This is a genomic window from Streptococcus bovimastitidis (assembly GCF_001885095.1).
GTDB lineage: Bacteria > Bacillota > Bacilli > Lactobacillales > Streptococcaceae > Streptococcus > Streptococcus bovimastitidis.
Map to the genome: position 1 here is coordinate 461,374 of NZ_LZDD01000001.1, position 230,686 is coordinate 692,059.

Genomic DNA, 230,686 nt, shown 5'->3' on the forward strand with positions numbered 1-230,686 from the left:
ATTTTTTATTTAAATAATGGTATTGAAGATCAAAATTATATTGAAAAATTGAAAAACGATTATTTATCAACGTCGCCAATGGGTAGTCTTTTTACAGAAGATTTTAATATTTCGACGATCTCAAAAGGAAATAACACTGTCATTCCAGAAGGAAAGTTTTTACTCCTGAATGACAATCGTCAAAATCAAGCTGATTCGCGAGAATTTGGTTTGATTGATCGCAAACAAATTAAGGGTGTTGTTACCTTTAGAGTGTTACCACTAGATGACTTTGGTTTTATTGAAGTTGAATAAGCTAAACTTTGTTTTTTGAGGAAACTTTCTAAGGACGGTTCTCTGCGAGCCGATTATCCTTTAATGTCATGTATAATATCATAAAAAAAGCTAGGATGAGTATCCTAGCTTTTTTTTATTTTTCAAATTAGACTATACCAATATAATGTTTGACAAGGAAAAGTCATTAGTTTATACTGGAAACATAGAGTTTTGATTTGAATAATCAGACTATACCAATTTTATTTGAAAAAGAAAGTAGTAAGTTATCTTACTTAGGTATTTATTTATGTGTGGAATCGTAGGCGTTGTAGGTAATCGTAATGCTACAGATATTTTAATGCAAGGATTAGAAAAACTTGAATATCGTGGTTATGACTCAGCTGGTATTTTTGTTGCTAATGGTGATAAATCTAGTTTAGTTAAATCAGTTGGTCGCATTGCAGACTTACGAGCTAAAATCGGTATTGATGTTGCTGGTAGCACAGGTATTGGTCATACACGTTGGGCAACACATGGTCAAGCGACAGTTGAAAATGCTCATCCTCATACATCAGCAACAGAACGTTTTGTACTTGTTCACAATGGGGTTATTGAAAACTATGTTCAAATGAAAGAAGAGTATTTGGCTGGTCATACATTTAAAGGTCAAACAGATACTGAAATTGCTGTCCATTTAATTGGAAAATTTGTTGAAGAAGATAATCTATCAGTTCTTGAAGCCTTCAAAAAATCTCTTTCTATCATCGAAGGTTCATATGCATTTGCCTTAATCGATACTGAAGATGTAGACACTATTTATGTTGCTAAAAATAAATCACCATTATTAATTGGTTTAGGTGAAGGTTACAACATGGTATGTTCTGATGCCATGGCTATGATTCGTGAAACAAGTAAATTTATGGAAATCCATGATAAAGAACTGGTTATCTTGACGAAAGATGCGGTTAAAGTTCTTGATTATGAAGGAAATGAAGTTGAACGCGGATCATACACTGCTGAACTTGATTTATCTGACATTGGTAAAGGAACTTATCCTTTCTACATGTTAAAAGAAATTGATGAGCAACCAACAGTTATGCGTAAATTGATCTCAACTTACGCTACAGAAGATGGTAAGATGAACATCGATCCAGCTATTGTCAAATCAGTACAAGAAGCTGATCGTATTTATATTCTTGCTGCTGGAACATCTTACAATGCTGGTTTTGCTTCAAAATCAATGATTGAACAATTAACTGATACACCGGTAGAACTAGGTGTTGCTTCAGAATGGGGTTATAACATGCCATTGCTAAGCAAAAAACCAATGTTCATTCTTTTAAGTCAATCAGGTGAAACTGCAGATAGCCGTCAAGTATTAGTTAAAGCTAACCAAATGGGTATTCCAAGTTTAACAGTTACCAACGTACCTGGTTCAACTTTATCTCGTGAAGCTACTTATACAATGCTTTTACACGCTGGACCTGAGATTGCAGTAGCATCAACTAAAGCCTACACAGCACAAGTAGCTGCGCTTGCTTTCTTATCAAAAGCTGTCGGTGAAGCAAATGGTAAAAAAGAAGCTCTAGAATTTGATCTTGTTCATGAATTGTCATTAGTGGCTCAATCTATTGAAGCAACATTGTCAGAAAAAGACTTGATTGCATCAAAAGTTGAAAACCTATTAGCAACTACTCGTAATGCCTTCTACATTGGTCGTGGTAATGATTACTATGTGGCTATGGAAGCTTCACTTAAATTAAAAGAAATTTCTTATATCCAATGTGAAGGTTTCGCTGCTGGTGAATTAAAACACGGAACAATTTCATTGATTGAAGATAAAACACCAGTTATTGGTTTGATTTCTTCAAGTGAACTTGTTTCAGCTCATACTCGTGGAAATATCCAAGAAGTAGCAGCTCGTGGAGCAAGTGTTTTAACAGTTGTTGAAGAAGGACTTGAACGTGAAGGTGATGACATTGTTGTTAACAAAGTACACCCTTACTTAGCAACTATTGGTATGGTTATTCCAACACAATTAATTGCCTACTTTGCATCATTACAACGTGGACTTGATGTTGATAAACCTCGTAACTTAGCAAAAGCGGTAACTGTTGAATAATTTTAATCAAGCTAGGACTGATGTTCTAGCTTTTTTTGACATTTTTATTTTTGTCACAAGACTTGTGCCAAAGTTTGAGTTTTCCTGATAACCCTTACATGATAATATTAAAATGTAAATAAATTAGGAGGCGTTCTGATGGAACAAAAATCTTCACTTAAAGTCAAAATCCAAAAATTAGGTACTTCCCTATCTAATATGGTAATGCCCAATATTGGTGCATTTATTGCTTGGGGTGTCTTAACAGCACTCTTTATCCCAACTGGTTGGATGCCAAATAAAGAATTTGGTGCAGCCGTTGGTCCAATGATTACCTATTTATTACCATTATTAATTGGTTATACTGGTGGTTACGTTGTTCACGGTCAACGTGGAGCAGTCGTAGGGGCTATTGCAACTTTTGGTGCCATTGCAGGTTCTACAGTACCAATGTTTATTGGTGCTATGACAATGGGTCCCTTAGGTGGATGGGTTATCAAAAAATTTGATGAAACCTTCCAAGAAAAAATCCGTCCTGGTTTTGAAATGTTGGTCAACAACTTTTCAGCAGGTTTAATCGGTTTTGCCCTTCTATTATTAGCTTTCAAAATTGTTGGACCGTTCGTTGCTATCTTTACAACAGCAGTTGGTCACGGTGTTCAAGCTATTATCGATATGAAATTATTGCCATTGGCAAATATCCTTATCGAGCCAGCTAAAATTTTATTCTTAAACAATGCCCTTAACCATGGTATCTTTACACCACTAGGAGCAGAACAAGTTGCAAATACTGGTAAATCAATTCTCTTCTTACTTGAAGCAAACCCTGGCCCAGGTCTTGGTATCTTATTAGCTTACCTTGTATTTGGTAAAGGCGCAGCGAAATCATCTTCTTGGGGTGCTTTAATCATTCATTTCTTTGGCGGGATCCATGAAATTTACTTCCCATATGTGATGATGAAGCCAGCTTTATTCTTAGCTGTTATCGGTGGTGGTGTGACAGGTACATTTACTAACCAATTATTGGGTTCAGGTCTTGGAGGGCCAGCATCACCAGGTTCAATTCTTGCTATCATGAGTATGGTTCCTAAAGGTGGTTCTTACATTGCAGTATTATCAGGTGTCTTCTCTGCAGCCCTTGTTTCTTTCTTAATCGCATCAGTTATTCTTAAAGCTGACAAATCAGAAGATGACGAAAGTGCCTTATTAGAAGCGCAAGCAGCAACTAAAGCGGCAAAAGCAGAAGCAAAAGGCCAAACACTAGCTCCTTCATCAGAATTTGTTAGTGATGATATCCAACAAATTATCTTTGCTTGCGACGCAGGTATGGGTTCTTCAGCAATGGGAGCTTCAATCCTTCGTGATAAAGTGAAAAAAGCAGGTCTTAACATTCCAGTAACAAATAAAGCAATCTCTAACTTAACAGATGTTACAAATACTTTAATCGTTACCCAACAAGAACTTGCTCCACGCGCAGCGCAAAAAACGCCACGTGCAGCTCATGTTTCAGTTGATAATTTCTTAGCAACTCCTAAATATGATGACATCGTAGCCCAACTTGCAAAAAAGCCTAGTGCTGAACTTGCAGCTTCTGTAGCTCAAGATTCAGCTAAAGAAGAAGCAGTTGATCTCGATTTCATTGACGAAGTCGTTTTCGCTTATGATCAAGCAAAAGGTTCTGCAACAATGGGGCAAGCAACCTTACAAGAAATATTTAAAGCTAAAAATATTGGGATTCCAGTATCAAAATCTGAAAATACAAAACTTGCAGCTTTTAATTCTAAAAATATTTTACTTGTTACAACTATTAACAACCAAGCTCAAGCACAACACTATGCACCAAATGCTCAAATTCTTGTTGTCGATAGTTTAGTGACAAGTCCTGAATATGATAAAATGGTTGAAAGAATGCATAAATAATAGAGATTGGTGTATAATTAATATATGCTACTAACCAAAAGAGAAGAACAATTAATGAAAGCTTTCCTAAATTATGGAAGGCTTTCAATTGATAATATGGGAGATATTCTTAAGGTATCAAGAAGAACTGTTTACCGTGTCTTAAATGATTTAACTAAGAGTTTAAATACCATATCTATCGATATTGTAAAAGATGAACAAAAGTATTATTTAACTGGTGATTTGTTCCAATTACAATCTTTCACCAGTCAGGAAAGTTTTAGTCGTAATGAGCGTTTAAATTTGATTACTTATCAATTATTGATAAATGATGAAGAAATTACAAACGACTATTTACAAGATTTATTAGCCGTTTCAAATGTCACTGTTATTCAAGATATTGCTCAAATTGAAAAAAGGTTAGCCGACTTTAACATTGTTTTGCAGCGTCAAAGGGGCTACAAATTGGGCACCATACCAATGTCAAAAAGACGGCTTTTAGCTATTTTACTTTGTAACAGTATCAGTTTGTCGGATTACTATCACTTACGATTTGGTCACTTTGACGTGATTTCGACAGAAAAAGTTAAAATCGCAAGACGTATTTTTCAACAATACCAAGCGGAATTGCCGGAAATGGATTCAAAACTAAGTCAGTTTTTTGTCACACTTCTAGCTTTAAGTAATTGGGACACGGTTAACCAGGATAAACACCAGGTTTCAAAACTTGCTTTAGATTTTTCAAAGAAAGTATTTGGTAATCTATCAAAAGAGTTACAGATTTTTTATCCTCTACAAGAAATTGTCTATTATGCTCAAATACTTGATCAATTAGTTTTAAAACGTCAAGAAACACCATTGTTCCAAGAAAATTTTGATTCTGAGTTTTTCTACAATGTGACCAATTTGATTGATAAAGTAGCTCTATATACCAAAATCAATTTTACCAAGGATCAAAAACTTTTTAAATTTCTTTTCAATCATATTCGCCTAAACTTAGCTGTTCCGACTATCTTTGCAGATACCAATATTGCTGATTTGGCCCATCAGGCCTTGAATCATAGTGATTACCTTCATAGGGTTATCAAACTCTTAGTGATGGAAATTTTTCCTCAGTATTTAAGAACAGAAAATGAATTAGAATTGATTACGCTTCACTTTGCTTCCAGCTTAAGAAGGAGCCCTCAAATCTATCCTATTCGCCTTTTATTGCTAACGGATGAACGGCCTTTGGCAACTGAGTTACTCATTACAAGGCTAAAAAACATTGCACCTTTTATTGAAAGTATTGATACGAAAGGTACCAATAATATTGAAGCTAACGATTTTGACTATTTCGATGCTGTCTTGTCAACCAAATTATTGGTGGACCAACGCATTCGATTAGTGTCTAGTTTCCCTAGTCCAAATGAATTATTGGAGTTAGAAGCTTTCTTTAATCACATTCAAGTTAGTCGTGATTTTAAACCAAGGAAGGACCTACTTAACAGTCATTCTCTAAACCTAAAAGATTACTTTGATGCGAGTCAGGTTATTCTCGAAGCTTTTCGTTTGACTTATATTTATAATGAAACGACTTTTGATTTGACCATTAAGCAAATCATGGCGTCTTTGGAAAATGTTAAAGATAATGACTATTTAACTAAAAAAGTAACGGCCCGTTTTCATGAGAGTCCCATGGCTATCCCGGAAACGAATTTGGCTTTAATTCATACCCAGTCAAGTCATGTGACCTCGTCGACTTTCTTGATTTTTGAATTGGACAAGCCAGTCATAGCTAAGTCGATGAATGGACAAGATGAGACTGTTAAACGGATTTTAGTCATGCTGACGCGACTCAATGAAAGTGAAGAGATTAGAGATTTAATGACTGCCATAAGTCAATCTATCATTGAAAATCACCTTTATACGGAAATTTACCGTAAAGGTAATTATGATATTATCTATCAATTGCTCAATCAAATTTTTACCGAAAAAATTAAGAAACTGGAGAATTAAAAATGGAATTCCAACAAGAATTAATCAAACTCGATCAGAATTTCCATAGTTACGAAGCTGCTATTCGTTACTGTGGTCAATTACTCTATGACAACGGTTATGTTGAAGAAGACTATATCCAAGCTATGGTAGACCGCAATGAGGAGCTCTCTGTTTATATGGGCAACTTTATTGCCATTCCTCATGGAACAGATGCTGCTAAAGAAAAGGTTAAAAAATCAGGCTTAGCTGTTGTTCAAGTCCCAGACGGTGTTAACTTCGGTACAGAAGAAAATCCACAAATTGCGACCGTTTTATTCGGTATTGCTGGTATTGGAGATGAACACTTACAATTAATTCAAAAAATCTCTATTTTCTGCGCAGATGTTGATAATGTTGTAAAATTAGCTGATGCTAAAAGTGTTGAAGAAGTTGTTAGATTATTGAATTCAGTCGACTAAAACGGAATTTTTCTGAAGGAGTAGTAATAATGAAAAAAGCAGTACATTTTGGAGCAGGTAATATTGGTCGTGGTTTTATTGGAGAAATCCTAGCAGCAAATGATTTTTCTATTCAGTTTGTTGATGTTAATGAAGCTATTATCAATGCCTTAAATGAAAGACATTCTTATGAAATTGAAATTGCTGAAGACGGTAAACGTCATGTTGCAGTTTCTAATGTCTCTGGTATTAATAATCGTCTTAATTCAGAAGCAGTTGTAGAAGCTATAGCTCAAGCTGATATCATCACAACAGCTATTGGGCCAAATATCTTACCCTTTATTGCTGAATTAATTGCCAAAGGGATTATGCAACGTCGTCAATTAGGTGTGACTCAAGCAGTAGATGTATTGGCTTGTGAAAATATGATTGGTGGCTCACAATTTTTATTGGAAGAAGTGAGTAAATATCTTTCTGAAGAAGATTTAGCATATCTTGATACTTATGTTGGATTCCCTAATGCAGCCGTTGATAGAATTGTTCCAGCTCAAAGTCATGAGGATCCTCTCTTTGTTGTGGTTGAGCCTTTCAATGAGTGGGTTGTTGAAACTAGTCGTATGAAAAATCCAGGCTTGAGACTTGAAGGTATTCATTACGAAGCTGATTTAGAGCCTTTCATCGAACGTAAATTATTCTCAGTCAACTCTGGACATGCTACCTCAGCTTATACAGGCGCACACGCAGGGGCTAAAACAATCTTAGAAGCTCTGCAATTGCCAGAGGTAAAGGAACAATTAGAAGCTGTTTTGGCAGAAATCCGTTCCTTACTGGTTGCAAAATGGAACTTTGACCTTACTGAATTAGAGGCTTACCATCAGGTCATCATCAGTCGTTTTGAAAATCCATATATTGTTGATGATGTGGTTCGGGTTGCTAGAACGCCGATTCGTAAACTTGGTTTTGATGAGCGCTTTATTCGCCCAATTCGCGAGTTGAAAGAACGTGGCCTTGCTTATGATAATCTCCTTAAAACAGTGGCTTACGTCTTTAAGTATAAGGATGCTCAAGATGAGCAAAGTAATCAATTACAAATGATGCTTTCTGAGAATAATCTTGAAAAAGTCGTTGCTGATGTGACATCACTTGATGATCAGGACTTAATTCAAGAAATTGTTGATAGTATTAACGCATTAAATTAGGCAGTCATACCCCTCTCATAGCAATATGAAGGGGTTTTTAAATATTTATGGATTTGAGAACGCATTCATCTTGTCAAATAGGTATTTCTAAAGTAGAATAGTAAAAACACATTTTATTGAATAAAAAGGAGGATATCCATGTCCCTACCAAATTGTTTACAATGTCAATCTGAATACGTCTATGAAGATGGCCTGATGCTTATTTGTCCTATGTGTGGTTTCGAATGGGCTGCAGATCAGACTGAAAGTCTGCAAGAAGAAGACGGGTTAAAAGTTCTAGATAGTAACGGTACACAACTAGCAGATGGTGATACTGTAACTGTTATAAAAGACCTTAAAGTAAAAGGTGCACCTAAAGATATCAAACAAGGTACACGGGTTAAAAATATTCGCTTAATAGAGGGTGACCATAATATTGATTGTAAGATTGATGGTTTCGGCGCTATGAAGCTGAAATCTGAATTTGTTAAAAAATTATAATCAATTTCAATCAATTTCTTGTATTTTTATTCAAATTTCTCCCAAAAATTCAGATAATTTGATATAATGAGAACAACTATTTTCACAATTGGAGCTTACATGTCTTATATTTTACAAGTCCTGCCCAGTCTTTTAGATGGTGCCAAAGTGACTTTACAAGTTTTTTTCATTGTTATTTTATTATCCATCCCCTTGGGTATGGTTATAGCCTTTCTGATGAAAGTCCCTTTTAAACCCTTACAGTGGTTATTAACCATTTATGTCTGGATTATGCGGGGAACACCTTTACTCTTGCAATTAATCTTTTTCTATTATGTCTTACCAAGTGTTGGAGTAACCTTTGATCGGATGCCAGCAGCTATTCTGGCCTTTACCATGAATTACGCAGCTTACTTTGCTGAAATTTTCCGTGGTGGTATTGAAGCTATTCCTAAAGGGCAATATGAAGCAGCAAAAGTTTTGAAGCTAACACATCTTCAAACCATCCGACATATCATTGTACCTCAAGTCTTCAAAATTGTTTTACCAAGTGTCTTCAATGAAGTCATTAATTTGGTTAAAGATTCCTCTTTAGTTTATGTTCTTGGTGTAGGGGATCTCTTGTTAGCGAGTAAGACAGCAGCCAATCGAGATGCAAGTTTAGCACCAATGTTTATTGCAGGGATTATCTATTTACTATTAATTGGATTGGTCACCATTCTATCTCGCCATGTTGAAAAGAAATTTAATTATTATAAATAAGGAGGCCATAGATGTTAGAACTTAAAAATATTTCCAAACAATTTGGCCATAAACAGATTTTCGACAAGTTTTCCTTATCGGTTTCAGATGGTCAAATTCTTTCATTAGTTGGCCCTTCAGGCGGTGGGAAGACAACTTTATTAAGAATGCTAGCAGGTCTTGAATCAATAGATTCAGGTGAAATTATTTATAATGGTGAAACAGTACCAATTAATCACTTGGAAAATCGAAATCTCTTGGGCTTTGTCTTTCAGGACTTTCAACTTTTTCCACATTTGACTGTCTTAGATAATCTAATATTGTCACCTACAATCACAATGGGGCTGAGCAAAGAAGCAGCTAAGAAAAAAGCAGAAGACTTGTTAACACGTTTAGGTCTCAAAGACCATTTACATGCTTATCCTTATTCCTTATCAGGTGGTCAAAAACAACGTGTTTCTCTTGCAAGAGCTATGATGATTGATCCACAGATTATTGGATATGATGAACCGACGTCGGCGCTTGATCCAGAGTTAAGAGATGAAGTTGCCAAACTGATTTTACAGAACCGTGATATGGGCATTACTCAAATCGTCGTAACCCATGATATGACTTTCGCTCAATCCATCTCAGATCAGATTATTACTGTTAATCCCAAATAGAATAAATTGGAGAAAAAGTATGAAAAAATTCTTAATGACACTATCAACACTAACTTTAGCTTTCCTTTTAGTTGCCTGCGGCAATAGCCAAGCTAACAAAGGCGATTCATGGGAGACTTACAAGAAAGAAAAGACCATTACGCTTGGTTTCGACAATACCTTTGTCCCAATGGGTTTTAAAGATAAAGATGGCAAAAACACAGGGTTCGATGTTGAATTAGCTAAAGCTGTTTTCGCTGAATATGGGATTAAAGTTAAATTCCAACCAATCAACTGGGACTTGAAAGAAACAGAATTAAAAAATGGCAAAATTGATATGATTTGGAACGGCTATTCTGTAACCAAAGAACGTCAAGCAAAAGTGGCATTTTCAAATCCCTATATGAAAAATGAACAAGTCTTAGTTTCAAAAAAATCAGAGGATATTAAGTCATTTGCTGATATGAAGGACAAAGTTCTTGGTGCTCAATCAGGTTCATCTGGCTATGATGCTTTTACTAAGAATCCAAAAGTCTTAAAAGATATTGTTAAAGATAAAGATGCGACGCAATATGAAACCTTTACACAAGCCTTTATTGACCTTAAGAATGATCGTATTGATGGCCTTTTAATTGATAAAGTTTATGCTAACTACTATCTAAAACAAGAAGGTGAATTAGCTAATTATAACATCACTAAGAGTGAATACTCAGGTGAGGACTTCGCTGTTGGCGTCCGCAAAGAAGATAAAACGCTTATCAAGAATATTAATAAATCCTTCAAAAAACTCTATAAAGATGGTAAATTCCAAGAAATTTCAAACAAATGGTTTGGAGAAGATGTAGCTACTGATCAAGTCAAATAAGTTATTAAAAAGCAAGTTCGAGATGAACTTGCTTTATTTCTTTGTAATTTTATAGCGATTTATTTTGAGAGGACTGGTCTGTTTTGAAGTGACTTGGTGGAAAATCAGATACCAAACTTCGTTGCGACGCCAGATGCTGGTATGTATTTTGCCATCTAGTTGATAGGAGATGAGCTTTGTTTTTTGGCTGATAGACTGAAGCTGGAAATCATCAAAGTTACAAGGGTAAAAGTTAGGATTTTCAATTAATTCTTGACGGTTAAGTTCTTGACCATTTTCTTTAATAAGGGTAAAGTCTTCTGCAATGAAATCTTGAAAATCTGGTACTTTGGATAAGATGATTTTCTCGTTTTTAAAGAGTTTTTTGGTAACATTATCAATCTGTTCGTCTTCTGGAATTAAACCGGGCTCCACATGAATATCAATATCGTAGACTGAGAATTTTTCACTGAGAAGTCGTTCAACTTCCTCAGTAATAGCATGACTTTCGTAGACGGACAGGTCGGGATTCATCTCTAGAACAATATCAAGGTATACGTTACTCCCGTAGGTTCGGCCCCGTTGTGACTTAACAGCTGAAATTTTCGGGATTTGGAGGATAGCTTCTTCGTATTTTTTAAGGTGTTTGTTATCAAAACCATCAGATAAACTGAAGGCGCTGGACATGAAAATATCATAAGCTGTTTTTAGAATGAAAAATGTAATAATAATGGCAGCAATTCGGTCAATAATGGGAAGATGAAGTGATGCTGCTAAAACAGCAACCGAAGTACCGATTGAAGTAACTGCGTCGGATAAATTATCTTTTGAAGCAGCAACTAATGCGCTAGAACGAACTTTTTTTGATAACTGTTTATTGTAGGCATAAACCCCAAACATTATGATGGCTGAAATGACACCAACAATGGCACCTAATGGGTCAACCGGATTTTGCTTACCAGCAATGATATTTTGAATGGTTTGAATCAGTACTTGAAATCCAACAATAAACATAATGAAGGAAGTAATCAAGGAGGATAAATCCTCGAACTTCCAATGTCCGAAACGGTGATTAGCATCTGCGGGTTGACTAGCAAGTTGTAGTCCAATTAAAAGAGCTACATTTCCAACAATATCAGATAAGTTATTAAAACCATCGGCGACCAGAGAATTTGAATTAAGCACATAACCACTGACTAACTTGGCAATACTTATCAGTAAGTAGGCTATAATACTTATTATTGGTCCTCTTTTGGCGAGTTTTAAATTACTAATAGGATTTAATTCTGACATGGTTACTCCTTTGTATTCAATGCAACTATTATATCATATTAATGACCATACCAGTCTTGATTGCGATTTCAATAATATAGGAGAAACTTACTTTCATTGACTTGGTCATTTTTCATTTTAGTCAGAAAATGATATAATTTTATAGTTAATTGATGGATAGATTTTAAGGAGATAAGATGAATCCTTTATTAAATGGAATGAATGACAAACAAGCGGAAGCAGTTCAAACGACAGAAGGTCCGCTTTTAATTATGGCCGGCGCAGGCTCAGGTAAAACTAGGGTTTTGACCCATCGGATTGCCTACTTAATCGATGAAAAATTTGTTAACCCTTGGAATATTTTAGCCATAACCTTTACCAACAAAGCGGCGCGTGAAATGCGTGAAAGGGCTTTGAACTTGAACCCAGCCACACAAGATACCTTGATTGCCACCTTTCACTCCATGTGTGTTCGGATTTTAAGACGAGAAGCTGATCATATTGGTTATAATCGAAATTTCACCATTGTTGATCCAGGGGAACAAAGAACTCTGATGAAGCGGATTTTAAAGACATTGAATTTGGATCCTAAAAAGTGGAATGAACGCTCTATTTTAGGTACCATTTCCAATGCAAAAAATGATTTATTGGATGAAGTTGCTTATCAGGCTCAAGCAAATGATATGTATCAACAAATTGTCGCTCGCTGCTATAAACTTTATCAAGAAGAACTGAGACGAAGTGAAGCTTTCGACTTTGATGATTTGATCATGCAGACACTGAGACTTTTTGATAAGAATCCAGATGTCTTGGCTTACTACCAACAACGCTACCAGTACATCCACGTCGATGAGTATCAAGATACTAACCATGCTCAATATCAATTGGTGAAATTGCTAGCCTCACGATTCAAGAACATCTGTGTTGTTGGGGATGCAGACCAGTCTATCTATGGTTGGCGTGGCGCTGACATGCAGAATATACTTGACTTTGAAAAAGACTATCCTCAGGCGAAAGTGGTCCTCTTAGAAGAAAATTATCGGTCAACAAAAACGATTCTAAAAGCAGCCAACGATGTGATTAAAAATAATCGTAATCGGATTGATAAAAAGCTTTGGACCCAAAATAACGACGGTGAACAAATTGTCTATTATCGCGCAAATGATGAACGAGATGAAGCAGTATTCATCGCATCAACAGTGTCTAATATGTGTTTGGAACTTGGAAAGAGTTTTAAAGATTTTGCTGTTTTATATCGTACCAATGCACAATCACGTACAATAGAAGAAGCTTTCCTAAAATCGAATATTCCGTACACAATGGTCGGCGGAACTAAGTTCTATAGTCGTAAAGAGATTAGAGATTTAATTTCTTATTTAAATATTGTTGCCAATCCTGCTGACAATATTTCATTTGAACGAATTGTTAATGAACCTAAGCGAGGCGTTGGCCCAGGGACTTTGGAAAAATTGCGACAATTTGCCTATGATAACCAATTATCCTTATTAGAAGCAGCAAGTAATCTCTTTTTATCGCCATTAAAAGGAAAAGCGGCGCAGTCTATAATGGATTTTGCCACTCTCCTTAGTGATTTACGGTCGCGGTTGGATCACTTAACAATAACGGAATTATCTGAAGAAATACTAGAGAGATCTGGTTATTTGGATGCTTTAAGAATTCAAAACACATTAGAAAGTCAAGCTCGGATTGAGAATATTGAAGAGTTTCTTTCAGTAACGAAAAACTTTGATGATTCTGCCAAGGCTGAGACAGATGAAAATGGTCTCGATAAATTAGGACGCTTTTTAAACGATTTAGCCTTAATTGCTGATACGGATGATTCAGATACTGAGGTTGCTGAAGTGACCCTGATGACTCTTCACGCAGCTAAGGGACTTGAGTTTCCAATAGTATTCTTAATTGGTATGGAAGAAGGCGTTTTCCCATTATCACGTGCTTTAGATGAACAAAGTGAACTGGAAGAGGAAAGACGCTTAGCATATGTTGGTATCACCAGAGCAGAGGAAATCCTTTTCCTAACCAATGCTAGCACTCGGACTCTGTATGGTAAAACCAATTATAATCAGCCGACCCGATTCCTTAGAGAAATATCTGATGATCTTCTTGCCTATCAAGGCTTAGCTCGCCCAGCCAATACTTCATTCGGCGTTAAGATGAGCCAACAAAATCAAAGGCAGTTCGGGCAGGGAATGAGTTTGTCACAAGCTATTCAATCTCGCAAATCACAAGCTCAACCAAGAAGTCCTCAGAGAATCACTGACAATGATTTACCTTTTTCTAACAAAAAGACAAGCAATAACCAAGAGTGGGAAATAGGTGATATTGCCCGTCATAAAAAATGGGGCGATGGGACTGTTTTAGAGGTTAGTGGAAGCGGAACTTCAACTGAGCTGAAAATTAAATTTCCAGAAATTGGACTCAAAAAATTATTAGCCAGTGTTGCTCCGATAGAAAAAATTTAATAATTTATTTTAGCTGTAAAGCCCAATCTAATAGGCTTTATGGCTTTTTTGTTTTTTAATTTCAATTTTTTTTAAAAAAATGATACTTTTTTCTTGCATCTCAGATTTAGTATTGTATAATAACAATATAAATAAAAAAACGAGTGGTCACTTCCAAAAAACCTTTATTTAATATATGGTTAGTGATGATGATTGATATTTAAATAAGGTTTATAGATATGAATGACACTCCGATTTTATTTAAGGTTGTCACTTTGGAAAAAGTGAAAACATTTAGACAAAATTGCAAGTGCAGGAGCACTAGAATAGGAGAAAATTATGGGACTTATATGGACATTAATTGTCGGCGGCATTATCGGCCTAGTTGCAGGAGCTCTTACAAAACGTGGTGGCTCAATGGGTTGGATTGCTAATATTTTAGCAGGTATTATCGGCTCATGGGTTGGTCAATCCTTATTAGGAGCTTGGGGTCCTTCCCTAGCAGGTATGGCATTGATTCCATCAATTATTGGTGCAGTCATTGTTGTAGTAGTTGTATCATTTGCTTTAAGCAAAATGAACTAGGATAGTCATTTCCTTAAAAGACTATTGAATGTAATGAAATCATTTAGCTAATAACAAGAAGTTTTAAAAGTTAATAAGATTTCACCTATTAATTAAAGAAAAAAACGAGGTATTTATTTTGGCACTTATTTGGACATTAATCGTCGGTGGTATTATCGGTTTAATCGCAGGAGCAATTACAAAACATGGTGGCTCAATGGGCTGGATTGCTAATATTTTAGCAGGTATCATTGGTTCATGGGTTGGTCAATCATTACTAGGAGCTTGGGGTCCTTCCCTAGCAGGTATGGCTTTGATTCCATCAATCATTGGTGCAGTCATTGTAGTTGTCGTTGTATCATTTGTTTTAAGTAAATTGAATTAAGATAAGGTCACATTAAGCTAAGTATTATCATTCAGTGATCAACTAGAAAGAGGTAGGTATGGCAAAAATATTGAAAATCTTTTATAGTTTATTTGGCCTTATCCTCCTATCCATCTTTATTATGGTAATGGGAGTGACCCAAGGTTACCTAAAAATGCCCCCTAAATATAACTGGATTGGCTGGGACTTAGATAAAGTTCCTGGCTTCCTAAATCCAGGTTTGTATTATTATTTTTACTGGGCAGCAGTACTACTAGCATTATTAACGATAATTGGTATTCTAGTAGTCATCTTTTATCCAAGATCTTACACAGAAGTACGTTTGAAGAAGAAAAATGGAAGTTTATTACTTAAAAAATCTGCCATTGAATCTTATGTAGCTACTGCTATTAAAAATGCAGGACTGATGAGTAAGCCTAACGTATCGGCAACTCTATATAAACGTAAATTCAAAATTGACGTTACTGGACGTTTAGATTCACGCGTTGCAGTTAGTGATCAAGTTCGTGGCATTAAAGAAGGTATTGATACTGGTTTCAAAGAATTCTTTGGCATTGATAAGCCTGTTAACTTTAAGGTCTTTGTTAAAGACATCTCGCAAGTTGAGACCAAACATGGAAAAGCCAGACGTGTAGAATAGGAGGTCAAAATGGTATTTTTTGAAAAGAATAAGTATGCCATAATTGGTGGATTAGTAGGGTTAATTTTAGCCATCTTACTAATGACCATTGGCTTCTTTAAAACATTACTCGCACTCATCTTTGTTATCCTAGGTGTTTGTGCAGGTATTTTTCTTAAACAGACTGGTATTATTGATCAATTCATTGACCGTTAAACATAAAGAATGAGATATTATTTTGAAAATTAACATTTACATTTTAGAAGAGGAGAAATGATTATGACTGACACATTTATTAAAAACACAGAATTAAACAATAGCCCAAGTATCCGTGGACAATTAACTTATGATAATAAAGTTATTGAAAAAATTGTTGGACTTGCTGTTAATAATATTGATGGTTTATTAGCTATCAATGGTGGCTATTTATCAAACATCAAAAACAAATTAGTTAATACCAATTCAGTTCGTGATGGTGTTTCCGTTGAAGTTGGTAAAAAACAAGTAGCAGTCGATTTAGATATTATCGCTGAATATCAAAAACATGTTCCAACCATTTTTGATGAAATTAAAGCCATTGTTGAATCAGAAGTTAAGAAAATGACTGATTTAGATGTTATCGAAGTTAACTGTAATGTTGTTGATATTAAGACTAAAGAACAACATGAGGCTGACAAAGTGACTCTTCAAGATAAGGTTACAGATGCAGCGCATGCAACAAGTGAATTTACAAGTAAACAAGTTGGTAATGTTAAATCTACAGTAAATGACAATGTACAGACAGAACCACGCGTAAAATGATATAATAGACAAAAAAATTAGGAGGGCATTTAAATGTCACAAGAAAAATTTGAGTCAAAAATCGAGCAAGCAAAAGGTACTGTTAAAGAAACTGCTGGTAAAGCAACTGGCGATAAATCCTTAGAAACTGAAGGGAAATTAAATAAAATTTCTGGAAAAGTAAAGGAATTAAAGGCTGATGCTAAAGATACAGCTGAAGGTGTATCAAAAAGTCTAAAATAAAAGGATGTTTGGGAGGAATTAAAAATGACAGCTAATGAAATCAAAACGAATTTGACATATAACGACAAGGTAATTGAAAAAATTGTCGGACATGCTCTTGAAGAAGTTGATGGGCTCTTAGCAGTCAGCGGAGGCTTCTTCTCAAATCTCAAAAAAAATGTAGTCAATAGCAATTCTGTAAGGGATGGTGTTTCTGTAGAAGTTGGTTCAGAAGAAGTTGCAGTTGATTTGGATGTTGTCGTTGAGTACGGTAAAGACATTCCTCAAATTTCTGATAAAATCAAAGAAATTGTTGCTAAAAATGTTGAAGAAATGACACATTTAAAAGTTGTTGAACTAAATACTAACGTGGTTGACATTCGAACAAAAGAAGAACAAGAAGCCGCTGAGGTTACCGTCCAAGACCGAGTTTCAAAAGCAGCAAGTAAAAGTTCTGAATTCGTCAGTTCAAAAACACAAGATCTAAAATCATCTTCAGTCAATGAGGCTAATCAAACTTATTAAAAACTAGCCCTTTTAGAATCAAATAGTTGGGAAAAGAGAGAACTGGTTGAAGGACCAGTTCTCCTTTATGTATCCCTAGAGACGGAGCTATTGAAATCTTTCGAGAAATGTGATTTAATTAGACTGTTTGAGTTAGTCAGTAAAGGAGTATATGATGACTACAACTAGTAAAAATGAAATTACCACATCGAAGTATCAAAAAATAGCTATTTCTGTTGCTCAGAGAATCGCTAGTGGGGAGTATGAAGTCGGAGAAAAATTAAAATCTCGGACGACAATTGCTTCTACTTTTAATGTCTCACCTGAGACAGCGCGCAAAGGCTTAAATATTTTAGCTGATTTAAAGATATTAACCTTAAAGCATGGAAGTGGGGCTATTGTACTGTCAAAAGAAAAGGCCATCGAATTTATCAATCAATATGAATCGACGCATTCTATCGCGGTCATTAAAGAAAAAATTCGACAAAATATTCAAAAACAAAATGAAGAACTAAATGATTTATCACTGTTAGTCAACGATTTCTTAATGCAAAGTCAAAATATTAGTAAACAGTTCCCTTTGGCTCCATATGAAATCATTGTTAACAAAGATACAGATCATTTTGGTAAATCTATAGGTGTTTTAAATTTATGGCACCAAACTGGTGCTACTGTAGTTGCCATTGAACATGAAGGTAAATTTTTAATTTCTCCTGGGCCATATGCGGTTATTGAAAAAGGAGATCACATCTATTTTGTAGGTGATGAGTCTGTTTATTCAAGAATGAAAAATTACTTTAACCTCTCAATGGGTCTTTGATTTCTGAGAACAAAAAAATCGCTTTCTTGCTTCAAATTGGATACAATTAATTTGTAAACATTTATAAGATTGCTTTAAGTATTTAAGGAGAAAGACTTATGACAACATTTATTGGAAAACCCGTCACCTTAACAGGTCAACAGTTTCAAGTTGGACAAATTGCTGATGATTTTACTTTGTTAGGGACTGATCTTTCAAAAAAATCACTCTCTGACTTTAAAGGAAAAAAAGTGATCAGTGTTGTTCCATCAATTGATACTGGTATTTGTTCAACACAAACTCGCAAATTTAATCAAGAATTAGCAAATCTAGATGACACTTATGTGATAACTATTTCAGTAGACTTACCTTTTGCTCAAGCTAGATGGTGTGGTGCAGAAGGCTTAGATAAAGCCATTATGTTATCAGATTATTATGATCATTCCTTTGGTAAGGCCTATGGACTCTTGATGGAAGAGTGGCATTTATTGGCCAGAGCAGTCCTTGTTCTTGACCAAGATAATAAAGTTGTATATACGGAATATGTTGAAAATGTGAACACTGAACCAGATTATGATGCAGCAATCCAAGCCCTTAAATCAATTTAATAATATGCAAAAGAACAAGAGCAGAGGCTCTTGTTCTTTTTTGCATTAAAGACTGACCGTTTTCAGAATAATATCCGTCAGTTCTTCAGGCGATTGCTGACCATCATTAGCAATCCAATAGGAAATGATACTTTCAATACTTGCCAGATAGACTTCTAAGGCGTAACCAAAGGGAATGCCACCGTACTGATGGCTAACAATTACCTGATAGTCCTCAATCGTCAGCAGTACTTTGTAAATAAAATCCTTAAGGGTTTGTTTAAAATTTAAGGACTGAGATTTTGAAATGGCAGCAAAAAATGCAAAGTTGTCAGCTAAAAAGGTTAAGGTTTGAATCAGTAATTCTCTGGTATTAGTTGATATCTCGGGAGCGTCTAAAAGCTGAAAAAAGGTATCCATATGCTCATTTTTAAAGCTTTCAATCATGTCATATTTATCTTGAAAGTGTAAGTAAAAGGTCCCCCGATTTATTCCTGCTTTCTTAGTTAAATCAGAAACTGTAATGGCTTCAAAATCTTTTTCGGCTAATAAATTTATCAGTGCCTCTTTTAAATAGTTTAGGGTATCTGTTTGTCTTTTAACCATAAGATCTCCTTAAATCAACAGATTGTCTATTTTTGTTCTTGTTGCTTGAATAAGGACATTATATAATAGTCATATATTTAAATCAACAGATTGTTCATATAAAGGAGTGGCAGTAATGACCTATATCCAAATGATAAATTCTTCTAAAACCTATCAGATTGGAGAAAGTACCATAAAAGCTAATGACCAAGTTTCTTTTGACATCGAAAAAGGTGAATTAGTGATTATTTTAGGTGCCTCAGGCGCTGGTAAATCAACGGTGCTTAATATTTTAGGGGGAATGGATACCAATAGCTCTGGCCAAGTCATCATTGATGGAGAAGATATTTCTTCCTATTCCGCCAAGCAATTAACCAAATATCGACGTCATGATATTGGCTTTGTTTTTCAATTTTATAATCTGGTACCAAATTTAACAGCCAAGGAGAATGTTGAATTGGCGGCCGAAATCGTTGAAAATGCTCAAGACCCTATCCAAGTTCTCAAGGAAGTTGGCTTAGAAAAGCGCCTCGATCATTTTCCTAGTCAATTATCTGGTGGGGAGCAACAGAGGGTTTCAATTGCCAGAGCAATTGCCAAAAATCCGAAACTCATGCTTTGTGATGAGCCAACTGGAGCCTTAGACTATAAAACTGGTAAACAAATCTTAGCCTTACTCCAGGAAATGGCTCAGACCAAAGGGGCAACAGTTGTCATTGTTACCCACAATGCTGCATTGGCACCGATTGCTGATCGTGTTATTCATATGCATGATGCGCGTGTGGTAAAAACGCAAATAAATGAACATCCTCAGCCTATTGAAGCAGTTGAATATTAGGGGGTGCTCAATGACAAAATCATTTTGGAAAGACCTGAGGAGGTCTATCTGGGCGACCAAGTCCCGCTTTATTTCTCTTATTTTACTCATGGCCTTAGGTTCCTTTGCTTTAGTTGGGTTAAAAGTGACCAGTCCAGATATGGCCAGGTCTGCTAACACCTATATCAAGACCCATCAGATGATGGACCTAGCAGTTGTCACTTCTTATGGCTTTTCGGCAGATGATAAAGAAGAATTAAAGAAAGTTTCGCATGCTGAAATTGACTATGGTCATCTCTTAGATGCAGAAATCGGCAAGAATCAAGAATCAATCCGCTTATTCTCAAATCCCAAGGTGATTTCCAAAGTCACATTAACAAAAGGACGACTTCCAAAAAACAATCAAGAAATCGCACTAGCCAGTTGGCAAGACAAAAATTATAAAATTGGCCAAAGTATTACCTTATCAACACCAAAAGATAATCTATTGAAAGAAAAAAGATTAAAAATAGTTGGTTTTGTTTCTGCTTCGGATATTTGGTCTAAAGAAAACTTGGGTGCTTCTCAAACAGGTGATGGGAATTTGGCCTTATACGGCTTTCTAAGCCCGTCTAACTTCCAGATAGGGAATAACATTGCTAAGGTAACTTTTAAAGATTTGAAGACCTTAAATGCCTTCTCAGAAGACTATAAAATGGAAGTCCAGCTAATGCAAGAAAAAATTGAGGAATTATTAGCTGATAACGATGAAAAACGTCTTTCTGAACTCAAAAGTGATGCTCTAGAAAAATTTAAAGAACCTGAGGAAAAAATCAATAAGGCCTTAGGTGAATTAAAGACACAAGAGCAATCACTAAAAGGGTTGCCCTCCCTACCTCAAGTCATAGAATCACGTAAACAGCTAGAAGAAGCTAAGGCTAAACTTCAAACAGAAAGTAGAAAACTGCAAGTAAATAAGGCTGAAGTCAATAAGCTAACGAAACCAACTTATCAAGTTTATAATCGATCTACTTTTCCAGGTGGCCAAGGCTATCAGATATATGATACCTCTATGGGCTCTATTTCACAGGTTGGCAATATCTTTCCAGTTGTTCTCTATTTGGTTGCTGCCTTAGTTGCTTTTACAACCATGACTAGATTTGTCGATGAGGAGAGAATAAATTCTGGCCTCTATTTGGCCTTAGGTTTTGGACCTAAAGATATTCTCAAAAAATTTTTAATCTATGGTTTTTTGGCTAGCTTTATCGGATCGACAATCGGAATCATTGGCGGAACCTACTTTCTATCCGACATGATTGCTAAAATTATTACCCAGCCTCTGGTAATTGGTAAAACCAACTTGGATTTCTATTGGTCTTATGCAGGCATAGCCTATTTCTTAGCGTCTTTATCAGCTTTACTACCTGTCTACATCATTGTTCGCCGGGAACTTTTTCAAGTGCCTGCTCAGCTATTGTTACCTAAACCACCAAGCAAAGGCTCTAAAATCCTTTTAGAAAAAATACCATTTATTTGGAAACAATTGTCATTTACCCAAAAAGTGACGGCTCGTAATATTTTCCGCTATAAGCAACGGATGTTAATGACCATTTTTGGTGTTGCTGGTTCGGTGGCCTTATTGTTTTCAGGTTTAGGGATTCAATCTTCGTTATCAAAAGTAGTGGAACACCAATTTCAGCACTTGACTCCTTTTCATGTTATGGTGGTTGGTAAAGATAAGGATGAGGAAGCGACTCGGAAGCTTGAAAAAGCTTTAGCAAGTGATATAGCCATTAAAAAACAAGAAAAAATCAGCTTTTCAACTTTGCATTTAGCTATTAAAGGGCAAAATAGTAAAATTACTACCAGTGTCATTGCAAGTCCCAAAGAGAGTTTGTCTCCATTGATCAATCTCAAAGATGTCAGTGGTGAGAAGTCTCTATCCATTCCTGCTCAGGGAGTTGTGATCAGTCAAAAACTAGCTCATTTTTATCAGGTTAAAACTGGTCAAGAGTTAACTTTGAAGAATGAAAAAAATCAGGAATTCAATGTCGAAGTAGTCGCCATCTCAGATATGAATGTTGGGCATTATCTCTTTATGTCAGAATCTTATGCTCAGACTAAGTTTGGGCAATTGACCTTTAGTCCAGCTTACTTACTTGCTTTAAAAAATGGATCTTTGAACCATGTTAAATCTTTTGCTAAGAAGATGCTAAATAAAGAAGGAGTTGAAGCTGTTTCTCAGAATACTGTGATTATTGAAATGGTTACTTCAATCGTTAGTTCCCTTAAACAAATTATGACTTTGTTAGTAGTCCTCTCATTACTCTTAGCTTTAGTCATCCTCTATAATTTGACTGCTATAAACATTGCTGAAAGGCTGCGAGAGTTATCAACCATTAAAGTACTGGGATTCTTTGATAAGGAAGTGACATTATATATTTATCGTGAAACTATTTTACTGAGTTTGATTGGTATTGTTATTGGCTTTATTGGAGGAAAATACCTTCATCAATTATTAATGTCCTTAATGGGTTCTTCGGATATGAATTTTGGTTATCAAGTGGATACCTATGTATACGTCATCCCCGTAATAGCTATTAGCTTCATTGTTAGTTTCTTAGCCATTTTGGTTCATCGTCAACTCAAGCATCTGGACATGTTGGAAGCTTTAAAATCTGTTGACTAAAATGGTCATCTTCTAGTTATCCTTAAAAGTCGGTCTCTTGACCGTCTTTTTTAGCTTGCAAATCTTTCGTAATAGTGATAGTATTTAAATACTATAAAATAATAGAAAGATACTAATATTATGGATGAGCTTTTAGGGACCTATCTTAATAACAAGCAAGAGAAAGTAATTTTAGGAGAGGTAGTGGAGTGCTTTAAAGGTAAAGCTGTCAGTAGTAAAGTTGAAGCTGGGGACTTCGCTTTAATTAATTTATCAGATATGACACCAACTGGCATTGCATATGATCAATTACGTACTTTTTACTTAGAACGTCGACAACTCTTACGTTATTTACTCGAGGATGGTGATGTTCTGATTGCTTCAAAAGGAACGGTCAAAAAAATCTGTGTCTTTCACAAACAGGATCGAGATGTTGTTGCTTCGTCAAATATAACTGTTATTAGACCTTTGTCTAAACTGCGAGGTTATTACATAAAATTCTTTTTAGATTCGGCCATCGGCCAAAGGCTTCTTGACCAAGCAGATCATGGTAAAGATGTCATTAATTTATCGACCAAAGAATTATTAGAGATCCCTCTACCTCTTATTCCTCTTGTCAAACAAGATTACATGATTAACCACTATTTGCGGGGACTTAGTGAATATCAACGTAAATTGCAAAGGGCTGAGCAAGAGTGGAAGAATTTACAAAAGGAAATTGAAAAAACTTTACAAGGATAAAGGATGAGAAATGCCCATATTTGAACGAACTATAAAAATGGTCTTAACGACCTTATTGGCTATTATTTTAGCTGAACAATTACACCTGTCGTTCGGTATATCAGCTGGGATTATTGCTTTATTAAGTCTCCAAGATACGCGAAAATCAAGTCTAGCCATTGCCAAAAGTCGTCTTTTAGCTTTCTTTTTAGCATTTGCAATTGCTTATTTAGGCTTTTACCTACTTGGTTTTAATCTATGGGCTTTGTTTGTCTATTTACTTCTTAGTGTTCCCTTATTATATTACTGGCATTTGGAGGCTGGGCTTGTCCCAATTACAGTCTTGGTTTCCCATCTCTTATTACTGAAAAGTTTAAGCATTCCAGTCTTATTAAATGAGTTATGGCTTTTCCTAATCGGGACAGGAATTGCTTTGCTTGGAAATACCTATATGGGAAAACAGACAGAGACCATCAAAAACTTGCAATTGCAAGTGGAAACTGAACTCAAGGAGCTTCTCTTTGCCATTGAAGAATCCCTTTTAGATCAGTTCAATCATAGCTTGTGGGAGAAAAGGGATACTTTAGAAAAAAATCTAGAATATGCTCTTAAGTTAGTCTATCGCGATAGTCATAATCAACTCTTTAGTCAAACCAATTATCAGGTACACTATTTTGAAATGAGACAGCGTCAAATTCGAATTTTGAAAGATATCTTGAAGTCTTGTCAAAAGTTAAGAGGTGAAACGCGACAAAGTATTTTGTTGGCTCACTTGATCCATGAGACAGGGCAACAATTGAGTGAGAAAAATTCTGCCTTAACACTTTTGGAAGATATTGCCTTACTGCTTGAAACCTACCGGCAAGGTGAATTGCCACAAAGCAGACAAGAATTTGAAAATCGAGCACAACTCTTTTTGCTCTTGCAAGATTTAGAACGTTTTATTTCTGAAAAAACGCAATTTTATAAGGAGTACAAAGAGGAGTATTAGGATTAGAGAAAGATTTTGGCAACTGGTCAAAGTCTTTTTTTGCTATAATAGCAGTAACTCTATATAAGGAAGTCTATTATGAAAGAAATAAAGTGCCCACATTGTCAAACAGTTTTTACCATTGACGAGTCCGAATATAGCCATCTACTAGCACAAGTCAGAGGTGAAGAATTTGAAAAAGAAATCAGCGACCGGTTACGTAATGAGCTTGCCCTGCACGATGAAAAAGCAAAAAATAGTTTACAGGAAGCTCTCAGTCAAAAGGACTCTGCCATAAACCACTTGCAAAATAAATTAGAGCAAAGTCTAAAAGATGCCCAATTTAATCAAGAAAAGGAATTGGCTAAAAAGAATGAACAGATTCTGTCACTAGAAGCCAAGTTGGAAAAGATAGCATCACAAAATGCTTTGGAACTAGCCAATAGTCTTTCTGATAAAGATAAGGAATTAGTAGCTTTAAAAAATCAATTGGAGAAACTGGAATTAGAAAATCAAGCCAAGATGCAGTCAGCCTTAATTGATGTGGAGAAGGAGCGTGATTCCCTTAAAAATGAATTATTACTGCAGGAAAAAGAAGCAGCCCTCTCCTTGTCATCTTTAAAGAATGATTTCCAATCGCAATTAAAGGCAGCTAATGAGCAAGTCGAGTTCTACAAGAACTTTAAAGCACAGCAATCAACCAAAGCCATAGGAGAAAGTTTAGAACTCTACGCAGAAACAGAATTTAATAAGGTTCGTAGTTACGCTTTCCCTAATGCTCAGTTTGCTAAAGATAATGCCCTATCCAGTCGTGGCTCTAAAGGGGATTATATTTACAGAGAGACCGACGAGAACGGTGTGGAAATTTTGTCCATCATGTTTGAGATGAAAAATGAGGCTGATACTACTAAGACTAAGCATAAGAATAGTGATTTCTTCAAGGAGTTAGATCGTGACCGGCGTGAGAAGAACTGTGAATATGCGGTTTTGGTGACCATGTTGGAAGCTGATAATGACTATTACAATACGGGTATTGTCGATGTCAGTCATGAGTACGAGAAGATGTACGTGGTTCGTCCGCAACTCTTTATTCAATTAATTGGTCTTTTGCGAAATGCTTCGCTTAATAGTTTGAAGTACAAGCAAGAGCTGGCCTTGGTTAAGGAACAGAATATTGATATTACTCACTTTGAAGAAGATTTAGATCATTTTAAAACTGCTTTTGCTAAGAACTATAATTCGGCCAGCAGTAACTTCAAAAAAGCCATCGATGAAATAGACAAGTCGATCAAACGGATGGAAGAAGTGAAACGCTTTTTAACAACCAGTGAGAATCAACTGCGTTTAGCAAACAATAAACTGGATGACGTCTCTGTCAAAAAATTGACCCGTCAAAATCCGACTATGGCCGCAAAGTTTAAAGAACTTGACAGTAGCGATTAAGCCTAATGGTTAACAGTATTAATGCTAAGCTTTGTAAAACTCCATTTTGGAGTTTTTTCTCTTGTCAATTAAGTTTTAAAACAGTTATAATGATGAGAGTATATGTCAAAGAAATGAAAGATAACGAGAAGTATGAACGGAATAATTAATATAAAAAAAGAAGCTGGCATGACCTCTCATGATGTGGTTTTCAAACTGCGCCGTATTTTATGGGAAAAGAAAATTGGTCATGGTGGGACTTTAGATCCAGATGTTGTTGGAGTTTTGCCAATTGCAGTTGGTAAAGCAACTCGGGTTATTGAATACATGACAGAAGCTGGTAAGGTTTATGAGGGACAAGTGACTATAGGTTACTCGACCGATACAGAAGATGCTTCAGGTCAAGTGGTTGAAGAAACTCCGGTTAAGGGAGTTATCTCAGAGGATGAGATTGATTTAGCCATGTCAAAATTTGTGGGTCAAATTACTCAAGTTCCGCCAATGTATTCAGCGGTCAAAGTGAATGGGCGCAAATTGTATGAGTATGCGCGTGCAGGGCAGGAAGTTGAACGTCCTCAGAGACAGGTTACTATTTCGGAATTTGTGAGAACCAGTCCTCTTGAGATTTCTGATGGTTTGTGTCGGTTCAACTTCCGTGTAGCTTGTAGTAAGGGGACTTATGTTCGAACATTGGCAGTTGATTTAGGGAAGGCCCTTGGATATGCTAGCCATATGTCCTTGCTTGAACGGACGGCAGCGGCTGGGATGGTCCTAGCTGATTCTTATAGCTTAGCCGATATCGAGAAAATGGTTGCTGATAATGACTATTCTTTCCTTTTACCGATTGAGTATGGCGTATCTGATTTACCAAAATTAATGATAAACGATTGGGAAAAAGCTGAGCTTTCTTTTGGTCGTCGGATAAGTCTGCCAAGTTCAGAGGAGCTGTTAGCAGTCTTTCATCAGGATGAATTGGTGGCTGTTTTGGAAAAAGCGGATGAGGTTTATAAACCTAAAAAGGTTTTCTTATAAGGAAAGTAAAAGTGGAAAAATGAAAATTAAACAGATTACATCGGCGATTGATATTGATCAAGCTGAGGATACGGTACTGGTTCTAGGCTATTTTGATGGTCTTCATCGAGGACATAAAGCGCTTTTTGATAAAGCTCGAGAGATTGCAGAAGAGGAGTCCTTAAAAATTGTGACCTTAACATTTAACGAGACGCCTAAATTAGCTTTTGCACGCTTTAATCCTGAATTACTGCTTCATATCGCTTATCCAGAGAAACGCTATGCCAAATTTGCTGAATATGGTGTTGATAGCCTTTACCTGATTGATTTCACGACAGCCTTTTCTAGGGTTTCTTCTGATGACTTTATTAAGGATTTTATTGGTAAACTTAAAGCGAAACATATTGTTGTCGGTTTTGATTATAAATTTGGTCATAATCGGACAAATTCAGATTATTTGCAACGTAATTTTGAGGGAATTGTCCATACGATTGAACAAGTTTCAGATGAAGGACGCAAAATTTCTTCAACTTGGATTAGAGAATTGATCAAAGAAGGCGACGTAGCTAAGGTTAATCAATTACTAGGCTATGAGTTATCGACTCGTGGCATGGTAGTGCACGGGGATGCGCGTGGTCGGACATTGGGTTTTCCAACTGCTAACTTAGCTCCTATTGACCGGACTTATTTACCAGCTGATGGTGTTTATGTTTCAGATGTACTGGTAGTGGGCAAGTGTTATCGTGCTATGACCAGTATCGGTAAGAATATTACTTTTGGTGGCACAGAATTGCGATTAGAAGCAAACATTTTCGATTTTGACCAAGAAATTTATGGGGAATCCATAGAAATAATCTGGTTGGAAAAAATACGTGAAATGACTAAATTTGAAGGGATTGAAGATTTAGTTGTTCAATTAAATGCTGATAAAGAGATAGCTTTGAATTGGGAATAGCCCATTTTTCAAAGTTAAATGTTGCCAAATCTTATTCTAAAAAGGGATAGCCAATTTTATTAAATTTTTGTATAATAAGGTTAGTATATTGATAGAGGAAAAATATGGTCACCTTATTTTTATCACCTAGCTGTACTTCTTGCCGTAAGGCAAGGGCATGGCTTTTAAAACATGAAGTTAATTTTCAAGAACATAACATAATTACTAGTCCACTAAGTCGTGATGAGTTGATGGCTATTTTAGCTTTCACTGAAAATGGCACTGAGGATATTATTTCAACACGATCAAAAGTTTTCCAAAAACTTAATATTGATGTTGATGAATTATCAATTTCTGATTTGATTACGCTAATTGCTGAAAATCCAAGTCTTTTACGTCGCCCAATTATCATGGATTCTAAACGCATGCAAATTGGATTCAACGAAGACGAGATTAGAGCATTTTTACCGAGAGATTACCGTAAACAAGAGTTGCGTCAAGCAACCATAAAAGCTGAAATTGAGGGCTAGTATGTCAGATAATTACACTTATCCACTTGACATGAATTGGAGCACTGACGACATTACATCAGTGCTTTCTTTTTTAAATCAGGTAGAAAAAGCTTATGAATCAAAGGTTGAGGCTAGTCAGCTTTTACAGACTTATAAGTCATTTAAAGAAATAGTTCCTAGTAAGTCTCAAGAAAAGCAAATTGATAAAGCCTTTCAAAAAGCCAGTGGTTATTCAAGCTATCAAGTTGTCAAAAAGGCAAAAGAAATTGAGAAAGGATTTTTTTCAATTGGAAGATAAGTTTTTATTTGCCCAGCAATTGATAAGAGAAGCAGGGCAATTTATCAAGGAAAAAATGACTGAACAGGTGGCGGTCACTATAAAAAGTCAAAATGATGATTTAGTCACAAACGTTGATCAGGAAACACAAGAGTTTATGATCGCAAAAATTCTGCACCATTATCCAGAGGATCATATCCTAGCAGAGGAAGATGGCGTTAGGCATCCGATTAAAGATGGTAATGTCTGGGTTATAGATCCAATCGACGGGACTGTCAATTTTGTCGTTCAAAAAAATCAATTTGCCGTTATGGTAGCCTACTTTGAAGACGGAGTTGGCCAATTTGGTTGTATTTATGACGTGATGAACGATCTCTTACTTAGCGGTGGGGTTAATCAGAAGGTTACCTTGAATCAGCAAGAAGTTGCGCCTTACCAATCTAAACCACTGGATCGTGCATTAATAGGCTGTAACTCAGGCCTCTTTCTTACAAATGAATTTGGTGTTACTCATTTGATTAGTCATACTCTAGGGGTTCGGGTATATGGCGGAGCAGGGATTTCAATGCTCAAGGTCATGACGCAAGAATTAATGGCATACTTTTCACATATCCAACCCTGGGATTACGCGGCTGCCATGATAATTGGTAAGCAATTGGGATATTTGGTTAGGACGTTTGATGGGCAAGAGCCAGATTTCAAAACCCGCCAAAAGGTCATGTTTTTACCGGAATGTGAATTAAAGCATTTTGAAAATTATTTATCTGAGTAGTTTTCATCGCTTTTTTTTCTCTTAAATTTTTTGTAAAGAATAGGTAAGGAATCTGTAAAAAAATTGCTTGTTTGGAAGCCAAAGCCCTTTAAATAGGGCAACAGATATGTTACTATTATGATTGAGTTTGTTTACAAAACTCCCTAACTTTTTAATGAATAGGAAATAATGAATTATGAAGAAGAAGTTCTTTTATCTTGGTATATTAGCACTGTCTACAGTGTTTTTAACAGCTTGTTCAAGTTGGATACAAAAAGGGGAATCTATTACAGCTGTTGGATCAACTGCTTTACAACCTCTTGTTGAAGCAACAGCGGATGAATTTGGGAAACATCATCTCGGCAAAACTATTAATGTCCAAGGTGGTGGGTCAGGTACCGGTTTGTCACAGGTGCAATCACAGTCCGTTCAAATCGGTAATAGTGATTTGTTTGCTGAAGAAAAAGATGGTATTGATGCCTCAAAATTGGTTGACCATCAAGTAGCAGTAGCTGGTTTAGCTGTTATTGTTAACCCAAAGACTAAAGTTAAAAATTTAACAACTGACCAATTACGCCGCATTTTCTCTGGAGAATATACAAATTGGAAGCAGGTTGGGGGACAAGACCTAAAAATTTCAGTTATTAACCGGGCAGCAAGTTCTGGTTCTCGTGCGACCTTTGATAATGTTATTATGAAAGGTGTTAATGCTAAACAGAGCCAAGAACAAGATTCAAATGGTATGGTTAAATCCATTGTTTCTCAAACTCCAGGAGCTATTTCATACCTAGCTTTCTCATATGTCGATAAATCAGTAAAAGCCATTAATTTAAATGGTTTCTCACCAACAGCAGAACATGTCAAAACCAATGACTGGCCAATTTGGTCTTATGAACATATGTATACATATGGTAAACCTGATGGTCTAACGCAAGAGTTTTTGGATTACATGGTTTCTGAAAAAGTACAGAAGAAAATTGTAACGCATATGGGTTACATTCCAATGACTGATATGAAAGTTATCAAGTCACATGATGGTAAAGTAACTAAAAAGTAACGAGGGAATTATGAATAATCAGGATTTAGCTAAAAACTTAGTCTCACCTTCTAAAAATTCACGTTTGGAGAAATTTGGTAAAACACTTACCTTCTTGTGTTTGGGACTAATTGTATTTATTGTTGCAATGATTCTTATTTTTGTTGCACAAAAAGGTCTATCAACTTTCTTTGTTGATAAGGTCAATATTTTCGACTTTCTATTTGGACGCAAATGGGAACCAAGTATTAAGGATAAAAATGGTATTCCGATTCTAGGTGCCTTACCGATGATTAGTGGTTCATTTATGGTTACCATTTTATCAGCCTTAGTAGCGACTCCTTTTGCCATTGGAGCAGCTGTCTTTATGACAGAAATTTCACCAAAATATGGTGCAAAATTATTGCAGCCAGCTGTCGAATTGCTTGTCGGTATTCCATCAGTAGTTTATGGATTTATCGGTCTTCAAATTATCGTACCTTTCATGCGTAGCATTTTTGGTGGAACTGGGTTTGGTATATTGTCAGGGGTTTGTGTGCTCTTTGTTATGATTTTGCCTACTGTAACCTTTATGACTGTTGATAGTCTTAAAGCTGTTCCAAGACATTATCGTGAAGCAAGCATGGCCATGGGAGCTACAAGATGGCAAACCATTTGGCGTGTTGTCTTGAATGCAGCTCGTCCAGGAATTTTTACAGCCATTATCTTTGGTATGGCTAGAGCCTTCGGAGAAGCCCTTGCTATTCAAATGGTCGTTGGTAATTCCGCTGTTATGCCAACTTCATTAACAACACCAGCAGCAACTTTAACATCAGTTTTAACAATGGGGATTGGTAATACCGTTATGGGAACTGTTCAAAATAACGTTCTTTGGTCATTAGCCCTAGTATTATTATTAATGAGTTTAGCCTTTAACTCATTGGTTAAATTAATTACGAAAGAGAGAAAGAGAAACTATGAACGCTAAGAAAGTCGATAAATTAGCAACTGGTATTCTGTATACCATTGCTGGAATCATTGTAGCTATCCTAGCTTCATTAATTCTTTTCATTCTTTTACGTGGACTCCCACATATTAGTTGGCACTTCCTTACTGGTAATTCATCTTCTTATGAAGCTGGAGGTGGTATTGGAATCCAACTTTACAATTCCTTTTTCCTATTAGTGGTAACATTAATCATCTCAATTCCACTTTCAACAGGAGCTGGTATTTATTTAGCAGAATATGCTAAAAAAGGACCACTTACTAACTTCATCCGTACTTGTATTGAGATTCTATCTTCTTTACCATCCGTGGTTGTTGGTTTATTCGGTTATTTAATTTTCGTTGTTCAATTTCAATATGGCTTTTCAATCATCTCCGGAGCTTTAGCCTTAACGGTATTTAATCTCCCACAGATGACTCGTAATGTTGAAGACAGTCTCTTGCATGTTCACCATACCCAAAGAGAAGCAGGACTAGCACTTGGACTTTCAAGATGGGAAACTGTTTTCCATGTTGTCATTCCAGAAGCTCTACCAAGTATTGTTACAGGTATTGTCTTAGCTTCGGGTCGTATTTTTGGTGAGGCAGCAGCATTAATTTATACTGCTGGTCAATCAGCGCCTGCTCTTGACTGGGGCAACTGGAACCCTCTAAGTGTAACTAGTCCAATCTCTATTTTCCGTCAATCTGAGACCTTAGCGGTTCATATTTGGAAAGTTAATAGTGAGGGAACAATTCCAGATGGTACTCTAGTATCTGCAGGAAGTGCAGCCGTATTATTAATCTTTATTCTAATTTTCAACTTATCAGCTCGTTTTATTGGTAAGAAATTACATTCACGATTGACAGCTGCTAAATAAGTATAGGAGAACATATGACAGAATATAATTGGGATGAACGTCATATCATGACTTTCCCTGAAGATAACTTAGCTTTATCAACCAAGGACTTACATGTATACTATGGTGGTAACGAAGCTATCAAAGGGATTGATATGCAGTTCGAAAAAAATAAAATTACGGCCTTAATCGGCCCTTCTGGTTGTGGGAAATCAACTTATTTAAGAAGTTTAAACCGTATGAATGATACTATTGACGTGGCTAAAGTAACTGGTCAAATTATGTATCATGGTATCGATATTAATCGCCCAGAAATGAATGTTTTTGAAGTTAGAAAACATATCGGAATGGTTTTCCAAAGACCCAATCCATTTGCAAAATCAATTTATCGTAATATCACTTTTGCCCATGAACGCGCAGGAGTTAAAGATAAAAATGTGCTAGATGAAATCGTTGAGACTTCACTAAAACAAGCAGCACTTTGGGATCAAGTAAAAGATGATCTTCATAAATCAGCCTTTACTCTTTCTGGAGGTCAACAACAACGCTTGTGTATTGCTCGTGCCATCTCTGTTAAACCAGACATCTTATTAATGGACGAACCTGCATCAGCTTTGGATCCAATTGCAACTATGCAATTAGAAGAAACCATGTTTGAACTTAAGAAAAACTATACAATCATCATTGTTACCCATAATATGCAACAAGCAGCACGTGCAAGTGATTATACCGCTTTCTTCTACTTAGGCGATTTAATCGAGTACGATAAAACAAGAAATATTTTCCAAAATGCACAATGTAAATCAACTAATGATTACGTTTCAGGTCATTTTGGATAGAAGGGAATATCATGTCAGAACCTATATTACAAGTTAATGATCTTTCTGTTTATTACAATAAAAAGAAGACTTTGAAAAATGTGTCACTTGATATTTACCCAAAAGAGATTACTTCTTTCATCGGTCCTTCAGGATCAGGTAAATCAACTTTATTAAGAGCAATTAACCGTATGAGTGATTTAAACCCAGAAGTAACTGTCACGGGGTCAATTACTTATAATGGTCATAATATTTATAGCCCAAGAACGGATACTGTTGATCTTCGTAAAGAGATCGGAATGGTTTTCCAACAACCAAATCCATTTCCGATGTCTATTTATGAGAATGTTGTGTTTGGTTTAAGAATCAAGGGGATTAAGGATAAACAAATTTTGGATCAAGCTGTTGAATCATCTCTAAAAGGTGCTTCAATATGGGACGAGGTTAAGGATCGTCTTCATGATTCTGCCCTTGGTCTATCGGGTGGACAACAGCAACGTGTCTGTGTTGCCAGAGTACTAGCGACAAGTCCAAAAATTATTTTATTAGATGAGCCAACGTCAGCTTTGGATCCTATTTCTGCAGGAAAAATCGAGGAAACTTTATTTGCATTGAAAAAAGACTACACATTGGTAGTTGTTACACGGTCAATGCAACAAGCTTCTCGTCTATCAGATCGTACGGGCTTCTTCTTAGCAGGTGATTTATTAGAATTTGGTAATACTAAGAAAATGTTTATGAATCCTGAACGTAAGGAAACTGAAGATTATATTTCTGGTAAATTTGGTTAATATAATCATTAATTATAAGGAGAAACTATGTTAAGAACAAAGTTTGAAGAAGAATTAGATAAATTACATAACCAATTCTATTCAATGGGGACAGAAGTATTAGCTCAATTGAATAAATCGGTTAGAGCCTTTGTTAGCCATGATCGTGATTTGGCTAAAGAAGTTATTGAAGAAGATGTTGTTATCAACGAATTTGAAACAAAATTAGAGAAAAAATCATTAGAAATCATTGCTTTGCAACAACCGGTATCAAACGACTTAAGAACTGTTATTACAGTTTTGAAAGCTTCAAGTGATATCGAACGTATCGGTGACCATGCCTCATCAATTTCAAAAGCAACCATCCGTATGAAAGGTGAAGAACGCATCCCTGTTGTTGAAGAGCAAATCAACTTAATGGGTAAAGCTGTAAAACATATGGTCGAAGATGCTTTGAATGCTTATATCAATAACGATGAAGCTAAGGCCTATGAAATTGCTGCTCACGATGAAGTGATTGATAATTTCTACCGCGAAATTCAAGCATTAGCCGTTGAAGAAATTAAGAAAACTCCAGATGCAGCCTTTGCTGGTAAAGAGTACTTCCAAGTTTTAATGTACTTAGAACGTATCGGTGATTATGCACGGAATCTTTGCGAATGGATTGTATATCTTAAGACAGGAAAGATTATTGAATTATAATCAAATATGATATAATAGTGGTTAGAAAGTTTTTTTTCTAATCACTATTTTTTTTGAATTTAACAAAGGAGATTTATGAAGACAGTAGAACATCTGGTTGAGAAATTTGTTCCGGAAAATTACAATATCTTTTTAGATATTAACCGTCAAAACAAGACTTTTTCAGGTAACGTTGCTATTAATGGTGAGGCTTTGGACCATCACGTCGCTTTCCATCAAAAAGACCTAGAAATCCATTCAGTATTATTAGACAACGAGGCGATCTCATTCCAAACTAAACATGATAATGAGACTGTAGAAGTTGACTTACCAGTAACTGGACTTATGACTTTAGTCATTGAATTCTCAGGTAAAATCACAGATAACATGACTGGAATTTACCCATCATATTACACCATTGACGGCCAACAAAAAGAGGTCATTTCGACTCAATTTGAAAGTCACTTTGCTCGCGAAGCCTTTCCGTGTATTGACGAACCACAAGCTAAAGCAACTTTTGATTTAAGCATTAAGTTCGATCAAGAAGAAGGCGAAATTGTCCTTTCTAATATGCCAGAAATCAATGTTGAACTCCGTAAGGAAACAGGACTTTGGATTTTTGACACAACTCCGAAAATGTCTTCATATCTTCTTGCTTTTGGCTTAGGGGAATTGCAGGGCTTAACAGCAAAATCAAAAAATGGTACTGAGGTTGGTATTTTTGCCACACTTGCTCATCCGAGTAGCTCTCTAGAATTTGCCTTGGATATCGCAGTCCGTGTCATTGATTTCTATGAAGATTACTTTGGTGTTAAATACCCGATTCCACAATCTTATAACCTTGCCTTACCAGACTTTTCAGCTGGAGCAATGGAAAACTGGGGCTTAATCACTTACCGTGAAATTTACCTTTTAGTTGATAAAAACTCTACCGCATCCAGCCGTCAACAAGTTGCACTAGTAGTAGCCCATGAGTTAGCTCACCAATGGTTTGGTAACTTAGTAACCATGAAATGGTGGGATGACTTATGGTTGAATGAAAGTTTTGCCAATATGATGGAATATGTATCTGTTGATGCCGTTGAACCATCTTGGAAAATCTTTGAAGATTTCCAAACAACTGGTGTGCCTTTGGCTTTAAAACGGGATGCTACTGATGGTGTTCAATCGGTTCACGTGGAAGTTAACCACCCTGACGAAATTAATACCTTATTTGATCCAGCAATCGTTTATGCTAAAGGTAGTCGTCTTATGCACATGTTAAGACGGTGGATTGGTGATGCTGATTTTGCTAAAGGTTTAGGACTTTACTTTGAAAAACACCAATATGGTAACACAATTGGGCGCGATTTATGGGATGCTCTTGGTCACGCTTCTGGCAAAGATGTTGCAGCCTTTATGGATGCTTGGTTAGAGCAACCTGGCTATCCTGTTGTGACGCTTTCTGTTGAGGGTGATAACTTGCGCATCAGCCAAGATCAATTCTTCATCGGTGAACATGAAGAAAGTGACCGCATTTGGCCAATTCCTTTAAATGCTAGCTGGACTGGTTTACCAGAAACACTCGCAGAAAAAGAAATTGTCATTCCAAATTTCAGTCAACTTGCTCAAGCAAATCAAGGACCTTTACGTCTTAATACAGAGAATACAGCTCATTATATCTCTAATTATAAGGGGCAATTATTCCAAGATATTCAGGAGCAATTAAACCTCCTTGATCAAACAAGTTTACTTCAAATTATTCAAGAACGTCGCCTATTAGCAGAGAGCCAATTGATTTCATATTCTGAACTTGTACCATTAATTGCCTCACTTAAAGATGCTAAATCCTTTATGGTTGCCTCAGCTATCAATCAGGTTCTTGTTGGACTCAACCGTTTTGTTGATGAAGATACTGCAGAGGAAGCTGCCTATAATCAATTAGTAAAAGAGATTTTCCAAGCAGATTATGAATTACATGGTTTTGATAAAAAAGCTGATGAATCAGATGAAGCTGAAATGGTACGTCAAATTGCTTTAGGTAATTTAGTTACAACTGGCTACCAACCAGTTATCGATAAAGCTCATGACGTTTTTGGTAAATACGCAGATGATATCAGCAAATTACCAGCAGCAACACGTCGTTTTGTCCTCGTTAACGAAATGAAACATTTTGAATCAGAAGACTTGCTTGATCAATACTTTGACACCTACATTGCTACTAACGATAATAATATTCGTGTTGACCTTGCTTTAGCAATGGCTAGAACTCATAGTCAAAAAGCTTTAGGAAGAATTCTTGTTAGTCTTAAAGATAAAGCAATTGTCAAACCACAAGATTTATCCATGTGGTATAATTTCCTTCTCTCTCAAGACTTTAGTCAAGAGAAAGTTTGGGAGTGGGGTCGTAGCGATTGGGAATGGATAAAAGCTGCCTTAGGTGGTGATATGAGCTTTGATAAGTTTGTTATCTACCCTGCAAATATCTTCAAAACCCAAATTCGTTTAGATGAATATAAATCTTTCTTTAAACCTAAATTAGATGATATGGCTATTAGCCGTAACATTAAAATGGGTATCAATGAAATTGCTGCTCGTGTGACCTTAATGGCTAATCAAAAAGAAGCCGTATCAAATGCTTTGAATGATATGACCATTTAAAATATTGATTTAAAAAGATGAAGATATAAGAGGTTGATCACCAAAAGGGACAACCTCTTTTTTGTTTGCGAAACTCGTATTGATTCAAATCTAATTCTAGCTGCTAAGCAATTGTAAGCTTTCAAATGAATGCTCTTTAGCAGAGCTAAATGCTATCCAAACTATTGGGTGGGGGATCAATTTTTTCTCATATTCTAGCTTTTACGGCCTATTTTTAGAAAAAGTTAAGGCAATTGTGGTATGATTTATAGTAATAATAATGCTTTGCAAGACTTGTAAAGTAATAGGAGTAACGATGATAAAAATATTACTTGTAGAAGATGATCTTAGTTTATCAAATTCCATTTTTGATTTTTTAGATGATTTTGCAGATGTGGTCCAGGTTTTTGATGGGGATGAAGGGTTATTTGAAGCTGAGAGTGGCGTCTATGATTTGATTTTATTAGATTTGATGCTTCCTGAAAAAAATGGTTTCCAAGTACTCAAAGAATTGCGGGAAAAAGATATCAAAACGCCTGTCCTTATTATGACTGCCAAAGAAGGCTTAGATGACAAGGGACATGGTTTTGAACTTGGAGCTGATGATTATTTGACTAAACCTTTTTACTTGGAAGAATTAAAAATGCGCATCCAAGCCCTATTGAAGCGAACTGGCAAGTTCAATCAACATCTTATCACTTACGGTGATTTAACGGTTGATTTAGACCGTAATGCCGTTATGGTAAACGATAAGAGTGTCGAATTACTGGGAAAAGAGTATGATTTGCTGATTTATTTATTGCAAAATCAGAATGTTATTCTTCCCAAATCACAAATCTTTGATCGCATCTGGGGTTTTGATAGTGATACTACAATTTCTGTCGTCGAGGTTTATGTTTCTAAAATCCGCAAAAAATTAAAAAAAACAGATTTTGCTGCTCATTTACAAACACTTAGAAGTGTTGGCTATATTCTAAAGACAAATGACTAAATATAAAGCAATTCTTAAATCTGATAACTTTGACCGTTTTTTCCATTTTTTTGCTGTTTTTACTGGAATTTTCGTGGTCATGACGATTATCATTTTACAAATTATGAAAGTCGGGGTCTATTCTTCAGTCGATTCTAGCTTAACAGCGGTAGCTAACAATGCAACTACTTACGCAGATCGAACGATGGAACGGATTTCTTCCTTTTATTTCTACAGTCAAGACCTCAATATCAAAACCAATTTTGATGATATTAAAGGAAAAGGCGGGGATCAACCAGTTGCTAATACTGATATTATTTTGTTCAGTTCAAATGGAACAGTCATTAATACTTTTGATGCTCTCTCAAACTTTCACAATTTCTCCTTTAAGCGTAGTGATTTGAATGAGATAAAGACCCGTCGCTTAGTCAATTACTATGGTCATGAAGAAAAATTTCATACCATTACGGTTAGGGTTAATTCGAACAACTATCCTTCGGTTGCTTATTTAATGGCTGTTGTTAACGTGGAACAGTCTGAAAAAACGAGTGAGCGTTATGAAACTATTATTATTGTGGTTATGGCCATTTTCTGGCTGATTTCGATTTTAGCAAGTATCTATTTGGCTAATTGGAGTAGTAAACCCATTCTTGAAAGTTATGAAAAGCAGAAGATGTTTGTTGAGAACGCCAGTCATGAATTAAGGACGCCTTTGGCCGTGCTTCAAAATCGCTTAGAATCTCTTTTCCGTAAGCCCAATGAAAGTATTCTTGATAATAGCGAAGCTATTGCGTCTAGCTTAGATGAAGTTCGAAATATGAGACTTCTGACGACGAATTTGCTTAATTTAGCCCGTCGGGATGATGGCATTAAACCAGAATTGGAACTAGTAGGACGCCCCTTTTTCGACGCTATTTTTGAGAATTACCAGTTAATCGCCGAAGAATATGGTAAGAGTTTTGAAGCAAGTAACACTATTACAAAGACATTCAAAATGGACAAGTCTTTGATGAAGCAGGTTATGACTATTCTTTTTGATAATGCTATTAAATATACGGATGATGACGGCCAGATTAAAATGTCGATTACTAGCAAGGATCGTTACCTTACACTAAGAGTTGAGGACAATGGTCCCGGTATTAAAGATTCTGATAAAAAGAAAATTTTCGACCGTTTTTACAGGGTTGATAAGGCTAGAACACGAAGTCGCGGGGGATTTGGTCTTGGGCTTGCTTTAGCCCAGCAAATCGTTAATGCTTTAAAAGGGAGTATTCAAGTTAAGGACAATCACCCTAAAGGAACACTATTTGAAGTTAAATTACCAATAAACTAAAAAACAGCAAGGAAGCTAATTCTTCCTTGCTGTTTTAATATTTGTTAAAAAGAAAAAACTCCTGGTGGAGTTTTCATTGGATATTTATTAGCCAAGTTTTGCAGCAAGACGTGCTTTATCGCGGCTAGCTTTGTTAGCGTGAATCAAACCTTTTGATTCTGCTTTGTCGATGCTTGAAGAAGCAGCGCGGTAAAGCTCTTCAGTTGGGTTAGCTTCAAATGCTTTGATAGCAGTACGCATAGCTGATTTTTGTGCTGAATTTTTTTCGTTTGCTTTAATGTTTAATTCTGCACGTTTGATAGCTGATTTAATATTTGCCAATGTTTTCACCTCCGTATTAATCTAACTACACTATTATATAGAAATAATGTTTGTTTGGCAAGTCATATTCATTTTTTGATGAAAATTTCGTCAATTTTATGGTCAGATGCTTTGTGAAGGATGATCTGGGCCCGATTTCGAGTAGGTTCAATATAGTTTTCTAAGTTGACCAGGTTAATCGTCTTCCAAACCTCTTTTGCAAAAGCAACTGCTTCATCGCGTGGCATTGCAGCATATTCTGTATAAAAACTGGTCTCATCATCTTTTGCTAGATCAAGAATACTTTCAAAGCGTTCAATATACCAATTTTCAATATGTTTACTGTCGGCATCAATATAGATTGAAAAGTCGAAGTAATCATTCATGTATAGGCGATCATTTTGTTGATTTTGGAAAACATTGATCCCTTCAACGATTAAAAAGTCAGGACTTTCAATTGTCTGTTTTGTATCTGATAAAATATCGTAAGTTTCATGGGAGTAGACTGGGACTTCAGTGGTCACTCCATTTTTCATAGCATCTAGGAAGTTGAGAAGGAGTTCCATATTATATGACTCAGGAAAACCTTTGCGATTTAAGATACCATGTTCTGTCAGATAATCATTTGGGTATAGAAATCCATCTGTCGTAACTAATTCTACCTTGCTAGATTTGAATGTTCTGGATAATAGCAGTTGTAGTAGGCGACTTGTTGTTGATTTGCCGACAGCCACTGAGCCAGATATTCCGATGATAAACGGTCTATAATGAGCATCTTTTTTCAAAAAAAGACTCTTGGAGAAAGAAAGATTCTCTTGATTGATTTTATAAATTTGAATCAAATTAAGTAGTGGTAAATAAACTTCAATAACATCAGTAATATTAATGTTATCGTTTAAACTCTTAATGGTTTCTAGCTCATCTTCAGTTAATAAGGGACGCGATTTTTGATGGAGTAATTTCCAAGATTCTCGAGTCATTTTGATAAAATTGATAAATTCGTTAGTCATATGATCTCCTATTTGAGTGACAGTAGGCTTATTATATCATGTTGAAAAAAAAATTAAAAAAATTTTCAACTATTATTTGGGAAATTCACATATTTAGCAAGCATGTAAGCGCTACATTCAGATATTCATAAATCTTTAATAATTATAAATCGTAATGTTCGCTTATTACGAACAATAGTGTAAGAAAGCTTGAAAAACAAGCGTCTTGTAAACCATTTCAAAGTATGTTAGAATGTATAAGCATCTAAAATGGATAGGAAACGCTATGAGTAAAATGTATTACGATGAAAATCCAGATAGTCAACATGACATCCATGAATTAAAAGTGGTCCTTTTGGATCAATCTTTTACTTTTTATTCTGATTCTGGTGTTTTTTCAAAAAAAATGATTGATTTTGGGAGTCAAGTCCTGCTCTCTACACTATCTTTTGAAAAAGGAGAAAAGTTACTTGATGTGGGCTGTGGTTATGGTCCACTAGGCATTAGTTTAGCTAAAGTGCAAGGTGTTGAAGCGACCTTAATTGACATCAATAATCGTGCCATTGAATTGGCAAAAAAGAATGCCCTTAAAAATAATGTCACTGTTACGATCTATCAATCTAATATATATGAACAAGTGAAAGGTTCCTTTGACCATATCATCAGCAATCCTCCTATCAGGGCTGGTAAAAAGGTTGTCCATGAAATTATTGAAAAGGCTTATGATTTTCTAAATGCTAATGGCGATCTGACAATTGTGATTCAAAAAAAACAAGGAGCACCTAGTGCTAAAGAAAAAATGGATAGCATTTTTGGGAATGTGGACATACTAAAAAAAGATAAAGGCTATTATATTTTAAGGAGTGTTAAAGCATGAGAGCCGTAGATTTAATACAGAAAAAAAGAGATGGCAAGGAATTGTCAACTCAAGAAATAGAATGGTTAATTTCAAATTATGCTAAAGGAGATGTTCCGGACTATCAAATGTCTGCCTTCGCTATGGCGGTTTATTTCAAAGGAATGTCTACTCGCGAAACCAGAGATTTAACCATGAGCATGGTAGCAACTGGTGATCAAATTGATTTATCAGCTATATCAGGAGTGAAGACTGATAAACACTCAACTGGTGGAGTGGGTGATAAAGTTACCTTAATTTTAGCTCCTTTAGTCGCAAGTTTTGGTGTACCCGTTGCCAAAATGAGCGGTCGCGGTTTGGGTCATACAGGTGGAACACTTGATAAATTAGAGTCTATAAAAGGATATAACATCAACATTAGCCAGGAAGATTTTATTAAACAAGTACAAGATATTGGCTTGTCCGTTATTGGTCAATCTGATCAATTGGTTAAGGCTGATAAACTTTTATATGCACTTCGTGATGTCACTGCAACGGTTGATATTATTCCATTAATTGCTAGCTCAGTGATGAGCAAAAAAATTGCTGCTGGTGCTGATAGCATCTTATTGGACGTTACTGTTGGTGACGGTGCTTTTATGAAGACACTTGAGGATGCTGAAAAATTATCGCGTCTCATGGTTGACTTAGGAAAAGAAGTTGGACGTAAAACAATAGCAGTTATTACTGATATGAGTCAACCTGTTGGACAAGCTATTGGTAACCGTCTAGAGGTATTAGAAGCAATTCAAATTATGCAAGGGAAAGGTAGAGCTGATGTCACTGATTTTATCTGTGAATTAGGACAGCAAATGCTAGAACTTGCAGGTGTTAGCAAATCACTAGATGATATTAAGGATCATTTGGTGTCAGGTCAAGCGCTTAAAAAGTTTGAGGAAATGATTATAAGCCAAGGTGGCGATTTGGATGATCTTTACCGACCTGTGAATGTTAGTCATAAAGTTGAGATTTTTGCCAAAGATAGTGGTTACGTTTCGGAAATACCAGCCTTAGAATTTGGTCTGTTTGCTATGAAACTGGGTGCAGGTCGAGCTGTCAAAACCGATCCATTAGATTATGAAACAGGGATTGTTTTTGATAAAAAAGTTGGTGACAAAGTCACAAGCGGAGATCGTATTGCAGTCATCTATTCTAACCAGGAATTATGTCAAAATGTGATTACAGAATTCGAAAAAAATGTTAAAATAGGAGTAGAGCAAATTGCTCCTAAAGAGATTTTAGAAATCATTTATTGAGGTAAACTATGAATATAAATAAATACATTGATCATACATTATTGAAAGCAGATAGTGTTAAAGATCAGATTGATCAATTGTTGGAGGAAGCAAAAGAATTTGATTTTGCAAGCGTTTGTGTCAATCCATCTTGGGTATCTTATTGTGCAAATGAGTTATCAGGTACGGACGTTAAAGTTTGTACGGTAGTTGGTTTTCCATTAGGAGCGACTACTTCAGCTACTAAAGCTTTTGAAACGGAAAATGCTATTGCTAATGGGGCAGACGAGATTGATATGGTTATTAATATCGGTGCCCTCAAACAAGGCGATTTTGAAACTGTAGAAAAAGATATTAAAGCTGTAGTTGATGCAAGCGGAGATAAACTTGTTAAAGTTATTATTGAAACATGTTTATTAACAGATGAAGAAAAAGTAAAAGCATGTACTCTGGCTGTAAATGCTGGTGCAGATTTTGTTAAAACATCAACTGGTTTTTCAACTGGTGGTGCAACTGTCTCTGATGTTAAGTTAATGCGTCAAACAGTAGGTCCGGATATTGGTGTTAAAGCAGCTGGTGGGGCTCGATCTCTTGAAGATGCTTTAGCTTTTATTGAGGCTGGTGCTACAAGAATTGGAACTTCGTCTGGTGTGAAAATTATCAACGGAGAAATTGCAAATGGTGGCTACTAAGATTGAACTTGAAGCTGTGGAAGCTAGCAAAAATGCTTACGTTCCATATTCTCATTTCCCTGTAGGAGCCGCACTCTTAACAAGTGACGGGAAAATTTTCACAGGGTGTAATATTGAAAATGCTAGTTTTGGTTTAACCAATTGTGCTGAAAGAACTGCTATTTTCAAGGCTGTTTCTGAAGGCTATAAAGAATTGACTGAAATTGCCATTTTTGGTAAAACGCATGAGCCCGTTTCCCCTTGTGGTGCCTGTCGTCAAGTTATGACAGAATTTTTTGCACCGACAGCTAAAGTAACTCTTATTGCAAAAGACGGTTCGACTAGTTTAACAACTGTTGGTGAGTTACTTCCATATTCTTTTACAGATTTATCATAATCTGACTTAAATTTTGTTATTTAGCCATAAGGCTATATATATTATTTCAGCAAGTGATTGCTAGAAACATTTTTAGGAGGGTTCATTTTCATGAACAAGAAATTTATTGGTCTTAGTTTAGCTTCTGTAGCCTTATTGAGTTTGGCAGCATGTGGCCATCGCGGTCCTTCAAAATCTGATAGCAAAAATGCTAAAACAGATTTAAAAGTAGCTATGGTTACTGACACTGGTGGTGTTGATGATAAATCATTCAACCAATCAGCTTGGGAAGGTATGCAAGCTTGGGGTAAAGAAAACGGACTTAAAAAAGGTTCTGGTTTCAACTACTTCCAATCTAATAGCGAATCTGAGTATGCAACAAACATGGATACTGCAGTAGCAGATGGTTACAAAGTAATCTACGGAATTGGATTCGCTCTTAAAGATTCAATTTCTAAAGCAGCAAAAGATAACGCTGACACTAAATATGTTATCGTTGATGATGTTGTTGAAGGTCAAGACAATGTTGCAAGTGTAACATTTGCTGATCATGAAGCAGCTTACCTTGCAGGTATTGCAGCAGCTAAAACAACTAAAACTAAAACTGTTGGTTTCATCGGTGGTATGGAAGGTACAGTAATCACTCGTTTTGAAAAAGGTTTCATTGCTGGTGTTAAATCAGTTGACGATACTATCAAAGTTAAAGTTGATTATGCTGGTTCATTTGCTGATGCCGCTAAAGGTAAAACTATCGCTGCAGCACAATATGCTGGTGGCGCAGACGTAATCTACCAAGCAGCTGGTGGTACTGGTGCTGGTGTGTTTAACGAAGCTAAAGCTGAAAATGAGAAAAAAGCTGAATCTGAAAAAGTTTGGGTTATCGGTGTAGACCGTGACCAAAAAGATGAAGGTAACTACACTTCTAAAGATGGCAAAAAAGCTAACTTTGTATTAGCATCATCAATCAAACAAGTTGGGAAATCAGTTCAACTTATCAATAAACTTGTTGAAGAAGATAAATTCCCAGGTGGAAAAACTACAGTTTATGGTCTTAAAGACGGTGGTGTTGACTTAGCAGCAACTAACCTTTCTGACGATGCTGTAAAAGCAATCAAAGAAGCAAAAGATAAAATTATTGCTGGCGACGTCAAAGTTCCAGAAAAATAATCCTAAATGTTGAGCGACCTTAGTCGGTCGCTCTTTTTAGACTGAGACAATTTTTGTCTCAGTAAAGCTTGCGACTAGTGGCAGGCTTTACTGAAATAAAAGTGTGAATTGAAAGGAAGCCCGATCCTATGACACAACATGTCATTGAAATGAAAGAAATTACGAAAAAATTTGGTGATTTTGTCGCAAATGACCATATTAATTTAGATGTTCGAAAAGGCGAAATCCATGCCTTATTAGGTGAGAATGGAGCAGGAAAATCAACATTAATGAATATGTTGGCTGGTCTTTTAGAACCGACTGAAGGAGAGATTATTATTAATGGACAATCTGTTCAAATTGACTCCCCTTCAAAATCATCACGTTTAGGAATTGGCATGGTTCACCAACATTTCATGTTAGTGGAAGCATTTACTGTTGCTGAAAATATTATTCTAGGTAATGAAACAGTCAAAAATGGACGCTTAGATTTAAAACAAGCAAGTAAAGATATTCTTGATTTATCTAATAAATATGGACTTGCTGTTGATCCTCATGCAAAAGTAGCTGATATTTCGGTTGGAGCTCAACAACGTGTTGAAATCCTAAAAACTTTATATCGAGGAGCAGATATTCTTATTTTTGATGAGCCAACTGCAGTTTTAACGCCATCAGAAATTCAAGAATTGATGGCGATTATGAAAAACTTGGTCAAAGAAGGTAAGTCTATTGTCTTAATCACACACAAATTAGATGAAATTCGTGCTGTTGCCGATCGAGTTACTGTTATTAGACGTGGTAAATCTATTGAAACAGCAAATGTTGCGGGTGTTAGTTCCAAAGAATTAGCAGAAATGATGGTTGGTCGCTCTGTTTCCTTTACAACAAGTAAAATTCCTGCAGTTCCTAAAGATGTTATCCTTTCTATCAAAGATTTAATTGTAGATGAGAACCGTGGTGTTCCTGCAGTTAAAGGTTTATCACTAGATGTCAAAGCTGGAGAAATTGTTGGGATTGCTGGTATTGATGGCAATGGTCAAAGTGAGTTAATTCAGGCTATCACAGGTTTACGAAAAGTCAAATCTGGTGCCATTACCATCAAAGGTCAAGATGTCACACATTATTCTTCTCGTAAAATTACAGAATTATCAGTTGGTCATGTACCTGAAGACAGACACCGTGATGGTCTTATTTTAGACATGTCATTAGCAGAAAATACTGCCTTGCAAACCTATTATAAAGAACCATTAAGTAAAAATGGAATCTTAAATTATAATAAAATTAACGATTACGCCCGTAAATTGATGGCGGAATTTGATGTTCGTGGTGCTAGTGAACTAGTTCCTGCAAGAGGATTTTCAGGTGGTAACCAACAAAAAGCTATTATCGCTAGGGAAGTTGATCGTGATCCAGATTTATTAATTGTCAGTCAGCCAACACGTGGTTTGGATGTAGGAGCAATCGAATACATTCATAAACGTCTGATTGAAGAGCGTGATAAAGGTAAAGCGGTTCTTGTCGTTAGTTTCGAATTAGATGAAATATTAAATTTATCAGATCGGATTGCCGTTATTCATGATGGTAAAATTCAGGGGATTGTTTCTCCAGAAACCACAAATAAACAAGAGCTAGGTATTTTAATGGCTGGTGGTTCGATTGATAAGGAGGAAGAAAATGTCTAAAAAGGCACAACAAATTGCTGTTCCGGTCATTTCCGTACTACTTGGATTTGTACTTGGCGCAATTATCATGTTTATCTTCGGATATGATCCTATTTGGGGTTATGAAGGACTCTTTCAAATTGCCTTTGGAAGTGTCAAAAATATTGGTGAAATTTTAAGAGCAATGGGTCCACTGATTCTTATCGCCCTTGGCTTCACTGTAGCAAGTCGCGCTGGATTCTTTAACATTGGACTTTCAGGACAAGCCTTAGCGGGCTGGATTTCATCAGTATGGTTCGCCCTTTCGCATCCAGATATGTCTCGTCCACTATTGATCATCCTTACGATTATCATCGGTATGATTGCAGGGGGAATCGCTGGCGCAATCCCAGGTATCTTGAGAGCCTATCTTGGAACTAGTGAGGTTATCGTTACCATCATGATGAACTACATTATTTTGTATGTTGGTAATGCTGTCATCCAAAAAGGATTTGCCAAAAATATTAAACAAAGTATTGACTCAACTATTCAGGTCAGTCAGAATGCTAGTTACCAAAGCCCATGGTTATCAGAATTGACTAATAACTCAAGGCTTAACATTGGTATCTTTTTCGCCTTGATAGCAATCGTCTTAATCTGGTACTTACTGAATAAAACAACCTTAGGTTTTGAAATTCGCTCAGTTGGTTTGAATCCTCATGCCAGTGAGTATGCGGGTATCTCATCTAAGAGAACTATTATCTTATCAATGATTACTTCAGGTGCATTAGCAGGTCTTGGAGGAGTTGTAGAAGGACTTGGGACCTTTGAAAATGTCTTTGTTCAATCAAGTTCATTAGCCATTGGTTTTGATGGTATGGCGGTAAGCTTGCTTGCAGCAAATAACCCTATCGGAATATTCTTCTCATCATTCTTATTTGGTGTCTTGAATATCGGTGCACCCGGAATGAATATTGCGGGAATTCCACCTGAATTGGTTAAAATTGTAACAGCTTCAATCATCTTCTTCGTCGGAGCACATTACCTAATTGAACGCTTCATGATTAGAAGTAAAAAACCAACAGTGAAAGGAGGTAAATAAGATGTCAATTGTAACAATTCTTTCATTGATGGTATCATCAATGCTCATCTATGCGACACCTCTTATTTTCACTAGTATTGGAGGAACTTTTTCAGAAAGATCTGGAGTAGTCAATGTCGGATTAGAAGGTATCATGGTAATAGGTGCTTTCTCAGGTATCATTTTCAACTTAACCTTTGCTGAAACCTTAGGAAAAGCAACACCTTGGGTAGCAGTACTAGTTGGTGGCTTAGTAGGACTTGCTTTCTCACTAATCCACGCCGTAGCGACTATTAATTTCCGAGCAGACCATATTGTTTCAGGTACAGTACTTAACTTATTAGCTCCATCTTTAGCCATCTTTTTGGTTAAGGTTTTCTATGGAAAAGGACAAACTGATAATATTCAGGCTTCATTTGGTAAATTTGATTTTCCGATTTTATCTGATATTCCAGTACTAGGTCCAATCTTCTTCAAAAACACAACACTTGTTGGCTACTTAGCCATTGCCTTTTCATTCTTGGCTTGGTATATCCTCTATAAAACACGCTTTGGACTTCGTCTACGTTCTGTCGGCGAACACCCACAAGCAGCAGATACGTTAGGGATCAACGTTTATTTGATGAAATACTACGGTGTTATGATTTCTGGTTTCCTTGGGGGAATGGGCGGAGCCATTTATGCTCAGTCTATCTCTGTTAACTTTGCCATTACGACAATCCTAGGTCCTGGATTCATTTCACTAGCAGCAATGATTTTTGGTAAGTGGAATCCAATTGGTGCTATGTTATCAAGTTTATTCTTTGGCTTGTCTCAAAGTTTAGCAGTTATTGGTGCTCAGTTGCCACTGTTAGAAAAAATTCCAAGAGTATATCTTGAAATTGCACCTTACCTAGTGACTATTGTCATCCTAGCAGCCTTCTTTGGCCAAGCAGTTGCGCCAAAAGCTGATGGTGTTAATTATATCAAATCAAAATAAAAAAGAGCCTAGGGCTCTTTTTTTTTGGCTTCTGAGAGGAAGGGAGACTTGCATAGCAAGATATATTTCAAGATATATTTGTTGAAAATATGAAAGCTAATTTCCTTTTTGCGAATGATTCAGTTACTAATATCAGACAAATAGAAAAGGAAGTCAAAGACTTCCTTTTCTATTTAGCCAACAAAGGCATTAATTTCTTCTTCGATAGTAGCAATTTTAGCATTAGCTTCTTCTAAACTGTCACCAACTGTTGCAATATAGAATTTAATTTTTGGTTCAGTACCTGAAGGACGAACGGCAAACCAAGAATCATCAGCAAGTGTGTATTTAAGGACATTACTTGGTGGTGTTGTTAAAGCAATAGTCCCTTGATCTGATTTAGCTGTTTGAGCTTGGAAATCTTCAGTTAAAACGATATCAGTTGCATTAAATTGACTTGGTGCATTTTCACGGAATTTATCCATGATTTTTTTAATTTCAGCAGCCCCGTCAACACCTGAAAGGGTAACTGAGATTGTTTTTTCTGCAAAGTAGCCATATTCTTTATAGATTTCATCAATACCATCAGCTAGTGTAAGACCACGTGAGCGGTAGTAAGCTGCAATCTCAGCAACCATTAGAACGGCTTGGATGGCATCTTTATCACGAACAAATGGTTTGATAAGGTAGCCGAAACTTTCTTCAAAACCAAACATGTAAGTGTGATTGTGTTTTTCTTCAAACTCTTGAATTTTTTCAGCAATAAATTTGAAGCCAGTTAGGACGTTAAACATAGTAGCGCCATAGCTTTCAGCAATTTTTGTCACCAATTCAGTAGAAACAATTGACTTAGCAAGGGCAGCGTTTGTAGGTAAAGTACCAGCTTGTTTATGAGCTTCTAAAATATATTTAGCGATAAGAGCACCAATTTGGTTACCTGAAAGATTCCAGTAAGATCCATCAGCTTGACGAATTTCAACTCCAAGACGGTCAGCATCTGGGTCTGTTGCGACTAAAACATCAGCATTAACTTGACGCCCTAATTCTTCAGCCATTGCAAAGGCTGCTTGGCTTTCTGGATTTGGTGATTTAACAGTAGAAAAATCAGGATCTGGTTTGGCTTGCGCTTCAACAACTTCAACGGATTCAAAACCAGCTTGTTCTAAAGCACGACGAGCTAACATTTCACCAGTACCATGAAGAGGTGTATAGACAATTTTCATGTCCTTACCAAATTCATTAATTAAGTCTTGGTTAATGTTAACATCTTTAACTTCTTTTAAGTATTCAAGATCGACAGCTTCACCGATGACTTCAATCAAACCATTTTCTTTTGATTCTTCTAAATCAGCCAGAGCAATTGAGAATGGGTCTTCAATTGCACGAATGTAATCTGTTAAAGCATCCGCATCAGCAGGAGGCATTTGGCCACCGTCAGCCCCATATACCTTGTAGCCATTAAATGGTGCAGGATTGTGACTAGCAGTCACCATAATACCGGCAAAAGCGTTTAAGTGACGAACAGCAAAAGATAATTCTGGGGTTGGTCGTAAGCTTTCAAAAACATAAGACTTAATACCATGAGCAGCTAAAACTTGAGCTGATTCAAAGGCAAATTCTGGAGAGAAGTGGCGGGAATCATAGGCAATAGCAACACCACGTTTTTTGATGTCTTCTCCCTTAGATTCTAATAGTTTTGCTAATCCTTCAGTAGCTTGACGGACAACAATAACATTGATGCGATTAGTTCCAGCACCAATGATACCACGCATACCAGCAGTACCAAATTCAAGGTTTGTATAAAAGGCATCTTCCTTGGTTTTTTCATCCATTTGTGAAAGTTCCTCACGGAGATAATCTGGAAGATTAGTTACCTTGGACCATTTTTCAAAGTTCTCTGTATAAGACATTAGCTTTCTCCTTATTACTTTTTAAACGCTTTCAGTATACCATTTTCAAGAGCAAAAATCACTAATTTTCGGTGTAAACTTACAATTATTTTTCAAATAACTACTTTCAAAAAAGCACGGATCCTGAAGATCCATGCTTTTTACTATTATTTCTATTTCCTTAATTTTGAAAGGGTAGGTACAATAGCCAAAACAACAATAGCTGAGATAATCATTTCTGCGATGGCATTGGTTGAAACAATCCCTGCCAGTAGGGCCTTGATATTGCCTCCAAAGACACTTGAAAAGAAGACGAAAATTCCACCAAGAACAAAGATAGTGTTGGTTAATGACCCTACAATCCCTGCTGTAATAAGTCCAGCTTTGTTTTTAAAGAGTTTATAGCAGAAGTAAGGTGTGATACCAATTAAAACACGTGGAACAATCGCAATCATGAGTGAGTATAAGTTACCATGCTCAACAAAAGGTGAGAAAAGATAACTTGTTGGTAAAAGAACGATTGTGTTGGTGATAAGGCTAATGATTCCCATTAAGCCTCCAAGAATACTGCCGATTTTTGGACCATAAATGATCGATGCGACAATGACTGGAATGTGAACCAAAGTAGGTTTGATTGGCACTGGCCAGATATTAAAGACGAATGAACTGATAAAATGAATCAGTAACATGATGGCAAAAAAGATTGAGATTGTTGCAATATCTGACGATTTTCTGTTTTTCATTAAAAAGACTCTCCATTAAAATTTTTTAAAAAAATATTATTACAATAATATGTCACAAATACTGAGATGATTTAGGCTTCGAAATAACTTATAATCTGCTGATAAATATCATTTACATTAGCCAAGGCGCCAACACCAACATCGCCACATGCTAAAAGAGCAGATTTTGGTTGAATTTGCTGATAACCATAGGACTCCAAGCGTTTCATGTTTTCCTGGGTTGCAGGATGCAAAAACATTTTTGTATTCATAGCCGGTGCATAGAACTTTGGCGTTTCTTGGGGAAGGGCCAAGGCTACACTGGTCACAATATTATCTGCAAAGCCGTAAGCTAAATGCGCAATAGTATTAGCAGACGCAGGCGCTAGCAGAAATAAATCTGTCTTTTTAGCAAGCTCGATATGGTTGACAATAGAAACATCATCTTCTCGCATGACATCAAGATGGACAGTATTTTTAGATAAAACTTGTAAGGTAAGCGGTGTGATAAAGGCTTGGGCAGCTTCCGTCATAAGGACAGTCACATTGTAACCAGCTTTAGTTAAGAGACTAGTTAAATCTGCAGCTTTATAGGCAGAAATACTACCCGTTACAGCCAGTGTAATATTTTTAGTCATTCTTACTCACTTTCTGATAGATAGCTTCAGCAATTTGATCCTTTGTTTCTAAAACAATCGCATCATTTGCTGAAACAAGATAGGCCTTGTGTTGATTACCCTTAATCTGACTGAGATCGTTAGCTACAATATAGGCTGCTTGGTTTTTTCTTAAACTAGCGCGAGCAACTGAAATTAATTCTTCCTTACTAATATTAACCAGTAATTTGAAACCAATTAACTGGATAGCTGGATTCCAGTCTTTAACCAAGGAAATGAGCTTAGGTGTTTTTTTCAGGAAAAGGACTTGATAGTCGGAATTGGAAGATATCTTGGATTCCGTGTTTCTTTCCTGCAATAGTGACCCTAAATCTTTGGTATTTTTAAGATTTTCAAAGTCGGTCATATAAACAGGAGTATAATCGGATACAGCCATGCTATGGATTAAGATATCATGATTTTTGACTAAGGGTTCTAGTGATTCCATCAAACTAGCAACATTTGAAATCTGATAAATACTTAAATTATCATTGGGTTCAGGCTTGACAGCATTTTCAGTTGTGACTAAAGAAACCTGATGACCTTTCCTTAAAAATGTCTCAGCAATAATTTTACCTAATTTGCCAGTCGAATGATTGGTAATGCCACGAACGGAATCAATTTTTTCGGTAGTTCCGCCAGAAGTAATTAAAATTTTCATAAAGATATTTTATCATAAATCGACTATTTAAGTAACCGTTTTAACTCCTGATTTCATAGCTATTCTTGATAGCATATTCCAATGAATTAGGCTAAAATAGAGACAAGAAATCAAGATGAAAAGAGTAGATATGAAAAGATTAAGAGACTTTAGTCATTTACCTATTAAAAAAATTATTCAAGATAGACACGCAAATGACATTGATCAAGCACTAGCATATTCTCAAGTATTGCTAGAGGAAATAAATGATAATCTCAACCAATTCATTGTCTATTTTTGGCCTTTTGAAAAAACTGTCATCCTCGGCTTGTTAGATCAACAATTACCCGATTTAGAAAAGGGAAATGCCTTTATTGAGAAGCAAGGCTATCGCATTGCTGTTCGAAATATCGGTGGTTTAGCAGTAGTAGCAGATTCAGGAATACTTAATTTCTCAATTTGTCTTCCAATAAATCAAGAGAATTTTCGTATTTCCGAAGGTTACGAATTAATGGTGGAATTAATTAAAAAGACTTTTGCACCCTTTGGTAAAACAATTGAAGCCTATCAAATTGATAACTCCTATTGTCCAGGAAAATTTGATTTAAGTATCGATGGACAAAAGTTTGCTGGCATTGCCAAAAGATGAAAAAAGATGCCTTGTTAGTTTCTGTTTATCTTAGCGTGAACGGCAACCAGAATCAACGAGGTCAATTAATTTATGATCTTTATACTGAAGCAGGTGCGCAGTCATCATCAATTTCTTATCCAAGTGTGAAACCGGAAGTAATGGCTAATTTAAGTCAACTGCTAGAAAGTGACTTAAGTATTGAAAAATCCTTTAGTGACCTCGGTTTTATGAAATATCAGGGAATGAGAAATAACAACCCATAGTTCGTTTTTATAATTGAGTTGTCTTGGTATTAAAGTAAATGAGTCATAAAAACAGATTAAAAACGAACATTAAATAAGCTACAAGTGAAAATAATTAGCATTATCAAAAAGTATGTTATAATAACTATATTAGTTTGATAACCAAAAGGAGTAAAACATGAAATCAGATATCGAAATTGCCCAGAGTGTCCCATTAAAACCAATTACAGAGATTGTTGAAAAGGTTGGAATCGGTGTCGATGATATCGAGCTTTATGGTAAATATAAAGCCAAATTATCATTTGATAAAATTAATTCCCTTGCTAACAACCCAGTAGGGAAATTAATCCTTGTGACTGCCATTAATCCTACACCGGCAGGTGAAGGTAAGTCTACAATGAGTATTGGACTTGCTGATGCCTTAAATAAAATTGGTAAAAAGACCATGATTGCCCTTAGAGAACCCTCTCTTGGTCCTGTTATGGGAATAAAAGGTGGAGCAGCTGGTGGTGGTTTTGCCCAAGTTCTCCCAATGGAAGATATTAACCTTCATTTTACTGGAGATATGCATGCCATCACAACAGCAAATAACGCTTTATCTGCTTTAATTGATAATCATTTACAACAAGGTAATGAACTTGGTATTGACCAACGTCGCATCATTTGGAAACGTGTCTTGGACCTTAATGATCGTGCCTTACGTCAAGTTATCGTTGGTCTAGGTAGCCCTGTCAACGGTGTTCCTCGTGAAGATGGTTTTGACATTACGGTAGCTTCTGAAATCATGGCTATTTTATGTTTAGCTACCGACCTTAAAGATTTGAAAGAGCGCTTAGCGAGTATTGTTGTCGCTTATGACTTCAATCGTAAACCAATTTATGTTCGTGATTTAAAAGTAGAAGGTGCTCTCACTTTAATTCTTAAAGACGCTATCAAGCCAAACTTGGTACAAACTATTTATGGCACGCCAGCCCTTGTCCACGGTGGTCCATTTGCTAACATTGCTCACGGCTGTAACTCAGTTCTTGCTACCTCAACAGCTTTGCGATTAGCCGACTATACCGTAACTGAAGCAGGATTTGGTGCTGACCTGGGAGCTGAAAAGTTCTTGGATATCAAAGTGCCTAACCTTCCAACGACACCAGATGCGATCGTTGTTGTAGCGACTCTTAGAGCATTGAAGATGCATGGTGGAGTTGCCAAAACTGATTTAAATCAAGAAAATGTTGAAGCTGTAAAAGCTGGATTTGCCAACCTTGAACGCCACGTCAAAAATATGCGTCAATACGGTGTTCCAGTAGTAGTAGCTATCAATGAGTTTGTAGCAGATACCGAAGCAGAAATTGCTGCCTTGAAGGAATTGTGCCAGTCTATAGATGTTCCTGTTGAATTAGCAAGCGTATGGGCTAATGGAGCAGAAGGTGGGGTTGCACTAGCAGAAACAGTTGTTAAAGTCATTGAGAGTGAGAAATCAAATTATCAACGTCTTTATTATGATCAAGATAGTGTTGAAGAAAAAGTAACAAAAATTGTTAAAAATATATATGGTGGTGATGCAGTCCAATTCTCAGCTAAAGCTAAAACACAATTGAAACAGTTTGCTGAATTTGGTTGGGATAAAATGCCGGTATGTATGGCTAAAACACAATATAGTTTCTCAGATAATCAATTCTTACTAGGAGCACCAACTGGTTTTGATATTACAATTCGTGAGTTTGTTCCTAAGACTGGAGCTGGTTTTATTGTAGCCTTAACCGGTGATGTCATGACAATGCCAGGTTTGCCTAAGGCACCAGCAGCATTAAACATGGATGTCGCTGATGATGGAACAGCCATTGGTCTCTTTTAATAGTATATATAAAATGGAGGAAGGAGGCTTCCTCTTTTTTTGTCTTTAAATAAAACTGACAAAATATGAATTTTTTGCTAGACTTAAGCCAAAGGAGATACGGATGAGTTCAAAAATTTATAGCTATCAATCAAAAATCTATGCTGTTCCAGAAAAAGGAGGGGCATATACCATTTTCCCTTACAATGTTCGAGAAGAATTCGGAAAAGGTCGAGCAAAAGTCCATGTTACTTTTGATAATTATCCTTATAATGGTTCCGTTGTCAATATGGGTATTAAGGATGAAGAAGGAAATGTTTGTTATATTATTGGTATTCGAAAAGACATTCAAAAAGCTATCGGAAAGTCAATTGGTGATACTGTTACAATAACTGTGACAGAAAGAGAATAAGTTCTATGTCTAATAAAAATTGTGCTATAATACTTCTTAACTATTAATAGGAGGGCCATAAGATAAATAAAAAAATCAAAGTGAAACACTTACTTCACAAAAGTAAGCTTGGATTCTTACGTGGTATTTTTAGTCGTGCCACATTAATTGCCCTACTCATATTATTACAAATCCTCTTTTTGATGCAGTCCTATGTTTGGATGGAACAATATCACTATTGGCTAACCATGTTAGGTTCAATATTCACTGTCTTAATCGTCTTATATTTGGTTAACAGTGAAATGGATGCTATTTCAAGAGTGACCTGGTTAATCCTTATTATGATTGCACCGCTTTTTGGTTCTTTGATGTTGATTTATACCAAACTTGATTGGGGCTACCGAGGACTAAAAAAACGGATTAATCAGTTAGTCGAAGAGAGTCGTCCATATTTGAAGGATGATGAAGCAGTCGTTGATATTTTAAAGGATAAAACCTCTACAACCTATCATCTGGTTCAATATTTAAAACGCAGTAGAGCGAGTTTTCCAGTCTATAACAACAGTCAAACACGCTATTATCCAGGAGGCGAAGACTTTTTTGAAGATTTAAAAGAAGACTTGCTTAATGCCAAAGAATACATCTTTCTCGAATTCTTCATTATTGCTGAAGGCTTAATGTGGGGTGAAATTCTTGCTATATTAGAAGCAAAAGTTAAAGAAGGTTTGGAAGTTCGTGTCCTCTATGACGGAATGACTGAATTGTCAACCTTATCATCAGACTACGCCAAACGATTAGCTGAAATTGGTATTCAAGGTAAAGCCTTTTTACCAATCTCACCTTTTATTTCAACTTATTATAACTACCGTGATCACCGAAAAATAGTAGTTATAGATGGTGAAATTGCTTATACCGGGGGCATTAATTTAGCCGATGAATATATCAATGAATTGGACCGTTTTGGTCATTGGAAAGATGCCGGACTCCGTGTTGAGGGTGAAGCAGTTGATTCATACTTGATTTTGTTCTTGCAAATGTGGTCAATAACTGAAAAAGAATTCATTATCAAACCATATTTAAAGGAACACAATAACCTTATCTCTTCGGATGGTTTCTTGATTCCATATGGGGATTCACCCTTGGATACTGATAAGATTGGGGAGAATGTTTATATTGATATTCTTAATCATGCAAAAGAATATGTTTACATCATGACTCCGTACTTAATTTTAGATAGCGAGATGGAACATGCCATTCGATTTGCTGCTGAACGTGGAGTTGATATTCGCATTATTATGCCCGGTAAACCTGATAAAGCCATTCCCTATGCTTTAGCCAAAACTTACTATAAATCTTTAATGGATTCTGGTGTTAAGATTTATGAATACCAACCGGGTTTTGTCCATTCGAAACTATTTGTCAGCGACGGCATTAAGGCAGTAGTGGGTTCTATCAACCTTGATTACCGTAGTTTATATCATCATTTTGAATGTGCAACTTATCTCTATCGTGTTTCAACCATTGCTGACATGCTTAAAGACTACCAAGAAACAGAATCAAAATCTCAGCTGGTTACTTATCAAGCCTTAAAAGAAAGACCTTGGTATCAAAAATTAATTGGTCTTTTAGTAAAAACAATTGCACCTCTCTTGTAATCTCTGTACCTTTCTGTTAGAATAGGTCTATGCGATGAGTCGATTATGGTTTTTTTAACCATTATTGCGCGGGGAGGTCATTAAGGCAGGAGCCGACTTTGATAAACTGTGTGAACCTTTTTATCACATTCTTTGAATGCCCCAAATCCCTGTCTTTGGACAGGGATTTTTTTTATTCTTTTCATTTGGATAAAAATACGCTATAATAACATTTATATAAAATTTTGAATATTTTAAATATATCAGAATGTTTAAGAAAAGAGGTCTATCATGGGATATACAGTAGCAGTCGTCGGCGCAACTGGTGCGGTCGGTACACAAATGATTAAAATGCTAGAAGAATCAGTTTTGCCAATTGAAAAACTTCGTTTACTTGCTTCGGCACGCTCTGTAGGCAAAACCCTTACTTTTATGGGACAAGAAATCACTATTGAAGAAACCTGTGAAGACTCTTTTGAGGGTGTTGACATTGCTCTTTTTTCTGCTGGTGGGTCAACTTCAGCTAAATTTGCACCATATGCTGTTAAGGCTGGAGCTGTTGTTGTAGATAATACCTCTTATTTTAGACAAAATCCCCAAGTTCCCTTGGTTGTTCCTGAAGTTAATCCTGATGCCTTAGATGGACATAAAGGAATTGTTGCTTGTCCAAATTGTTCAACAATCCAAATGATGGTGGCTTTAGAACCAATCCGTCAAAAATGGGGACTGGACCGGATTATTGTCTCAACCTATCAAGCCGTATCAGGTGCTGGCCAATCAGCCATTAATGAGACATTAAACCAGTATGCTCAAGTCATTAATGATGGCGTCAATCCTAAAGAGGTAGCTGCTAATATCTTACCTTCAGGTGGGGACAAGAAACACTACCCAATTGCCTTTAACGCCTTAGCTCAAATTGATCTCTTTACTGATAATGATTATACCTACGAAGAGATGAAGATGACTAATGAGACGAAAAAAATCATGTCAGACGAAAACATCCAAGTTTCAGCAACCTGTGTTCGCATACCGGTTCTCTCAGCTCATTCAGAATCTATCTACATTGAAACTAAAGAAGTGGCTCCCATTGACCAAGTAAAAGCTGCCATTTCGGCCTTCCCTGGGGCTATTTTGGAAGATGATCCCAAAAACCAAGTTTACCCTCAGGCTGTCCAAGCCGTAGGTCAGAAAGAAACTTTTGTTGGACGAGTTAGAAAAGATTTGGATGCTGAAAAGGGCATTCATATGTGGGTAGTATCAGATAATTTGTTAAAAGGTGCTGCTTGGAATTCCGTTCAAATTGCAGAAACCTTACATGACCGTCAGTTAGTCAAGCCGACAGAAGAGATGGTTTTTGAAATAAAATAATCCTCCTCTTAAGATGTTTCATCTTACTGGCACCATATGAAAGGTTTCGCCATGTCACTTGAAGAATTACAAAATTGTCAACTCATTACAGCTTTAGTTACGCCATTTAATGACGATGGTTCCATTAATTTTGCTGCTTTACCCAAATTAATAGAGTATCTTTTGGAAAATCACAGCCAAGCCTTGCTCCTAGCAGGAACCACTGCCGAAAGTCCAACTTTAACACACGAAGAAGAATTGGAACTCTTTGCGGAAGTACAGAAGATTGTAAATGGTCGCGTTCCATTGATTGCCGGAATTGGCACTAATGATACCAGGGATTCCGTTGACTTCGCTAAAGAAGTTGCTGAATTCGGTGGTTTTGCTGCCGGTTTAGCCATTGTTCCATATTATAATAAACCAAGTCAGGAAGGTCTTTATCAGCATTTTAAAGCCATTGCTGATGCTAGCACCTTACCCATTATCATTTATAACATTCCGGGTCGTGTTGTAGTCGACTTACATCCTGATACCTTATTACGGCTGGCAAAACATCCCAATATTATTGGTGTCAAAGATTGTAGTAACTTAGACCACTTGGCATATTTGATTGAAAATAAACCCAAAGATTTTCTTATCTATTCTGGTGAAGATGGGCAAGCCTTTCATGCCATGAATTTAGGGGCTGATGGTCTGATTAGTGTGGCTTCACATACAAACGGTCCTGAGATTTTTGATATGTTTAGGGCTATTGCTGAGAATGATATTAAGAAAGCAGCCCAAATTCATCGTCGTTTCCTGCCAAAAGTGAATGCTTTATTCTCACAGCCAAGTCCCGCACCCGTCAAAGCTGTTTTAAATGAACTGGGATTTGCTGTTGGTCCCCTACGCTTGCCTCTTGTGGCTTGTAATCGTCAAGAAGCGGAAGCGATTATCAATATCGTCCTAGACAAAGCTCCTCAAGAATATTCGTCAACTGGTGTCTTAAGACCTGAATACTAAGCAAATTTATGCTTCAAATAATAGTAATAACTTGACAAAGTGCTAAAAGATTTGCATAATGTAAGTAACTTGAAAAGAAATGAAAGAGGTTAATCGATGCAAATTATCAAACGTGATGGTCAAGTTGCTGAATTTGATCCAGATAAAATTTATCAAGCAATCATCAAAGCTGCACGAACTGTGTATGTAATCGATGAAGTATGGCGTCAAAACCTAGCTCAAGTTACCAAAAAGGTTGTTCTTGATTTAGAAGATGCTAAAGTGGAAAAACCAACCATCAACATGATTCAATCATTAGTTGAAAATCGATTAATGGATGCTGGTTATATTAATATTGCTGAACATTATATTTCTTACCGTCTTCAAAGAGATTTGGAAAGAAATGGCTATGGTGATAGTATTATTGTTCATTTACGCTTTGAACAAACAAAATAAAGAAAAGACAATTGCTAAGCAGTTGTCTTTTTGTCTGTCCGTTATCTATTTCCTGTCTCTGGAAGCAAATCAGAAATCAAGCTATCAATCACTTCAGGCGTCACATTTAAGAGACTGAGTTTGATATAAGTCTGATCACTATAGGGCAAAAATTCATAGTCGCTGGATGACAGAGATTTAATTTTCGGGATTTGACTAGGGAAGGCCATAATCAGAAATTGGGGGCTAATGCGAAAGGCAAGTTCTGGGTATTTCTCGTTCAAATAGTCCTCAATTTGGTCCATTTTCTCTTGAAAATAGTTCCTGAGATGACGAAAATTTCTGGCAAACATACCATTGGTCAGGTAGAGCGATAGGGCCTTTTGCATAATCAAGTTTGTATCCAGGTCAATCATGCTTTTGTGCTTTAAGAATAAGTCTTTCAAGGTCTCTGGTATGACCAGTGCACCGATACGCAGTGAAGGAAAGAGACTCATAGAGAAAGATTTGAGATAGATAACCCTTTGGTGGGTATCAAAATAATGAATAGGAACTTGTTTACTGGCCGCAAAATCGCCCATAAAGTCATCTTCAATAATGTAAACATCATATTTTTCAGCTAAGTCAATAATCGCTTTTTTCTCAGCATTGTTATAAGAAAGTCCTAGTGGGCTAGAATAGCGGGGGATAGTATAGAAAAATTTGATGTTTTCCTTTTGGAAAATGGATTCTAACTGGTCTAAACCAAGTCCCTGAAAGGTCCTTTGAATTGTCTTAAAAGGGACACCTAAGTCCTTAACCATCTTTTCCATGCGACTATATGTTGGTTTCTCTAATAAGATAACCTCTTTATTTTCCCTAAAATGCAATTGAGTAAGGATATAGAGGGCTTGTTGGGTACCTGAGGTGATGATGATGTCTTTAGCCTTGCAGTAAACGGATTGTTGGTTAAGATGCTGCTCAAGGGCATCTCGTAGATCCGCAAGTCCTTCAACCTGGTTGTAATAGTTGAAGAGGTAGTTATCATTATTGGTCATGGTCTCGTTGAGACAAAGTTTGAAATCACTATAAGCAAAATTATGGTAATCCTCAAGACTTAATTGGTCTTCCTGATTTTCAGAAACTTTACCCAAAACATAATAACCGCTTTTAGGTACAGCGTAGATATAGCGTTGGTATTTAAGTTCAAGGAGAGCTTTTTGGACGGTATCCTTGCTGCAAGCATAATTCTTGCTTAATTGCCGGACTGAAGGTATCTTATCGCCTTTTTTGAGCTTCTTTTGGTCAATAGCTTGAGTTAGATTATTAATAATTTTTTGATAGATGCTTGTCATAAGTGTCCCCATACAGTTGAACGATTTACCTTTATTTTACCCTAATGGCCATAGATTGACAAATGCCTTCATTTTTGCCATAATGACAGTAAGTAAGTGCCGTCATAAGGCCTTTTTTAGTGAAGCAAAGGATAAGAAAATGAGTATCTTAGAAGTAAAAAATTTGAGTCATGGGTTTGGTGACCGCGCCATCTTTGAGAATGTCTCTTTCCGACTTTTAAAAGGAGAACATATTGGTTTGGTTGGGGCCAATGGAGAAGGAAAATCAACATTTATGAGTATCGTTACTGGTCATTTACAACCTGATGAGGGAAAAGTGGAGTGGTCCAAATACGTAACTGCTGGCTACTTAGATCAGCATACTGTATTAGAACCAGGACAAACGGTTCGTGATGTTTTAAGAACTGCTTTTGATGAGTTGTTTAAAACTGAAGCCCGCATCAATGACATCTATTTGTCAATGGCTGATGAAGGAGCAGACGTTGATGCCCTGATGGAAGAAGTCGGAGAGTTACAAGATCGTTTAGAATCCAGAGATTTTTACACCTTGGACGCAAAAATCGATGAAGTAGCTCGCGCTCTTGGAGTTATGGATTTTGGTATGGAGTCCGACGTGACAGAATTATCGGGTGGCCAAAGAACCAAAATATTATTAGCCAAGCTCTTATTAGAGAAACCAGATATTCTATTGCTTGATGAGCCTACCAACTATTTGGATGCTGAGCATATTGAATGGTTAAAACGATATCTTCAGAATTATGAAAATGCTTTTGTTTTAATTTCACATGATATTCCATTTTTAAATGATGTTATTAATATTGTTTATCATGTTGAGAATCAAGATTTAGTGCGCTATTCTGGCAATTATTACCAATTTAAAGATGTTTATGAGATGAAAAAATCGCAATTAGAAGCTGCTTATGAACGTCAACAAAAAGAGATTGCTGACTTGCAGGATTTTGTCAATCGGAATAAGGCGCGAGTGGCAACTCGAAACATGGCTATGTCGCGTCAAAAGAAACTTGATAAAATGGATATTATTGAGTTACAAACAGAAAAACCTAAACCAAGTTTTGAATTTAAGGAAGCTAGAACGCCGAGCCGCTTTATTTTCCAAGCTAAAGATCTTGTCATTGGTTATGACCGACCGCTAACAAAGGAACCACTAACCCTGAATTTTGAACGCAACCAAAAAGTAGCCATTACGGGAGCTAATGGTATTGGTAAATCGACACTTTTAAAGAGTTTTTTGGGTATCATTGAACCTTTAAGTGGTCAAGTGGAACGTGGTGACTTTATTGAACTTGGATACTTTGAACAAGAGGTTTCAGGTGTCAATCGCCAAACACCACTAGAAGCCGTATGGGATGCCTTCCCAGCTCTAAATCAAGCAGAAGTTCGGGCCGCCTTGGCTCGGTGTGGCTTAACGTCAAAACATATTGAAAGTCAAATTCAGGTTTTATCAGGTGGGGAACAAGCTAAAGTTCGTTTCTGTCTTCTCATGAATCGTGAAAATAACGTTCTGGTCTTAGACGAACCAACCAATCACTTGGATGTGGATGCTAAGGAAGAATTAAAACGTGCTTTACAAGCTTATAAAGGCTCTATTTTAATGGTCTGTCATGAACCTGATTTTTACCAAGGATGGGTCAGTGATGTCTGGGATTTCAATCAATTAACCTAAAAGAATTCTAATTAAGATGATTGAAAAGTTGAGTATTTACTCAACTTTTTTTTAAATTCACAGCTAAATCCTTGACCAGTTATTAAAATAAAAGTATAATGACAATATAAATAATAAATAGTGTAGTCACTTTGGTAAACGCCTTGTATTAAAAGCTTTGTTAGATATTTTACAAACTATTACATTGGTATATTATTAAAGTTACCACCAATAGTTATTAGAATGGTCACTTGAGAAAAGCTACCTTTCGATTAGACAACTACTAGTGTTCCATTCAATAACTTATTTTAAAGAAGTGAAGGAGAGCTTATGATTTTGAAAAAGAAAACATCCCCAAATATGAATACTGTAAAAACGACTAACAAAGTTAATATGGCAGAAGTTGTTCAACTTGTTTTGCTACTTGTGCCAGTCTTTAAATTAGCTCGTAAAATCATGAAAGATCGTAAAATGAAATAGGAGAATCATTATGAACTCAAGGGATAAAGGAATTATCTTTGGTGTTTTTGTAGGAACTATTGCTGGGACTCTAGCTTATCTCTCACTATCTGAACTGGAAAAAGAAGAAATGGTAGAAGAGAGTAGTGATAAAATCACTGATATCAACGATACCATTTCTAGTATAAGTGAAGGTCTCTTAGAGAAATTTGCTGATAAACTGGAAGAGTCAAAGGAAACTATTGATCATTATACGCAACTAGCTTCCCAAACCCTTGAGGAGACATTGGCAAAAGCTAAACAAAATAGTGACCATTATTCTCAAATGGCTAGTCAAATAATTGATGACAAACTAAAAAATATTAAACAAAAGGAGGATAAAAATCTCGAGTAGAAAACTTTGAGTTCGATAAGACAATCAACTCATTCGATAAGACATTAAAAAAGACCTATAGGTCTTTTTTTTGCTTCAAGGGACTCGGACAGTGATTGCTTCATGAAGGACTTCTAAGGAAACGGGGACAAAATCATCCTTATCGCCATCAACTCTGGTTCTTGGTAGCATCAATGTTCGGATTTTTAGGGGCTCAATTGTCAATTGACTTGTTGAAAAATGGGTAATTTCATGAGCTTTAGAAAAGTCACCCTTACGAAAGTCATTGATATGAAAAAGAAATTTAAAAAAAGAAACTTTTTTCATGGTGTAAATTTGTATGAGACCATCATTAATCAAGGCAGAGGGTGAAAAGGATGGAAAGCCTCCAATCATATTGGTCATTGTAATCAACAAGAATTTTGTTTTTATCGGGAAAATCTTTTTGCCATCATCAAGCCTGAGGTAATAAGAGCGATTGCGCCTTAGGATTCGAAAACTATCTTTTGCAAAAGCCAAAGGACCAAATTTTCGTTTAGCTTGTGGTGTGACATTTGTAGCGATATCAGCAAGTAACCCTAAGGTTAAACTACTAATCATATAATGGTCATTGACCTTACAAATATCCACTTTTTGGTCACGGCCCTGGACAATGACATCGATAGCAGCCTCTACTGTTAAAGGAATAGCTAGAGCTTTAGCAAAATTATTGACTGTACCTGAAGGGATGAGCCCGATTTTTGATTGATTGCCACCTTCATAAACACCGGCAATAATTTTATTAATAGTGCCGTCACCACCGATTGGAATCACATATTCCACCTTATTTTGCGATGCCTTTTTTGCTTGCTGAAAAGCGTCTTTAGGAGAAATCGGAAAAACGAAGGAAATCTCACCCTCATCAAATCCCTTTTCCATAAAAGAGTTTTTAATCTGTTCCAAAAGTTCTTTGTCTTTATTTTTCCCAGAAATAGGGTTGAAAAATACATGTACAGACGCCATACTGTCTCCCCTAGCATTTAATACAATCTATTATAACATTCTCCTACAAATATAGGGCAAAAGAAAAGACTTCCAATGGAAGTCTTTTCTTATAGCATATAGAAAACAATGGCAATAAATTGTAGAGCTGACGCTAGCAGAATAAAAAGGTGCCAAATCATGTGGAAATATGGTTTTTTCTTCGCATAAAAAAATGCACCAATCGTATAGGCTAGACCGCCACCTAGCATGAGTAAACCAAAGGTTAAGCTCATTTTACTGATTATGATTGGTAAGATAAAGACAACTAACCAGCCCATAATCAGATAGAGGATAAGACTAAAGCGTTCATTGATTTTCTTAGCAAAAATTTTATACAAAATACCAAAAATAGTAATGCCCCATTGCAAGACAATAATCAGGTAACCTAACCAACCGCCAACTAAAGATAAAGCAATAGGTGTATAAGAACCAGCAATGGCAATATAAATCATGCTGTGGTCGATAATCCGTAAGATATATTTATGTGGTGTTCCATAAGCCATTGAGTGGTAGATACAGGAAGATAGAAACATGAGAAAGAGACTGATGACGAAAATAGAAATACCACTAGCTGCTTTTAGATCATAGGCTTGATAGGCATAAATAGCAGTGAAAGGGAGTAAAAATAACATGAGAATTGCTCCGACTGCGTGGGTGACAGCATTTGCCACTTCCTCAGCAAAGGATAGGGGGAGACTTTGTTTAAAACTTTGATTCATTATTCTTTTTCCTCGCGTCTTTCCTTGCTTAAAGCAAGTGTTTGAAAGTAATATTTAACCGTTTTACAGGCAAAAATGATGATGGTTTCAGCATCATTTTCTTGATCATTATTCCAAACAGTCACAAAGGTATCATATAGGTCTGGAGATGATTGCTCTGCTTGAAAAGATTCAAGAACCTGACTGATTTCTTGAATGGAAAAAGAATTTTTTAAAATGGTGATGGCAATTAAACGAGCTATTTGTTGTTTACCATATTTTTTCTTGATTGGCTTGGACATATAGCCCTGTTTTACATAGTTGTTAATCATGGAAGCCGTTAAAGCACGCTTGCTTTCAAGACTAGATGCCGTTACTTGGTTAACATAGAGTAGAACTTGATCTAAGTAAAGTTCAAGCTCGGGTAATTGCTGCCATTTTGGCAGTATGATTGAATTCATAATAATAAACCTCATATCTAGTATTCATAACTAGATTATATACTCTTGGAAAACAATAAGCAAGAGAAAAGGTTAAATAAAGTTCGGCAAGCATCTATATTTTGCATTAAAGCCGATAGTAGAGGGCTTTTTCAGCGTATATGGTTTTCATGCAAGTGATGAATTCTTTGAGGGACTCTCTTTGATCGTCTAAGTGGCTAACCAAAACACAATCAAAGGAGGCATCCGTTTCGAAAGGAACCCAAGTAAACTGGTTTGTAAAATCATTGAGGTAACCTGGACTTAAGCAGATTGCTTGCTCTGAGGCGACACTTATCATAGTGAAGTCATGGTTAGGGCTATTAAGTGTAGCAAGCAGATATTCTTCCAAAACTTTGCGTTGGACCTCTCGTAAGGTTTGGCTAGAGCCACCATTGACTAATAAAGTTCGTCCTTTTAAGTCTTTGGCTTTGGCAAGCTTAAGTTTAGCTAATGGGTCATTGGGATTGACAAGGAGGTAGATGTGGCTTTGATATAGTGAGTGGATCATAGCATTGGATAACTTTTCTGCCATCTCACGACTGGTAAATATCAAATCAACTTGACCATCACGAAATGGAGCCAGCCAATCAGTTGGTCTTATTTCCGGTGTTATCAAAACTTGCGGATGACTTGTTTTAAAGTTTCTAATAATTTCTGGTAAAAATTGCAGTTGCGAGCGCAGTGAAAAACCCAAACTAATATTATCAGAATATTGACTAGAAAAATTTTGCCCTTGTTCAATTATCAATTGCAGTTGGGACCGCAAAGGACCTAATTGCTGGCAAAATTGCTGCCCAGCTGGAGTGAGACGAATAGTCTTTCCGGTGCTGTCAAAAATGGGAAAGCCAATCTCCTCTTCTAGTATTTTGACTTGATAAGATAGAGCAGGTTGTGAAATAAAGAGATTTTCAGCAGCACGGTTAAAATTTAAGGTTTGAGCAATCTCAATAATGTAATCCATTTGTTTGGTATTCATACAGTCTCCGATAAAAATATTTTATTCATAATAAAAAATATGTATTAGATAATTTTATTATAAACCATTATACTAAGTTAACAAATGAAAAAGGACAGGCAAAAAGGAGAAAAAATGGCAATTAGTGATTTCGCTCAAAACTATCATGACCAAATGTTTCCAAATTACCAATCTAGTTTTACTAAGACAGATCCTGGATTTATTGAACTCTTTGATAATTTTGCTTTTGATAATGTTCTGCAGGAAAGTGCTATTGATCAGGTAACCCGATTTCAGTTGATTCTAGCAGCACTGATCGGCTGTCAGGGCCAAGATGAATTTCAAGCCTTATTGCCAGCAGCCCTTCGGTTTGGGGTGACTGCTATTGAAATCAAAGAAATTATCTATCAAGCGGTAGCTTATTTAGGTATCGGAAGAGTCTTTCCGTTTTTAAAAATCAGTAATCTTCTTTTTGAGCAATTAGGGATTGAGGCTAATCCTCTGGCTCGAGCGACTTCTACTCCAGATAACCATTTAGAAAAAGGTCGTGAGGCCTTGGTGGCAATCATGGGTGACAAGATGCGCAACTTTGATCAGTCAGGGCCGCAACACAGACAGACCATTAATCGGTGGTTGACGGAAAACTGTTTTGGTGATTATTACACTCGGCAAGGTCTGGATTATGCAAAAAGGGAATTAATGACACTTTGTTACCTAGCGGCTCAGGGTGCATGTGAATCTCAGCTAACTAGTCATGCAGAGACTAACTTAGGGCTTGGTCATTCTTTTGACTATCTAGTTGATGCCATGACACAATTGGTTCCCTATATTGGCTATTTTAGGGTATTGAATGCCATTGTTTGTCTTGAAAAAGCAAATGCTACTTTTCTAAATAGTGAGGTAAACTGATGAAATATGTGAATTTAGGTAAAAGCGGATTAAAGGTCTCACAACTAGCTTTAGGTTGTATGAGTTTTGGTAGTCGAGATGCAGCTGGGATACCAGGCTTTGTCAGTGAGGAAGAGGCGCGTGCCATTATTAAGTTCGCCTTGGATAATGGTATTAATTTTTTTGATACTGCTAACTATTATTCTCTGGGTGAGAGTGAAGAAATATTAGGTCGTGCTTTGAAAGATTTTGCGAAAAGGGAAGAAGTCGTTATCGCAACTAAACTATACTATCCTATGCATGATGGCGCAAATGCAAAAGGGCTATCTCGAAAAACAATTTTTGATGAAGTTGAGAATTCCTTAAAACGGCTTGGTACTGATTATATTGACTTATACATTATTCATCGCTGGGATTATACAACACCAATTGAAGAAGTCATGGAAGCTCTCAATGACTTGGTTAGAATGGGTAAAGTGAGATATATTGGTGCCTCAAGTATGTACGCTTGGCAATTTGTCAAAGCTAACAGCATCGCTGAGAAAAATGGTTGGGCTAAGTTTATCTCAATGCAAAATTCCATTAATCTGATCTATCGTGAAGAAGAAAAAGAAATGTTACCAATGTGTTTATCAGAAGGGATTGCTCTAACACCATATTCACCTATTGCTCATGGTGCTCTGACTAAACCAGCAACAGAACTAGAGAAGTTTCCAAGTGCTAAATTACAAAATCAGGCTGTCTTGACAAATGACCGAGAAATTATCAAAAGAACATGGGAAATCGCAGCTAAATATCAGGTTAGTCCAGGCCATATTGCTTTAGCTTGGGTATATACTAAGCCTGGCATGACGGCACCCTTAGTGGGTGGCTCAAAAATGGAATACGTCAAGGAAGCCATTGAGGCCCTTAGTATCCAATTAAGTGATGAAGATATTAAGTATCTTGAAGAACCTTATCTCCCACACCAACAGTATGGGTTTCGATAATCTTTAGAAAGGTTTAAAATGACTGAAATGGAAGACTTGATCCAACTTTTTAAGACTTGTCAACAAGCTATGATTGACCAAAATACAGAACAAATTGAAAAGATTTTATCACATGAGATGCAACTGATTCATATGACTGGTTATTTGCAATCAAAAGAGGAGTGGCTTTCTGATATCGCGAATGGTCAAATGCGATATTATTCAGCAAAAAATAAAGCTATTCAGGAGCTATCACTAAATGAGCATCAAGCGCAATTGACTACTCTAGATTATGTTCGAGCTTCTATTTGGGGTAGCCCAGCTCAGACTTGGCCTTTAAAAACACAGGTTTCTTTTGAAAAGATTAATGGTCAATGGTTGATTAGTAAACAAGTCGCATCAACTTTCTAGAAGGAGAGAATAATGTCAAAAGTTACAATTATTGGAGCTACTGGCTCATTAGGTCAAGCAACAAGAAAACTCTTACTTGAGGAAACTGACCTTGATTTATGTTTATTTTCTAGAAGTGCAAATAGACTTCCTCAAAACGAGCGCTGTCAAATTATTGCTGCCTCAACATCAGATCGTCAGCAATTAGAAAAAGCCTTAGAAGGAGCTAATTTGGTTTTCGTAGCACTTTCTGGTCAATTACCAAAGATGGTTACAGAAATTATTAATGCTATGAAAAAGGTGGGGACAAAACGCATTATTTTAATTTCCTCCTACGGAATCTATGGTGAAATTGAAGGGCGTCCGCAGATTGATCCGATTTTAATGCCCTATCGCAAAGCAGCTGATCTGCTAGAGTCTTCTGATTTGGACTATACCATCCTTCGTCCAGGCTGGTTTGACAATGGCAATGACCGAGAGTGTCAATTAATTGCCAAAGGAAAGTCCGTATCTGGACATGATATCTCAAGATTAGCTATTGCCAATCTGGTCAAAGAAATTGCCCTTGATAGCAAAAAGTATAAAAAAGAAAATTTAGCAATCGTCAGATAGATAATCCATCATAAAAAAAGGCTTAGACCTATGTTATGAATTGTAGCATTGTCTAAGTCTTTTACGATTGAGTCTCATTAGACATTTCGGTTTTATGCCGTAAATTCTTTTTCGTTTCATGTTATAATAATCATAATACTGTTTTTTAGAACAGTTCAAGTGAAAGGAATTATTTATGGCAATTATTCAATGGTTCCCAGGACATATGTCCAAAGCCCGAAGACAAGTACAAGAAAATTTAAAACACGTTGATTTTGTAACCATATTAGTAGATGCTCGTTTGCCCTTATCAAGTCAAAACCCAATGTTGACCAAAATTGTTGGGGATAAACCCAAATTGATGATTTTGAATAAGGCTGATTTAGCAGATCAAAGTCGGACCAAAGAGTGGCGTCAATTCTATGAATCACAAGGCATCAAGACACTAGCCATTAATTCAAAAGAGCAATCGACAGTCAAAAAAGTGACTGACGCAGCCAAAAGCCTGATGGCGGACAAAATTCAAAAATTACGCGATCGCGGTATACAAAAAGAAACCCTTAGAACCATGATTATTGGGATTCCCAATGCCGGTAAGTCGACCTTGATGAATCGCTTGGCAGGCAAAAAAATCGCCGTCGTTGGTAATAAACCTGGTGTCACAAAGGGACAACAATGGCTTAAAAGTAATAAAGAATTAGAAATTCTAGACACACCAGGTATTTTATGGCCTAAATTTGAGGATGAGCTTGTTGGTCTAAAATTAGCTTTAACTGGTGCTATTAAGGACCAACTTTTACCCCTAGATGAAGTCACTATTTTTGGCCTCAATTATTTTAAAGAGTATTACCCACATCGTTTGACTGAACGCTTTAATGGTATTAATCTTGAAGATGAAGCTCCTGAAATCATTATGACCATGACTAAGAAGCTTGGTTTCAAAGATGACTATGACCGTTTCTATAATTTATTTATTAAAGATGTGAGAGATGGTAAATTAGGTGTCTTTACCTTGGATCAAGTGGAGGATGCTAATGTCCAAGACCATCAATCAAATTAAAGAAGAACTAGAGGCCATTTTTGAGCTCTCTGACCCTATCTTTGACCTTTTGAAGTCTGATAGTCGTTCTGGGGTGAAAAAGGCTGTAGCAGCTAGAAGAAAGGCTATAGAAGCTGATATTTTAGAAGACCAACGGCTTGAGACCATGCTGCGCTTTGAAAGACATTGTTATCAAATGGGCTATCATTACCCTGCAGGAATTGACGAGGTTGGTCGGGGGCCTCTAGCAGGACCAGTTGTTGCTGCTAGTGTCATTCTTCCAAAATATTGCAAAATTAAGGGGCTCAACGATTCGAAAAAGATTCCAAAGTCCAAACACGAAGCAATCTATAATGACATTATGGCCCAAGCATTAGCTGTTGGTATTGGCATTATTGATAATCAGGTGATTGACCAGGTCAATATTTACGAAGCAACTAAGTTGGCAATGCTAACCGCTTTAAAAGAGATGCAGAAAAATGGTCCCAAAGCCGATTATTTATTGATCGATGCCATGAAGCTTGATTATAATCTTCCGCAAGAATCCATTATTAAAGGTGATGCTAATTCATTATCCATCGCGGCAGCTTCAGTTATCGCAAAAGTGACAAGGGACCAAATCATGTCAGATTTTGATCAAACTTATCCGGGCTACGGATTTTCCCAAAATGCTGGCTACGGTACCAAACTTCACTTAGAGGGGTTAAGGGAATTGGGAGTAACACCAATCCATCGTAGGTGCTTTGAACCCATTAAATCTATGCTTTAAAAATTTAATTTGAAAAGGAGAATGATGACTGAAAAAGAAAAAATGTTAGCCGGGCAACTTTATGATGCTGGCGACGCTGAATTAAAAAAAATGCGTCAGAGACGTCGTGAGTTGATGGAAGCTTTTAATGTTGAGATTGATGGTGATAAGAGAAGTCAGATTCTGAAAAACTGGCTGGGCAAGACTGGTCAAAATATTTATATGGAAGCTCGATTTGTCTGTGATTACGGGTCAAATATTTATGTTGGTGAGAATTTTTATGCCAACTTTAACACAACCATGTTAGATGTTTGTGAGATTAGAATTGGTGATAATGCCATGTTTGGCCCTAATTGCCAACTCCTGACGCCTTTACATCCCTTAGATGCTCAAGAACGTATTTCTGGTTTAGAATATGGAGCGCCCATTACGATTGGCGATAACGTTTGGTTAGGTGGTGGCGTAACTATTTTGCCTGGTGTGACCCTTGGTGATAATGTAGTTGTTGGAGCAGGAGCAGTTGTTACTAAATCATTTGGCGATGATATTGTCTTAGGTGGTAACCCGGCTAGAATAATCAAAACTTTAGATTAAATAAAAAAACTTTTGTTTTTGAGCAAAAGTTTTTTTATTTTTCGAATTATTCTTATAGAGAGGTATTATTATGAATAATTTTGAATGTTATAAGTTACGAAAAGCTGGACTGAAAAATCATCAAATTCTCAATATCATCCAGTATTTTACAGAAAATAAGACATCAATGAGTCTTAGGAATATGGCTGTTGCTTCTGAGTGTACTGATCCCATTAAGTTTATGGAGTCATACAAACAGTTGAATACAAAAGCTTTGCGAAAAGAATTTACGAAATATCCTAGTATTTCAATACTAGATAAAAACTATCCTGATTTGCTCAAACAAATCTATAATCCCCCTGTTTTACTTTTTTATCAAGGGGATATAGAACTACTTGCTTATCCCAAATTAGCTGTTGTCGGATCACGTTCAGCTAGTAAACAAGGTATTGAGGAGACTCACAAAATCATAGAAGAACTGGGAAACCAGTTAGTTATTGTTAGTGGATTGGCTCGTGGCATTGAGACAGCGGCCCATTTAAGCACCTTAAAACAGGGTGGGCAGACAATTGCCATCATTGGTTCAGGATTTAATCATTTCTATCCTAAAGAAAATCAACGTCTTCAAAAGTTTATTGCCTCAAATCATTTATTGCTTTCTGAATACGGACCAAATGATCCACCACTTGCCCACCATTTTCCGGAGCGTAATCGAATCGTTGCAGGACTAGTTAGGGCTATTTTAGTCATCGAGGCTAAAAGTCGTTCTGGCAGTTTAATGACATGTCAAATAGGACTTGAAAATGGTCGGGAAGTCCTTGCTTTACCAGGTAATATTGGTCATGGTTTTTCAGGTGGTTGTAATCAACTTATAAAAGATGGGGCAAAGTGCGTCACCAATGGTTTTGATGTACTTTCAGAGTTGTTTTAGTAAACAAGTTTCTTCCTATATAGAAATTTTTTTATTGACAGTTACATAAAAATGGGATATTATTCTATAAGCTTTAACCATTAAGTTATAGGAAGTGTGACACATTGGTAACTAAAACCGCAACCAAGGCTAAAACACGTGCAAAAAAAGCCACAAGTAAGAAAAAAACAAGTAGTAAAAAGAACTTGGTCATCGTAGAGTCTCCTGCAAAAGCTAAAACGATTGAAAAATATTTAGGTCGTAACTATAAAGTAGTAGCTTCAGTAGGGCATATCAGAGATTTGAAGAAATCATCGATGTCTATTGATTTTGAAAATAATTATCAACCGGAATATATTAACATTCGCGGAAAAGGTCCCCTCATTTCTTCTCTTAAAAAAGAAGCTAAAAACGCTAAAAATGTCTATTTAGCAAGTGACCCGGACCGTGAAGGGGAAGCTATTTCTTGGCATTTATCACATATTCTTGGATTAGATATTGCTGAAAAAAATCGTGTTGTTTTCAACGAAATTACTAAAGATGCCGTTAAGAACGCTTTTGTTGAGCCTAGAGCCATTGATATGGATTTAGTTGATTCTCAACAAGCCAGACGTGTATTAGACCGTATCGTTGGTTATTCTATTTCACCAATTTTATGGAAAAAAGTCAAAAAAGGCTTGTCAGCTGGCCGTGTTCAGTCGGTTGCCTTAAAATTAATTATTGATCGTGAAAATGAAATCAAAGCCTTTATTCCGGAAGAGTATTGGACAATTGATGGTTTATTTAAAAAAGGCAAACAAAAGTTTCAAGCTAGTTTTTACGGTATCAACGGTAAGAAAATGAAATTAGCCACTAATGAAGATGTTCAATTAGTGCTTTCAAAAATTACCAGCAAAGATTTCGAGGTTGCTAAAGTTGAGAAAAAGGAAAGACGCCGTAATGCACCTCTTCCTTACACAACTTCATCCATGCAACAAGATGCAGCTAACAAGATTAATTTCCGAACACGTAAAACCATGATGGTTGCTCAGCAACTGTATGAAGGAATCAATCTCGGTAGTAACGGGACCCAAGGTTTAATTACCTATATGCGTACCGATTCGACCCGTATCAGTCCAGTTGCTCAAAATGATGCAGCAAATTTTATTAGTCAAAAATTTGGTAGTCAATATTCTAAACATGGAAATAAGGTTAAAAATGCCAGTGGAGCACAAGATGCCCATGAAGCAATCAGACCTTCAAGTATTTTCCACACACCTGAATCCATTGCTAAATATTTAAATAAAGATCAAATAAAACTTTACACCTTAATTTGGAATCGTTTTGTAGCCAGTCAAATGACGGCAGCTATTTTTGATACGGTTAAAGTTAATTTAGAACAAAATAGCGTCCAATTTGTTGCTAATGGTAGTCAAATTAAGTTTGATGGTTACATGGCCGTCTATAATGATTCTGACAAAAATAAAATGTTGCCTGAAATGACAGAAGGTGAAGTGGTCACAAAAGAAACGACTAGCCCTGAACAACACTTTACTCAGCCTCCAGCAAGGTATTCAGAAGCAACCCTCATTAAAACTTTAGAAGAAAATGGTGTTGGACGTCCATCAACTTATGCACCAACCCTAGAGGTTATTCAAAGACGTTATTATGTTAAGTTAGCAGCAAAACGATTTGAACCAACTGAATTAGGTGAAATTGTCAATCAATTAATTGTTTCATTCTTCCCTGATATAGTTGATGTAACCTTCACTGCTGATATGGAAGCAAAATTAGACCAAGTTGAAACTGGAGACCGGCAATGGCAAACAGTTATTGATAGTTTCTATCAACCATTTGCTAAAGACTTGGAGAAAGCTGAATCTGAAATTGAAAAAATTCAAATTAAAGATGAACCAGCTGGATTTGATTGTGACCTTTGTGGCCATCCGATGGTTATTAAATTAGGACGCTTTGGTAAATTTTATGCATGTAGTAATTTTCCTGATTGTCGCAACACTAAGGCCATTACTAAGGAAATTGGCGTAACTTGTCCAACTTGTGGTAAAGGTCAAGTTATTGAACGAAAAACTAAACGAAATCGTGTCTTTTATGGCTGTGATCGTTACCCAGAATGTGAATTTACTTCTTGGGATATTCCAGTTGGGCGCGAGTGTCCAAAATCTGGTGATTTCCTGGTTGAGAAGAAAATCCGTGGTGGTGGGAAACAAGTTGTTTGTAGCAATGAAAGCTGCGACTATAAAGAAGCTAAAATTAAATAAAATGAAAAGACCAGTTTATTGCTATTGAGTGATAAATTGGTTTTTTATATAAAGAAAAGAAACTAGACTAAATCCAGTTTCTTTTCTTCTTAATTGGTTTTCAATGTTGCCAAAAGATCCTCGATGATTGGGCTGAAGGAATAGTCATCACGATAGGCAATACCTATTGGATAGAAGTCATTTTTATCTTGGAATGGGATCCATACCAAATCTTCAACCTTACTTAGTGGTTCAAATTCGCTTGGTAAAATAGCCACGGCATTAAGGCTTTTCAGGCTGTGAATAATAACTTCCCAATCGTTGTGTTTGAAGACAATATCTGGCTCAAATCCTAATGCACGACTACGTCTCGGTAGCATTTCTCCTAACATAAAGTGCTCATTTAGGGAAGCAAATTTGCAAGCTTTCAAGTCAATCAATTTCAGATGATCGCGATTGGCCAATTCATGATTTTTAGGCAGAACAATACTAACCTTATAACCTTGTGTTGAGGTTTGTAATGGTTCGATGGTAATATCTTTTCTTAAACTTGGAAAGGAAAGAAGTCCAATATCAATTTTTCCTGTTCCTAACAAATCTTGCAACTTGCGGGATCCGTCCTGAATAAGGGATACTTCTACATTGGAATGGGTTGCCATGAAAGTTGAAATTTGTTTCATAAATTGGATAGCAAAAAGAGCTGTTAAACCGATACGAATAACTTCTTTTTTCTCTTGATTTAGTTGTTGAATTTCAGTAACAATCTGATTGAAATCGTCGACAAGAATTTTACCCTTTTCATAAAGAATGTCTCCAGCTTCGGTTAATTGCAATTGACGTCCACTTTGAGAGAATAAGGTTGTGTTAAGTTCTGATTCTAGTTTTTTGATTGATTGCGATAGTGTAGGCTGTGTCACAAAAAGACTTTTTGCAGCATGGGAATAGTTCTTTGTCTCTGCGACAGCAATGAAATAGGTTAATTGTCTAATATCCATAGTATTTCCTTTTCTAATCTTTAGTATAACATAAATTATCTAAATTTTTTATATTACCCCAGACGGTAAATTTTGTGAAGTCTATTACAAAAAGTTATAATACTATAGTTTTTAACAATTTCTGTTTTCGTTTTCATTATGTTATAGTTAATTTAGTTAGTGAAATCACAAACAAATATATAAGGAGGCATATCAATGTCAGAAAAAATACAAGGACAGTCTGCTAAAGCATTTACGATGAACGTCTTAAATGGAATAGCATTAGGAACTGTTATCGTTTTAATTCCAGGTGCAATTCTTGGAGAATTAATGAAAGCTTTATTACCAATGTGGTCAGGATTTGCAACACTTATTGCAGCTACCGGCCTTGCTACAAGTATGATGGGCTTAGTCATCGGGATGTTAGTAGCAGGTAACTTTAAATTTAATCCTATTCAATCAGCATCTTTAGGTTTAGCTGTTATGTTCGCAGGAGGAGCAGCAAACTTTGATAATGGAATGATGATGCTTCAAGGTACAGGTGATATCATCAATATGGGTATCACAGCAGCTTTAGCTGTTTTATTAATTCAATTCTTAAACGATAAAACAAAATCTTTTACTTTGATTATCGTACCAACAGTAACCTTACTATTAATTGGTGGTATTGGTCGTTTCTTATTACCACATGTTAAGTTAATTACAGCTATGATTGGTCAAGGTATCGCTGGTTTACTTGGTTTACAACCAATTCTTATGTCAATTTTAATCGCTATTATTTTCTGTTTCTTAATTGTTTCACCAATTACAACAGTAGGTATTGCCCTTGCCATTAGTTTAGCTGGCATTGGATCTGGTGCAGCAAACCTTGGAATTTGTGCGGCTAGCTTTGGTCTATGTTTAGCTGGTTGGGCAGTCAATTCAAAAGGAACTTCCCTTGCTCATGTCCTTGGTTCACCAAAAATCTCAATGGCTAATGTTCTTTCAAAACCGATTATTATGTTACCAATGATGTCAACTGCAGCTGTTTTAGGTTTGCTTGCAGCAATCTTTAACATTCAAGGTACACCTGCAAGTGCTGGATTTGGTATTAGTGGCTTAATCGGACCTATCAATGCTTTAAATCTAGCTAAAGGCGGTTGGTCACTTGGTAATATTATCATCGTTTTACTAGTCTTTGTGGTTGCACCAATTGTTTTAAGTTTCGCCTTCAACTATCTTTTCATCAAGGTTCTTAAAATTATTTCGCCTGAAGATTACAAATTAGATATTTAATAAAAGGAATCACACTATGAAAATTAAATTATATAATGTTCGTGGAGAAGAAGCTGTGCTCGCTGAGCAATGGGCTAAAAATAATCAAATCGAAATTTCACTTAATGAAGGACCTTTATCTGCCGAATCTGTTAAAGAAGCTCAAGGCTTTGATGGTATTGCTAATGCTCAAATTGGGCCACTAGATGATGCTGTTTACCCACTTTTGAAAGAAATGGGGATCAAACAAATTGCTCAACGTAGTGCCGGAGTTGATATGTACAACTTGGAGTTAGCTAAAGAAAATGGCATCATTATTTCGAATGTTCCAAGCTATTCTCCAGAATCAATTGCTGAATTTACAGTAGCAATTGCTTTAAATTTAATCCGTAAAATTGAATTAATTCGTGCTAATGTTAAAGAACAAAACTTTACATGGGGCCTACCTGTTCGTGGTCGTGTTTTAGGTGATATGACTGTGGCCATTATTGGTACAGGTCGAATCGGACTTGCTACTGCAAAAATTTTCAAAGGCTTTGGTTGTAAAGTTGTTGGTTTCGATGTTTATAGAAGCGAAGAAGCAGCTGAAGTATTGGAATATAAAGATAGTATTCTAGAAGCTATTAAGGATGCTGATGTGGTTTCTCTTCATATGCCACCAACTGCTGAAAATATCCATTTCTTCAATGCTGAAACCTTCAAGCAATTCAAAAAAGATGCTATTCTGTTAAACATGGCTCGCGGTGCTCTTATTGAAACAAGAGATTTACTTGATGCTTTAGATCAAGACCTCTTAGCTGGTGCGGGTATTGACACTTATGAATTTGAAGGACCATATATTCCTAAAAATTTCCAAGGTCAAGAAATTACAGATAAACTTTTCCTCGATTTAATTAATCATCCTAAAGTAATCTACACGCCTCATGCTGCTTATTACACAGATGAAGCAGTGAAAAACCTTGTAGAAGGTGCTTTAAATGCAACTGTCGAAGTAGTTACTACTGGGACAACTGGCAATCGCGTAAATTAAAAAATATCAAGTGGTCAATCAGATCACTTGATATTTTTTTATATGGAAAAAGTATGTTTCCATTATAACGGAAAAAGTATGTTCTTTCTGTTATAATGGACTTTTTGAATAATGTCTGTTATAATGGACTTCATAAAAGGAGAATATTATGGTCTATTTAGCATTAATTGGTGATCTGATTCAGTCAAAACAATTGGCAAATCGAAGTCAGGCTCAAGAACAATTCCATCAGGTTTTGGAAAAAATAAACAAACATTATGAAAACTGTCTGGTTTCCAATCTTTCCCTAACGCTAGGTGATGAATTTCAAGGATTATTTACACTGGAAGCCCCAATATTCCAAATTATTGATCAAATTAATCACGAAATGGCTGATTTTTCCATTCGCTTTGGCCTAGGAATAGGTGATATTTTAACGGCAATAAATCCTCAAGTCAGTATTGGGGCTGATGGACCTGCCTATTGGAAGGCAAGAGAGGCTATTAATTATATACACCAAAAGAATGATTACGGGCATACGCAAATTGCCATCCGAACTGGTCAGGAACCAGAAGAAGACATTCTGAACAGTCTCTTATCTGCTGGAGAGGCAATCAAAAGCAGTTGGCGTGCTAGTCAATTAGATGTCTTCCACGCGCTGATAGAGGCGAATTATTATGATGAACAGTTTGACCAAGGGGAAATTGCTAAACGACTCAATTTAAGTCCTAGCGCCTTATCTAAACGCCTCAAGAGTAGTAATATTAAAGTCTATCTACGAACACGCCAAAGTGCTCTGCAATTGATCCAAGAAAAAAACGGAAAGGAGACCGCATGACCCTACATGGTTTATCTACCTATTTGCAAACCCATCCAATACTCACTTTATTATTAATTACTCATTTTTTGTCAGATTATCATTTGCAAAGTCAGAAAATGGCTGACCTTAAGGAAGTGGATAAGACATATTTGAGTTACCATATTATTGGAATTGCCCTTCCTTTAGCATTGCTTACAATATTGATTCCTTCCATTTGGTTAGCAAGTCTAATAATAGTCATCAGTCATAGTTTCATTGATTTTATGAAGCCAGTCATCAGTCAAAGAGCAAAACTTAGAAAAGAATGGCTTTTCATCATCGACCAAGTGTTACATCTGTCTATAATTGCACTTGTTGCCAGTCAATTCACTCAAATCAATTGCCCAGAGTGCCTCAATCCCCAATTTTTATTGATTCTTCTCTTTTTATTAATCATTTCTAAACCATGTAATATTATCTTTAAAATCTTTTTCAGTAAATACCAACCAGAATTGCAAGGAAGAATGGATACGATTAATGGTGCGGGAGCAACCATTGGCATCTTGGAGCGGATTATTATTGGAATATGTATGGTCATGGGCCAGTATGCTTCAATCGGCTTAGTATTTACCGCAAAATCTATAGCTCGGTATAACAAAATATCCGAAAACCCAGCCTTTGCAGAGTATTATTTAATTGGTTCGCTGTTTAGTATCTTAAGTGTTTTCGTGGCGTCTTGGATTTGTTTCTTTTGATTCCAACATAACTATAGTTATGTAAATAACCAACCAACACTTTTTGCTTTTAGTAAAAAGTTTGCTATAATATAGCAAGTAAATTTATAGAAAGATTTGTGGAAAATTACTTTCCAAAGAGGTATTAGTCTATTGTCTCAATCTTATATTAATGTTGTCGGCGCTGGTCTTGCGGGATCAGAAGCTGCTTACCAGATTGCTAAACGTGGCATTCCCGTTAAACTTTACGAGATGCGTGGCGTTAAAGCAACTCCTCAACATAAAACAACTAACTTTGCTGAGTTGGTCTGCTCCAATTCCTTCCGCGGGGATAGCCTAACCAATGCAGTTGGCCTTCTCAAAGAAGAGATGCGTCGACTTGATTCGATCATTATGAGAGCTGGAGAATTGCACCGCGTTCCAGCAGGTGGTGCCATGGCAGTTGACCGCGTGGGTTATGCCGAAGCTGTCACAGCTGAGCTGGAAAATAATCCACTAATCGAGGTCATCCGAGGTGAAATCACAGAGATTCCAAATGATGCGATTACAGTAATTGCGACTGGTCCCTTAACATCAGATGCCCTTGCTGAAAAAATCCACGCCCTAAACGGTGGTGACGGATTTTATTTCTACGATGCCGCAGCACCAATCATTGATAAATCAACCATTAACATGGATAAAGTTTATTTTAAATCTCGTTATGATAAAGGGGAAGCTGCTTACCTCAATTGTCCAATGACAAAAGAAGAATTTATGGCATTCCATGAAGCTTTAACAACAGCAGAAGAAGCACCCCTAAATTCCTTTGAAAAAGAAAAATATTTCGAAGGTTGTATGCCCATTGAAGTTATGGCCAAACGTGGGATTAAAACCATGCTTTATGGACCAATGAAACCAGTTGGTTTAGAATACCCAGAAGACTACACAGGCCCTCGTGATGGCGAATTTAAGACACCATATGCTGTTGTGCAACTACGTCAAGACAACGCGGCAGGAAGTCTTTACAATATGGTTGGCTTCCAAACACATTTGAAGTGGGGCGAACAAAAACGTGTCTTCCAAATGATTCCAGGTCTTGAAAATGCAGAATTTGTCCGTTATGGGGTCATGCACCGCAATTCTTACATGGACTCACCAAACTTATTGAAACAAACCTTCCAATCACGTGCCAATGAGAATTTATTCTTTGCAGGACAAATGACAGGTGTTGAAGGTTATGTTGAGTCAGCTGCATCAGGTCTTGTTGCTGGTATCAATGCCGTTAAAAAATTCAAAGGTAAAGAAGAAGTCATCTTCCCAGAGACAACAGCTATTGGTAGCTTACCGCATTATGTCACTCATACTGAAAGTAAACATTTCCAACCCATGAATGTTAACTTTGGAATTATTAAAGAATTAGAAGGCCCTCGTATCCGTGATAAAAAAGAACGTTATGAAGCCATTGCAGAACGATCATTACGCGATTTAGAACCTTACTTAGCAAACTAAGAAAAAAGTTAGTCGTATTTGAGTTTAAAGTCTACTAGGCTCAAATTGAAACAGATTATGTATCATGTAGATTAATATAAGAGAAAGCACCCACTTAATTTGTGAGTGCTTTCTTGCTAAACGTGATTTTCTAAAAGACTATTTTCGACCAAAAGGTAGTTTGATGTGTTTAAAACTATCAAAAGTATCCGCAATTTTTTGATTACGCTCTACAGTTCGTAAGTTCTCCTGATCCAAAATTGCCTGACTTTTCTCCAAAACATCATAGGTGACATAGTATAGTTTGACCAGACTACCAACTGGTAATTTCCCAGAACGTGGGGACATGATAACCACTTCATCTAAAGAAGCTTTTAACCATTTTTTATCTGGATGGACAGGAATGGTTGCGACAACAAAGCCTTGTTTTTCGAGATGCTGTCTAGCTTCCTCAACAGGAAGGTTAATGACATTATCGAGAATTTTTAATTTCTCTTCTTTGGCTTGTTTTTGATCCATGTATTTTTCAACTATGGGACGGCCATTATCTATGCCTTTACCAATAATTTCTGTTGTGTCGGGAATGATAGAGATAATCTTACCGAAAACACCTAATGATTTCGAAAATTTAGTAATTTTAACCATAATACTCTCCTTTAGGGGAATTCTTAAGTCTATTATAGCAGAAGAAAGACTGATTCCCTTTTTGAAAACTTACAAAATTGTAAGTTATTAAGCGCAGCCTGTAAGTTTGCAAACCTGATAGAAATCTATAATAGTAAGTGTCAATAAGTCATCAGACATTAATTCTCAAAAAAAGTTATAATGATTAAAGGAGACAGTTATGCTATTAGATATTCAACATTTAGAAAAAGTATTTCGCACACGTTTCTCAAAAGAAGAAACAAGGGCCCTACAGGACGTTGTTTTTAAGGTGGATCAAGGTGAGTTTATCGCCATTATGGGAGAATCGGGTTCTGGTAAGTCAACCTTATTAAATATTCTTGCAACCTTAGAAAAGCCCACCAATGGATCAGTCTTGCTTGAAGGAAAAGATATTACTAAAATCAAAGAGAATGAGTTAGCACAGTTCCGTTTACATCACCTTGGTTTTGTTTTCCAGGAATTTAACCTCTTAGATACTTTGTCCATTAGAGACAATATCTTCCTACCGCTAGTTTTAGATCGAAAACCTTATAAGGAAATGAGTCGTCGTTTAGAACAGCTGGCTCCAAAACTTCGGATTCAAGAATTACTGGACAAACGACCTTTTGAAATTTCCGGAGGGCAGAAACAGCGTGTTGCCATCGCTCGGAGCTTAATAACCAACCCTAAGTTACTATTAGCGGATGAACCAACTGCAGCTCTTGATTATCGTAACTCAGAAGACCTTTTAAACCTTTTTGAAGATATTAATATGGATGGTCAAACCATCTTAATGGTTACACACTCAGCCAATGCGGCTAGTCATGCTAAACGTGTCCTCTTTATTAAAGATGGTCGTATTTTCCACCAAATGTATCGAGGCGATAAAGCGACGACACAATTCTCCAAGGATATCTCATTAGCCATGACTGGTTTATTGGGAGGTGAGTAACATGTTCTACCTCAAATTAGCTTGGAATAATCTTAAAAAATCAAAAGAAGTAGTAGCTCCTTTTTTACTAGCAAGTTCTGTTTTATTTATGTTAAATGGTATCGTTACTATAATATTGATGAGTCCTATCTCGAAAGGAATGCAAAATGGCAAAATTCTTTTAGGATTGGCGGCAGTCGTTTTGACTATTTTTGCTACCATCATGGAAATTTATAGTTACAATTTTCTGTTAAAACAGAGGAGTCGAGAATTTGGTCTCTATAATATTCTCGGAATGACCAAAAAACAAATTGGATTTGTTTCTATTTTAGAGCTGTGGATACTCTTTCTTGCAGTTATTACTATTGGTTCCATTGCTTCCTATATTTTCTCCCATCTCTTTTATTTGATTTTTGTTAATTTAGTTCACTATAACAAATTACAATTAGAAATTGCTCCAATTGCTTTTGTGCAAACCAGCATTGTTTTTGCTTTGATTTTTGTCCTACTTATGACCATTGGACTTTTCAAAGTTCGTCAGACTTCACCATTAATGCTTTTTAAAGATCAAGAACAAGGGGAAAAAGAACCCAAAGGGAATATCCTCCTGGCATTCTTAGCCATTATTGCAATTAGTATCGGCTATTATATTTCCATTACCTCGACCAAATTAGCGGCATTAGCCGTTTTATATCGCTTCTTTATTGCTGTTATATTTGTCATTATTGGTACCTACCTTTTCTATATTGCCTTTATGACTTGGTACTTAAAACATAAAAGAAGTCAAAAAGCCTATTTCTACCAACCAGAACATTTTGTGTCAACTTCCCAAATGATTTTCCGGATGAAACAAAATGCAGTAGGGCTTGCCAATATTACACTATTAGCTGTTATGGCCTTTGTCGCTATCGCAACAACGACAGCTTTGTATAGTAATACAGAATATCAAACTAAAGAAATTTTTCCTAAAAATAGCAAAATCACCATTCAGGGGAAAAATCAGAAGGACTTGAAAAAAAACTTTGAAAAAGCTCTCTTAATCCCTCTTGACCGTTCCGCTGGAGAATTTACCACTTACGAGAGCGCTATGGTTAGCTTTAATTTAAGTGACAGTAAAGTCGAAAAAGTCACTGCAGCAGAGCTAAAAAATCCAAATTTTGCTAAAATGACTTATTCTTACCTCATTACGGCTGATGATTTTAAAAAAATTGGTAACAAAGTCCCTGACCTTGCGGAAAATGAGATTCTCTTTTTCAAGCAAAAAGACCGGAGTCGTTTGGAAAAACTTGATTTTCTGGGGATTTCCCTAAAAATAAAAGAAAACCTTAAGTCTGTTAAACATCCAGATACGGTCAATACCTACAACCCAACAGTGATTGTTGTTAAGGATCAAAAAGTTTTCAATCAACTCTTAACACTTTATAACAGATACACAAAGGAACCTGTTGCTAGTGAGCTCGTTGTCCTTGGTGATTTAACGCAAAATCAGATTGCTGAAGTTTTAGATAAATCAGGTGTTTTAAGTCTCAACGGTCATTATGTAGCTCATTTAGAGCAAAGAGCACAGTTTAAAAAAGGTTTTTATGCCATTACGGGTGGTTTTCTCTTTACAGGATTTATATTAGGACTTAGTTTCATTCTTGGTGCCGCCCTCATCATTTATTATAAACAGTATACAGAAGGTCATTTGGATCAAAAATCTTATAAAATTTTGCAAGAAGTTGGTATGTCCAGTCTCCAAGTTAAGAAAACCATTAATTCACAACTGCTACTGGTCTTCTTTACACCCTTAGCTTTCGCCATTCTTCATTTTATGGTAGCATTAGTCATGCTTAAACAAATGTTACTCAACTTTGGGGTGACTGATAGCTCAATGATTTATTTAGTGAGTGGACTGACAATTCTAATTATAGTCTGTCTTTACTTCCTGATCTATCGTTTTACCAGCCGTACCTATTATAAAATTATTGAAAGGTAGGAGAAGTAGCGTATTTTCGCTACTTTTTTGTTAGAATAGAGCTATGAAGAAAACCATGAAAATTTACTTAGTGGAAGACGATCCAACTATTCTTTCACTTTTAAAATCACATTTAGAAAAAGACTATCAGGTTGCTGCCGTTAGCAATTTTCGTGACATTAAAAATGAAATCCTAGACTTTGAACCTGATTTAATTCTAATGGATATTACCTTGCCATTTTTTAATGGTTTTTATTGGACCAGTGAGATTCGTAAACAATCAACTGTCCCAATTATCTTTATTTCCAGTTCTAATGATGAGATGGATGCTGTCATGGCCCTTAATATGGGAGGCGATGACTATATAACCAAGCCATTCTCTTTGACCATTTTGGATGCGAAAATAGGAGCCTTTTTACGGAGAGCCACGCAATTTGCTACAGATAGCTTTAGTTACAAAGATTATCAGTTACATTTTGATTCAAGCTTAAGTAAGGGGGAGCAAAAGATTTCTTTATCACCAAATGAGCATAAAATCCTCTCTCTCTTTTTTAGTAAACAAGGGACTATCGTTAGCAAAGAGGAGCTTCTAAAATCCTTATGGGATAATGACCAATTTATTGATCAAAATACCTTAAACGTTAATATGACACGTTTGAGAAAGAAATTATTAGATATTGATTTTGATTTCATTCACACCGTGAGAGGAATAGGTTATATCCTAAAATGATACGATTATTTTTTAAAGAATACCGAATCTGGTACCTGCAATTTTGCTTGCTCATACTGATGTATCTATTAGTATTTAGTCTCTATCACTTACCCTTGGCCAATTTCCTAACAGCAAGCCTCATATCAGTTACACTTATCATTCCTGTATCGATTTATCATTATCTAAGATTTCGACGTAAACTAAAAATATTACAAGAATTTAGTTATGTAAAGGAATTAGAACCATTAGATGATCCAAGTGATTTAGAATATAAACGGTTAATTTTTAGGGTAATCGCTGAGCAGAATGACCAATTAGACACTGAGAGGTCTCGGCAAAAAGATCTTGATGCCATAATTAAGATTTGGTCCCACCAAATGAAGATTCCCCTGTCAGCTATCTCTTTAATGGTTCAAACAGATCATTTATCAAAAAATGATTTACAAAAGCAACTTCTTTATCTTGAAAACCATTTAAACCAGCTCTTAAGTTATTTGAAATTTAGTCAAAATAAGGATGATTATCGTTTTGAAAAACTTGATATTTCTGGTATCGTAAAAGATATTCTGAAAGAGATGGCGCCGATTTGTTTTAGTAAAGATATCAGCTTTTCCATTGATGGAAATTGGACAGTAACAAGTGATAAAAAATGGTTACGATTTGCATTGATGCAGATTATTGATAATGCCATTAAATACTCCCATCAAGGTGGTCATATTTTTATAAAACTAGGCGATGGTATTGAAATATCAGACAATGGTATCGGAATACTTTCAGAAGATATCCCTCGATTATTTGAAGAAGGTTATACCGGTTTCAATGGCCATGAACACCAGAAAGCCAGTGGTTTAGGCCTATTTATGACCAAAACAATTCTTCATCAATTACAACTTGACATCAAAATAGAGAGTCAAGTTGACCAGGGAACAATGGTTAGTATTTTTAAAAAAGAAAGGTAAAAAATGAGTGATTACAAGCAATTATTTGACAAAAAAGAGGAAAACGTTTTAGATATTTTTTCGACCCTATTAGATTTCTTACATGAGTTAGGACCCTTTGACATTGAAGTCAAAAAGACTAGTATGCACTTGGTTAAAGAAAAAGCTTTTCTAGGCGTTCACCCTAAAAAGAAATGGTTGGATCTGAACATCGTGAGTAATCAAGCTATTGACCATCCGCTGATTACAAAAAATATACAAGGATCTAAGAATCGCTGGCATAATAATCTTCGTTTGAGTACTGCAGAAGAAGTGGATGACACTGTAAAAGAGTTACTTGAGACAGCTTACTTGCGTTAAGGAGACTTTGAATGACAGAATATTGGGATATCTATACGAAAGATCGTCAACTAACTGGACAAAAAATAATCCGTGGTCAAGCCTTCCCTGAAGGGGCTCGTCATTTAGTTGTACACGTCTGCCTTTTTAATGATCAAGGGCAAATGCTGATTCAGCAACGCCATAAAGATAAGGACTCATGGCCAGAATTCTGTGATGTTACAGTTGGTGGAAGCGCCTTAGCAGGTGAAAATGCTCAGCAAGCTGCGATGCGGGAAGTTAAAGAAGAAATTGGGTTAAGTTTAGACCTGACTGAAACTACACCAGCCTTTACCACGAATTTTGAATATGGTTTTGATGATACTTTCTTAGTGGTTGGAGACTTCAATATCGAAGACATCTATTTCCCAGATAATGAGGTCCAAGCTGTTAAATGGGCTTCATACAGTGACCTCTGTCAGATGATTGACCAAGGGATTTTTATACCTTACTTTGACAGTAAAATCAGAATGTGTTTTGAAATGCGTGGTCAATTTGGTAGTCATAAGGACCGTCATTAAATATTAGCAATATAAAAAATCACCGAGAATCTTCTCTGTGATTTTTTTATAAGTGGATTGTTTACATAACTATAATTATGTTATCTTCAAAAAATGAAATCGAAATCTTGCTTGGAATCTTTTAGTTTTATAATTTATCTAAAGCATTCTTTTGTTCGTCATTGACAATATGGGTATAGAGGTCGGTAACCTGTGTCGAGGCATGACCAAGTTGGTGACTGACAAGTACTTGAGACTTGGTAGCATCATAGAGTCGAGTTGCTAAGGTATGTCTTAATTTATGGGGAGTTACACGAATTTTAAAATCTTGAGAGTATTTAGCCACCATTTTTTCGATACTAGAAGCATCAATCCGGTTGGGAATGCCACGATACTCGGTCAAAAAGAAGGCTTGGTCTTGTTTTTCAGCTTTATAACGCTTTTGGCGTATCTCCAAATAGGCTTCAAGATAGGGTTTAGCAAAGCCTGCAACGTTGACTGAGTCTCGTTTCCCCCCTTTTCGGGTCACTTCGATAACCATCATTCTGAGATTGACATCTTTAAGATCAAGGTTAACAGCCTCTGATAAACGAACGCCAGAAGCTAGTAGTAGAGCGATGATGGCTAAATCTCGTTCTTTATTTTTTCGGAAAGATGATTTGGCCCGATTTGAGAGCTTGTTTTCATATTCACAATCAACATACTCGAGGAACTCCATGGTTTCATCACCTAAGAAGAGTTTTTGCTTAATATTTTCCGCTCTGGATGCTAAGGTTTCCTTTTTCTTCTTAGTAGCAACCTTTTTCATGACATTACGGTAAAAATAGGGTTCGCCATGTTCATTTTCGACCTCCTCAGTTAAGTACTTAAAGAGTGAAGAGAGGGCTGACAAGGTTCTATTGATGGTTGTTTGAGAGACGCCTTCCTTGGTCGAGTAAGTATTAAGTGAAGGTCTTTCCCGTAAATAGAGTACAAATGATTCCATATCTTTTTTGGTCAATTGTTCCAAAGTAACCAGGTCTATATCAGCAATTCTAGGAGTATTTGAGATACCAGAGTCCAGTAACCAATCGAAAAAGCGTTTATATTCCTTAAGGTATTCGTATAAGGTCGTAAAACTATATGGCACAGATAATTTAGATTGGTAATATTCTAAAACAAACCAAGGCATCAAGGCTTTGTATTCTTCAATTTTTTCTAAAAGCAGTTCACGTCTCATTGTTTGCTAACCTCATTTTGTTGAATTTTCTTAGTAACTGTAAGGATTTCCTATAATAGAAGTATACCATAGACTTATATGTTTTTCAAGAAAATTACAGTTTTTCGGAAAGATGTTATAGGGAATATTAGCCCCACTTTATGCAGCCTTGTATGCAAATAAAAATGCTAACCAGTCTTCTGATTAGCATTCTAAGCTCTTTTTAGATTTTATTTGCCAGTATAGCTTCAATCCGTTCCTTACGACGCAATAAAATATTAAGACGTGTCTGACTCGGGTTTAGGCTATCTTTTAATTGTTGGATGTTGTCATTGATTTGAGCCAGCTCTTCTAAATAAGATGTTCTATTTTTGTCGATGTAGCGTTGACGATCTTCTTCACGGGATGTTTTTGCGATGAGTTTCTTGAAAATTGACAAAGTCTAACCACCTTGAGTAATATATTTGCACATTTTTTCAATTATACCATTTATTTCTCGAATCTTAAAGTAAGGAGAGAAAAACCACACCTCAAAATCTCCAGGGTGTGGTTACTTATCTGATTGTGATAGAATTCACTTTTTCTTTGCTGTGCCTATTCTCGGTCTTTTTTATTTTTTTTTCCTAATACAAGACTTGATGTAGCCATCATAATGCCCATATATAACACGATTTGACTATTTTCTTGGCCAGTATGTGGTAATTGCGATTTATTATCCGTAGCTGTTACTTTTAAATTGTAGCTAGCTTGTGGTGTATGTAAGCCAGTTAAAACTGGTTTTGCAGGGTAATTGTTTCCAGGTGTTGTTGCTGGTATTTCTGAAGTCGTAATCTCAATATAAAATTCATAAGAATCTGTAACAACTTTATAAACTTTTCCTTCGTTTACTGTTGTTACAACCCAGTTAGCTATATCTTTTGTTAATGTATCAGAAAAATCAGAATCCAGATCTATAATCTTTCCGCCAGTTCCTTTTTCAATACCGGTGTAGTCTCCACTAACATAAGAATCAGCAATTATAGTTGTTGAAATCCTTGCCATTTTCAGCTTTTTAATAGTTTCTTCAGAGCTTGGCGTACCATTTGTGTCAAAATCCATATCTTCGTCAGTAATTAAAATGGCAAAGCGGTTATCATTTAACCAATCGTAGTTACCAGCTTCTGAAATATAAGATAATGGAACAGTAGGTTCCTCAGTTCCACCGTCAATAACAATAGAATCTAAAGCTGTTATAAACGCTGAGACATCGTTAGTAAATTTTGAATTGTTAAAATTATGATAATTAACATCTTTTGCATCTGCGTAATCGATTAGTCCCAAGCGAACTTTCAAATTTTTTGCAGCGAGAGTATTTACGAATTGTTTAACATTATTTTTCACTGCTTCAATGCTTGGGTCCATTGAGTAAGTATGGTCGATAATAAAAACTATATCAGCAGTATCAACTTGGGTATTGGTTACAATATCTTCACCTTTAATATATTCAACAGTAGTTGTTTTTATAACCTTCTCATAGTCATTTACAATTTTACCTCCATCCTGGTAGGTAACCTCACTTTCCCAATTTGTAACTACAGGAGCTGGTTCAGGAGATACTTCTTTAACAATGGTCGTAGTTTTTACAACATCTGAGCCTTCGTAAGTTACAACTTTTTCATTATCAGTTTCTTCTGTACTTTCTGTAATATCACTTGGTGTTTCAGAAATGGAAACAATATCACCTTCAACCGCTTTATCTTCTGAAATAACAGGTTTATTTATAGTGTTTTCAATGTCTATATTCGCAACTTCACTGGCGGTTTGGCCATTAATTAAATTATCTTCGGTAACTACTGTATTATCACTTAAAGTGTCTAAATCAGTAGTTAGCTCTGTTGCAGCAATTTCTGTCGATCCCGATACCTCATTAGCATTAACAGTCTGATTTACGCTAATGAAACTTAACCCTAAGAGGACTGAGGCAAGTCCAAACTGACATTTCCTAAATGAAAATAACTGACGATTAGCATTCCTATTGTTTTCCATAAAATCTCTCCTTTTTTAATATGTATATAATATAACAAAATATTACAAATAAATCTCATTTTTACTGAAATTTTACATTTATTTTTTGTTCATAATTTAATATAGAAGAGTGTTTTGTCGTTTATTATTAGTCAAACGAAAATTATTAATAAAAAAACTAGAGTTTATATCTCAAAACTCTAGTTTTTGCTAAAATTGCTATTTTTCGATTTGATGACGTAATATATTTCAATTAGGGAGTCAATTAAGAAGACTGATAAGGCAATTGCTCCGGAAACCATCATTGATTCAATAAAGTTTTTGCCGGCTAGATGACTATTTCCTTGAATATAATAATAGGCAATTTTATATACTCCAGCTCCTGGAACTATGGGGAAATAAGAAGGTATATAAAATATTGTGACAGGTGATTTGAAGAGTCTAGCTGCTATTTGTGATAAGAATGCGATAACCAAGCTTGCACATAATGCAGCTAAAGCAATATCAGAATGTGGTAAGACTAAAAGATAAACGGTATATCCAATAGCACCAATAAATCCTGTTTTAAAAATTAAATGTCTTGGTATTTCTAAGATAATTCCAGAAGTTACTGTTGCCACATAGGCACCTAAGATTTGTAATATCATACCCATGAAATGATTCCTTTCGCGATAAATAATCCTAATGCTACTCCTACACCTAAACTTACTGCAATGATTAAGGCTTCAAGAATTTTTGATACTCCTGCACCATAGTCTCCTTTAAAGCTATCTCTGAAACCATTTGTAAAAGCCGTTCCAGGGAAGAGTGGCATCAAGACTGAGATAATGACAATATCGAAAGAAGGACGGTCACTTCCCATAAAATGAATAATAAGTGGAATTATCATTGCTACAATTGCAGTGGCAACTGTCCCAAAAATAAAACTATTTAGTAGAAAATAAGCTTTTAAGCGATATGAAAACAAAAGGGAAAAAGCTGCAACGAGGGATAAAAGGATCTCTGGTGTTTGCCCACCTAGCAAGATGGCGAAAGCCACTACCAATAGTAAGGTTGAATAGGAAACGATTCTTTCTGAATAATGACTTTTATCAATTGTTTTTAATTGTTTCTGTGCTTCTTCCAAGGTAATCAAACCACTTGTCAAATCGCGAGATATTTGATTGACGATGTGGATTTTATTTAAATTGGTATCTCTATAAGTAATTCTTTTAATGAATGTAATAGGCTCATCAAGTTCAGGTCCATCTAAAGTTATAAATAGGCCTGTTGTATTGGCAAAAACTTCAGTAATGGGTTGATGACTGACTTTTAATATTCGAGAGACTGTATTTTCGACGCGATAGCTTTCGGCATTAGATTCTAGCATGGTGATTCCTGCTAGAGTTGCTACCTCAAGGACGCGTTTGTTGTATTTATCTGTCATTCTTTTTGATTTCCTAAAAAATGTAGTGTTGCGATTAGTGCTGCTTGACTTCCTGTTTTTAAGGTAGGTTGTAGGCTAGGGGCAAAATGTGGGTTGTGGTTGGCATAGATCTTTTGTTCACTAGTAAAAGCACCAAATCCCCAATAGAGATATGGGATGTCAAATGCTCTTGGGATATAAGAAAAATCTTCTGATGCTGTCATTGCTTGATAATCGACAACATTGTCTTGACCCAGATGTTTAATAAATGCCTCTTTGACTTCTTTAGCCAATTGCTGATTATTATCCGTCACTGGGAAACGATCGTAGACAGTTATTTCAGGTTCTTCATGACCATTTCCGGCTTGATTTTCTGCTTTGGCGATTCTTTCAATGCTAGTAATGAGTTGATTAAGTACTGCATCGTCGTAAGCACGGATATTAAGTAGCAAGGTAGCTTGGTCGGGAATAATATTGGCCTTTATACCTGATTGGATTGAACCTACAGTTACGACTGCAAACTGAAAAGGATCAACTTCGCGAGCAACGATTGTTTGTAGTTTTAAGACGATTGAAGAGGCAATGACGATGGGATCTATGCTGAGGTGTGGCATGGAGCCATGGGCACCTTTTCCTTTAATTATCACTTTTAATGATGCTGCGGATGAAAGGAAGGGGCCAGCCATAATACCGACTTTGCCAGCTTGAGGTTGAGCTAAAACATGTTGGGCTAGAGCTAGGTCGGGTTTGGGGATTTTGCTCATTAGTCCATCTTCAAGCATGGCTTGGGCACCGCTAGCCGTTTCTTCACCCGGTTGGAAGAGTAAAATCAATGTTCCCTGCCAAAGCTCTTGATGATTAATCATAAGATGGGCTAATCCTAAGACTGCAGCCATATGCATATCATGTCCACAGGCATGCATAACAGGGACTAGGTTTCCTTCCAAATCCTGCATCATTTTGCTAGAAGCATAATCTAAACCAGTTTCTTCTTTGACTGGTAAAGCATCAATATCCGCTCGAAAGAGGACTGTTTTGCCTGGTCCATTTTCTAAGACTGTCACAAGACCTCCACCAATTTCTTGGCATGCATAACCTAAGCTTTCAAGTGCTTTACGTAGAAAAGTGACGGTTCCCCTTTCTTGCATGGATAATTCAGGATTGCTATGGAGATATTTATAGGCATTTTCTTGCCAATCTCCAATCTTTTCTAATTCTTGAAAGAGTTTTTCTATAGCCATGGTTTATTCCTCACTTTCCTTTAATTCACTCTTTTTAGTATATCATGACTTTATCTGAAAGCGTTAAATTTTCTTTAAGACTTTTTGATTTTAAGCACTAAAAACCCCCTCTTGTGTTAAACAAGACAGGGGGGATGCATTTGCATGATCAAGTTTTCATTGGTTATGAACAGAATTCTTGGATAGCAGTTTCTGTTGCAATTCTACCAAAAGTAAAGATATCCGTTAGGGAGTTACCACCAAGACGATTACCAGCATGTAGTCCACCAGCAACTTCTCCTGCTGCATATAAACCTGGAATCACTTGGTTTTCAGTATTTAGGACATGGGCTTTCGTATCAATTTTAAGACCACCCATAGTATGGTGTACGGCAGGTTTTCTTGGAGTTGCATAAAATGGCGCTTTAACCACTTTCAAATCGAAAGCCCCTTTATTGAATTCAGGGTCGTGACCTTGATCAACATAAGAGTTGTAGTTTGCTATTGTTTCAGCTAGTACACTTGGTTCCATTCCTAATTGCTCAGCTAATCCCTCAATGGTATCAGAACGGAAAAGGGTGCCTGCTTCTACTTGGGCATCAATTTTCTCTTGACTAGTATTATAGGCTGTTTCCTTGATAAGGTCGTCAGCAATCAGATAGAAGAGGCCTCCATTATCAATGGCTGCTTGCGATAGTTGGTCACGACTTCCATATTCGTCAACGAAACGTTTCCCTTGGGTATTTACCATAATGAAATTAGCCGGAGGAACTTGGAGACCTGAGAAGAGTGCTCCTGTTTCTGGGTCTGAGACTGGCATCATTTGTGTGAAGCCCATTCCGACGAGGTCAGCGCCAACGCTTTGTCCAAGGATAATACCATCACCTGTAACAGCTGGTGTATTTGAGGTTTTGATGTCATCCGCAATTTCTGTCCAATAGGTATTGTATTTTTGCAACATCTTAGTGTTGGCACCAAATCCACCTGAGGCAAGAATGACTGCTTTGGCATTGACGGTAATGGACTGGCCGTTGCGACCTTTTGCTTGAACGCCTTTGACTTGTCCTTCTTCTACAATTAATTGGTCAACAGGTGTGTCTGTTAAAATAAGCCCTCCGTTTTCACGGACATATTTATCTAAGACAGATATAAAGGCAACTCCCATTGGCATAAATGGTTTATGGCCACGACGCCAAAGGGCTCCTACTGGCATTGTCACATCACTATGGTCAAACTCTACTCCTACTTCTTCTAGCCAACGAACGGATTCTAGAGCTCTTTCGGTCATGATTTTAACTAAGTCGTAGTTACCATGAATTTCATTTCCTTCTAAGTCTTTTCGTTTACCTCCGAGGTAGGTTTGGATACGGTAAAGGCGTTTTGAGTCAAAGAGATAAGTTGGATTCTTAAGATACTCTTCTAGTTCTCCTTTTAATGCTCGGAAATCTTCTAAGTATTCGGGATCTATTAGGGCTTCATTCATATTTTTTAATTCTTGCAGGTTATGGTCTTCACCTGGATTTGCCGCAAAGCTTGCTTGCCATTCAGGATCAGGTGCGTTCATTGGTCCACCTGCGCGAACGGTATTACCACCAACACTTGGAAATTTCTCTAGGACAATAACTCGTTTGCCTTCTTGCAAGGCCTTAGCAGCGGCAGCTAATCCCGCTCCTCCTCCACCAACAACAACTAAATCGGTGTCATAGGTCTTGTCTTCTTGATCCAAAGCTGATGGAGCTTTTGGTCTTGATTTTAGGATATCAGGGTTAGCGCCAGCTTTTTTTACAGCCCGAGCAACCCCATCTAAAACACCATTTGACGTTACAGATGCACCAGAAACGGTATCGACATTAAGGGTTTGGCCCTCTAAAATTTCATTAGGGATACGGGTGAAGACCACGTCAGCAATACCACCTGTTTCTCCTGAGGAGTCAATATCAATTTTTTCAATCCGGTCTTTGGAGAAAGTAACTGACATTGGTAATTTACCATTATGTCCTGGTGTTGTAACTTCATATGTACCAGGTTCGAAGACCAACTCTTCTGGTTCATTCATTTGATCGATAATGCTAGCAAAACGCATAAAGCGGTAGAAACACGTTTCTAAGAAATCGACAGTTCTTTCATCCTTGAGATTACCTTCTTGGTCAAAAGCCTTATGGGCATAGCCTAAAAGAAATTCATTTCCCGGCATGACATTGGCGTTAACACCTGGTGCGTCGAGGATTTGTCTCAGGTGAATTTGGGCACGAGACGAGCCTTGTTCACTGTAAGAAGCCCCGACTAGCATGACTGCTTTCCCAGCAAAGGGGTGAACTTTATAGGACATCCATTCAATCAGACTATTGAGTGCTGAAGGTATGGTATGGTTGTGTTCTGGCGTTGCAATGATTACACCATCTGCCTCCTCTATTTTATGATAAAGGTCTTGTATAACAGGGGTTTGTGTTTGATCATCACTTTCATTAAACATTGGGACGTCGCTAATTTCGACGACTTCAATGTCTACTTTATGAGTAAAATGCTTCTGCATAAAGGTTAAAAGTTGACGATTATATGATTTCTCAGCATTAGTTCCGACAATTGCAAGATACTTCATGACAGTCCTCCTTATTTCTTATCCCAGGCAAAATCATGTTTGCGATCAGTATCAGACTGGGTAACAACTTGCTTAGTAACAGATACAAATGATAGGAACTCAGCAAAATTATCTTCAAGTTCTGCAACTTTTTCTTTGTAAACCAAGTTGTTATCAGCATCAAAAGCTTGTTCGGACTGTCCTAATAGGAATTCCATACCAGGCATAGTTCTGGCTTTTAATTCGGGAGCATTAAGGATTTGACGCAAGTGACCTTGTGCGCGTGATGAACCAAGTGAACCTAATGAAGCGCCAACAATCATGGTTGGTTTATTAATAAGAGCACGGCTTGTGTAAGCAATCCATTCTAAAGCACTTGATAATGGTGCTGGAATGGTGTGATTATATTCTGGAGTAGCAATAATAATCCCATCGGCCTCAGCAATGGCTTGAGAAAAAATAGCAACACTATCTGGAGCCGTTTTATCTGCAGGCTCATTGAATGCAGGTAACTCTTTAATTTCTAAAAGCTGGATTTCAGCCTTATCTGCAAAATGTTTTTGCATAAATTGTAAGAGTTTCCGGTTGGTTGAACGATCTGAATTCGTCCCTAATATAGCGACACATTTCATTTGTGAAAAACCTCCTTAAATAACTTACTACTTTTAATATATGCCTAAATTTAATAAAATGCAAGTGTTTTCAGGCACTCATTTATTTTTATTCAAACGCTTCAAGGACAACTATGACTCCGCTTACAAAAATAGAGAAAAAAAGTACTCAAGTTTTAAACTTGAGTACTTTGATTTAGTTAGTTCTAGTGTTCATTAGGATCGTTTTCAGCATCCTCATGTGTTTTATGGACAGTTCCCGGAACATGATCAGGTCCAGCATAGATTGAGTAAATTTTTAGTGGTGTATCACCAGTATTTGTAATGTTATGCCATGTATCAGCTGGTACTAAAACAACATCATCGTCTGACACTTCTTGCTCAAAGCTGAGATTATCTTCGGCATCACCCATTTGACATAGGCCTTTACCTTCTTCGATACGTAAGAATTGATCGATACCCATATGTACTTCTAGACCGATATCATCTCCTGGTTGAATAGACATTAAGGTAACTTGAAGTTTATCACCAGTCCAAATTGTTGTCCGGTAGTTTTCGTTTTCTTTAGTGTAATCTTCAATATTAACGATATACTTTTCTTTTCCGTGATCCTTGTAGTCAAATGTCATGTGACTGCCTCCTTTATTTTTTTCTTAATTAGATTTATTCTAATTAACTTACACCCTCATCATCCCATAAAAGCCCTTACAAGTCAAGGAAAAACAATTCGTTTTCTATAAATTTTCAGCATTGGAAGCAATGACATCTCGGTACCAATAGAAGGATTTTTTTGGCGTTCGTTTAAGACTTCCGCTACCGTCATCTTCTTTATCAACGAAAATAAATCCGTAGCGTTTGCTCATTTGCCCAGTTGATGCAGCGACCAAATCGAGAATTCCCCAACTTGTGTAGCCCAGCAATTCCACACCGTCAATCTCAACAGCATCCTTTAAAGCTTTAATATGTTCACGAGTATAAGCAATCCGATAGTCGTCTTCAACATATCCTTCTTCGTTGGGTTTATCGACTGCACCAAGGCCATTCTCAACAATAAAGAGAGGCTTCTGGTAACGATTATAGAGCATGTTTAACGAAGAACGTAAGCCAAGAGAGTCAATTTGCCAACCCCACTCCGTTGAAGCTAAATGAGGATTTTTGATAGATTTGAAGAGATTCCCAGTTGTCACTTGATAGTCTTCTTCAAAAGCCGTCACAGTCCTTGAACAATAGTAAGAAAAGGAAACAAAGTCAACAGGATTTTCTCTTAACAGCTCCTTATCACCATTTTCGAATGGAATCTCAATTCCTTCACGTTGACATTTTTTCAAAGCATAATTCGGATAATAACCACGCGCCTGGACATCAATAAAGAAGTACTCGCCATTATCGCGGTGAATAGCCTCAAGATAGTCTTCTGGCCTGCAAGTATAAGGGTAATGGCTTCCGCCTGCAAGCATGCAACCCACTTGATTATCAGTGTCTACTTCATGAGCAATCTTGGTCGCCAGAGCTGACGCCAACAACTGGTGATGGGCAGCTTGGTAAATCACCTGCGCACGATTATCCTGATCAGTAAGAATTAACCCACCCCCTACAAAAGGTTGGTGTAAGAGAATATTGATTTCATTGATGGTTAACCAGTACTTCACTAAACCCTGATAGCGTGTGAAGACTGTTCTGGCATAACGAGTATAGGCCTCAACCATACGACGATCACGCCAAGCACCATATTTTTTTATCAAAGCCAGAGGAACATCAAAATGGGCAAGGGTAACAAGAGGTTCAATTCCTTTTTCTTTTAATTTACGGAAGATATTTTCGTAAAATAGCAAGCCTTCCTCATTAGGAGTTTCATCATCACCATTTGGAAAAATACGGGTCCAAGATAGGGACATGCGAAAAACTTTTAAGCCCATTTCAGCCAACAAATCAATATCTTCCAAGTAATGATGATACATATCAATGGCAACTTCAGAAGGGTAATAGTAATCATCCCTACGCTCTAAATTATCTAAGTCACCTTTAGCAATTGCCATACGGTCTTCACCCTGTGGTAAGATATCGACATTGCTTAAACCGCGACCACCTAAGAAGATACCCCCTTCAGCTTGATTAGCCGCAATAGCACCACCCCATAAAAAATTTTCTGATAATGTCATAAGTTACTCCTTAAGCCTCTACTTTGGCTACTGTTTCTAAACTTTCTACCTGACTTTCACTCACTAATTCAATATTACTATAATTAGCTGAATTTGTAATAATAACCGGAATTTGAGAATTGTAACCTTTGTTTTCAATAGCAAACTTATCAAAATGAATAAGTTTTTGACCAACACTTACTTGGTCGCCTTCTTTAACAAAAGTCTCAAAATGGTCTCCAGCTAGTTCTACTGTATTTAAACCAATATGGATTAATATTTCCATTCCATTTTTAGATTTAAGGCCAATAGCATGTTTTGTAGGAAATACCGTTAAAACTTCTCCTTCAATTGGTGATACAAGTAAATCCTCATTAGGATTAATGACAAATCCTTGTCCTAAAGCACCTGAAGCAAAAACAGGATCATCAGCTTTTTCAAGTGCCTTAACTTGACCAGCTAAAGGAGATTTTAAAACTTCGTCTTCAATAATAATTGATTTGACACTTGGAATTGTTGAAGTAAGATCTGTTTTTTCATATTTTAGTGATAATAAGTAGGTGATAACGGCCGTCGTAACAATTGTAATTAGCATTGCGATAATAATGTTCCAGAAAAATGCCATTGTATTATCGCCAATATATAATAGTACCGCTGGTAAACCAGATGAGCCTGTTGCAAAGCGATGAACATGTGTTAACCCAGCATACAATCCACCAAGTGCACCACCAATCATTGAAGCATAGAGTGGATATTTTTTTGGTAAACTAACACCATATAAGATGGGTTCTGTAATCCCCATATAACCAGTAATGGCTCCTGATGTCGCAATTTGTTTCATTTTTTTATCTTTAGTCCGTAAGGCAACTACTGTTGCTGCAGTTGCCTGAGCCATGTTAGATACTAGAGCTCCTGGTCCGAAGATTGACTCATAACCTAATTGTGCCATTTGCATGATGCCAAGAGGTGCGACAGCGTTATGAATACCGAACATGACCATTACTGGTAATAGTCCACCAATGAGAACTGGCGGTAACCAACTAACATTGGTAGAAAGGTACATAAATGCATTTGCTAAGACTTGACCGATAATAGCTCCGATAGGTCCTAAAAGAGAAAAAGCTAAGACCCCCATGGTTAAGAAGGTTAATAAGGGTACAAAAACTAATTCTACTGATTTAGGTATGTATTTATAATAGAATTTTTCAATGTAGGACTGAACAAATACAACCAGAATGGCAGGAATTACTGAAGAGGTATAAGTTGCAAGAGTGAACGGAATAAAATCAAAGAAGAGGACTGGTTTACCCGCCGTTACAAAGGTAGTCCAATTGGGATGAAGCATCATTGCAACTACTCCAACGGCAAGTATTGGGTTGGATTTCAATTTTTGAGCAGTTGTAAATGCTAAGATGAGTGGTAGGAAGTAAAAGACACCATCCGCAAAAGTAGTTAGCATGATATATGTTTGGGAGGTATTGGTAATTAGTTTAAAAACTACTAGAAGGGCTAATACAGCCTTTACCATACCTGCTCCAGATAAGGCTGGAATGATAGGTTGAAAGACAGCAGCGACAAAACTGATAACATTTTGTAAGAATGGCAATTTTTCTTCCGTTTGATTTTGACTTTCTAAATCACCTAATTCAGCTTCTACTTCCTCAAAGACATCTTTTACATATGTTCCAATAACCACTTGATGGACACCGGCATTAAAGAGATACATGGTTACACCATCTAAATGTTCAAGTTCATCTTTTTGAATACGAGTTGCGTCTTGAACCTTGAAGCGTAATCTTGTTTGGCAGTGATAAACGGTTGTAATATTTTGTTTTCCGCCTAATTTTTCAATAATTTGTTTGGCTAATGCTTGATATTCTTTGGTCATTTTTCCTTTTCCCTTAAAATATATTTTGGTCTGATCAGAACTTAATTTGATTATAAGATACTTCCTAGACAAATAGCCTCTTTTTCGATACACTTGGTATGCAGTTTCACATTTTTTAACTTTTTAATGGCAAAACTGAAATATTCTGAAAAAAGGGGTTAACCTCATGTTAGAAGAGATTAAAGGCATCGCCCAGACCAATCACTCCTCAAAAGCTATAATTGCTAAGGCTATCTTAGAGCACTTGGCTCAAATTGAACAGCTATCACTTGAGGATTTAGCCAATCTCAGCTTTAGTTCCAAGTCCAGTATCGTTCGTTTCGCGCAGGCTTTGGGTTACAAAGGTTGGACAGATTTTTTACCTGCACTTCTTTCGGAACGCTATTACTCGGACACCCATTATTCCGACGTCGACCACAACCTCCCCTTCCACGAAGACGATAGCAACCAAGACATCATTCAAAAAATCGCCACCATTGAGAAAGAAAGTATCCAAGATACAGCCGATAAGATGTCTTTAGAGGCTTTGGAAATAGCAGGGCAAGAATTACGCAAGGCCAAACGCATCGTTATTTTTGGACTTAGTCCTAATGACTATTTAGCACATCTCTTTCGCCGTAAAATGCTGACGCTAGGAAAACTTGTTGAAGTCGCATCAGCAAGCGAATTTGGTTTGATGGCTTCATCTCTTGAAAAAGAAGACCTAGCTATTCTTATTTCTTACTCGGGAACCTCAGAATCAAATGACACCCTCAAACATTTACTTTCTCTGAAGGATAAAGGCGTCTTTATCATTGGTTTATCCAGTCAAAACGGGACTTATCTTAAAGACAAGTCTGATGCCTTCTTTACCATTTGTACCCGAGAAGACAAACATAAAAAGATAGGTAATTTCTCAACAGAAGAATCTATTCTCTTTATCTTAAATAGTCTTTATGCTGTATACTTTAAATCGGATTATATGAAACATTATGTTCGTAAGTTAAACCTGTCCACGGATTTGGAAAAAGAACGTTAAAAAATAAAAAGTCCTAATCCTGGTTTCATTTGTGCTTGCTTTAGACAACTTTGTACGCACAAATGAATTTGTACACACAAATGAAACAGAATAGCTATAAAATAACAAAAAGGCAGCTCATGCGAGCTGCCTTTTCTTAATCATGGATTTTATAGTTTGCAAGGAGATAGTCACCAATACCTGGTGCATCAGGATCATGTTTCCCTTTACCTTTATCCAAGGCTCTGATAGCATCCATTTCCTCTGCTGTTAGCTCAAAGTCATAGATATCTAAGTTACTTTCAATACGACTTGGTGTCACTGATTTTGGTAAAACAATGAAACCTTCTTGTAATTCAAAAGCAAGAATGATTTGCCCAATATCTTTTTTGTATTTACTTGCTAAATCAATCAATACAGGTTCTTGGAAGAGTTCTGGATTGCCTTGTCCAAGTGGTGCCCAACATTCAATTTTAACGTCATCAGCAGCCATTACTTCTCGTAAGGTTTTTTGTTGGAAGTATGGGTTACACTCTACTTGATTGACAGCTGGTTTGCTAGCAAATTGAGGGACAAATTCTTGATAGAATTTTGGCGTCATATTACTAATCCCAATTGACTTTAATTTCCCTTCTGCTTTGGCTTCTTCCAAGGCTCTCCAAGCACCTAGAACATCACTGTAAGGTTGGTGTAATAGGTATAAATCAATATAATCCATACCTAATTTTTCAAGCGATGTGGCTATTCCTTTTTGAGCAGCTTCATAACCGAAGTCTTGGAGCCAAAGTTTGCTGGTAATGAAAATCTCTTCTCTTGGAATCCCACTGTCACGAACAGCTTGTCCAACTTCTGCTTCATTCATGTATGCTGCTGCAGTATCGATATGACGGTAACCAACTTTTAAGGCATGGGAAACAGCTTGATAAGTTGAACCATCTGCTGGAATTTGGAAAACCCCAAAACCAATTGTTGGAATGCCATTGCCATCATTTAGAATCATTTTTTTCATTTATCTTACCTTTTACTTTCTTAAGATAAGTCCATTATAGACCCTGGAGTCGACTCCAAGTCAAGGGAAAAATGACTTATTATGCATTTAACTGCTGATAGCGGGTAATGAGTGGTTCTAATGTCTGAATATCAATGAAGTCAACTTTCTTATTGTATGTTTCTAACAATTGTTTACTTTCACTATCCAGATTTTCAGGATCTTCTTTCTTGACCTTCTTATTAAGCATACCCATTAAAAGGCGATGAATAAACTTCAATTTAGAATAGTCAATTGACCCTCTAAGGTGAAAGACATTTTCTGGAACTACTTGTATTTTAGGAAGTTGTTGCTCGATGTGTTCTTTTATCTTATCTGTATTAGTCTTATTTTGTGGATCAGACAAACCGACGGTTGCAATCAACAAGTTTTGATAAGAATCTTGCGGTATTTTTTTTAGAGTTGGTGCCATTCCTTTAACACCGCCTGCATAAAGTGAACCGATGTAAATTAAAGTTTGAAGCGGCTCAACTGCTTTAAATTGTCGATAAGAAACAGCATCAATTCCAAGTTTTTCAGCCAGTGCTTTGGCATATTTTTCAGAACTGCCATATTCACTTCCATAAATGATTAATGACTTGCCCATCTTTGTCACCTCCGAATGATAAACTTAGAGTAATTGTTTTGCTTCAGTTACCTTAACTTGTAATACACTTCTGATGAAGGGGTATTTTTCTTTCATTTCCTCAAAGTATTTTCCTTCTGTTAAAAAGTTTGCGATGCCATTAATTCTGAAACCTGTCCCTTGATAACCATTGTAACCTTCAACTTCACGCGCAGCTATGGTAAGAATTAACTGATTGTTGACTGCTAGGTCTTTTTCCGTGCTTCTCATCCCCGCCGCAGGGATTAATATAGTATCTTCGCCTTTAAGAACAAGATAAGAATTCCAAGTGCAAGTGACATGCGGTTCTTCATTTCCCCATGATGTGATTGAAACAGGCCCTTCATGAGTGAGGACTGCTAAAAATGTGTCTGTAAACATATGTTCTCCTTTTTTAAAGTTTGTTTATTTATTTTGCCAGAACTTATAGGCAAAAAGAATAATGAGTATCCAGAATAATACGATTGGAATGGCATAATACCAGTTTTTAGGTTTTCCATTTTTGCCACATTCCTTTAGACGCAGCCTGAGCTTCTTGCCAAACGTGATTAGAAACCAGTTTGATAAGCAAAGTAATCAGCAAAGGTAAGATTAAGACATCATCTAAATGGCCTAAAACGGGTATAAAATCTGGAATTAAATCAATAGGCGATGGGGAATAGACAATTATCACTGCAGCAAGAACTTTTGCGTGTAGAGGGGTTCTTGAGTCTTTGAGGGCTAGAAATACGACTGGGACATCGCTTTTAAGCTCTTTTAGGTTATTAAAAAGCTTTTTTCTTTGTGATTGAATAAAGTTCTGCCTTCTCTTCTTATTTAGGAACGTTGTCCTGATAGGTTTTGATGAAGTCTTCCTGACTGACTTTTTGACAGAGTTGTCCAATGAGATCATAAGGAATTGTTTTCATATTCTTAAAACGAATACAGGATTTTCCGACATCAGGTTTGGTTTTCAGATGTTTGGGATATTCTTGTAAAAACCAATCTCTCACGGTATCAAACATATAGATGCCGTTATGATAGATGGCAATATGATTTTTTTGGGAACCAATCGTTATAAAAGAAAGCTCTTCCTCGGGCTTACAATGGTATCCTGCAGGAAAAAGATCTCTTGGTACGACATAGGAAATCATTTGATATTGTAGTTTCTCTTCATAGCGACCTGGGAGATTATCTTTGATGACTTGTCTTAGATCTTCAATAACCTGTCTACGTTCTTCAGGGAGTGCCTCTAAATAGGCTGTAATTGAATCAACATTGTACTGCATTTTACTACCTCCATCTCTTACTCTTATTATAGCTGTAAACCGCCTAAAAGTCGTTAAAAAAGGCTGCCTCAGCAACCTTTCCATATCTTTTTCATAAGCCAGATTTAATTTTGGTTCATGTGACGAATGCCTTCTTCGATAATTTCGATCTGGCGGATAGTTTCTTCGTCTTTAACCACTTTTTCTTTTCCTAAAATAATGCTGTCATGAATCGCTTGGTACATGCGTGCGTAACTACCTACTTCAGAAATAACTTTTTCTTCGTGGTAAACACCTTGGTCATCCACATATGTCAATGTACCATAGTGTTCTGGGCTATCCATACCAAAGTCTGGATTGGTTGGCATGTAGAAACGTTTTAAGTCGTCTTCTTGACGGTCTTTAGTTGCTTTAACAAACATCCCTTTTTTACCATAAACGACAAAGCTTGGACGTTCTTTGATACGGAAGTAACTTGATTTAATAGAAACTTTTTTGACCCCATAGTAAAAATCTAAGTCAAAGTAATCGTTCATACGACCTTTGCCAAGTAATTGACGCACATCATAATGAACAGAATCAGGCATACCAAAGTAAGAAATGACTTGGTCAATGGTGTGACAAGCATGTCCATATAAATAACTAGTATTGATCGAATATTCTGGAGTATTTTCCGGAATTTCTGGTCGGAAATAATCAAAGTGCATTTCCACTTCAAGGATATCTCCTAAAACACCACTATCAATCACTTTTTGAACAGTTAAAAAATCAGAGTCAAAACGACGGTTTTGATAAGCTTGGACGAAAAGGCCTTTCTCTTTAGCAATAGCAAACAATTCTCGTGCTTCTTCTACTGTCTCTGTAAATGGTTTTTCAACTAAGGTATTTTTTCCAGCTAATAAACATTGCTTAGCAACACTATAGTGAGCTGATGGTGGGATGGATAAAATAACTAATTGGATTTCTGGATCTTCCAAGACATCCTCAATTTTATCTGTATAGATAACACCGTCTAGGGGTTCCCATGGACTAGGTGCTGGTGAATAGATGGTTTTAATTCTAATATCTTCTAATTGTGTTGAAAAAGGCATGTGGTAACGATTGGCACTTTTCCCATTTCCGATGTAAGCAATGGTTAACATAAAAATCTCCTCTAATCCTTTACTTTTTTCATAACTCTTTTCATTATTAGATGAAAAAAATCACAAAATTTTAGCTAGTTCAATCATACTGCCAATTAGTGAAATTGTCAAAATATACTCATTTTTATCCATCAAAAAGCTTGAATTCTCAATCTGGATTTGATATACTTTTAGTAAAGTTATAACTTTACTAAAAGGAGCGATTAGAATGTTCTCAGGAAAACAATTAAAAGCCATTCGGCAAAAAGAAAAAATGAGTCAAGAAAGTCTTGGCCAACAATTAGGGGTTAATAAAATGACCATCTCTAATTGGGAAAAAGAAAAAAATGTCCCTAATCAGAAACACCTGCAAGAATTATTAGATATCTTTCAGGTCAGCGAGGACTACTTCAGCCCTCATCATGCTATTTTGATGCCTTATAGTCAACTGAATTCCCGTAATAAAGAAAAAGTTATTAGCTTATCTGAAGATTTGTTAGCCCAACAAAGTAAGATCATTCATATGCCGACAACTGCCAAAAAACTTTACAGTTATCGTGTTTATGAAAGCCTGTCAGCTGGTACTGGATTCTCTTACTTTGGCGATGGCAATTATGATGAGGTCTTCTACGATGAGCAATTAGACTACGATTTTGCTTCATGGGTCTTCGGGGATTCCATGGAACCAACCTACCTCAATGGTGAAGTTGTTTTGATCAAACAAGAAGGTTTTGATTATGATGGGGCTATCTATGCTGTCGAGTGGGACGGACAGACCTATATTAAGAAGGTTTATCGTGAAGAGGAAGGCTTACGTCTGGTTTCTTTAAATAAGAAGTATTCAGATAAGTTTGCGCCTTTCGATGAGAATCCACGCATCATCGGTAAAATCATAGCTAACTTTATGCCTCTGGAAGTTTAAGGCTTACCATGTCTTACATTGATTATTCACGTGAACCCAGGTCAGATATTGCCTTTGTGGATATGAAATCATTTTATGCCAGTGTTGAGTGTGTTGATCGAGGCTTAAACCCTTTACGCACCTCACTCTGTGTCATGAGTCGAGCAGATAATAGCAATGGACTTATTCTGGCTTCTTCTCCTACTTTTAAACGTGTTTTTGGCAAATCGAATGTAGGTCGTTCCTATGATTTGCCTTTTAATATCCAAACAAGACGTTTTAACTATCAAGTTGCCCAAAGAAAAGGCTGGACAGTAACCCCTGCGCTAGTCGCTTATATTGAAGCTTGGGCAAAACATACCTTAGTCGTCCCTCCTCGAATGGACCGTTACATTGAAAAAAATATTCAGATTCAACATATTTTTCAAGAGTTCGCTTCACCGCAGGACATCTTAACCTATTCGATTGATGAAGGCTTTTTGGATTTAACCTCTTCCTTAAATTATTTTATTCCTCATAATGATTTAAACCGTAAGGAAAAATTAGATGCGCTAGCTAGTCGTATTCAATACCGAATTTGGAAAGAAACGGGGGTTTATTCAACTGTTGGCCTCAGCAATGCCAATCCCCTCTTAGCCAAGTTAGCCTTGGATAATGAGGCCAAGCATAGCGATTCCATGCGTAGTAATTGGTCCTATGAGGATGTGGAAAATAAAGTCTGGCAGATTAAAAAGATGACGGACTTTTGGGGAATTGGTGTCAGAACAGAAAAAAGGATGCATAAGCTAGGTATCTTTTCCATTAAGGAATTGGCTAATGCTAATCCGGATATCTTAAAAAAAGAATTCGGGGTCATCGGTCTTCAACTCTGGTTTCATGCTAATGGGGTGGACGAAAGCAAGGTTCATAAACCTTACAAGCCTGTCAGTAAAGGTGTGGGGAACTCGCAGATTCTGCCCAGAGACTATTATCATCAAGCTGACATTGAACTTGTTTTAGGAGAAATGGCTGAACACGTGGCCAGACGTTTGCGGCGTAAGGAAAAGAAAGCTAGTGTGGTCTCTATTTATGTGAGCTTTTCTAAAGGACAGGAACAAAAGCCCATCAATAGTCAAATGACCATTGATCCTGCTTATAGCAATAAGGTGATTCGTCAGGCCGTTATCTTCTTGTTTCGCAAACATTATGTAGGGGGTGTAGTTCGGCAGATTGCTGTCAGGTGTGATGGCTTGGTCGATTCCTCTATTGAGGTTTTCTCTTTGTTTGACGACTTTGAAAAAAAGGAAAAAGAAAATCATTTAGAGGCCACTATTGACCAAATCCGTGACCGCTTCGGCACTATGGCTTTACAAAAGGGTTCTTCTTTATTGGAAGCTTCGCGTGTTGCTGAACGTAGCCAACTAATTGGTGGCCATTCAGCTAGTATTGATAGAGAAAGGAAAAAGCTCCATGATTGATCGTTCTTATTTACCCTTTGCTTCTGCCCGGTCTTATTACGATCGTAAAATGGCTAAATGGATGGGCTTCTTTCTGTCAGAGCACAACCATTCGCTAGAGGAAGACCGGCAACGTAAAAATGTTTTTAGTCTACTAGCTCTAGAGGAAAAACAATTACTTTTGAGTCAGGCCTATAGTCAGCAATTGCCTGTTAAGGTCCGTATTTTTGAAGATAATCAACTTAAAACTTATTTTGGGAAGATTAGCCGAGCTAGTCGTGATGATTTTCAAATCAAATGCAAGGCAGTCTACTACAGCTTTCCCATAGAACTTTTAATTTCCATTGAACAAGAGGAGTCGACCGACCATGACCATTCACTCTTATAACCAAAATAATTATCAGTTCGATTTTTTTAGTAAGGATTACCGCTTGTTTGAAACGGATTTTTACAAGTACTCTGCCCTGCGCATTCCCCTAACCTTCTTAACAGATGATATTCTACTGACCTTAAATCGGTCACAGTCGACCTTCTTTAAACTCAATAAAGAAAATGCCGTTGATCAAAAGGACCACTACTTCTATTTTAAGCTGACGGAACATCCTAAGCATCCGGAAGTGAAGTTTTATGCCTATCAAGGGGTCGATTTATTAACTAAAGAAAAAATGGCTTAATATTCAGAAAAAGCTTTACTGTTATTTATGAAGTTTTCTGACTTAAGAAAAAGTCTTCACACAAATTGTGAAGACTTTTTAATATGATTCTATAAGATGTTAAAGGAGTTTATCGTAGACTATCGAATCTTTACTCTTTAGGAAAATAGGACTGAAGACCTGGATTACTCATTTACCAAGAAAACTCTTCAAAATAAACACGTTCCGGATCCATGCCAGCTTCTTGCATCACATTTTGCCAATGGCGTCCCATGGCTATTGGTCCCCCTAAGAGAACAATACAATCGTCACGATTTTCTGGTAACTGCCCTAAAATTTCTTGGTCGGTATAACGTCCTACTTGGCAATAGGATTTGAAATTCGGATTTTCTTGCCACTGCATGAGGCGGTCTTGGTAGATAAACTGCTCTGGACTTTTTACGGTGTAAAAGAATTGAGTTGGTATATGTGGGTTACCTTCTACTACTGATAGCAAGGGCACAACTCCGATACCTCCAGCAATGATGATAGTTTCTTTAGGCTTAAAGCTCTTAATCAAGGACTGGTATTTCCCGAAGCCGCCATCTACTCGGATAGGTGAATTATTGGGGACCTGAGCTAGTTGTCTGGTGAAATCACCGTCCCCGCGGATAGCAAAGGATAAGACTCCCTCTCGCCCCGGTGCATTGACTAGGGAAAAGGGGTGAGGCTCTGCCATTCCTTTAAGCTGAGGAAAAGAAATAAAGGCAAAGTCACCAGGATGGAATTTGAGCCGTGACCGTCTTGGAAGTTGAACTTGTAATTCGCGAATATTGGGAGCTATCTCGAAATTGGATATGAGGATTGCTTGGATTCCGTGGGCTGCTGGTTTGAAATGGAACCAGAGGTAGGCTAGGAAGACAAAGATGGAATAAAGCCAAATGAGGAGCATAAAAGCCTTATTAGAGACAATGAAATCGATCAGTTGGATGTGAATAAAAATCAACAAGGTTGCTAAGACATTGAGACGGTGTAACCAAACTGAGATTTCGTGCTTAAAGACACTTTCCAAAAGCTTTTTGATGGTTTCCAAGATTTGAAAACGACTGGTTAACCAACCAGCCATGAAAATCATGGAGTAAGCGGCCAAGCCTAAGAAAATAACAAAGGCAATATCACCAGTATTTTTGATTAAACCATTTGACGGGTCCAATTCTTTATGTAAAAAAACTAAAAAAATGGCTAGCAGACTAATCATTCCATGGATCATATAAGCACTTGGTAAACCAAGCCAACGGTCAATCCATTTGGGTTTAGTGGCAATATAGGTTGAGGTCAGCATCCAAACATAAGCTAAGACACCTAGTGAAATGCCAAGACTACTATTAGCATGAACTCCTGTTAATCCTGTTTTTAAGGTATACAAAAAAGGTAACGGTAAAATAAATAGAATGACGAGCCAAGATAAGCCAGTTCTACTAGTCAGTTTATTAAGCATAATGGATTTCCCCTTTGTTAAAGATAATCAAATCTTCTTGGTGGCAAATGAGACCCGAAAGTCCTTCTTTAGTGATAAATTAAGTAAAATCGGACTCCAATTCCCAAAATTTTTTTATGTATTTTCCCTCTTTAGATTGATTATAAATAAGAATAAAGCAAATGTCTTAAATAAAACTAAAAAGACAAAAATTTTAATAAAAAATAATGGAAAGTCAGATAATTAAAAAAATACCAATAAAAAGAAAGTCAGATAATTATTAAAGCAAATAATAAATGACAAAAAATTAAAAAGCGCTTCCTCAAAATAAAAACTTGAAAGAATCTAGAAAGCATATAAAATAGAAGATAGAATTTCTGGATTAAAAATGAAATTGTAAGAAGAAAGAATCCATTCAGGAGGAGAAAAACAATGACTAATGTTTCTTTTGATTATTTTTTAAAAGAAGAACTTCAGAATGAAAACTTCAGACAAGAGTTTCAAACAGAAAAAGCAATCTTAGAAATTGCTCTAGCAGTATCTAAGGCGAGATCTAATGCTGGATTAAGTCAAAGACAATTAGCAGAATTATCACATTTTCCTCAATCAACAATAGCAAGAATTGAAAGGGGACATAATACCAGTATTGAAACCATGAGTAAAATTGCTGTTGCCGTAAATCAAGAATTAAAATTCATTTTGGTTAAAAAACTCAAAAAAGCTAGTTGGTTCATATGAACCAACTAGCTTTTTCTATTTGCGCTTTGTTATTATTTCCGTTTTTTCTTAGCTTTTTTGATTTTATTAGCTTGGCGTTTTAAGGATTGTTTCATGGCGAATTCGCCCACTTTACCTTTAAGACCACCACCAAACATTTGGCTCATGTCCATATCAGGCATTCCTGCGCCGCCCATCATACCTTCAAGGGCTGACATATCAGGCATACCACCTCCGCCCATGTTAGGCATATTCTTAGGCATGCGACTTGGATCAATACCCATTTGTTTCATAGCCTTATTCATATCGCCAGACATAACGCCTTGCATCATGCTTTTTGCTTGGTTAAAATCTTTGATAAATTTATTAACTTCGACGAAAGTATTTCCTGATCCAGCCGCAATCCGACGACGACGACTTGGATTTAAAAGTTCAGGATTTTCGCGTTCAGCCTTGGTCATTGATGAAACAATGGCGCGCTTACGGGCAATTTGTTTTTCGTCAATTTTAATATTAGCAAGCGCTGGGTTACCTGCCATACCTGGAATCATTTTGAGCAAGTCTTCCATAGGTCCCATGTTTTGCACTTGGTCCAATTGATCAATGAAGTCATTGAAATCAAAAGTGTTCTCGCGCATCTTCTCCGCAAGCTCAAGTGATTTCTGCTCATCATACTCTTGACTGGCTTTTTCAATCAAGGTTAAGAGGTCACCCATACCCAAGATACGACTTGCCATGCGGTCTGGGTGGAAAGTTTCGATATCAGTGATTTTCTCACCCGTACCAGTGAACTTAATTGGTTTACCAGTGATTTCACGGACAGACAGAGCCGCACCACCACGGGTATCCCCATCAATCTTAGTAAGAACTACCCCTGTGATTTCTAATTGTTTGTTAAATTCATCAGCGACATTTGCTGCCTCCTGACCAATCATGCTATCAACAACTAAGAGGATTTCGTTTGGATGGGCTAGCGCTTTGACATCACGCAACTCGGTCATGAGTTTTTCGTCAATTTGCAAGCGACCTGCTGTATCAATCAGAACATAATCATTACGTTTTTCAGCCGCTAAAGCAAGACCTTGACGGACGATTTCAACAGCTGAATGATCTGTTCCCATGTCAAAGACGGGCACATTGATTTGTTGGCCAAGAGTCTTCAACTGATCAATGGCAGCCGGACGATAAATATCGGCCGCAATCATCAAAGGACGCGCATTTTCCTCTTTGATTAATTTATTTGCCAATTTACCAGCAAAGGTTGTTTTACCAGCCCCTTGTAAACCGACCATCATAATAATTGTCGGAATCTTAGGCGATTTCTCAATTTCAGCTGTTTCGGAACCAAGAATACCTGTTAATTCTTCATTAACAATTTTGACAATTTGTTGGGTTGGATCTAAAGTATCAATGATTTCATGCCCAACTGCACGTTCCCTAACCCGTTTGATAAAAGTTTTAACAACTGGTAGGGCAACGTCGGCCTCTAAAAGGGCCAGGCGAATTTCTTTTGTAACCTCTTGAACATCTTTTTCTGATAATTTTTTCTTACCACGAATATTTTTAAAAACGCCCTGCAAGCGTTCTGTTAAACTTTCAAAAGCCATCTGTTTCTCCTCTTAATCTCTGTTATCAATACTTGTTAAAATTGAAATTTTCTCCTGCAAGAAAGCATCATTAGGATACTTTTCAGAAATTGCATCAAAAATTTCACTACGAACCACATAGTCCGAATACATATGAAGTTTCATTTCATATGTTTCTAAAATCTTCTCAGTACGTTTAATATTATCATAAACCGCTTGACGACTGACCCCAAATTCTTCAGCAATCTCAGCCAAACTATAATCGTCCGCATAATATAGTTCAATGTAGTTCATTTGCTTATCGGTTAATAGCGCAGCATAAAATTCAAAAAGGGCATTCATCCGGTTTGTTTTTTCAATTTCCATAGACACCATTTTACCATATATTGCCTCGAAATAATAGTGGGAAATGCCCTGATAACAGCTTCTCCATCAGTTGCCACTGTACAGGAAGCAAAAAAGATGAAAGGCCGTTCCAAGCTGAAGAATTAATTTTCATGAATAAGTCATTTCTCCAATTAAAAGTTGGCAAAATAATTAAAAGAGTTTGCTTTCAAACTCTCAATTATTTTCCAGATAGAATTCAAAGCGATCGCCCACATACTGACTGCGAACATACTCAAATGGATTTCCGTTGGTGAAATAAGATACTTGGGTTAAAGCAAGGATGGCGTGGCCACGACTAACCGCTAAATAAGTGGCAACGCGTTCGCTTGCTGTTTTAGCATAAATAGTTTGTCGGCTTTTGCCGATTTCATAACCATTAGCCACTAAGGTTTTAAAGAAATGCTCAGTAATGTCTTCACGTTTGACATTTTTGATGAATTTTTCAGGAATTGAGGCTACTTCATAAACCAAAGGGACATTATCAGCATAACGGACCCGCTCCATACGAACCACATAATCAGTGGCTTCTAAATTGAGTTCTTTGATTTCAGTATCTGAAGCAAGTTGTCTTTGGTAAGAAAGTAGTTTTGAGGAAGGTTGTTTGCCTTGAGAGTTAACAATTTCCGTGAAGGATGTAGTTCCTCGCATTTTTTCTTGGACTCTTTGGCTAGATACATAAGTACCAGAACCAATGCGTCTTTCTAAAATACCTTCTTCTACTAAAAGCGTAATGGCTTGACGTAAGGTCATGCGACTTACCTCAAAGTGATCGGCTAGGTCTCTTTCGCTTGGAAGACGGTCACCAATTGCCCAAACTTGGTCGTCAATATCTTTTTTGATAGCATCATGAATTTTAATATAGGCTGGTAACATGTCACGTCTCCCTAGTTTGTTTACTATTACAACTATTCTATCATAATCACTAGCACTTTAGTGGACAAAGTTCCAAAAATGTCTGCCTTTATTCTAAAAAATTCCATTTTTATCATGTAATTTCTTTTTATGACAGACTTTTTAACAATTTTTACCTAAAAATAGACTCTATTTTTTTAAAACGTTTGGATTTAGCCTTTAACAGCAAACAATTAACCGAATTTCTAATGCCATTCTCAAAAAAATATGCTACAATGAGATGAAAACCATTAGTCCAAAGAGTAATGGAAATGAAAGGATTACAATGACTGAAATTTCAATTTTGAAAGATGTTCAAAAAATCATCGTTCTTGATTATGGTAGCCAATACAATCAGTTAATTGCTAGACGCATTCGTGAGTTTGGCGTTTTTTCTGAATTAAAGAGCCATAAAATCTCTGCTGCCGAAATTCGCGAGATTAACCCTGTAGGTATCGTTCTATCTGGAGGCCCTAATTCTGTTTATGCTGAAGATGCCTTCGGTATTGATCCAGAAATTTTTGAATTAGGAATTCCAATTCTTGGTATCTGTTATGGTATGCAATTGATTACTGAAAAACTTGGTGGTAAGGTTGTTCCTGCTGGGCAAGCTGGTAATCGTGAGTATGGTCAATCAACGCTAACCCTTCGTACAGAGTCTAAACTCTTCGCTGATACGCCTGAAGAACAATTAGTTCTTATGAGTCACGGCGATGCGGTTACTGAAATTCCAGAAGGCTTCCACTTGGTTGGAGATTCAGCTGACTGTCCTTATGCTGCTATTGAAAATACAGAAAAACAAATCTACGGTATTCAATTCCACCCAGAAGTAAGACATTCTATTTATGGAAATGACATTCTTAGAAACTTTGCAATGTTCATCTGTGGAGCTCGTGGCGACTGGTCAATGGATAATTTCATTGATATGCAAATCGACAACATCCGTAAACAAGTAGGTGATCGTAAGGTACTTCTTGGATTATCTGGTGGTGTTGACTCTTCAGTTGTTGGGGTTCTTTTACAAAAAGCCATTGGTGACCAATTAACCTGTATCTTTGTCGACCATGGTCTTCTTCGTAAAGACGAAGGTGATCAAGTTATGGGCATGCTTGGTGGCAAGTTTGGCCTTAACATTATCCGCGTTGACGCTAAAGATCGATTCTTAGATTTATTAGCCGGTGTTGATGATCCAGAGAGAAAACGTAAGATCATCGGTAACGAGTTTGTTTACGTCTTTGACGATGAAGCAAGCAAATTAAAAGGTGTTGACTTCCTAGCACAAGGAACACTCTATACTGATATTATTGAATCAGGAACAGAGACTGCTCAAACCATTAAATCTCACCATAACGTCGGTGGTCTTCCGGAAGACATGCAGTTCCAGTTGATCGAGCCGCTTAATACTTTGTTTAAAGATGAGGTTCGTGCTCTCGGTATCGCCCTTGGAATGCCTGAAAACATTGTATGGCGGCAACCATTCCCTGGTCCTGGTCTTGCCATCCGTGTTATGGGTGCCATCACCGAAGAAAAATTAGAAACTGTCCGTGAATCTGACGCAATCCTCCGTGAAGAAATTGCTAAAGCTGGCCTTGACCGAGACGTATGGCAATATTTCACCGTTAATACTGGCGTTCGTTCTGTTGGGGTTATGGGTGATGGTCGTACTTACGATTACACTATCGCTATCCGTGCAATCACTTCTATCGATGGTATGACAGCAGATTTCGCTCAATTACCATGGGATGTTCTTAAGAAAATTTCAACTCGAATCGTAAACGAAGTTGACCACGTCAACCGCATCGTCTACGACATCACAAGCAAACCACCTGCAACGGTTGAGTGGGAGTGATTTTTACCAATCTCGACCTTTAAAATAACAAAGCGAGAGGGTATTATAAAGAGTAACCGATTGGTTACTCTTTTCTTCTATTTCAGTTAACTTTCTCATTTTCACAGATTCTAATGTTTGACATTAAAGAGTCACTAAATTCAAAACTAAAATGATATTTTTCTTTATTTCTAACATAGGCACCTAACTTTTCATACCTCTAGTCTAATGTTATAATAGTAATAATTGACACAAATTATTAGATTTATGAGGGATTTATGCAAGAATTATTTCAAATTACTATTATTTTAATTTCCAGTTTTTTGGCCATTGAGGCCTCAAAAAAGTTAGCTATACCTGCGGTTGTAGGCCAACTGCTGGTAGGAATCATTATTGGTCCTAGTTTATTGAACTTGGTTCATCAAAGTCATATTATTCACTTTCTAGCCGAACTAGGAGTTATCTTACTCATGTTCTTAGCCGGTCTGGAAGCTGACTTAGCCCTTTTAAGAAAGTATCTCAAACCTAGCTTGGCAGTTGCCGTTTCAGGTGTTGTGATTCCGGTTGGCTTATTCTATCTGGTCATCAAGCTCATGGGCTACGATGTCAACACTGCAATGTTTTACGGAATTGTCTTCGCAGCGACTAGTGTTTCCATAACCGTCGAAGTTTTACAAGAGTATAAGCGCGTCCAAACCAAGGCTGGTGCTGTTATTCTGGGTGCGGCCGTTGCTGACGATATTATTGCTGTCCTCTTGCTCAGCTTCTTCGTGGCTACCAACAAAGGATCTGGCTCCAACTCCGATCTCCTTTTCCAAATGATCGGCCAACTCCTCTTCTTGCTTTTCTTGATTGCTTTGGTGAAATATATCGTTCCAGCTATTTACCGCTTGACTTTCAAGATTGACCACTTCGAGAAAGATAGTTTTTTAGCCCTTTTAATCTGTTTTAGTATGGCGCTTCTAGCAACTACAGTAGGAATGAGTGCCGTCATCGGTTCCTTCTTTGCAGGTCTTGCTATTGGACAAACCCACAAAGGTGAAGAAATCATGCATGAGATTTCAGAACTGTCTTACATGTTCTTTATTCCAATCTTCTTTGCTTCAATTGCCCTACCTTTGAAATTTGATGGTCTACTTGCTAACCTTGGCATTATCATCTTCTTCACCATTCTAGCTGTTCTCACTAAACTATTGCCAGGTTATCTGGTTGCCAAAGGCTTTAACTTCTCAAAAATGGATTCATTGACCGTCGGTGCTGGGATGGTAAGTCGTGGGGAAATGGCTTTGATCATTGATCAAATTGGCTTGGCTGAAAAATTAATCACCAGTCAAGTCTATTCTACATTAGTTATTGTTATCATTCTATCAACAGTCATTGCACCATTTATTCTTAAAAAGTCCTTCAAGTAAAAAAGCTGAAGGGCTTTTTTACTTGGAATATTTATAAGTCTATACAGAAATCCACCTATACCAATCTGATAAAACCAATACTATTATAAATAATTATACTTGATAATAATAGATTATTCATGTTTTTATGTATTATAAGACTTTTATGAAATTTCCACAATATTGACATAAAGCCACATTTACGGTATTCTATAACCTGTGATTTTAAGAAGGAGACATAATATATAATGAATACAAATGATTCTAAATCATTCTTCGGACATCCTCGTGGACTATCCACTCTCTTTTTCACAGAAATGTGGGAAAGATTCTCATACTACGGAATGCGCGCTATTTTACTTTATTATATGTATTATAGTGTCAGCAAAGGAGGTCTAGGCTTTGACAAAGTGACTGCTGCTTCAATTATGGCCATCTATGGTTCGCTGGTATACTTGTCATCAATCATTGGTGGTTACGTGTCAGATAGAATCTTAGGAAGTCGTAAATCAGTCCTCTATGGTGGTATCTTGATTATGATTGGTCATATTGCTTTAGCAACACCATTTGGCAAAACAGCACTCTTTGTTTCGATTGCCTTAATCATTCTTGGAACTGGTTTCTTAAAACCAAACGTATCTGAAATGGTTGGATCCCTGTACGGAGAAAAAGACTTACGTCGTGATGCTGGTTTTTCAATTTTCGTCTTCGGAATTAATTTAGGAGCTTTCATTGCACCAGCTCTTGTTGGTTACCTTGGGCAAGAAATTAACTTCCACCTCGGGTTCTCATTGGCTGCTATCGGGATGTTCTTTGGATTAATGCAATATATCAAAGATGGGAAAAAATACCTATCAGAAGAAAGCATGCACCCTACTGATCCCCTTTCAACAAGCGAAATGCAAGACCTTAAAAAGAAAAGCGCTCTTGTTGCTGTAGGCGTTATTTTATTAGTTATTGCTTTGAAAATGGTTAACTTATTAACCATCAATAGTATCATCAATATCTTTACTTTTATTGCTATTGTTGTTCCTATTTACTACTTCTTTAAAATTTTAAGTAGTAATAAAATCAATGCGACCGAACGTTCACGCGTTTTAGCTTATATCCCGCTCTTTATTGCTTCTATTTTATTCTGGTCAATTGAAGAACAAGGTTCAGTTGTTTTAGCCTTATTCGCCGATGAACAAACACGACTTTACTTTAACCTAGTTGGTCATCACATCAATTTCCCATCATCATACTTCCAAAGTATTAACCCACTTTTCATCATGCTTTACGTTCCATTCTTTGCTTGGATCTGGGCTAAATTAGGAAGCAAACAGCCATCATCACCTAAGAAATTTGCTTACGGTTTGATTGCTGCTGGTTTATCTTTTGTTTGGATGATGTTACCAGGGATGATGTTTGGTGTTCATGCCAAAGTAAGTCCAATGTGGTTAATCGTTAGCTGGGCAATCGTTATCGTGGGTGAAATGTTAATCTCACCAATTGGCTTATCGGTAACAACAAAATTAGCACCAAAAGCTTTCCAAGCACAAATGATGTCTATTTGGTTCTTGAGTAATGCATCAGCACAAGCTATCAATGCTCAAATTGTAAAATTCTATACATCTGGTAATGAAGTTGCCTATTATGGTATTGTCGGAACAATTACAATTGTCTTCGGTATTCTTTTATTCTTTTACGTACCGCGTATTGATAAATTAATGGCTGGCGTTAAATAAGCAAAATAAGTCACTCAATAAATGAGTGACTTATTTTTTTGCTTAAAATTTGCTTTTTGACTTAGTCTTCATTTTTCTTAGGAGTTTTTAGAAGAGCAAAACCTAAAGCTAAGCTTGATAGTGACATTAATGTCATCACTACTGCTTGATCTTCAGAACCAGTAACCGGAAGAGAAGCTTCTTTTTGGACAGGTGCTGCTTGATAATGTGCGAGAACTGTCGCTATTGGTTCTGGTTTAGGGCTAACAGGTGGTGTAGACGGTTTAGATGGAGGTGTTACAGGAATAGTTGGTTCTGTCGGAACAACTGGATCCGTTGGTGTTTCTGGTTCAACTGGTGGCACAACTGGAATATCAACTTTGGTACCTACTTCAATCACTTCGGCAACGGCATCGATTATTGCTGAAATATCTTCAGTCTTAGTGGTTGTTGACTGTCCATTCTTAGTCACAACAGTTGTCTTGGTAGTGACAGAAGATTCACCGAAGACACCTTTTTGAATGATGCGAACTTCACCGGCAGGTAGGTCAGGATTCTTACGAACTTCAGTTGGGTAAGCGATTTTATCCTTAGTTGTTTCGACAGTAATTGTTGTTTCAACTGATACTTCTTTCTCAACGATGACTTCAACCGGAACTTCTTTCTCGACAATCACTTCAACAGGAACTTCTCTAATAACCTCAACTGGAATTTCCTTAATGACCTCTACGACTACCTCTTTGATGACTTCAACTTGGACTTCAACAGGTACATTAATTGGAACTTCCTTAATGACTTCAACAGTGACTTCTTTAATCACTTCGACCGGAACTTCTTTAATCACTTCAACCGGAACTTCCTTGGTTACTTCTACAATAACCTCTTTAATCACCTCAACAATCTTATCGACTGGAACGTTGATTGGAACTTCCTTAATGACTTCGACAGTGACTTCTTTAATCACTTCAACCGGAATTTCTTTGATGACTTCAACAGGTACTTCCTTGATAACCTCAACCGGTACCTCTTTAATCACTTCGACAGGTTTAGTACCTAATTCAATGATGGTATTAACGGCATCTTGAGTAACCAATTGTACCGTTGAATCACCTTGAGGAACACCGTTTACAGTAGGTTGGCTAATAATTTTAACCGTATAACCATCTTGCCCTTTTTGAATAATATTACTTGTCCCAGCAGCAAGTTGGTCATTGTAACGGTACTCAATGATTTGTGGTTGAACACTTTCTTCGTGTGTTACAACAACATTTTTTTCAGGAGTTGGCTCAATCTTAGTACCAACACGAATAATTGTATTTAAAGGATCCTTTTGGTTGGTTGTTGTTTGGGCGGTGCCAATAACCTGTCCATTAAGTGTTTCGGTGGTTGTCAGAACATCCTTATAACCATTAACCCCTTTTTGGTCGACTTGTACTGTTCCTGAAGCCACGTTGCTGTCATAAACAATTTCAATCGCGTAATCAATCACCTCTAAAGAGTGATCCAAGGCTTGGCCAGTAACACCTGTTCCAACTTCAATGATTTGGTTAACAGGAGTATTAATAACTGTTTCAATGATATCTTTTGGATAGGTATCCGTTGCTGAATCATAAGTAACAGTTACTTCAGTCGTTCCATTGCTACCAACTTGAACAATTCGTGTTTCTCCAGGTTTCAAGCTAGGATTGTAACGAACTTCAGTATTAAATGGTACTTCTAATGTCTCAGTATCTGTTAAAGTAAGATCTGTACGAGGTAATACTGTTGCTGTAGATGTAAAGGCATCAACACCATACTCGTAAATATCTGGTGTCGCTTGCATAAATTGTGTGATGATAACATCCAAAGGCATTTCCTGAACACTGTACTCAGTAATGAATCTTGGATTTGTTGGTGATTCAGGTTGATTAATATCAAAATTTGGATTTTGGACTTGTGTACCTACGTAATATGGTAATATTTTCTTATAAATATCACCAACTTGCATGCTTGAATATGAAAAATTCTTTTGTGCAACATTCTTAGTCAACTCTGACATGAGGAAATAAGAATTCGCATCAATGTATTTTTTACCTGTCATGTTATTGACGATATAGCGAATACCATTTTCATCAGTTGTTGATGTAGAAATTGGTGTACTAGTTCCTGGTGTTACAGACATAGCAACCATTGGACCAGGTCCAATATAAATATTCCCAGGACCATCAATATACTTAGCATAATAGTCAAAGTGAGCATATTCGATTCGTCCATCTTGACCCTGTTGAACTAAAACTTTTTCACTTGATTTCAAATTAGGATTGAAACGAACAATGACATCGCGTTTAATGTCTTCATGTGCTTTCCAATATTCTCTGATATTGAGGTAATATTGGAAAGTCTGAACCAAACGATCTCTTACAGTTAATGGCGTACCATCCTCTTTTAGCATTGGTGTATTTGCTGGATAATAGGTTGGATTACCGAACTCATCATAAACAATTGAACCGTCAGGATTTGTTACGAGAGTACCTTCAGGGTAATAGACTGGGGCTGTATAGAATTTTTCATTTAAAAGGGCAATTTTATCTTTTAAGGAATAATTTCTTAAATCAACTTGGTTCCCATCGTATGAATTCTTACCATTAGTTGAACGATCGATAATTTCTTGGATATCAGTTGGGTCAGTATAAAGTTGTTCTCCAGTATTAGGATCCCATCCATTATAGTTCGGAGGTGTTGTATGACTTGCTTCAGTGAAAGGGTCACGATACTTTTCTTGAGCTAACAAGAAGTCAAGGAAGAGACTAAAGCCAGGTACATTTTGGTTTTTAGTGATAAACTCATCCCAAGTATTAAAAGTGAATACCATGTTTTGGGCAAATTCTTTTGTAACACCATCTGTCCAAACAATATCATCAAGCTTCATTGAAATACCAGGGCCAATTGGGATTGGCATTGGAGTAGCAAATTTTGGTTCGATTACACTGCCAGTATATGGGGCATCACCTGGAACATAATGATTAAAGACTTCATGCTCGTCGACAACTATATCTGGTGTATAATTGCTTTTCTCTGGAGTTTCAGAAGGGTTACTTGTGCTCGAAATGACATCACGGGCAATTTCTTTTCCGTTATAATCATAAACAACACGATAAGTAACTGTTGTTTTTCCATCAACTCCGGTTTGAACAATCGTTTTTGTCGTTGAACCTTGTGCATCAAAACTTTGTGTGTCACCACGGCGCGTTGACGTTTCAGTGTGGGTACCTCCTTCAACCGCTTGATTCACTTGATCGGCTGGTTCTGTTACAGTTACTGTTGTATCTTCAACTTTTGCTGGTGCTGTTGGATCAGGTGTTGGTGTTGTTGTTTTTGTAACAACAGCATCAGGATTAGCTACAACAACTGCTGGTTGCGTCGCTGCCAAAGCAACTGCAGGTGATAATTGATTAGCAGGTGCAACTGTTGTAATGGCTTGAGGTTGTGTACTTGCAGCAGCAGCAACATCTTCAGCTGAAACAGTTCGAGCAAAGCCACCACAAAGGGCCATCATACCGATAGCACCAATGACCACAGAACCTGCTCCATTGTTGAGTTTTCTAATAGCATACTTATTATTAGTTTTTTTAAACATGGCAAAATCTCCTTTTAATCTTGTTTTAAAACGCTTTCATCCTATCTTATAATTATATCATATTTAATTTATTACAGATAATTTGAATATGATATTAAAATTTTAATAAATGCTTACTATATGAAAAAAACTAAAACAGCTGAAACCAGAAAAGTGGTCACAACTATTTTAGTTTTTTGTTATTCAACTTCAGCTAATACTTGTCGCAAAGCTAAGTCATCTAATTTTTTCATTGGCATCATGGCTTTTGATACGGCCTCAATCTGTGCAGCGCTGCTATTCCCATAAAAAGACCTTAACCAATCCGGAATGATCTGCCATGAAACACCGAATTGGTCTTTACAACAACCACATTGCTCAGCGTCTGGAACTACTGATAAGTTGCTCCAATAATAATCCAATTCCTCTTGACTGTCACAATACAGCATGAAAGAGAAAGCTTCATTAAAGGCCTTGTCGCCAGTATAACCGTGGTCCATGGCCGTATAAAAGGTTTCATCAAGCGTCACTGAACCATAAGCAACCTTGGCGCGTGGATCCTGAGCCTGACCTGGAGGATAGGGAACAATAATATTAGGTTTAGTCGAAAAGACATCAGCATAGTAATTGAGTGCCTCTTCTGCCCGACCACAATTGTTACCTGCAAAGAGCAGAGAATATTCAAAGCTATAGGTTTTTTCTTGATCTGGCATCAACAATAATTGCCATGTCAAACCAAAACGGTCAGCTACCCAAACATAGTAAGGGTTAAAAGGGTATTCTTGCAAAGGCATCAAATCATGACCACCTTGTGAAAGCGTTTGATACAAGCGGTCGATTTCTTCTTTACTTTGAACACCGACCATGATTGAAATAGCTTCATTAAGTTGGAAATAAGGACCAGCTGCAATAGCTGCCATGGAATGTCCGGCAAGGTCAAAAGAAATCAAGTCACAATCACCAGATGGTGTATCTTTTAATGTGTATTGCCAAGTAATTTTAGAATCTTTAAATAACTTGGTATAGGTCGTTACAGCTTCGATAGCATTACCATCTAACCAAAGATGTGGAACAATTGTCATTTTTTGCCACCCATTATCAGACAATTAATTAACGATGCTGATAAATGATATTTTCTAACTTTATCATACCCCAGATGATAAAAATTCACTATTAGAAAGCATCAAAAAAGAAAAGACTTTTCAGTCTCTTCTAACTTAATAATTTTTCAATAATTGAAACTATTTTATCTGGTTCCGTTTTAGGGGAAAAACGTTCAAGCACCTGTCCATCAGGACCAATGAGAAATTTAGCAAAATTCCATTCAATAGTCTTTCCGAGCAAGCCACTCTTTTGAGATTTGAGCCAGACATAAAGAGGATCTGCCTCGTTACCATTTACCTTAAGTTTAGCAAAGCGAGGAAATGACGTCTGATAGTTAAGCTCACAAATACTATTAATCTCCTCAGCAGTCCCAGGAGCCTGCCCAGCAAACTGATTACAAGGGAAATCAAGAATGACAAAGCCTTGATCTTTAAAACACTCATAAAGCTCCTGAAGCCCTCGATATTGGGGGGTTAACCCACAAGCCGTCGCCGTATTAACAATGAGTACAATCTTGCCACGAAATTCCTCAAGCGAAACCTCTTCCCCATCCTGCCCTTTGACAGAAAAATCATAAAGTGCTGTCATCTACTAACTCCTTTATCTTTCATTTGAAATAAGCTACCAATATCATAACCTAGAAACAAAAAAAGAACTATTAGAAAGCATTGAATGTAAGACATTTTTGCTATTGACGGAAAACTCAAGATAGGATATTTTCATATAAAGGAGATATCAATAATTAACTATTTTAAAGCAAATGATGTTGAAAATGAGATTCAAATTCAAATACTATAGATGACCCCGGCATCAAGGATGACCAAGAATTTAAAGTCACCATTGACCAGAATGGAATCTTAAAATTGACATCGATTAAGAATGACCTTGAAGACGAATGAAAAAAGCAGAATTTCAATAGTTTTGGTCACCCTGAAGTGACGCATACACCTCATTATACCACTTTTAAAAGTTATTTTTAAAACGTTTACACTCATTTTTTGAAAATTTTAGAATGAACATGAAAAATTGCCACAATAAATAAGCCCTCAAGCTGATTTACTTGAAGGCTAGGAGTAAGGATAATATTTTAAATGAATTACTGCTTTTACTTACGGTATCGATATTGAATCTGCAAGATTCAATATCTGGGGATTTTCAAGATATTAGCTCGAAAATAAGTCATAGAATCCTTCAGGAGTCACTGACGTCCCAAATCTCTATTAAAAGTAGCATATTGATAAAATCATATTAAATGGTAATTCCCATATCACGCGCAATTTCTGGTGCGGTGGTTGATTGGTTTTCTGGTTTGGCAGCTTTATCAATTTGTGCTTCATCATGGTCTTTATGAATACGTTCTGCCGCTTCTTTTTCTGACTTTTCATAGCTCAATGTTAAGCTATCGTGAATTAATTCTTGTGTCACTTCTTCTACAGTCACCTGTTTAAGTTCTGCAGTAGCTTTTAGCATGTTGTAATCTTGATCATTAATTTGAATAGTTACTGTTTCCATAACGTTTGCCTCCGACTTTTTCTTTAGTATACCGTAAATTGTCAAAAATATCTTAAAAAAAGCAGATTTTCATCTGCTTTCTTTGCTCTTAATCTAAATGGTTCAAGATAATTTTAGTAAGATTTTCTAATCCAGCAGGTGTTGGTACATAGGCATTAAATGGTATATTATCTACTGGTTTTTGATGAGGCTCTGCATATTCAGTGATTGGTTTGAAATACATTTTTGTTTGTGGACTTACTAAGTATAAATCATAAAAATCTTTATTAACAATATTTTTAGCATCACTGGTTGTTGTGGCATCAACATGAATATCTTTGCCTTTTTCTTTTAAGAGATTACTTGCTTTTTTGGCCATTAATGAAGATGACATACCAGCATTACAAAAGATCATTACATTTTTCATAGTTACACCTCTGTTTCCATTTCTAATTCTGACTGTTTGATGGCTGCTTTTTTCGCAACGATTACAAATGGCCAGTAGAATAAACCAGTTACAATTAAGATAATTATTTGAAGAATTACAACTTTAATGTCACCTTGTGACGCAAGGAATCCACTAATTAATGGTGGTGTTGTCCACGGTACCATTACTGTTAATGGTTTAACAAAACCAATGACTGTTGCAAAATAGCCGATTAAAGCGCCGATGACTGGACTTAGTACAAATGGAATAATCATAGGTAAGTTGAAGACAATTGGGAAACCAAAGATTATTGGTTCGTTGATTTCAAAGAGACCAGGTCCTACTGAAAGTTTAATGATATCTTTGAAGGGTTTGTAGTTTACAGCTAAAAGTACGATCAAGATTAGGGCAAATGTGCCACCTGTTCCACCCATTTGAGCGTAGCAAGTTTGGAAAGCAGAATTCAAAATATGTGGTGCTTCTTTACCCGCTTGGACGGCAGCCATATTTTCATTCATATTTAACAGCATCATTGGTTCAGTCAAGGTCGAATTAATGACAGATTGGTGAATTCCGAGAGTAAAGAGGAAATTACCTGTTGAATAGATTAGAAGGTAACCAAATAGTGATGTATTAACTTTTCTTAGTGGTTCTTGAACTAAGTTGGTAATAATCGTCACCATATCAGTATGGAAAACATTGAGTAGGATTGCTGAGATTAAAGCAAAGAATGAAACCGTTAAAATTAATGGAATCATAGTTGAGAAAGATTCACCGACTGCAGGCGGAACATCTTCCCCTAGATTGATCCTAAATTTATTACTTTTAGCTAGTACAATGAACATCTCTGTTGCTAACATTCCAATGATGATTCCAGCAAAGAGACCTTTGGTACCAATTTCATCAAAAGTGACAAGCCCAGAGACTGCAACTGCTTTTTTGGCTGCTAAAGGTAAGATTGATTTTTCCATTGGTAGCATTACAAATAAGGAGGCAAGCGCTACAGCAATTGAGCTAATAGGCTTATCAAAATCTCGATGAAGAGATAGGAAGTAAGCAATACAGGGTGTTACCAAAAGTCCAGCAATATTTAGTGAACCATTAGTTAACATATTACCGTAAGACTGAAATTGTGCTAAGGTTTCACCTTTGAAGAAAGTCGTAAAGACAACGTTATTTAATAGCACAGCTAAGCCAGCTAAGATAAAAAGGGGCATTATTGTTGTAAATGCATCACGTAAAGTTCTTAAGTGAATCTGATTTCCAAGTTTAGCTGAGAATTCGGCGAATTTTTCTAAAAATTTATCAACTTTTGAATTATTTCCCATTTGTGAACTCCTTTAATTCTTGTAAAGTGAAGCACCGTTACTCGCAATTACTTCTTTAAACCAAGCGTAGCTTTTTTTCGGTACTCGTTTCATATCTTTTAAGTCTTGGTTACTACGATTAACATAAACTAAACCGTATCTTTTTTCCATATCTCCCTTAGAACTTAAAATATCAATCAAGCCCCATCCTAAATATCCAATGACTTCGACGCCATCTTTATTCATAGCGTCATACATGGCTTTTAAATGCTCTTTATGATAGTCAATACGGTAATCGTCTTCAATTTGGTTTGTACCATCCCAAGTTTCACGGACACCAATTCCGTTTTCAATTGGGAATACTGGAATTTGGTAGCGTTGGTACAATTTATTTAGAACATCTCTAAAACCCTGAGGGTCAATTTGCCAAGACCACTCAGTTGTTCCAATATATGGGTTTTCGACTTTCCCGAAATCAAGATAGAAATTTGGGGCAGTGCCTTTTGGAATTTGTTTTGCCGAAATGGTAGTTGAACTGTAATATGAAAAACTCATAAAATCGCTTCGCATACGGCTAATACTTTCCATCTCACCTTCAATAATGCCTAAATCAATACCATTATTTTTTGCATATGCCAGATGTTGTTTTGAATAGCGACCATTTACAAAGCATTCCACTAAAGTATGGTTAACAAATTCATCCCATTCACGGGCAACTCGGATATCTTCCGGATCACAAGTAGCTGGGTAAACTTCTGAATAAGCAAGCATCCCACCAATTTTAGCATCTGTTTTTTCATGAATATAGTTAGTCACTTCAGCATGACAGACCATAACATTGTGAGCCATTTGATAAAGGTCTTGTGTTGTTTTATCACCTTTCTCGTAACCAGCAATATTAAAGCCTTCACTGAAGTGGAAAATATTTTGTTCATTAAAAGTAATCCAATATTTAACCCGATCACTAAAACGATCAACCATTTCTTTACCGTAACGAATAAAAGAATCCTTAACATGTTTTGACATAAAGCCATTGTATTCTTTTGCCAAATGTAAAGGCATATCAAAATGATAAAGACAAATCATCGGTTGAATGCCACGTGCTAATAAATCATCGATGAATTTGGAATAATAAGCGATACCCTCCTCGTTAAAATCGCCATCACCATCTTTAACGACACGCGACCATGAAATTTGGAAGCGATACATGTTCATACCTAAATCTTGCATGTAATCAAAATCTTCAGTGTAATGATTATAATTGTCATTAGCAAAATGCCAATCACTCAGGCCATCTTTAGGCACTCTAACATCATATACTGATAAAGATTTACCACCTTGGTCCCATCCGCCTTCTGTTTGCATACTGGAAACCGAGTTTCCCCAAAAGAATTTTTCCATTTTTGACTCCTTTTGTTTTGTAATCGTTTTCTTAATAAGTATATAAAAACAAGTAACCTTTGTATAGGTTACTCGTTTCCCATGTAAGTTTTAGCCTTTACATATAATTTATCTATCTAAAATCAATATAATTAACAGATGCTTTATCATAGCGTGCTCGCGTCTGTGAATATTCAAAGGGGCGACCATCTTTTAGAAAGACGACTTGCTCAATTTCCAAAACAGGGTCATTCTCTTTACAGTCTAAATAATCATGGTCATATTGATCTGGCTTATCGGCTCTAATTTGTCTGATTCCAGATCCTATTTCTAATCCTAGATCTTCAATAATATATTTATAAATAGAATTATCAAGTACTTCCTGATTAAGATCTTTAATGATGTGGATAGGATATATTGAATACTCCAAATGAAATGGCTGATCATTCAAATAGCGAAGCCTGATAATATCGTAGACTGCTTGATCAGCCCTGATTTTTAACTTTGTCATTTCTTCAGGAACCGGAAAGCGAACTTCAAATGAAATAATGTAGCTGCTCATTTTACCTTGATGTGAAAAGTAGCTTGAGGTTCCAACGATTGTACCTACATCAGTTCCATATTTGTCTTGTTGTAGTGCAGGGAAAGAAACAAAGGTACCTTTTCCTCGTTTAGAATATAAAAACCCTTCAATTTTTAAGAGATTTATGGCTTTTTGAATTGTCATTCGACTTACTTGATATTCATTTGATAAATGAAATTGATCTGGAATTTTTTGATCTTGTTTATAGTTTTCAGTTAAAATCTTTCGTCTAATATCTTCAGCAATTTGTTCATATTGTATCATCCATCTTCTCCATTTCACAAGATAGTTCTTTCTTATAAGCTAACACGGTAAAAGATATTTGTAAAGTTGCCCTTTATAATAAAAATAATAACTTAGGACTAAAATGGTAAATAAAATTCCCTAAAATATGTGTTTTATCATAACATCATTCTCCTCTTTTTTTGTAAGCGTTTTTGTAAAGTTAGGACTCTTTTGTATTTTTTTGCCATAACAATAGCCATTTTCCACCTTCTTTTTTGTCTAATTATACATTATTAGAATATTCATCTTTATTTCGTCAATTTCATAAAACCTTATGAAATAGCTATTTTTCCGAATATTTGGCATTATTGGGAATTATCTTTATTTTTTATTTTTAGAATAATTATTAAAAATTTTATTGACAAGTTAAACTCCTATTGTATAATAAGCATAGATGCTTTGGGAGGATTAAGCAAGATGACCTATTTTATCGGTATGGGAACGATTATAAATACAATAGCTATTCTATTAGCGGGTGTATTTGGTGTTCTCTTTGGCAAATATTTAAATGATAGACACCAAGATGGTCTTAATATGGCTTCGGGGGTTAGTGTCCTCTTTATTGGTATTTCTGGTGCCATGCCAGGGATGTTAAAAATTGCCCATGATGGTTTGACAAGTGAGCACGCTTTACTCGTGGTCGGTTGCCTTTCTTTAGGAAGTCTTCTAGGTGAATTTTTAAATATTGAAGCTAACTTTGATAAGGTTGGCTATTGGCTTAAAGCCAAAACTGGTTCTAGTAAAGACCCTGACTTTGTCAATGCCTTTGTCACTTCTACCTTAACCGTTTCGATTGGTGCTATGGCCATTATTGGTCCTGTGCAAGATGGTATTTCAGGTAACATTAGTATTCTAATGACAAAAAGTGTTTTAGACTTTGTAATCATTATCGTTCTGACGACTTCTTTAGGGAAAGGAGCCATTTTTTCAGCCATCCCAGTCCTTGTCATTCAAGGTGCTATTACCATTTTAGCCCGTTTAGTGCAACCTTTTATGACACCTATTGCCCTATCAAACATTTCCCTTGTTGGTTCTATTCTCATCTTTTGTGTCGGCCTCAATATTGTTTGGGGTAAAAAGATGCGCGTTGCAAACATGTTACCAGCTTTAATTTTCGCAACAATCTTAGCTTATTTCTAATAAGTTTTACAATTACAAATACACTAAAAGGACTGCTCCAATCAGGGCAGTCCTTTCTTGCTATTTTTAGGAGAGAGTTTAAATCATGATACTAGTTAATAAAGCTTTGATTAATAATATCGTAAGTCATACTTTTACCATTTGCGTTAAAGGTTAAATATGTTCCGAATTGAATTTGTTCCATACTTACCCCGTATTTGAATGATAATTGCATAATCCGGTTTTGGAAGTCATTAACTGTTAAGCCATATTGGTTTGCAAGAGATTGAAGTCTAGCTTCATCCGGATCTACTTCTTCCGGTTCTTCAATTCCTTCGTCTCCAGGTAAACTAGGAGTAGTAACTTCTGGTTTACTTATATCTGTATCTAGATCTTCTGCAACATCATCCTCTTCTAAGTCTTCTTGCTCGACAGGTTTTTTGGGTTTATCGTTTCGAAGTGTATAGATAATTGGATCATTGACGTTCACTAATTTAAGAGAAACTGATGGTTTATCTGGTACAACTACAATGTCACCTAAAATCATAAAGCGCGTTCTCGGAACCTTATACTGTTTAGCAATATAGTCTAATTTCTCATCATTAGGATCAACTTCCGCCACAAGTTTAGAAAAGTCTACTTCTTGATAATCTAGAGGGAGTTTTATGTCATTTAAAGGAACACGTTTGGTTGTACCATTTTTTAGATAAATGATTAGCTCCGAACCAGAACGCATAATATCGCTTGTTTGATAATCATTCTTAGCTTTCCCCATCTTTAATTGCAGAATCAATGTTTCATACTCCTCTTGATCTTCAAACTGAATAGGTAATAGATTTGTTGGAATATCTTTTAATTCAGCAGTATGGGTGTGATTACCATGGGGAATAATCACTTTATCTCCAGTTACTTTAAGTTTTTCTAAAGGAACAACATTTTGAAGAGAAAGATACATTAATTTCTTAGCAATTTCTTCCTTGCTGAAGTGTCCGTCATCGACCTTACCAATCTTACTATCCTTAGCATTAATAGCGTCTTGAACTTGTTTCAACTCGCTGTCTTCTAATTCACTGTATGGAATATAGTGCTCATGCCCTTCATGGTCAGCAATAATGCCGTCCTCGTCGTATGACTTGATCGAGTCGATATTGAACTTGTAGCCATCGTCTGTGCTGTATGGCTTGCCATCCTTACCTTGTTTTGTTTTAGTGATTTTACCATCTAAAAGATTAATCTTGCCGTTTTTTTCTTTTGGAGATTCAGGCTTGTGGTCAGCAGGTGTCGGTGTAACCGGGGTTTTAGCTCCTTCAAGGCCAAGAAGTTTCTCAGCTGTCGCTTTGTCAACCTGAGTTTGACCGGCAAGGTGCATCCTTGCCAAATAAATTTCAAGCGGCGATAATTCACTTTCTGGTACCACGTGCCAGTGATCACCGTGTGGGATAACATAACCACGACTAGTTAATTTGGTAACAGCATTTGGGTCAAAGACCAAGCCGTCGCCTTCACGGTGACGTTTATTGGCTGGTTGCTTATACAATTGATGAAGTAAATCTTGGTAAGAGACATGATTTTTATCAACCACTGGAGCTGGTTGGTTTGGTTTAGTACCGTGACCACCAGTGTGATGCGGAGCTGGAACGGGTGTATTTGGAACACTTGGGTAGTAAATTGGAGCATTTTTATGACCACCTATTGGAGCCGGTGTCCAGCTTCCGCCACCAGTTGATATCGGAATTGGTTTACTTTTGCTACCAGAACCGCCCTTATGACCAGAAGATTTGCCTGCTTTCGCTGCCCAGACTGCTTGTGCTGCACCTAATTCACTGGCTGATAATTCCCCTTTAGGAATGTAATGGAAGTGATTACCGTGAGGTACAATATAGGCATCGCCAGTATCTTCAATAACATCGTTTGGATTAAAAATATAACCATCATCAGTAGTGTAACGACCTTGTCTCCTAGCCGCTATAATCTCTTGTGCAGAAGCTCCGCCATGACCTGCTGCTTTATAGCCTTTGCCAGAAGCAGATTCATGACCATTTTTCTCAGCTTCTCTTGCCCCCTTGGCAGCTTGTTCAGCAATCTGTTCCTTAGTTCTTAGGTTCGACTTCTTGCTACCATCCTTGAGGTAGAGGTAATATTTGCCATCAACTTTGATAATGTAACCGTCTTTGACTTCATTAACCACATCGGATTTCCTAAAGACATAGTTAGGGTCTTTCATTAAGAGCTCTTCACTAATGAGGGCATTAAAAGGCACTTTACCATTGTAGTAATGGTAGTGATCACCGTGGGAAGTTACGTAGCCTTTGTCTGTAATTTTAACAACAATTTGTTCAGCTGAAATGCCTTCCTCTTTGCTGATGTCATCTGGATTCTTTTCAGAAGCGAGCTGGCTCTTCTGATTTTTGCCAGCCTTGTCAGCGTCCACATAAGACACTGAATTCTCTTGAGCTTGATGAGCCTGATATTGACCAAGTTCATAGCCGCAGGCACTAAAAATTAAGGCAAGGACAGCCCCAGCGCCAATCATTTTTTTCTTATTCATTTTTTCCTCCTATTTCTTTAATTCCTGATATAAAATCTCTAGGTTTTCAGAGATATAATCTAAATATGACTTTTGGTGCCCTGGATCTACTTCTAAGGGACTCAATTCTTTTAATTTAGCACCCGTTGATTTGGCCACCGTCTTAGCCATTTTCTGTGAAACATTCTTCTCAACAAAAATCGTTTTGACTTTATAGGTTTTGATAAAATCACGTATTTCTTTCAATTGACGAGCAGTCGGCTCTTGATCCGGTGAAATACCTGAAATACCCAATTGAATCAGCCCGAAGCGTTTAGCTAGGTATGAGAAAGCTGTATGTTGAGTGACGAAGGTTTTCTTTTTAATACCCTTAAATTTTTCTTTGTATCCTTCGGCAATTGCTCTCGCTTCTTGAGAGAAGTTTGAAGCATTTTCTTGATAAACAGCCTTATTTTTGGGATCCAATTTGCTGAGTTTATCAGCAATATCTTGTACTTCCTGAGCTGCCAAAATGGGATCCGACCAGGTATGAGGATCATATAAGGTAGCAGGATCAATCCCTTTGCCCACTTCCATGTCCTCTAAGCCTTGAACCTTATCTAAAGGCAAACCTTTAGAAGTTTCCATTATTTGAACCTTAGAGTGGTGAGCACTAGCATCCAGTTGCCCAGCCCAGGATTCTAAAGTATGGGAATGATAGAAAAAGACATCGGCATCGTAGATGGCTGCCACATCATTGGCTGATGGTTCATAGCCATGAATACCCGAAGTAGAATGAATCATTTTAATGTCATTTAAATCTCCTGAGACATATTTAGTCATGGCATAGATGGGGTAAAATGAGGTAACAATACGAAGTCCTTCTGCTTGCTTGTCTGATTTAGACTGACATGCTGATAGGCATATCAGCAAGGGAAAGACTAATATACCGAGAAAAAATAGTCGTAAACGTTTAAGATTCACAGTTGCTCCTTTCAAAAAGTTAAGTCTACCTAATAAATAGATAACCAGTTAAGTATATAGCTGAAAGAGTTTTTTGTCAATAGGTAAATGAGAAAATGATAAAATAATTAATTTTAATTTTTCAACTTAGAAATTCAGACAATGAAAAGTCTGAATTTAAATTATTCTAGTCTTTGAATGATTTAAAAGACACAAAAAAGAGCAGTTTCCTGCTCTTTCTATTCTATCTTTAATTCTTAGCCAATCAGTGACCGGAAGAAATCAATAATTTGTTGCCAGATACCTTTACCTGTTTCCAAGGCTTTGGCAGAATCAAAGTTTAAGTTGATGTCTTTGAAGGTTGATCCTGACTTAGAAACAATGGAATCTTTTAGGGAATTCAAGGTATCTGTAAAGTTAGCATTTGAAATAACCCCACTATTTGATAAGTTAAAGGCGAAGTTAACAATCAAATTGATTTGGTCAGAAGACATAGCATCTGTCAAACCATAGTTTTTCAAGGTATCGTCAACAATTTTTTGCACTTCTTCTTTGGTTAAATCACTACCACCTTTGGCCACTGCAGCTTTGATATCTGTGAGGGCCACATTAAGTTTATCGGCATCGTAGCCATCTTTACCAGCGTTTTGGGCATTGATGTCTGATAGGGTTGATAATTCTTCCTGAGCTAAGTTTTTGTTCTCTTGCGGAACTTGTGCCCCGTTTTCTTCTAAGGAGTAATAAATACCAGCTAAGGCCGATTCCCCCGTAACCTTAATTGGTGAGGCGATACTAATATCAGCATTGGAAATCCCTAAGGTGACAGCCGCATTACGGTACATATCCTGTGTAACTTTGGTAATGTTTTCTGGTGTGACAATGGATACCTTTAGGACTTCATTAGCTCCTAACTTCTGAATTTTCACTGATGAATACAATTGGATGCTGGCATCATCAGCAACGTTCATGATTTTGGCATAGGCTGCTGTATTCAGGGTTTTAACCTTTGTATCCTTACCACTATTGTAATTAAGCAGGTTTAAGGTTTGCTCACGTTGGCTTCGATCTAGTGAATAGCCTAAAACATAGTCAGGTTGAACATAGGCTTCGTCAATAACACCCTGAACATCATTTGAAGCCGCGAAGGCTGTTGATACCATTAAACTACTAGCAAGGACTAAACCTGCAGCCAGCATTTTTTTCTTAAGTTTCATTTTATTTCCTCAAACATTTCTATTTCTTTTTTGAGCAGATCCATCTAAATCTGTTCTCATATTATAGCACCACTTTCTTAAATTAGGGTTAAAAAACTGCTACATGGCAAAGACAAATAAAACAAATCCATGACAGGAGTCATGGATTTTAGCTTATTCATGCAATTCTAAGGGCAGGCCATCAGGATCGAAAAAGAAGGTCATTTTTTCGCCTGTGTAATCATCGTAGCGTAATTCCTCAACCGGTATCTGTTTAGCTTTGAGTTGCTCAATATAGTCTTCAATATGGGTGACGCGAAAGGCCAGGTGACGGAGTCCACAAGCTTCTCGGTCATACTCTGGTCGTCCAACACGTTTGGGTGGAGCTTGATAGTCAGGATCTTTAAGGGTATTCCCAAAAATCTCCAATTCAATGGCACCACAGCGCAAATCTAATTTGTAATCATGGCGTTCAGGACGGTGGTTTTCTCTGATTATCTCAAAACCTAATTGATTAACATAAAAGTCTTTTGACTTGTCATAATCTGACACAATAATAGCCACATGATGGACAGCTTCTAATTTCATCTAAACTCCTCTAATTTTCAAATGTATGTTAAAGATTTAAAAGCTAAGACTGATGTCCTAGCTTTTAATTTCTTATTCAATGGCTACTTGGTTATAGGAATGATTGAAGGCTTTCATAACGGACTCAGGAGCCCCTTTGTAGGCCATTTCCTTTTTCAATACACCCTTAACACAGATACGAGCGGTTGCTTCTGCATCGGTACAAGTAATCAGTGTGATTTCTTTTTTTCCTGGCGTGTCATTTAAGACATCTACCCGATCAGGTGTAACAGTTTGGACTGATTCAATGTCGTACTGATAAATTTTTTCTTTATCAGTGACATAAATTTTCATGCCAACCTTTGCTCGATCTAGGGGAGAAAAGAGCATGTGAGAAGAACCAACCATACCAAAGATATGGTGACTAGCTAGTGAGTAGTTATTGTCACCACCCATGACTTGGCCTTCTTTCATGGTTCCTGCACCATAGATTAACTCTGTATTTCCAAGACCTTTAAAAATTGGTAGGTTAATACTAACTTCTGGTATTGCAATTCCACCTATTACTGGGAGCTTTTGTGCTGACATTTGGGCTTGTAATACAGTATCTGTCGATACAGCTTTTACGGATTTGAAATCAAAAGAACTTTTGGCTTCTTTGTTTTTCTTAATGGTCTTTTTAGAGACATGTTGCACTTGATATTTGTTTGAATTCCAGGCAATCATGGTATTACGAATCGTTTTATTAAACATGAGTCCAAGTCCAATAATCAATAAAACTACTGCTAATAGATTGCGTAATCTTGAAGACCCTTTTTTCTTAATTCTTTTTGTTGTCATTCTTAGTCCTCATTTGATTGCTCTGAAGCAACGCTTTGGTCAGCATTTGTTACTTGGACTACTTCTTGTTCCTCTGCTAGAGTCGGCTCTTCCTCTTCAGGATCTACCAATGCAAAAGTAACAATTTGAGAATCTTGATCAAGACGCATGACACGAACACCCATTGTTGAACGCCCAGTTTGGGACACATCAGCAATATTTGTTCTGATGATTACCCCTTTATTAGTGATAATCATAATATCCTCATCTCCTGAAACAGTCACTAAACCTGCTAATGGGCCATTTTTCTCTGTGATATTGGCTGTTTTAATACCTTTACCACCACGGCCTTTAGTTGGGTATTCAGATGCTGCAGTACGTTTACCGTAACCTTTTTCAGTAATAATCAATACTTCTTGTTGATCAGTGATGTGAGAAGCACCCACTACTAAGTCACCATCACGAAGGGTAACTCCTTTGACACCAGTTGCTGAACGACCCATATTACGAACGACAGCTTCCTGGAAGCGAACAGAGTAACCGAACTTGGTACCAATGATAATATCTTCTGAACCATCTGTTAAGAGTACATTAATCAACTCATCGCCTTCTTTAAGGTTTAAGGCACGTAAGCCGTTCTGACGGATATTGCCAAATTCTGAGGCGCTTGTCCGTTTAACTACACCATGGCGAGTTGTGAAGAAGAAATATTTATTTTCAATATCTTCTTTACGAGCATTGATGATGGTTTGAATGGTTTCTTCTTCCTCTAGTTTTAAGAGGTTGACAATTGGAAGCCCTTTGGCTGTCCGACCATATTCTGGAATTTCATAAGCTTTTAGACGGTAAACACGTCCTTTATTGGTGAAGAATAATAAGGTGTCGTGAGTACTTGTTGAAACAAGTTCTTTAACGAAATCATCATCATTAACACCTGTACCTTGAACACCACGTCCACCACGTTTTTGAGCTCGGAACTCATCTTGAGCCAAACGTTTAATATAGCCCTTGTTGGAAAGGGTAATCAAAACATCTTCGACTTCAATCAAGTCTTCATCTTCAAGTGATAGGACTTCACCAACCATTAATTCTGTTCGGCGAGGATCAGCATATTTACGTTTGATTTCATCCATTTCTTCAATGATGATGGCTTTAACACGTTCTGGTTTAGCAAGGATATCAGCTAAGTCAGCAATCAATGCTACTAAGTCATCATATTCCGATTGGATTTTATCTCTTTCCAAACCTGTCAAACGACGCAGACGCATATCAAGGATAGCTTGACTTTGACGTTCTGATAGGTTGAAACGCGTCATCAATTCTGCTTGGGCAATGACGTCAGTTTGGCTATTACGGATTATAGCAATGACTTCGTCTAAGTGGTCCAAAGCAATTAACAAGCCCTCTAAAATATGAGCCCGTGCTTCTGCCTTGTCTTTTTCAAATTGAGTCCGGCGGGTGATAACTTCTTTTTGGTGAATAATATAGTTATCAATGATTTGTCTAAGGGTTAAAATCTTAGGAACGCCATTTTCAATAGCCAACATGTTAAAGCTAAAGTTGGTTTGAAGACTAGTTAATTTGAATAAGTTGTTAAGAATAACGTTGGCTGAAGCATCACGACGCACTTCGATTACAAAACGAACACCTTCACGACTGGATTCATCACGAACCGCAGTAATGCCTTCAATCCTTTTTTCTTGGGCTAAACGAACAATGTGTTCATGAACTTTTGTTTTATTAACGCCATATGGGAATTCTGTAACGACGATGCGTTCACGATCTTTATTATAGACTTCAATTTCTGTCCGCGAACGAAGAACAATTGATCCTTTTCCGGTATCATAAGCTCTATGGATACCAGACCGTCCCATAACCAATGCTCCAGTTGGAAAATCTGGTCCTGGGATGACTTCCATCAATTCTCGAGTGGTACAATCCGGGTTCTCCATAACCATTTTGACCGCGTCAATGGACTCGCCCAAGTTATGTGGTGGAATATTGGTCGCCATTCCGACCGCAATCCCTGTTGCACCATTGACCAAAAGATTAGGGAAACGAGCAGGTAAGACTAAAGGCTCACGCTCACTTCCGTCATAGTTGTCTTGGAAATCAACGGTATTTTTATTGATATCTCTTAATAATTCAAGAGCAATTTTACTCATGCGGGCTTCGGTGTAACGCTGGGCAGCGGCACCATCACCATCCATAGAACCGAAGTTCCCATGGCCGTCAACTAACATGTGGCGGTATGACCACCATTGAGCCATCCGTACCATTGCTTCATAGATTGACGAATCGCCATGAGGATGGTATTTACCCATAACATCACCGGTGATACGGGCTGATTTTTTATGGGGTTTATCAGGGGTAACCCCTAATTCGTTCATTCCGTACAGAATCCGACGATGAACTGGTTTTAAACCGTCACGAACATCTGGCAAGGCCCGAGCAACGATAACGCTCATGGCATAGTCAATGAAAGAAGTTTTCATTTCACTTGTCAGATTAACGTCAATTAGATTTCTATCTTGCATTTAAGGAATGCTCCTTTTCTAGTCAAACTCTTATATATTATATCATAAATTCCTTATTTTTTCACTGTGGAACCGCTGTCAGAAAACTATTTTCATTTTTTATCTGATTTGAGTGACAAACTATTCACAAAGTGCTAAAATTGAATTGTATGGGCAAGGAGCCCGCAAAAAAAATAAGGAGATGTTTAGACATGACTTTAACTAAACAACACAAAAAAGTTATCTTAGTAGGCGACGGTGCCGTGGGTTCATCTTATGCATTTGCATTAGTAACTCAAAATATTGCACAAGAGCTTGGTATAATTGATATTTTCAAGGAAAAAACTCAAGGTGATGCGGAAGATTTAAGCCACGCACTTGCCTTCACTTCTCCAAAGAAAATTTATGCTGCTGAATACTCTGACTGTCACGATGCTGACCTTGTCGTTTTAACAGCTGGTGCTCCTCAAAAACCTGGTGAAACACGTTTGGATCTTGTTGAGAAAAACCTACGTATCAACAAAGAAGTTGTCTCACAAATTGTGGCTTCTGGCTTCAACGGTATCTTTTTAGTTGCTGCTAACCCAGTTGATGTCTTGACTTATTCAACTTGGAAATTCTCAGGTTTCCCTAAAGAACGTGTCATCGGTTCAGGTACTTCTCTAGATTCAGCTCGTTTCCGTCAAGCCCTTTCAGATAAAATTGGCGTTGATGCTCGTTCAGTCCATGCCTATATCATGGGTGAACACGGAGATTCAGAATTTGCCGTTTGGTCACATGCTAACGTTGCCGGTGTTAAACTTGAACAATGGTTACAAGACAACCGCGACATTGACGAAGAAGGCTTATTAGACATCTTTATCTCAGTTCGTGATGCTGCTTACTCAATCATCAACAAAAAAGGTGCGACTTTCTATGGTATCGCCGTAGCTCTCGCTCGTATCACTAAAGCAATCCTTGATGATGAAAATGCTGTTCTTCCACTTTCAGTCTTCCAAGAAGGCCAATATGAAGGAGTAACGGGTTGCTACATTGGACAACCTGCTATCGTTGGTGCCTTCGGTGTGGTTCGTCCGGTAAATATTCCATTGAATGATGCTGAATTGCAAAAAATGCAAGCCTCTGCAAAACAATTGAAAGAAATTATCGACGCAGCATTTGCTAAAGAAGAATTCGCTTCTGTAGCTAAAAACTAAATACGTTAACCAATAAAAATTCCTAAAAATAAGAAAGAGACCTGACGGTCTCTTTCTTATTTTCGTCGATCATATCTGAGCATGGCAATGCCATCTGTGACGGTGGATTCTATCAGTTGTAATTTGTGTTCTTGGCTGTTAGCTGTAAACAAAGGGCGACCCTTTCCTAAGATGGTTGGAATGATACCAATTATGTAATGGTCTATCAAATCTGATTCGATCAAGGTATGGACTAGTCCGGCACCACCAAAGATCCATATTGGCCCACCTTCTTCTGCTTTCAATTGCTTAAGCGTGCTAACAATTTCCTTAGTGAAAAAGACATTGGTATATGGTGAAATAAGCTCTTGTCTAGTGGCCACATAGAACTTTTTCTCTTGATATCCTTCTATCAATTCTAAAGGACAATCGTCTAGTGACTTACGACCCATAATGACGGTATCGCAAGAAGCAAAAAAGGCTGGGTTATCAAATTGTTTAGCACTGTCAAAAGCATCTATCCCGTGTCCCTCAATCCAATCATAGGAGCCATCTTCGCGTGCAATGTATCCATCTAAACTCATGGCAATGTTTACTACTACTTTTCTCATCTTTCCTCCTAAAAAGTGCCACTCATTGAGGGCACTTTTTATTATACACGAATCAGCTTAAAAAACAGCTTATTCTGCTCCTAAAGCAGCCATCGTGATGTAGTTGTATGGCTTATTAAAGTGAGGTAGGAAGAAGATATCCATTAGTGAAAGTTTCTCAATGGTTACTTTTTCTTGGATGGCTAGAGAGAACATATGAATTCCCATTGAAACATCTTCATAAGAAACCATTTGACAACCTAGGACAATACGACTATCTTTGTCATAAACAATTTTAATAGCTACTTCATGGTTATTGTCTTTAATGAATTCAGGTTTTTGAAGGTCATTAAAGCCAGTTTCTGCTGCATTGAAGCCGGCTGCTTTGGCTTTTTCAAGGGTTAGTCCGGTTGAGACCATCTTCAATCCGTAAATGGAAATTCCATTAGAACCTTGTACACCGGCACCTTCTAATTCATGTCCACATGCATTATGTGCGGCTACAATCCCAGTACGAACAGCATTTGAGGCTAATGCGATGTAGTTAACATCTTGACGGGCATTATCAAAGATAGTGGCGCAGTCTCCGATAGCATAAACATCTTTCATGCTAGTTTCTTGTTTTTTGTCAACAATCCAAGCACCATTGGGTAAAGTATCAAGACGTCCATTACCAAGACCTGTATTTGGTTTAAAGCCGACAGCCATGATAACCATATCGACATCAAAACTGTCTTTGTCAGTAATGAGGCGCTCAACTTTACCATTACCCTCAACAGCTTGAACAGCCTGACCAAAGGCTAATTGAATACCATGTTCTTCGAGATTTTTACTCATCATATCAGTGAAATCACGATCGTAGTAGCCACCCATACATGTGTCGGCAATGTCAACAAGGATAACTTCTTTTCCTTTACGTTGGAAAGCTTCCGCAAGCTCAACACCAATGTAGCCCGCACCAACAACGGCAACACGGTTGATACCTGGTTTTTCTAGCTTCGCAATAACCTCTGCAGAGTTTTGGTAAAGTTTAACAAATTGTAAATTCTCTAAAGTTGCTTTAAACTCACGTGACCCTTCAACAAGTTCGACACCCTCGATTGGGGGAATGATAGGTTGAGAACCGGTAGCAAGAATTAACTTGTCATAAGACTCAACATGTTCCTTACCATCAACAAGAGCTGTAACTTCCTTTTTATCATAGTCAATGGATAAAACTGGCGATTCCATATAGACTTTTGCACCCATTGCTTCTAACTCTTCTTTGTCCGAATAAAAGAGTCCTTCAGGACCGTCGATTTGTTCACCAATCCAGAGAGCCATTCCACAACCTAGGAATGAAATGTTAGAGTTTTGATCAAAAGTAACAATCTCATTTTCTAAACCATAATTAGAAAGCATGGTTTTGATAGCTGCAGTTCCAGCATGATTTGTACCAACAACAACGATTTTAGACATATATATTTTGTTCCTTCTTTCACAATATTTTTGTTTAGGTCTTTATTATAGCACAGCAAAAAATCGCTTCCAAAGAATTTGCTCACAGATTGTTTATAACATCACAAAAATTAAAATGTCTAAAAAGCCTAATGTACGGCCTTTTTTCCTAGCTATCGCATTTAACGCGATCTTGAAAAATCAAATGTTTGTGATTTCTCAAACTTTAAGGAATTATCTTTATAAATTATTGTGAATTTCCGAACATGTTACAAATGCATAAAAAACACTTCTAAAAAATTTCAGAAGTGTTACAAATTTTAATCATTTTAAAACAACGAGAAGAAATTAATGAGATATAAGTTAAAGGCCACTTGGCGAGAATAGTAAAAATTACCACCGTTTTTATAGAGTTGACCACCAGAAATGATGGCAAGTGGATGATAATAAATATAGGACTCACCGGTAGTGTTACCTAAGCTAGGTGCTACTACTTCCCGCGAATAAGTTTTGGCTAATTCAATAGTATTCTCACCACCATTTTGAGCCACGTATTTGATATAAGGTGTGCCAAAGTTGTAAGCCTGAATAGCTGTCCAAGAATCAACGCCCATTTCTTCAGCTAATTGTAAATTCTTAGACACTAACTTGATGCCATGCTGAATAGAAACTTGACTATCAGTAATAGAGTTAGCTGTTCCACTGCTACTTTCACTGGACTGCATGACATCAGCTGAGCCACCTTTGGTCTCGGTATAAATCATGGCTAAGATTAAATCAACATTGGCTTTGGTGTCATTGGTTGCCAATGTCTTCTCAACCATCTCTTGATAGCGCATAACGTTTTTGACGTTCTGATGGGTAATATAGAGCTGAAAAAGGCAAAAAATCAGAAAGACAAAGAAAACGACACGCTTGATAAATTTAAACATTTATTTATTTTTTATATCCTCAATATTTTTGATTAGAATGGAATAAGTTCCATCGTCATTCATAATGAATTCTACTGAATCAGCATCTTGATAGACGGCATTAGGAACTGTTAATTCAATCCCATTAGAAAGTGATAATTTTTGGCTTTCTAATTTCTTCAATTGACGGGAATGGTCAATATCGGAAATTTTAATGGGTTCTGGAATAGCATCTTTGACCTGGTCGACGAAGGTTAAACGAGCTGTTAAATTATTATCGAATAATTGATCAGCCAGTTGTTCTGGCGACAAATGGTCCCCCTCTTCCAAATTTTTGGAAATGGCAGACTTCATTTTAGATTGAAAAGCAAAATCATCCTGATTAAAGTTCTCAGCAATCTTTTGCGCGGTCTGTTCAATCGTTTTAATGGATTTTTTCACGGACTGCTGAGGTTGCACCTTAAGCAAGGTTTCCGAGAAATAATTGGCAAAGCTACCATTGTGTTTGACCCTTTTTTCAATCAAATAGTAATCATGGGTTTCCAAGTTGATGACCAAAGCCTCATCCGGTGCCTGAGCCGCACTAGGGAGGTTGTTTTGGGTAATACTAAAAGGATTATCCTGACTATTGTTGGTGTGGGCAAAAGCCTCTTTCAAGGTTAAGCGCAGAAAGGCAAAAAAAGGCAATCCATCCTTCTCAAAAGCAAGGAAGACCAAATCATTGGTCTTCTGATCTTCCGAAATGACAAAAGCTTCCTTCCATGCTTGCGCAATGGCTTTGCTGCTTTCCAAGTAATCTTCAGAAATCATGCTGAGAAAATCATTATCAGCAGTGAATTGGCCCCGCTTTGCATCTTCCGAGAAAACTTTAGTCAGTTTTTTTCTGAAGTATTCATCAAGACGTGGGGTAATGGTCACCTCATTTTCACCAAGTAACAATTCAGTGTCACTTGGTGAAAATTGGTGAATATAAAGTTTACGTATATAAATATCTAACATGGTTTATTTTTCGTATAATGGGAATCTGTCAGTGATGGCACGCACTTCTTGACGAACTTGGTCAAGAACAGCCGCATCGTCATGGTTAACCAAAGCTTTAATAATTAAGTTGGCAATGGCTTTACTTTCATCAACACCCATGCCACGGCTAGTAATGGCTGCACAACCAATACGGATACCTGAGGTTTTGAATGGTGATAAAGTTTCAAATGGGATTGAGTTTTTGTTAAGGGTAATATTAACCTCATCCAAGAGGTTTTGTGCTAATTTACCACTTTCAATAACCTTGGTCACATCAACTAGAAAGACATGGTTGTCTGTACCACCAGAAATCAGACGGAATCTGTCATCTTGGGCGAAGACATCAGCCATAGCTTTGGTATTGTCAATAATATTTTGAGCATAGACTTTAAAGGCAGGATCTAAGGCTTCTTTGAAAGAAACTGCTTTTGCGGCAATGACATGTTCTAATGGACCACCTTGAAGGCCTGGGAAAATGGCTGAGTTAATTTTTTTAGCCAATTCTTCATCATTAGTTAAAATCAAGCCACCGCGAGGCCCACGCAAGGTTTTATGCGTTGTAGAGGTTGTGACATCTGCGTAAGGGATTGGGCTTGGGTGAAGGCCTGCCGCCACCAAGCCCGCAATATGAGCCATATCAACCATGAGGTAAGCACCAACTTGGTCGGCAATCTCACGGAATTTGGCAAAATCGATCGTGCGAGAATAGGCTGAAGCACCCGCAACGATAAGTTTAGGTTGGACTTCTTTAGCTTGTTCTAAAATAGCATCATAGTCGAGCATTTCTGTTTCTGGATCAACTGAATAGCCAACAAAGTTGTAAGTTTTTCCTGAGAAATTAACTGGAGAACCATGGGTTAAATGGCCTCCTGCTGCCAAATCCATGCCGAGGACGGTATCACCAGCTTGAATCAAAGCCATATAGGCAGCTGCATTGGCTTGACTTCCTGAGTGGGCCTGAACATTGGCAAACTTAGCCCCAAAAATTTCCTTAGCACGTTCGATAGCCAAGTTCTCAACCACATCAACACATTCAGTTCCACCGTAGTAACGTTTACCTGGATAACCTTCAGCATATTTATTGGTTAAAAGAGAACCTTGAGCCTTCATGACAGCTTTAGAAACCACATTTTCGGAAGCAATCAATTCAATATTGTGTTCTTGTCTTTCTTCTTCAGCATGAATAGCATCCCAAAGTTCTTGGTCAAACGCTTGAAAATCATCTCTATCAAAAATCATTGTAAATCTCCTTTATCTATAAGGGGCTTTCTTATTCAAAAGAAATACCAGCAACCTTGTCTTGAATATCAGCAACCGTAATGGCCCCTTGTCTGAGGACTTTGGCTTTAGGTCCAGATAAATCAATAATCGTAGAATCCTGACCGGTGAGAGCCTGGTCGTCTTCGAATCCAGTGACCTGCTGGCCAAAGGTGTCCATAATGGCTTGGTAGTTGCGACCACTTTCATTACCAGAAATATTTGCTGACGGGCCAATCAGGGGACCCGTTAAACGAATCAGTTGAGCCGTGATAGGGTGGTTGGGTAAGCGAAAGCCTACAGTATCCTTGCCGGAATTAATCCAAGCTGGCACTTGTTCGTTAGCCTTTAAAATAATAGTTAAAGGACCTGGTAAAAAGGCATCAAATAAGTCTTTTAGGTAGGACGGTTGTTCCTTGGAATAGTCAAGAATAGACTGATAATCAGCAACATTTAAATTCATAGCCTTATCACGAGGTCTCTTCTTGAGAGCATAAACCTGATTAACAGCTTCCTCATCTAAGGCTTTGGCAAAAAGGCCGTAAACCGTTTCTGTTGGCAGTACTAAGGCACCACCTTCTTCAATGATGGCTTTAAAGCTTTCCATAATCGATAATCACCATTCTATCCTTTCCATAATAATCTTTGAGAATGCGCAGCCTTCTGTCTGGGAAGGTGGATTCTACCAGTTGTGACAGGTCTGGCCCCTGTTTGTAACCTATTTCGAAGTAGATTTTCCCATTTTCTGTCAGGTAATTACTAGCTTGCTCAAGGATTGCTCGGTAGATTGCTAGGCCATTCTCCTCAGCAAAAAGGGCTAAATGTGGCTCTGAAATCAGAACATTGCGACCCACTTCTTCCTTATCCTCATAAGCAATATAAGGGGGATTGGAGACAATAATATCAAACTTTCCTGAAAGGGAACTAAAAACATCAGACTGGGTAAAGTCAATTTCTGTCCTGTTGTCTTTGGCATTTTGTTTGGCAACTTTCAAGGCTTCTGGGGAAATGTCTGAGGCTGTTACTGTCCAACTTGGTCTGGCTTTTTTGAGGGCAATGGCTATAGCCCCGCTACCAGTTCCAATATCCAAAACATTTAATTTTTCTGCCTGGTTCTCCGCAAGGATTAATTCCACCAGTTCCTCTGTTTCCGGCCGTGGGATTAATACAGCTTCATTGACAGTCAGAATCAAATCCCAAAAATAGGCTTTGCTGGTAATGTATTGCGGTGAGCGACCAGCAAGTAACTGGTCCATGATGTCTTGCATTAGTGCTTGATCAGTCTCAGTCACTTCTTTATTTTGATGTTGGATGAAGTCCATTAGACCCCACCCCTTTAATTCTCTAAAAACATAAGAAATATTTTCGGCATCTTCACCTACTTTCACTAAAGCTTCTTCGTAGGCTGCTAGTTGACTGGCATAATTCATTATTTATTTAATGCTTCCAATTTCTGAGTTTGGTCATACATAATCAAGGCATCAACGACTTCATCCATTTTACCTGATAAAATAGTATCCAATTTTTGCAGAGTTAATCCGATGCGGTGATCAGTTACACGGTTTTGTGGGAAGTTATAGGTTCTAATCCGTTCAGAACGGTCACCTGTTCCGACTGTTGATTTCCGTTCGGCATCTTGCTCGTCTTGGGCAATTTGGGCGAAGTGGTCAGCAACACGGGCTCGGATAATTTTCATAGCTTTATCACGGTTCTTTTGTTGCGTCCGTTCTTCCTGCATTTCAACTTTAATATTGGTTGGAAGATGGACCATCCGTACGGCAGTTGCTACTTTATTGACGTTCTGTCCACCAGCACCGGATGCATGATAAATGTCAACCCGTAAATCTTTAGGGTCAATTTCATATTCTACATCTTCGATTTCTGGCATGACTAATACTGTCGCTGTTGAGGTATGGACACGACCTTGACTTTCAGTTACAGGAACACGTTGGACACGGTGTGCGCCTGATTCATATTTTAATTTTGAATAGACAGATTGTCCTGATACCATAGCTACGACCTCTTTGATACCACCAACACCATTGTAAGAAGCCTCCATGACTTCAAAGCGCCAGCCTTGGCTTTCAGCAAAACGTTGGTACATATCTAATAAGTCTCCTGCAAAAAGTGCGGCTTCATCACCACCAGCTGCTCCACGAATTTCCAAGATAATATTTTTATCATCATTTGGATCTTTAGGTAAGAGAAGAATCTTCAATTTTTCCTCGTATTCTTCTTTAGCAGTTTTTGATTCTTTCAGCTCCTCTTTAGCCATCTCTTCAATCTCAGCATCACCGCCAGAATCTTTAATCATCTCCTCTGCGTCAGCGATTGACTGAATAATATCCTTATACTGACGGTAAGTGGCAACTGTTTCGCGGGTATTGGCTTCTTCTTTTGACAATTCCATGAAGCGCTTGGTGTCGGAAACCACATCTGGGTCACTGAGTAATTCACCTAATTCTTCATAGCGGTCTTCAAGGGATTGTAACTGATCATAAATATTCATACTAGGCTTGATTCTCCTTAATCTTGGTCAAGTGGTGGATGAAAATAATGTTTGCGACATACTGGAATGTAAGTTTCATTACCACCAATTTGAATTTGTTCACCTTCATAGATAGGTCTGCCATCTTTCATCCGTAACTGCATAATGGCTTTTTTACTACAATATTGACAAATAGTTTTGATTTCATCGATTTTATCTGCTAGTAGTAAGAGTTGCTCTGAGCCCTCAAATAAATGATTTTGGAAATCATTCTTCAAGCCAAAAGCCATAACTGGAACGTGTAGCTCATCAACAACACGCGCTAGATCATAGACATTCTTTTTACTGAGAAACTGACATTCATCAATCAAAACACAATAGGGGCTGATATCCAAAGAGTCAATATAAGCAAAAATATCCATATCATCTGAAATGGGTACTGCTTCTCTTTTCATACCAATTCGACTAGACACGACACCAAAACCATCTCGTGTATCTAAGGCACTTGTCATAATAACAACCGGTTTATTTTGTTCTTCGTAATTATGTGCTACTTTTAAAATTTCAATGGATTTTCCAGAATTCATCGTCCCATATTTATAGTATAATTGAGCCAAACTGGGGTTCCTACCTTCTTTTTTTATCTAAACTATTCTACCACAAAAATGCCTATTTTGCGATGGTAATTGCCCTTTATTAGTCAGCGAATGATTTGAGCATAGTAAGTAATTTATATTTTTTTATATTTTTATATAATTTTCTATGCAATTAATGAATAAAGTGGTAAAATATAGAAAAATACAAGGAGAAAAAAGAAAATGCCATTTGTTACAATTGATTTATTTGAAGGCCGTAGCCAAGAACAAAAAAATGAATTGGCCCGTGAAGTTACTGAACTTGTCTCACGCATTGCCCAAGCCCCAAAAGAAAACATCCACGTGATGATCAACGATATGCCTGAAGGTAGCTACTTCCCTGCTGGCGAAATGAAAAAGAAAAATTAAGAAAGCATAATTTGGGTCAATAGGATTTGACCCCTTTTTTTCTATAAAGAGAAAGGAGCTCAGATATGTATCTCACTAAACAGTTACATATGATGGGTACTGTCATTGATATCCAGATTAAGTCAGCTACTGCATCCAAACAAATGGAAAAAGTGTGCCAACTCTTTGAGACATACAAAAACCGTTTTAGTGCCAATGACATGGATTCCGAACTGATGGCAATCAATCTGGCTGCTGGAAAAGATGCCGTTAAGGTTCACCCAGATTTGTTAGAATTAACTCAAATTGGTAAGGCACATAGCTTAGCTCTACCAAGTAATTTAAACATTGCTATTGGTCCTTTAGTTCAAACTTGGCGTATTGGGTTTTCTGATGCAAAAGTCCCAAGTCAGCAAGAAATTACTGAGAAATTAAGCTTGACCGATGCCAGTAAGATTGATATTGATTCCTTAAAACAGTCAATTTTTCTAGCGGAAGAGGGAATGAAAATTGACTTAGGCGCTTTAGCCAAAGGCTACATTGCTGATAAGATTATGAACTATTTAATAAAAGATGGTATCGAAAATGCCTTGATTAATCTTGGCGGAAACGTATTAGTCCAAGGTAACAATCATAAAAGACCCGACGGTCTCTATTACATTGGTATCCAGGAACCCGAAAAAGAACGTGGACACAACTTAGGTATTCTCAAAGTATCAAACCAATCCGTAGTCACTTCTGGTATCTATGAAAGACGCCTCAAAGTTGGTGAAAAAGAATACCACCACATCTTCAACCGAGAAACTGGTTTCCCCATTGAAACAGATATGGCCAGTCTAACAATAGTCGCTGATTCGTCCCTTGACTGCGAAATCTGGACCACGCGTCTATTTGGTCTAGATAGCATGACTGTCTATAACCTCATAAACCACCATCCTGACATTGAAGGAATTATTGTGACCAAGGATAAGCGAGTGGCAATCACAAATGGCATAAAAAATAGCTTTACCTTTACTTACCATTCTTAAATAGAAAGTAAGAAACACCTCTGAATCATACTGTTCAGAGGTGTTTTTATCTAAAAAGGCTCTTAAGAGTCTTTCAACTAATTTGGATTAATCCTTTTTGCTGCCATTAAAGATTAAATTAAGAACTACTGCTGTTACTGTTGCAATAACAATCCCGTTTGTTAAGAACATATTAGCAGTTGTTGGTAAACTAGCAAATAAGTTTGTTCCGTTAAAACCAACACCGGCTGAAATAGAAACTGCTGCAATAATAAAGTTAGCTTCGTTATTAGCAAAATCAACACGGTTGAGCATTTGCATCCCTTGAAGAGCTACCATACCAAAGAGGACTAACATTGCGCCACCAAGGACTGGGTTGGGAATAATTTGAGCCATTGCGCCAAATTTAGGTAACAAACCGATAAATACTAGGAAACCAGCTGTATAGTAAATTGGTCGACGTGTTTTAATACCTGAAAGACGTACTAAACCAACATTTTGTGAGAAGCCAGTATAAGGGAAGGTATTAAAGATACCACCAAGTAAAACGGCCATACCTTCTGCACGGTATCCGTTACGGAGACGTTGACTATCTAATTGGTCACCTGTAATATCTGATAAGGCTAAATAAACACCAGTTGATTCTACCATTGAAACGATGGCAATAATACACATCATAACAATTGAAGTGATCTCAAATTTAGGGGCACCAAAGTAAAATGGCGTTGGAACGTGAACCCATGGTGCATTGCTAACAGCTGCAGTGTCAACCACACCAATAAGAGCTGCAATGAATGTTCCTGAAACAAGTCCAATTAAAATGGCAATTGATTTAATAAATCCTGTCGCAAATTTTTGAACAGCTAGAATGATGACAACAGTAATCATAGCTAGGATAACACTTTGCATAGTTGGTTTAGGAGCATTATTACCCATATTACCCATGGCAACTGGAATCAAGGAAAGTCCGATTGTAGTGATAACAGATCCTGTAACAATTGCTGGGAAGAAACGAGCAATTTTAGAGAATACACCTGCAATCAGAATAACGAAAAGACCTGAGGCAATTAAGGCACCAAACATGGCACCAGAACCTTGTTTTGCACCAATGATTGATAAAGGCGCAACTGATTGGAAGGCACAGCCTAGGACAACTGGTAAACCAACGCCGAAGTACTTATTTAATTGCAACTGCAAGAAAGTTGCGACACCACACATAAAGATATCAGTTGAAATTAAATATGTTAATTCTTTTGGTGAATAGCCGATGGCACCAGCAATCATGATTGGTACTAGGATTGAGCCAGCATACATTGATAAGAGGTGTTGTAATCCTAATACTGCTGATTGGGAATGTGAATGTTGTTCTTGTGATGCCATTATGCGTCAGCCTCCATAAAGTTTAATTGACCATTTTCGAAATTTTTAATGCGGGCAAGGGATGTGACTTGAACCCCCATATCTTCCAATACTTGACGACCATCTTGAAATGATTTTTCGATGACAATGCCGACACCAACTACCTGAGATCCAGCTTGTGTAATGATCTCAATCAAGCCTTTTGCTGCTTGGCCATTGGCCAAAAAGTCATCAATAATCAATACCTTATCATCTTTTGACAGAAATTTGCTGGCAATTGAAACGGTACTTGTAACCTGCTTGGTAAATGAGTAGACTTCAGCTGTTAAAATACCTTCAGTCATGGTAATATTCTTATGCTTTTTAGCAAAGATCATCGGAACATTAAGAGCTTGGGCACTGTAAATGGCTGGTGCAATCCCTGAAGCTTCAATGGTGACCACCTTGGTAATGCCTGCTTGAGCATAAGAATCAGCAAAAACCTGGCCAATTTCCTGCATGAGCTGAAAATCCACTTGGTGAGTTAAAAAAATGTCAACTTTTAAGATGTTATCTCCTAAAATGTTACCATCTTTAAGAATACGTTCTTCCAATAATTTCATGGATACCTCTTTCAAAAATAAAAAAGCCTGCCGCAAAATAGGAGGTCACTACCCCTCCTATTTTGCAAGGTATAAATACCAAGCAAGCTTTTCGCTTACTTATTGTTAGACATTACGGTGTCTTGTAGAAACACTGCGCCAATTCACAGTATAAATAAGTAGTTTATTAAATTTTTTATAAAAACTAGTTTATCACTATTTTTTTAAATTTCAAGACTCTTTTTAAATGGAATCACCATTCCAAATTGAATTTTTAACAATAACATAATCAACACGGCGTAAATCATCTAAATCTTTACCACCGGCATATGAAATTGACGATTGGAGGTCTTGTTTCATTTCTGTTAATGTATCTGCCAAATGTCCTTTGGTAGGTAAAAGAATTTTTTTACCTTCAACATTTTTATGTTCACCTTTTTGGTATTCAGAGGCAGAACCATAATATTCTTTAAAGGTTTCGCCATCGATTTCTACTAATTTACCAGGACTTTCTAAGTGACCTGCAAATAATGAACCGATCATAACCATGCTTGCACCAAAACGAATAGATTTTGCGATATCACCATGAGTACGGATACCACCGTCAGCAATAATAGGTTTACGGGCAGCTTTAGCACACCATCGTAAGGCCGCTAATTGCCATCCACCAGTACCAAAACCAGTTTTAACTTTTGTAATACATACTTTACCTGGACCAATACCAACTTTAGTAGCATCAGCACCAGCATTTTCTAATTCACGAACCGCTTCAGGTGTTCCAACATTACCAGCAATAACAAATGTTTCTGGTAATTCTTTTTTGATGTGTTTAATCATCTCAATAACGCTGTTAGCATGGCCATGAGCAATATCAATGGTTATAAATTCTGGAGCATCTTCTTTTAGTGAAGTTACAAATTCATACTCATAAGCTTTTACACCTACAGAAATCGAAGCAATTAAGTTTTGCTCATGCATCCGTTTAATAAATGGTTTGCGGTTTTCTTCATCAAAACGATGCATGATGTAGAAGTACCCATCTTTAGCTAATTGCTCAGCAATATCTTCATCTATAATAGTTTGCATATTAGCAAGGATAACTGGTAATTTAAAGCTATAGTTACCAAGTTTGACACTAGTATCTGCTTCTGACCGGCTATTAATAATACACTTATTAGGAATTAATTGAATATCTTCGTAATCAAAAACAGGCATGTCATTAAACATAGGGATTCTCCTTTTAAAAGACAATAGAATTGACTTCCATTCTTTAAATAAAATGACCTTCCTATAATCTCTAAATAGAGACATCGCTAGGTAAAAACTTACCCTTCCTTAACATATTTTAAACCAACGTCATTTTTTTGTCAATTTAATCTAAAATATATTTTTTATTGTTCGGTTTTTACCTATAAGAAAATCCTCCCTCACATTGAGAAAGGATTTCTTATTAAAGTTTAATCAGTCAAATCTTGACCATTAGATGCAATAACCTTTTTATACCAATGGAAGGAATCTTTACGGTAACGTTTTAAGGTCTTTAAATCGAACTCATCACGGTCAACATAAATGAAGCCATAACGTTTTTTAATACCTTCATGCGTTGAAATCAAGTCAATTGCTGACCAAGGGTTGTAACCTAACATTTCAACACCATCACTAATAGCTAATTGAATTTGTTCAATATGAGCACGTAAGTAATTAATCCGGTATTGGTCATGTACTTTACCATCTTCAGTTAAGGTGTCATAAGCACCAAGTCCATTTTCAGTTACCAACATTGGTAATCGGTAACGGCTATACATTTCACGCATAGTCGCACGAAAGCCCATCGGGTCAATTTCCCAACCAAATTCTGTTTTAGGAAGGTTTGGATTATCGACACCACGGTAGAAACCAGCCTCACCACGTTGTGTTTGTTGGTCAGCACCTGGGTCCATTGATTCAGTTCCATCCGAAGCAGCAACTGTAGCTGTATTGTAGTAATTAAAGCCAATGAAATCAGGCTTACCAGCACGCATAGTTGCCACATCATCTGCTGTTACTTCTGGCGTTGCATCTTGTTCTTCCAAATATGCCCAAACTAATGAATTGTAGACACCATACACTGCAGCATCTAAATATAACCAGTTACGAATAGCATTTAAGTTTTGTGAAGCAAGGACATCTTCTGGTTTTGAAGACGCTGCATAAACCAATGAAATGTTTGGAGCTGGACCGATTTTAGCATCCGGTAACATTTCATGACAAATTTGCATAGCTTTTGCTTGTGCTACTAATTGGTGATGGTTTTGCTGATAAATCTCTCTAGTAAGATTTGTTGTTCCTTCTGGTACATGAAGCGTTCCGATAACTGGCCCAACTAATGTCAACATATTTTGTTCATTAATGGTTAACCAGTACTTAACGCGGTCACCAAACTCTTTGAAGAGAATTGTCGCAAATTCAGCAAACCAGTCGATTGATTCACGTTTTGACCATGAACCACGCGCATCAAGTGCCGCTGGCATGTCAAAGTGGAACATAGTTACGATTGGTTCGATGTCATATTTGAGACATTCATCAATCAATTGATTATAAAAGTCAACTCCTTGTTGATTAACTTTGCCAGTTCCTTCTGGTAAAATACGTGTCCATGAAATTGAGAAACGGTAAGATTTAAAGCCCATTTCTGCCATTAATGCAATATCTTCTTTAAAGTGATGGTAATGGTCCACAGAAACAGATAAATCAGAAGTTCCTTCAGGAATTTCTTTAATATCTTGACATGACGGCCCTTTTCCATCCTCTAAAGCTGCCCCTTCTACTTGATAAGCAGATGTTGAAGCGCCCCAGAAAAAGTTTTCTGGAAAGTCTTTTAAAGTCTTATGCAACATGGAAAAAATCTCCTTTTATTTTGATACTTCTAGTATAACGATTATCTAAAAAAATAGCCAATGATATAAAAGGCTTTCATAATACTATCCTATGGTGTCTAAAGATGAAAAGATGTGAGTATTAAACAAAAAAAGCTAGGATTAAGAGTCCTAGCTTTATAGTATTATGTTTACTTTTTAAGCAAACCTGCTTTAACTAAGTAGGCATGTGCTACTTTATTAGCATCTTTGCCCTCTACAGAAACTTGGTAATTCATGTCTTGCATTTCTTTTTCAGTGATTTTACCCGCTAACTGATTTAGAATTTTTTTCAGTTCAGGATGTTTCTTGACCAATTTTTGAGACATCATTGGTGCCCCTTGGTAGGGAGGGAACAATCCCTTATCATCTTCCAAAACAATAAGTTTGTACTTCTTCAATTCGGCATCAGTAGAATAAGCATCCGTTATTTGAATATCATTCGCTTCAATCGCTTGATAGCGTAGTGCTGGTTCCATAGTAGATACAGTTAAGTTTAAGCCATATTTGCTTTGCAATCCTTTATAACCATCCGCCCGGTCCTTAAATTCCAAGGTGAAACCAGCTTTTAATTGTGACTGATAATTTTTCAAATTTGAAATGGATTTGATATTTTTTTCCTTAGCTAATTTTTCCGGCACAGCTACAGCGTAAGTATTCTGATAAGCAAAAGGCTTCAACAATACCAAATCATCCTGAGCTGCTATGCCATTTTTTGCATCCTGATAAACCTGAAGGGGATCATTGCTCAATGCTGGTTTTTTGGTCAATAGACTTGAGGTAATGGTTCCGGTAAATTCAGGATAAATATCAATATCACCAGACTTAAGAGCTTGGTAGAGGAAAGTCGTTTTGCCAAAATTAGGTTTCAATTCTACTTTAAGATTTGACTTGTTCTCAATCATTTCCTTATAGATATTGATTAAAATTTCAGGCTCTGCCCCTAATTTCCCTGCAATAACAATTTTTTCCGACTTCTTGGTCATTTGTGCGGCTAGGTTTGGCCCGTAGGATCCTAGAAGACCGAAGATGATGACTGCTAAAGCTAAAAGAATTTTGCGCAAAGATGCTTTTTCCAAGTACTGCAAAATGCTATTAAACAAGATGGCTAAGAGGGCTGACGAGATGGCACCAATCAGAATTAAATCGGTATTATTTCGGTCAATTCCTAATAAGATAAAGGAACCAAGTCCACCAGCACCTATTAAGGAAGCTAAGGTTGCTGTTCCAATAATCATTACTGCTGAAGTTCTAACTCCAGACATAATGACAGGCATGGCTAAAGGAATTTCAAATTTTTTCAACCGTTCCCATTTAGTCATCCCAAAGGCTTTGGCGGCCTCTTGTAAACTAGATTCAATCCCATTTAGGCCTGTGATGGTATTTTGAATAATAGGAAAGACAGCATAGATGACTAATGCTGAAACGGCTGGCACAGTACCAATCCCCATAAATGGAATAAATAAACCAAGTAAAGCTAGTGATGGTATTGTTTGGAAAATTCCCGTAATTTGAAGGACAATATCTGACCAGCGCTTACTCTTGCTTAACAGACTTGCTAGAGGAATAGCAATAATAATCGCAATCAACAGGGCTAAAAGAGAAATTTGCAAATGCTCCACTAATGCCTTGAGCCAGTCTGAATAACGGTCTTGAAAAGTAGTCAATATACTAGTCATTTAATTCACCTCCAAAAAGACTGGCAACAAAGTCGTTTGCGGGATTTTCCATGATTGCTTGAGGATTATCCAACTGAATGATTTGTCCTTGGTCAAGGATGGCAACGCGGTCACCTAATTTAATGGCTTCTTTGATATCATGTGTGACAAAAACAATGGTCATGTCAAACTCACGATGCAAGTCTAGCATTAAATCTTGAAGTTGATTTCGTGATATTGGATCTAAGGCTGAGAAGGGCTCATCCATCAGTAAAATCTTAGGATGGGAAATAATGGCTCTAACAATACCAACCCGTTGTTGTTCCCCACCTGACAAGTCCTTAGGGTAACGATATAAATAATCTTCTGCCGGAAGTCCCACTTTGTTGAGAAATTCAATAGTCTTCTCCCGTATTTCTTCCTTGGTCCACTTTTTCATTTCAGGAATAATGGCAATATTTTCAGCAACAGTCAAGTTTGGAAACAAGGCGATTTGTTGCAAAACATAGCCAATAGATAAACGCATTTCTCTTAAAGGAAGGTCCTTTTGCGCTTTTTTATTTAAATAAATTTGACCAGAAGTTGGTTGGACCAAACAATTAATCATTTTTAAGAGAGTGGTTTTTCCTGAACCACTGGAACCAACTAAGACAAAGAATTCTCGGTCTTGAATATGAAAACTTTCTTCCTTCAAAACTTGATTGTCACCAAAACTTTTTGATACTTTTTCAAATCGAATCATATTTTCTCCATTTCCTTCTGTAAGGCACTGGTATATCTGCTAAAAAGATCCAAAAGTTGATCTCTTTCAGCTGTGTCTAAGGATTCTAAGGCCCTTATTTCAAGTATTTCTAACGGATCTAATAGTGCAGAGGCATATGCCCTTCCACTTTCTGTTAATTGAACCATTTTCTGTCTTTTATCGCAAGGATTTTCTTTCAAAAGCAGGTATCCTTGATTCAACCAAGTCTTAATTGTGGCATTAACAACTTGTTTTGTGGACAAAGTTTTGTCTCCTAAAAAACGCTGTGTGACCCCTTGAGGATTATAATAAATCCATAATAAAAGTTGCAAACTTTTTCCGGTTAAACCATTTCTCCGAGCATATCGCTCATAGAGACTTTTTTCCTGGTCTAAATATCTGACTAATTTTTTAGACTTCTGCTTTAATGCTATCATAAGCTTCTCCTATTAAAACAACTGCTTTCCCGATACTTGAGCCTGCTTCGAGGTAAGCATGTGCTTTGGCAATATCTTCTAACTTGAATAGTTGTGGTATTAAGATTTCAGTCTTCATAGTTGCCATAAAATCGAGCATGGTCTGTATTTTTTCGACACTAATGTTACCTGAATAAAAGGTCGTCAGATAGATATTATTTTGTAAGGCCATAATGGGATCAAAATCCTCTAAATACCATTGACCACCCAATTGACCACAAGATAGGAACCATCATAGGCTCGCCCAATCTCCCCCATCAAGGACATGACTTTCTGGCCAACTGTAAAAGGACTATTTTCTTCCGTTTCAGAAATAAGGCCAACGCATTCAATACCTAGGACACGAGGAAAGGTAACCGAAGGTGAGAGGCCTTGACGAGTAAAAATTTCTGAGCGATTGATGCCAAATCCCATGACTTTGACCACTGACCAGTCTTTGTTTATCTGAGGTTTTGCCAATTCAACCATTTCCAATACTTCTGGTCCACCAGCTTTTCTAACTTGAATTGCTTTCATCCTTTCGCCCTCCATACTTTTAATTATTATAATATTTCATTTGTTATTAGTCAAATAATTTGACTAATTTAAGCAGTCAAAAAACCAAGTCAATGGATGACCATATAGGTCCCAAAGACTTGGTTGTGCTTGTTTAGATTAAGTCTAATTTTTTGAAGGCATTATAGAGTCCGTCTTCTTCGACGTCATCAGTCACCATATCTGCCATAGCTAGGATTTCGGGGCCACCATTCCCCATGGAAACACCAACTTCACAGTATTCTAACATTGGAATATCAATTTTAGCATCTCCAAAAGCAATAGTGTCTTTTTTATTTGCTTTCAAGTAATCTAATAAAACGTCGATAGCATGTGCTTTATTGATATCTTTAACACCTAGGTCGCCAAAGAGTGCTGTTTCACCACGTCCACCCCAAGTGTGTGCTTCCAATTCAGGAAATTCTTCAACTGAATCCAAGTGATCTTGATAATCATTTAAAATAAAAGACACTTTATTCAAGTCATCACGGTAAAGCTCACCACCATAGACGAGTCCATGGAGCAGATCTTCTGCTTCTTGATCCTTAACTTCTTCTTCAGTTTTCCCTTTACGGAGTGCATAGGTTTTCATAACTGGACGAGCAGCATCTCGGAAGTTTTCACTGGCAAAAAGGCCATTATTAGACTCAAGATAAAATTCTAAGCCACGTTCATGTAGCCAGTCTACAATATGTTTAGCCTCTTCAAGTGGAATTAACTGATGCATGATAACTTCATCATGGTGTTCCACATAAGAACCATTACCACCAATCATCCCATCAATACCAATTTCCCAAATTTCTTTTTGCATTTCGGCACGACTACGGCCAGTACATACATAAACCAAATGACCATTGGCACGCGCTTTTTGAATTGCTTCAATGGCTGATTGAGGAATATTATTATGGTAATCAACTAAAGTTCCATCAACATCTAAAAAAATAATTTTGTGAGTCATATCTAGCTCCTTTAATCTATTAATTAGATTATACTATGATGTGTTCTTCTTTTTCTAGGCATTTAATCTGAAATACTAATACTATCCTCTGCTCTTTTCCTAAAGCACATTAATTGCAATTTATGGCTAGAATCGCTACTATGGACTTATGAAAAATAGACCTAAAATCCTAGCTTTGTATCAGGAAGAGTCAAGCTTCCAAAAAGACTTTTTCCACATTTTAGCAAAAACCTACTCCGACTTATTTGCAATCGATCTTGCGCCACTTTCAAATGATAATCAACTGCAAGACTATCAAGCCATTTTTGCCTTTTCTGACATTGAAAAAGCTCTTCCACTTTTTCTTTTTACGGAAATGGTGACCTCAAAAGGCTTTTACATAACAGAAGAAAAGGTAAAAGATGGACAAACAATTCTAGCCCTGAGCTCCGCATTAAACCAATTTTATCAAAGTTTAAACTCATCATTGCTGGATGCATTCCCTTTCCAAGTCCGTCAATCTGACCATACCGGTCAAATTATTTATCACAACCACCAATTTAATGGCTCCTTTTTCCCAGAAGATGACCAGGAACTTGAAGGATGGATTTATCGTCAATTTCAAACTAATCCCCAAGCAGCGACCAAACATTTTTTACTGCCCACTGCATCTTCTGACCATATTTATTTCCAATCTTATTACGGCCTACAAGATCCGGACGGCCATTATATTGGTACCCTGGATCTTGTACAAGATTTGAAACCAATATTAGCCCAATACCTAGAAGAAACTGCTCAAGCTATCGTTGGTTGGTCAGATGTCACCTCTGGCCCCTCTATTTCTGATGACTTATAAGTTTGTTTGAATTATTCTCCAAATCAAAACAAAATATGAGACTAAATGATAAGTAATTTACTAAATACTAATACTGAAATAAATACAAAAAACCATACTATCCTATGATAGTATGGTTTTTCAGTTAATCTCTATGAACTGGTTGTGGCCCGTATGATTGAGAAACTGGCATAATTTCGATACGATTAATATTGACATGTTCAGGTTGTCCTAAAATCCAGGATACTGTTTTTGCAATATCAATTGGTTGAATGGCATGTGCCCCTTGATAAACAGCGTTAACACGGTCTTGATCTCCGTTAAAGCGAACTGAAGAAAATTCTGTACCTTCACAGAGTCCTGGTTCAATGTTTGAAACCCGAATTTTGGTACCAGCCAAATCCGCTCTTAAATTTAAAGAGAACTGTTTAACAAAAGCTTTGGTCGCACCATAGATGTTACCTCCTGGATAAGGAATAGTTCCAGCTGTAGAGCCTAAGTTAACAATCATTCCTGAATTACGCTCAACCATTTGCGGTAAGAGCTGATGCGTTAAATAAGTCAGACCAACAATATTGGTATTAATCATAGTCATCCATTTACTAAAGTCAGCTTCCTGCGCCTTATCTAAGCCGAGTGCTAATCCAGCATTATTAATAAGAACATCAATGGCTTTCCAGTTTTCAGGAAGATTATTTAAGGCTGTATCAACAGATTTTGTATCAGAAACATCCATTTGTAAAGCCAAAAACTTCTCAGCCCCTAGATGGGATTCCATCATCCGTAATTTATCAATACGTCTTGCGGCACCAATAACACGATAGCCATCAGCAATCAGTTGATAGACAATCTCTTTACCAAAACCAGCTGAAGCGCCGGTAACCAAAACAGTTTGCTTTTTCATCATATGAGACCTTTCAAAAAAAGAAAGTAAAACCCGGTTTTGGAAACAAAGTTTTACCATCTTACACTATTTTAATATATTCTTATTCAGCTTCAAATTTACCAAGGGCTTGAGCTGCAGTAATGATACCAAGTTTGTAGATATCTTCAGCACTTGAACCACGAGACAAGTCATTAACTGGTTTATTTAAACCTTGAAGAATTGGACCAATGGCATCAAACATACCTAGACGTTGTGCAATTTTGTAGCCAATATTTCCTGATTGTAAATCAGGGAAAATGAAGGTGTTTGCTTTACCAGCAACATCTGAATCTGGAGCTTTAATAGCAGCTGTTTCAGGAACAAAAGCAGCATCAAATTGTAATTCACCATCCAATGCAAGATTTGGTGCCATTTCTTTAGCAATGCGAGTTGCTTCTGCTACTTTATCAACTTGTGGTGCTTTACCAGAGCCTTTAGTTGAGAAACTTAACATAGCAATTTTTGGTTCGATGTCAAAGATTTCAGCAGTTTCTGCTGTGTTAACAGCAATTTCAGCTAATTCTTGAGCATTTGGATCAATATTGATAGCACAGTCAGCAAAGATATAACGTTCATTTGTATTTTCACGGTTCATTAAGAAAACACCTGAAGTACGTGAAATACCTGGTTTTGTTTTGATAATTTGAAGTGCAGGTCGAACTGTATCAGCAGTTGAATGTGCAGCACCTGAAACCATACCGTCAGCAAGACCCATTTTAACTAACATAACACCGAAGTAGTTAACGTCTTTGAGCATTTTATCAGCATCTTCCATTGTTGATTTCCCTTTACGGATTTCAACAAATGCTTCTTTCATTTGTTCAAATTCAGGGTATGTTTCTGGATTAATGATAGTATAATCTTGATCAGCAAAACCAAGTTTTGTTAATAGTGCTCTGATTTCATCAGCTTCACCTAAGATGATTGGTTCTACTAAACCTTCAAACTTAAGACGAGCAGCTGCACGAACAACACGTTCATCGTTTCCCTCAGGAAAAACAATTTTCACATGTTTTCCAACAACTTTTTCACGTAAACTACCAAATAAGCTTCTAATACTCATTTTATAACACCTCATTTTATTTTTTCTGTAAATCTATGATAACGTTCTCAAAGTCATCTGTCAAATTTATTGTATGTAGGCTTTCATTTTCTGTAAATGGATTATAAAAACGCAAAAAATGACAATGTAACGCTTGTCGTGTGATACCTAGATCCACTCGTCCCCCATAAAGGTCGTCACCTAGTAAAGGAAAACCAATATGTGAGAAATGAACTCTGATTTGATGGGTTCTTCCAGTATGTAGCTTAATATCAACCAAATGAACATTTTCAGCGTAGCGAGCAACAACTTGATAAGTTGTTTTAGCGTATTTTCCCGTTGGGTCAACTGCTCTGGTAATAATGCTATCTTTTGAACGTCCAATTGGTGCAATGATTTCCCCCTGATCCGGCAATTGCCCATTCCCAGAAACCAAAGCAAAGTAACGTTTTTCGATAGAACGAACTTGTAATTGTTTATCCAATCTTGCATGGGCATAGCCATGTTTAGCAAAAAGCATGAGGCCACTAGTGTCTCTGTCCAAACGTGTAACAATATGGACTTGTTTATTGGGATAATTTTGCTCGATATAATAGGCCTTTATGAAGTTTGCAATGGTATTTGAGTGAATGGCACTTGGGATACTAGCAAATCCGACTGGCTTATTCAGGACTAGAAAGTGTTCATCTTCATAAACAATATCCAAGGGATGAGAGACGGCTTCGAGTTTCTCAAAAGGTTTTTCATCAGGTATGATAATGGTGACCACATCGCCAACATCGAGGAGGTAGATGGCATTTTCTTCTTTGCCATTAACTGCTATATGACCGCCCTTGTATTTGACTTTGGCCAAAAGTCCCTTAGAAATATCATGACCTTTTAATAGTGTTTTGACCTTGGTTCTGCGGTCAGCAGTAAATTCAAATTTCATGATTCTAGTTCACCAATAAAGGCATCTTGAACCCTTTCCCAGAAGCTGGTATGACTTGGCGTTGAAACAAAATGAATTTTTTTAATGTCAATATAATATTGCGCCTTAACCACGTTTTTTAAATTATAGGTTTTGTTATCAACTGAAATGGTATAAATACCAGTCCTTTGCGGTACGATTTCAATCACTTCTTCTTTTGGAATGATTAAGGATGAACCAACCGTACGGAATATGAGATTGTTAAGACTTGAAATCTCAGTCAGTTGAAGGGCTTCGATGGTTGGATGGAGAATAGCTCCGCCCAATGATTTATTATAAGCAGTTGAGCCAGTTGGTGTGGAAATGGACATGCCATCACCGCGGAAACTTTCAAAACGAACATTATTGATAAAAACATCCGCAACCATTGTTTTCTCTATCCTTTTGATAGTTGCTTCGTTCAAAGCTCGCGCCTTAATGACACGGCCATTGTCAAGGGTTAAAACGACCTTAAGAATTGGATAAGATACACTCTCACCGCTATCAGTTCTTAAATTTTCAATTAATTTATCAATTTCAAAATCACGGTAATCAGTATAAAAACCTAAGTGTCCAGTATGAATACCAACAAACCGCACTCTATCTAATTCATTTTCATACATGTGAAAAGCGGATAGCAGCATTCCGTCTCCACCAATCGAAATGACGATATCCGGATTCTTTTTAGACAAATAAAAATCTGGGTCATCTTTAAAGACAGAAAATAGTTTTGAAGCAACCCGCTTACTTTGATATTTTCCATTTGCTATTATGGCGACTCGCGTCACCTTATCTGTACAATTCATCTGTGTCATCACTATTTCCTACGCCATCACTAAAATTGCGACTACCTGGATCAAAGAGCAATTGTGCCTCTCTAATATCGTCACGAATTTTTCGCATCTCTTCATCTAGTTCTAAAGCAATTTTTGCTGTTCTAGATAATCGTTTCTTAATTTCTTCTGGATATTCGCCTTTATACTTGTAATTAAGTGAATGTTCAATTGTTGCCCAAAAGTTCATCCCTAATGTCCTAATCTGAATTTCAGCTAGGACTTTCTTTTGACCTTCAATGGTGTCAACTGGATATTCAACGACAACATGGTAAGACCTGTAACCACTCGATTTCATATTACGAATATAGTCGCGTTCATAAACAATTGTCATGTCCTGTCTTTGTCTTAATAGATTTAAAACCTCATCAATATCATCGACAAATTGAACCATTATTCGTAATCCAGCGATATCTTGAATGTCTTGAGCAATGTTTTCTTCAAGAACACCACGCAATGCCATTTTTTGTTTTATACTATCAACTGATTTAACACGTCCAGTAACGAATTCTATAGGTGAATAGCGATTTTGCTTACGAAACTGTTTACGAATCCCACGTAATTTAATTTTTAATTCTCCAACAGTTTGGATATATGGATCTAAAAACTCTTCCCAATCGATTGCCACTATTGCACTCCTTTCTTGTCAAAGTTGTAACTTTAATATAAAATTGAAATAACAATTTATTATAGCATAAAATAGCTCAAAAGGAAGGTATCATGTCTAACCTGGAAATTGAATACAAGACCTTATTAACCAAAGATGAGTACCAACGATTACTCAATCAAATGACCCATGTTCCTGCTGTTACCCAAACCAATTACTATATTGATACGGCTGATTTTGATTTAAAAGCTCACCGTATGTCTTTGCGCATTCGAACACTTGCTGACACAGCTGAATTAACCCTTAAAGTGCCTGAGAAAGTTGGCAATCGTGAATATAATCTAGACCTAGCTTTAGACCAGGCTAAGGAAATCATCAAAAACTGTCAATTACCTAATGGAATTATTAAGGAAATCATTGAAAAGGAAGGCATTGACCTCAGTAAATTAAATAACTTTGGGTATTTAACAACAACACGGCGAGAAAGTCAAACGGACATCGGGAAAATGGCTCTAGATTATAATCAATATGCATCTATTGTCGATTATGAATTAGAACTTGAAGTTGAAGATGCTGAAAAAGGTCAAGCTGATTTTAATCAATTCCTGGAAGACAATGCCATTAATTTTAAATATGCCAAAAGCAAAGTTGCTCGTTTTATCAAAACCCTGAACTATTAAAAATATTATCAACAGAAAAATGCAATTTTTCTGTTTTTTTGTTAAAATAGAACTGTTAAAAATAAGAAATGAATGGAATTTCACGAAAATTCACATTCACGCGAAGAGATAGGAGCTAACATTATCATGACTGAACGATATGCTGATAAGCAAATCAAATTGTTTTCACTCACCTCAAACTTACCAATCGCTGAAAAAATTTCAGAAGCATCTGGTATCCCGTTAGGAAAAATCTCCTCACGCCAATTTTCAGATGGTGAAATTATGATCAACATCGAAGAAACTGTTCGTGGAGATGATATCTATATTGTTCAATCGACAAATTTCCCAGTTAATGATAACCTTTGGGAACTTCTTATCATGATTGATGCTTGTAAACGTGCAAGCGCCAACTCAGTAAACGTTGTTTTACCTTACTTCGGTTATTCTCGTCAAGACCGCGTTTCAAAATCACGTGAACCAATTACGGCTAAATTAGTTGCTAATATGCTGACTAAAGCTGGAATTGACCGTGTCTTAACTCTTGACTTACACGCTGTTCAAGTTCAAGGTTTCTTCGATATCCCTGTCGACAACCTTTTCACAACACAACTCTTTGCCAGTCACTATGAAGATAAAGGTTTGTGTGGCGAAAATGTCGTCATTGTTAGTCCTAAAAACTCTGGGATTAAACGTGCCCGTAGTTTAGCTGAATTATTAAATTCACCAATTGCAATCATTGACTATACAGAAGATGAAACTGAACGTGAAGAAGGTTATATTATTGGTGATGTTGCAGGCAAAAATGCTATTATCATTGACGATATCTTAAATACAGGTATTACTTTTGCTGAAGCTGCTAAAATTCTTGAGCGTGACGGTGCAAATGATATCTACGCGGTAGCTAGCCATGGATTATTTGCAGGTGCTGCTGCTGACGTTTTGGAAGCTGCTCCGATTAAAGAAATCCTTATCACAGACTCTGTCCTTACTGAAAATCGTAAACCAGCTAATGTTAACTATATTTCTGCTAGTGGTCTAATTGCGGAAGCGATTATCCGTATCCATGAAAGAAAACCACTTAGCCCACTATTTGAATTCCATCCACATGACAAATAATTTAATCTATTTTGATAATGCAGCAACGACGCCATTAAGTGAGTCAGTCATTAAAGCAATGACTGACCACATGGCGACTACTTTTGGCAATCCTTCTAGTATCCACTCTTTTGGTCGGTCTGCTAATAAAGCTCTCCGCGACTGTCGTCAAAGTATTGCTTCACTACTTAAAGTTCCTAACCGTTCAATCATTTTTACTTCTGGCGGTACTGAAAGTAACAATACGGCAATCAAAGGCTATGCACTTGCTAATCAAACTAAGGGTAACCATTTAATTACGACTGCAATTGAACATCATTCTGTTCTTCATACAATGGCTTATTTAGAAGAACGCTTCGGTTTTGAAGTGACATACTTAAAACCTGTTGATGGTAAATATTCTGTCCAACAAGTTCAAGAAGCCTTACGTCCAGATACCATTATGGTTTCAATGATGGCTGCAAATAATGAAACTGGCGACCTCTTACCAATTAAAGAGGTTGCTCGTCTTTTGAAAGACCATCAAGCAGTCTTTCATGTTGATGCCGTTCAAGCTATCGGAAAATTAGAATTGAATCCATTAGAACTGGGAATTGACTTTCTTTCTGCTTCGGCTCATAAATTTCATGGACCAAAAGGTGTTGGCTTTTTATATAGCAATTCCCTTCATTTTGATCAACTTTTACATGGTGGTGATCAAGAAGAGAAAAGGCGTGCTTCCACAGAAAACCTTATTAGTATAATCGGAATGACTAAAGCTTTAGAAGAAGCTTATTTGCATATGTCAGAAAACTTTGAAAAAATTGAGCTTTTACAAGAAAGCTTTTTAGGAAAGTTATCAGATTGCAATTACTATCTTTCGAAATCAGAAAACTCACTCCCACATGTTATTAATATCGGATTTCCAAATCAAGATAATGCTTTACTTTTAACGCGTTTAGACATGGAAGGTATTGCCGTTTCAACTGGTTCAGCTTGTACTGCTGGAACCGTAGAACCTAGTCATGTTCTCGAAGCCTATTATGGATCTGATTCTGATCGATTAAAAGAATCTGTTCGGGTTTCCATTTCAGACCAAAACACTTTAGAAGAAATTGACAGTTTATGTCAACATATTACAGCTATTTTAGGAGTTTCACATGGCATTTGAAAAAGAAATTAGTCTCCCAAATTGCAAATTCAAATATGCAATTTCTCCAAAAATTAAAAAATACACTTTAAGAGACACAACTTTTATGGTAACTAAAGTTGGCTTTTATGAATTAACCCGCTTATTAGAAGAAGTTCCCAATTCAGGCGATGGTTTCCCATTAAAAATTACCATTAACAAGGAACTTGATGCTTTCAAATTGGCGATAACCGATAAGTCAGGACTTCGTATGGTTAATATCTTTAAATCAGAAAATCATAAAATCCTCCAAGATAAGTTCTACTTCTTAATGGATAGTTTAGTTGAAAGAGATATTTTCACTAAAGAGGCAGTCTAAATCAATCACTTGTCCTTTTAAAAAGAGAGTTCTATAATATAACAAAAGGAGGACAAATCCATGATTGAAATAACCTACTTGAATGAGAGTAAACAAGAAAAAACCATTAGCTTCCCTGATTTCTCAGAATTAGAAAGAGCACAACATTCTTGTGACATTTCGACACCAGATTACCTAAAAATTGTAAGAGTTCTGATTGATGGTCAAGTAATTGACTATACTGGTACCTATGGTGACCTCTACTTCTATCTACTCAAACAAAAATCTTAAAGATATTGTGAAGAACCTGGAACATCATGTTCCAGGTTCTTTTTTATCATTTGTCATATTTTTCTTCCATTTTTTATTACATTATTAGTTATTATCCTTCTTCCCTAAAAGTAGTTAAATCAAACAAAATGTGATTTTTTTATAGGACGATGGCAATTTAATAGAAAGACATTACTATAAATGAAATGAATAGCATTATAAATTAATAAATTTAGGGTTAAAGTTGCAATTTTCACAAACTATTTGTTACAATAGTAACATGAAAGATACTGATATTAAAATGATAAATAGGAGTGAGAAAAATGGTTATTGATAAATCTATTCCAAAGGCAACAGCAAAACGTTTGTCTTTGTATTATCGAATATTTAAACGCTTTTACGCGGATAATATTGAAAAAGCGAGTTCTAAACAAATTGCTGATGCAATGGGGATTGACTCTGCAACTGTCCGTCGTGACTTTTCCTATTTTGGAGAGTTAGGCCGACGTGGTTTTGGTTATGATGTAGCAAAATTAATGAATTTCTTTGCTGATCTTTTAAACGACCACTCAACTACGAATGTTTTACTTGTAGGAACAGGGAATATTGGGCGAGCTCTTTTACACTATCGTTTCCATGATCGTAATAAAATGCAAATTTCAATGGGCTTTGACATGGATGCTCATCCCCTAGTAGGAACAAGTACAGCTGATGGAATTCCAATTTATGGCATGTCTTCCTTAAAAGAACATGTTGAAAAATCTGATATTGAAACAGCTATTTTAACTGTCCCAAGTACAGTGGCACAAGAAGTTGCTAATCAGTTAATCGAGGCTGGTATTAAAGGCATTTTGAGTTTCTCACCAGTTCATTTACAAGTCCCAAATGATGTTATCGTCCAGTATGTTGATTTGACCAGTGAATTGCAAACATTGCTGTATTTCATGAATCAATCTCAGAATTAGGGTAGGGAATCATGTCAAAACCTATTATTGGAATTACCGCCAATCAGAGATTGAATACTGCTTTAGATGACCTACCATGGACATATGCACCTGCTGGTTTTTCTAATGCTGTCATTAAATCTGGTGCCATACCACTTCTCCTACCTATTGGTGATGATGAAGCCGCGGCTACCTATGTTTCCATGGTTGATAAAATCATCATGATTGGTGGTCAAAATGTTGACCCCAAATTCTATCATGCTGAGAACCAAGCTATCAATGATGATTTCTTTCTTGCTAGAGACTATTTTGAATTAGCCATTATTAAAGAGGCAATCAAACAAAGGAAACCAATATTAGGCATTTGTCGAGGGCTTCAATTAATGAATGTCTATCTTGGTGGAACGCTACTTCAAAATATTCCTAATCATTGGCAAGAAGTTCCTTCTGACAGTCTCCATCATGATATCGTTATTGATTCTAACAGTCCACTTTCGACCATTTACGGTCAGAAACCCTTTATCAATTCCTTCCATCACCAAGCCATTAATCAACTGGCAGATGGTCTAACTGTTATTGCTAAAGATCCTCGAGATGGTATTATTGAAGCTGTGGTCAGCACAAATGACGATATTGCTTTCCTTGGTGTTCAATGGCATCCTGAGTTACTGCAAGAAGTTCGTCAAGAAGATTTAAAACTCTTCTCATATTTTATCAATGAATTTACTCACAAAAAATAGCGGATTTTTCCCGAAAACTATAGTAATTATTTTTTCCAACGATGATGTGGTCAAGACAGGCAATACCTATATGATCACATGATCGTTTTATTTGTTTAGTAAACTGATAATCATTATCACTTGGTTCAACTTGTCCGGACGGATGATTGTGGACAATTATCATACTGGTTGCCATATTTCGACAAGCATAATGCAAGATTTCTCTTGGTTCAGCAATCGATCGCCGAACACTTCCAATAAATATTGTTTTCTCTTCAATGACTTTATTTTGTGTATCCAGATAGATTGCAACTAGGTGTTCTTGCTTTTTATCACCTAATTCTTGCATCATCTTTTGAGCAACCTGATAGCTTGAGAGAATTTGGTATTGATTAATTTGTTCGGAAGATTGAATTCTCAAGGCAAACTCCAACATAGCTTTAAGTTCAATAGACTTAACTTTACCAATACCTGATAATTGTTGTAACTCTTGTATGGACATTTTTTTAAAAGCTGATAAGGACGAAATGGTGTTTAAGAGATTGGCTGATAACTCCATGACATGTTTATCCTTGTTTCCAGTTCTTAACAGAATAGCTAATAATTCTTGATCACTCAGTTGCTCAGCGCCTTGCCGAACTAATTTTTCCCTAGGTAGTAAGCTTTCTTTGTCACGTTTGATTGAATACATGATGCACCTCCACTTATTTATCCGAAAAAAATAGGATATATTTTCACTTTTTTCCTATAAGTGGCTACCATGGATAATCTGATGAAAAAAGAACCAAGCTTTTTAAGCTTGGTTCTTTTTGATGGCTTTTCTTTTTTCAATATTATCTTTAATCATTTGATAGACCGTTGCGGCTAGTGGTACTGCCATAATCATTCCAACAATGCCATAGAGAGAAGCACCTATTGTGATGGCCATTAAGACCCACATACCAGGAAGTTTGATAGAACCACCGACCACTCTTGGATAAATCAAGTTACCTTCAAATTGTTGGAGGATAACAATGAATATCAAGAAAAAGACAGCATCTGAAAATGATTGAGTCATAATTAAGATAAAACCAATTGTAACCCCGATGTAAGCTCCTACTACTGGAATTAAGGCAGTAAATGCAACTAATACTCCAATCGTGGCAGCAAAGGGTAATTTAAAGAGGAACATGCCTAAGGCTGTCAAAGAACCTAAAATCATGGCTTCAATGGTTTGTCCTACAAAAAATCCGTGAAAGCGATCGTGTAGCAATCCAACAATGTAATGGATTCTTTGAGCATGGATGCCTGTATAAGTGTCGACAAGGAGATTCCCCTGACGGCACAATTGTTCTTTATTTCCTAGCACATATAGTGAGAAGACAAAGGCAACAAATACATTAATAATGGCGGAGGCTACCAAGGTAACCGAAGTCAGAATATTGGTTAAGAAAGTTAAAAATTGTTTTAACAATTGTTGGCTATAATTACTAATCGTTTTCGTGATTTGGGCATCACCACCAACATATTGAATCAGTCTTGCAATCACTTTGTTGTGACTTAAATCGTGAATAACTTGTTTGACCGAACTCGTATCAAAGGAAAGTATGGTATTAATACTAGCAATTAAATCTGGAATCACGATGGATATTATCCAAAATAAGAGGGCCACAAATGTAGTGTAAGCCAAAACCATGGAAATGCCACGTCGTAATGCAAAATACTTTTCACCTTTAAAAAAGCGTGCCATTAAATTTTCATAGGCACTCATGACAATGTTAACAATATATGCTAAAGCAGCCCCATATAGGAATGGTAAACTTGTTTTAACAACGGTTTGTATAATATCACTACCTTTTTCCCAATTGGCCTGAATAGCAAAGCAGAGAACAAAGGTCAAAACAAGGTAAAAGATATGTTTCTTTTCAAATCGCATAAAATCTCCTTTCAACCATTATACACTAATTTCACGTAATCAACATCCTCTCCAGATTAAAAAAGAATGACAGCTAAAAGGGTTTTCGGCCTTTTTAGCTGCCATTTCATTTCTAATAATCAATTAGTATTAATTCTTTAGCGAAGACAGAAGTAATGTTGTAAAAATCTCACTCCTACTCCTTTTCCATTCAAGCTTCTAAGTTCAACTATTCGCAAAAACTTAATCTAAGTCAGCACCTTTTGAAGCGATAACTTTTTTGTACCAATCAAATGATTTTTTCTTAGAACGTTTGAGGGTTCCTTTTCCGTAGTTGTCGCGGTCTACATAGATAAAGCCGTAACGTTTTTTCATCTCACCTGTTCCTGCAGAAACGAGGTCAATTGGGCCCCAAGTTGTGTAACCAAGAAGATTTACACCATCTTCTGTGATGGCATCACGCATTGCTTCAATGTGTTGACGAAGATAATCGATACGATAATCATCAGCAACGTAGCCATTTTCGTCTGGTTCGTCCACTGCTCCTAAGCCATTTTCAACGACGAAAAGTGGTTTGCGATAACGATCGTAAAGGTCGTTCAAAGTGATACGGAAACCTAGTGGGTCAATTGCCCAACCCCATTCTGTTTTTTCTAAGTATGGATTCTCAGATGATGCTAAGAGGTTAGCTTCAGATTGATCAGCTTTATTTGCTTCAGCTGCACGACTTGCGTAATATGAGAAGGATACAAAGTCAACTGTATTTTCTTTAAGAAGTTCTTTGTCGCCTTCTTCAAAGACAATATCAATACCTTCACGTTCAAAGAATTTCAATGCATATTCTGGATATTCACCACGAGATTGAACATCAATGAAGAAATAATTTTCACGGTCTTTTTCCATAGCTGCCCAAACATCCTCAGGTTTAGGTGATAATGGGTAGAATTTACCAGCTGCTAACATACAACCAATTTTGTTTTCTGGGTCAACTTCATGACCAATTTTAGTTGCTAATGCTGACGCTAGCAATTCATGGTGAGCTGCAGTATAAAGGACTTGGTTACGGTCATCTCCTTCTTCAAAGATAACTCCTGCTCCCATAAATGGTGCATGAAGAAGGACATTGATCTCGTTAAATGTTAACCAATATTTAACAAGACCTTTGTAACGGTTGAAGAGTACTGTCACAAGATTTCCGTAAAATTCAACTAATTTACGGTTTTTCCAACCACCATATTCAGTAACCAAGTACATTGGAATATCAAAGTGAGTAATGGTTACAAGTGGTTCAATCCCATATTTATGACATTCTTTAAAAACATCTTCATAGAAAGCTAGACCAGCTTCATTCGGTTGGCTCTCATCACCTTTAGGGAAGATACGAGACCAAGCAATTGACATACGGAAAGTTTTAAAGCCCATTTCTGCAAATAAAGCAATATCTTCTTTATAACGGTGGTAGAAATCAATTGATTCTTTAGCTGGATAGAAATAACCATCTTCGAAATCCAACATCTTGCGTTTACCTGTAATAACGTCAAGACGCGCTTCTCCTACTGGAGAAAGGTCAACGTTGGCCAAACCACGGCCATCAGCATCATAAGCACCTTCTAATTGGTTAGCGGCTGTAGCACCACCCCATAAGAAACCATCTGGAAATTGTTTTGTAGACATAAATTTTCTCCTTCTTTTATATTGGTAATTAAACCATAAAGATAACGATAAGTGTGTAAACAATTAATGTGACCATTAACGAAAGTGAAATAAAGGTGGCCGAAAATAATTCATCTTCCTCTGTTTTAAAAACAGGTGAGATAATAGCAGGTAAAGCAAAACCTGTCGGACACATAAAGTAGACAAGAACAGCTAATTTAAATTTTTCATTAGTCATCATACTAGGGAATAGTAGGAAAAACCCTAAAATAACCAGAGCGTAAAATGAAAATCGTACCAAAGCTAATTTAGCCAGAGGTTTTATCGTTTCCAAATCAAGTTTCAAATCATAACCTAGGATAAAGAGAATCATCCCACCGATTGGTCCAGTTGCTTTTGCCATAATTCCTTCATAGGCAGGGGCAATTGGACTAGAGGCAATCACATTTGCTACTTGGAAAATGTTACCCAATAGACCTAAAAATATAGCAATCACAAAGGGGTGTTTAACAATTGAAATAAGCAACTCCTTATTACTTGTATCATTTGCTGCAGCTTTAGAAACCATAATTGGAATGATTAAGAAGGCAGCAATGGAACCAGCAATATCGAAGATAACTGTGTTACTTGAAACCCCTACGATTGATAAGTATAATGGCAGAGCAACACTACCACCCTCAACGGTCGGCAAGAGAAAGTGAGCAAAATGCGAACGGGACTCCCCAATGAAGTTTCGTAAGAGTTTACCTACAAAAATAGCGAGCACGAAGGCTAATAAAGTGTATAGGATAATCGGTACTGTAGCCAATTTCAATTCCGCATGCAACATTAAATGGAAAATCAAAATTGGGAAAAGCACCGTGAAGATAATGGCATTTGCCCCATTTTTATCTTGGGGCTTTATCCATTCAAAGTGCCGAGCAAGATAGCCCAAAATCAACATAAAGAAGACTGGAGCAAGTGTATTAAAAGCGTTCATATGTAATTAGTTATTCCATTCTTTTTCGATCAAATAAATATTCTTTGTCCATGGGATTATAGACTGATAAGATTTGCATTTTTTCACCATCATAAGCAATTTTTAGTATCCCACAATTGGACATGCGTTTTTTCAAAATCGGTGCATCTTCTGTCATATGACGATAAAATTGTGTAATCGAAGCACCATGACTGACAAAAAGAGATACTTCTTCTTCTTTTTCATTGTCTAAAACTTCTTTAATGGTTTGATACATGCGTTCATAGACTTGCGTATTGGATTCGCCACCATAAGCTACAAAGTAGTCACGATAGCCAGAACCATCTTCTTTATGTAATTCTGGATTAAGATACTCTTGATGTGCTTCAAAAGCACCAAAATTCCATTCCTTCAAACCTTTTAAACGAATTAAATCTGTACGACCACTTACAATCTCAGCAGTATCGCAAGCCCGTTCTTGGGTAGAGGAATAAATGTGATCAAAAGTAATCTTCTCTTCTTCAAAATGCGCACGCGCAGCTTTGGCTTGTTCAATACCAAGTTCGGTTAACGGTGAATCACAAGCACCCTGAATACGCCCTTGAACATTGAATAAGGTTTGTCCATGACGCATTAAATAAAATATTTTATTCATGATTCAACTCCTTTAGAGAATGAAAAAGTTTCAAAATTTTTATAGGGCTCGATTAAATTTAAAAATGTTAACTCCCCGTGATTTAATTCAAATTCAAAGATAGCACAATTACCTAAATGAAAGCGATGAGGGAAAGGGATGTTTAATTCTAAACCTAAAGCCCACATGGCACCACCATGAGTTACCATTAATACATTTTGACAATCTAAATCCTTAAGTTCGTCCTGAATTGTCTTTTTGACTCTTTTACTCACTTGATCTACTGATTCGCCACCATAAGGTACAAGAAGGTCTTCAAATGAATCAGCTTCAGGATTAGATTTAGGAAGTAACATCTCAGGTTGAGCTTCAAAAATGCCAAAATTCCATTCTTTTAAGCCTTTCAATTGAACTATAGGCAGATTTGAAACCAATCTTGCTGTATCAGTTGCCCTCTCTTGGGTAGATGAATAAGCATAATCAAACTTAATATGCTCTTTTTCAAAGTAATCTTTAACAGTCTTTGCCTGTTCAATCCCCTTTTCAGTTAATGGCGAATCACATGCTCCTTGAACTCTTCCTTGTGTGTTAAATAGGGTTTCTCCATGACGCATAAGATATAATTTCATAAACAAGTACCCCCTCTCGATATCTTTAATATTTCTAAAATATGCTTTAATTCCCGTATCAACAAATTTAAGATCTCATTATTCTTCAGTTAAAATATTAGCTCCTTGATTTTCAATGACTTCTTTGAACCAATAGAAGGAATCTTTCTTATAACGGTCAAAGCTCCCATTTCCTTGGTCGTCGGCATCTACATAAACAAATCCATAACGTTTAGACATTTCTGAGGTTGATGCTGAGATTAAATCGATACAACCCCACATTGTGTAACCCATTAATTCTACACCATCTTCAATGGCTTCATACATTTGTTGGATATGTTTCTCTAAATAATCAATACGGTATGAATCATGAACGCTTCCGTCTTCTTCCAACTTATCCAAGGCACCTAAACCATTTTCAACAATAAACAATGGAATTTGGTAGCGATCATACAGTTTATTTAAGGTTACACGAAGTCCAACAGGGTCAATTTGCCAGCCCCAATCAGATGCATCTAAATAAGGATTGGCTTCGCCTAAAATAAGGTTACCAGCTGTTTTTTGTTCATCAGTTTGATTCTTAGGATGGCGAGTTACAGAAGACATGTAGTAAGAGAAACTCATGAACTCAACTGGATAATCACGTAAGATAGCTTCGTCTCCTTCTTCCATAACTATCTCAATATTATTCTCTTTAAAGAAACGTTTAATATATGAAGGGTATTTTCCACGAATTTGCACATCTGAGAAGAATAGATTTTCATGATCTTTATGAATAGATTGCATGATATCATCTGGGTGGCAAGTTGCAGGGTATGCTTCCATTCTAGCCAACATCATTCCCACTTTATTGTCTGAATCAATTTCATGCGCAGCTTTAGTTGCTAAACTTGATGCCAGGAACTGGTGATGGACAGCTTGATACATTTCTTGTAAGTTTAGCTTGCCATCTTCAAACAAAAGACCACCTGAAAGATAACCAGTCATTCCAAGGATATTGATTTCATTGAAAGTCAACCAATATTTAACTTTGCCCCTATAGCGTTTGAAAACAGTTTCGGCATAATGAACAAAGAAATCAATGACTTTACGGTTTTTCCAACCACCATATTCAGTCACTAAATGAATCGGAAACTCATAGTGAGATAAGGTAACAAGTGGTTCGATACCATACTTATTGAGTTCATCAAAAACAGCGTCGTAAAAGGCTAACCCTTCCTCATTTGGTTCTACTTCATCACCTTTAGGGAAAATACGAGACCAAGCGATAGACATACGGAAAGTTTTGAAGCCCATTTCAGCCATCAAAGCAATATCTTCTTTGTAACGATGGTAAAAATCTGAACCCCAACGTTTTGGATAAAGACCTTCTTTATCATTTAAAGCGAAATCTAATTTTTTACGTGTCATTGGGCTAGTAAATTCACCACCCATTGATTTACGATCTTCTGGTGCAACTGTACGAGCAGTATCTGAAGTTGCTGGACCACGTCCACCTTCGTTCCAACCACCCTCATATTGGTTAGCAGCTGTTGCGCCACCCCAGAGAAAATCTTTAGGAAATTGCTTTGTCATTTCTAAACTCCTTATATTTAGTCTTATGATAAGATTATCACATTTTGTAATCGATTTCTTGTCCCATAATCTTAATTTCTAATACTATCCTCTGATTTCCATACTGAAAAAGACTGAGCCATAAACTCAGTCTTGACCGTCCATTTCCGGACTTGCTTTCGCTAAAAAGGCTTCTAATACTTGAAGAACCCCTTCTTCTTTATGGTGAGGCGCAATAAATTTGGCAACTTTTTTGACAATAGCTGGCGCATTCTCCATCGCATAAGAATAGTGTGCTAATTGGAGCATCTCAATATCATTTCCACCATCGCCAAAGGCCATCAATTGATCCTCAGTAACTTCATACGTGTCCATTAATAATTGAAGACCCCAGGCCTTATGGATACCAGTTTGAATAATATCAACAGATCCAAATCCACTAGTAATAGCCGTTAAATTACCTTTGAAACCCTTATTAAAATCAATCATCACCTGGTCGCATTCATCCATAGGTACCATCATGGTGATTTTGAAGATATCTTGATCACTGATACTTGAGAAATCTTCAATTCTTTCAATATTGGCAAAGAATTGCTCGAGTTGATCTGGCTCAATAGCAAATCCTTCAGGCAACTTAGCATCTTTATGCATGTAAGAGCAATATTGACCAGACAAAATAATCCCATAAGGAATCATTTTATCAGCAAAATATTCTAAAAATAAGGCAACATCATTTTTATTGAGAATATGGCGTTTCAAGGTTCTACCCTCTTCAACAATATGGGCTCCATTTTCCGCTACAAAAGACATACGATCTGTAAGTCCTTTAAAAATTAAATTGAGCCTTTCCATATTATTACCACTAGCTACAACGAAATGAATACCCTCTTGATCCAAACGGTCCAAAATCGTCAGAAATTTCTCCCGATCATAAGACCCTCTATCATTTAAAAAAGTACCATCCATATCACTAGCAATCATTTTAATCGTCACACAATCACCCCATTTCACAATTATCAAAAACTATTATAAATATGTAGCAATAATCTTAGCTATTTTTTCATAGCCACTTAAATTTAAATGGAGACCATCCTTTGTCAAAGATGGATCCAAGGCGTTTTCAGAAATTTTTAAAGGAGGAACTAAATCAATATAAATCACATTAGGAATTTCTTGAATGACTTTATTTAACTCATCGATTAACTGATTATTCCTTACTTTGACGGTTTGTTTATATTGGTCTAAATTGGATACCGGCAAAACAGACATGAGATGGATGCTCGTAAAAGGACTACTCCTCTTTAATCGAGCTACAATCTCTAATAAATTGCTCTTAATCTCTTCGATAGATGTTCCCAAACCAATATCGTTTGTGCCAACTAATATAAAAACTTTTCCAGCTTTTAAATCACTTATTTGATGATCAAGATGTTCTAACAACCATTTGCTATCAGTTCCGGCAATCCCGCGATTATGGATGGGATGCTCTCGACCCAAATATTTCTTTAAAGGAAAAAATTCAATAATTGAATCCCCAACAAATACAAATCCACCTGGCTCAACAGATTTATTTAGAGTAATATAAGAATCTAAAAGATCCATCTGATAAGCTAATAATTCTTCTGAAACAGTTTCCAGCATATAAACCCCCTTAATCTATAATTCTAGTATATCAAAAAGAAATACTAAGCTACAGAAATAAGAGGGTCTTATGACATGTAAACGTTTTACACCAATAAACTTAAGAATCTAGTGATTTATCTCTTAATCTAAATCTTGGCCATTTGAAGCAATGACTTTTTTATACCAATAGAAGGAATCTTTTGGTGTACGATCAAAACTTCCATTTCCTTGGTCATCTTTATCAACATAAATGAAACCATAACGTTTACGCATTTCACCTGTACCCGCTGAGACAATATCAATACAACCCCAAGTTGTATAAGCAATTAAGTCAACACCATTGGCGATAGCATCTGACATTGCTTTGATATGTGAACGGTGATAATCAATACGGTAGTCGTCGTGAATAGAGCCATCTTCTTCAACAGTATCAAAAGCACCCAAACCATTTTCAACAACCATGAGTGGAATCTCATAGCGGTCATAAATTTTTTCAAGATAGTATTGCAATCCTGTTGGATCTTGTGCCCAACCCCAATCTGAATATTCCAAGTAAGGATTACGAGCTCCAGTAGAGAAGTTTCCTGATACCTTATCAGTTACTTCATGAGTAGTTACATTATTTGACATATAGTAAGAGAAGCTGTAGAAATCTACTTTACCTTTAGCTAAAACCTCTAAATCATCCTCTGCCATTTCAACAGTAACACCATGTTCCTGCCATAGACGTTTAGCATAAGTTCCATAAGCTCCTTTGGCTTGTACATCACCACAGTAATAGATTCCTTGTTGCCATTTGTGTTCTGTCGCAATAATATCTGTTGGATCACAAGTCGCTGGATAGAAAGTAATCCCACAGATCATATTACCGATTTTATAATCAGGGTTGATTTTATGTCCAATTTCAACAGCTTTTGCAGAAGCTACAAACTGATGATGTAAATGTTGGTATGCATCTTGATAATCAGCATCTGTTGTTGAAGCACCAAACATATCGAGGAACATAACAGTATTGTTGATTTCATTAAAAGTCAACCAGTATTTAACCAGACCATTATATTCATTAAAGATCGTTTCAGCATATTTAACGTAGAAATCAATCAATTGACGATTAGTCCAACCACCAAATTTTTCTTCTAATGCAAGTGGGGTATCAAAATGCCAAATAGAAACTAATGGCTCAATATTGTATTTACGACATTCTTCAAAGACGGAACGGTAAAAATCTAAACCTTCTTGGTTAGGTTCTGTTTCAGTACCAGTTGGAAAAATTCGAGCCCAAGAAATTGATAGACGGAAGATAGAATAGCCCATTTCAGCGAACATCTTAATATCTTCTTTATACCGGTGGTAAAAATCAACGGCTTCATGGTTTGGGTAATATTCATCTTCTAAAATAGCAAAATTTGCACCTTCTGGTAATTTTGCAGTATGACCCATTGAAGCTAACTTTCCTGCTTTACCATCTTTATCAATATAAGTCGCAAAGCGGGGTGTATTAACAGAACCACCAGTAGTCACGTCTGTTTGAACTAGACCTCTACCACCCTCATTATAAGCTCCTTCTGCTTGGTTTGCTGCAATTGCACCACCCCAAAGGAAGTTTTCTGGAAATTGAATTTTTGTCATTATTTAAACCTCTTTCATTATTCTTCTTATAGTATAGTCCTTCTATCTATTAAAATCTTGCATTATTGTCTTATATAATGATACTATCCTCTCTAAAAATAATGGCAAAAGAAAAAACACGCAGAAGGAGATTTTATCCACGTGTTTTCGAAAAATATTTTTCATTTCCAATAAATTCAGTATAAGTGATATTGTAGTCTAAAGCTAACACTATTATTTGGATTACTAATACTATACTATGACATATGCATTTATTCCAAAATAATTGCTTTTTTCGATAATTTAACTTAATTAAAAAATATTTCTTTCTTTAAAATTGGTATAGTCCAAAAAACCCTTTATAAAAACCTTTAATAAAAATTAATTTAATCAAAAAATTTATAGTAGTATAATATTTTTTTAAAAGATTTATATTATCTTATTTGATATAATACTATTATATGAATCGGAAGTTAGGAGAAAAAAGTGGTCATCACCAGATTACAAAATCGTCATCAAAACGAACAGCAAAGACACTTATTACCTTATCGTTATTTTCACAATGAAGTAAAAAATGGTCGACCTGATATATTATTCCACTGGCATCCAGAGTTAGAAGTCACTTATGTCTACGAAGGGACAGCTCGCTACCACATTGATTATGATTTTTTCAATAGTCAATCTGGCGATATTATTTTAGTTAGACCAAATGGCATGCACTCCATTCATCCAATTGGACAAAATAAACACGTCACAGATACTTTTCAGTTCCATTTGGATATGATTGGATCATCTGTTGTCGATCAAGTCAGTCTTCGTTACCTGCAACCCTTACAAAATAGCATTAATAAATTTGTTTATTGTATCAAACCCCATATGCCAGGTTATGACGAAATCAAAAGTTGTTTGTTTGCCATATTTTCGATTGCCAAAAACGAAGATCGGCATTTTGAAATGCTATTAAAATCTAAGTTACATGAATTCATGTACTTACTTTACTACTATCGTTATGTTGTTCGAAAAAATACAGATGATACCTACCGCAAAAACGAGAAAATTCGTCAGTTAATTGATTATATCAATAATAACTATCAACAAAATTTGAGCATTGACTTTTTAGCAAATTATATTGGTTATAGTAAAACTCACTTCATGACCGTCTTTAAACAACACACGGGTACATCTTGTACTGAATTTGTCATCCAGGTACGCTTAAGCAAGGCTTGTGAGCTCTTAATCAATTCCAACCGACCAGTCTTAGAAATTGCGAATGAAATAGGATTTAATAATCTCTCAAATTTCAATCGTCAATTTAAACGCTATTATCTCCTAACACCAAGTCAATATCGCAAAAAATATACCAAACCTAAAGAGAGCCGTACTCTCATCAATCCACCAAAAATTCACTAAAAAGACCTCATTTGAATGAGGTCTTCATTTTCACTCTCCGTCTAATGGACCACTAAACCAACGACCATTTAATACAGTTTTATTGATTTCCGATTTTTTCTCTTCAGATAATGATGTATCTTCATCCATCTTTTTAATAACATCTTGGGCAGTTTTTGAATCCTTTTTAGTTTCAATTTTCGCCTTATTTTTACTAGCGTCTATCTTCAATACAGAATTCTCATTTGACCAATTTTTCCACTCTGGTAATTTATCTTTATTTGGATTACCTGAATATAAAAAATTCTTAAGGTAGGCTTTGAAAGTAGATGACATTTCTTTGGCACCATCAGTCTCAAATGATTTTCCGATAAAATCTTTATAATTTGATGGTTTCTGTAACATAGGTTCAAAGATACCATGGAAAGCACCCAAAGTTTTAGCCAATTCTGGTGTTACTTTTTCAGAATCACCATAGCCAATTTCACCAATATAGATTTTTGATTTATAAGTATCTTGCATAACTCTTGCACTATCAACTCCATTTGATAAACGATAAAGCTGACCTCCGTATTGACGAGCATAATTAAATTCTTTCATTTTTTCTGGATTTTTGAAAAGCTCACCACTTGTGAAATCGGCCGTAAACTTTTTATCAAAAGCAGAAAATAGAGAGAATTCATTTGTCCCTGTCAATAACATTAGTGGAACATCATTATATTCTGCGCCTTCAAAACCAGTTGAAGGAATGACATTTCCATCTTTATAAAGGTGAGGAAATACAGACATTCTAATTCCAGCATTTCCCATTAAAGGTGCCAGACGCTCAGCTGGTAAGTTATAAAGATAATCACTAACTTCTTTTGTATCTTCAAGGAGCCATTTCTCAGCATCTTCAACTGAAGTTTTCACTTTGTCTTCAACGACTAGGGGTGCAATTGCTTTAGCAAATATTTCTTGGCTATTTTTAGAATCAGCTAAGGTCATACCTCCACTAAATGAAATTGCTTTTTGATACTTCCCTTTAAATTGTGGAGAAATTAGACTAGCCATAACATCACGACCACCTGCAGAAAATCCTGTCAAAGTAATATTTTTAGCATCACCACCAAATGCTTCCGCATTTTCTTCAACCCAATCTAAAGCAAGTGCAATATCAAGTAATCCAAAATTGCCGGAGTTTTCCTCTTCACTTCCATGTTTTAAAGCTGTTAGTGGATTATATCCAAGAGCACCAAGTCTATAGTTTACTGAAACATAAACAGCATCTATATCATTAACAAATGTATTCCCTTTAATTTCTTGAGAAGTACCTGTTTGATTATTACCTCCATGAATATAAACCATAATCGGAAGATTAGATTCATTAGAATCTGGACGAACGACATCTAAATTTAGAGAGTCTTCTGAGCCTTCAACTTTTCCGTTTGAAAATTGAATAGCCTTATTACCATATTTTGTCGCATCAAGTGTTTTCTTCCATTTATTGGGCTTCACTGGAGATTTCCAACGTAAATCTCCTTCTGGTGATTTAGCATAAGGAACACCTAACCATTCAAGTGCATTATTCTCTTTATCCTTATTACCTTTAATTTTTCCAGTTTCAATGGTTTTAGTTGTCGTATTATCAAAACTTTTTTTAGTTTCATTTGAACCATTTTTTTCTGAACAAGCAGTTAAACTTAAACATAATAAAGTGCTCATTAATAATATCGATTTTTTCATAAAATACCTCATAATATAATTGAAATAAAATGTGTAACCGCTTACTTTTTTTAATCAAGGAAAACGTCTAATTGTTATTAGACATTTTCTATTTTTATACTTTAACTGTTGTTAAGAGATAGTCACCTTGAGCAATTTTTTCTTCTTGGCTGACCAAGATATCCTCATAAACACCAGTGTTTGTAACGATGATAGGTGTGATTACTGGTAGACCGGCTGCTTTAATGGTATCCATGTCAAATTCAAGTAATTTTTGTCCAGCAACAACTTGATCACCGACTTTTACTAAGGCATTGAAACCATTACCTTCAAGTGAAACAGTATCCATACCGACGTGTATCAAAAGTTCAGCGCCATTTTCAGTTTGGAGACCAATAGCATGTTTTGTTGCAAAAACTAAGGTAACTGTTGCATTGGTTGGTGCATAAACAGCACCTTCACTTGGGTTAATAGCAATCCCTTTACCCATAGCACCTGAAGCAAATACTTCATCAGGTACTTGATTTAAGGGAACAACTTCTCCACTTAGTGGACTTGCAATAATTTCTTGGTTAATTTCTTTTAATGGTGCAACTTCTTTAACTTCTTCTGCAGCAACTTCTGCTTGAGGACCACCGTAAAGGTATGGTACTGGAACCATCATTTGAACTGCAAATGAAATAACGATTGCAGCGATCATAAGTGCAACACCAATCCACATTGGTTTCAAACCTTCAGTTGGAGAAACCCAAGCTGGGAATTGGAAGATACCCATTGCTCCAAAAGCATACATTTTAATTTTGAATAGTGATAGAACAGCTCCTATTAAACCAGATACAGCACATGAAATATAGAATGGAGTTTTCATTGGTAATGTAACACCGTAGATAGCTGGTTCAGTTACCCCAAAGATAGATGAAATAAAGGCTGGCATAGCAACTGATTTAACTTTTTGCTCTTTGGTTTTAAGCATGATAGCTAAGAGAACACCAGTTTGTGTAAAGTTTGGTAACGCTGCCCCCATTAGGATATCTGTCCAATGATTTTGCGTAAATTGAAGAATAGCTAAAGGAACAAGTGCCCAGTGAAGTCCGAACATAACCAATACTTGCCATAAAGCACCAAGTAAAAGGCCATATAGAACTGGACTAAAGTTCATTAAGCTAGTAAAGCCACTTGAAAGTAAATCAGATGCAAAGTTTGCAATAGGTCCAACTAGCAAGAAAGTTACAGGTACAGTAATAAGAATAGTTACAAATGGTACAACGAATACCTTAACCACATCTGGAGTGATTTTTTTCATGAACTTTTCAATGTGAGATGCCATCCAAATAGCTAGGATAACCGGCATTACAGTTGATAAATAAGATCCTGAACTTGGCAATTGGAATGGAATTCCCATAACATTAGCAAGGTGTGCTTTTGTTAGAACCCCAACAGTTGTTGGCAGTGTTGGGTAAACCATAGCTGTCGCAATCGCTGCCGCAGTAAACTCATTCATTCTGAATTTACGTGCTGATGTAAAGGCAATTAAGATTGGTAGGAACTGGAAGAATCCATCTCCAGCTGCTTCTAAAATGGCATAGAGGGCATTTGTTTGAGAGGACCAACCAAGAGTTGCTGCTAAGATAGCAACTACACCTTTAACGATACCAGCCGCAGCCAAAGGACCTAAGAAAGGTTGGAAAATACCTGAAATTAAATCAACGAAACGGTCGAATAAATTACCTTTAGGTGCGTCACCTTCATCAATGTCTAATGAACCACCACCAGCAATACCGGCAACTTTTTGAACATCTTCGTAAACATCAGGAACATGATTACCAATAACAACTTGATATTGACCGCCTGCTTTAATAACGGTAACAACACCATCTCTTTGTTTCAAGTAGTTGTCGTCTGCTTTAGATTCATCCTTCAAATTAAAACGAAGACGTGTCACACAGTGCTTTAATCCAACGATGTTTTCTTTACCACCAACGTGAGCAACAATATCTTTTGCTAGCTCAGTGTAATCTTTTTTAGCCATTTTAGGCTCCTTTCTGATTTGTGATTACGGTTGACATACATGAACAAATGGGTATCAGGTTTACATAAGCCAAACATAATCATTTGCTTTTCTAGAAAATAGAAAAAACCCAAACAAATACCAAATAAGAGTACAGCAAGAGCTGTGACTACTATCTCGTATCTATTTAGGTTTTGCCTGCTTCCCAGTAACAATCCATTAATGATATAAATTATAATATCAGAAAGCACTTTCAATTGCAAGCGCTTTTTTAAGAAAAATAAAAAAAACTGAAAATTAATTTTCAGCTGCTGTTTTTAAACGTTGAATATGGATAGTCAAATATACTTGTTCATCCTTACTCATTGGGAAGTCATAAGTGGCTTCTATATAGGATTTAATCTTTTCTGTACAAGCAAAGGCATCCGGATAATTAAGACTAACTTGATCATACAGAAAACTATCATTAGCACCTTGAACAAGCCCATTAACCACGCGCTGAGCAAAGTACTGAATATGAGTGACAAACCGATTATATGATAAGGCATCTTGATCAGAGATACTGCCATAATGAAAACGAACAATATCGATAATACTGGTCACAATCTTAGCCATCTTTTGCCCATCTTTAATGGCACCCGAATCTTTTTGAGCATTGATAAAGTGCAAGGCAATCGAAGCAACTTCATCTTCAGGTAGTTGCACCTTAAGTTTCTCTTGGATAATCAGCAAAGCATCCCTTCCCACTTGAAATTCCTTGGGGAAGAACTTACGAATTTCCCAGGTCAGTGGATTAGAAATGACCAATCCATCTGCTACTCTTTCCAGAGTATAATGAATATGATCTGCCAAGGAGACATAAAGTGATAAATCATAGACAGTATCTAATACATCTTGACCATGTTCAATAATGGCTGAAATGGTTTCAATTTCAACAAGTGATAATGCTTGGTAGATACTCGATAATTCACTAGCGAGATTGGAATCTTTTAAAACAAAGCGTTTCTCAATCTTTGCTTCATCAATAAAATCACCGACCTTTTTTTGAAAACCGATACCACGACCCATGACAATTTCTTCTTCAAGATTGTCATTAATGATTTGAATAACATTATTATTATAGACTTTATCTATTTTCATGACCTGTTTTTTCCCTTCAAAATCTCCATGATACCCAGAGACCATCTTATCAAATCTTTGACAACAATTCAACGGAAGATTTTTAGACCGTCATCAATAATTGTCGGACGTAGCCTAAATCAGACTCATTGACCACTAAAAATAGTGTTGCCCCAGTATGCAATAACGTATCCCCTGAAACAACCTCCGACTGTTGGTGATGAATTTGAGTGGTAATCAAGACATTTGCAGGCAATTTCAAATCACGAACGTAACGTCCGGCTAACCGGTCACTTACGGTCAATTCTAATAAGGTCGGTTGCAAAACTTCCTTAGCTGGGATAATAGGCATTTTTTCTAACATTGCTTCATAGATAGGAGCTCCTTTTAGGAGATCCATAAGAAGGTAAGCTACAAAGGTCACTACTGCGATAGCCATCAGTGGTTTCAAATCCCCTACCATTTCCGTAACCAAAATCATGGCAGTCAGCGGAGCTTTTGAAATAGCCGAAAAATACCCTGCCATACCTAAAACGATAAATAAAGGCATAAAACTCTTATCCAATAGGCCAATGCTTTGGAAAAATAGGCCAAAAAGCAAGCCAGCTAATGCACCTAAAGTCAAAATAGGAAGAAAGATGCCGCCTGGAAGCCCACTGCCATAGGAAGCCATACTTCCAATAAAGCGTAAGATAAAATAAAGTAAAACAACTAGTAAACTCGTATGGTTCAGAGAAAGACTAATGATTAAGGCGTTACCGCCACCCAAGAGTTGTGGGAAGAAATAGCCAATCGGAAGTATCAAGACTAAAGCAAGTAAAGCATAGTATTTTGGACTGAGATGACTTATTCGTCCAATTTTCGCTATATAACGAGGTAAAGTAAGAATAGTCACTTCATACCAATAACCTAAAATCCCCAAGAAGGCACCTAGTATAAGTAATAACCAATACTGATTCAAACTAAGAAAAGGCATAGCTTTAGGCATTGCCAAAACTGGTGTGAGACCAAAGATATTGAGAGAAATGAAGTTAGCGACTAAACTAGCCACTAATGCTGTAATCCAAATCAAACGCGAAAAATGATGGTAAATCTCTTCAACAACAAAAAGTAAACCAGCAATTGGGGCATTAAAAGCAGCCGAAAGACCAGCTGCTGCTCCACTGGCAATTAAAACTCGTTTTTCCAAACGACTCGATTTTAAGAATGAGGCAATCCCTTTAGCTGACATAGCCCCTAATTGAATTGAAGGACCTTCACGACCCAACATAAAGCCCATTGAAATAGCTAAAACACCAGCCAGGAACTTTTTCCACAAAACAGGCCACCATTGTGGTGCTAGCAAGCCCTTTAATTCCCCCTCAACCAGAGGAATACCTGAGCCTTTAATATCAGGTTCTGATTCCGTTAAAGACCCAATTAAAATAATAAGGCAGACACTAACAAGTAAAATTGCTAACACTAGACTTGGTTTATCATAAGCTGCTTGATAAGTAGACACCACAAAATGCGATAACTTCTCAATCAAAAGCCTAAATAAACTAACTATAACACCAGCAATAATCCCAACAAGCACACCCCGCCAAACATAAGAGATGATTGATTCATTACTAAAAGCATATTCATTTTTATGATTTTCCATAAGCCCCCACTTTCTTCTTTTTACAAAAACTAATACTATTGTATCAAAGGAAAAATAAAGAATCTAGTCCTCAAAAAAACCTAAGCAAATGCTTAGGTTTTTAAATTAGGAAGTCTGATTTCATATCATTCAGATACTGCTTCTCTTACGCTTTTAGCAACAATTTCTGCTACGCCTTTTTGGAAAGCATCTGGAATAATATTTGTGGTTGTTAATTCATTTTCCGGAATTAGACTGGCAATCCCTTTTGCTGCAGCAATTTGCATATCAACCGTGATTTTCTTAGCACGCGCATCTAATGCTCCACGGAAAATACCTGGGAAAGCAAGAACATTATTGATTTGGTTTGGAAAATCACTACGACCAGTACCAACAATATAAGCTCCTGCTTCTAAAGCCTCATCTGGGAAAATTTCTGGAACAGGATTTGCCATGGCAAAAATGATAGGTTTTTCAGCCATATTTTTAATCCATTCTGCTTTTAATGCTTCTGGGGCAGAAACTCCAACAAAAATATCTGCATCTACAAGGGCATTTTCAAGTGTACCAGAAAGAAACTCACGATTGGTTAATTTTGCAATTTCTAAATGGTGCGCTTCTAATTTGTTACCGTCTTTTTCATTAATGATGCCAAATTTGTCAACGACAGTGACATGTTTGGCACCTGCAGCTAATAATTTTCTTGTGATTGAAAGCCCTGCAGATCCACCACCATTTACGACAACTCGAACCTGATCAATTGACTTATTAATCAATTTAATAGCATTAAAGATGGCGGCTAATACTACAATTGCTGTACCGTGTTGATCATCATGGAAAACTGGAATATCACATTCTTCAATAAGTCGTTGTTCAATTGCAAAGCAACGAGGAGCTGAAATATCTTCCAAATTAATGCCACCAAAAGTTGGTGAAATGGCTTTGACGATTGAGATAATTTCTTCCGTATCATTTGTGTCAAGTACAATTGGAACTGCATCAACGTTGGCAAATTGTTTAAATAAAGCAGCCTTACCTTCCATAACTGGCATAGCGCCTTTCGCACCGATATTTCCTAACCCTAATACTGCCGATCCATCACTAACTACAGCAACTGTATTTTTCTTAGTAGTTAGTTCATAAGCAAGTTCTTCATTTTCAGCCACTGTTTTTGATACTGTTGCGACACCTGGTGTGTAAGCAATACTTAAATCATGTTTATTATTAATTTCAACTTTAGAGTTTACTTCTAATTTGCCACCAAATGTCTTCGCTTGGTCTAATGCTAATTGTCCTAAATCTACTGTCATAATAATATCCTCTTTTCACATATTTTTAGATTATCTATTTAAAAATGATTCGTAAAATTGCTGTCATCGTAATAACTGTTATCGCTCCACCTAAACGAGTGGCTACTTGAGCAAAAGGCATTAAATTCATTCGATCTGCAGTACTCAATATCGCAACATCTCCAGTTCCCCCCATACCACTCTGGCAAGCTGAAATTATTCCCGCTTCGACAGGGTTCATATTGAGGAAACGTGAAACAAAGAAACCAACTGAAATAACTGTGAAAACGACTGAAATGACGACAACAAAGTATTGCCAGCTAAGAGTAGCAACCACATCCTTCAAAGGAATATATAAAAGTCCTAATCCTGCCATTAATGGGAAAGTAAAATTGCCAGAGATAAATTTATAAAGTTGTTTTGCGCCATTCTGAGTTTCTTGGGGAATGACATTTAGATATTTTAAGCAAGCTGCTAAAATAATCATTAAAACTGGTCCCGGAAATCCTGTCAAACTTTGTAAAAGGCCCCCTGCGATGAAAAGTGAACATGCTGTTAAGACACCGCCACCCATTAATTTTATATCTAATGCACCTGAGTTATCTTTAAGGGCATCAGCCATATCTTCATGATTGCCTACTTTAACTAATTGTCCATTGCCAGAATACTCAGGATGTTTTTCCCCAAAACGATTAAGTAAGGCTGTACACATGATTGCAAAGAAATTACCAATAATGGTAGCAGGAATAAGTTGAGCCACTAACTGTTCACTACCAACTCCAGTAATAGAACTATATCCTAATGACAATGGTAATATTCCTTCACCAATTCCGCCAGCTAAAACAGGTGTGACAACAAAGAATAGAGCGTGTTTCCATTCCATTCCTAGAATCACGCCAACTAAGGTCCCTACTGCCATTGCACTAACCATACCTAGTAGCATTGGAATAATCATTCGAAACAGACCCTGGATAAGCATTTTACGGTTCATTCCTAATATACTACCACAAACCAAACATGCTATATAGAAATAAAGAAAGTTAGCTTGTTTCATTAAAATATTTGTTGCCTCTAAAACGTTTGGATTCAAGAGATTAAAGAATACCAAAATTGAGGGAACTAACAATGATAATATGGCTGGACCACCAAAATTTTTTAATCCTGGTATATTGGCTCCCAATGTTCCTAATAACCATCCCATAGATAGAATAACGGCAAAACCACCTAACATATTTACAGGTAGTTGTTGTAGATAACCTGTAATGAAAATTAGAGTTGCTAATATCAGATAGACTGGCAAAGGTACAGAACCAACTTTGAAAGACATCCAGGACTTTTTATCCTTAGTTACAACTTGTGCTTGACCATGACTTTTTTGCTTTGTTTCCATGATACAACCTCCCTTTTTGAATTACCTAAAGTATAGATTATTGAAAAAGAAAAAAAAAGATTTTTTAAATAGTTTAATTATTTAAAGAAATTCAACTTTTTTAATTAATTTAAACTAGTCCTCTCTTTTTCGCTGTGTTATACTCAAATAATAGGAGAAAATATGAGAAAAAAACTTTCACTGTGGGCAAGTCTTTCATTAATTTTAGTGACTATGATAGCATTAACAACTAGCATTTTTTACGCCATCATGATACACGAAACCCACAATTCCATCAAAGTTCAAGAAACCCATTTGTTAACGTCTACAGGTAAGATGTTAGCTCAAAATAGTGATATAAAAGAGGCCCTTTCTGTAAAGAAAACAAATCCAAAAATCATATCCTTTACAAAAGATGTCGCAAATCAATACGATTTAGATTATGTCGTCGTCATGGATATGAAGGGCATCAGATTAACTCACCCAAATCCAGAAAAAATTGGTCATCCTTTTCAAGGTGGAGATGAAAAAAATGTCCTTAGCGGTAAAGAAGTCATTTCAACTGCCCATGGGAGTCTCGGGAAATCAATTCGTTATCTTATTCCTGTAAGAGATGAACAAAAAAAACAAATTGGAGCAATCGCTGTCGGTCTGAAATTGAAGACCTTGAATGATGTCATTAATGATAGTAAGCAAAAATACACATCTGCTTTACTTATTTGTATTCTCACAAGTCTTTTAGTAACTAGTTTAATGGCCATACGTCTAAAAAAACAATTACATAATTTAGAGCCAAGCGAAATCTACCAACTTTTAGAAGAGCGTAATGCAATGCTTGATCAGATAAATAATGCTGTTTTTATTATCAATAGAACACACCATATTACTCTGACTAATCAGTCAGCCAAAAATCTTGTCGAAAGTGCCTTATCCTTAAAAAATATTCAGGGCCAAAAAATTGAAAAACTATTTCCTTATTTTTCAAAGATTGATTTGACAAAAGCGCATGAACAGCTTTTTAGATTTATTGACGAGGATTATCTCATCACCATTTCTCCCATTTCTGTTAAGAACGATTTAAGAGGCTATTTAATTCTTCTAAGGAAGGCTGCCGATGCCATATATACCATGGATCAATTAGTTTACACTACAACATATGCCTCAGCCTTGCAAGCACAAACCCATAAATTTATGAATCATCTCCATGTCCTTTATGGTTTAGTTGATATTCACTATTATGATCAATTAAAAATCTATCTAGATAGTATAATTGATGAAGAAACCGATACATTAACCCACCTTTCAGTTCTGATAAAAGAACCATTACTAGCTAGTTTTCTGATTGGTGAAGAAGCCAAATACAGTGAACAAGGCATTTCCTTAAACGTCGAAGTAAGTAGTGATATTCCTGAATGCCATTCGCAAAATCAACTCAATAAGGTTCTAATGATTTTCCGCTATTTGCATGAAAACCTCTTATCAAAATGGAAAATTAAAAAATTAATCATCACCCTTTTTTATGAAAATGGAAATCTCAATAGTTATTATCAAATGGTTGACCTTGATCTCCAAAAGGATGACTTAAATAATCTATTATCAACAAGTTATTTTAATCAACTCCTATTAGATACACATAGTCAAATCAAAAACGAATCCTCACATGAACAATTAGCTTTGTCAATCAAAATTCCTTATGATGGAGAATAAAATGAATGTACTTATTATTGAAGATGACCCAATGGTTGACTTCATCCATCGAAATTATTTAGAAAAAATCGGCCACTTTAATAGAATTTTATCCAGTGATAGTATTCAAGATGCAAAAGCAAAATTGGATGAATTTCCAATTCACCTGATTTTACTTGATATTCATATTAAGGATGGTAATGGCCTTACGTTGTTAGAATTTATCCGTAATCATCATGTCAATTGCGAAGTAATAATAATTTCGGCGGCAAATGATGGTAAAATCATAAAATCTGGTTTTCATTTAGGAATTATTGATTACCTTATTAAACCTTTTACCTATGATCGCTTTGAAGTAAGCATAAAACGATTCTTAGATCACCAGAAACAGTTAAATCAATCCGTTATTAATCAAGAAGCAATTGATGCTTTAAGGAAATCAATAACAGTCCAGCAATATGAAACGGAGAATTCAGATAATCAACTGTTAGATAAAGGACTTTCTCAGGCTACCTATCAGTTGATTACAGAATCAATTGCTAAACTCCCAAATCCTTTCACTATCCAGGATGTTTCCGAGATTTCCTCACTATCACATGTTTCTGTTAGAAAATACATTGCTTATTTAGAAGAAAATAAGCAACTTGTTAGTGAACTTATCTACACCAAAGTTGGGCGACCTTATAGAGTTTACCGTTCTTTAGAAATCAAATAAAGTATAAAAGTAAAAAGAATTTTTTTTGTCTAATATTATTAACTAAGGGATAAAAAGACTGATACAGAAAAAGACAAATTCTAAATAGAATTTGTCTTTTCTTTTAATATTTAATAACAATAGTAATGGATATCCAAAAAAGCAACTCTTTATTTTCGGTACATCTTAAATTGCAAGTATAAATCGTTATAGACACCTAACCAATAGTCACCTAAGTTATCATAGACCTCTAACTTCTTAATGGTTTCATTAGTTGGGTAAAAGGCTTTATCTTCTTTGATGGCTTTTGGTAACATGGCTTTTGCCTTGCTATTTGGTGTTGCATAGCCGATGTATTCAGCATTTTGTGCTGCATTTTTAGGTTCATTGATGAAGTTTAGGAAGGCATAAGCCTCTTTTTCATGCTTCATGGTTTTGGGAAGAACCAAATTGTCGAACCAAAGGTTTGAACCTTCTGATGGAACCACGTAATGCAAATGCTCATTGCTATCTAACATTTCACTGGCTTCACCTGAGAAAGTAACACCAATACCGGCATCTCCTTGAATCATGTAGCCTTTCATCTCGTCAGCAACAATGGCTTTGACATTTGGCGTCAGGGATTGGAGACGTTTTTCCGCTTGGGTTAATTGACTCATGATTTTAGAATTGACTGAATTGCCGTAAGTTGTTAAACCAATTCCTAACATTTCTCTGGCACCATCAATTAACATGATTTGATTTTTATATTCTGGTCGCCATAAATCAATCCAATGTTTAGGTGGGTTTTTAATCAATTGATCATTATAAACGATACCAACTGTTCCCCAAAAATAAGGGATGGAGTAATCATTTTTAGGATCAAAACTTTTTCCTAAAAATTCCTTACCGATGTTATCCATGCCTTTTAATTTACTTTTATCCAGTTTGACTAAAAGGCCTTCTTTAATCATTTTATCAATGGTGTAATCACTTGGAACAGCAATGTCATAAGTGGTTCCACCTTGTTTGATTTTAGTATACATGGCTTCATTGGAATCAAAGGTTTCGTACTGAACTTGAATGCCTGTTTCTTTAGTGAATTTTTTCAGCAAAGCTGGATCAATATAATCTCCCCAGTTGTAAATCACTAGTTTATCAGATTGACTGCCCGACCCTGTCTTTTTTTCCAAAGCAAAGGAAAGGCCAGCTAAAACGACGATAATAGCAAGTACTCCCGCTACGAATGAATAGAGTTTACGCATGTGTTTCCTCCTTTTCTTGGGAAATGTAGTAATATCCCATTACCAACAAGATAGAGAAGAAAAACACAATTGTGGAAAGGGCATTGATATCAAGCGAGATTCCTTGGCGGGCGCGTGAATAAATTTCAACGGAAAGGGTTGTGAACCCATTACCTGTAAGGAAAAAGGTTACTGCAAAATCATCTAAGGAATAGGTGAAAGCCATAAAATAGCCGGCAATAATTCCAGGTGTTAGATAAGGCAACATGACTTCCTTCATCATTTGGAACTGGCTTGCACCTAGGTCATAAGCTGCATTTACCATATCTTGATTCATTTCAGTCAGCCTTGGTAATACCATTAATACCACAATGGGAATCGAGAAGGCAATATGACTTAAGAGAACAGATGTCATTCCTAATTGGAACTTTAAGGTTGTAAATAAAATCAAGAAGGAAGCACCAATCATAACGTCCGGTGATACCATTAAAACGTTATTGGTTGATAAAAGTGAATTCTGATATTTATTCTTAGCATGATGAATAAAGATTGCTCCAAAGGTCCCAATGATAGTCGCAATTAAAGCACTTAGAAAGGCTAGAACAAAGGTTTGAAGAAGAATCGACATGAGTCGGCTATCAGCAAAAAGGGTCTGATAATTTTCCAAGGTAAAACCTGTGAAGCCATTCATATCACCACCTTTATTAAATGAATAAAAAATTAAATAAAGGATTGGCACATAAAGAAGGACAAAAGTGAATGTTAAATAAATTGGTGCGAATTTTTTCATTTACTTCTCTCCTTTGTTACCCACATAATAGCAAGCATGGTCAAAATCAAAATGACTCCGATAGTTGAACCCATACCCCAGTTTTGCGTTGTTAAGAAATGTTGTTCAATGGCAGTACCAAGCGTAATAACTCGGTTACCTCCAATTAAACGCGTTAACATAAAGAGACTTAGACTTGGGATAAAGACAGATTGTACACCTGCTCGAACACCACTCATTGACAAGGGGAAAGTAACTCTTGAAAATGTTTGGAATTCATTGGCACCTAAATCACGACTGGCATTAATGACATTATCATCAATGTCATCTAAGGCATTGAAAATGGGTAAAAGCATGAAAGGTAACTCAATGTATGAGGCTACAAAGATAAATGAAAAATCGGTAAATAGGATTTGTTGGGGACCCACACCAATGAAATCTAAAAAGGCATTAACACCGCCTTGTTGACCAAAAATCCCCATAAAAGCGTATGCTTTTAACAAAAGGTTAACCCAAGTTGGTAAGATGATCAACATGAGCCAGAGTTGTTTGTGTTTCAAACGCGTCAAACAATAGGCTGCTGGATATGAGAGCAAAAGCGTTACTAGCGTGATAAGACCAGCATAGATAATGGAGTTTAAACTCATTCTGATATAGGTCCATGAGCTAAAGAAGGTTTGGTAATTAGCTAATGTCAGGTGACCTTCAATATCAAAAAAAGATTTATAAAAGAGCAATGCAACTGGTGCTAAGACAAAGAGGAAAATCCATAAAAAATAGGGGACAGCATAAAGCTTAGAGGTTTTCATCATTTCTTTCCTCCTCGATAGCGTTGATTAAGCCTTCTTCTTGCTCTTCAACTTCCACATACTCCTCAATCCGGGCATCAAATTCTTCTTCGGTTTCGTTGAGACGCATAATATGGATATCTTCTGGGGTAAAATCTAAACCTATAACTTCGCCTTCGATGGCTTTGCGGGTAGAATGAATCATCCACTCATTATCAAGCTCATCATAAGCAATAATTTCGTAATGGACACCACGGAATAATTGTGTGTCGACCTTAACTTTTAATTTTCCTTCTTCAGGAAGGGTAATTTGTAAATCTTCTGGGCGAATAACCACTTCAACTGGTTCATTAGGACGCATCCCTCCATCGACTGATTCAAAGGTTTTACCATTAAAGGAAACCAAATAGTCTTCTATCATAGTACCGTTGATAATGTTTGATTCACCAATAAAGTTAGCAACAAAATGATTAATGGGTTCATCATAAATGTCAACTGGCGTTCCTGATTGGACAATTTCGCCATCATTCATGACAAAAATCCAGTCACTCATGGCTAGGGCTTCTTCTTGGTCATGCGTAACAAAAACAAAAGTAATACCAAGCCTTTGTTGCAATTCACGTAATTCATACTGCATTTCCGTACGAAGTTTTAAATCCAATGCTGAAAGAGGTTCATCTAAAAGGACAACACGAGGTTGGTTGATGATGGCGCGCGCTATCGCAACACGTTGTCTTTGCCCACCTGATAATTTTTGGATTGGACGATTTTCAAAGCCTTCAAGTTGGACCATTTTAAGGGTTTCCTTAACACGGCTACTAATTTCTGCTTTAGGAATATTTTTTAACTTCAAGGCAAAAGCCACGTTATCAAATACATTCATATGCGGGAAGAGGGCATAATTTTGGAAAACCGTATGAACATCCCTTTTACTAATAGGGAGGTCATTGATACGTTTACCATCAAGGTAAATATCACCACTTGTCGCATCAATGAGTCCAGCAATAATATTCAAGATGGTTGATTTCCCAGAACCTGAGGCTCCTAATAAAGTGTAAAACTTACCTTCTTCGAGTTCAAAATTAATGTTTTTAAGTACTTGCGTACCATTGTCTTCAAATGTTTTAGAAACATTTTTGAAAGTGATAATTGGCTTAGTCAATTGTCATAAATCCTCCATAATATAGCTGAGTTCTCTTTAGGTGATGTCTTCACCAATAATACGAACTTCTCTCTCAAGTGTAACGCCAGAATTAGCTTTTACACGGTCAATAACATGAGCAATTAATTGCTCATAATCTCGGGCTGTTCCCTGATTAACATTAATCATGAAACCAGCATGCTTCTCAGAAACTTCCACCCCACCAACACGGTAACCTTTAAGTTCAGCTTCCATAATCAGCTGACCAGCAAAATAACCAACTGGTCTCTTGAATACAGAACCACAAGATGGGTATTCTAAGGGTTGCTTCATACGACGAAGATGATTTAAACGCTCCATCTCTTGTGAGATTTGTTCAAAATCACCTGGCTTTAAAGCAAATTTTGCTGAAATGACAATATCGCCACTAGCTTGAATAGCGGACATCCGATAACCAAAAGCCATTTCACGCGCAGTAATCGTTTTAATCTCACCTTCTTTAGTCAATACTTTTGCTGATAGGAAAATATTTGAAATCTCCCCACCGTAAGCACCAGCATTCATAAAGATGGCACCACCGACGCTTCCAGGAATACCGCAGGCAAATTCAAAACCAGTCAGGCTATTATACTTGGCAACCTTCGTCGTCTCAATTAAATTTGCACCAGCTTCTGCTTCAATGGTATAGCCATTGACCGTCACCAAGTTGAGTTTATCAAACATGATGACAAAACCACGGATACCACCATCTCGGACAATCAAATTACTAGCATTGCCCAGAACTAACCAAGGAATATTTTCACGGTTAGCGTACTTAACAAGACGCTCTAATTCAATTTGATTACGTGGAAAAGCCAAATAATCAGCAGGGCCTCCAACCTTGGTATAAGTGTATTTCTTTAAAGGTTCATTTTCCCGGATATCAATTCCGGCTAATTCTTCAATCATTTTTAATCTTCTTTCCGAATCATTTCTTTTAACACTAAAAAATCGGCACAGAGCCGATTCTATTATATCAAATTTTGGCAAAAATAAGAATCATTTTCAATAAGAATTTTAAGACAATTTCCCCCAAAAAGCAATCTCATTTCTATCAATAAGCGTCAATAAATCCTTTACTGACCATGCTTTACCCGGAATTATTAAATTTGGCGCAATTTCTAATAAAGGAACTAATACAAAAGCTCTTTCTGTCATGTATAGATGGGGAATGGTTAGCACTTCAGAGTCCATTACCAACTGACCAAACAAGAGAATATCGATGTCAATGGTCCGTGGTCCCCACTTTTCATGACGCACCCGACCCAAGTCAGCCTCGATCTGATGAATACATTCTAGCAGATCCAAAGGCTCCAAGTCCGTTTCTAACTGACATGCCAAATTCAAAAAATTAGCTTGATTGGTATTGCCCCAAGCTGGTGTTTCATAAAGCGAGGATACAGCTTTCATCTCAGTATTAGGTAGTTGAGACAGTGCTTCAATGGCTTGACCAAGATAGCTTTGACAATCACCCATGTTAGAGCCCAAACTTAAATAGACACAGGTCATCGGCTACGCTCCAAAACAATTCCTACAGAATCATAGTGACCAGCTATTGGAGGATTCGCTTTTTTGATACTGATGGTGATGGCCTGAATCGGTTCAAAGGCCTTAAAAAGATCCTGACAAATAGCACCCGCTAAGCGCTCAATTAAGGCGAAACGTTGGTTTTCCACCAAGTCCTTAACCCGATCAAAGACATGACCATAATGAACTGTTTCTTCTAAGTTATCGGTCAATGAAGCTGCGCTTAAATCCACTGCTAATTCTAAATCGATAACGAAAATTTGACCTAGCACTTGTTCTTCCGCTAAAGCACCATGATAACCATAAAAACGGCAACCATTTAAACGTATTTTATCCATTTTCCCTCACATTAATTTTTCTAAAACACTAACCACATCTTTATTTTCAGCCACATTATGTACGCGAACAATTTGACAACCTTTAGAAATAGCATAGGCTGAAAGTGCAGCTGTCCCTTGGTCACGGTCAAGGGCCTTTGTGTTGCCACCAAGTAAGGCATCCACCACACGTTTACGAGAAATACCGAAAAGGACAGGATAGCCTAACTGACAAACTTGCTCTAACCCCTTTAACAAATCAGTATTTTGCTCGACAGTTTTGGCAAAACCAAAGCCTGGATCAATCCAAATATTTTCCTTAGACAAACCAGCAGCTAAGGCAGCTTGGCTGCGTTCTTCAAGGAATGAACAAACATCAGAAACAACATCATCATAGGACTCGTCTTCCTGATTGTGCATTAAAATAATGGGCACCTGCCACTTAGCAGCCAAGTCTAACATCTTACCATCATAAAGACCTGCCCAAACATCATTCAGAATATCAGCCCCAGCTTCAAGGGCTGCTTGAGCCGTTTCTGTCTTATAAGTATCAATACTAACAAGGACATCAAACTTTGCTTTAATGGCTTTGATAACAGGTACAACTCGGGCAATTTCTTCTTCTGCTGGAACGAAATCATAACCTGGACGAGTGGATTCACCACCAACATCGATGATTTTAGCCCCATCAGCAATCATTTTTTCCACTTGTATTAATGCCTGATCCAGCATGGTATAAAAACCACCATCAGAAAAGGAATCTGGAGTCACATTAAGAATTCCCATAATGGCTGCATTGGCATCCAGGCTATGTTTTCCAATATTCATAACTACTCCTACTTGTCTTTCATTAATTCTAAAATATAACGTTGGCTATCACGGTCACCAACTAATGAGCCTTTGGCCATTTTAGTGATTGTTTTACTGCCAGGTTTCTTGATACCACGCATAGTCATGCACATATGCTCAGCTTCCACCACAACAAAAACCCCATGAGGATGTAAGGCTTCATCTAGAGCTGTCGCAATCTGACTGGTCAAACGCTCTTGTAATTGCGGACGCTTACTTGCCACTTCCACTGCTCGAGCCAACTTACTAAGACCTGTCACGCGCCCGTCTGCCGGATAATAGGCCACATGGGCCTTACCATAAAATGGAACCAAATGGTGCTCGCACATAGAGTAAAATGGAATATCCTTAACCAAAACGATATCATCATAAGTTTCTTCAGCAAAAACAGCCGTAAACTCCTCTTTCGGATCTTGCTCTAAACCCGCAAACATTTCAGCATACATTTTAGCCACCCGTTTCGGTGTATCTAAAAGACCTTCACGCTGAGGATCTTCACCCAAGGCCTCCAACAATTGATAAATGGCTTCTTCGGCCTTTTGACTATTCATTCGGAATCTTCCCTCTCTCTTTTTCTAGCTTACGCTCATTAATAAAATACTGTCTAACTTCGGAAATAAAATACAAGGAACCGGTAATGACAAAGAAATCCTCAGATTGCTCAACTTGCATCTTGTCTAACCAGGCTTTGAAATCTTGATTTTTCGAAAACTCTTGCGGATAGTCAGCTAATGCAAAGGCCCTTGGATAATTAAAAGTGGTCACTTCCAAATCGCCACAATCCTTAAGCAATTCTAACATTTGGTCAATTGGTTTGGTATTGATAGCCGCCACTAAAAGGTGAATCTTGCGGTCCTTATAATCGGATTTGAGAACATCCACTAGGGCCTGCACACTCTCCTTGTTATGTGCACCATCAATCATCAAATTTGGTAGCATTAATTCTGTCCGACCTAACCAAGTACTCTGGCTTAAACCTATACGAATAGCGTCAGCTGAGATTTTCGCTAGTTTTTCTTGGAGTAATAGACAAGCCTGGATAGCATGGGCGGCATTGGCAACCTGATGTTGACCAGGCATAGCTAGTTTGATATCCGAAAGGGTGCCCTTTGCAAACGAGAATTGGTAGGCCTCACCAGAGTTGGTCATGTTATAATCCACTCCGTACTCATAGGCCCTGCTATTAGTTTCCTGACACTGTTCTAGAAAAACCTGTCTAGCATCAGCCTGGTCAATAGCAAAGAGAACATGCTCGCCGCCCTTGATAACACCAGCTTTTTGGCTTGCGATTTCCGCATAAGACTGACCTAAAATATCCTGATGATCCAAGCCGATTGAAGGACAAATGACAGCAAAAGCCTTGAAAACATTGGTTGAATCATATAAGCCACCCAGTCCCGCTTCAACAATAGCAATATCTACAGAATTCATATGTCCAAAATAGTAAAACATGATGACTGTAATAATTTCGAATTCGGTGATTGGACCAAGGTCGGTTTCCACGGCAATGCGGTCAGCTAGTGGTTTAACCAATTGACAACAGGTCACTAAGTCCTCTTTAGACACCATGACACCATCAAGACTAATTCTTTCTCGAAAATCCATGATAAAGGGTGAGGTAAAGGTCCCAACCTTATAGCCTGAGGCTGTCAAAATGTGTTGCAGATAATTGACAGTTGACCCTTTGCCATTGGTTCCAACCACGTGGATGCCAAAAATCTTTTCTTGGGGATTCCCCAATTTATCCAAGACCCAAAGCATGCGTTTGAGTCCTGGTCTAATACCAAATTTTGTTTGACCGTGAATCCAAGCTAGAGCTTCTTCATATAACATAATTTCCTCGCTTAATAAAAGAGTATCCACTCTTGCCATAACTTATATTATAGCACAGCGGATACTAGTTTTTATCTGAAAATACCTTAAGAAATCACTTGTAGACCTTGCTTGTCAATACTTAGAGAAACTAATTGACCATTTAGGTCTAAGCCTTCTAAATGCTTGATTAAGCTGTCGACCTTTTCTGTAGGGCAAAGGGTCATGACAGTTGGCCCGGCACCTGATAGGTAGGTTGCATAGGCACCTTCTGACTTGGCTGTTCCTTTAATGATGTGGAACTCTTTCACTAATTTTTGCCGGTATACCTCATGGAAATGGTCGTTTTCAATGGCACGGCCTGCTTTTTCCAAATCTCCACTAAGCAGCGCAGCGATTGCCAAATTGGCAACAGAAGAGGCTGATACAGCTTGTTTGTATGATAATTGTTTAGGCAAGACATTGCGAGAGTCTGAGGTTTTTAATTCGTAGTTTGGGATAAAAGCCACGAGTCCACAATCTGGAAACGGTGCTTGAACATAATCCAATTGGTTATCCAATTGAGAAGCAATGACAAACTGACCAAAGAGGGCTGGTGCAACATTATCAGGATGGCCTTCAAACTGATTGGCTAATTCAAATTTTCTTTCAATGCTTAGGTCTAAATTCGCTAATTGATTAGCTAGTTCAATTCCAGCAATAATAACTGAAGATGATGAGCCTAAGCCACGTGCCAATGGTATTTCTGAGCGCATAATCAAGTGATGTGGCTGAATGTTTGGAGCAACCCGAAGAGCTGTTTCAACAAGTAAATTTCGCTGATCCGTTGGCACTCCTTCTAAGTCGTGTTCCACAAACCATCGACTACTTTCCTCTAAAATTTCTACCTCTAAATATAGGGAGAGAGCAATTCCGATGGAATCAAATCCTGGTCCTATATTGGCTGAAGTTGCTGGTACTTTTATTAACATCTTATTCCCCCAAAACTTTAAAAGCGTTCAAGAGCTTAAAATCACTTTCTTGATTAATCTGACTTTGAACAGCTTCTAATTGCAGTTGATTCATCATGTGAGTAATGATGACCAAACGCGCCCGCCCTTCCTGCGCCTTTTCTTGTAGCACTTGTCGGAAAGAAATCTTTTGTTCATTAAAAATAGTTGCTATTCTTAATAACTGACCAGTTTTGTCTGGTGTTTCAATGGCAAAATAATAATGACTGCACTTATCTTCTTTATTAGCCAATTTAGTTGGACGACTGAATTCATTAAAGGCTTTACCAACTGTCTTGTCTTCTAAGCGATGAGCAATGCGAATAATATCAGCCATAACTGACGTAGCAGTTGGTTTTTGGCCTGCACCAGGTCCATAGAACATGGATTGACCAATTCCAATTGACTCAACAAAGACAGCATTCATAACATCATTAACACTAGCTAGAGGATGTTTTTTAGGAATGAAAGTTGGTGAGACGTCAGCCAAAATACCGGAAGCTGTTTCTTCCACACGACCTACTAATTTAATGACATAGCCCAATTCCTGAGCGACAGCCACATCTTCAGCTGTTATGGTAGAAATCCCTTGATGTGAGACATTTTCAAATGCGATGGTCATTCCAAAAGCAAACTGGCTCAAAATAGCCACTTTATAAGCCGCATCAATCCCTTCGACATCGTTAGTTGGGTCACTTTCGGCATAGCCAAGCGCTTGGGCTTTGGATAGTGCTTCTTCATATGTCCAACCCTGATCAACCATTTTAGTCATCATGTAATTGGACGTTCCATTTAAGACGCCCAAAACACGCTGGATCTTATCTGACGTAAAAGAATTAGCTAGGGTTCTTAAAATAGGAATCCCACCAGCAACGGCGGCCTCGTAATAAAAGGCTAAGCCCTTAGCTTTAGCACTTTCTTGGATTTCAGGTCCATGTAAGGCAATCAAATCTTTATTGGCTGTTACAACATGTTTTCCAGCATTGAGCGTTGCTAAAATATAAGTTTTAGCGGGTTCAATTCGTCCCATCAATTCAACAACAATAGCAATTTCCGGGTCATTGAGAATATCATCAATGGAAGTCACAAATTGATAGCTATGACCATTTTCTTTTAAGCGATTAACTTCATTGTCGTCACGCACTAAAATTTTGGCAATTTCTAAGTCATCACCAAAAGCTGCTCTTATTTTATCTCCATTTTCTTCTAATAAAAATGGCAAACCACTTGCGACTGTTCCAAAACCTAATAAAGCTATTTTCAATGCCATGGACATCCTCCTCATGCATTCGTTCGTTTTTTACAAGAATGAATCTCAATATCTGAATTATTATACCAAATTTTGCCCTCATTTGATAGAAAATTAGCAAAAGTCAGCTAAAAATTCTGAATTGACTTAATATCTGCTCCTTAAAATGTTATAATACCATTACATTTATCAGAGGAGCTCCCATGAGACAAAAAAATAAACGGAAAAAAAGACTGGTAAGCAGTCTCCTTCTTCTATTATTAGTAACTAGCCTTTGCCTAGTTGCATTGTTATTTAAGGATCAAGTTAAGGAACAAGTTCTGGACTTTCTCCCAAAAAGTCATCATGTGAATAAACAAGGGACAAAGACGGTCAAAACCAAGTCAAAAAAAGCAAGTCTGAAAACAGTAACTTGGACAAAAAAAGATCAGCCAGTCAAAATACCGATTCTCATGTACCACGCCGTTCATGTTATGGCACCAGAAGAGGCAGCAAATGCTAACTTAATCGTCGACCCTCAGACCTTTGAATCTCAAATCAAAGCCCTTAAAGAAGACGGCTACTACTTTCTGTCACCGGAAGAGGCCTATCGAGTTCTAACCAAAAATGAAGTCCCTGCTGAAAAAGTCGTTTGGCTAACCTTTGATGACAGTATGAAAGATTTTTACACCACTGCTTATCCTATTCTAAGAAAATACCAGGCCAAAGCTACCAATAATGTTATCACTGGCTTCACCCAAGAAAATCGACCAAGTAACTTAACAGTTGCTGAGATGAAGGAAATGAAGAAAAAGGGCATATCCTTCCAAGACCATACGGTCAATCATCCCGACTTAGAAATGTCTGACCCTACAACGCAAGAAGTTGAAATGAAAGACTCTATGGATTTTCTTAATCAGAACTTGAACCAAGAAACCATGGCCATTGCTTATCCAGCAGGTCGCTATAGTGATACCACCTTGGAGATTGCTAAAAATCTCCATTATAAATTAGGTGTCACAACCAATGAAGGCTTAGCTAGCGCCACAGATGGCTTATTGAGCTTGAACCGAGTGCGGATCATGCCGAATACACAGGCCAAAGACCTCCTCAACTATATTCAAACAAACTAAAGCAAAAGCATTTGAACTCATTCAAATGCTTTTTTGAGTAATGGAAATACTATTAATTGAATCATAAATTTTTAAGTGACTTAAATACTTTTTCTTAATCTTCTTCCATCAATAAGGTGGCTGAATTTCGCAGGTCAATTTTTTGCCCTGTTTCTTTGATATGTTGGAGATTCTGATCATAGGAGCTAGAAAAGACCAAAGAATAAAGGATATCCAAGAGGACATGGATGGCAATATTGCTGCTAAAGTTGCCGATTTTAGAATAGAGTTTTTCACGCGTTGTTATTGGCAAAAAGAGGTCTACTTGTTTTGACAAACGGTTATTACCAATGGATGTGATAGCAATGGTCTTAACTTTTTTAATACGGGCAATTTTGGCAACATCTAAAACAGGTTGAGTCTCACCTGAAGTCGATAGCAATAAGGCAAGGGCTCCCCTTGGCATATTGTGGGCTTCATACCTCTCTTCTCCTAAAAGGGAAACCACATGGGCAAGACGACCTAGTCGACGTAATTTTAAAGCAAAATCCTGAGCAATTAGTAAATTGGCACTTTGACCGAAAATATAGATGACCTCTGCATTGGCTAAAAGACTTTGCGCTTCTTGCAAATGGTCCTGTTGTAAAAGACTCAATAAATCTTCGATTGTCGCTTTCTCTAAATGTGCGATTTTAGAGGCAATTAATAAGGGCGAATCGCCAGCTTCAAAGGGAATATTCGAATCTACTTTTGTAAAATGTCGACTTAAATAGGCATGTTCTGATAAATAGGCTTTTTTAAAATCTACCCAGCCCTTAAAACCAAGTTTTTTGGCAATTCTAACAATGCTAGAGGCCTGCGTATAAGTCGCTTTAGCTACCGCTTGGATACTCATATTTTCCAATTGATCAGCATTCTCCAATAAAAAAGCGACTGTCACTGATTCCGCGGGGGAAAAGGTCAAACTTTCCATTTCTTCTTTAATCAGCATCGATGACTCCTCTCAATTTCTATTAAAGCCAGTTTAACAAAATATTTTACAAAATTCACTTGATATTTGAAAATATTTGTAAAATGCCTTACAGAATCCACCACATACCTTGCATAATTATTTCTTTGGCATATACTCGAAGTATGAAGTATAAAGAAAACACTTACAAAGGAGCAAGCTCATGGTTAAAATTGCAACAATTGGCGGAGGCAGTAGCTATACACCAGAATTGATGGAGGGATTCATCAAACGTTATGATGAATTACCGATTACAGAAATCTGGTTAGTCGATGTTGAAGAAGGAAAAGAAAAACAAGAAATTGTAGGAGCAATGGCACAGCGCATGTGGGATGCGAGTCCATATGATGTTAAAGTGCACCTGACCTTAGACCGCGAAGAAGCCCTAAAAGATGCTGACTTCGTCACTACTCAATTTCGGGTAGGCCAACTCAATGCCCGTATCAAAGATGAACGGATTCCCTTCTCCTATGGGATTTTAGGACAAGAGACTAATGGCCCTGGAGGAATCTTTAAAGCCTTTAGAACGATCCCAATCATTTTAGAAATCGTAGAAGATATGAAACGCTTATGTCCAAACGCCTGGCTCATCAACTTTGCTAACCCAGCTGGAATGGTAACTGAGGCTGTCTTGCGCTATGGTAAGTGGGAAAAGGTCATTGGACTATGTAATTTACCAGTAATGCTTAGAATGGGCGAAGCTGCCTTACTTGAGACTTCTGAAGATGAGCTGATTTATAAATTTGCCGGTATTAACCACTTTCACTGGCATAAAGTTGCTGACAAAAAAGGCAATGACTTAACAATGGAAGTCATCAACCGCCTTTACGATGAGAACACCACACTTCCAAAAAACATCTTTGATATTCCTTTCTTCAAAGAACAATTAGAAGCAATGAAAATGCTCCCTTGCGGTTACCATAACTACTATTACCGTTTTGATGAAATGCTAGCGCATGGCCTTGAAGAATACAAGACAATCGGAACAAGGGCCGAACAAGTATACACACTTGAAAAGAGTCTTTTTGATCTTTATCGAAACCCTGAACTCAATTACAAACCCAAGGAATTAGAAGAACGTGGTGGAGCCCACTATTCTGATGCTGCCTGTGAAACAATTGCTTCCATTTATAGCAATAAAAATACAGAATTAGTTGTCTCAACTCGGAACAATGGAGCAGTCCCAGATTTACCAACTGATTGTGCTGTTGAAGTAACTGCTAATGTTGGCGCTGCAGGTGCTCGTGCAGTAGCCTTCGGTCATTTACCAACCGCTGAGCGTGGCTGGCTTCATGTCATGAAAGCCATGGAACTCTTAACCATTGAAGCTGCTGTAACAGGCAACTATGGTACAGCCTTACAAGCCTTCATCATTAATCCATTAATTCCAAGTGGTGAGCGAGCAAAAAATGTCCTCAATGAACTTCTACTTGCTCATAAAAAACATCTTCCTCAATTTGCGGATACTATTGCTCGCCTAGAAAAAGAAGGCGTCCAAATTAAAGACGAGAAAGTTCGTCAACTCTGCCAATAAGAAAATAAAGCCCTCCATATTGTTATGGAGGGTTTCATTGTAATTTTGTAAAATCAATGTGAAAACCAATTATAAATTTTACAAATTTACTGTAAAGTCCATCATGAATAATCAGGAAATTAAGATTTCTTATTATTAAAAACAAATAATTTACTGAGGAAATAATTTAATACAATGACTAATACTTGACCAAAAACTGTTTCAATCGAATTGATTAAACTCTGGTTTTGATGAACAAACTGACCAATAATTTGCGGAAAGGCATCCACAAAGATAAATGCCAGGAGAACATCTAGGACAAGTGTTACTAACCTAGCAATGATAAATTTAATTAAACGGTTAAGGTAACCCTTGCGCTCTTGCTTAAAGACCAAAGTATCATTAGTGACGAAGGCAAAAAGAATAGCTATGATATTAGCCAAACCGGCAGCAAATGTAGCATCAGCTTTAAAGTGGAAAATAATTAGGCGTGAAATAATATAGACTACTGTAGTCAGTACCCCAAAAATCAGATACATGACCACTTCGCTCTTCATTAGTTTTTTTAGGTTAATGTTCATAGATTTTCTTTCTAAAAGAATTCTTAGGGACTCGGTTTAAATACTATTAGCCACGTTCCTTTAAGATGTAAATAGGACGTTTTTTTGTTTCCAAAAAGATTTTAGCCACATATTTACCTAAAATTCCAAGGCAAAGTAATTGGAGTCCACCAATGAATAGAATAACCACAATTATACTGGCCCAACCATTGACACTACCACCAACTGTTAGCTTTCGGATAACGACAAATAGAATACCAATGATAGAAGCAATAAAGGACAAGAGGCCACTATAAGTAGCAAGGCTTAGTAAAGCTTCTGAGAAGTTAATAAAGCTATCCATTGAGTAAGAAACCAATTGCCAGAAATTCCAAGAAGTTTGTCCAGCAACACGTTCTCTATTTTCAAAAGAAATGTAATAGGTCTTGTAACCTACCCAAGAAAAAATCCCCTTACTAAAACGATTGACCTCACCCATTTCTAAAACACTATCCAGAACTTGTCTGGTCATCAAGCGATAGTCACGAGCACCATCAACAATCTTTGTCGTTGAAACTGCATTAATTATTTTATAAAAAAGATTGGAGAAAAAGGTCCGAATAGGAGGCTCTCCATCACGGTTTTTGCGTCGTGTACCGACAATGTCGAATCCCTCTTGAATTTTTTCATACATTTGCACCAGTAATGCTGGTGGATCCTGTAAATCAGCGTCCATAACCGTAATGTAATCACCTTGAGCATGTTCTAAGCCAGCTAAAAGCGCACTTTCCTTGCCAAAATTGCGCGACAGCGCCAAATAATGAACATTAGCAAACTGCTTGGACAGGTCTTTTAAGACCGCCAAAGTCTGATCTTTGGACCCATCATCAACAAAGAGGTATTCAAAATCCACCTTTTCCGCAAGTTCTTTTTCATACTTTTGGGTTTCATGTAAAAACAAAGTGACCGCTTCTTCCTCGTTAAAACAAGGAACAACAATCGATAAGAGCTCTTTTTCTTTCAGCATAATTGCCTTTCTCTAACATGCAAATCAATTTCTCAAATTAAGCCTATTTTAACATAAATGAGAGGAAATTACTTGAATAGCTTGTTAGAGGAGTTGGAAGTAGGGTTGGGAAAAACTTAAGAATGAAATGAATTGATAATTAGACCTAACTGATTATTAATTTACGTTTATCAGATTTACTTTTGAATACAGCTATTATTGGTAAAAGAATCCAAGTTATTAGAGAAATACCAATAGCTAACTTATGAGCAATTGTCTTATGATAAGTGATAAAAATTTTCTTAGTGTCAGGTTTTTCAATAGCTAACCATCCGTCTTTATCCTTATAACTGTGTAGAATGGCACCATCACTATTTTTAGCAACAAAACCTTTTAAATAGGTAATTGGTGACCTAACTACTTTTGTTCCTTTAGGAATATCTTTAATAGTAAAAGTGAATTTATCCTGATTGAATTTTTTGAATTCGCGTTGACCGTCAAAGTAAACTGCGTTTTCAATCAAATCATTAGTTGAGACTTTATATGATTTCGGAAAATTAATGATCGGAGCAAATGAGTTTCCATTCTCAATTTTATAACTACCGCTATCTATATCATACTTACCATCTTCTCGTGGAATTCTCTTAATTTGTTGATTTGTCCGATAGTCCATAAAACCATTTATTCGATAAAAACCTTTACCTGCGTCAGCACTAAAATAACCAAAATTACTATTTGCCAATCCTTTATAAATATTTTCATTTGTAGCAAAGTAACTTACTTTATCAAATTCAGAAATTTCACCAGTAAAAATATCATTTTGCTTATCGAAACTTTGACAATTAAATAATACATAGAGTACTATTGCTCCGTATAATATTGTTTTGTTATTAATTTCAAAAATTTGGTAATAATTTTCTACAATTATGACAATTAATAGAGCAATAAAGAAATAAAAAAACATGTCAAATCGATTTAAAGTTTGAATCATATCTATGAAAGCAATTTTTTGTAGATAAAAATATGGAATCAAATTACTTTGAATGATGCTTACTATAAAGATTGCTCCGATTAATATATTTGTTTCTTTATTAAACAACTTATATGTTGCAGCTAAAAGTAATGAGAAAAATAAAATTAAAATGACAATATCTTGGAAAGTTAAAGCACTATTTATTCTTTCTAACCAAGTTACCTTACTTACACTGTTAGCAATTATTCCTTCAGTTCCAAGATTCATTGCTGGCACTTTTAACCAGTCATTTGATTTCTTTTGTTCAATTAAGGGAACAATAAAAATTAAAGTTCCTCCAATAATACTAATCCCTGACAAAAGCCACGAGTTAATTCTTGATAGAGTAATTTTCATTCTATCTAATAGCAATAAAGAAATAAATAAAACTAATGTATAAATAACTAACAAGTATGTTGTTAAAAGATGAGTTAAAGTGATTAATATTATACTGAAAGTAACTTCAAATTGCCAATTCTTGAAGTCCTCAAACATTAGTTGGTAGATACCAATGATTGCTAGTGGTAAAAATAAATATGCTATTTGTTGATTATATGTTCCCATATTTAACATTCTGACATTAAATGTCGAATAGCCAAAAATGTAAATTATTGAAAACAATAATGCTGTTTTTGGATTATGTTTTAGTTTGAAATAAGAATTAAAGGATAGATTTAATCCTAAAAAGTGAAAAAATACATTAAATATAATTACTGTTAATACTGGTTTATTAATGAAAATTAAAAGTATAGCAATTGGATAATTAACAAAGTACGGATAAAAGAAATTTACTGCATATCCTTGATGATTAAATGAATAATATGAAACATCCGGAATTATCTTACCATATTTTATGTTTTTAGAAAGTTCATAAATACGAGAAAAATGGAACCAAGAGTCCCAGTCCATATGAAATCTTTGAAATACTAGAAATGGTACCATAGGTATCAAAGCCAAGATAAAAAATAATAAATATCTTTTAAATTTGCTTTTTAAAATATTATTTACCATAAAGATCAGTCTCCTTAACAATATAAACTGGTCTTTTCTTTGTTTCTAAAAAGATTTTTGCAACGTATTTTCCTAAAATTCCCAGGCATAGTAATTGGAGTCCACCAATGAAAAGAATAACGACAATCATACTAGCCCAACCATTAACACTGCCACCAATGGTTAGTTTACGTATTATTACAAAAATAATTCCTATAATTGAAGCGATAAAAGAAAGAATACCGCTATATGTTGCAATACTTAATAGGGCTTCAGAAAAATTGATAAAGCCTTCCATTGAATATTTAACGAGTTGCCAAAAATTCCAGGAGGTTTTACCCGCAACACGTTCTCTATTTTCAAATGAGATATAGTAAGTATCATAGCCAACCCAAGCAAAAATTCCCTTAGAGAAGCGGTTTACTTCACCCATTTCTAGAATGCTATCAACGACTTGTCTTGTCATTAGTCGAAAGTCTCTGGCACCATCGACAATTTTAGTATCTGAAACAGAATTGATAATTTTATAGAAGATCTTTGCAAAGAAAGTCCTAATTGGTGGTTCTCCCTCTCTGTCTTTACGACGTGTCCCAACAATATCATAACCTTCTTGAATTTTTTCATACATGTTAACTAATAATTCTGGTGGATCTTGCAAATCAGCATCCATAACCGTAATGTAATCACCTTGAGCATGTTCCAAGCCTGCCAACAAAGCACTTTCCTTACCAAAATTTCTTGAAAAAGAAAGATAATGAACATTCTCTATTGCTGAACTTACTTCTTTTAAAACTGTTAAGGTATTATCTTTTGATCCATCGTTAACAAAAATATATTCAAAATCTACTTGATTAACTAGATGATTCTCATATTTTATAGTTTCTTCTAGAAAAAGTTTAACTGTCTCTTCTTCATTGTAACAAGGGACAATCACGGATAATAACTTCTTATGATTAGTCATTCTTAACCTATCCTTCTTTTGATTTTTTAACATTCAAAAATTCTCAATTTAATCTTATTTTATCACAATTATTACAATTTGTACTACATAATGTAATATATCAATGATAGAGTTTATCACTTAGGATAGGTTTAGGAGGACAATTATGGCTTTTACTTTAAAATCAGACAAAAAAGAGTCTGAAATCAAGACTATAAGATTTCCTTTACAACTTATTCAAGAAATTGAAGAAGCAATTGTCAAAAAAGATGTCAGTTTTTCAAGTTTTGTCATTCAAGCTTGCGAATATGCTCTAAAAGACATGAACAGTAGAGATTAACAATAATCACCTCATTTGATTATTTTTTTAACAAAAAAACTCACTACAAAATGTAGTGAGTTTTTGTTTAGCTTATCAACTCTATTATTTAAGAGTAATTGTAGCTCCAGCTTCTTCAAGTTTAGCTTTAAGTTCTTCAGCTTCTGCTGCAGAAACGCCTTCTTTAACGTTAGCAGGTGCTCCATCAACAAGACCTTTAGCTTCTTTAAGACCAAGTCCAGTGATTTCACGTACAGCTTTGATAACGCCAACTTTTTTGTCGCCAGCAGCTGTTAATTCTACGTCGAATGAATCTTTAGCAGCTTCTTCAGCACCACCAGCAGCTGCAGCAGCTACAGGAGCAGCAGCAGTTACACCAAATTCTTCTTCGATAGCTTTTACAAGATCGTTAAGCTCAAGGATTGTAGCTTCTTTAATGTCAGCAATAATGTTTTCAATGTTCAATGCCATTTTTAATTTCCTCCAAATAGATAATTGTTTTAATATAGTATGTAACCAAGGTTACGAGTTGACGCATTAAGCTGCGTCTTCTTTGTTTTCTGCAACAGCTTTAACAGCGTATGCAACGTTGCGAACTGGTGCTTGAAGAACTGAAAGTAACATAGAAAGCATACCTTCGCGGTTTGGCAATGTAGCAAGGGCCATGATATCTTCTTTTGAAGAAACAGAACCTTCAATTGTTCCACCTTTGATTTCAAGCGCATCAGCAGTTTTTGCAAACTCGTTGATAATTTTAGCAGGTGCGATAACATCTTCGTTTGAGAATGCTACTGCAGATGGTCCTACGAAAACATCGTCCATTCCTTCAAGTCCTGCTTGGACAGCAGCACGTGACAAGATAGAATTTTTGATTACTTTGAATTCAACGCCACTTTCGCGTAGTGAACGACGTAGTACAGTATCTTGATCAACTGTAAGACCACGAGAATCAACAACGACGATACTTGCAGCGTTTTTCATTTTCTCAGCAACAATGTCAACTAGTTCAGCTTTTTTTGCAATATTTGCTTCACTCATTAGTTTTACCTCCGTAATTATTTTTTGTCTAGAGACAACAAAAAAAATCGCCTCTAAACCTAGACACGAAAGTACAAATACGTTATTTTTAAATATCGTTTTGTGCCTCGGTAGGAATATTATGAGCTAGGCTCCCCTACTGTCTTAGGTCAGTTTTATTTCAAAACCTTATTTAGTATACACTATCTATTGCCATCTGTCAACAAATATTCACTTGTTTTTTAAAATAAAAAGGTCAGTAAAGGTCAGTTTTTTATTGACCTTTACTGACCAAAAGTATATAATACTCTTAGAAGGTGGTTAGAAAGCCCTAAAGACAAGTATTCCGTTAGAACCTCTCAACTTCTAGTAAGGATTAAATGACTTGTCCCTTCAAAAAAAATAACTATGAGGTAAATGATTATGACAAACAATTATGGAAGAGATCCTTTTGGAAATATGGATGACATTTTTAATCAACTTATGGGAAACGTCAATGGTTTTCAATCAGAAAACCGACGCTATTTAGTCAACGGTCGTGAAATGACTCCTGAGGAGTTTTCTTACTATCGTCAAACTGGTAAACTCCCAAATCATGAGGGTACAGAAAAAAATACTGCGACTCATCCGATTAATAATGATGGTATTTTAGCTAAACTAGGTACAAACTTAACAGAACAAGCCCGTCAAGGTCAACTTGACCCCGTTATTGGTCGTAACCAAGAAATTCAAGATACGGCAGAAATTTTAGCAAGACGGACTAAGAACAATCCTGTTTTAGTCGGAGATGCTGGTGTTGGTAAAACTGCTGTTGTTGAAGGTTTAGCCCAAGCTATTATTAATGGTGATGTTCCTGCTGCTATTAAAGATAAAGAGATTATCTCCATCGATATCTCGGGCTTAGAAGCTGGAACACAGTATCGTGGTAGTTTTGAAGAAAATATTCAAAATTTAATTAAAGAAGTTAAAGAATCTGGCAATATTATCCTATTCTTTGATGAAATTCATCAAATCTTAGGTGCCGGTTCTTCTGGAGGAGATTCAGGCTCTAAAGGTTTAGCTGATATCTTAAAACCAGCCTTGTCTCGTGGTGAAATGACCGTCATCGGTGCTACAACCCAAGACGAATACCGTAATACCATCCTCAAAAATGCTGCTTTGGCTCGCCGCTTCAATGAAGTGAAAGTAAATGCTCCTTCTGCTGAAGATACCTTCCACATTTTATTGGGTATCCGAAACTTATATGAGCAACACCACAATGTGCTTTTACCTGACTCTGTTCTAAAAGCTGCCGTGGATTATGCCATTCAATACATTCCACAGCGCAGCTTACCAGACAAAGCCATTGACCTATTGGATATGACTGCAGCTCACTTAGCGGCACAGCACCCGGTCACTGATCTTCAATCCCTCGAAAAGGAAATTGAAAAAGAAAAAGCTAAACAAGAAAAGGCTGTCGAAAAAGAAGACTTCGAAGCAGCCCTTAAGGCCAAAACACGAATTGAAGAATTGCAAAAACAGATGGCTAACCATACAGAAGGCCAAAAAGTCACAGCCAATATCAATGATGTGGCTGAATCAGTAGAACGCTTAACTGGAATCCCAGTCTCTAAGATGGGAGCTAGTGACCTCGAGCACCTCAAAGAAATCGATCAACGCTTGAAAGCAAAAGTTATTGGTCAAGACCAAGCGGTTACTGCTGTTGCTAGAGCCATCCGCCGAAACCGTGCCGGCTTCGACGATGGCAATCGACCTATTGGATCATTCTTATTCGTAGGACCGACTGGCGTTGGTAAAACCGAGTTAGCCAAACAGCTAGCGCTCGATATGTTTGGTTCCAAGGAGGCCATCATTCGTTTAGACATGTCAGAATACACTGACCGTACCGCCGTTTCCAAATTAATTGGAACAACTGCTGGTTATGTCGGCTACGACGATAACCAGAATACATTGACCGAACGCATTCGCCGAAACCCTTATGCTATTATTCTTTTGGATGAAATTGAAAAAGCCGACCCACAAGTCATTACACTCCTTCTCCAAGTACTAGATGACGGACGCTTAACCGATGGTCAAGGTAACACCATTGATTTCAAAAATACCGTCATTATTGCAACTTCTAATGCCGGCTATGGTTATCCAATCAAAGAAGGTGAGAAAGAAATTGACTTAATGGATAGACTTAAACCTTATTTCAGACCCGAATTCCTCAACCGCTTTAATGCTTTAATAGAGTTTAAAGCCCTTGCAAAAGAAGACCTTAAAGAAATTGTCGAATTGATGTTGGATGAAGTTAATAAAACCATCCAGAAAAAAGTCATCAGCTTAGAAGTCGATGAAGAGGTCAAGGATCAATTAATGAGTCTTGGTTATGATCCAGAAATGGGTGTTCGTCCTCTTAGACGGGTCATTGAACAAGAAATACGGGATAAGATTACTGACTATTACTTAGAACATCCAGAAGCCAAAAAGCTGAAAGCTGTTCTTAATGATGGTAAGATTATCATTACGGAATAAGCTATAACGATAAGAAAAACTCTCATCTGATTGATGAGAGTTTTCATTTTATTTTGTGAAAGTAACTTTATCTTTTTCACCTTTTAAAATCAAGTCTTTTGCAGACTTCACATAGTCAATGTATTTCTCGCTCTTATCTTTTTTAAAGAAACCAGCTTTTTGATTGATTGATGTGATCTCGATACGGTTGAAGAATGGATTGACTTTACCAGAAGCAACCTCTGTTTCAATCATTCCAGTGTCCTTATTGTAGGTACCTCCAATTTCATTAGCAGTGTTAGTGAATTCAGCATCAAATTCATTCTTTAAGTCAGCTTGACTGGTGATAGAGCTTTCCAACTCATCTTTGACATCTGGAGCCACTTCTTCCAAATTGACTTCTGAATCATTCAGAATTTTATTCATTTCCGTTTTATAGTAGTTATAAATTTCTTGACTAAGGTATTGACTATTAACATTTAAGTAATAAGTCATTTGGACCTTACCATCTTTAACCACCATCTTAATTTCTGGTTTGGAAATGGCATCTGCTGTCTTAATACCCATTTCGCTATCTAGTTTCTTCATATCGGCATTAAAGTTTTTATCGATTTCACTCTGCAAAGATTTGGCTTGCCATGTGCCATCGATGTTACCTTCTTGGTATTTATAGTATGCTGCCCCTGCACCGGCCAACATTATCAAAAGTAACAAGAGGCCAAAGATTTTTAAACCTTTTCCTGACTTTTTCTGATTGGTCGATTCAATATAATTTTTTGACATTTCTTAATTCTCCTTTAATGCATGGTAACACTTTCTCCAAACACAGTCAAGAATTGACCGTTTTTGGCAAATGACAGAAAATAAAAAATACTTCATTAAGAAGTATTTTAAACCATTGATAAAATGCTATCCCAGGCTTGATCAATACCTTGTCGATCAACTGAAGAGAATATAATAAACTGATCATTAGCATCAAAATTTAATTTTTTCTTGACCATGGATTCATGCTTGTTCCATTTACCACGAGGAATTTTATCCGCTTTGGTAGCAACAACAATAACTGGAATCTCATAGTATTTTAGGAAGTCATACATTTGCACGTCTTCTGCTGATGGCTCGTGGCGTAAATCAACTAAAGAAACGACTGCCCGCAAATTCTCACGGCTTGTCAGGTATTCTTCAATCATTTTGCCCCATCTTGCCCGCTCTGTTTTTGATACTTTAGCATATCCGTAACCAGGAACGTCCACAAAACGAAGTTTATCATCAATGTTAAAGAAGTTTAACAACTGCGTTTTACCGGGTTTAGCGGAAGTTCTCGCCAGGTTTTTACGACCTAAAATGGTGTTAATAAAACTTGATTTCCCAACATTTGAGCGACCAGCTAAGGCAATTTCTGGAATCTCATCTTGAGGGTAATGCGACTTATTGGCTGCACTGAGCAGCAAGTCTGCATTATGGGTATTGAGTACTTGTTCTTCTGACATGACAGACCCTTATGCCCTTTCCAGAACTGGTTGGCCTTGACCACTCACAGCATCTTTAGTAATCAAAACTTTGGTAACGTCTTCTTGGCTAGGGATATCAAACATAACGTCTAACATGGTTTCCTCAATAATTGAGCGAAGACCACGCGCACCTGTTTTCCGTTCAATAGCTTTCTCAGCAATAGCATCCAAGGCATCTTGTTCAAAAGTCAATTCAACACCGTCATAAGACAAGAGCGCTTGGTATTGTTTGACAAGGGCATTTTTCGGCTCTGTCAAAATTTTCACTAAATCATTAATGTCCAGTTGCTCCAAGGCCGCAACAACAGGCAAACGTCCAATGAATTCCGGGATTAAACCAAAGGTTTGGATATCCTCAGAAATAATTTCTTGCATGTAGGAAGCATCGTCATCAATTTTACGACTATTTTGGCCAAAACCGATAATTTTTTCGCCCAAGCGTTGTTTAACGATCTCTTCAATGCCATCAAAAGCACCACCAACAATAAACAAGATGTTTTTCGTATCAATCTGAATCATCTCTTGGTTAGGGTGTTTACGACCACCTTGAGGTGGAACTGATGCTACCGTACCCTCAATGATTTTAAGGAGAGCTTGTTGAACCCCTTCACCAGAAACATCACGTGTGATAGAGACATTTTCACTCTTCTTAGCAATCTTGTCAATTTCATCCACGTAAATGATACCACGTTCAGCACGTTCAACATTGTAATCAGCCGCCTGAATTAATTTCAAGAGGATGTTCTCAACATCTTCCCCGACATAACCTGCTTCAGTTAAAGAAGTCGCATCCGCAATGGCAAATGGCACATTAAGGGTCTTAGCTAAAGTCTGTGCAAGAAAAGTTTTTCCTGAACCAGTTGGGCCAATCATTAAGATATTGGATTTTTGTAATTCAACTTCTTCCTCATCACGACTTTCAGTGAAAGAAACCCGTTTGTAGTGATTGTACACCGCAACAGCCAAAGCTCGTTTAGCACGGTCTTGTCCTACAACATATTGGTTAAGAGTTTCCAAAAGTTCTTTTGGTTTTGGAACTTCTGTTAAATCAGCCAATATTTCTTCAGCTAACTCTTCCTTGATGATTTCTTGCGATAATGCCACACATTCGTTACAAATGAAGACATTATTTCCTGCAATTATTTTTTTGACCTCATCTTGGCTCTTGCCACAAAATGAACAATGAATCTTGACATCAGTACTTCGATTTCCTGCCATAATTTTTTAAACTTTCTCTTTTCGTTCTTTAAAATAGGGTGCCATAAAAGGCGTGAATGGTATTAACCAAGTTCGTAAGGACATTTAATAGGAATAGGGTGCCCAGTCCATAGCGTTCTTTCTTAAATGCCGCCATGGCACACAAAAAACAAATGACACCCAAAAATGCCGTAAATACCCCAAATATACTACGTTGCATGTTGATTCTCCTTAACTGTCTGCTTTGACCAGAACATGAACGGTGAAATCATAGGGATTCTGCTCATCTCTTACGTAGAAAACCTGACTTTCTTCAACAAAACCATCCAAATCCATATGGGGAGCATAAGTATCTCCAGTAAATTCATGGTGGACAACCGTCTTGATAATGCGGTTAAAATGACCATCAAAAGCCTCTAATACTTTGGCACCACCGATAACATAGAGATTTTTTTCCTGTGCATGGTACCACTCTAGAGCTTTTTCAACACTAGTCACACTAAGGACACCATCAACTTGGTAATGATCATCACTGGTTAATACAAGTGTCTGACGTTCTGGTAGGAGCCGTCTTTTCATTCCCTCAAAAGTCACACGTCCCATAAGGATAGCTTGGTGTAAAGTGGTTTTTTTAAAATGTTGTAATTCTTTTGGAAGACGCCATGGCAAGGTCCCATCAAGACCAATAACTCCATTTTCATCTTCTGCCCAAATGGCAATTATTTCTTTTGTCATGTCTTTAATTCCTTAATCTTTTGAGTCTATTCTAGCAAATTTTCAGACATATTGCTGAGAAAAAACATCTGCAAAAAGTTGCTTCCTTTAGATTGCCAGATCAAAACGTAATTGTGGTTTGACTGGTTGGTAATCAAGCAATTCAAAATCATCAGCCTTAATGTCAAAGAAATTGGTCCCGTCTGGAACATTCAAAACGAGTTTTGGTTGACAATCACTAACCTGACGATTTAAAAGTTCTTCAGCCTGAGGGAATTGATTGTCATAGATATGAAGGTTATTGACAAAATAGAAGAATTTGCCAACTTTCCAAGAAAAATGTTTAGCAATCATCATTTGCAAAGCAACATATTGCATGGCATTGATATGATGGGCTACTAACATATCATTGGATCTTTGAACTAAAGTTGCATCTAAATAGATATCACCATCTACTCGACGGACATCAAACATGGTCTGGAAAGCACATGGGAGCAGACCTTCTGTTTCCTCAAATGCCTCGTAATCCCATAAAGAAATGATATTCCGACGATTCCATGGGTTTTCCTCAAGTTGCTTAAGGATTTTGTTCATAATATCATGCTTTTTAACAACCGCGCCATAGCGTTGGCCAATCGTACGGGTACTGCCAACTTCCCAGTCATTCCAATAATGAACATTGTATTTGTCTTCTAAAACATCTAAGGAATTGGATTGATCTTGATAAATCCACAATAATTCTTTGATGGCTGATTTGATGGGAATTGGTCTTAAGGTTGTAATTGGAAAATCGCCTTCTGCTAAATTGTATTCTGCAAATGCTCCGGTAACATATTTAGAATTAGCGGTTTGCCCATCTTTATATTTAGGTCTAGCTTGTTCACTGAAAACACCAGTTTCTAAAATTCTTTTGATATTTTCTTTAAAAATGACATCGGCTTTTGTCATGACGACCCCTTTCTGACTATATACTGTTACTTATTTTACCAAAAAATAAAGAAATAGCTAGAAGAAAAACTGATAAGCACTTTTAATGACTGACTTTTTGATTTGATTCTTGAAAGTAATCATCTGATTTCTTTTTTTTCAGAAAAATTATGATAAAATATTAGGGATATATAATAGCACAAATTAAAGAAGGAATACTATGAAAATAGGAATTGATAAGATCGGTTTTGCAACTGGTCGTTATGTTTTAGAAATGACTGACTTAGCAAAGGCTCGTCAGACTGACCCTGATAAATTCACCAAAGGCTTGATGCTTGATCGTATCAGTATCGCGCCCATTACGGAGGATATTGTTACTCTGGCAGCATCTGCCTCAGAAACCATTCTCACCGACGAAGATAAAGAGAAGATTGATATGGTTATTTTGGCAACGGAGTCCTCAATTGACCAATCTAAAGCAGCAAGTATCTACGTTCATCAACTTTTGGGCATTCAGCCTTTCGCCCGTTCGGTTGAGATGAAAGAAGCTTGTTACAGTGCTACTGCTGCCCTTGATTACGCCCGCGCTCACATTAGTCTCCATCCTCAAGCCCGTGTTTTGGTTTTGGCCAGTGATATTGCTAAATATGGGATTGACTCAGCTGGTGAACCGACTCAAGGGGCTGGTAGTATTGCTATGTTAATCACTGCCGATCCGGCTATTGCCATCATCAATGACGATAATGTGGCACAAACCCGTGATGTGATGGACTTCTGGCGTCCTAACTATACTTCTACTCCTTATGTCAACGGGATTTTCTCTACTAAGCAATACCTCGACTCTTTGAAAACCACTTGGGCAGAATACCAAAAGCGTTACAATGCTTCTATTTCAGACTTTGCGGCCTTCTGTTTCCATATTCCTTTCCCCAAATTAGCATTCAAAGGTCTCAATAAAATCATTGATAAAAATACGGCTATTGAGCATAAGGACAAGTTAACACAAGCTTTTAACGATTCGATTGCATACAGCCGTCAAGTTGGAAATATCTACACAGGTTCACTTTACATGTCCCTTCTTTCCCTTTTGGAAAATAGCCAAGCCCTCACAGCCGGTGATAAAATTGGCATGTTTTCTTATGGCTCTGGAGCAGTAAGTGAGATTTTTAGTCTTCAATTAGTTGAAGGCTATAAAGACAGACTTGATACTAATAGACAGGCTTACCTAGATTTCCGTCAAGTCATCTCGGTTACTGAATACGAAAACATCTTCTACCAAGAGGCTGAATTGGATCGAGAAGGAAATGCTACTTTTGAGACTTATTTGACTGGAGATTACGCTTTAAGAACTATCCAAGAACACCAAAGGATTTATGAAAAAAATGACAAGTAAATCGATTAATTGGTCTGGCTTCTATAAAAAGAGTCCGGCTGATCGCATTGCTCTGCTTAAAGAGCATGGTCTCTTAGACCAGTCTGCCCTAGCAAACTTAGAGCAAGAAAACTTATTATCCCTGGATACAGCTAATCAAATGGCTGAAAATGTTTTGGGCCGGCTTGCCCTCCCATTTAGCCTTGTCCCAGATTTTTTAATCAATGGCAAAACCTACCAATTACCCCTAGTGACTGAAGAACCCTCTGTTATAGCGGCTGCTTCTTTTGCAGGTAAAATTATTAAACGCTCGGGTGGCTTCAAGGCGCAAGTCCTCAATCGTCAAATGATTGGTCAAGTTGCCCTTTATGATGTACCTGATAAAAATATGGCCAATCAAGCCATTATCGCGGCCAAGGATGAGCTTTTGGAAATGGCTAACCAAGCCTACCCTTCTATTGTAAAACGTGGCGGTGGCGCTCGCGATTTAACAACTAGTATTAAAGAGGAATTCCTAATTGTCTATATGACAGTTGATACCCAGGAAGCAATGGGAGCAAATATGGTTAACACAATGTTGGAAGCCATTGCCCCAAAACTTGAGCAACTTTCTCTTGGTAATAAGTTAATGGCCATTCTCTCTAACTATGCCACAGAGTCTTTGGTCCAGGCAGAGTGTCAGGTTGATTTACGCTACCTCAGTCGAGATAAATCAGAAGCCTTAGAATTAGCTAAGAAAATGGTACTAGCCAGTCAATTTGCTCAAATTGACCCTTACCGGGCAGCTACTCATAATAAAGGAATCTTTAATGGTATCGACGCTCTGGTTATTGCTAGCGGTAATGACTGGCGAGCCATTGAAGCAGGTGGTCACGCCTATGCTGCTAAAGGTGGTGCTTACCGGGGTCTTAGTACTTGGACCTTGGATAGTAAAAACCAAGTCATCAAGGGACAGTTGACTATGCCTATGCCAATTGCCACCAAAGGTGGGTCAATCGGTCTCAACCCAAGTGTCCAAATCGCACATGATTTGCTGGGCTGGCCTGAGGCTAGAGAATTAGCTCAAATCATTGTCAGTCTTGGTTTAGCACAAAACTTCGCTGCTTTAAAAGCTTTAACTAACACAGGAATTCAAGCAGGACACATGAAGCTGCAAGCCAAATCACTTGCCCTCCTTGCAGGAGCAAGCGAAAAGGAACTTGCTAGCCTGATGCCAGAATTACTTAAGGTGAAGCCTTTAAATCTAGAAAATACGCAAAAATTATTAGAAAATCTTCGTCAAAAATAATTAGTAATGATAAGAAAGCTTGGTCAAAAACAAATAGTAATTATTCAAAAAGTTTTCTAAAAAATAAGCAAAAGCCCTGAAAGAATAACTCTTTCAAGGCTTTTTTAATGCTCAAAAAATTTAACTATTAGCTTCTTTTAAGCGACCATAGAGCAGGTAATCAACGGATTTAAGCTCATCAATGGTCTTACAATTAAGAGCACACATGATTAGTTTAAGATCTTCTTTCCAACCATTAATGATTTCAATGACTTGATCATCATGGTAAGACTCAACTAGTTCTAAGACAGTTCGAGAAAGACCAACAGCACGCGCCCCAAGGACAAAGCATTTAATCATATCTAAAGGATGACGAAGACCACCTGAAGCAAGAATCTCAACATCTTCAATAATGGACTGGCAATTCAAAAGACACTGGCAGGTACTTTGACCCCAGTTATCCAAATAAGAGCGATTACCACCTCTTTGATTTTCGATGTAGGCAAAGGAAGTTCCACCACGACCTGAAATATCAAAGGTTTTAACCCCTAAATCACGAGCGAACTCAATCGATTTGCGGTCCATACCAAAGCCAACCTCTTTTAAAATGATTGCTACTGGAATCTGATCTACATAATCTTTAAGATTTTGACGCCATGAGTGAAAAGCCCGCTCTCCTTCTGGCATCAGTAATTCTTGCATGACATTAACATGGACTTGTAAAAAAATGGGTTGCATTTCTTCAACTGTTCGCAAGCCCAAACTGACTTCCTTGTCTAGGCCGATATTGGTTGCCAGTAAAAGGTCAGAAGCAACTTTACGCAATTGATATGACTGGTCATTTGGGTCTTTCAAGGCTGCGCTATAAGAACCGGTTACCATAGGTATACCAGTTGCTGCCGCCACTCTTGCCAATTTTTCATTAACAGCTTTACCCTTTTCACTACCACCTGTCATGGCATTTATATAAAAAGGAAAAGCAAAATCTTGACCTGCAAAATGGGTTGACAAATCAATTTCTGTTAAATCGTATTTAGGAAGTGATGCATGGATTAATTCCATATCATCGAAAGAATTATAAGTCGATTGATACTTCAAAGCATATTTAATATGATCATTTTTACGATTGGTCATTAAATCAGGTCCACCTTTGGTCATAAATAAGGTCAATTGCATTAGCTCGCCAATCTTTGATAATCTGATCCGTAGATTCCTGATCAAAAGAAAAGGCAATGCCACAATCTCCACCGCCAGAACCAGAAGATTTTCCAACGGCATTTACATTCTGGCAGGCAGCTCTTAAGGCTAATAATTTAGGATGATAGATAGCTAGATCCAGCGTCTCTAATAAGTCACTAACACGTGCTAAGGAAAGAACAAAAAGTTCTTTATCACCGCTCTCAATAGCTTTTTTACAGGCCTTAACAGCATTTTCCGTTTCACTTAAGTAGTCGCTTGTAATAGCCCCTTTAACGCGATTAATCATATCACGTGAGATTGAAGGAACTTTTGTCCAGCCAACTAAAAAATGCGCCTCTAAGCTGGGTTTAATAGGTTCAATTGTATACTTCCAGTCTTCCTTCATCAGTTCTTCGAAAGAATGGTTAGCAATCTTTTGGCTAATGGTTTTTCGGTCAAAAGAGCGATAGGCAATTAATTGGTCATAAGTAATACAGGCAATGTCTCCCATAGAACCATTATCACCAAGTTTCAATAAAGTATAGGCAGCCATTTTAAAAAGCAAATCTGGAGATAGATCTAATTGGTAAAAAGCAGCTAAAGCCTTAAGTGTCAACACTGTCACACTACCACTAGATCCCAGTCCATATTTTTTGCCATCTGCTTCCATCTGACTTTTAATGCTCAATGTAAAAGCTGGCAATTGGGCAATGTCTTTTCCAAGAAGCAGAGACATGGTCTCTAATGAGGCTTGAATTAAAGCATAGTTAGCATCAGCTTCCAAGCCAACAGCATAATCAAACATATCCGACCAAATCTTAAAATCTTGAGCAGCCTCAATATCTGCCGTCATTTTGATTGGAACTGGCATTAAGATAGCCGTTTGGCCAGGTACTAAAACCGAGTACTCACCTGCAATATACAGTTTTCCACCAGTTTCAAGATGATACTTAGTCATTTGGTAATTCCTTTGTTTTTGAGACAATTATCTTATAATCTTGAGCGAAAAGATTTGCAAGCTCCTCCAAATCCTGCTCCAAGCAGAGAACCTTGACATTTGGGCCAGCATCCATAGTGAAATAGCATTGATATCCCTGCGACCGTAATTCCTTGACCTTAGACATGGCTTGATAGGATGCATCCGTCAAGTATGAGAAAGAGGGTGTTGACGTCTTAGTCGTCTCATGCATGGCAAGGGCATTTTCTTCCGTTAATAAACCAACTTTTTCAAAATCATTAGCTTTCAAATGGTTTAACATTTCTTGATAATCAATTTCTGATTTCGCAATCCAATGGTCAAATGTCGTTGATGTCTGACGACAAAGTTTCATACCATCGCGACTGGAAATCGGTTTGCGTTCATCATTTAAAACAAGCATAATCATAGCTAATTTTAAATCAGTTTCTACTTTATAGATAGCGCCACTGTTTTTGTCCCAAGCTGATAAGGGACCAAAGAAAGAGCGTGATGCAGAACCTGAAGCAAACTTAGCTTTTTGAGCTAATTCACTTTGTGTGAGTCCTGTTTCAAAGAATTGGTCACAAGCCTTGACCAATGCGGATAAGCCACTTGAGCTAGAGGATAAACCTGCTGCGGTGGGCATATTGTTGCGGGTACGGACTTGGACAAATTGATTCTTGTCAGTTCGAAATTGGTCAATGATGGACGTGATTTTGGCATGCTCTGCATCATTTTGCAATTGGTCATCGATATAAAAGAGATCCCTGTCAGCTCCATCTGGTAACTGCTCTAGTTGGGTTTCGGTATACATATTTTCTAAGGTGAGGGAAATACTGCTGGTTGAAGGAATCATTTTTTCCTGATCTTCTTTTCCCCAATACTTAATAATGGCAATATTGGCGTAGGATATCACACTTACAGTTTTTGGATCCACGTGTTTACGGCCCCTTCTTCTAATAATTTTTCACTAATGGCTTGCGCTTCTTTTTGACTGTCGGTTAAGGCGATAATGCAACCGCCTAGGCCACCGCCGGACATCTTGGCACCAATGGCCTTGTTAGCTAAAGCCACTTCTACTAAGTGGTCAGCTTCTTGGATACTAACACCAATAGCCTTAAGCTCTTGATGGGCTTGACTCATGGCTTGTCCAATGGTTTGGATATCTTTTTGAGTAATAGCTTCTTGTACTATTTCAGCTAATCTACCTAGATTAGCTAAATGTGGCAGGTTGCTTTCTTCGTGTTTGGCTACTTTATTGACTGCTTCACGGGTGTGGCCATGAATACCTGTATCAGCAATAATCAGGAAAGCATTCAGATCTACAGAAAAACTTTTGAAGCCGACATTACGGATAAAAGTAATGGCTTGATCACTCAAGCAGGTTTTTGCGTCAAGACCACTTGGATTTGTATGGGCTATTATCTCTGCTTTATTGACTAATATTTCTAATTCTTTATCACTTAAAGGCTGGTCGAAATAGTCAAAAACTGCTCGAATAGCTGCGATGGAAACTGCTGCAGAGGAACCCATGCCACGTTTTTGGGGTACTTGAGAAATAATCTCATAAGAAATGGGTTTGTCTTTAATATGCAAATAGTCTAATGCTGAATAGATTGCTGTTGAAAGGGTATCATAAAAATCAAATTTTAATTTTTCTTTAGCTTCTTTAATCAGACAAGTAACTTCGATATCTTTTAAAGGGAGTGCAATAGCTGGAAAACCATATACGACGGAATGTTCTCCCATCAAAATGATTTTACTATGTGCCTTCCCAATGCCTATTTTTTCTGTCATAAATTAATCTATATCATTCTAATGTATTTTTCTCTTACCTTACTATTTTACACTAAATACAAGGAAATTGCGATATTGAGCCTTCTTTTACAAGCTACTTACAGAAAAATAATTGAAATCTTCATTTTAGTCAAGACCCAATCCTAATGTCTTCGTTAAGACTTGCTTCAAGCAACAAAATTCAACATCCTAAAAAACTGGGACAAGCCCAGCTTTTTAGGATACTTTCTCTTGGATTCGAAACATCTGAGCATAAATGCCATTAGCCTCTAGAAGCGAATGGTGATTGCCCCTTTCAAGGATTCGTCCTTGATCCAGAACTAAAATTTGGTCAGCATTTTGAATAGTAGATAAGCGATGGGCAATGATAAAGGTGGTTCTCCCTTTTTTCAAAACTTCCATTGCCTGCTGAATGATTTCTTCGGTTTCTGTATCAATATGTGAAGTCGCTTCATCTAAAATTAAGATTTTCGGATTGGCAATTAGTGTTCTTGCGAAAGCAATTAATTGTCGTTCACCACTTGAAAAGGAAGCTCCTTTTTCAAAAACAGGTTCATAAATGCCTTTCTCTAATTTATCTAAGAGACTTTTTGCACCTACTTGAATAAGAGCATCTACTATTTCTTGATCCGAATAAGACTGATTTCCCATTGTAATATTGGATGCAATTGTTCCAGAAAAGAGATAGGGATCCTGTAAGACAATACCCATTTGTGCTCGAAGGCTTTCTCGTGAAAAATCTTTGATTACCTGTTGGTCAACCAAAATCTCACCTTCTTGAGGATCATAAAAGCGATAAAGTAAGTTCATAATTGAGGATTTGCCAGAACCAGTATGTCCGACTAAGGCCACCGTTTCACCTTTTTTTGCTTCAATCGAAATATCATTCAGGACATAATGCTCCTGATCATAAGCAAAAGAAACATGATTGAAAACTACATTACCTTCAGATACTATAATTGCTTCACTGTTTTCAATTTCCCTTTCTTGATTAAGCAAGTCTAGGAATCGTTTCCCAGTTGCATGTGACCTCTGGATATTAGGGAGTTGACGGACCATCATCCCCATTAAATCAAAAAGTCTGGTTAGGTAATTTAGATAGACAAAAAGCATACCTACAGTTATCGATGACTGTCCTTCAAGAAATTGGCAACCAATAAAGGCTAAAATTCCAGAAATAATAGTGTATTTAACGAACTCCGTTAACGTCCATGAAGCCAATGAATCCGCCAAGATGATTTGGGTATCAGCCTCTCTCATCTTACTAATTTCTTGGTCAAAAGCATCAAGAACCTTTTCCTCTTGATGGTATAGTTGAATAATGGAAACACCGTTCATGGTTTCATTAACCTGTGTATTAACCGAGCTTCTAGCTTGGTAAAAATCTTTCATTGCTTGGTCAGTTAACTTTTTATAGAGCATCTGAATAGCATAAAAAATCGGTAGTATAAACAATAAAAGCAAACCTGAAACAAAGTCAAGATAAATTAAGATACCATAAATGACCAGAACTTGAACCAGACAAATGATTAATTGAGAAAGCAGATTATCATAAAATTGATTTCTCAATGTCTCGGTATCGTTAACAATACGTGTAGCTATTTTTCCTGCGGGTTTATGATCAAAATAAGAAATAGGTAAATTTTGCATGGTTTCAAATGCCTGATTGCGCAGTCTTTCCACAATAAGATTGGAAGCCTTGATCAAGGATTTGAAAGAGTAATAACGAAAAATAGATGTCAAAAAAATTAAGGCTAGATAGAGATAAACTAAGTGATAAAATGAGCTTAAATGCTCTTGTTTACCATTTGCAAGAGGTGTTAAAAATTGGTCAATCATTCTTTGTAAAAGTAAGGGGCCATATTGACCGGCAACTGTCGCTAACAAAAGTAGAAATATCCCTATCCAAAAAGGCTTTCTTCCCGATTTGATTTGTGCAAGTAAGGATTTAAAAACGGGCATTTTAGTCCTCCTTTCCTTCTTGTTTGAGGTATTGTTGATAGTACCAGCCACCTAATTGATAAAGTTCTTCTGGACGACCTTCCTCAACAATACGTCCATTCTCTAAAACAATAACCCAATCAGCATGTTGAATGGCTGAAAGGCGATGACTGACAATGACTGTGGTTTTTCCATGTCTTTTTTCTTGGATATTGGCTATAATGGCTGCTTCTGTTTTAGCATCGACTGCTGATAAAGAATCGTCTAAAATGAGCAAATCTGGCTCTGCTAAAAAGGCTCTGGCGATTGAGATTCGTTGTTTCTGACCACCGGAAATGGATAGTCCCCGTTCACCAATCTCGGTTTCTAAGCCCTGCGATAAGTGCTGCAAATCATCTTTAAAAGCCGCTGTCTCAATGGCCTCCAGAATCTGATCTTTTCCGGCTTGGCTATTCCCCATAGCAATATTTTCCCAAACCGTTTTTGAAAAAAGAATATGCTCTTGAGGGACGTAGCCAATTTTTGCCTCTATCTCTTTGCGCTGATAGTCCAAAATATCACGACCGTTTATCTGGAAAGTCCCACTTCCCTTAGAATATTGACGAAGAAATTGGCGGACTAAAGTCGTTTTACCTGAACCTGTTTTACCGATAATACCCAAGGTCTGACCTCGATTCAAGCTGATATTAAGTTCTTTAAGGGTATCTTGTTGGTTCTTAGGGTACCTGAAAGAATAAGCTTTCATCTCAATTGAGTCGACTTGGGTCAGCCTGTATGTGCCGTCAGTCTCCATGTCATCACTAGTTGTAATCAACTCATTCAGTTTTCCAAAAGAGGTATTACCTGTTTGATAAACCAGAATAAAATCAGCCAACATGCTGAAAGGTTCAATTAATGACACCAGATACAGTTGTAAGGCGATAACTTGACCTAAGGTCACACTATGATTTTGTAAAAATGAGATACCAGTGACTAATACCAGTATGGTGCTTAAGGCGATTATACTTGAATAGACTGGAAAATAGAGTCCACGTATTGTTGCAATTTGATTCCACTTTTCAGCTATTGCTGCCGTTTTCCCTTGAAATTCTTTTGCCAGGTAATCTTTTTTGCTGTAGGCTCGCATAACACGGATGCCTTCAACGGTTTCCAAAACTTGATCACTTAAATTGGAAATTGACTCTCTGGCTTCTTCTACAAGTAGTTCTTGTTTTTTTGTCATGAAATATGTCATAAATACTCCGAAAAGAATTGGTATCATGCCAATTAAAGTCATTTGCCAGGAAATGAGAAACATGGTAGGAATAATAAAAGCGAACATGCCACCGGCATATAAGATAATCATTAAGCCATAACCGATAAAATCCATTAAGGCTTCGACGTCAGTTGAAAAACGCGTCATCATATCACCAGAACGAAATTTATCGTAATAAGGCGTCCGCATAAAGACTAATTTTTTAAAAGCACGCTGTTGTAATTCACATTTAAAAGCTACAGCTTCTTGAAAAAGTTTTAAATGCCATAAATAGGCTGTTCCATAAGAAATAATTGTTGCTAGAAGCAAGACAAAGATATGGTTCCATAAGGAAGTCTGACTAAGGTCATCTTTACTCATCAAATCAACCATACTTTGAATAACTTTAGTTGGAATAATTAAACTGGCATCATAAATTAACAAGGAAATGGCAACCAGTAAGTAGACAACTTTCTTTGCTTTAATATGTTCTAAAATTAAAGATAGCATCTGCCCCTCCTTTTATGGTTAGTATTACTAAATTATTGAGTATTTTGAGACACAAAAAGCCCGCAATAAGAAATTCCTTCCTACCGCGGGCTCTAATATTAGTTACACTAAAGTAAACTAACTTTTTTGGTTAGAAAGGAGTCTATAAAAAATGTTTTGAGTCATATCAATTTTTAACATTTTTATTTTTCTCCTTTCTTTTAATATGATTTTCATATTAGCATAAGTATTCATAAAAAGCAAGCTGATTTTAAAAATATTTCGCGAACATTATATCGAATTTTTGCGATAATATTGGTTATTCACAAAATGAAACCCCTTTACAGTATTTTTACAAATTTTTCGTTCACTTTTTATGCAATATTCCTTGTTTTGTTTATTAAAAGATAGTAAACTAATTATGCAACATATTATATTTCTTTAGGAGATTTGGAGTTTTATGAAAAAGCATATTGTTTTAAAAAGCAGTATTTTAAGTGTCGTTGCTGGTATGTCAATTCTTGCTTCAGCTGTGAATGCTGATCAGGTTGATCTTCAAGTATTAGGTGTTAATGATTTCCATGGTGCTATTGACCAAACAGGTTCAGCTTATATGCCTGATGGAAAAGTTTCGGGAGCTGGTACAGCCGCTCAACTTGATGCTTATATGGACAAAGCCCAAACTGATTTCACGCAAACTAGCCCAACAGGTACAAGTATCCGTGTCCAAGCTGGTGATATGGTTGGTGCAAGTCCTGCCGATTCAGGCTTGTTACAAGATGAACCAACTGTTAAAGTATTCAATGAAATGAACGTGGAATATGGAACCCTTGGAAATCATGAATTTGATGAAGGTTTAGCAGAGTACAACCGTATTATGACTGGAACTGCTCCAGCTGCTGATTCAAACATCAACCAAATTACTAAAGATTATCCGCATGAAGCATCTAATCAAACCATTGTTATTTCAAACGTTGTTGATAAAACAACTGGTCAAATTCCTTACAATTGGCAACCGTATGCGATTAAA

The 230,686-nt window shown here is 36.9% G+C and carries 227 protein-coding genes, 2 pseudogenes, 1 riboswitch and 1 other annotated feature (2 of these 231 running past the window's edge); of the genes and pseudogenes, 109 read left to right on the forward strand and 120 right to left on the reverse strand.

The window, feature by feature from the left end; genetic code table 11:
* The 10 genes from lepB to A9Q68_RS02260 all read left to right on the forward strand — a co-directional run.
* Positions 1-294 carry the 3' portion of a signal peptidase I gene (lepB, locus tag A9Q68_RS02215; RefSeq protein WP_071793026.1) on the forward strand. Its footprint begins 264 nt before the window's first position, so 294 of the gene's 558 nt are visible here — the last part of the coding sequence; its start codon lies off the left edge, out of view; it ends in the stop codon at positions 292-294.
* A 268-nt stretch (positions 295-562) separates the two neighbouring features.
* Complete coding sequence (glmS, locus tag A9Q68_RS02220; protein ID WP_071793027.1) at positions 563-2,377, forward strand: glutamine--fructose-6-phosphate transaminase (isomerizing); 1,815 nt, start codon at positions 563-565, stop codon at positions 2,375-2,377.
* 138 nt (positions 2,378-2,515) lie between these two features.
* Positions 2,516-4,276 (forward strand): PTS mannitol transporter subunit IIBC, encoded by a 1,761-nt coding sequence (locus A9Q68_RS02225; RefSeq protein WP_071793028.1) that lies wholly within the window; start codon positions 2,516-2,518, stop codon positions 4,274-4,276.
* Between the two features lie 24 nt (positions 4,277-4,300).
* Positions 4,301-6,253 carry a BglG family transcription antiterminator gene (locus tag A9Q68_RS02230; RefSeq protein WP_071793029.1) on the forward strand — a complete coding sequence of 651 codons (1,953 nt, stop codon included), beginning with the start codon at positions 4,301-4,303 and terminating at the stop codon, positions 6,251-6,253.
* Between the two features lie 2 nt (positions 6,254-6,255).
* Positions 6,256-6,693, forward strand: coding sequence for a PTS mannitol transporter subunit IIA (locus A9Q68_RS02235; RefSeq protein WP_071793030.1), 438 nt, complete (start codon positions 6,256-6,258; stop codon positions 6,691-6,693).
* Positions 6,694-6,722: 29 nt separating this feature from the next.
* A complete protein-coding gene (locus A9Q68_RS02240) occupies positions 6,723-7,871 on the forward strand; it encodes a mannitol-1-phosphate 5-dehydrogenase (RefSeq protein WP_071793031.1) in 1,149 nt (382 codons plus the stop codon).
* Positions 7,872-8,009: 138 nt separating this feature from the next.
* Positions 8,010-8,351 carry a zinc ribbon domain-containing protein YjdM gene (locus A9Q68_RS02245; protein ID WP_071793032.1) on the forward strand — a complete coding sequence of 114 codons (342 nt, stop codon included), beginning with the start codon at positions 8,010-8,012 and terminating at the stop codon, positions 8,349-8,351.
* 99 nt (positions 8,352-8,450) lie between these two features.
* The gene (locus A9Q68_RS02250) at positions 8,451-9,092 is read left to right on the forward strand and encodes an amino acid ABC transporter permease (RefSeq protein WP_071793033.1); all 642 of its coding nucleotides are present in this window, start codon (positions 8,451-8,453) and stop codon (positions 9,090-9,092) included.
* 11 nt (positions 9,093-9,103) lie between these two features.
* Entirely contained in the window at positions 9,104-9,733 is a 630-nt protein-coding gene (locus A9Q68_RS02255) for an amino acid ABC transporter ATP-binding protein (RefSeq protein ID WP_071793034.1), read from the forward strand.
* Positions 9,734-9,752: 19 nt separating this feature from the next.
* Positions 9,753-10,577: an amino acid ABC transporter substrate-binding protein gene (locus A9Q68_RS02260; protein WP_071793035.1), complete on the forward strand. Its 825-nt coding sequence runs from the start codon at positions 9,753-9,755 to the stop codon at positions 10,575-10,577.
* A 33-nt stretch (positions 10,578-10,610) separates the two neighbouring features.
* On the opposite strand, the gene A9Q68_RS02265 is transcribed toward A9Q68_RS02260, so the two are convergent.
* Complete coding sequence (locus A9Q68_RS02265) at positions 10,611-11,849, reverse strand: cation diffusion facilitator family transporter (RefSeq protein WP_071793036.1); 1,239 nt, start codon at positions 11,847-11,849, stop codon at positions 10,611-10,613.
* A gap of 176 nt (positions 11,850-12,025) precedes the next feature.
* On the opposite strand from A9Q68_RS02265, the gene pcrA reads away from it, so the two are divergent.
* From pcrA to tpx, 10 genes are all read left to right on the forward strand, one after another.
* Positions 12,026-14,311 (forward strand): DNA helicase PcrA, encoded by a 2,286-nt coding sequence (pcrA, locus tag A9Q68_RS02270; RefSeq protein WP_071793037.1) that lies wholly within the window; start codon positions 12,026-12,028, stop codon positions 14,309-14,311.
* 318 nt (positions 14,312-14,629) lie between these two features.
* Positions 14,630-14,875, forward strand: coding sequence for a GlsB/YeaQ/YmgE family stress response membrane protein (locus tag A9Q68_RS02275; protein ID WP_071793038.1), 246 nt, complete (start codon positions 14,630-14,632; stop codon positions 14,873-14,875).
* Positions 14,876-14,993: 118 nt separating this feature from the next.
* A complete protein-coding gene (locus tag A9Q68_RS02280) occupies positions 14,994-15,239 on the forward strand; it encodes a GlsB/YeaQ/YmgE family stress response membrane protein (RefSeq protein ID WP_071793039.1) in 246 nt (81 codons plus the stop codon).
* A gap of 58 nt (positions 15,240-15,297) precedes the next feature.
* Positions 15,298-15,879: an alkaline shock response membrane anchor protein AmaP gene (gene amaP, locus A9Q68_RS02285; protein ID WP_071793040.1), complete on the forward strand. Its 582-nt coding sequence runs from the start codon at positions 15,298-15,300 to the stop codon at positions 15,877-15,879.
* A gap of 9 nt (positions 15,880-15,888) precedes the next feature.
* A complete protein-coding gene (locus A9Q68_RS02290) occupies positions 15,889-16,074 on the forward strand; it encodes a DUF2273 domain-containing protein (RefSeq protein ID WP_071793041.1) in 186 nt (61 codons plus the stop codon).
* A 63-nt stretch (positions 16,075-16,137) separates the two neighbouring features.
* Positions 16,138-16,659 (forward strand): Asp23/Gls24 family envelope stress response protein, encoded by a 522-nt coding sequence (locus A9Q68_RS02295; protein WP_071793042.1) that lies wholly within the window; start codon positions 16,138-16,140, stop codon positions 16,657-16,659.
* 33 nt (positions 16,660-16,692) lie between these two features.
* Complete coding sequence (locus A9Q68_RS02300) at positions 16,693-16,881, forward strand: CsbD family protein (protein WP_071793043.1); 189 nt, start codon at positions 16,693-16,695, stop codon at positions 16,879-16,881.
* 24 nt (positions 16,882-16,905) lie between these two features.
* Positions 16,906-17,385, forward strand: a complete 480-nt coding sequence (locus tag A9Q68_RS02305) for an Asp23/Gls24 family envelope stress response protein (RefSeq protein WP_071793044.1) — start codon at positions 16,906-16,908, stop codon at positions 17,383-17,385.
* A gap of 154 nt (positions 17,386-17,539) precedes the next feature.
* Positions 17,540-18,184, forward strand: a complete 645-nt coding sequence (locus A9Q68_RS02310) for a TrkA C-terminal domain-containing protein (protein ID WP_071793045.1) — start codon at positions 17,540-17,542, stop codon at positions 18,182-18,184.
* Positions 18,185-18,282: 98 nt separating this feature from the next.
* Positions 18,283-18,771, forward strand: coding sequence for a thiol peroxidase (tpx, locus tag A9Q68_RS02315; protein WP_071793046.1), 489 nt, complete (start codon positions 18,283-18,285; stop codon positions 18,769-18,771).
* A gap of 45 nt (positions 18,772-18,816) precedes the next feature.
* Here the strand turns inward: tpx and A9Q68_RS02320 are convergent, their stop codons facing one another.
* The gene (locus A9Q68_RS02320) at positions 18,817-19,356 is read right to left on the reverse strand and encodes a TetR/AcrR family transcriptional regulator (protein WP_071793047.1); all 540 of its coding nucleotides are present in this window, start codon (positions 19,354-19,356) and stop codon (positions 18,817-18,819) included.
* A gap of 115 nt (positions 19,357-19,471) precedes the next feature.
* Between A9Q68_RS02320 and A9Q68_RS02325 the strand changes: the two genes are divergently transcribed.
* The 19 genes from A9Q68_RS02325 (at position 19,472) to A9Q68_RS02415 (ending at position 39,446) form a co-directional block, all read left to right on the forward strand.
* On the forward strand, positions 19,472-20,173 hold the full coding sequence (locus A9Q68_RS02325) for an ABC transporter ATP-binding protein (protein WP_071793048.1): 702 nt from the start codon (positions 19,472-19,474) through the stop codon (positions 20,171-20,173).
* Between the two features lie 10 nt (positions 20,174-20,183).
* Positions 20,184-22,820 (forward strand): ABC transporter permease, encoded by a 2,637-nt coding sequence (locus A9Q68_RS02330; protein ID WP_071793049.1) that lies wholly within the window; start codon positions 20,184-20,186, stop codon positions 22,818-22,820.
* 120 nt (positions 22,821-22,940) lie between these two features.
* Positions 22,941-23,540: a restriction endonuclease subunit S domain-containing protein gene (locus A9Q68_RS02335; protein WP_071793050.1), complete on the forward strand. Its 600-nt coding sequence runs from the start codon at positions 22,941-22,943 to the stop codon at positions 23,538-23,540.
* Between the two features lie 10 nt (positions 23,541-23,550).
* Positions 23,551-24,510 carry an aromatic acid exporter family protein gene (locus A9Q68_RS02340; protein WP_071793051.1) on the forward strand — a complete coding sequence of 320 codons (960 nt, stop codon included), beginning with the start codon at positions 23,551-23,553 and terminating at the stop codon, positions 24,508-24,510.
* A gap of 78 nt (positions 24,511-24,588) precedes the next feature.
* Positions 24,589-25,932, forward strand: a complete 1,344-nt coding sequence (locus A9Q68_RS02345) for a DUF2130 domain-containing protein (RefSeq protein ID WP_071793052.1) — start codon at positions 24,589-24,591, stop codon at positions 25,930-25,932.
* 132 nt (positions 25,933-26,064) lie between these two features.
* Entirely contained in the window at positions 26,065-26,943 is an 879-nt protein-coding gene (gene truB / locus A9Q68_RS02350; RefSeq protein WP_071793053.1) for a tRNA pseudouridine(55) synthase TruB, read from the forward strand.
* Positions 26,944-26,962: 19 nt separating this feature from the next.
* Positions 26,963-27,877 carry a bifunctional riboflavin kinase/FAD synthetase gene (locus tag A9Q68_RS02355; protein WP_071793054.1) on the forward strand — a complete coding sequence of 305 codons (915 nt, stop codon included), beginning with the start codon at positions 26,963-26,965 and terminating at the stop codon, positions 27,875-27,877.
* A gap of 104 nt (positions 27,878-27,981) precedes the next feature.
* The gene (locus A9Q68_RS02360) at positions 27,982-28,386 is read left to right on the forward strand and encodes a Spx/MgsR family RNA polymerase-binding regulatory protein (protein ID WP_071793055.1); all 405 of its coding nucleotides are present in this window, start codon (positions 27,982-27,984) and stop codon (positions 28,384-28,386) included.
* 1 nt (position 28,387) lies between these two features.
* Positions 28,388-28,666 (forward strand): UPF0223 family protein, encoded by a 279-nt coding sequence (locus A9Q68_RS02365; protein WP_071793056.1) that lies wholly within the window; start codon positions 28,388-28,390, stop codon positions 28,664-28,666.
* Positions 28,656-29,417 (forward strand): inositol monophosphatase family protein, encoded by a 762-nt coding sequence (locus A9Q68_RS02370; protein WP_071793057.1) that lies wholly within the window; start codon positions 28,656-28,658, stop codon positions 29,415-29,417. Before A9Q68_RS02365 ends, A9Q68_RS02370 begins: the two co-directional genes overlap by 11 nt.
* Positions 29,418-29,592: 175 nt before the next feature.
* On the forward strand, positions 29,593-30,453 hold the full coding sequence (locus A9Q68_RS02375) for a phosphate ABC transporter substrate-binding protein PstS family protein (RefSeq protein ID WP_071793058.1): 861 nt from the start codon (positions 29,593-29,595) through the stop codon (positions 30,451-30,453).
* A 10-nt stretch (positions 30,454-30,463) separates the two neighbouring features.
* Positions 30,464-31,399 (forward strand): phosphate ABC transporter permease subunit PstC, encoded by a 936-nt coding sequence (gene pstC / locus A9Q68_RS02380; protein WP_071793059.1) that lies wholly within the window; start codon positions 30,464-30,466, stop codon positions 31,397-31,399.
* Positions 31,389-32,276: a phosphate ABC transporter permease PstA gene (pstA, locus tag A9Q68_RS02385; protein ID WP_071793060.1), complete on the forward strand. Its 888-nt coding sequence runs from the start codon at positions 31,389-31,391 to the stop codon at positions 32,274-32,276. Before pstC ends, pstA begins: the two co-directional genes overlap by 11 nt.
* 14 nt (positions 32,277-32,290) lie before the next feature.
* Positions 32,291-33,094, forward strand: a complete 804-nt coding sequence (pstB, locus tag A9Q68_RS02390; RefSeq protein ID WP_071793061.1) for a phosphate ABC transporter ATP-binding protein PstB — start codon at positions 32,291-32,293, stop codon at positions 33,092-33,094.
* A gap of 11 nt (positions 33,095-33,105) precedes the next feature.
* A complete protein-coding gene (pstB, locus tag A9Q68_RS02395; RefSeq protein ID WP_071793062.1) occupies positions 33,106-33,864 on the forward strand; it encodes a phosphate ABC transporter ATP-binding protein PstB in 759 nt (252 codons plus the stop codon).
* A 27-nt stretch (positions 33,865-33,891) separates the two neighbouring features.
* Complete coding sequence (gene phoU, locus A9Q68_RS02400) at positions 33,892-34,545, forward strand: phosphate signaling complex protein PhoU (RefSeq protein WP_071793063.1); 654 nt, start codon at positions 33,892-33,894, stop codon at positions 34,543-34,545.
* Between the two features lie 75 nt (positions 34,546-34,620).
* Positions 34,621-37,164, forward strand: coding sequence for a M1 family metallopeptidase (locus tag A9Q68_RS02405; protein ID WP_071793064.1), 2,544 nt, complete (start codon positions 34,621-34,623; stop codon positions 37,162-37,164).
* Between the two features lie 295 nt (positions 37,165-37,459).
* Positions 37,460-38,134 carry a response regulator transcription factor gene (locus A9Q68_RS02410; protein WP_071793065.1) on the forward strand — a complete coding sequence of 225 codons (675 nt, stop codon included), beginning with the start codon at positions 37,460-37,462 and terminating at the stop codon, positions 38,132-38,134.
* Positions 38,127-39,446, forward strand: coding sequence for a sensor histidine kinase (locus A9Q68_RS02415; RefSeq protein WP_071793066.1), 1,320 nt, complete (start codon positions 38,127-38,129; stop codon positions 39,444-39,446). The genes A9Q68_RS02410 and A9Q68_RS02415 overlap by 8 nt, the downstream gene beginning before the upstream one ends.
* Before the next feature lie 87 nt (positions 39,447-39,533).
* Here the strand turns inward: A9Q68_RS02415 and rpsT are convergent, their stop codons facing one another.
* Both rpsT and coaA read right to left on the reverse strand, forming a co-directional pair.
* A complete protein-coding gene (rpsT, locus tag A9Q68_RS02420) occupies positions 39,534-39,776 on the reverse strand; it encodes a 30S ribosomal protein S20 (RefSeq protein WP_071793067.1) in 243 nt (80 codons plus the stop codon).
* 59 nt (positions 39,777-39,835) lie between these two features.
* Complete coding sequence (gene coaA / locus A9Q68_RS02425; protein WP_071793068.1) at positions 39,836-40,756, reverse strand: type I pantothenate kinase; 921 nt, start codon at positions 40,754-40,756, stop codon at positions 39,836-39,838.
* 265 nt (positions 40,757-41,021) lie between these two features.
* Here coaA and A9Q68_RS02430 point away from each other — a divergent pair, with 265 nt between their 5' ends.
* The 8 genes from A9Q68_RS02430 to A9Q68_RS02465 all read left to right on the forward strand — a co-directional run bounded on the left by A9Q68_RS02430 (position 41,022) and on the right by A9Q68_RS02465 (position 48,758).
* Positions 41,022-41,612, forward strand: a complete 591-nt coding sequence (locus A9Q68_RS02430) for a class I SAM-dependent methyltransferase (protein ID WP_083426017.1) — start codon at positions 41,022-41,024, stop codon at positions 41,610-41,612.
* Entirely contained in the window at positions 41,609-42,886 is a 1,278-nt protein-coding gene (locus tag A9Q68_RS02435) for a pyrimidine-nucleoside phosphorylase (protein WP_071793070.1), read from the forward strand. Before A9Q68_RS02430 ends, A9Q68_RS02435 begins: the two co-directional genes overlap by 4 nt.
* A gap of 8 nt (positions 42,887-42,894) precedes the next feature.
* Positions 42,895-43,557, forward strand: coding sequence for a deoxyribose-phosphate aldolase (gene deoC, locus A9Q68_RS02440; protein ID WP_071793071.1), 663 nt, complete (start codon positions 42,895-42,897; stop codon positions 43,555-43,557).
* On the forward strand, positions 43,544-43,933 hold the full coding sequence (locus A9Q68_RS02445) for a cytidine deaminase (protein ID WP_071793072.1): 390 nt from the start codon (positions 43,544-43,546) through the stop codon (positions 43,931-43,933). The genes deoC and A9Q68_RS02445 overlap by 14 nt, the downstream gene beginning before the upstream one ends.
* Before the next feature lie 90 nt (positions 43,934-44,023).
* The gene (locus A9Q68_RS02450; RefSeq protein ID WP_071793073.1) at positions 44,024-45,079 is read left to right on the forward strand and encodes a BMP family lipoprotein; all 1,056 of its coding nucleotides are present in this window, start codon (positions 44,024-44,026) and stop codon (positions 45,077-45,079) included.
* Positions 45,080-45,207: 128 nt separating this feature from the next.
* The gene (locus A9Q68_RS02455) at positions 45,208-46,740 is read left to right on the forward strand and encodes an ABC transporter ATP-binding protein (protein ID WP_071793074.1); all 1,533 of its coding nucleotides are present in this window, start codon (positions 45,208-45,210) and stop codon (positions 46,738-46,740) included.
* Positions 46,733-47,800 carry an ABC transporter permease gene (locus A9Q68_RS02460; protein ID WP_071793075.1) on the forward strand — a complete coding sequence of 356 codons (1,068 nt, stop codon included), beginning with the start codon at positions 46,733-46,735 and terminating at the stop codon, positions 47,798-47,800. The genes A9Q68_RS02455 and A9Q68_RS02460 overlap by 8 nt, the downstream gene beginning before the upstream one ends.
* Before the next feature lies 1 nt (position 47,801).
* Positions 47,802-48,758: an ABC transporter permease gene (locus tag A9Q68_RS02465; RefSeq protein ID WP_071793076.1), complete on the forward strand. Its 957-nt coding sequence runs from the start codon at positions 47,802-47,804 to the stop codon at positions 48,756-48,758.
* A 173-nt stretch (positions 48,759-48,931) separates the two neighbouring features.
* Here A9Q68_RS02465 and A9Q68_RS02470 read toward each other — a convergent pair whose 3' ends face one another.
* From A9Q68_RS02470 to A9Q68_RS02485, 4 genes are all read right to left on the reverse strand, one after another.
* Positions 48,932-50,647 carry a phospho-sugar mutase gene (locus A9Q68_RS02470; RefSeq protein WP_071793077.1) on the reverse strand — a complete coding sequence of 572 codons (1,716 nt, stop codon included), beginning with the start codon at positions 50,645-50,647 and terminating at the stop codon, positions 48,932-48,934.
* A gap of 152 nt (positions 50,648-50,799) precedes the next feature.
* Complete coding sequence (locus tag A9Q68_RS02475) at positions 50,800-51,369, reverse strand: ECF transporter S component (protein ID WP_071793078.1); 570 nt, start codon at positions 51,367-51,369, stop codon at positions 50,800-50,802.
* Positions 51,370-51,440: 71 nt separating this feature from the next.
* Entirely contained in the window at positions 51,441-51,986 is a 546-nt protein-coding gene (coaC, locus tag A9Q68_RS02480) for a phosphopantothenoylcysteine decarboxylase (protein WP_071793079.1), read from the reverse strand.
* Positions 51,979-52,665 carry a phosphopantothenate--cysteine ligase gene (locus A9Q68_RS02485; protein ID WP_071793080.1) on the reverse strand — a complete coding sequence of 229 codons (687 nt, stop codon included), beginning with the start codon at positions 52,663-52,665 and terminating at the stop codon, positions 51,979-51,981. Before A9Q68_RS02485 ends, coaC begins: the two co-directional genes overlap by 8 nt.
* A 130-nt stretch (positions 52,666-52,795) precedes the next feature.
* On the opposite strand from A9Q68_RS02485, the gene A9Q68_RS10645 reads away from it, so the two are divergent.
* From A9Q68_RS10645 to A9Q68_RS02520, 8 genes are all read left to right on the forward strand, one after another.
* Complete coding sequence (locus A9Q68_RS10645; RefSeq protein WP_165605219.1) at positions 52,796-53,293, forward strand: lipoate--protein ligase family protein; 498 nt, start codon at positions 52,796-52,798, stop codon at positions 53,291-53,293.
* On the forward strand, positions 53,290-53,538 hold the full coding sequence (locus A9Q68_RS10650) for a hypothetical protein (protein ID WP_106403991.1): 249 nt from the start codon (positions 53,290-53,292) through the stop codon (positions 53,536-53,538). Before A9Q68_RS10645 ends, A9Q68_RS10650 begins: the two co-directional genes overlap by 4 nt.
* A gap of 157 nt (positions 53,539-53,695) precedes the next feature.
* A complete protein-coding gene (locus A9Q68_RS02495; protein WP_071793081.1) occupies positions 53,696-55,366 on the forward strand; it encodes a formate--tetrahydrofolate ligase in 1,671 nt (556 codons plus the stop codon).
* A 103-nt stretch (positions 55,367-55,469) separates the two neighbouring features.
* Positions 55,470-55,757 (forward strand): DUF1905 domain-containing protein, encoded by a 288-nt coding sequence (locus A9Q68_RS02500; protein WP_071793082.1) that lies wholly within the window; start codon positions 55,470-55,472, stop codon positions 55,755-55,757.
* 62 nt (positions 55,758-55,819) lie between these two features.
* Positions 55,820-57,391 (forward strand): cardiolipin synthase, encoded by a 1,572-nt coding sequence (cls, locus tag A9Q68_RS02505; protein WP_071793083.1) that lies wholly within the window; start codon positions 55,820-55,822, stop codon positions 57,389-57,391.
* A 270-nt stretch (positions 57,392-57,661) separates the two neighbouring features.
* Positions 57,662-58,738 carry an aspartate-semialdehyde dehydrogenase gene (locus A9Q68_RS02510; RefSeq protein ID WP_071793084.1) on the forward strand — a complete coding sequence of 359 codons (1,077 nt, stop codon included), beginning with the start codon at positions 57,662-57,664 and terminating at the stop codon, positions 58,736-58,738.
* Positions 58,739-58,789: 51 nt separating this feature from the next.
* Positions 58,790-59,719 (forward strand): 4-hydroxy-tetrahydrodipicolinate synthase, encoded by a 930-nt coding sequence (gene dapA, locus A9Q68_RS02515; protein WP_071793716.1) that lies wholly within the window; start codon positions 58,790-58,792, stop codon positions 59,717-59,719.
* A gap of 96 nt (positions 59,720-59,815) precedes the next feature.
* Positions 59,816-60,154, forward strand: coding sequence for an ATP cone domain-containing protein (locus A9Q68_RS02520; protein WP_071793085.1), 339 nt, complete (start codon positions 59,816-59,818; stop codon positions 60,152-60,154).
* Between the two features lie 41 nt (positions 60,155-60,195).
* Here A9Q68_RS02520 and A9Q68_RS02525 read toward each other — a convergent pair whose 3' ends face one another.
* On the reverse strand, positions 60,196-61,467 hold the full coding sequence (locus A9Q68_RS02525; RefSeq protein ID WP_083426018.1) for an aminotransferase-like domain-containing protein: 1,272 nt from the start codon (positions 61,465-61,467) through the stop codon (positions 60,196-60,198).
* A gap of 139 nt (positions 61,468-61,606) precedes the next feature.
* Between A9Q68_RS02525 and A9Q68_RS02530 the strand changes: the two genes are divergently transcribed.
* The 3 genes from A9Q68_RS02530 to A9Q68_RS02535 all read left to right on the forward strand — a co-directional run bounded on the left by A9Q68_RS02530 (position 61,607) and on the right by A9Q68_RS02535 (position 63,983).
* On the forward strand, positions 61,607-63,151 hold the full coding sequence (locus tag A9Q68_RS02530; RefSeq protein WP_071793087.1) for an ABC-F family ATP-binding cassette domain-containing protein: 1,545 nt from the start codon (positions 61,607-61,609) through the stop codon (positions 63,149-63,151).
* 309 nt (positions 63,152-63,460) lie between these two features.
* Complete coding sequence (locus tag A9Q68_RS10755) at positions 63,461-63,610, forward strand: hypothetical protein (protein WP_165605212.1); 150 nt, start codon at positions 63,461-63,463, stop codon at positions 63,608-63,610.
* Positions 63,611-63,620: 10 nt separating this feature from the next.
* Positions 63,621-63,983 carry a hypothetical protein gene (locus tag A9Q68_RS02535; protein ID WP_083426019.1) on the forward strand — a complete coding sequence of 121 codons (363 nt, stop codon included), beginning with the start codon at positions 63,621-63,623 and terminating at the stop codon, positions 63,981-63,983.
* A 75-nt stretch (positions 63,984-64,058) separates the two neighbouring features.
* On the opposite strand, the gene A9Q68_RS02540 is transcribed toward A9Q68_RS02535, so the two are convergent.
* The 4 genes from A9Q68_RS02540 to A9Q68_RS02555 form a co-directional block, all read right to left on the reverse strand.
* Entirely contained in the window at positions 64,059-64,964 is a 906-nt protein-coding gene (locus A9Q68_RS02540) for a diacylglycerol/lipid kinase family protein (RefSeq protein WP_071793089.1), read from the reverse strand.
* 89 nt (positions 64,965-65,053) lie between these two features.
* Positions 65,054-65,704, reverse strand: coding sequence for a PAQR family membrane homeostasis protein TrhA (trhA, locus tag A9Q68_RS02545; protein WP_071793090.1), 651 nt, complete (start codon positions 65,702-65,704; stop codon positions 65,054-65,056).
* On the reverse strand, positions 65,704-66,144 hold the full coding sequence (locus A9Q68_RS02550) for a DUF1836 domain-containing protein (RefSeq protein WP_071793091.1): 441 nt from the start codon (positions 66,142-66,144) through the stop codon (positions 65,704-65,706). The genes trhA and A9Q68_RS02550 overlap by 1 nt, the downstream gene beginning before the upstream one ends.
* Before the next feature lie 106 nt (positions 66,145-66,250).
* On the reverse strand, positions 66,251-67,141 hold the full coding sequence (locus tag A9Q68_RS02555; RefSeq protein ID WP_071793092.1) for a LysR family transcriptional regulator: 891 nt from the start codon (positions 67,139-67,141) through the stop codon (positions 66,251-66,253).
* 114 nt (positions 67,142-67,255) lie between these two features.
* On the opposite strand from A9Q68_RS02555, the gene A9Q68_RS02560 reads away from it, so the two are divergent.
* The 9 genes from A9Q68_RS02560 (at position 67,256) to topA (ending at position 75,485) form a co-directional block, all read left to right on the forward strand.
* Entirely contained in the window at positions 67,256-68,029 is a 774-nt protein-coding gene (locus A9Q68_RS02560) for a carboxymuconolactone decarboxylase family protein (RefSeq protein WP_071793093.1), read from the forward strand.
* The gene (locus A9Q68_RS02565; RefSeq protein ID WP_071793094.1) at positions 68,029-68,997 is read left to right on the forward strand and encodes an aldo/keto reductase; all 969 of its coding nucleotides are present in this window, start codon (positions 68,029-68,031) and stop codon (positions 68,995-68,997) included. Before A9Q68_RS02560 ends, A9Q68_RS02565 begins: the two co-directional genes overlap by 1 nt.
* Positions 68,998-69,015: 18 nt before the next feature.
* On the forward strand, positions 69,016-69,387 hold the full coding sequence (locus A9Q68_RS02570; RefSeq protein WP_071793095.1) for a nuclear transport factor 2 family protein: 372 nt from the start codon (positions 69,016-69,018) through the stop codon (positions 69,385-69,387).
* 12 nt (positions 69,388-69,399) lie between these two features.
* Complete coding sequence (locus A9Q68_RS02575; protein ID WP_071793096.1) at positions 69,400-69,978, forward strand: NAD(P)H-binding protein; 579 nt, start codon at positions 69,400-69,402, stop codon at positions 69,976-69,978.
* Positions 69,979-70,153: 175 nt separating this feature from the next.
* The gene (gene ylqF / locus A9Q68_RS02580) at positions 70,154-71,017 is read left to right on the forward strand and encodes a ribosome biogenesis GTPase YlqF (protein WP_071793097.1); all 864 of its coding nucleotides are present in this window, start codon (positions 70,154-70,156) and stop codon (positions 71,015-71,017) included.
* A complete protein-coding gene (locus A9Q68_RS02585) occupies positions 70,992-71,765 on the forward strand; it encodes a ribonuclease HII (RefSeq protein WP_071793098.1) in 774 nt (257 codons plus the stop codon). Before ylqF ends, A9Q68_RS02585 begins: the two co-directional genes overlap by 26 nt.
* 21 nt (positions 71,766-71,786) lie before the next feature.
* A complete protein-coding gene (locus tag A9Q68_RS02590) occupies positions 71,787-72,338 on the forward strand; it encodes a sugar O-acetyltransferase (RefSeq protein ID WP_071793099.1) in 552 nt (183 codons plus the stop codon).
* Between the two features lie 70 nt (positions 72,339-72,408).
* Positions 72,409-73,248, forward strand: a complete 840-nt coding sequence (gene dprA / locus A9Q68_RS02595) for a DNA-processing protein DprA (protein ID WP_071793100.1) — start codon at positions 72,409-72,411, stop codon at positions 73,246-73,248.
* A 104-nt stretch (positions 73,249-73,352) separates the two neighbouring features.
* A complete protein-coding gene (gene topA / locus A9Q68_RS02600) occupies positions 73,353-75,485 on the forward strand; it encodes a type I DNA topoisomerase (protein ID WP_071793101.1) in 2,133 nt (710 codons plus the stop codon).
* An 89-nt stretch (positions 75,486-75,574) separates the two neighbouring features.
* Here the strand turns inward: topA and A9Q68_RS02605 are convergent, their stop codons facing one another.
* Positions 75,575-76,459 (reverse strand): LysR family transcriptional regulator, encoded by an 885-nt coding sequence (locus A9Q68_RS02605; protein ID WP_071793102.1) that lies wholly within the window; start codon positions 76,457-76,459, stop codon positions 75,575-75,577.
* Positions 76,460-76,654: 195 nt separating this feature from the next.
* Here A9Q68_RS02605 and A9Q68_RS02610 point away from each other — a divergent pair, with 195 nt between their 5' ends.
* From A9Q68_RS02610 to trmFO, 5 genes are all read left to right on the forward strand, one after another.
* Positions 76,655-77,713: a PTS sugar transporter subunit IIC gene (locus tag A9Q68_RS02610; protein ID WP_071793103.1), complete on the forward strand. Its 1,059-nt coding sequence runs from the start codon at positions 76,655-76,657 to the stop codon at positions 77,711-77,713.
* A gap of 16 nt (positions 77,714-77,729) precedes the next feature.
* Complete coding sequence (locus tag A9Q68_RS02615) at positions 77,730-78,722, forward strand: D-lactate dehydrogenase (protein ID WP_071793104.1); 993 nt, start codon at positions 77,730-77,732, stop codon at positions 78,720-78,722.
* Between the two features lie 148 nt (positions 78,723-78,870).
* The gene (locus tag A9Q68_RS02620; RefSeq protein ID WP_071793105.1) at positions 78,871-79,539 is read left to right on the forward strand and encodes a SatD family protein; all 669 of its coding nucleotides are present in this window, start codon (positions 78,871-78,873) and stop codon (positions 79,537-79,539) included.
* Positions 79,536-80,255, forward strand: a complete 720-nt coding sequence (locus tag A9Q68_RS02625) for a DUF3307 domain-containing protein (RefSeq protein ID WP_071793106.1) — start codon at positions 79,536-79,538, stop codon at positions 80,253-80,255. Before A9Q68_RS02620 ends, A9Q68_RS02625 begins: the two co-directional genes overlap by 4 nt.
* Positions 80,256-80,387: 132 nt before the next feature.
* Positions 80,388-81,722, forward strand: a complete 1,335-nt coding sequence (gene trmFO / locus A9Q68_RS02630; protein WP_071793107.1) for a methylenetetrahydrofolate--tRNA-(uracil(54)-C(5))-methyltransferase (FADH(2)-oxidizing) TrmFO — start codon at positions 80,388-80,390, stop codon at positions 81,720-81,722.
* A gap of 138 nt (positions 81,723-81,860) precedes the next feature.
* Here trmFO and A9Q68_RS02635 read toward each other — a convergent pair whose 3' ends face one another.
* Positions 81,861-82,346, reverse strand: coding sequence for a PASTA domain-containing protein (locus A9Q68_RS02635; RefSeq protein ID WP_071793108.1), 486 nt, complete (start codon positions 82,344-82,346; stop codon positions 81,861-81,863).
* A 199-nt stretch (positions 82,347-82,545) separates the two neighbouring features.
* Here A9Q68_RS02635 and A9Q68_RS02640 point away from each other — a divergent pair, with 199 nt between their 5' ends.
* From A9Q68_RS02640 to A9Q68_RS02665, 6 genes are read left to right on the forward strand one after another with little or no spacing between them, the layout of a single operon-like run.
* The gene (locus A9Q68_RS02640) at positions 82,546-83,298 is read left to right on the forward strand and encodes an ABC transporter ATP-binding protein (RefSeq protein WP_071793109.1); all 753 of its coding nucleotides are present in this window, start codon (positions 82,546-82,548) and stop codon (positions 83,296-83,298) included.
* A gap of 1 nt (position 83,299) precedes the next feature.
* Complete coding sequence (locus tag A9Q68_RS02645) at positions 83,300-85,255, forward strand: FtsX-like permease family protein (RefSeq protein WP_071793110.1); 1,956 nt, start codon at positions 83,300-83,302, stop codon at positions 85,253-85,255.
* 43 nt (positions 85,256-85,298) lie between these two features.
* A complete protein-coding gene (locus A9Q68_RS02650) occupies positions 85,299-85,964 on the forward strand; it encodes a response regulator transcription factor (RefSeq protein ID WP_071793111.1) in 666 nt (221 codons plus the stop codon).
* The gene (locus A9Q68_RS02655; protein ID WP_071793112.1) at positions 85,961-86,905 is read left to right on the forward strand and encodes a sensor histidine kinase; all 945 of its coding nucleotides are present in this window, start codon (positions 85,961-85,963) and stop codon (positions 86,903-86,905) included. Before A9Q68_RS02650 ends, A9Q68_RS02655 begins: the two co-directional genes overlap by 4 nt.
* A 3-nt stretch (positions 86,906-86,908) precedes the next feature.
* Complete coding sequence (locus tag A9Q68_RS02660; RefSeq protein WP_071793113.1) at positions 86,909-87,244, forward strand: DUF5655 domain-containing protein; 336 nt, start codon at positions 86,909-86,911, stop codon at positions 87,242-87,244.
* Between the two features lie 11 nt (positions 87,245-87,255).
* A complete protein-coding gene (locus A9Q68_RS02665) occupies positions 87,256-87,783 on the forward strand; it encodes an NUDIX hydrolase (protein WP_071793114.1) in 528 nt (175 codons plus the stop codon).
* A 127-nt stretch (positions 87,784-87,910) separates the two neighbouring features.
* Here the strand turns inward: A9Q68_RS02665 and xerS are convergent, their stop codons facing one another.
* The 11 genes from xerS to A9Q68_RS02720 form a co-directional block, all read right to left on the reverse strand.
* Entirely contained in the window at positions 87,911-88,981 is a 1,071-nt protein-coding gene (gene xerS, locus A9Q68_RS02670; protein ID WP_071793115.1) for a tyrosine recombinase XerS, read from the reverse strand.
* A 202-nt stretch (positions 88,982-89,183) separates the two neighbouring features.
* Positions 89,184-89,399 carry a hypothetical protein gene (locus A9Q68_RS02675; protein WP_071793116.1) on the reverse strand — a complete coding sequence of 72 codons (216 nt, stop codon included), beginning with the start codon at positions 89,397-89,399 and terminating at the stop codon, positions 89,184-89,186.
* Positions 89,400-89,554: 155 nt separating this feature from the next.
* Positions 89,555-90,985 carry a VWA domain-containing protein gene (locus tag A9Q68_RS02680; RefSeq protein WP_071793117.1) on the reverse strand — a complete coding sequence of 477 codons (1,431 nt, stop codon included), beginning with the start codon at positions 90,983-90,985 and terminating at the stop codon, positions 89,555-89,557.
* Positions 90,986-91,164: 179 nt separating this feature from the next.
* Positions 91,165-91,617, reverse strand: coding sequence for a threonine/serine exporter family protein (locus A9Q68_RS02685; protein WP_071793118.1), 453 nt, complete (start codon positions 91,615-91,617; stop codon positions 91,165-91,167).
* The gene (locus A9Q68_RS02690) at positions 91,608-92,390 is read right to left on the reverse strand and encodes a threonine/serine exporter family protein (RefSeq protein ID WP_071793119.1); all 783 of its coding nucleotides are present in this window, start codon (positions 92,388-92,390) and stop codon (positions 91,608-91,610) included. The genes A9Q68_RS02685 and A9Q68_RS02690 overlap by 10 nt, the downstream gene beginning before the upstream one ends.
* A complete protein-coding gene (locus A9Q68_RS02695) occupies positions 92,387-93,610 on the reverse strand; it encodes an amidohydrolase (protein WP_071793120.1) in 1,224 nt (407 codons plus the stop codon). The genes A9Q68_RS02690 and A9Q68_RS02695 overlap by 4 nt, the downstream gene beginning before the upstream one ends.
* Before the next feature lie 163 nt (positions 93,611-93,773).
* Positions 93,774-96,188 (reverse strand): flavocytochrome c, encoded by a 2,415-nt coding sequence (locus tag A9Q68_RS02700; protein ID WP_071793121.1) that lies wholly within the window; start codon positions 96,186-96,188, stop codon positions 93,774-93,776.
* Positions 96,189-96,199: 11 nt separating this feature from the next.
* A complete protein-coding gene (locus A9Q68_RS02705; RefSeq protein ID WP_071793122.1) occupies positions 96,200-96,799 on the reverse strand; it encodes an NADPH-dependent FMN reductase in 600 nt (199 codons plus the stop codon).
* 185 nt (positions 96,800-96,984) lie between these two features.
* Entirely contained in the window at positions 96,985-97,407 is a 423-nt protein-coding gene (locus A9Q68_RS02710; protein WP_071793123.1) for a cupin domain-containing protein, read from the reverse strand.
* 105 nt (positions 97,408-97,512) lie between these two features.
* Entirely contained in the window at positions 97,513-98,937 is a 1,425-nt protein-coding gene (locus A9Q68_RS02715; protein WP_071793124.1) for a 6-phospho-beta-glucosidase, read from the reverse strand.
* 10 nt (positions 98,938-98,947) lie between these two features.
* Positions 98,948-100,804: a beta-glucoside-specific PTS transporter subunit IIABC gene (locus A9Q68_RS02720; protein WP_071793125.1), complete on the reverse strand. Its 1,857-nt coding sequence runs from the start codon at positions 100,802-100,804 to the stop codon at positions 98,948-98,950.
* A gap of 166 nt (positions 100,805-100,970) precedes the next feature.
* On the opposite strand from A9Q68_RS02720, the gene A9Q68_RS02725 reads away from it, so the two are divergent.
* The gene (locus A9Q68_RS02725) at positions 100,971-101,822 is read left to right on the forward strand and encodes a MurR/RpiR family transcriptional regulator (protein WP_071793126.1); all 852 of its coding nucleotides are present in this window, start codon (positions 100,971-100,973) and stop codon (positions 101,820-101,822) included.
* A 136-nt stretch (positions 101,823-101,958) separates the two neighbouring features.
* Here A9Q68_RS02725 and A9Q68_RS02730 read toward each other — a convergent pair whose 3' ends face one another.
* The 6 genes from A9Q68_RS02730 to A9Q68_RS02755 all read right to left on the reverse strand — a co-directional run bounded on the left by A9Q68_RS02730 (position 101,959) and on the right by A9Q68_RS02755 (position 105,842).
* Positions 101,959-102,810 (reverse strand): aldo/keto reductase, encoded by an 852-nt coding sequence (locus tag A9Q68_RS02730; protein ID WP_071793127.1) that lies wholly within the window; start codon positions 102,808-102,810, stop codon positions 101,959-101,961.
* Positions 102,811-102,889: 79 nt separating this feature from the next.
* The gene (locus A9Q68_RS02735; RefSeq protein ID WP_071793128.1) at positions 102,890-103,435 is read right to left on the reverse strand and encodes a flavodoxin domain-containing protein; all 546 of its coding nucleotides are present in this window, start codon (positions 103,433-103,435) and stop codon (positions 102,890-102,892) included.
* Between the two features lie 24 nt (positions 103,436-103,459).
* Positions 103,460-103,834 (reverse strand): pyridoxamine 5'-phosphate oxidase family protein, encoded by a 375-nt coding sequence (locus A9Q68_RS02740; RefSeq protein WP_071793129.1) that lies wholly within the window; start codon positions 103,832-103,834, stop codon positions 103,460-103,462.
* Positions 103,835-103,940: 106 nt separating this feature from the next.
* Complete coding sequence (locus A9Q68_RS10945) at positions 103,941-104,126, reverse strand: YkvA family protein (RefSeq protein ID WP_240494205.1); 186 nt, start codon at positions 104,124-104,126, stop codon at positions 103,941-103,943.
* A 139-nt stretch (positions 104,127-104,265) separates the two neighbouring features.
* Positions 104,266-104,721 (reverse strand): DUF1801 domain-containing protein, encoded by a 456-nt coding sequence (locus A9Q68_RS02750; protein ID WP_071793130.1) that lies wholly within the window; start codon positions 104,719-104,721, stop codon positions 104,266-104,268.
* Between the two features lie 104 nt (positions 104,722-104,825).
* On the reverse strand, positions 104,826-105,842 hold the full coding sequence (locus A9Q68_RS02755; RefSeq protein WP_071793131.1) for a Gfo/Idh/MocA family oxidoreductase: 1,017 nt from the start codon (positions 105,840-105,842) through the stop codon (positions 104,826-104,828).
* Positions 105,843-106,050: 208 nt separating this feature from the next.
* On the opposite strand from A9Q68_RS02755, the gene A9Q68_RS02760 reads away from it, so the two are divergent.
* Genes A9Q68_RS02760 through A9Q68_RS02775 form a run of 4 tightly spaced genes read left to right on the forward strand, consistent with a single transcriptional unit; the run spans position 106,051 to position 108,832 of the window.
* Positions 106,051-106,743: a LexA family transcriptional regulator gene (locus A9Q68_RS02760; RefSeq protein ID WP_071793132.1), complete on the forward strand. Its 693-nt coding sequence runs from the start codon at positions 106,051-106,053 to the stop codon at positions 106,741-106,743.
* An 8-nt stretch (positions 106,744-106,751) separates the two neighbouring features.
* Positions 106,752-108,179 (forward strand): Y-family DNA polymerase, encoded by a 1,428-nt coding sequence (locus tag A9Q68_RS02765; RefSeq protein WP_071793133.1) that lies wholly within the window; start codon positions 106,752-106,754, stop codon positions 108,177-108,179.
* Positions 108,172-108,546, forward strand: a complete 375-nt coding sequence (locus tag A9Q68_RS02770; RefSeq protein WP_071793134.1) for a hypothetical protein — start codon at positions 108,172-108,174, stop codon at positions 108,544-108,546. The genes A9Q68_RS02765 and A9Q68_RS02770 overlap by 8 nt, the downstream gene beginning before the upstream one ends.
* A complete protein-coding gene (locus A9Q68_RS02775) occupies positions 108,527-108,832 on the forward strand; it encodes a DUF5960 family protein (RefSeq protein ID WP_071793135.1) in 306 nt (101 codons plus the stop codon). Before A9Q68_RS02770 ends, A9Q68_RS02775 begins: the two co-directional genes overlap by 20 nt.
* Before the next feature lie 172 nt (positions 108,833-109,004).
* Here the strand turns inward: A9Q68_RS02775 and A9Q68_RS02780 are convergent, their stop codons facing one another.
* The gene (locus A9Q68_RS02780; RefSeq protein ID WP_071793136.1) at positions 109,005-110,288 is read right to left on the reverse strand and encodes an FAD-binding oxidoreductase; all 1,284 of its coding nucleotides are present in this window, start codon (positions 110,286-110,288) and stop codon (positions 109,005-109,007) included.
* Positions 110,289-110,699: 411 nt separating this feature from the next.
* Here A9Q68_RS02780 and A9Q68_RS02790 point away from each other — a divergent pair, with 411 nt between their 5' ends.
* Complete coding sequence (locus A9Q68_RS02790) at positions 110,700-111,005, forward strand: helix-turn-helix domain-containing protein (protein WP_071793138.1); 306 nt, start codon at positions 110,700-110,702, stop codon at positions 111,003-111,005.
* Between the two features lie 32 nt (positions 111,006-111,037).
* On the opposite strand, the gene ffh is transcribed toward A9Q68_RS02790, so the two are convergent.
* The 3 genes from ffh to A9Q68_RS02805 form a co-directional block, all read right to left on the reverse strand.
* Positions 111,038-112,591 (reverse strand): signal recognition particle protein, encoded by a 1,554-nt coding sequence (gene ffh, locus A9Q68_RS02795; RefSeq protein WP_071793139.1) that lies wholly within the window; start codon positions 112,589-112,591, stop codon positions 111,038-111,040.
* A gap of 12 nt (positions 112,592-112,603) precedes the next feature.
* Positions 112,604-112,936, reverse strand: coding sequence for a putative DNA-binding protein (locus A9Q68_RS02800; RefSeq protein WP_106403992.1), 333 nt, complete (start codon positions 112,934-112,936; stop codon positions 112,604-112,606).
* 195 nt (positions 112,937-113,131) lie between these two features.
* Positions 113,132-113,830, reverse strand: coding sequence for a GntR family transcriptional regulator (locus tag A9Q68_RS02805; RefSeq protein WP_071793141.1), 699 nt, complete (start codon positions 113,828-113,830; stop codon positions 113,132-113,134).
* 304 nt (positions 113,831-114,134) lie between these two features.
* On the opposite strand from A9Q68_RS02805, the gene guaA reads away from it, so the two are divergent.
* The 3 genes from guaA (at position 114,135) to A9Q68_RS02820 (ending at position 118,794) form a co-directional block, all read left to right on the forward strand.
* Positions 114,135-115,697, forward strand: coding sequence for a glutamine-hydrolyzing GMP synthase (gene guaA, locus A9Q68_RS02810; RefSeq protein WP_071793717.1), 1,563 nt, complete (start codon positions 114,135-114,137; stop codon positions 115,695-115,697).
* Between the two features lie 257 nt (positions 115,698-115,954).
* Positions 115,955-117,088 carry a cation:proton antiporter gene (locus tag A9Q68_RS02815; RefSeq protein WP_071793142.1) on the forward strand — a complete coding sequence of 378 codons (1,134 nt, stop codon included), beginning with the start codon at positions 115,955-115,957 and terminating at the stop codon, positions 117,086-117,088.
* Between the two features lie 227 nt (positions 117,089-117,315).
* Positions 117,316-118,794 carry a peptide MFS transporter gene (locus A9Q68_RS02820; RefSeq protein WP_071793143.1) on the forward strand — a complete coding sequence of 493 codons (1,479 nt, stop codon included), beginning with the start codon at positions 117,316-117,318 and terminating at the stop codon, positions 118,792-118,794.
* Between the two features lie 61 nt (positions 118,795-118,855).
* On the opposite strand, the gene A9Q68_RS02825 is transcribed toward A9Q68_RS02820, so the two are convergent.
* The 8 genes from A9Q68_RS02825 to A9Q68_RS02860 form a co-directional block, all read right to left on the reverse strand.
* Positions 118,856-122,389: a G5 domain-containing protein gene (locus A9Q68_RS02825; protein ID WP_071793146.1), complete on the reverse strand. Its 3,534-nt coding sequence runs from the start codon at positions 122,387-122,389 to the stop codon at positions 118,856-118,858.
* A 179-nt stretch (positions 122,390-122,568) separates the two neighbouring features.
* The gene (locus A9Q68_RS02830) at positions 122,569-123,450 is read right to left on the reverse strand and encodes a VOC family protein (RefSeq protein WP_071793147.1); all 882 of its coding nucleotides are present in this window, start codon (positions 123,448-123,450) and stop codon (positions 122,569-122,571) included.
* 130 nt (positions 123,451-123,580) lie between these two features.
* Entirely contained in the window at positions 123,581-124,060 is a 480-nt protein-coding gene (locus A9Q68_RS02835) for a glutathione peroxidase (protein WP_071793149.1), read from the reverse strand.
* Positions 124,061-124,720: 660 nt separating this feature from the next.
* A complete protein-coding gene (locus A9Q68_RS02840; protein WP_071793151.1) occupies positions 124,721-124,984 on the reverse strand; it encodes a hypothetical protein in 264 nt (87 codons plus the stop codon).
* Between the two features lie 88 nt (positions 124,985-125,072).
* Positions 125,073-125,390: a PTS cellobiose transporter subunit IIB gene (locus A9Q68_RS02845; RefSeq protein WP_071793153.1), complete on the reverse strand. Its 318-nt coding sequence runs from the start codon at positions 125,388-125,390 to the stop codon at positions 125,073-125,075.
* A 2-nt stretch (positions 125,391-125,392) separates the two neighbouring features.
* Positions 125,393-126,718 (reverse strand): PTS sugar transporter subunit IIC, encoded by a 1,326-nt coding sequence (locus tag A9Q68_RS02850; RefSeq protein ID WP_071793155.1) that lies wholly within the window; start codon positions 126,716-126,718, stop codon positions 125,393-125,395.
* Positions 126,719-126,730: 12 nt separating this feature from the next.
* Positions 126,731-128,098 (reverse strand): glycoside hydrolase family 1 protein, encoded by a 1,368-nt coding sequence (locus A9Q68_RS02855; RefSeq protein WP_071793157.1) that lies wholly within the window; start codon positions 128,096-128,098, stop codon positions 126,731-126,733.
* A gap of 112 nt (positions 128,099-128,210) precedes the next feature.
* Positions 128,211-128,924, reverse strand: coding sequence for a GntR family transcriptional regulator (locus A9Q68_RS02860; RefSeq protein WP_071793159.1), 714 nt, complete (start codon positions 128,922-128,924; stop codon positions 128,211-128,213).
* A gap of 438 nt (positions 128,925-129,362) precedes the next feature.
* Here A9Q68_RS02860 and A9Q68_RS02865 point away from each other — a divergent pair, with 438 nt between their 5' ends.
* Positions 129,363-130,085, forward strand: coding sequence for a DUF554 domain-containing protein (locus A9Q68_RS02865; protein WP_071793161.1), 723 nt, complete (start codon positions 129,363-129,365; stop codon positions 130,083-130,085).
* A gap of 91 nt (positions 130,086-130,176) precedes the next feature.
* Here the strand turns inward: A9Q68_RS02865 and A9Q68_RS02870 are convergent, their stop codons facing one another.
* The 6 genes from A9Q68_RS02870 to gyrA all read right to left on the reverse strand — a co-directional run bounded on the left by A9Q68_RS02870 (position 130,177) and on the right by gyrA (position 138,649).
* Positions 130,177-132,612: a pneumococcal-type histidine triad protein gene (locus tag A9Q68_RS02870; protein ID WP_071793163.1), complete on the reverse strand. Its 2,436-nt coding sequence runs from the start codon at positions 132,610-132,612 to the stop codon at positions 130,177-130,179.
* Between the two features lie 9 nt (positions 132,613-132,621).
* Positions 132,622-133,518, reverse strand: a complete 897-nt coding sequence (locus tag A9Q68_RS02875; RefSeq protein ID WP_276204043.1) for a metal ABC transporter solute-binding protein, Zn/Mn family — start codon at positions 133,516-133,518, stop codon at positions 132,622-132,624.
* Between the two features lie 272 nt (positions 133,519-133,790).
* Positions 133,791-134,747 carry a DUF1002 domain-containing protein gene (locus A9Q68_RS02880; protein WP_071793167.1) on the reverse strand — a complete coding sequence of 319 codons (957 nt, stop codon included), beginning with the start codon at positions 134,745-134,747 and terminating at the stop codon, positions 133,791-133,793.
* A gap of 153 nt (positions 134,748-134,900) precedes the next feature.
* The gene (gene gloA2, locus A9Q68_RS02885) at positions 134,901-135,314 is read right to left on the reverse strand and encodes an SMU1112c/YaeR family gloxylase I-like metalloprotein (RefSeq protein WP_071793170.1); all 414 of its coding nucleotides are present in this window, start codon (positions 135,312-135,314) and stop codon (positions 134,901-134,903) included.
* A gap of 72 nt (positions 135,315-135,386) precedes the next feature.
* A complete protein-coding gene (locus A9Q68_RS02890; RefSeq protein ID WP_071793172.1) occupies positions 135,387-136,133 on the reverse strand; it encodes a class A sortase in 747 nt (248 codons plus the stop codon).
* 2 nt (positions 136,134-136,135) lie between these two features.
* Positions 136,136-138,649, reverse strand: coding sequence for a DNA gyrase subunit A (gene gyrA / locus A9Q68_RS02895; RefSeq protein WP_071793173.1), 2,514 nt, complete (start codon positions 138,647-138,649; stop codon positions 136,136-136,138).
* Between the two features lie 191 nt (positions 138,650-138,840).
* Between gyrA and A9Q68_RS02900 the strand changes: the two genes are divergently transcribed.
* The gene (locus tag A9Q68_RS02900; protein WP_071793175.1) at positions 138,841-139,824 is read left to right on the forward strand and encodes an L-lactate dehydrogenase; all 984 of its coding nucleotides are present in this window, start codon (positions 138,841-138,843) and stop codon (positions 139,822-139,824) included.
* Between the two features lie 56 nt (positions 139,825-139,880).
* On the opposite strand, the gene A9Q68_RS02905 is transcribed toward A9Q68_RS02900, so the two are convergent.
* From A9Q68_RS02905 to A9Q68_RS02945, 9 genes are all read right to left on the reverse strand, one after another.
* Positions 139,881-140,414 carry a dihydrofolate reductase family protein gene (locus A9Q68_RS02905; protein ID WP_071793177.1) on the reverse strand — a complete coding sequence of 178 codons (534 nt, stop codon included), beginning with the start codon at positions 140,412-140,414 and terminating at the stop codon, positions 139,881-139,883.
* A gap of 69 nt (positions 140,415-140,483) precedes the next feature.
* Entirely contained in the window at positions 140,484-141,851 is a 1,368-nt protein-coding gene (nox, locus tag A9Q68_RS02910) for a H2O-forming NADH oxidase (RefSeq protein ID WP_071793179.1), read from the reverse strand.
* A gap of 308 nt (positions 141,852-142,159) precedes the next feature.
* On the reverse strand, positions 142,160-142,762 hold the full coding sequence (locus A9Q68_RS02915; RefSeq protein ID WP_071793181.1) for a lysozyme family protein: 603 nt from the start codon (positions 142,760-142,762) through the stop codon (positions 142,160-142,162).
* Complete coding sequence (locus A9Q68_RS02920; RefSeq protein WP_071793183.1) at positions 142,763-143,740, reverse strand: nucleoid-associated protein; 978 nt, start codon at positions 143,738-143,740, stop codon at positions 142,763-142,765.
* Between the two features lie 3 nt (positions 143,741-143,743).
* A complete protein-coding gene (gene glyA, locus A9Q68_RS02925; protein WP_071793185.1) occupies positions 143,744-145,000 on the reverse strand; it encodes a serine hydroxymethyltransferase in 1,257 nt (418 codons plus the stop codon).
* Between the two features lie 31 nt (positions 145,001-145,031).
* Positions 145,032-145,625: an L-threonylcarbamoyladenylate synthase gene (locus A9Q68_RS02930; RefSeq protein WP_071793186.1), complete on the reverse strand. Its 594-nt coding sequence runs from the start codon at positions 145,623-145,625 to the stop codon at positions 145,032-145,034.
* Positions 145,612-146,448: a peptide chain release factor N(5)-glutamine methyltransferase gene (prmC, locus tag A9Q68_RS02935; protein ID WP_071793188.1), complete on the reverse strand. Its 837-nt coding sequence runs from the start codon at positions 146,446-146,448 to the stop codon at positions 145,612-145,614. The genes A9Q68_RS02930 and prmC overlap by 14 nt, the downstream gene beginning before the upstream one ends.
* On the reverse strand, positions 146,448-147,527 hold the full coding sequence (gene prfA, locus A9Q68_RS02940) for a peptide chain release factor 1 (protein WP_071793190.1): 1,080 nt from the start codon (positions 147,525-147,527) through the stop codon (positions 146,448-146,450). The genes prmC and prfA overlap by 1 nt, the downstream gene beginning before the upstream one ends.
* A 17-nt stretch (positions 147,528-147,544) precedes the next feature.
* Entirely contained in the window at positions 147,545-148,123 is a 579-nt protein-coding gene (locus tag A9Q68_RS02945; protein ID WP_071793192.1) for a thymidine kinase, read from the reverse strand.
* A gap of 195 nt (positions 148,124-148,318) precedes the next feature.
* Between A9Q68_RS02945 and A9Q68_RS02950 the strand changes: the two are divergent.
* Both A9Q68_RS02950 and A9Q68_RS02955 read left to right on the forward strand, forming a co-directional pair.
* Positions 148,319-148,510, forward strand: a pseudogene (locus A9Q68_RS02950) (4-oxalocrotonate tautomerase); the annotation flags it as partial.
* 65 nt (positions 148,511-148,575) lie between these two features.
* Complete coding sequence (locus A9Q68_RS02955) at positions 148,576-149,517, forward strand: FAD:protein FMN transferase (RefSeq protein WP_071793196.1); 942 nt, start codon at positions 148,576-148,578, stop codon at positions 149,515-149,517.
* Positions 149,518-149,604: 87 nt separating this feature from the next.
* Here A9Q68_RS02955 and A9Q68_RS02960 read toward each other — a convergent pair whose 3' ends face one another.
* The 9 genes and pseudogenes from A9Q68_RS02960 to A9Q68_RS03005 form a co-directional block, all read right to left on the reverse strand.
* Complete coding sequence (locus tag A9Q68_RS02960; RefSeq protein WP_071793198.1) at positions 149,605-150,876, reverse strand: nucleobase:cation symporter-2 family protein; 1,272 nt, start codon at positions 150,874-150,876, stop codon at positions 149,605-149,607.
* Positions 150,876-151,457, reverse strand: a complete 582-nt coding sequence (locus A9Q68_RS02965; protein WP_071793200.1) for a xanthine phosphoribosyltransferase — start codon at positions 151,455-151,457, stop codon at positions 150,876-150,878. Before A9Q68_RS02965 ends, A9Q68_RS02960 begins: the two co-directional genes overlap by 1 nt.
* Before the next feature lie 82 nt (positions 151,458-151,539).
* Positions 151,540-151,635, reverse strand: a riboswitch (purine riboswitch).
* A 44-nt stretch (positions 151,636-151,679) separates the two neighbouring features.
* Entirely contained in the window at positions 151,680-152,663 is a 984-nt protein-coding gene (gene guaC / locus A9Q68_RS02970) for a GMP reductase (protein WP_071793201.1), read from the reverse strand.
* A 230-nt stretch (positions 152,664-152,893) separates the two neighbouring features.
* Positions 152,894-154,312 carry a glycoside hydrolase family 1 protein gene (locus A9Q68_RS02975; protein ID WP_071793202.1) on the reverse strand — a complete coding sequence of 473 codons (1,419 nt, stop codon included), beginning with the start codon at positions 154,310-154,312 and terminating at the stop codon, positions 152,894-152,896.
* Positions 154,313-154,482: 170 nt separating this feature from the next.
* Positions 154,483-156,009: an ABC transporter permease/substrate-binding protein gene (locus tag A9Q68_RS02980; RefSeq protein ID WP_071793203.1), complete on the reverse strand. Its 1,527-nt coding sequence runs from the start codon at positions 156,007-156,009 to the stop codon at positions 154,483-154,485.
* On the reverse strand, positions 156,002-156,730 hold the full coding sequence (locus A9Q68_RS02985) for an ABC transporter ATP-binding protein (RefSeq protein ID WP_071793204.1): 729 nt from the start codon (positions 156,728-156,730) through the stop codon (positions 156,002-156,004). The genes A9Q68_RS02980 and A9Q68_RS02985 overlap by 8 nt, the downstream gene beginning before the upstream one ends.
* The gene (locus A9Q68_RS02990; RefSeq protein WP_071793205.1) at positions 156,727-157,167 is read right to left on the reverse strand and encodes a MarR family winged helix-turn-helix transcriptional regulator; all 441 of its coding nucleotides are present in this window, start codon (positions 157,165-157,167) and stop codon (positions 156,727-156,729) included. The genes A9Q68_RS02985 and A9Q68_RS02990 overlap by 4 nt, the downstream gene beginning before the upstream one ends.
* Positions 157,142-157,722, reverse strand: a pseudogene (locus A9Q68_RS10545) (alcohol dehydrogenase catalytic domain-containing protein). The gene A9Q68_RS02990 and the pseudogene A9Q68_RS10545 overlap by 26 nt, the downstream one beginning before the upstream one ends.
* 133 nt (positions 157,723-157,855) lie before the next feature.
* The gene (locus tag A9Q68_RS03005) at positions 157,856-158,698 is read right to left on the reverse strand and encodes a Cof-type HAD-IIB family hydrolase (protein ID WP_071793208.1); all 843 of its coding nucleotides are present in this window, start codon (positions 158,696-158,698) and stop codon (positions 157,856-157,858) included.
* 148 nt (positions 158,699-158,846) lie between these two features.
* Here A9Q68_RS03005 and A9Q68_RS03010 point away from each other — a divergent pair, with 148 nt between their 5' ends.
* Positions 158,847-159,533 (forward strand): hypothetical protein, encoded by a 687-nt coding sequence (locus tag A9Q68_RS03010; protein WP_071793209.1) that lies wholly within the window; start codon positions 158,847-158,849, stop codon positions 159,531-159,533.
* A 124-nt stretch (positions 159,534-159,657) separates the two neighbouring features.
* On the opposite strand, the gene A9Q68_RS03015 is transcribed toward A9Q68_RS03010, so the two are convergent.
* From A9Q68_RS03015 to yjbM, 5 genes are all read right to left on the reverse strand, one after another.
* Positions 159,658-160,416: an SDR family NAD(P)-dependent oxidoreductase gene (locus A9Q68_RS03015; RefSeq protein ID WP_071793210.1), complete on the reverse strand. Its 759-nt coding sequence runs from the start codon at positions 160,414-160,416 to the stop codon at positions 159,658-159,660.
* Positions 160,417-160,498: 82 nt separating this feature from the next.
* Positions 160,499-161,500, reverse strand: coding sequence for a phosphate acetyltransferase (gene pta, locus A9Q68_RS03020; protein WP_071793211.1), 1,002 nt, complete (start codon positions 161,498-161,500; stop codon positions 160,499-160,501).
* A 16-nt stretch (positions 161,501-161,516) separates the two neighbouring features.
* Positions 161,517-162,410 (reverse strand): RluA family pseudouridine synthase, encoded by an 894-nt coding sequence (locus A9Q68_RS03025; protein ID WP_071793212.1) that lies wholly within the window; start codon positions 162,408-162,410, stop codon positions 161,517-161,519.
* The gene (locus A9Q68_RS03030; protein ID WP_071793213.1) at positions 162,407-163,243 is read right to left on the reverse strand and encodes an NAD kinase; all 837 of its coding nucleotides are present in this window, start codon (positions 163,241-163,243) and stop codon (positions 162,407-162,409) included. Before A9Q68_RS03030 ends, A9Q68_RS03025 begins: the two co-directional genes overlap by 4 nt.
* The gene (gene yjbM, locus A9Q68_RS03035; RefSeq protein ID WP_071793214.1) at positions 163,218-163,889 is read right to left on the reverse strand and encodes a GTP diphosphokinase; all 672 of its coding nucleotides are present in this window, start codon (positions 163,887-163,889) and stop codon (positions 163,218-163,220) included. Before yjbM ends, A9Q68_RS03030 begins: the two co-directional genes overlap by 26 nt.
* A 92-nt stretch (positions 163,890-163,981) precedes the next feature.
* Between yjbM and A9Q68_RS03040 the strand changes: the two genes are divergently transcribed.
* The 7 genes from A9Q68_RS03040 to A9Q68_RS03070 all read left to right on the forward strand — a co-directional run bounded on the left by A9Q68_RS03040 (position 163,982) and on the right by A9Q68_RS03070 (position 169,045).
* The gene (locus A9Q68_RS03040) at positions 163,982-164,548 is read left to right on the forward strand and encodes a CYTH domain-containing protein (RefSeq protein ID WP_071793215.1); all 567 of its coding nucleotides are present in this window, start codon (positions 163,982-163,984) and stop codon (positions 164,546-164,548) included.
* A gap of 126 nt (positions 164,549-164,674) precedes the next feature.
* Positions 164,675-165,646: a ribose-phosphate diphosphokinase gene (locus tag A9Q68_RS03045; protein ID WP_071793216.1), complete on the forward strand. Its 972-nt coding sequence runs from the start codon at positions 164,675-164,677 to the stop codon at positions 165,644-165,646.
* Positions 165,636-166,775, forward strand: a complete 1,140-nt coding sequence (locus A9Q68_RS03050) for a cysteine desulfurase family protein (RefSeq protein ID WP_071793217.1) — start codon at positions 165,636-165,638, stop codon at positions 166,773-166,775. Before A9Q68_RS03045 ends, A9Q68_RS03050 begins: the two co-directional genes overlap by 11 nt.
* Entirely contained in the window at positions 166,765-167,112 is a 348-nt protein-coding gene (locus A9Q68_RS03055) for a DUF1831 domain-containing protein (RefSeq protein WP_071793218.1), read from the forward strand. The genes A9Q68_RS03050 and A9Q68_RS03055 overlap by 11 nt, the downstream gene beginning before the upstream one ends.
* A gap of 60 nt (positions 167,113-167,172) precedes the next feature.
* Complete coding sequence (locus tag A9Q68_RS03060; RefSeq protein ID WP_071793219.1) at positions 167,173-167,382, forward strand: DUF4649 family protein; 210 nt, start codon at positions 167,173-167,175, stop codon at positions 167,380-167,382.
* Positions 167,383-167,684: 302 nt separating this feature from the next.
* Positions 167,685-168,326 (forward strand): redox-sensing transcriptional repressor Rex, encoded by a 642-nt coding sequence (locus tag A9Q68_RS03065; protein WP_071793220.1) that lies wholly within the window; start codon positions 167,685-167,687, stop codon positions 168,324-168,326.
* An 11-nt stretch (positions 168,327-168,337) separates the two neighbouring features.
* Positions 168,338-169,045 carry a gamma-glutamyl-gamma-aminobutyrate hydrolase family protein gene (locus A9Q68_RS03070; protein ID WP_071793221.1) on the forward strand — a complete coding sequence of 236 codons (708 nt, stop codon included), beginning with the start codon at positions 168,338-168,340 and terminating at the stop codon, positions 169,043-169,045.
* Here A9Q68_RS03070 and radC read toward each other — a convergent pair.
* From radC to A9Q68_RS03120, 10 genes are all read right to left on the reverse strand, one after another.
* Positions 169,029-169,715, reverse strand: a complete 687-nt coding sequence (gene radC, locus A9Q68_RS03075) for a RadC family protein (RefSeq protein WP_071793222.1) — start codon at positions 169,713-169,715, stop codon at positions 169,029-169,031. The two genes, A9Q68_RS03070 and radC, sit on opposite strands and share 17 nt — an antisense overlap.
* Before the next feature lie 102 nt (positions 169,716-169,817).
* Positions 169,818-170,939 (reverse strand): AI-2E family transporter, encoded by a 1,122-nt coding sequence (locus A9Q68_RS03080; protein WP_071793223.1) that lies wholly within the window; start codon positions 170,937-170,939, stop codon positions 169,818-169,820.
* A 222-nt stretch (positions 170,940-171,161) separates the two neighbouring features.
* Positions 171,162-172,592 (reverse strand): 6-phospho-beta-glucosidase, encoded by a 1,431-nt coding sequence (locus tag A9Q68_RS03085; protein WP_071793224.1) that lies wholly within the window; start codon positions 172,590-172,592, stop codon positions 171,162-171,164.
* 28 nt (positions 172,593-172,620) lie between these two features.
* Complete coding sequence (locus tag A9Q68_RS03090) at positions 172,621-173,550, reverse strand: AEC family transporter (RefSeq protein WP_071793225.1); 930 nt, start codon at positions 173,548-173,550, stop codon at positions 172,621-172,623.
* A gap of 10 nt (positions 173,551-173,560) precedes the next feature.
* Positions 173,561-174,184 (reverse strand): histidine phosphatase family protein, encoded by a 624-nt coding sequence (locus tag A9Q68_RS03095; RefSeq protein WP_071793226.1) that lies wholly within the window; start codon positions 174,182-174,184, stop codon positions 173,561-173,563.
* Entirely contained in the window at positions 174,181-174,798 is a 618-nt protein-coding gene (locus A9Q68_RS03100) for a histidine phosphatase family protein (RefSeq protein WP_106403993.1), read from the reverse strand. The genes A9Q68_RS03095 and A9Q68_RS03100 overlap by 4 nt, the downstream gene beginning before the upstream one ends.
* Positions 174,799-174,870: 72 nt before the next feature.
* Positions 174,871-176,346 (reverse strand): glycoside hydrolase family 1 protein, encoded by a 1,476-nt coding sequence (locus A9Q68_RS03105; RefSeq protein WP_071793228.1) that lies wholly within the window; start codon positions 176,344-176,346, stop codon positions 174,871-174,873.
* 126 nt (positions 176,347-176,472) lie between these two features.
* Positions 176,473-177,318, reverse strand: a complete 846-nt coding sequence (locus A9Q68_RS03110) for a Cof-type HAD-IIB family hydrolase (protein WP_071793229.1) — start codon at positions 177,316-177,318, stop codon at positions 176,473-176,475.
* Positions 177,319-177,351: 33 nt separating this feature from the next.
* Complete coding sequence (locus A9Q68_RS03115; RefSeq protein WP_071793230.1) at positions 177,352-177,966, reverse strand: GDSL-type esterase/lipase family protein; 615 nt, start codon at positions 177,964-177,966, stop codon at positions 177,352-177,354.
* A 123-nt stretch (positions 177,967-178,089) separates the two neighbouring features.
* Positions 178,090-179,577, reverse strand: a complete 1,488-nt coding sequence (locus tag A9Q68_RS03120) for a family 1 glycosylhydrolase (RefSeq protein WP_071793231.1) — start codon at positions 179,575-179,577, stop codon at positions 178,090-178,092.
* Positions 179,578-180,042: 465 nt separating this feature from the next.
* On the opposite strand from A9Q68_RS03120, the gene A9Q68_RS03125 reads away from it, so the two are divergent.
* Positions 180,043-180,966: an AraC family transcriptional regulator gene (locus A9Q68_RS03125; protein WP_071793232.1), complete on the forward strand. Its 924-nt coding sequence runs from the start codon at positions 180,043-180,045 to the stop codon at positions 180,964-180,966.
* Positions 180,967-180,996: 30 nt separating this feature from the next.
* Here A9Q68_RS03125 and A9Q68_RS03130 read toward each other — a convergent pair whose 3' ends face one another.
* From A9Q68_RS03130 to A9Q68_RS03155, 6 genes are all read right to left on the reverse strand, one after another.
* Positions 180,997-182,670, reverse strand: coding sequence for a carboxylesterase family protein (locus A9Q68_RS03130; protein WP_071793233.1), 1,674 nt, complete (start codon positions 182,668-182,670; stop codon positions 180,997-180,999).
* A gap of 94 nt (positions 182,671-182,764) precedes the next feature.
* Positions 182,765-184,678 carry a beta-glucoside-specific PTS transporter subunit IIABC gene (locus A9Q68_RS03135; protein WP_071793234.1) on the reverse strand — a complete coding sequence of 638 codons (1,914 nt, stop codon included), beginning with the start codon at positions 184,676-184,678 and terminating at the stop codon, positions 182,765-182,767.
* Between the two features lie 276 nt (positions 184,679-184,954).
* On the reverse strand, positions 184,955-185,797 hold the full coding sequence (gene licT, locus A9Q68_RS03140) for a BglG family transcription antiterminator LicT (protein ID WP_071793718.1): 843 nt from the start codon (positions 185,795-185,797) through the stop codon (positions 184,955-184,957).
* A gap of 82 nt (positions 185,798-185,879) precedes the next feature.
* Positions 185,880-187,418 (reverse strand): ClC family H(+)/Cl(-) exchange transporter, encoded by a 1,539-nt coding sequence (locus tag A9Q68_RS03145; RefSeq protein WP_071793235.1) that lies wholly within the window; start codon positions 187,416-187,418, stop codon positions 185,880-185,882.
* Positions 187,419-187,543: 125 nt separating this feature from the next.
* The gene (locus A9Q68_RS03150; RefSeq protein WP_071793236.1) at positions 187,544-188,707 is read right to left on the reverse strand and encodes an NAD(P)-dependent malic enzyme; all 1,164 of its coding nucleotides are present in this window, start codon (positions 188,705-188,707) and stop codon (positions 187,544-187,546) included.
* 34 nt (positions 188,708-188,741) lie between these two features.
* The gene (locus tag A9Q68_RS03155; protein ID WP_420806776.1) at positions 188,742-190,013 is read right to left on the reverse strand and encodes a 2-hydroxycarboxylate transporter family protein; all 1,272 of its coding nucleotides are present in this window, start codon (positions 190,011-190,013) and stop codon (positions 188,742-188,744) included.
* Positions 190,014-190,238: 225 nt separating this feature from the next.
* Between A9Q68_RS03155 and A9Q68_RS03160 the strand changes: the two genes are divergently transcribed.
* Together A9Q68_RS03160 and A9Q68_RS03165 are read left to right on the forward strand one after the other, a co-directional pair.
* Complete coding sequence (locus A9Q68_RS03160; RefSeq protein WP_071793238.1) at positions 190,239-191,762, forward strand: Spo0B domain-containing protein; 1,524 nt, start codon at positions 190,239-190,241, stop codon at positions 191,760-191,762.
* 1 nt (position 191,763) lies between these two features.
* Positions 191,764-192,456, forward strand: a complete 693-nt coding sequence (locus A9Q68_RS03165; RefSeq protein WP_071793239.1) for a response regulator — start codon at positions 191,764-191,766, stop codon at positions 192,454-192,456.
* Positions 192,457-192,605: 149 nt separating this feature from the next.
* On the opposite strand, the gene A9Q68_RS03170 is transcribed toward A9Q68_RS03165, so the two are convergent.
* From A9Q68_RS03170 to A9Q68_RS03225, 12 genes are all read right to left on the reverse strand, one after another.
* Positions 192,606-193,679, reverse strand: a complete 1,074-nt coding sequence (locus A9Q68_RS03170) for an ABC transporter substrate-binding protein (protein WP_071793240.1) — start codon at positions 193,677-193,679, stop codon at positions 192,606-192,608.
* Entirely contained in the window at positions 193,672-194,448 is a 777-nt protein-coding gene (locus tag A9Q68_RS03175; RefSeq protein ID WP_071793241.1) for an ABC transporter permease, read from the reverse strand. Before A9Q68_RS03175 ends, A9Q68_RS03170 begins: the two co-directional genes overlap by 8 nt.
* Positions 194,445-195,239: an ABC transporter permease gene (locus A9Q68_RS03180; RefSeq protein WP_071793242.1), complete on the reverse strand. Its 795-nt coding sequence runs from the start codon at positions 195,237-195,239 to the stop codon at positions 194,445-194,447. The genes A9Q68_RS03175 and A9Q68_RS03180 overlap by 4 nt, the downstream gene beginning before the upstream one ends.
* The gene (locus tag A9Q68_RS03185; RefSeq protein WP_071793243.1) at positions 195,223-196,377 is read right to left on the reverse strand and encodes an ABC transporter ATP-binding protein; all 1,155 of its coding nucleotides are present in this window, start codon (positions 196,375-196,377) and stop codon (positions 195,223-195,225) included. Before A9Q68_RS03185 ends, A9Q68_RS03180 begins: the two co-directional genes overlap by 17 nt.
* A 36-nt stretch (positions 196,378-196,413) precedes the next feature.
* Complete coding sequence (gene murB / locus A9Q68_RS03190; protein WP_071793244.1) at positions 196,414-197,304, reverse strand: UDP-N-acetylmuramate dehydrogenase; 891 nt, start codon at positions 197,302-197,304, stop codon at positions 196,414-196,416.
* Positions 197,305-197,412: 108 nt separating this feature from the next.
* Complete coding sequence (gene folK / locus A9Q68_RS03195; RefSeq protein WP_071793245.1) at positions 197,413-197,904, reverse strand: 2-amino-4-hydroxy-6-hydroxymethyldihydropteridine diphosphokinase; 492 nt, start codon at positions 197,902-197,904, stop codon at positions 197,413-197,415.
* On the reverse strand, positions 197,901-198,260 hold the full coding sequence (gene folB / locus A9Q68_RS03200) for a dihydroneopterin aldolase (protein ID WP_071793246.1): 360 nt from the start codon (positions 198,258-198,260) through the stop codon (positions 197,901-197,903). Before folB ends, folK begins: the two co-directional genes overlap by 4 nt.
* A 6-nt stretch (positions 198,261-198,266) precedes the next feature.
* A complete protein-coding gene (gene folP, locus A9Q68_RS03205; protein WP_071793247.1) occupies positions 198,267-199,067 on the reverse strand; it encodes a dihydropteroate synthase in 801 nt (266 codons plus the stop codon).
* An 8-nt stretch (positions 199,068-199,075) separates the two neighbouring features.
* Entirely contained in the window at positions 199,076-199,639 is a 564-nt protein-coding gene (gene folE / locus A9Q68_RS03210) for a GTP cyclohydrolase I FolE (RefSeq protein ID WP_071793248.1), read from the reverse strand.
* Positions 199,632-200,921, reverse strand: coding sequence for a bifunctional folylpolyglutamate synthase/dihydrofolate synthase (locus tag A9Q68_RS03215; RefSeq protein WP_071793249.1), 1,290 nt, complete (start codon positions 200,919-200,921; stop codon positions 199,632-199,634). Before A9Q68_RS03215 ends, folE begins: the two co-directional genes overlap by 8 nt.
* 86 nt (positions 200,922-201,007) lie before the next feature.
* Complete coding sequence (thrB, locus tag A9Q68_RS03220) at positions 201,008-201,871, reverse strand: homoserine kinase (RefSeq protein ID WP_071793250.1); 864 nt, start codon at positions 201,869-201,871, stop codon at positions 201,008-201,010.
* A 1-nt stretch (position 201,872) separates the two neighbouring features.
* Positions 201,873-203,159 carry a homoserine dehydrogenase gene (locus A9Q68_RS03225; protein ID WP_071793251.1) on the reverse strand — a complete coding sequence of 429 codons (1,287 nt, stop codon included), beginning with the start codon at positions 203,157-203,159 and terminating at the stop codon, positions 201,873-201,875.
* Between the two features lie 182 nt (positions 203,160-203,341).
* Here A9Q68_RS03225 and A9Q68_RS03230 point away from each other — a divergent pair, with 182 nt between their 5' ends.
* Positions 203,342-204,250 carry a polysaccharide deacetylase family protein gene (locus A9Q68_RS03230; protein ID WP_071793252.1) on the forward strand — a complete coding sequence of 303 codons (909 nt, stop codon included), beginning with the start codon at positions 203,342-203,344 and terminating at the stop codon, positions 204,248-204,250.
* A gap of 94 nt (positions 204,251-204,344) precedes the next feature.
* Here A9Q68_RS03230 and A9Q68_RS03235 read toward each other — a convergent pair whose 3' ends face one another.
* Positions 204,345-205,220 carry a MurR/RpiR family transcriptional regulator gene (locus tag A9Q68_RS03235; RefSeq protein ID WP_071793253.1) on the reverse strand — a complete coding sequence of 292 codons (876 nt, stop codon included), beginning with the start codon at positions 205,218-205,220 and terminating at the stop codon, positions 204,345-204,347.
* A gap of 181 nt (positions 205,221-205,401) precedes the next feature.
* Here A9Q68_RS03235 and A9Q68_RS03240 point away from each other — a divergent pair, with 181 nt between their 5' ends.
* Positions 205,402-206,772, forward strand: a complete 1,371-nt coding sequence (locus A9Q68_RS03240; protein ID WP_071793254.1) for a 6-phospho-beta-glucosidase — start codon at positions 205,402-205,404, stop codon at positions 206,770-206,772.
* 119 nt (positions 206,773-206,891) lie between these two features.
* Here the strand turns inward: A9Q68_RS03240 and A9Q68_RS03245 are convergent, their stop codons facing one another.
* The 4 genes from A9Q68_RS03245 to A9Q68_RS03260 all read right to left on the reverse strand — a co-directional run bounded on the left by A9Q68_RS03245 (position 206,892) and on the right by A9Q68_RS03260 (position 211,259).
* On the reverse strand, positions 206,892-207,332 hold the full coding sequence (locus tag A9Q68_RS03245) for a GtrA family protein (protein WP_071793255.1): 441 nt from the start codon (positions 207,330-207,332) through the stop codon (positions 206,892-206,894).
* Between the two features lie 46 nt (positions 207,333-207,378).
* A complete protein-coding gene (locus A9Q68_RS03250; protein WP_071793256.1) occupies positions 207,379-208,317 on the reverse strand; it encodes a glycosyltransferase family 2 protein in 939 nt (312 codons plus the stop codon).
* Between the two features lie 145 nt (positions 208,318-208,462).
* On the reverse strand, positions 208,463-210,319 hold the full coding sequence (locus A9Q68_RS03255) for a hypothetical protein (protein ID WP_071793257.1): 1,857 nt from the start codon (positions 210,317-210,319) through the stop codon (positions 208,463-208,465).
* Positions 210,309-211,259 (reverse strand): glycosyltransferase family 2 protein, encoded by a 951-nt coding sequence (locus A9Q68_RS03260; RefSeq protein WP_071793258.1) that lies wholly within the window; start codon positions 211,257-211,259, stop codon positions 210,309-210,311. Before A9Q68_RS03260 ends, A9Q68_RS03255 begins: the two co-directional genes overlap by 11 nt.
* Before the next feature lie 145 nt (positions 211,260-211,404).
* Here A9Q68_RS03260 and A9Q68_RS10655 point away from each other — a divergent pair, with 145 nt between their 5' ends.
* Positions 211,405-211,578, forward strand: coding sequence for a YlcI/YnfO family protein (locus A9Q68_RS10655; RefSeq protein ID WP_106403994.1), 174 nt, complete (start codon positions 211,405-211,407; stop codon positions 211,576-211,578).
* Between the two features lie 84 nt (positions 211,579-211,662).
* Here A9Q68_RS10655 and rplL read toward each other — a convergent pair whose 3' ends face one another.
* A complete protein-coding gene (gene rplL, locus A9Q68_RS03265) occupies positions 211,663-212,028 on the reverse strand; it encodes a 50S ribosomal protein L7/L12 (protein ID WP_071793259.1) in 366 nt (121 codons plus the stop codon).
* Between the two features lie 66 nt (positions 212,029-212,094).
* Positions 212,095-212,595, reverse strand: coding sequence for a 50S ribosomal protein L10 (gene rplJ, locus A9Q68_RS03270; RefSeq protein ID WP_071793260.1), 501 nt, complete (start codon positions 212,593-212,595; stop codon positions 212,095-212,097).
* Positions 212,596-212,627: 32 nt separating this feature from the next.
* Positions 212,628-212,762: a sequence feature (ribosomal protein L10 leader region), on the reverse strand.
* A gap of 235 nt (positions 212,763-212,997) precedes the next feature.
* Between rplJ and A9Q68_RS03275 the strand changes: the two genes are divergently transcribed.
* Positions 212,998-215,091, forward strand: a complete 2,094-nt coding sequence (locus tag A9Q68_RS03275) for an AAA family ATPase (RefSeq protein ID WP_071793719.1) — start codon at positions 212,998-213,000, stop codon at positions 215,089-215,091.
* Positions 215,092-215,139: 48 nt separating this feature from the next.
* On the opposite strand, the gene A9Q68_RS03280 is transcribed toward A9Q68_RS03275, so the two are convergent.
* The 6 genes from A9Q68_RS03280 to A9Q68_RS03300 all read right to left on the reverse strand — a co-directional run bounded on the left by A9Q68_RS03280 (position 215,140) and on the right by A9Q68_RS03300 (position 219,440).
* The gene (locus A9Q68_RS03280) at positions 215,140-215,853 is read right to left on the reverse strand and encodes a hypothetical protein (RefSeq protein WP_071793261.1); all 714 of its coding nucleotides are present in this window, start codon (positions 215,851-215,853) and stop codon (positions 215,140-215,142) included.
* A 107-nt stretch (positions 215,854-215,960) separates the two neighbouring features.
* The gene (yihA, locus tag A9Q68_RS03285) at positions 215,961-216,560 is read right to left on the reverse strand and encodes a ribosome biogenesis GTP-binding protein YihA/YsxC (RefSeq protein WP_071793262.1); all 600 of its coding nucleotides are present in this window, start codon (positions 216,558-216,560) and stop codon (positions 215,961-215,963) included.
* A gap of 9 nt (positions 216,561-216,569) precedes the next feature.
* Positions 216,570-217,799 (reverse strand): ATP-dependent Clp protease ATP-binding subunit ClpX, encoded by a 1,230-nt coding sequence (gene clpX, locus A9Q68_RS03290; protein ID WP_071793263.1) that lies wholly within the window; start codon positions 217,797-217,799, stop codon positions 216,570-216,572.
* Between the two features lie 28 nt (positions 217,800-217,827).
* Complete coding sequence (locus tag A9Q68_RS10660; protein ID WP_102777076.1) at positions 217,828-217,998, reverse strand: hypothetical protein; 171 nt, start codon at positions 217,996-217,998, stop codon at positions 217,828-217,830.
* Positions 217,999-218,009: 11 nt separating this feature from the next.
* Positions 218,010-218,513, reverse strand: coding sequence for a dihydrofolate reductase (locus A9Q68_RS03295; RefSeq protein WP_071793264.1), 504 nt, complete (start codon positions 218,511-218,513; stop codon positions 218,010-218,012).
* 87 nt (positions 218,514-218,600) lie between these two features.
* Complete coding sequence (locus A9Q68_RS03300) at positions 218,601-219,440, reverse strand: thymidylate synthase (protein ID WP_071793265.1); 840 nt, start codon at positions 219,438-219,440, stop codon at positions 218,601-218,603.
* Between the two features lie 199 nt (positions 219,441-219,639).
* Between A9Q68_RS03300 and A9Q68_RS03305 the strand changes: the two genes are divergently transcribed.
* Both A9Q68_RS03305 and A9Q68_RS03310 read left to right on the forward strand, forming a co-directional pair.
* Complete coding sequence (locus tag A9Q68_RS03305) at positions 219,640-220,812, forward strand: hydroxymethylglutaryl-CoA synthase (protein WP_071793266.1); 1,173 nt, start codon at positions 219,640-219,642, stop codon at positions 220,810-220,812.
* Positions 220,802-222,079 carry a hydroxymethylglutaryl-CoA reductase, degradative gene (locus A9Q68_RS03310; protein ID WP_071793720.1) on the forward strand — a complete coding sequence of 426 codons (1,278 nt, stop codon included), beginning with the start codon at positions 220,802-220,804 and terminating at the stop codon, positions 222,077-222,079. The genes A9Q68_RS03305 and A9Q68_RS03310 overlap by 11 nt, the downstream gene beginning before the upstream one ends.
* 120 nt (positions 222,080-222,199) lie before the next feature.
* On the opposite strand, the gene fni is transcribed toward A9Q68_RS03310, so the two are convergent.
* The 6 genes from fni to A9Q68_RS03340 form a co-directional block, all read right to left on the reverse strand.
* Complete coding sequence (fni, locus tag A9Q68_RS03315; protein WP_071793721.1) at positions 222,200-223,192, reverse strand: type 2 isopentenyl-diphosphate Delta-isomerase; 993 nt, start codon at positions 223,190-223,192, stop codon at positions 222,200-222,202.
* Between the two features lie 4 nt (positions 223,193-223,196).
* Entirely contained in the window at positions 223,197-224,195 is a 999-nt protein-coding gene (locus tag A9Q68_RS03320) for a phosphomevalonate kinase (protein WP_071793267.1), read from the reverse strand.
* The gene (gene mvaD, locus A9Q68_RS03325) at positions 224,188-225,132 is read right to left on the reverse strand and encodes a diphosphomevalonate decarboxylase (RefSeq protein ID WP_071793268.1); all 945 of its coding nucleotides are present in this window, start codon (positions 225,130-225,132) and stop codon (positions 224,188-224,190) included. Before mvaD ends, A9Q68_RS03320 begins: the two co-directional genes overlap by 8 nt.
* Positions 225,114-225,992 (reverse strand): mevalonate kinase, encoded by an 879-nt coding sequence (gene mvk / locus A9Q68_RS03330; protein WP_071793269.1) that lies wholly within the window; start codon positions 225,990-225,992, stop codon positions 225,114-225,116. The genes mvaD and mvk overlap by 19 nt, the downstream gene beginning before the upstream one ends.
* Positions 225,993-226,208: 216 nt before the next feature.
* The gene (locus A9Q68_RS03335; RefSeq protein WP_071793270.1) at positions 226,209-227,954 is read right to left on the reverse strand and encodes an ABC transporter ATP-binding protein; all 1,746 of its coding nucleotides are present in this window, start codon (positions 227,952-227,954) and stop codon (positions 226,209-226,211) included.
* Between the two features lies 1 nt (position 227,955).
* Positions 227,956-229,677: an ABC transporter ATP-binding protein gene (locus A9Q68_RS03340; RefSeq protein ID WP_071793271.1), complete on the reverse strand. Its 1,722-nt coding sequence runs from the start codon at positions 229,675-229,677 to the stop codon at positions 227,956-227,958.
* A 439-nt stretch (positions 229,678-230,116) separates the two neighbouring features.
* On the opposite strand from A9Q68_RS03340, the gene A9Q68_RS03345 reads away from it, so the two are divergent.
* Positions 230,117-230,686: the 5' portion of a surface-anchored 5'-nucleotidase gene (locus A9Q68_RS03345; protein ID WP_071793272.1), read on the forward strand. Its footprint extends 1,518 nt past the window's final position; only the first 570 of its 2,088 coding nucleotides appear in the window; the start codon lies at positions 230,117-230,119; its stop codon lies off the right edge, out of view.

Coding starts and splice junctions, on each gene's coding strand:
- glmS (WP_071793027.1), top strand. CDS start 563: ATGTGTGGAATCGTAGGCGTTGTAGGTAATCGTAATGCTACAGATATT.
- A9Q68_RS02225 (WP_071793028.1), top strand. CDS start 2,516: ATGGAACAAAAATCTTCACTTAAAGTCAAAATCCAAAAATTAGGTACT.
- A9Q68_RS02230 (WP_071793029.1), top strand. CDS start 4,301: ATGCTACTAACCAAAAGAGAAGAACAATTAATGAAAGCTTTCCTAAAT.
- A9Q68_RS02235 (WP_071793030.1), top strand. CDS start 6,256: ATGGAATTCCAACAAGAATTAATCAAACTCGATCAGAATTTCCATAGT.
- A9Q68_RS02240 (WP_071793031.1), top strand. CDS start 6,723: ATGAAAAAAGCAGTACATTTTGGAGCAGGTAATATTGGTCGTGGTTTT.
- A9Q68_RS02245 (WP_071793032.1), top strand. CDS start 8,010: ATGTCCCTACCAAATTGTTTACAATGTCAATCTGAATACGTCTATGAA.
- A9Q68_RS02250 (WP_071793033.1), top strand. CDS start 8,451: ATGTCTTATATTTTACAAGTCCTGCCCAGTCTTTTAGATGGTGCCAAA.
- A9Q68_RS02255 (WP_071793034.1), top strand. CDS start 9,104: ATGTTAGAACTTAAAAATATTTCCAAACAATTTGGCCATAAACAGATT.
- A9Q68_RS02260 (WP_071793035.1), top strand. CDS start 9,753: ATGAAAAAATTCTTAATGACACTATCAACACTAACTTTAGCTTTCCTT.
- A9Q68_RS02265 (WP_071793036.1), bottom strand. CDS start 11,849: ATGTCAGAATTAAATCCTATTAGTAATTTAAAACTCGCCAAAAGAGGA.
- pcrA (WP_071793037.1), top strand. CDS start 12,026: ATGAATCCTTTATTAAATGGAATGAATGACAAACAAGCGGAAGCAGTT.
- A9Q68_RS02275 (WP_071793038.1), top strand. CDS start 14,630: ATGGGACTTATATGGACATTAATTGTCGGCGGCATTATCGGCCTAGTT.
- amaP (WP_071793040.1), top strand. CDS start 15,298: ATGGCAAAAATATTGAAAATCTTTTATAGTTTATTTGGCCTTATCCTC.
- A9Q68_RS02290 (WP_071793041.1), top strand. CDS start 15,889: ATGGTATTTTTTGAAAAGAATAAGTATGCCATAATTGGTGGATTAGTA.
- A9Q68_RS02295 (WP_071793042.1), top strand. CDS start 16,138: ATGACTGACACATTTATTAAAAACACAGAATTAAACAATAGCCCAAGT.
- A9Q68_RS02300 (WP_071793043.1), top strand. CDS start 16,693: ATGTCACAAGAAAAATTTGAGTCAAAAATCGAGCAAGCAAAAGGTACT.
- A9Q68_RS02305 (WP_071793044.1), top strand. CDS start 16,906: ATGACAGCTAATGAAATCAAAACGAATTTGACATATAACGACAAGGTA.
- A9Q68_RS02310 (WP_071793045.1), top strand. CDS start 17,540: ATGACTACAACTAGTAAAAATGAAATTACCACATCGAAGTATCAAAAA.
- tpx (WP_071793046.1), top strand. CDS start 18,283: ATGACAACATTTATTGGAAAACCCGTCACCTTAACAGGTCAACAGTTT.
- A9Q68_RS02320 (WP_071793047.1), bottom strand. CDS start 19,356: ATGGTTAAAAGACAAACAGATACCCTAAACTATTTAAAAGAGGCACTG.
- A9Q68_RS02325 (WP_071793048.1), top strand. CDS start 19,472: ATGACCTATATCCAAATGATAAATTCTTCTAAAACCTATCAGATTGGA.
- A9Q68_RS02330 (WP_071793049.1), top strand. CDS start 20,184: ATGACAAAATCATTTTGGAAAGACCTGAGGAGGTCTATCTGGGCGACC.
- A9Q68_RS02335 (WP_071793050.1), top strand. CDS start 22,941: ATGGATGAGCTTTTAGGGACCTATCTTAATAACAAGCAAGAGAAAGTA.
- A9Q68_RS02340 (WP_071793051.1), top strand. CDS start 23,551: ATGCCCATATTTGAACGAACTATAAAAATGGTCTTAACGACCTTATTG.
- A9Q68_RS02345 (WP_071793052.1), top strand. CDS start 24,589: ATGAAAGAAATAAAGTGCCCACATTGTCAAACAGTTTTTACCATTGAC.
- truB (WP_071793053.1), top strand. CDS start 26,065: ATGAACGGAATAATTAATATAAAAAAAGAAGCTGGCATGACCTCTCAT.
- A9Q68_RS02355 (WP_071793054.1), top strand. CDS start 26,963: ATGAAAATTAAACAGATTACATCGGCGATTGATATTGATCAAGCTGAG.
- A9Q68_RS02360 (WP_071793055.1), top strand. CDS start 27,982: ATGGTCACCTTATTTTTATCACCTAGCTGTACTTCTTGCCGTAAGGCA.
- A9Q68_RS02365 (WP_071793056.1), top strand. CDS start 28,388: ATGTCAGATAATTACACTTATCCACTTGACATGAATTGGAGCACTGAC.
- A9Q68_RS02375 (WP_071793058.1), top strand. CDS start 29,593: ATGAAGAAGAAGTTCTTTTATCTTGGTATATTAGCACTGTCTACAGTG.
- pstC (WP_071793059.1), top strand. CDS start 30,464: ATGAATAATCAGGATTTAGCTAAAAACTTAGTCTCACCTTCTAAAAAT.
- pstA (WP_071793060.1), top strand. CDS start 31,389: ATGAACGCTAAGAAAGTCGATAAATTAGCAACTGGTATTCTGTATACC.
- pstB (WP_071793061.1), top strand. CDS start 32,291: ATGACAGAATATAATTGGGATGAACGTCATATCATGACTTTCCCTGAA.
- pstB (WP_071793062.1), top strand. CDS start 33,106: ATGTCAGAACCTATATTACAAGTTAATGATCTTTCTGTTTATTACAAT.
- phoU (WP_071793063.1), top strand. CDS start 33,892: ATGTTAAGAACAAAGTTTGAAGAAGAATTAGATAAATTACATAACCAA.
- A9Q68_RS02405 (WP_071793064.1), top strand. CDS start 34,621: ATGAAGACAGTAGAACATCTGGTTGAGAAATTTGTTCCGGAAAATTAC.
- A9Q68_RS02410 (WP_071793065.1), top strand. CDS start 37,460: ATGATAAAAATATTACTTGTAGAAGATGATCTTAGTTTATCAAATTCC.
- A9Q68_RS02415 (WP_071793066.1), top strand. CDS start 38,127: ATGACTAAATATAAAGCAATTCTTAAATCTGATAACTTTGACCGTTTT.
- coaA (WP_071793068.1), bottom strand. CDS start 40,756: ATGACTAACGAATTTATCAATTTTATCAAAATGACTCGAGAATCTTGG.
- A9Q68_RS02430 (WP_083426017.1), top strand. CDS start 41,022: ATGAGTAAAATGTATTACGATGAAAATCCAGATAGTCAACATGACATC.
- A9Q68_RS02435 (WP_071793070.1), top strand. CDS start 41,609: ATGAGAGCCGTAGATTTAATACAGAAAAAAAGAGATGGCAAGGAATTG.
- deoC (WP_071793071.1), top strand. CDS start 42,895: ATGAATATAAATAAATACATTGATCATACATTATTGAAAGCAGATAGT.
- A9Q68_RS02445 (WP_071793072.1), top strand. CDS start 43,544: ATGGTGGCTACTAAGATTGAACTTGAAGCTGTGGAAGCTAGCAAAAAT.
- A9Q68_RS02450 (WP_071793073.1), top strand. CDS start 44,024: ATGAACAAGAAATTTATTGGTCTTAGTTTAGCTTCTGTAGCCTTATTG.
- A9Q68_RS02455 (WP_071793074.1), top strand. CDS start 45,208: ATGACACAACATGTCATTGAAATGAAAGAAATTACGAAAAAATTTGGT.
- A9Q68_RS02460 (WP_071793075.1), top strand. CDS start 46,733: ATGTCTAAAAAGGCACAACAAATTGCTGTTCCGGTCATTTCCGTACTA.
- A9Q68_RS02465 (WP_071793076.1), top strand. CDS start 47,802: ATGTCAATTGTAACAATTCTTTCATTGATGGTATCATCAATGCTCATC.
- A9Q68_RS02470 (WP_071793077.1), bottom strand. CDS start 50,647: ATGTCTTATACAGAGAACTTTGAAAAATGGTCCAAGGTAACTAATCTT.
- A9Q68_RS02475 (WP_071793078.1), bottom strand. CDS start 51,369: ATGAAAAACAGAAAATCGTCAGATATTGCAACAATCTCAATCTTTTTT.
- coaC (WP_071793079.1), bottom strand. CDS start 51,986: ATGACTAAAAATATTACACTGGCTGTAACGGGTAGTATTTCTGCCTAT.
- A9Q68_RS02485 (WP_071793080.1), bottom strand. CDS start 52,665: ATGAAAATTTTAATTACTTCTGGCGGAACTACCGAAAAAATTGATTCC.
- A9Q68_RS10645 (WP_165605219.1), top strand. CDS start 52,796: ATGAAAAGATTAAGAGACTTTAGTCATTTACCTATTAAAAAAATTATT.
- A9Q68_RS10650 (WP_106403991.1), top strand. CDS start 53,290: ATGAAAAAAGATGCCTTGTTAGTTTCTGTTTATCTTAGCGTGAACGGC.
- A9Q68_RS02495 (WP_071793081.1), top strand. CDS start 53,696: ATGAAATCAGATATCGAAATTGCCCAGAGTGTCCCATTAAAACCAATT.
- A9Q68_RS02500 (WP_071793082.1), top strand. CDS start 55,470: ATGAGTTCAAAAATTTATAGCTATCAATCAAAAATCTATGCTGTTCCA.
- A9Q68_RS02510 (WP_071793084.1), top strand. CDS start 57,662: ATGGGATATACAGTAGCAGTCGTCGGCGCAACTGGTGCGGTCGGTACA.
- dapA (WP_071793716.1), top strand. CDS start 58,790: ATGTCACTTGAAGAATTACAAAATTGTCAACTCATTACAGCTTTAGTT.
- A9Q68_RS02520 (WP_071793085.1), top strand. CDS start 59,816: ATGCAAATTATCAAACGTGATGGTCAAGTTGCTGAATTTGATCCAGAT.
- A9Q68_RS02525 (WP_083426018.1), bottom strand. CDS start 61,467: ATGACAAGCATCTATCAAAAAATTATTAATAATCTAACTCAAGCTATT.
- A9Q68_RS02530 (WP_071793087.1), top strand. CDS start 61,607: ATGAGTATCTTAGAAGTAAAAAATTTGAGTCATGGGTTTGGTGACCGC.
- A9Q68_RS10755 (WP_165605212.1), top strand. CDS start 63,461: ATGATTTTGAAAAAGAAAACATCCCCAAATATGAATACTGTAAAAACG.
- A9Q68_RS02535 (WP_083426019.1), top strand. CDS start 63,621: ATGAACTCAAGGGATAAAGGAATTATCTTTGGTGTTTTTGTAGGAACT.
- A9Q68_RS02540 (WP_071793089.1), bottom strand. CDS start 64,964: ATGGCGTCTGTACATGTATTTTTCAACCCTATTTCTGGGAAAAATAAA.
- trhA (WP_071793090.1), bottom strand. CDS start 65,704: ATGAATCAAAGTTTTAAACAAAGTCTCCCCCTATCCTTTGCTGAGGAA.
- A9Q68_RS02550 (WP_071793091.1), bottom strand. CDS start 66,144: ATGAATTCAATCATACTGCCAAAATGGCAGCAATTACCCGAGCTTGAA.
- A9Q68_RS02555 (WP_071793092.1), bottom strand. CDS start 67,141: ATGAATACCAAACAAATGGATTACATTATTGAGATTGCTCAAACCTTA.
- A9Q68_RS02560 (WP_071793093.1), top strand. CDS start 67,256: ATGGCAATTAGTGATTTCGCTCAAAACTATCATGACCAAATGTTTCCA.
- A9Q68_RS02565 (WP_071793094.1), top strand. CDS start 68,029: ATGAAATATGTGAATTTAGGTAAAAGCGGATTAAAGGTCTCACAACTA.
- A9Q68_RS02570 (WP_071793095.1), top strand. CDS start 69,016: ATGACTGAAATGGAAGACTTGATCCAACTTTTTAAGACTTGTCAACAA.
- A9Q68_RS02575 (WP_071793096.1), top strand. CDS start 69,400: ATGTCAAAAGTTACAATTATTGGAGCTACTGGCTCATTAGGTCAAGCA.
- ylqF (WP_071793097.1), top strand. CDS start 70,154: ATGGCAATTATTCAATGGTTCCCAGGACATATGTCCAAAGCCCGAAGA.
- A9Q68_RS02585 (WP_071793098.1), top strand. CDS start 70,992: ATGTCCAAGACCATCAATCAAATTAAAGAAGAACTAGAGGCCATTTTT.
- A9Q68_RS02590 (WP_071793099.1), top strand. CDS start 71,787: ATGATGACTGAAAAAGAAAAAATGTTAGCCGGGCAACTTTATGATGCT.
- dprA (WP_071793100.1), top strand. CDS start 72,409: ATGAATAATTTTGAATGTTATAAGTTACGAAAAGCTGGACTGAAAAAT.
- A9Q68_RS02605 (WP_071793102.1), bottom strand. CDS start 76,459: ATGGATATTAGACAATTAACCTATTTCATTGCTGTCGCAGAGACAAAG.
- A9Q68_RS02610 (WP_071793103.1), top strand. CDS start 76,655: ATGTCAGAAAAAATACAAGGACAGTCTGCTAAAGCATTTACGATGAAC.
- A9Q68_RS02615 (WP_071793104.1), top strand. CDS start 77,730: ATGAAAATTAAATTATATAATGTTCGTGGAGAAGAAGCTGTGCTCGCT.
- A9Q68_RS02620 (WP_071793105.1), top strand. CDS start 78,871: ATGGTCTATTTAGCATTAATTGGTGATCTGATTCAGTCAAAACAATTG.
- A9Q68_RS02625 (WP_071793106.1), top strand. CDS start 79,536: ATGACCCTACATGGTTTATCTACCTATTTGCAAACCCATCCAATACTC.
- A9Q68_RS02635 (WP_071793108.1), bottom strand. CDS start 82,346: ATGGTTAAAATTACTAAATTTTCGAAATCATTAGGTGTTTTCGGTAAG.
- A9Q68_RS02640 (WP_071793109.1), top strand. CDS start 82,546: ATGCTATTAGATATTCAACATTTAGAAAAAGTATTTCGCACACGTTTC.
- A9Q68_RS02645 (WP_071793110.1), top strand. CDS start 83,300: ATGTTCTACCTCAAATTAGCTTGGAATAATCTTAAAAAATCAAAAGAA.
- A9Q68_RS02650 (WP_071793111.1), top strand. CDS start 85,299: ATGAAGAAAACCATGAAAATTTACTTAGTGGAAGACGATCCAACTATT.
- A9Q68_RS02655 (WP_071793112.1), top strand. CDS start 85,961: ATGATACGATTATTTTTTAAAGAATACCGAATCTGGTACCTGCAATTT.
- A9Q68_RS02660 (WP_071793113.1), top strand. CDS start 86,909: ATGAGTGATTACAAGCAATTATTTGACAAAAAAGAGGAAAACGTTTTA.
- A9Q68_RS02665 (WP_071793114.1), top strand. CDS start 87,256: ATGACAGAATATTGGGATATCTATACGAAAGATCGTCAACTAACTGGA.
- xerS (WP_071793115.1), bottom strand. CDS start 88,981: ATGAGACGTGAACTGCTTTTAGAAAAAATTGAAGAATACAAAGCCTTG.
- A9Q68_RS02680 (WP_071793117.1), bottom strand. CDS start 90,985: ATGGAAAACAATAGGAATGCTAATCGTCAGTTATTTTCATTTAGGAAA.
- A9Q68_RS02685 (WP_071793118.1), bottom strand. CDS start 91,617: ATGGGTATGATATTACAAATCTTAGGTGCCTATGTGGCAACAGTAACT.
- A9Q68_RS02690 (WP_071793119.1), bottom strand. CDS start 92,390: ATGACAGATAAATACAACAAACGCGTCCTTGAGGTAGCAACTCTAGCA.
- A9Q68_RS02695 (WP_071793120.1), bottom strand. CDS start 93,610: ATGGCTATAGAAAAACTCTTTCAAGAATTAGAAAAGATTGGAGATTGG.
- A9Q68_RS02700 (WP_071793121.1), bottom strand. CDS start 96,188: ATGAAGTATCTTGCAATTGTCGGAACTAATGCTGAGAAATCATATAAT.
- A9Q68_RS02705 (WP_071793122.1), bottom strand. CDS start 96,799: ATGAAATGTGTCGCTATATTAGGGACGAATTCAGATCGTTCAACCAAC.
- A9Q68_RS02710 (WP_071793123.1), bottom strand. CDS start 97,407: ATGACATTTGACTACAAGGATCACGGAAAAGAAAAGTATATCGTTAAT.
- A9Q68_RS02715 (WP_071793124.1), bottom strand. CDS start 98,937: ATGACATTATCAGAAAATTTTTTATGGGGTGGTGCTATTGCGGCTAAT.
- A9Q68_RS02720 (WP_071793125.1), bottom strand. CDS start 100,804: ATGACCAAAGAATATCAAGCATTAGCCAAACAAATTATTGAAAAATTA.
- A9Q68_RS02725 (WP_071793126.1), top strand. CDS start 100,971: ATGTTAGAAGAGATTAAAGGCATCGCCCAGACCAATCACTCCTCAAAA.
- A9Q68_RS02730 (WP_071793127.1), bottom strand. CDS start 102,810: ATGAAAAAAATGATTCTAAATGATGGCAATGGCATTCCAACAATTGGT.
- A9Q68_RS02735 (WP_071793128.1), bottom strand. CDS start 103,435: ATGGGCAAGTCATTAATCATTTATGGAAGTGAATATGGCAGTTCTGAA.
- A9Q68_RS02740 (WP_071793129.1), bottom strand. CDS start 103,834: ATGTTTACAGACACATTTTTAGCAGTCCTCACTCATGAAGGGCCTGTT.
- A9Q68_RS02750 (WP_071793130.1), bottom strand. CDS start 104,721: ATGCAGTACAATGTTGATTCAATTACAGCCTATTTAGAGGCACTCCCT.
- A9Q68_RS02755 (WP_071793131.1), bottom strand. CDS start 105,842: ATGTTAACCATTGCTTACATCGGAAATGGGAAAAGTGCCAATCGTTAC.
- A9Q68_RS02760 (WP_071793132.1), top strand. CDS start 106,051: ATGTTCTCAGGAAAACAATTAAAAGCCATTCGGCAAAAAGAAAAAATG.
- A9Q68_RS02765 (WP_071793133.1), top strand. CDS start 106,752: ATGTCTTACATTGATTATTCACGTGAACCCAGGTCAGATATTGCCTTT.
- A9Q68_RS02770 (WP_071793134.1), top strand. CDS start 108,172: ATGATTGATCGTTCTTATTTACCCTTTGCTTCTGCCCGGTCTTATTAC.
- A9Q68_RS02775 (WP_071793135.1), top strand. CDS start 108,527: ATGACCATTCACTCTTATAACCAAAATAATTATCAGTTCGATTTTTTT.
- A9Q68_RS02780 (WP_071793136.1), bottom strand. CDS start 110,288: ATGCTTAATAAACTGACTAGTAGAACTGGCTTATCTTGGCTCGTCATT.
- A9Q68_RS02790 (WP_071793138.1), top strand. CDS start 110,700: ATGACTAATGTTTCTTTTGATTATTTTTTAAAAGAAGAACTTCAGAAT.
- ffh (WP_071793139.1), bottom strand. CDS start 112,591: ATGGCTTTTGAAAGTTTAACAGAACGCTTGCAGGGCGTTTTTAAAAAT.
- A9Q68_RS02800 (WP_106403992.1), bottom strand. CDS start 112,936: ATGGAAATTGAAAAAACAAACCGGATGAATGCCCTTTTTGAATTTTAT.
- A9Q68_RS02805 (WP_071793141.1), bottom strand. CDS start 113,830: ATGTTACCAGCCTATATTAAAATTCATGATGCTATCAAAAAAGATATT.
- guaA (WP_071793717.1), top strand. CDS start 114,135: ATGACTGAAATTTCAATTTTGAAAGATGTTCAAAAAATCATCGTTCTT.
- A9Q68_RS02815 (WP_071793142.1), top strand. CDS start 115,955: ATGCAAGAATTATTTCAAATTACTATTATTTTAATTTCCAGTTTTTTG.
- A9Q68_RS02820 (WP_071793143.1), top strand. CDS start 117,316: ATGAATACAAATGATTCTAAATCATTCTTCGGACATCCTCGTGGACTA.
- A9Q68_RS02825 (WP_071793146.1), bottom strand. CDS start 122,389: ATGTTTAAAAAAACTAATAATAAGTATGCTATTAGAAAACTCAACAAT.
- A9Q68_RS02830 (WP_071793147.1), bottom strand. CDS start 123,450: ATGACAATTGTTCCACATCTTTGGTTAGATGGTAATGCTATCGAAGCT.
- A9Q68_RS02835 (WP_071793149.1), bottom strand. CDS start 124,060: ATGACAGCACTTTATGATTTTTCTGTCAAAGGGCAGGATGGGGAAGAG.
- A9Q68_RS02840 (WP_071793151.1), bottom strand. CDS start 124,984: ATGGAAACAGTAACTATTCAAATTAATGATCAAGATTACAACATGCTA.
- A9Q68_RS02845 (WP_071793153.1), bottom strand. CDS start 125,390: ATGAAAAATGTAATGATCTTTTGTAATGCTGGTATGTCATCTTCATTA.
- A9Q68_RS02850 (WP_071793155.1), bottom strand. CDS start 126,718: ATGGGAAATAATTCAAAAGTTGATAAATTTTTAGAAAAATTCGCCGAA.
- A9Q68_RS02855 (WP_071793157.1), bottom strand. CDS start 128,098: ATGGAAAAATTCTTTTGGGGAAACTCGGTTTCCAGTATGCAAACAGAA.
- A9Q68_RS02860 (WP_071793159.1), bottom strand. CDS start 128,924: ATGATACAATATGAACAAATTGCTGAAGATATTAGACGAAAGATTTTA.
- A9Q68_RS02865 (WP_071793161.1), top strand. CDS start 129,363: ATGACCTATTTTATCGGTATGGGAACGATTATAAATACAATAGCTATT.
- A9Q68_RS02870 (WP_071793163.1), bottom strand. CDS start 132,612: ATGAATAAGAAAAAAATGATTGGCGCTGGGGCTGTCCTTGCCTTAATT.
- A9Q68_RS02880 (WP_071793167.1), bottom strand. CDS start 134,747: ATGAAACTTAAGAAAAAAATGCTGGCTGCAGGTTTAGTCCTTGCTAGT.
- gloA2 (WP_071793170.1), bottom strand. CDS start 135,314: ATGAAATTAGAAGCTGTCCATCATGTGGCTATTATTGTGTCAGATTAT.
- A9Q68_RS02890 (WP_071793172.1), bottom strand. CDS start 136,133: ATGACAACAAAAAGAATTAAGAAAAAAGGGTCTTCAAGATTACGCAAT.
- gyrA (WP_071793173.1), bottom strand. CDS start 138,649: ATGCAAGATAGAAATCTAATTGACGTTAATCTGACAAGTGAAATGAAA.
- A9Q68_RS02900 (WP_071793175.1), top strand. CDS start 138,841: ATGACTTTAACTAAACAACACAAAAAAGTTATCTTAGTAGGCGACGGT.
- A9Q68_RS02905 (WP_071793177.1), bottom strand. CDS start 140,414: ATGAGAAAAGTAGTAGTAAACATTGCCATGAGTTTAGATGGATACATT.
- nox (WP_071793179.1), bottom strand. CDS start 141,851: ATGTCTAAAATCGTTGTTGTTGGTACAAATCATGCTGGAACTGCAGCT.
- A9Q68_RS02915 (WP_071793181.1), bottom strand. CDS start 142,762: ATGTTTAAATTTATCAAGCGTGTCGTTTTCTTTGTCTTTCTGATTTTT.
- A9Q68_RS02920 (WP_071793183.1), bottom strand. CDS start 143,740: ATGTTAGATATTTATATACGTAAACTTTATATTCACCAATTTTCACCA.
- glyA (WP_071793185.1), bottom strand. CDS start 145,000: ATGATTTTTGATAGAGATGATTTTCAAGCGTTTGACCAAGAACTTTGG.
- A9Q68_RS02930 (WP_071793186.1), bottom strand. CDS start 145,625: ATGGAAAGCTTTAAAGCCATCATTGAAGAAGGTGGTGCCTTAGTACTG.
- prmC (WP_071793188.1), bottom strand. CDS start 146,448: ATGAATTATGCCAGTCAACTAGCAGCCTACGAAGAAGCTTTAGTGAAA.
- prfA (WP_071793190.1), bottom strand. CDS start 147,527: ATGAATATTTATGATCAGTTACAATCCCTTGAAGACCGCTATGAAGAA.
- A9Q68_RS02955 (WP_071793196.1), top strand. CDS start 148,576: ATGTATCTCACTAAACAGTTACATATGATGGGTACTGTCATTGATATC.
- A9Q68_RS02960 (WP_071793198.1), bottom strand. CDS start 150,876: ATGGCATCACAAGAACAACATTCACATTCCCAATCAGCAGTATTAGGA.
- A9Q68_RS02965 (WP_071793200.1), bottom strand. CDS start 151,457: ATGAAATTATTGGAAGAACGTATTCTTAAAGATGGTAACATTTTAGGA.
- guaC (WP_071793201.1), bottom strand. CDS start 152,663: ATGTTTAATGACATGCCTGTTTTTGATTACGAAGATATTCAATTAATT.
- A9Q68_RS02975 (WP_071793202.1), bottom strand. CDS start 154,312: ATGTTGCATAAGACTTTAAAAGACTTTCCAGAAAACTTTTTCTGGGGC.
- A9Q68_RS02980 (WP_071793203.1), bottom strand. CDS start 156,009: ATGACTAGTATATTGACTACTTTTCAAGACCGTTATTCAGACTGGCTC.
- A9Q68_RS02985 (WP_071793204.1), bottom strand. CDS start 156,730: ATGATTCGATTTGAAAAAGTATCAAAAAGTTTTGGTGACAATCAAGTT.
- A9Q68_RS02990 (WP_071793205.1), bottom strand. CDS start 157,167: ATGATAGCATTAAAGCAGAAGTCTAAAAAATTAGTCAGATATTTAGAC.
- A9Q68_RS03005 (WP_071793208.1), bottom strand. CDS start 158,698: ATGACTCACAAAATTATTTTTTTAGATGTTGATGGAACTTTAGTTGAT.
- A9Q68_RS03010 (WP_071793209.1), top strand. CDS start 158,847: ATGAAAAATAGACCTAAAATCCTAGCTTTGTATCAGGAAGAGTCAAGC.
- A9Q68_RS03015 (WP_071793210.1), bottom strand. CDS start 160,416: ATGAAAAAGCAAACTGTTTTGGTTACCGGCGCTTCAGCTGGTTTTGGT.
- pta (WP_071793211.1), bottom strand. CDS start 161,500: ATGAGTATTAGAAGCTTATTTGGTAGTTTACGTGAAAAAGTTGTTGGA.
- A9Q68_RS03025 (WP_071793212.1), bottom strand. CDS start 162,410: ATGAAATTTGAATTTACTGCTGACCGCAGAACCAAGGTCAAAACACTA.
- A9Q68_RS03030 (WP_071793213.1), bottom strand. CDS start 163,243: ATGACACAGATGAATTGTACAGATAAGGTGACGCGAGTCGCCATAATA.
- A9Q68_RS03040 (WP_071793215.1), top strand. CDS start 163,982: ATGTCTAACCTGGAAATTGAATACAAGACCTTATTAACCAAAGATGAG.
- A9Q68_RS03045 (WP_071793216.1), top strand. CDS start 164,675: ATGACTGAACGATATGCTGATAAGCAAATCAAATTGTTTTCACTCACC.
- A9Q68_RS03050 (WP_071793217.1), top strand. CDS start 165,636: ATGACAAATAATTTAATCTATTTTGATAATGCAGCAACGACGCCATTA.
- A9Q68_RS03055 (WP_071793218.1), top strand. CDS start 166,765: ATGGCATTTGAAAAAGAAATTAGTCTCCCAAATTGCAAATTCAAATAT.
- A9Q68_RS03060 (WP_071793219.1), top strand. CDS start 167,173: ATGATTGAAATAACCTACTTGAATGAGAGTAAACAAGAAAAAACCATT.
- A9Q68_RS03065 (WP_071793220.1), top strand. CDS start 167,685: ATGGTTATTGATAAATCTATTCCAAAGGCAACAGCAAAACGTTTGTCT.
- A9Q68_RS03070 (WP_071793221.1), top strand. CDS start 168,338: ATGTCAAAACCTATTATTGGAATTACCGCCAATCAGAGATTGAATACT.
- radC (WP_071793222.1), bottom strand. CDS start 169,715: ATGTATTCAATCAAACGTGACAAAGAAAGCTTACTACCTAGGGAAAAA.
- A9Q68_RS03080 (WP_071793223.1), bottom strand. CDS start 170,939: ATGCGATTTGAAAAGAAACATATCTTTTACCTTGTTTTGACCTTTGTT.
- A9Q68_RS03085 (WP_071793224.1), bottom strand. CDS start 172,592: ATGTCTACAAAACAATTTCCAGATGGTTTCTTATGGGGTGGTGCTACA.
- A9Q68_RS03090 (WP_071793225.1), bottom strand. CDS start 173,550: ATGAACGCTTTTAATACACTTGCTCCAGTCTTCTTTATGTTGATTTTG.
- A9Q68_RS03095 (WP_071793226.1), bottom strand. CDS start 174,184: ATGAATAAAATATTTTATTTAATGCGTCATGGACAAACCTTATTCAAT.
- A9Q68_RS03105 (WP_071793228.1), bottom strand. CDS start 176,346: ATGACAAAGCAATTTCCTAAAGATTTTCTCTGGGGTGGCGCAACAGCT.
- A9Q68_RS03115 (WP_071793230.1), bottom strand. CDS start 177,966: ATGCTGGAAACTGTTTCAGAAGAATTATTAGCTTATCAGATGGATCTT.
- A9Q68_RS03120 (WP_071793231.1), bottom strand. CDS start 179,577: ATGACAAAAATTCAATTTCCAGAAAACTTCCTTTGGGGTGGTGCAATT.
- A9Q68_RS03130 (WP_071793233.1), bottom strand. CDS start 182,670: ATGAAAAAATCGATATTATTAATGAGCACTTTATTATGTTTAAGTTTA.
- A9Q68_RS03135 (WP_071793234.1), bottom strand. CDS start 184,678: ATGGCTAAAAAAGATTACACTGAGCTAGCAAAAGATATTGTTGCTCAC.
- licT (WP_071793718.1), bottom strand. CDS start 185,797: ATGAAAATAGATAAAGTCTATAATAATAATGTTATTCAAATCATTAAT.
- A9Q68_RS03145 (WP_071793235.1), bottom strand. CDS start 187,418: ATGGAAAATCATAAAAATGAATATGCTTTTAGTAATGAATCAATCATC.
- A9Q68_RS03150 (WP_071793236.1), bottom strand. CDS start 188,707: ATGACAGTAGATTTAGGACAATTAGCATTAGACCAAGCGAAGACATTT.
- A9Q68_RS03155 (WP_420806776.1), bottom strand. CDS start 190,013: ATGTCTTTCAAAGTTGGTTCTGTACCTTTGCCAGTCTATCTGATATTA.
- A9Q68_RS03160 (WP_071793238.1), top strand. CDS start 190,239: ATGAGAAAAAAACTTTCACTGTGGGCAAGTCTTTCATTAATTTTAGTG.
- A9Q68_RS03165 (WP_071793239.1), top strand. CDS start 191,764: ATGAATGTACTTATTATTGAAGATGACCCAATGGTTGACTTCATCCAT.
- A9Q68_RS03170 (WP_071793240.1), bottom strand. CDS start 193,679: ATGCGTAAACTCTATTCATTCGTAGCGGGAGTACTTGCTATTATCGTC.
- A9Q68_RS03175 (WP_071793241.1), bottom strand. CDS start 194,448: ATGAAAAAATTCGCACCAATTTATTTAACATTCACTTTTGTCCTTCTT.
- A9Q68_RS03180 (WP_071793242.1), bottom strand. CDS start 195,239: ATGATGAAAACCTCTAAGCTTTATGCTGTCCCCTATTTTTTATGGATT.
- murB (WP_071793244.1), bottom strand. CDS start 197,304: ATGATTGAAGAATTAGCCGGAATTGATATCCGGGAAAATGAACCTTTA.
- folK (WP_071793245.1), bottom strand. CDS start 197,904: ATGACCTGTGTCTATTTAAGTTTGGGCTCTAACATGGGTGATTGTCAA.
- folB (WP_071793246.1), bottom strand. CDS start 198,260: ATGGATAAAATACGTTTAAATGGTTGCCGTTTTTATGGTTATCATGGT.
- folP (WP_071793247.1), bottom strand. CDS start 199,067: ATGAATATTGGAAAACATAGCCTGGATGCCAATGCAGCCATTATGGGA.
- folE (WP_071793248.1), bottom strand. CDS start 199,639: ATGAATAGTCAAAAGGCCGAAGAAGCCATTTATCAATTGTTGGAGGCC.
- A9Q68_RS03215 (WP_071793249.1), bottom strand. CDS start 200,921: ATGTTATATGAAGAAGCTCTAGCTTGGATTCACGGTCAAACAAAATTT.
- thrB (WP_071793250.1), bottom strand. CDS start 201,871: ATGTTAATAAAAGTACCAGCAACTTCAGCCAATATAGGACCAGGATTT.
- A9Q68_RS03225 (WP_071793251.1), bottom strand. CDS start 203,159: ATGGCATTGAAAATAGCTTTATTAGGTTTTGGAACAGTCGCAAGTGGT.
- A9Q68_RS03230 (WP_071793252.1), top strand. CDS start 203,342: ATGAGACAAAAAAATAAACGGAAAAAAAGACTGGTAAGCAGTCTCCTT.
- A9Q68_RS03235 (WP_071793253.1), bottom strand. CDS start 205,220: ATGCTGATTAAAGAAGAAATGGAAAGTTTGACCTTTTCCCCCGCGGAA.
- A9Q68_RS03240 (WP_071793254.1), top strand. CDS start 205,402: ATGGTTAAAATTGCAACAATTGGCGGAGGCAGTAGCTATACACCAGAA.
- A9Q68_RS03245 (WP_071793255.1), bottom strand. CDS start 207,332: ATGAACATTAACCTAAAAAAACTAATGAAGAGCGAAGTGGTCATGTAT.
- A9Q68_RS03250 (WP_071793256.1), bottom strand. CDS start 208,317: ATGCTGAAAGAAAAAGAGCTCTTATCGATTGTTGTTCCTTGTTTTAAC.
- A9Q68_RS03255 (WP_071793257.1), bottom strand. CDS start 210,319: ATGGTAAATAATATTTTAAAAAGCAAATTTAAAAGATATTTATTATTT.
- A9Q68_RS03260 (WP_071793258.1), bottom strand. CDS start 211,259: ATGACTAATCATAAGAAGTTATTATCCGTGATTGTCCCTTGTTACAAT.
- A9Q68_RS10655 (WP_106403994.1), top strand. CDS start 211,405: ATGGCTTTTACTTTAAAATCAGACAAAAAAGAGTCTGAAATCAAGACT.
- rplL (WP_071793259.1), bottom strand. CDS start 212,028: ATGGCATTGAACATTGAAAACATTATTGCTGACATTAAAGAAGCTACA.
- rplJ (WP_071793260.1), bottom strand. CDS start 212,595: ATGAGTGAAGCAAATATTGCAAAAAAAGCTGAACTAGTTGACATTGTT.
- A9Q68_RS03275 (WP_071793719.1), top strand. CDS start 212,998: ATGACAAACAATTATGGAAGAGATCCTTTTGGAAATATGGATGACATT.
- A9Q68_RS03280 (WP_071793261.1), bottom strand. CDS start 215,853: ATGTCAAAAAATTATATTGAATCGACCAATCAGAAAAAGTCAGGAAAA.
- yihA (WP_071793262.1), bottom strand. CDS start 216,560: ATGTCAGAAGAACAAGTACTCAATACCCATAATGCAGACTTGCTGCTC.
- clpX (WP_071793263.1), bottom strand. CDS start 217,799: ATGGCAGGAAATCGAAGTACTGATGTCAAGATTCATTGTTCATTTTGT.
- A9Q68_RS10660 (WP_102777076.1), bottom strand. CDS start 217,998: ATGCAACGTAGTATATTTGGGGTATTTACGGCATTTTTGGGTGTCATT.
- A9Q68_RS03295 (WP_071793264.1), bottom strand. CDS start 218,513: ATGACAAAAGAAATAATTGCCATTTGGGCAGAAGATGAAAATGGAGTT.
- A9Q68_RS03300 (WP_071793265.1), bottom strand. CDS start 219,440: ATGACAAAAGCCGATGTCATTTTTAAAGAAAATATCAAAAGAATTTTA.
- A9Q68_RS03305 (WP_071793266.1), top strand. CDS start 219,640: ATGAAAATAGGAATTGATAAGATCGGTTTTGCAACTGGTCGTTATGTT.
- A9Q68_RS03310 (WP_071793720.1), top strand. CDS start 220,802: ATGACAAGTAAATCGATTAATTGGTCTGGCTTCTATAAAAAGAGTCCG.
- fni (WP_071793721.1), bottom strand. CDS start 223,192: ATGACCAATCGTAAAAATGATCATATTAAATATGCTTTGAAGTATCAA.
- A9Q68_RS03320 (WP_071793267.1), bottom strand. CDS start 224,195: ATGACTAAGTATCATCTTGAAACTGGTGGAAAACTGTATATTGCAGGT.
- mvk (WP_071793269.1), bottom strand. CDS start 225,992: ATGACAGAAAAAATAGGCATTGGGAAGGCACATAGTAAAATCATTTTG.
- A9Q68_RS03335 (WP_071793270.1), bottom strand. CDS start 227,954: ATGCCCGTTTTTAAATCCTTACTTGCACAAATCAAATCGGGAAGAAAG.
- A9Q68_RS03340 (WP_071793271.1), bottom strand. CDS start 229,677: ATGCTATCTTTAATTTTAGAACATATTAAAGCAAAGAAAGTTGTCTAC.